Origin of the sequence: Enterobacter sp. DN, assembly GCF_046054285.1 — a bacterium.
Lineage (GTDB): Bacteria > Pseudomonadota > Gammaproteobacteria > Enterobacterales > Enterobacteriaceae > Enterobacter > Enterobacter hormaechei_C.
Window position 1 is genome coordinate 113,777 of sequence record NZ_JBJJTG010000003.1, and the last position, 229,976, is coordinate 343,752.

Sequence of the window (229,976 nt, forward strand, 5' to 3'; positions counted from 1 at the left end):
CGGGGCCTGGCCGACTGGCTGGTCTCCTCGCTGTGGCAGAGCTATGTCGCCCCGTCACGTCTGTCCGATCGGATCCTGCAAGAGACTATTTGCCGAATGGCGCAAGAGTGCGGCATTGAGACCTTTGCGGAGCAAACGGAAATGGCCATTCACCGGCAGGACAACCGGTCTGCGTTTAACGCCCTCTCCTGCCCCACATTACTTCTAAACGGCGCGCAGGACGTTATCTGCACGCCCCATCATCATCAGCTACTGGCAGCAGGCAACGCGAACGTGACCAGGCATACGGTGGAGGCTGGCGGGCATTTTATTCCGCTGGAAACCCCGGATGAGATCGCGCCGCTGCTGCGTCAGTGGATAACGGAGTGCATACAGTGCGCAAAAACAGTTTAAAGACCGCATTTCTGGAAAATACCCCGATCGTTAACGGCTGGCTGGCGATCCCGTCCGGGTATAGCGCGGAAATTATGGGCCATCAGGGTTACGACGCCGTCACTGTCGATTTGCAGCACGGCATGATTGATTTTGCCAGCGCGTTGTCGATGCTACAGGCGCTATCGAGCACGCCTGCCGTGCCGCTGGTGAGGGTGGCAGATAACGATCCGGCGCAAATCATGCGCGTATTAGACGCCGGCGCGTATGGCGTAATCTGTCCGATGATCTCCAGCGCGGAACAGGCTCGCCGTTTTGTCGCTGCCTGTCGCTATCCACCGCTGGGTGTTCGCTCCTTTGGTCCGGCCAGAGGTCTACTCTACGGCGGCAGTGATTATCCACAGCACGCTAACGACGAGATCCTGACGCTGGCAATGATCGAAACCCGCGAAGGGCTGGCGGATCTTGACGCCATCCTTGATACCGAAGGGCTGGACGGTGTGTTTATTGGCCCCAACGATCTCTCGCTGACGCTGACCGGCAGCGCCAGCGCCGAATCCCAACATCCCGAAATGCTTGCTGCTATTGAGCGGGTGATTCACTGCTGCCGCCAGCAGCAGAAGATTGCCGGTATTTTCTGCACTTCCGGCGCGGCCGCCGCAGCGCGTATTGCACAGGGTTTCCAGTTTGTTACCCCTGCAAACGACGTTATGCAGCTGGGTCGCGCCTCACGTGAAGCAATTGCCCTCGCCCGCGGCAACGCCATCCCTACCACCGGTGCATCCGGTTATTAAAAGGAGAAATGATGAAAACTATCCATCTTAGCCAGAGCCAGGCACGAACACGGTTAATCGCCCCCGACGATATGGTTTCCTGCAATCTTGCTTTTATTGATTGCAAGCTGCCCGGTTCGCATCTCAAACAAAACTATTCCTTCATCGGCCCGGGTGTAACTCAGTCCAGCGAGCAGATTGTTAATATCCCCGAGCCGCACGGCTTTAACATTGGCGCGGCGGCTATGCCGAAAGGGGTAACCAATAACCTGCATCTGCATTTCACCGCAGAAGTGTTCCTGATCCATGAAGGGACATGGCGTTTTCGCTGGGGCGCCAACGGCGAGCATGAAGCGGAATTTAGCGCGCCCACCATCCTCTCAATACCGACCTGGATCTTCCGCGGTTTCACCAACGTCAGTAGAGAAGATACCTGCGGCATGGTATTTACCGTGCTCGGCGGGGACAACACGGGCGGCATCATCTGGCACCCATCAGTGCTGGCGGCCGCCAGCGAGTACGGTATGTATCTCAGCAAGGATAATATGCTGATTGCGCAGGAGGCAGGTGAACCAACGCCCGATCCCGCCACGCTGCTGACGCCGCTGTCAGAGCAATATATTGCCGGTCTGCGTGACTACAGCGTTGAGGAGATGCGCCAGCGTGCGGTAACCGGCGATGATCGCTGCTGGTCAGCGCAGGGACTGCTGGACTCGGTGCTGCCGGGACACGGCGGCGAAATTGCGCCGGTTATCGGTTTCGGCATTTCACAGGATCGGGATTCCGCTCCCGCTATCCTGAGCCCGCACGGTTTTTCCGTCGAATGGCTGCGGCTTGCTGACGACCACATTGTCGGTCGCCATCTCTGCCCGGATATTCAGGTGATCATGGTCTTTAAAGGCCAGCTGGAGGTGACCTGGAACGAGGCGGGTAAGGAAGTCAGCATTATCGCCCCGGAACGTTCGGTGATCTCCATTCCGGCAAACAGCTGGCGCCGCTACCGCGCGGTTGATGGCAATGTGGAGTTTATTCTGACGACCCGGGGCGATCAGCGTAAGCGCCTGTACTGGGACGAAGCGATCCTGCACCAGGCGAGAGAACACAATCGCTGTCTCGATCCTGATGGCTACGTGGCGGATGCCGACATCCTGCCAGCCACGGCCCGTCGGGCCGGAGAAAAAGTAGAAAAAGTGCCAGCAGCTAACTGATTTTTACGGCAAAGTGGCGCAAAATAGGGGGGCAGGGATCGCCTGCACCATCATCAATAATGATGCACATAAAACGGATTGCATGATAAACATGGATGGAAAATCAAATGTACAGACCCATAGTCGTTATCCTCTTTATTCTTCTGACGCTCGCCGCACTGATTGAAATGGGGATTATCTCTTTCGGCTAAACCTCCCCCCTCAGAAAGGCCATTTCTTCGGCCTTTTTATTTATGAAATATGTGAAGTCGACAGTTTATTTTTATGCGTAGCAGAATCCAAACCCAAACCGAAAATATATTTTATTAATGCGATTCTTTGAAATATATCATACAGCAGATGATTTACCCTAACTTAAATCATAATTAAGCAGTCATTAATATTCTCTGGAATTATAAATAAAGCCTGTGTATTCAGTATTATCCCCCTATCATCTCTTCCACTACCTAATCCCGACCGCCTGTACGCCAACGCCTCTGTGGCGCGGTCCGCATAGCCAACAAAATATATTCGCGCTATCAATTAATTTTCTCTGCAATCACAGTGCAGGGTTTACAGACACTTAATTTGCACATTCAGATATTTATAGCTATATCATTTTTACAGCAAAATAAATAATACCTGCACAAATAATAAGGCTTATAAAACACGAAAATATAAATAAATAACAGTTTCTCATGTAAATAATTAGCTTCGCCCTGATGTTGCCACGCTGATTGCTGGCGGATCTCGGTCGCTCTAAAGAAAGCAACGGTAAATACTGTTTTATTCACAGTATTTTCGCCGGGAGCGCCCTCATCCCTTCAGAAAATATGGCCACGTCTGACACGCCGTAAATAATAACTCTGCTGGAGTAATAACTGTATGAGCCAAATATCTGTTATATCGAAACTAACTGGCGTGGAAACGACCACGGAAGGGACACAGATAACACTCGATCACTCCTCAATCGTTAAACTTAACGTGGATCGCGCCGACATCTCAGGTTACTCCCGCAGCGGAAACGATCTGGTGATTACCCTCAACTCGGGCGAAGTGATTACCCTTAAGAATTTCTACGTCACCGACGCGCAGGGCGTGAGCCAGCTGGTGCTTGAGGAGAGCGACGGTGCGCTGTGGTGGATTGAAGATCCAACCGGTGCCGCCACCTATGAATCCATCGCCTCCACGGACGCCCTACTGGCGGCGTCAGGGAGTGATACCGGCGGCGCCGCAGCGTGGCCCTGGGTGCTGGGTGGCCTGGCCGTCGCAGGTGGGATTGCCATTGCGGCGGGAACCGGCGGTGGAGGTGGCGGGGATGACGATAACAACAGTCCGAATCCCGGCAATCCGGGAAATCCTTCCGAGCCAGATACCACGCCTCCGGATGCCCCCACCAATCTACAGGTCTCACCTGACGGCAAAACCGTTACCGGTACCGCTGAGCCGGGCAGCACGATTACCCTGAAAGATGCCGATGGCAACACCATCGGAACGGGCAAGGCGGGTAGCGACGGGAAATTTACGATTGATCTCGGTACGCCACTCACCAACGGGGAACAGATCACCGCCACCGCCACCGATCCGTCCGGCAATACCAGCCAGGGCGGTCAGGTTACGGCACCGGATCTCACCGCGCCGGATGCCCCGGCCAATCTGGAGGTCTCTCCTGACGGCAAAACCGTCACCGGTACCGCTGAGCCGGGCAGCACCGTTACCCTGAAAGATGCCGATGGCAACACCATCGGAACGGGCAAAGCGGGCAGCGACGGGAAATTTACGATTGATCTCGGTACGCCGCTTACCAACGGAGAACAGATCACCGCTACCGCCACCGATCCGTCCGGCAATACCAGCCCGGGCGTTCAGGTCACGGCACCGGATTTAACCGCGCCGGATGCACCCGAGATTGTCACCGTCAATGATAACGTGGGCGCCGAAACAGGCCCGCTGAGCAACGGACAACGCACGGACGATGCGCGTCCGACGTTCAGCGGCATCAGTGAAGCCGGCACCGTCATTACCTTCTATGACAACGGGAAACCGATTGGCACCGCCACAGCCGATGCCACCGGGAAATGGAGCTTTACCCCGTCGACCAACCTGTCTGAAGGCAGCCACGCCATTACCACCACCGCGACCGATGCCGCAGGCAATACCAGCCCGGCGTCCACGGCGGTAACCTTCGTGGTCGATACCGTCGCGCCTGGCGCGCCAGCGATCGTCAGCATCACCGATGATGTTGCGCCTGGCACCGGCACGCTCGGGAGTGGAAGCAGCACCAACGACCCACGGCCACAGCTCACCGGCACGGCGGAAGCTGGCTCGACGGTCACCATCTATGATAACGGCATTGCCATTGGCACAGCGGTTGTGGGCAGTAACGGAAGCTGGAGCTTTACGCCGTCGGTGAACCTGAGCGAAGGCAGCCACCAGCTTACCGTGCGCGCTACCGACGTCGCCGGTAACACTGGCCCGGCCTCGCCGGTCTTTACCGTCACGGTAGATGTCACCGCGCCGCAAACGCCTTCCGGATTTATCATTAACGACGACACGGGCGTACTGAAAGGTGCGATCGGTGCCGGGCAATTTACCGATGCCTCAGAGCCGCGCCTGACGGGCAGAGGCGAACCGGGCAGCACGATCACGGTTTACGATAACGGCGTTGTTATCGGCACCACCACCGTTCTGCCGAACGGTACCTGGAGCATCACGCCGACGAGTCCACTGGCAGAAGGCGCACACTCGATTACCCTGCGGGAAACTGATGCGGCAGGCAACCAGAGCGGTCTGTCTCAGCCGATCAACTTTACCGTCGATCTTACGCCGCCAGACATGCCGGTTGCGACGCTCAACTCCGCAGGCACCCAGATCACCGGTACCGCCGAGCCGGGCAGTAAAATCGTCATCACCAACAATGCCGGGCTGCAAATCGGGACCGCCACTGCCGACAGCAACGGCAACTATGTCGCCAACCTGAACCCTGCGCAGACCAACGGTGAGATTATCTCCGTGGTCGCCTCCGATGCCGCAGGCAACCAGAGCTCACCGGCGCTGGTTAACGCAGCGGATATCACCCCGCCTGCCGCACCGGGCAACCTGGTGGTGGCGGAAGACGGGGCCAGCGTCAGCGGAACCGCCGAGCCAAACAGCACGATTATCATTAAAGCGCCGGACGGTACGATCATCGGCCAGGCCACCGCCGGTCCGGACGGCACATTTACCATCCCGATTTCGCCAGCCCAGACCAACGGCGAAGCCCTTGAAGTGACGGCCACCGACGGCAGCGGTAACACCAGCCCGTCTGGCTTTGCCGACGCGCCAGACAGCACCCCACCGCTGGCGCCGGAAAACGTGGTGATCTCTGCCGACGGCACCACCGTAACCGGTACAGCCGAGCCGGGCAGTACCGTCACCATTCGTGAAAATGGCGTGAAGGTCGGGGAAGCGGTCGCCGACGATCAGGGGAATTTCAGCGTAGATCTGATCCCGCCGAAAGCCAACGGCGAAGCCCTGACCGCCGATGCCACTGATACCGCCGGAAACACCGGTCCGACCGCGCCGTTTGACGCGCCGGACATCACCGCGGCACAAACCCCGGTCATCACGGGCGTGGTGGATGATGCCCCCGGCGTCACCGGTCCTGTCAGCCAGAACGGTCTCACCAACGACAGCACGCCTACCATCAACGGAACGGGCGAGCCTGGCACCACCATCACCCTCTACAGCGGTACTACCGAAATTGGCACCGCAGTCGTGTCGGCGAACGGTCAGTGGTCCATCACGCTGGAAACCGCGCTACCGGACGGCGGGCACGTACTGACGGCGACGGCGGTTGACGCCAACAATAACCTCAGCGGGACATCGAACACCTGGAGCATCACGGTGGATACCGCCGCCCCGGGCGCGCCGGCCATTACGCAGGTCATTGATGACGTACCGGGCCGCACGGGTGCGCTCGACACCAATGAAACCACCAACGACACGCTCCCGACGCTGAACGGTACCGGCGAGCCGGGCTCTACCGTGACGATCCGTCTGGACGGACAGGATATTGGTACTGCCGTTGTCAACAGCGGTGGCGCATGGACCTTCACGCCTACTACCCCATTAGTGAACGGGCAGCATACGTTCACCGTCGTCGCGAGCGATGCGGCGGGCAACGCCAGCGCACCATCAGCCGGCTTTACCTTTACCGTCGATACGACTCCGCCACCAGCGGCCACCATTGACACCGTTTCCGATAACGTGGGGCCCGTGCAGCTTCCGCTTAACAGCGGGGACACCACCGACGACACGCTGCCGCAGTTGCAGGGAACCGCACCGGACGGCACCACCATCACGATCTATGACGGAACCACCCTGCTCGGCACGGCCGTGCTCGACGGCAGCGGCGGCTGGAGCTTCACGCCAACCACGCCGCTGACGGACGGCCCGCACTCGCTGACGGTCCACGCAACGGATGAGGCGGGTAACACCACCATTTCGCCGCCGTTTGAACTGGCGATCGACACGACCGCGCCTGCAACGCCGGATATTCCTGAGATCACCGTCAACCCGGACGGCGGCACGCCGGGGACGGCCCTGAATCCTGGGGAGACCACCCGGGATACCACGCCAACCCTGAGCGGCTCGGGCACGCCGGGCGATACCGTCAACATTTACGATGGTGCCACCAAAATTGGTGAAGCCGAGATCGATGGCGACGGTAACTGGAGCTGGACACCCACCACTCCGCTGCCTGACGGCACCTACGATCTCTCCCTGACGGTGACCAACCAGGACAGCGCCGGGAACGAAAGCGCGCCGTCCACGCCGGTGACCATTACCATTGATACCGACGCGCCTGCCCAGCCGGGAACCCCAACGGTGACAGACAGCGTAAGCCAGATCACCGGTCCCGTGCTGGATGGCGAATCCACCAACGATCCGCGTCCGGTCCTGAGCGGCACCGGTACGCCGAATGACGTCATTACCATCTATGACCAGGTGGGTACAGGCGAGCCGCAGGCCGTGGGCAGCGTTACGGTGGACGGTAACGGTAACTGGAGCTGGCGTCCTGAGAGCAACATTGGCGAAGGGACGCATGAATACACGGCGACCGCCACCGATGAAGCCGGGAATGAATCTGTGCCATCAGCCGGTATCACGATAACGGTCGATACCCTCGCCCCGGACACCCCTGTTATCAGCGACATCGCCGGCGCGCAGAACGGCGGGTCCACTAACGACACCACACCGACCCTGAGCGGAACCGGCACCACCGGCGAGACGGTGATCATCTACAACAACGGCGTGGAAGTGGATCGCGTTGAAGTCGTCAATGGCGGATGGTCCTATACCCTGCCGACGCAGACCGACGGCCCGCTGAATATCACCGTCGCCGCGGTGGACGATGCCGGTAACGTTAGCCCGGTAAGCCCGGTCTTTACGGTGGAGGTTGATACGCAGGCGCCAACCGTGCCGCAAATTGACGCCGTCTCTGACAGCCAGCTGACCAACAGCGTGCTTTACACCCGCGACGGTACGCCAACCCTCACCGGGATTGGCGAGCCGGGTTCGAGCGTCACCGTCTCCGTTGATGGTGTCGCATCGCCAGTGGTCGTGGAGGTTCAGCCGAACGGGACGTGGTCCTGGACCGCCGACCCTGCGCTTGCGGAAGGGCCGCACACCTTCTCGGTCGCCGCGAGTGATGCCGCGGGGAATACCTCCGTCAGCTCCGGCGATCTCAGCGTGACGGTGGATACGCTGCCGCCTGCAACGCCAACTAATATCACCATTGCCGCGGAGGGCACCCCGCTGACCGGGACGGCAGATGACGGAACCACGGTGACGGTTCGTGACGCCAACGGCAATGTCATCGGGACCGGGATCGCGACGGGAGGCACCTTCTCCATTGCCCTCTCCCCGGCCCAGTTGGATGCCGCGACGCTGACGCTCACCGCCACGGACCCCGCAGGCAATGCCAGCCCGTCAACCACCTTTGACGTGCCGGACTCTCCGCTCGAGCTGCCTGCGGTACCGGTGATTACGGCGATCAACGATGACGTCGATCCCGTCACTGGTGATGTGAAAGATAAAACCACCAATGACACCACGCCTACCCTTACCGGCACCGCCGATCCGGACAGCGTGATCGCCATTTATCAGGATGGATCGCTGCTTCCGGTGACCACTGTCGTTGCGGATACCAACGGCAACTGGAGCTACACGCCGCTGTTGCCGCTGACGGAAGGGCCACACACCTTTGCCGTGACCGCCACGAATACCACCACCGGCGAGACCAGCGGACAGTCGCCGATCGCGACCGTGACCGTCGACCTTACCGCCCCGACAGCGCCAGCCATCGGTGCGGTGACTGATGACGTAGGTCCGATCACCGGCCCAATCGCCGACGGGCAGAGTACCAATGACAACCGTCCTACCCTGACCGGGACAGGCACGGCCGGGGACACTATTACGGTGTACGATGACGGCGACCCGCTGGGCACCGTTGTTGTCGGTCCGACCGGCACCTGGAGCTACACGCCGCCTGCGCTGGACGACGGCAGCCACACCCTGACCGTGACCGCCACCGACCCGGCGGGCAATGAGAGCACCCCGTCGGCCGGGATCACCATTGTGGTCGACACCGTCTCCACCACGCCGGTGATTACCAGCGTGACGGATAACGCAGGCAATGCGGCAACGCCTGTCCCAAGCGGCGATCTAACCAACGACACCACGCCAACCCTGACCGGTACCGCCGAGCCGAACAGCGTCGTCGCCATTTTTGATGGCGCCACGCAGATTGGTACGGTGGCGGCAGACGGTACCGGCGCCTGGACATTTACCCCTGAAACCGCCCTCGGGGAAGGAACGCATGACTTTACGGTCAGAGCGACGGATCCGCAGGGCAACGTCAGCCAGCCGTCCGGCGTCTGGAGCATCAATATCGATCTGACGGCGCCACAGGTGCCGACGATCGATACGGTCAGCGACAACGCTCCGGGTGGCGTAACCGGCCCGCTTACCGCCGGGCAGGTCACCAATGACACCACGCCAACCCTGAGCGGCACCGGCCAGGCGGGTACCACCATTCACGTTCTGAATAACGGCGTGGAGATTGGTACCACTACGGTCGACGGCAACGGTAACTGGTCCTTTACGCCGGACCCGGTTCTGACGGACGGGACGTATAACCTGCGCGTCAACGCCAGCGATGATGTCGGAAACGTCTCCGCCAACTCGCCAGTGTTCGCCTTTACGGTGGATACCACTGGCCCTGCGGCCCCGGTGGTTACCACGGTGATAGACGATGTCAGCCCGGGAACGGGAATCATCGCCAGCAACGGTTCCACCAACGACACCCGTCCAACATTCAACGGTACGGGGGAAGTGGGCGCAACGGTGCACGTTATTGTCGATGATGTGGAAATCGGCACGGCGGTCGTCAACGCCCAGGGTAACTGGACCTTCACGCCGACCACCGCGCTGGGTGAAGGGCCGCATACCATTACCTTCAACGCCACCGATGCCGCAGGCAATACCGGGGTCACCTCGCCACCGTTCAACCTGACGGTGGATACGTCGGTGCCCGACGCACCGGTCTTTACCCCTGCCACCGACAATGCCGGTCCCGTGCTGGGCCCGGTCGCCTCGGGACAAAGCACAGACGACACCACGCCAACGCTGAACGGCACCGCGGCAGCCAACGCGACCATCACCATCTATGAGAATGGTCAGCAGGTGGGCACCGCCGTGGCTGATGCCAACGGCGTATGGAGCTTCACCACCGGCACGCTGGCAAACGGCAGCCACACCTGGACCGCCACGGCAACCGATGCCGCGGGCAACGTCAGTCCTGCCTCACCAGGCTTTACGCTGGTTGTGGATACGACTGCGCCTGCCGCGCCGGTTATCACCCAGGCGATTGACGATGTTGGCACCATCACCGGGGCGATTGGTTCCGGCCAGACCACGAACGATCCTCTCCCGCGTCTGGTGGGAACCAGCGAACCGCTGGCCACCGTGAATATCTACGAGGGCACGACGCTGGTGGGCACCGGTACTGCCGATGCTAACGGCAACTGGACCGTGGATATCACCGTGCCGCTGGGCACCGGGTCACACACCTTTACCGCAGAAGCAACGGATCAGGCGGGGAACACCGGCGCGCCGTCCGCCGATTTCAGCCTGACTATTGACACCACGCCGCCAGCGCTACCGGTGCTGACCAGCATCACCGACGACGTCGGTAATGCTGCGACGCCTGTCGCCAACGGCGGGTTAACCAACGATGCACGTCCAACGCTCACCGGTACGGCAGAAGCCGGCGCGACGGTAACCATCTATGACAATGGGGTACAGATTGGCACCGCGGTCGCCACCGGCGGCGCGTGGAGCTTTACGCCGTCCACCCCGCTGGCTGACGGGCCGCATAATCTGACCTTCTCCGCCACCGACGCCGTGGGCAACGCCAGTGCGCAGACCGGGGGTTACACCATCAATGTGGATGCCACCCCCCCTGTCGCACCGGCAATCACCTCGATTGTGGATGATGTGGGAACCGTCACCGGCCCTGTCACCGGCACCAACCCAACCAACGACACCCGTCCGACCTTAAACGGTACGGCGGAAGCCAATGCCACCGTACGTATTTACGACGGCACGACGCTGGTGGGAACCGTCACTGCCGATGCCAACGGCAACTGGACGCTGCCGCAAACCAGCACCACGCTGACCGAAGGCGCGCATAACTTCACCGCCACCGCCACCGATGCCGCGGGCAATACCAGCGCGCCATCGCCGATTATCACGATCAACGTTGACCTGACGCCGCCACCAGCCCCAACCGGGCTGGCGGTGATCACCAACGGGACGCAGGTTACCGGTACGGCGGAAGCAGGAAGTACCGTCACCATTACCAGCAGCACCGGAACCGTGCTTGGTACCGCCGTCGCGGACGGCAGCGGAAACTTCAGCGCCACCCTCACCCCTCCACAGACCGGCGGGGAGTCACTGATTGTCTTTGCTACCGATAAGGCCGGTAACGCAGGTATCACCACCTCCGTGATTGCCCCGATCACCACGATCCCGAACGCGCCGGTTATCGCTAACATCGACGATAACGTTGGCACGGTGACGGGCAACCTGACCAACGGGAAAACCACCGATGACACCACGCCAACCCTGAGCGGCACGGCGCAGCCAAACGCGACTATCACCCTCTATAACAACGGGGTGCTGATGGGCACGGTCACCGCAAATGCCAGCGGCAACTGGAGCTTCACCACGCCGGTGCTGAGCGAAGGGCCGCATGCCTTCACCGCCACGGCGAGCAACGGCTCGGGCACCAGCCCGATTTCCACCTCGACCTCCGTCATTGTCGATCTCACTGCGCCAACGGCCCCGACCGGGACCTTCAACGCAGACGGCAGCGTACTGACCGGTAGCGCCGAAGCGGGCAGTACCGTCACCATCCGTTTGGCGGATAACTCAACGGTCACCGCCACGGCAGACAGCAACGGCTCCTGGAGCTACACCTTCCTCAATAAACAGACGGAAGGCCAGACGCTGCAAATCACCGCCACCGACGCGGCAGGCAACGTCTCGCTGCCCGGCTCAGCCCTTGCGCCGGTGGTGCCGCTCTCAGCCAGCACCAACGTTGAAGAGCTGGCGCTGACAACCACCGCAACGGTGACCAACTCGCAGTACAGCGACTATGGTTTCCTGCTGGTGGGCGCCGTAGGTAACGTGCTGACGCTGCTCGGCAACGACACCGCGCAGGTAGGTTTCACCGTCGGCAGCGGCGGCAGTGCGGATATTGCCGTGAACGCCAACGCCACGGGGGCCGTTCTTTCCCTGCTCAATACCCTTGAGCTGGTGGTACAGCGCTTTGACGCCGCCAACAACACCTGGACCACCGTGGTCGACACCGGACAGCCGCAGTTCGCTGACCTGCTGACCCTCGGCGCGACGGGGGTGTCGCTGAACCTGACCGGCCTGGCGGATGGTCAGTATCGCGTCCTGAGCTACAACACTAACCTGCTGGCAACCGGCTCTTACACCAGCCTCGATGTGGCGGTGAAAGAGACCAGCGCAGGCACCGTGTCCGGCGAGACCAGCGTTGTCGGGAACGTCATCACCGACGTGGACCCAACCGCAGGCAGCGACAACGCCCCGGCGGGCACCACCGTCACCGCGGTCACCAACGCCCAGGGCACCACCACCAGCGTCACGGCTGACGGCACGGTGATTCAGGGGCAGTACGGCACGCTGACCATCAACCTGGACGGCAGCTATACCTATAACCTGACCAACACCAGCGCCGCCGTCATTGGGCGCACGGAGAACTTTACCTACACCATCACCCACAACGGCACCAGCGCCTCGGCAAATCTGGTTCTGTCGCTGGGCGAAGGCACCAGCAGCAGCGGTATCGTGGCCGTGGACGATACCGCCTCGCTGACCTTCGATACCACCGTGGAGGCGATTAACAACGGCACCTCGTCGCAGGGCGGCTTTACCCTGGTGGGGATCAACCTTGGCAATACGCTGGGGCTGAACCTGCTGGACGATCTGGCCAACCCGATCATCTATAACGTGGAAGAAGGCACCACCCGCACCATGACCGTTCAGGCGTCCGTGGGCGGCGTGGCGCTGGCCTCGGTGTTCGACCTCTACATCTATAAGTTCAACAATGCGACGCAGACCTTCGAGCAGATGCGCGTTGAACCCGGCTGGCTGCGCGCGCCGCTGCTGGGCGGCACCTCCTCGCAGCTGACGCTGAATCTGCCCGCCGGCGAGTACCTGTTCCTGCTCAATACGGCGGCGGGGATCACCGCGCTGACGGCCTACACGCTGAACGTCTTGCAGGATCATGTCTACAGCGTGGCAAGCGTGAGCGAGAGCACCACCGGGGATGTGCTGGCGGATGATATTGCGCCAGCGGGTACCGTGGTCTCCGACGTTAACGGCGTGGCAGTGAACAGCAGCGGTCTGACGGAGATCACCGGCGAGTACGGTACGCTGCGGATCAACGCGGCCGGGGAGTACACCTACACCCTGGACAGCGGGGTCGGCGCGGACCATATCAGCACGCCGGATACCTTCGTCTACACCATCACCGCGCCTGACGGCTCGAAAGACACGGCATCGCTGAACATCACCCCAACCGCGCGCCCAATGGATGCGGTAAACGATGTCAGCACCGCGATGGACGTCACGTCGGTTCACCATACGTCAACCTATACGGATACCTCCGTCGGCACCGCCAGCTGGACTACCGCCCTGTTGGGGTCAACGCAGGGCAGCGGAAGCGGAACCTTCGTGGTGGATGCAAACACCGCGCTGCATAACGCCTCGCTGCACTTTAACGTGGCCTCGCTGCTGTCGCTGGGCGGGCTGACGGTGAACTGGTCAATCACTGACGGGACGAATGTGATTCGCAGCGGCTCCTTCAGCGGAGGCTCACTGCTGGGCGGCAGCATCGACGTTCCGCTGACCGGGCTGGATCTCAACGCCGGGACCTATACGCTGAACTTTACCGGCAGCGTACCGGGGCTGAGCGTGGGGAACATCACCATTACCCCAAGCGTAAACGGCACGACCTACTCCCTGTCGCAGTACGACGCGACGGGCACCCACACCGTTGACGGCAATATCTTCGACGGCACCGGCTCCGCAGGCGCAATGGACCAGCTGCACTCGGTTGATACCCGCGTGAGCATCACCGGCTTCGACGGCGTGACCACCACGCTGGATCCGTACACCGGCAGCACGATGTCCAACATCACGGGCCACTACGGGACGCTGGCGATTGCCGCTGACGGCAGTTACACCTATACCCTCAACCCGGGGATCTCGCTCTCTACCATTACCAGCAAGGAGGTCTTTAACTACACCCTGACCGATGCCAGCGGCACCACGGATACCGCGTCGCTGACCATTGACATGGCGCCGAAATTTGTCAGTTCGGAGCATAACGATGTGATTAGCGGCACGGCCTACGGCGACACGCTGATTTATCAGGTGTTGAACAATACGGCGGGTAACGCTACCGCAGGTAACAGCACGGGCGACCACTGGACGAACTTCTCCCTCACGCAGGGAGACAAGATCGATATTGGCGATCTGCTGGTGGGCTGGAACGGTAGCGCGTCGACGCTGGGGAACTATGTGTCTGTTTCACAAAGCGGTAACAATACTGTGATCTCCATCGACCGTGACGGCACGGGAGCCGCCTACACTAAATCTGCGCTCGTTACGCTGGACAACGTTCAGACCACCTACGACGAGCTTGTAAACCAGCAACACATCATTACCTGATAGCACCTGCAAGAAATGACCCGGGCGCGCACAGCGCCCGGGCATAAACAAAAAAGCAGTACTTTTTTATTAGGGACAAGACATGGGAAAGAAGATGCCTTACTGGTGGCTCTCGTGCTGCCTGATATCTGTGCCCGCTATCGCGGCAAACCCTGCGGCGATGATTAATACCGGACAATTAAGCGAAACGCAGGAACTCCCCTCTTTAAATGGTCGCGTGGCGCCCGTAGCCAGCAAAGCCGCCCCCGGCACGCTACAGCTGAATGAAGCGGTTAACCGCGCCGTGACCTGGCATCCGGCCATCAGTGAAGCCGTCGGCAAACTTTATCAGCAGAGCGAAAATGTGGACGTCGCCAAATCGAAATATTATCCGCAAATTAACGCCGGCATGGATAACGGCTATAGCCACGACGGTGACGATAATGGCTTTACCCCTTCGCTGGTGCTTTCTCTTTCGCAAATGCTTTACGACTTCGGCAAAGTCGCAAGCCAGGTACGCGCGGAAAACGCGGGCGTCGCCCAGCAGCAGGCCAACGTGCTGGTGAGCATCGACACCATCGCCCACGATACCGCCATCGCCATGGTGCAGGTGCAGACCTGGCAGCAGATGGTCGAGACCGCCAAAGAACAGCTGGATGCCCTGTCCTCCATCGGCACCCTGACGAAACAACGTAATGATGAAGGCGCAACGTCACTCTCTGACGTGGTGCAGACCGACGCCCGCATCGAAGGGGCGCGTGCGCAGCTGATGCAGTATCAGGCCAGCCTCGACAGCTCGCGCGCCACGCTGATGAGCCTGCTGGGCTGGGACAGCCTGAACGCGGTCAGCAATGACTTTCCGCAGAGTCTGGCCCGCAGCTGCGACATCGCCGAGCCGGACGATCGTCTGGTGCCCTCGGTATTAGCGGCCTGGGCGCAGGCCAACGTCGCGCAGGCTAATCTCGACTATGCCAACGCGCAAATGACCCCTACCGTTTCGCTGGAGCCGGAAGTTCGTCACTACCTGAACGACCGCTACGCCGGCAACGAAACGCGGGACCGCACCCAGTACTCCGCGTGGGTAAAAGTGCAGATGCCGCTCTATCAGGGCGGCGGCCTCACCGCCCGGCGTAACGCCGCCGGACACGCGGTGGAATCCGCCCAGTCCACCATCCAGCGCACCCGTCTTGAGGTGCGGCAAAAACTGCTGGAAGCGCGCAGCCAGGTGATGAGCCTGATGAGCACGCTTCAGATCCAGGGCCGTCAGGAAGCGCTCAGCGCCCGCACCCGCGAGCTGTATCAGCAGCAGTATCTCGATCTCGGTTCCCGCCCGCTGCTCGACGTGCTCAACGCCGAGCAGGAGGTGTATCAGGCGCGCTTTACCCAACAGCAAACCGCCGGACAGCTGCATCAGCTTCAGCTCAACTGTCTGTACAACACCGGGCGCCTGCGTCACGCGTTCGATCTTGAAAACCGCACCATCCAGACCGTGGAGATCCAGCCATGAAGCAACGCGATATTCCGCAGGGTGAAAACATGACGGATGAGGCGCTGGAGCAGTGGGCGCAGGCGTTTGGCTATGTGGCGACGCGCTATCGCGTTGCCTGCTCGCCAGGCTCGCTGATCGCCGGCGCGCCGTGGCTGAAAGGCAAACCGATGGTGCCCGCGCTGACGCAGCTCGCCCGTGAAGCCGGGCTGACATTCCAGCTGCTGACGGCCGATCAGCACGCTATCAACAGCTGGCGTCTGCCGGTGGTGGTGGAGCTGAACGACGGTAAAATCGGCGTGATCGACAATTTCGACGGCGAGGATACGCTTGAGGTCAGCTTTTTCGACGACAGCACGCACACCAACCGCCTGTCGATGAGCGCGATGCTGCCTGCCATCCGCCACGTCATCGCCCTGCGTCCGCTGGCGGCGCTGAAGGACAGCCGCGTGGATGCCTATATCTCAAAATACCGCCCGGACTGGCTCTACCGGCTGGTGATGCGCGACCTTCGCCCTTACAGCTGGGTGATGCTGGCGGCACTGTTCATTAACGTGCTCTCACTCTCGGGCATCGTCTTTTCCATGCAGGTGTATGACCGGGTGATCCCCGCCCAGTCCTATCCGACGCTCTATGTGCTGACCATCGGGGTGCTGATCGCCACGCTGTTTGGCTTTGTGCTGCGCGTGGCGCGCGGACACATTATGGATCTGCTGGGTAAACGCTCGGATCTGCGCGTCTCGGATCGGGTGTTCGGCCACGCGCTGCGGCTGCGCCACAGCGCCATTCCGCGATCCACCGGCAGCTTTATCTCCCAGCTGCGCGAGCTGGAGCAGATCCGCGAGATGGTCACCTCCTCCACCATCTCCACCATCGTCGATCTGCCGTTTTTTATCCTGTTTGTGATTGTGCTGGCGATCATCGCTCCGCAGCTGGCGTGGATCGCCCCGGTGGCGGCGGTGATCATGGTCCTGCCTGGCCTGCTGCTGCAAAAGAAGCTGGCGGAGCTGGCGAAGCAGTCGGCGCATGAATCAACCCTGCGCAACGCGGTGCTGGTGGAGAGCGTGCAGGGGCTGGAGGACATCAAGCTGATGCAGGCGGAGAACCGCTTTTTGCAGCAGTGGAACAGCTATATCCAGATCACCGCTGAATCCGGCCTGCGCACCCGCGAGCTGACCCAGAACCTGATCAGCTGGGGGATGACCATTCAGAGCCTGGTGTATGCCGGGGTGATCGTGGTGGGCGCGCCGATGGTGATCGACGGCACCTTAACCACCGGTTCAGTGGTGGCCGCCTCAATGCTCGCCTCACGGATGATCGCCCCGATGGCGACGCTGTGCGGCGTGCTGGCCCGCTGGCAGCAGGTGAAGGCGGCCAAAGAGGGGCTGGACAGCATTATGCAGCTGCCGACCGAGAATCAGCGCGAAGAGACGCCGATCCGTCAGGACGTGCTGCGCGGACATTACCTGTTCGAGCAGGCGCAGTTTCGCTATCACCCGGAAGATCCGCGTATGGCGCTGCGCATTAACCGTCTGGAGATCAAAGCGGGCGAGAAAGTGGCGATCCTCGGGCGCAACGGCGCGGGCAAATCAACCCTGTTGCAGGCGATGGCGGGCGGGATGGATCTGGCGGGCGGTGAACTGCGGCTCGACAACCTTAGCCTGCCGCATCTGGACGTGGCTGACGTGCGGCGAAACGTCGGCTTTATGACCCAGAACGCCCGGCTGTTTTACGGCACCCTGCGCGAGAACATCACGCTCGGCATGCCGCGCGCCACCGATAAAGAGATCTTCGAGGTGCTGGAGATGTGCGGCGCGGCCAGCTTTGTGCAGAAGCTGCCGAAGGGGCTGGATTACCCGATTATGGAGAACGGCGTCGGGCTGTCCGGCGGGCAGCGGCAGTCCATCCTGCTGGCACGGATGCTACTGCGCGATCCGAATATCGTGCTGATGGACGAACCGACCGCTTCCCTTGATGAGCATACCGAGCGGGAATTTATTCAGCGCCTCGGGGCGTGGCTTGGCAACCGCACGCTGATTGTCGCGACCCACCGCGTGCCGGTGCTGGAGCTGGTGGAGCGCGTGATGGTACTCAAAGATGGCATGCTGGTGATGGACGCGCCAAAAGCCCAGGCGCTGAACAACAGCCGTATGCAGCAACAGCAGCAGGCAACCGGACGGGAGTGGAAAAATGAAAATCAGTCAGCGTGACGTTGCCGCAGTAGAAGATCTGGATAACGCGCTCGACTCCGAAAGCGGTTATACCGGTGCCCGGCGCATTGTTTTCTTCTCCCTGCTGATGTTTGTGGTGCTTGGCGTCTGGGCGTGGTTCGGGGTGCTGGACGAAGTCTCAACCGGCACCGGGAAAGTGATCCCCAGTTCACGCGAGCAGGTATTGCAGTCGCTGGATGGGGGCATCCTCACCGAGCTGAACGTGCACGAAGGGGATCAGGTGCAGGCCGGACAGGTGCTGGCGCGGCTGGATCCTACCCGCTCGGAATCCAACGTCGGCGAAAGCGCGGCGCGTTACCGGGCATCGCTGGCCTCCAGCGCGCGTCTGTATGCCGAGGTGAACGATCTGCCGCTCAAATTCCCGCCGTCCCTGGCGAAATGGACCGACCTGACCGCCGCTGAAACGCGGCTCTACAACTCGCGCCGCGCCCAGCTTGAGGATACCCAGCGGGAGTTGCGCGCCGCGTTAGATCTCGCGAACAAAGAGCTGGCGATCACCCAGCGGCTGGTGAAAACCGGGGCCGCCAGCCACGTGGAAGTGCTGCGCCTGCAACGGCAGAAAAGCGACCTGGAGCTGAAGCTCACCGACGTGCGTTCCCAGTATTACGTGCAGGCCCGTGAAGCGCTGTCGAAGGCCAACGCCGAGGTGGATATGGTGTCAGCGATCCTGAAAGGCCGCGAGGATTCCGTTACCCGTCTGACGGTGAAGTCTCCGGTGCGCGGGATCGTGAAAAACATCAAAGTGACAACGATTGGCGGTGTGATCCCGCCCAACGGTGAGCTGATGGAAATTGTGCCGGTGGACGACCACCTGCTGATTGAAACCCGCCTCTCGCCGCGGGATATCGCCTTTATCCACCCTAATCAGGAGGCGCTGGTGAAAATCACCGCCTACGATTACGCGATTTACGGTGGGCTACACGGGGTGGTGGAGACCATTTCGCCGGACACTATTCAGGACGAAGCGAAGCCGGAGGTGTTCTATTACCGGGTGTTTATCCGTACCAGCCAGGATTATCTGGTGAATAAGGCGGGCAGGCACTTCTCGATCGTGCCGGGGATGATAGCGACGGTGGATATCAAGACCGGGGAGAAAACGGTGCTGGATTATATGATCAAACCGTTTAACCGGGCGAAGGAGGCGCTGAGGGAGCGGTAGTCAAACGCCGGGTGGCGGCTGCGCCTTACCCGGCCTACATTCTCGCAGGCCCGCGCAAGCGCAGCGCCGCCGGGCATTAATCCGCACGCAAGACGTGGAATCCGCCTCGAAGAATTAACCTTTAGTCATGCATCACACTTCCCTTCAGCCATGACCAGGGTAATATTACTCGCAGACAAAACGCACTTTCGCACAGTGCAGGAGTGCATTACTATCCACTCAGCTTCAAGGACTGGAGCTTACCAGCATTATGATTAATCATTTTCGGGATCAATGGTTTGAGGATTTTTTTCTCTACGGGAGATCGAGCAATGTTATTCCTTTGAATCTGGAAACAGCGCTTGCAAGAAAGCTCGACATCATCAATGCGGCCATGTCGCACCTGGATTTACGATCGCCACCGGGCAATATGTATGAAGCATTGAGTCCTCCGTTGAAGGGATATTCCTCTATCCGGGTAAACAGACAATACAGGCTTGTATTTCGCTGGTCAGAGGGAAAAGCAGACGATCTCTATCTCTCTCCACACAAGTACACGCAACACAAGTGAGGCATCACCTATGACACTTCAACAGGCACTCCGCAAACCCACCACGCCGGGCGAGGTGTTGCAGTATGAGTATCTTGAACCGCTCAATCTGAAAATCAACGATCTGGCAGAGATGCTAAATGTACACCGCAATACCGTAAGCGCGTTGGTCAATAACAATCGCAAACTTACTGCCGATATGGCGATCAAACTGGCAAAAGCCTTTAATACCACTATTGAATTTTGGCTGAACTTACAGCTAAACGTTGATATCTGGGAAGCGCAATCTAACTCCCGCACGCAGGAGGAGTTAAGCCGGATAAAAACCGTTGCGGAAGTCATGGCGAAGCGAAAATCCGGCAAGCCAGGCGTTACCCTGCACGGGAACAGCGCATAACGGCATCTGCCATTATGCGCATCCTGTTACAGGGAAATTTTGAGGCGTCGAACCGCTTCTTTAAGCTGCTCATCCGTTGGGGTAACGAAAGACATGCGCAGCGTGGTATGGTCCGGCTCGTTGCAGTAGAAGAACTCACCCGGCACAAACACGACGCCGTTGCTCAACGTTTTTTCCAGCCATTTCGTCGTATTGATGCCGTTGTTCATTTTCGCCCACAGGAACATGCCGCCCTTTGGCTTGTGGAACGACATCACATCGCCCAGCTCCGCTTCCAGTTCCGTTGCAAAGGTCTGGTATTTCTGGCGATAGGCTTCGCGGATCATTTTAATCTGATTCGCCAGACGACCGGTTTTCAGATACTCGTACGTCATCAGCTGCGACAGCGTACTGGTGTGCAGATCGGTGGTTTGCTTGAGGTTCACCACCGCGCGCTTCAGCCACTCCGGCACCAGCACCCAGCCCACGCGGGTGCCCGGCGCGAGGATTTTAGAGAAGGTGGAGGTGTACACCACGTTATCCTCATTGCCGATATCTTTGGCATGAGCAATCAGCGGGCGGAACGCTTCGTCGGTGTAGTTGATCTCGCTGTACGGGTCGTCTTCGATAATCACGAAGTCATAGCGCTTCGATAATTCCACCAGCTGTTTACGACGCGCTTCGGAGAGCGTCACGCCGCCCGGGTTACCAAAGGTTGGCACGATATAAACCGCTTTGATGGTTTTGGTGGCTACCAGCGCTTCAAGTTCATCCACTTTCATGCCGTCGCCGTCGGTGCCGACGGATTCAAAATTCGCCTGCGCCAGGCCAAAGACCTGCAATGCGGCGAGGTAGGTAGGCCGCTCCACGACGACCATATCGCCCGGGTTAATTAACGCCCGCGCCAGCACGTCAAGCGACTGTTGCGAGCCGGAAGTAATGACCACGTCATCGGCTTTACAGGCGATGCCGCGACCTTCACAGATGCGTTGGATCTCTTCGCGCAGCCCCGGGACGCCTTCCGTCAGGCCATACTGGAACGCTTCGCCAAAATGCTGAGACAGCACGGCATCAGCAGCGATTTTTAAACCCTCATGATCGAACAAGTCCGGATTTGGAATACCGCCACCCAGCGAAATCACGCCTGCCATTTTGCTATGTTTTAATAATTCACGGATGGCAGAGGATTGCAGGCCCTGCGCGCTGCTGGCGAGTTTGTTTGCAGACATTCTTTACTTACCTTCTTTTTTTATATTGTGCCCAATCTTAGCAGAATATGGGCAATAAATTCCGTTAGCTTAGGCAGCGGCCGCAAATCCTGACGCCACAGTAAATGCACCGGCCTCGGCGCGGGCGTAAACGCTTCCAGAACCCGAACCAGCCTGCCGCTCGCCAGCTCTTCCGCCACCAGCACTTCCGGTTGCAGCAGGAGTCCCGCCCCGGCTCGCGCCGCCATGCGTAAGCCGTAGCCGTCATTGCATCGTAAGATGGCATCATGCTTCCAGCGCACTTCGCCTTCCACTCCCGGCAGCCGCCACTCGTTACGCGCCGTCCAGACCGTGTGCGACAGGCACAGGTGATCCACCAGATCGGCTGGCGTTTGCGGCGTACCGTGACGCGCCAGATAATCCGGCGCGGCGCAGATCACCATGTTGTAGGGACACAGGTATTTCGCCACCAGATCCTCATTACGGATCTCACCGATACGAATGGCCAGATCGACCCCTTCCTCTACCAGATCCACCATTCGGTTGGTGAGATCCAGTTCGATGCGCACTTCCGGGTAACGCTGCAAAAACGTGGCCGTCAGAGGCGCGATAACGCAGCCGCCAAACGAGGTAGGCGCCGTCACGCGCAGGGTGCCGGCGGGCGTGGCTCGCAGGCGCTCAACCGCGTTTTCAGCAATCGAGACCTGCTCCAGCACGCGCCTGGCCTCTTCGAAATAAACGCGTCCGGCATCCGTCAGGCTCTGGCGACGGGTGTTGCGCTCCAGCAGCCGCGTACCGAGCTGCGATTCCAGCTGCGCAATATACTTCCCGACCATTACCGCCGACATCTCCAGCCGGGCCGCCGCGCCGGTAAAGCTGCCGCTTTCCACCACCGCGATGAACGTCTCCATGCCGCGAAGCTTATCCATATTACGAACCTCTGATTAGCAATCTTCTAACATCAGCCCAGTTTATCTGAATTTTTATTTATTAAAGAATGAAGGCTCACAACATAAGGAGTCTGCTATGAAAATCGTCATTATTGGTGCCAGCGGTACCGTCGGTCGTGCTGTGACAGAAGAGCTAAGCCGTCGCCACGAGGTGATCCGCGTGGGTCGCACGCAGGGCGATCATCAGGTGGATATCACCTCGCAGGCGAGCGTGCAGGCGCTGTTCAAAAAGATCGGTCCGGTGGATGCGATTGTCTCCGCCAGCGGAGGGTTGCACTTCGGCCCGCTCTCAACCATGACCGACGGCGAGTTCAACCAGGGTTTGCAGGATAAGCTGCTGGGGCAGGTTCGTCTGGCGCTGACCGGCCAGCACTACCTGAACGAAGGTGGCTCGATTACGCTGATAAGCGGGATTGTGGCGCACGAGCCGATTGCCCAGGGCGTGAATGCCACCACGGTTAACGCCGCGCTGGAAGGGTTTGTGCGCGCCGCGGCCTGTGAACTGCCGCGCGGTATTCGCATTAATCTGATCAGCCCGACGGTGCTGACCGAATCCGCCGAAGCGTACGACGGCTTCTTCCCGGGCTTTGAAAGCGTTCCCGCCGCGACCGTTGCGCAGGCTTACCGCCGCAGCGTCGAAGGGGTGCAGAGCGGGCGGGTGTATAAGGTCGGTTATTGAACCTTACGGGCGGCGATCAGCACCAGCATCGGGCGCTCTGCCTCTTCTGCCAGCGCGGGCCAGGCGTCAATTTGCGCCTGCGTTGGTCCCCACTCATTGACTTCGCTTATTGTTAATCCGGCCTTGATCAGCGCGTTAAGCGTGGTGCCCAGCGTACGGTGGTATTTAATCACCCCTTCTGCCAGCCAGTTGCTGACGCGCTGGCTTTCGTCCTGATAATGGTTCACGCCCCAGAACCGCTCGCCGCTGTTGTCCGTCAGCCAGCCCTGACGGGAGGCGCAGGTGTAAATCGGGTGCTCCATAGAGAAGACCAGGCAACCGCCGGGTTTAAGCGCGCGCTGAACGTGGGCAAATAATGTGTTCAGTTCCGGCAGATAGTGCAGCGCCAGCGAGCTATAGACCAGATCGAGGCTGTTCTCGTTGAGCTTGAGAGACTCCAGATCGCTACGCTGATAGTGAATCTGTGGATCGGCGGTGAGCTCCACTGCGCGAGCGAGCATCTTTTCGGAGATATCCACGCCCGTGACGTCAGACGCGCCCAGCTCACGCGCCGCGCGGCAGAACCAACCATAGCCGCAGCCGAGATCGATAACCGATTTGCCGGTTAAATCCGGCAGCATCGCCCTGAGCGCAGGCCACTCCGGCGCGCCGTCCAGCCCCTGCACCGAGCGCGGAAGCTGAGCGTAGCCTTCGAAAAACGCCGGATTGTCGTAGATGTTTTGTGCCATGGCAGATCCCTCTTTAAGAATGTGCATAGCAGTATACTGCATTGTCGGGTGGCGGCTTCGCCTTACCCGACCTACAAAATCTCCGAACCGTAGGCCGGGTAAGCGCAGCGCCACCCGGCACCACATTAGCCCACAGAGCCCCAGACCAGACTCCCCTTATGGAACGTCGCGGTACGCGGAGAGATGCGTGCCACGGCCTCGGCGGAACAGGAGGCATCCACCAGCACAAAGCTGGCGTCATCCTGCGCTTTCGGCCACGCGCGCTCGCCTTTGTCGTTCAGCGGCAGTACGTCGCCGGTGGCGATGCCCAGCGCACGCGAAAGCGTCTGCTCATTCGGGCGAATATAGAGCTGTGCATAGAGGTTGGCTTTCTCCAGCATGTCCCCCAGACCGTACGGCGACCAGTGGTCGATCACGCTGTCGGTACCGGTCATGACAAACACGCCTTTATCACGCAGTTGCTTCAGCGGCATGTGCAGAGTGCCAATCGGCACGGTGGAGGCGATGGTCACCTGTTGTGCCGCCATGCGGGTGGCGATCTCATCCACCCCTTGCTCGTTAAGCGTCGCCAGGGCGAAGGCGTGGCTGATGGTCAGCTTCCCCTTCAGCGCCGGCGTTTTCTCCACGGTTTGTACCATGTAGTTCACCGCCGCCACGCCCGCCGGGCTGGTTTCATGCAGATGGATATCCACCCCTTTGTCATAATCCAGCGCAATCTGGAACATGGTGTCGAGGGATTTCTCCATCGCGCCGTCGACGTTGGTCGGGTCCAGCCCGCCCACGTAATGCGCCCCCGCCTGCATCGCCTCGCGCATCAGCTTTTCAGAATGAGACAGCAGCAGGCCGTGCTGCGGGAAGGCAACGATTTCACAGTCAAAACCTGGGCTTCGGCGCGCCAGTACCGCCTGCAAATTTTCCAGGTTTTTCAGGCCGGAAACCGGCTCTATGTTGCAGTGGCTGCGGGCGATGGTGGACCCTTTGGACTGGAGCAGGTCGATCAGCTTTTCGGCGCGTTCTTGCGTGTAGGGCTGTAACTCCGGCAGCAGCTTCTGCTCCAGGCGGATCATGTCCTGAATGGTGGTGCCCGCCGGACGGTTCAGGGAGCGCCACGGGCCGCCGTAGAAGGTTTTATCCAGATGGATGTGCATGTCGCGCATCGCCGGGAGCATCAGCTTTTTGCCCGCGTCGAAGTGCGGCAGGGTCGCGTCCGCGTGGCTGTTGTTGTCGCGCAGGGCGACGATTTTCCCGTCTTTGATTTCCAGCGTTTTCAGCTCGGTGCGGGTACTTGTCGCCACGCTGCCGTCGAAGTTAAACCCGGCTTCCAGCAGCACGTTGTCGAGATAGTAATGTTTTGCGGTGATGTTCATCGGTTTACCCGTCTCGCAGGTTGCCTTTGCTGAATCGGCAGCATACGCGACGGAACCCGTGGCGCCAAACAGCGCGCAGGCGGTAACCATTTTGCCGCTCTGGCTGATAAACTCGCGGCGGCTTTTATTCTCACTCATCTTATCTTCCTTCATTAACAATGTGGGTACCCGTTTCACCGCGCAGCGCCGCGGGCAGGCAGTCCGGCGAGGTAATGATCACCCGCCTGCCGCCATGGCGTAAAAATTCCAGCGAGGCGACGATTTTCGGCAACATGCTGCCCGCCGGAAAATGCCCTTCTTCCATGTAGCGCGTCATCTGCGCCACGTTCACAGTGCTCAGCGCCTGTTGATTCGGCTTGCCGAAGTGGATGCACACTTTCTCCACGCCGGTGGTGATCACCAGCACGTCGGCGCGGATCTCGCGCGCCAGCAGCGCGGTGGAGAGATCTTTATCTATCACCGCGTCCACGCTCTGGTAATCGCCCTGTTCACTGCGCACCACAGGAATGCCTCCGCCGCCCGCGCCGATCACCACAAATCCTTTCTGCGTCAGCGCCTTGATGGCATCCGACTCAACGATGCGCCGCGGCTGCGGTGAAGCCACCACGCGGCGATAGCCCCGGCCTGAATCCTCAACAAAATGCCAGTCCGGGTGCGCAAGTTGCAGTTCGTCGCGCTGCGCCTCGCTGAAAAACGCGCCGATGGGTTTCGTCGGGTGCGTAAAACCAGGATCGTTTTTATCCACCTCCACCTGGGTGACGACCGTGACCGCTTTTTGTTCCCCGCGCGCCGCCAGGCGGTTGTTGAGCGCCTGCTGGATCAGGTAGCCGATCCCGCCCTGGGTATCCGCCACGCAGTTTGCCAGCGGGGTCAGCGGCAGTCCTTCCCGCTCGTGGGCGATTTCGGCGCGGCGCAGATCCAGCCCCACCTGCGGGCCATTGCCGTGGGTGAGCACGATGTCATAGTCCGAAGCCAGCATTTCGAGCACCGACTCAGCCACCGCTTTGACCGCCTGCGCCTGATGCTCAATCGACTGGCTGGCGTTGTCTTTGATAATGCTGTTGCCGCCGATGGCGACGACCATAAGCTCTTTCATTTTGTTTCCTTTAGAAGGTGCGTTCTGGTGCCCTCATCCCGGCCCTCTCCCACAGGGAGAGGGGGATTAACAGAGGTATCCAGCACATGCTTCACCACAAACATCCCGCCCATCATCAGGTAGGCCGTGACGAACATCAGGGAACTGCCCTCGGCAAAGCCCACCACCGGCGCGTGGATCACCCCAAACAGCGCCAGCAGCGCTCCACCGGCCGCCGCGACGGCCCCACGCAGCGGTTTGTTGAGGATGGCGAAAATGGCGATACAGCCCCAGAGCATGCTGGCGAGCGGCGCGCCGTTGCCGAGATGCATCAGGCCTTCGTAGTAGATCCCCTTGCTGTGCAGCACGTCGGTGCCGATTTTCGCCGCGCTGGTCCCCGCCGCGCTCATCACGCTGTTCATCATGGTCAGCGCCCAGTTGGCGATCCACGGGAACAGGCAGATGAAGATGACGGGCACCTCCACTTTCGGGGTCTCCCTCACCACCTGGTTGGCGGTGACGACGCCGATAAACACCAGAATCGGCACGATGGCGGTCATCGGTATGATGGCGAGCATAAAGGCCCCCAGCCCGAACAGCGGCACGATGAACATGGTCACGCCGGACGCCAGGGTGTAGCCGATGCTGGCGCCCATCGCTTTCCAGCCAGGATGGCCGACGTAGACCGTGACCGGGAACGGATTGCCCATCAGGCAGCCGAGCATCGAGGCCAGACCGTTCGCCAGCATTACCTTGCGGGTCGGGTATTCATCCCCCGCCGCGTGGGCGCTTTCGATGTTCTCCAGGTCAAAGATGTAGTTCGCCAGCCCCAGCGGTACGGCGGACGCCAGATACGGCAGCGCGTGCGGCAGTCCCTGCATGAAGCTGTCCACGTGCACTTCTGGCGGGTTAAAGCCGAATGATGACATGGACGTTTTAATGGCATCCGGGCTTTGCAGGCCGGAGATCCACGCAAGCAGAGTACCGGCAATTAACAGCAGCAGGCCGGTCGGGATTTTGGCGAAAATCGGCTTTTTACCGAACCAGTTAATGAAGATCAGCAGCAGGACGATAAACGACACGGTCGGCGCTTCGAACGCCTGCAACATCGGGTTCATCGCCAGCAGCAGCAGGCCAAGACCGGACAGGCACGACAGCAGCACGGTACGCGGGATCATCTTGCGGATGGTTTCCCCCAGGAAGGAACCGCCCGCGAGGATCATCGCTTCCACAAAGCACCACACCAGGCCAATCTGAATCGCGAAATCCGCATCGCCGGTTTGCTGGTAAACCGGCATTAAGACCAGGAAGGTCACGGTAAAAATCGACGGCGCGCTTGGGCCGGACGGCAGCGCGGTGACGTCCGTTCGTCCGGTGGCGCGCGCCATTTGCAGGCCAAACCACGTATAGCAAAGACTCGCCACCAGCACCGCCAGCCCGAAGGCTGGCGCGATGCGTCCATAAACAATCTCCTTCGGGATGCCGACGACAAAAATGAGCAGCCCCATCATGGTCAGCAAATTGGTCAGGTTGTTGGTCATCAACCCGAAATAAGCTGCCCAGTCACCTCTTTTCCACTCCAGTTTCATGTTTTTCATGGATGCATACCTTATAGAACGTAGCGATCGCGGAAGGTTAACAGCGCCTTTTCAAAACAGCTAAACGGCGGGTGAACGATGCCCGCCCCAATCATGCCGATCCCGGCGTCCTTGTGGGCAATGGCGGTATTAATGACCGGCAGAATGCCGCTGCCCGCGACCTTCGTGATGTCGATGGCGGTCGGGATGCCCATAAAAGACAGCAGCGGAATGGTGACGTTCGGGTTTTCGCCGAGGGTGATTTCGCGCATCTGGCGAGAAAAATCGATGGCTTCCTCCACCGTGCCGCCCACCAGCGCAACGATGGCCGGGGCCGTCGCCATTGCAAAGCCGCCGATGCCGTAGGTTTCGGTAATCGCGCTGTCGCCGATATCCAGCCCGGAGTCTTCCGGCTTATAGCCCGCGAACATCGGGCCGATCACCTGCTGCGCCGGGCCGGTGAACCACTGCCCCGGCAGGCCGGAAACGCGCAGGCCGAACTCGTAGCCGTTGCGCGCCATGGTGGTGACGACGGTGCTGTACTCAATGCCGTGGGCGGCATCCAGCGCGGCCTTACACATCGCCATCCACGTCGGACCGGAGAAGTAGTCGCTGCTGGCGACAAACTCGAACACTTCACGCTGCTGCGCCACCGGATAGCCCGCCTGGATCAGCCCCGGCGTCAGCGCCTGAATAAGCAGCGTGGTGCCCGCGTTGTTGCGGTTGTGGCACTCGTCGCCCATGTGCAGCGCCTGGGCCAGCATCAGGCGCAGGTCGATTTCGCCGATAATCTTCATCGCGTCGCGCAGCATCGGGCCGAGCACGTCGCGCATCCAGTTCAGGCGGTCGATCACGCTCTGGTCGTTAGCCCCCATGCGCAGGATCTTCGCCATCTGCTCGCTGAGGTTGGTGAAGGCGCGGTTGCCGTAGGTTTTGTTCTCAACGATGTGCATAAACATCGACGCGGAGGTGACGCCCGCCATGGAGCCCACGCAGTCGTGCTCGTGGCACGGCGAGAAGGTGATGTCGCCTGACGCCGCCAGCCTTGCGGCGTCTTCCAGATCCGTCGCCAGCCCTTCAAACACCAGCGCGCCGGTAACCGCGCCCTTCATCGCCCCGCACATGTTTTCCCAGGTAACAGGCGGACCGGCGTGCAGAATGGTCGTGCGGGTCATGCCCGGCACCACGTTGATCGCCTGGTCATAGCCCACCAGCACCGGATGGGACTGAATAATCCGCTCAAGGGCAATTTTGTTCGCGGCGGCAATTTTCTCCGCGAGCGGTTTTTCCGCCAGCCGATCCAGCGCGTCCACCACCTGCATATTGCCCTGCCCCGGCGGCGTCCAGTCGAGATGGGTCACGGGAACGTGCTGTTTTTTGAGGTCGTCGCTGAACATCGCAATCCCGACGTTAATCACGTTCAGCGGCTGGTTGAATAAGGTCGTCATTATGCTCTCTCCCCTTTGCAGACAAATTCGCGTGCCAGTAATCCGGTATTGGTGCTGCTGCTGGCCCAGATGACGCCTGCGTCAGTCAGCAGCTGGCACTGCTGCGCCAACGACTGCGGATCCTGATCGGTGCCGAGCACGTAGCCGAGAATTTCCAGCGGACGGTTGTCGGCTTTCGCGATCGCCTGTGCCTCTTTGATCGCCTCGATCATCACCCCCACCGGATCGTCATGCGCGCCAAAGCCGAGCACGAAATCCATCACGATCACCCCCACCTGCGGATCGCGCGCCTCCTGTAGCAGGCGGCTGATGCGGTTGGTCGGGTCGATCATCGGGTGTGGCTTGCCGTTGGTGAAGTCATCGTCACCGAAATCAAGGAAGGTGTGGGTCTGGCTGACGCTGATATCTTTCAGACGCCTGGCCGGGTCCGGCTGGATGTTGCTGTAAACATCGTCAAACTTCTCCAGCGCGGCAAACATCGCTTCGTCGCACAGGGTGCCGCCGCAGAACAGGCCGCGAATGTACTTCTGCTGCGGCGTCAGGCGGGCGCGTACCTCTTCGATTAGCGGCCAGTTGAGCGGATGTAAATCCAGGGTGTCTTTTTTAATGCCGGTAAGCAGCACCGCTTTCAGGGCCGCCTCTTTGGTGCCACGAGCAAACTGTAAACGGTCTTCATCGGCAGGCGGTTCGTTGCGGCCCAGGAAGCACACAACCACAGGCTTGCGGCAGGCGCGTGCCCGGGCCAGTACTTTCTCAGCCACCGCGGGTGCAGGCGGTTTGGAGATGAGCGCTATCACCCGGGTCGCGTCGTCCGCCTCCAGCATGTCGATGGCATCGAGCATCATCAGGCCGCCGATCTTCTCGCTGAGATCGCGTCCGCCGGTGCCAATCAGCTGCGACACGCCGCCGCCGAACTCGTGAATGCGCACGCTCAGCTCCTGGCTGCCGGTGCCGGAGGCACCAACGATGCCAATCTGCCCGCGACGCACCGCATTGGCGAAGCACAGCCCCGCGCCGTTGATAATGGCGGTGCCGCAGTCTGGCCCCATCATCAGCAGACCCTTTTCATGCGCCAGCTGCTTCAGCGCCAGCTCGTCGTCGAGCGATACGTTATCGGAGAACAGCATCACGTTAAGATCGTTTTCCAGCGCCTGGCGCGCTTCCCGTGCGGCGAAGGTGCCGTTGACGGAAATCACCGCAAGGTTGCTGTCCGGACGATGGGTTTTGGCGCTGGCAATCGTCGCGTAGCGTGCTTCATGGGAGCCAGTGCGCTCTTTACGCGTGAATAACGCTTCAATGGCGGCGAGGGTTTCCTCATTCGCCGCGTCGCCTTTAATAACGATCATCAGGTCGCCGTTTTTCGCGTCCGTTAATTCCGGCGTTAATAGCCCGAGGTTTTTTAATACCCCTTTGTTCATTTCCGTCGCCATCGCCACAAACGCCTGCTCGACGCCCGGCAATTTATTGGCTTTGGTGGAAACCGACATTAAGGAAACCGAATCGAAATACGTATTCTTTTTTATGACGATTTTGGTTGGCATTATTTTCACCTGTTTAAGATAAAAGGGGGCCGCCGTCGTGCTAAATGCACGTCGGTAACAATGCGTTTATTGATTAACGGCCAGCCAGGGGAAGGCTGACCGAATGCACTATGCGCCTGCCGCCAGCAGCAGGTCTGCGATCGCGTTGAAGCCTTTTTCCCGCGCCAGTTCGAGCGGGGTTTTGCCGTATTTATCGGTCATGTGCGGGTTCGCGCCGTGATCGAGCAGCAGCTTCACAATTTCCTGCTGCTTTGCGCCGCCGTCGTTTAATACGATGGCCTCCAGCAGCGGCGTCCAGCCGACAAAATTGGTGTGGTTGACGTTGATGTCGGTTTTTTCCAGCAGCTCACGCACGATTTCAACGTGCCCTTTTTCACTGGCAGGGGTAATGCCCACGCCGCCAAAGCGCGTCAGACGATCGAGATCCGGATTTGCCGGAAGGACAATGCGCAGCAGGGTTAAATCATTGGTCAGGCAGCCGATCAGGAAGGGGTTAAAACAGGTCTGGTCCTGTTTATCGATATCCGCCCCGGCGGCAATTAAAAACTCCACACAGGCGTAATGCTTTTTCAGGCTGGCAATAATAATGGCGGTTCTTTTCTGGCGGTTGGTCGCGTTAATATCCACGCCTTTCTCCAGGCAGGCTTTTAGCGCGTCGATATTGCCCTCTTCTGCCGCCAGCAGAAATTCTGTAACCAGTGCAGTTGCAGACATATTCAGACTCCCTATGTTTCACTTCTGATGACCTGAGAATAGCAACAGCCTGGTCATAAAAGAATCCGCTTAAAAATGATTCATCGACACGCAATTCATTGTTGAGTTAAATTCAACGGTCCGGGAGAAATGTGCGTCTGTGCAACCTTTTTCTTATGTTTTACCGCTTTTACGCGCTTCAGGGTGCATTATCCTTATGGCTGAAAAAGCCTTACACAGCGCGGTTCTACGTAAAAATCCAGAACTGTGATCGACATCAACTATGATGTAACGCCGCTGTTAAAATATGTTCAAAACTGATGGTCACCAGGAGCCATAATATGAATTCCATCTTTACCGAAGAGAATTTGCTGGCCTTCACCACCGCGGCACGTTTTGGCAGTTTTAGCAAAGCGGCTGCCGAGCTGGGCGTAACCACCTCCGCCATCAGTTACACCATCAAACGCATGGAGACCGGACTGGACGTGGTGCTGTTTGTACGCAACACGCGCAGCATTGAGCTGACCGAATCCGGTTTTTATTTTTATCGTAAAGCGACCGACCTGCTGAATGACTTTCATGCCATCAAGCGCGGGATTGATACCATTTCTCAGGGCATTGAGACGCGGGTGCGCATCTGCATAAACCAGCTTTTGTATACGCCACGCCATACCGCGCGTTTGCTCCAGGTGCTGAAAAAACAGTTTCCCACCTGCCAGATCACAGTGACGACCGAGGTGTATAACGGCGTCTGGGATTCCATCATTAATAATCAGGCCAATATCGCCATTGGCGCGCCGGATACGCTGCTGGACGGCGGCGGCATTGATTACACCGAGATAGGGGCGATCCGCTGGGTATTTGCCATCGCGCCCACGCATCCGCTGGCGTTCGCCCCGGAGCCCATTTCCGAAAGTCAGCTGCGTCTGTATCCCAATATCATGGTCGAGGACACCGCGCATACCATCAACAAGAAGGTGGGCTGGCTGCTTCACGGTCAGGAGGCGATTCTGGTGCCGGACTTCAACACGAAATGCCAGTGTCAGATCCTGGGGGAAGGTATTGGCTTTTTACCGGAATATATGACGCGTGAGGCGGTGGAGGAAGGGCTGCTGGTAACGCGGCGGATCAATAATCCACGTCAGGATTCGCGCATGCTGCTCGCCACGCAGCATGCGGCGACCGGTCAGGTCACGCGCTGGATCAAACAGCAGTTTGGCCCGGAAGGCGTGCTGACCCGGATCTACAGTGACTTACTGTGGCGTACCTAGCTCTTCGTCTGAACCCAAAACGCGTGGATAAGACCGGGGAAGTAGCCCAGGATGGTCAGAAGGATATTCAGAATAAACGCCCAGCCCAGCCCCTTGCCAAGCAGCACGCCCAGCGGCGGGAGAATAATCGTAAAAACAACGCGCCAAAAACCCATAAAAAACTCCGTGCAAGCTAACCAATTGAAAATTATAAAAGACACTTCTCTAAGCGTAGCCAGTTTACGGTTAACTGCCATGCGTCTCTCGCGCTTTTACCTGCCTTTACCCTCTTTACACTGGCTTAAACCCCCGCCTTAAATGCTCTACTGTTCTGAAATTGACCTTAAGGAAACGCAATGTCTCTTTCTCTTATTTCGCCGCAGCAGGCAAACGCGCTGATTGCTGAAAGTGATGCCGTGGAACCGACGTACCTGATAAGGAGTATCTGAAAGATTAGGCTGTACCCCGCCCCCGGACGTGGGCTATGGTGAAGATCATGACAATGATGAGGAGGTGCTATGTTTTCTGTCGGTGATTATGTCCAACCGCGTCAGGGCGGTCCGAAACTGAAAGTGCTCGAAGTGAATGGTGAAAACATTGTGGCTGTGCAGGCCAGCAATGAGCAGGGCGAGAAATATCACCTGAAAGCGGCGGACGTGGTTCTGTACTCCGAAGACGGTGACTTTGGCGTCTGCTAAGTCAATAATCGGGCGGAATACACCGCCCGAATAATCATCAGATCAGGAAATCGTCCAGCGATTTACCGTTTGCCAGTGCGGTTGCAATTGGCTTTGGCGTACGCCCCTGGCCGGTCCAGGTTTTTTCTTCACCGTTCGCGTCAGTAAAACGATATTTCGCCGCACGCGCTTTACGTTTTTTCGTCGGCTGACCCGCCTGCGCCAGATCACTGCCTAACAGATCGCTCGGAGAAATACCGTCAGCTTTCATCAGTTCCAGCAGAGCATTAATTTTATCCTGCTGTTCAGCGCGTTGACGCTCTAATTCAGCCTGCTCGCTGCGTTTTTCTTCAGTGACAATCCGGAATTTTTCCAGCACTTCTTCCAGAACATCCATGGATAATTCACGTGCCAGCGCCCGGAGGGTACGAATATTATTAAGATTCTGTAACGTTAAAGCCATAATAATGAAAAACCTTTCTTCGTGTGTATAACATAAATCAGGCAACAGAATAATTGATTTTTGTTCTGATATCTACCCACCCTGACGTTTTGACATTATTGTAAATGTTTTAGAATATCCCGTTAATATAACCCCGAAATATATGTCTGTTTTAATGCGTAATATACCGCCCTTCCCCAGGCCAAAAACCCCTGTTTAAAACAGTTCAAAAAACCGCCTCCACTCTCCCACACAACAGAGGTTTTACACGCGCACTGATAAGCTAATCCATTGATTTATTTTAATAAAATATAGACAGGGAGAGAAAATAACGAAGCGCGCAAAAAACGCACAACTTTAGAGAATTTTATGGCCAAAGCGCCTGCAAATAAAAATTAATCACTACTTGTTAGTTAAAAGCCAGAGAGATACGCTATACACTCATAGCAAACCAACCTAAAGCACTAAGGGCCGCAGGTAAAACGCCACTTTTTTGTCCTGTTCGAGGAGTTCAGACATGTTCTCACCGCAGTCTCGCCTGCGCCATGCGGTAGCGGATACGTTCGCGATGGTCGTTTACTGTTCCGTCGTGAATATGCTGATTGAAATTTTCCTGTCGGGAATGTCCTTTGAGCAATCCCTCTCGTCGCGCCTGGTGGCCATTCCGGTGAATATCATGATTGCCTGGCCGTACGGCCTGTATCGCGATGCAGTGATGCGTTTAGCCCGGCGTATTAGCCCGGCGGGTTGGGTAAAAAACCTGGCGGACGTGCTGGCTTACGTAACGTTCCAGTCCCCGGTGTATGTGGTTATTTTGCTGACGGTGGGCGCAGACTGGCATCAAATCGCCGCTGCGGTAAGTTCAAATATCGTGGTATCCATGCTGATGGGTGCGGTGTACGGTTACTTTCTTGACTACTGCCGCCGCCTGTTTAAAGTCAGCCCTTATAGCCAGGCAAAAGCGTAAGGTAAGGCGACTGGCTCAGGCCAGTCGCAGAGTTATTGTACGTCGCCAAACAGCCCTTTCAGGAACCGCTCCAGCGCCATACGCGAGCTGAAACCGTGCGGAATACCATAATGTTCATGCGTCTCGCCGCCTAAATAGAGCGGAAATTGCTGATAATGATCGCAGGTTTTAATATCCGAGGCGGGCTCAGCAAATGACAGGCTTCTGTCTTTGAGTGTCGGGTGAATAATGAGAGCAGTACGCCCCATTCTTGCTTCACGGTTGACGTAAACATAATTCTCACCACGGCGATATCCGTACGCTTTTGATGTTACCTCATCCATGGTGAACCCTTCTTTTTCAAGAACGCGCGCCACCTCATCGGGTCGTAAATACATATCTTTTCCTCATTATCATTCCTGCCCGGCAACCTTACAGTATTCAGCATTAGCAGGGCTTTCAGAATATTCCATAAACTGCCCGATAAGCCGTGACTCGCTTCAGATATTACATTTCTGGACTAAACTAAACGGGAACACAAATTATGGAGGATCGTATGTTTAACAGACCGAACCGAAACGATATTAATGACGACACACAGGATATTCGTAACGATGTCAGCCAATTAGCGGACACGCTGGAAGCCGTATTGAAATCCTGGGGCTCTGACGCGAAGGACGAAGCAGATGCCGCGAAACGTAAGGCTCAGTCTCTGCTGCGTGAAACGCGGGCAAGGATGAATGGCCGCTCACGTACCACTCAGGCGGCCTGCGACATGGCCAGCTGCGCCACCACCTTCGTACGTGAAAAACCACTTTGTACGCTGGGAACGGTCGCGGCGGTCGGGATTTTTGTCGGCGCCCTGCTTAGCTTGCGTAAGTAAGCGCGCGTTCTCAGCCCCGGTCGCCTCAGGCGCCGGGGCTTTTCTTTGCCTGACAGCCTGAAAAACCCGCACAGCCCGCCCTGCCCCGCCAGGCTCATCGTTGGGGCCTTATTAATCTGTATTTCCCATATCTTGTGTGGTTGAAACTTATCGCAACTACATCTAGTATTCCCTTTAGAAAGACACACACAACATGACGCGTTTACTCGCGCCGTTCTCTCATTCTAAATGGAAATACGAATCATGAGCATTATTATTTACACTCGTAACGATTGTGTTCAGTGCCACGCCACGAAACGGGCGATGGAGAGCCGCGGCGTGGCATTTGAGATGGTCAATATTGATCAGGTGCCCGACGCGGCAGACACCCTGCGGGCGCAGGGTTTCCGTCAGCTTCCGGTTGTCGTTGCCGGCGACACCAGCTGGTCTGGCTTCCGTCCGGACATGATCAACCGCCTTGCCGCTCAGGGCGTCAGTGCATGAGCACGCTGGTCTACTTTTCCAGCAGCTCGGAAAACACGCTTCGGTTTATGGAGCGTCTCGGGCTGCCCGCGATACGCATTCCGCTGAACGAGCGGGAGCGTATTCAGGTAGACGAACCCTACATTCTGGTGGTGCCCAGCTATGGAGGTGGCGGCACCGCAGGGGCTGTGCCTCGTCAGGTGATCCGCTTTCTGAACGATCCCCATAACCGGCAGCTGATTCGCGGCGTGATCGCCACAGGCAATCGCAACTTCGGCGAGGCCTTTGCCCGCGCCGGGGATGTCATCTCTCAAAAATGCGGCGTGCCGTATCTCTATCGTTTTGAACTGATGGGGACACAGCAGGACGTAGAGAACGTGCGTAAAGGAGTGAACGAATTTTGGCAACGACAACCGCAGAACGCGTGATTCAGGCGACGCCGGATTACCACGCATTAAACGCCATGCTAAACCTCTATGACCGGGAGGGGCGCATTCAGTTTGGCAAAGATCATGAGGCGGTGGACGCCTTTTTTGCCGCTCATGTACGCCCGAACAGCGTCGTCTTTGGCAGCCAGCAGGAACGTCTCGACTGGCTGGTAAAAGAGGGTTATTACGAAGAGCGTGTCCTGACACGCTACGACCGCGCCTTCGTGGTGGCATTGTTTGAACGGGCGCACGCCAGCGGTTTTCGCTTCCAGACGTTTCTCGGCGCGTGGAAGTATTACACCAGCTACACCCTGAAAACCTTTGACGGCAAACGCTATTTAGAAAGCTTTGAAGATCGGGTGGTGATGGTGGCGCTGACGCTGGCGCAGGGCGATGAAGCGCTGGCCGAAAGACTCACGGAGGAGATCCTCTCCGGTCGCTTCCAGCCCGCCACGCCAACGTTCCTTAACTGTGGGAAAGCCCAGCGCGGCGAACTGGTCTCCTGCTTCCTGCTGCGTATTGAAGACAATATGGAGTCGATTGGCCGTGCGGTGAATTCGGCGCTACAGCTTTCGAAACGCGGCGGCGGCGTGGCGTTTCTGCTCTCGAACCTGCGGGAAGCGGGCGCACCAATCAAGCGCATCGAAAACCAGTCTTCCGGCGTCATCCCGGTGATGAAGATGCTGGAAGATGCCTTCTCATACGCCAACCAGCTCGGCGCACGTCAGGGCGCGGGCGCGGTTTATCTGCACGCGCACCACCCGGACATTCTGCGTTTTCTGGATACCAAACGTGAAAACGCCGACGAAAAGATCCGCATCAAAACCCTGTCGCTCGGCGTGGTGATCCCGGATATCACGTTTAAGCTGGCTAAAGAGAATGCCGACATGGCGCTCTTCTCACCGTATGACGTTGAGCGGATTTACGGCAAAGCCTTTGGCGACGTGGCGATAAGCGAGCTGTACGACGAGCTGGTGGCCGACGATCGCATTCGCAAAAAAACCATCAACGCCCGCGATTTCTTCCAGACGCTGGCTGAAATTCAGTTTGAGTCCGGCTATCCGTACATCATGTACGAGGACACGGTGAACCGCGCGAACCCGATTGCCGGGCGCATCAACATGAGCAATCTGTGCTCGGAGATTTTGCAGGTCAACAGCGCGTCCAGCTACGACGAGAACCTCGACTACGCGGACGTGGGCAAGGATATCTCCTGTAACCTCGGGTCGCTAAATATTGCCCATACCATGGATTCACCCGATTTTGGCCGCACGGTAGAGACCGCCATTCGCGGGCTGACGGCGGTATCGGACATGAGCCACATCCGCAGCGTACCGTCCATTGAGGCGGGCAACGCCGCGTCGCATGCCATCGGCCTTGGGCAGATGAACCTGCACGGCTATCTGGCGCGGGAGGGCATCGCCTACGGTAGCCCGGAAGGGCTGGATTTCACCAACCTTTATTTCTACACCATCACCTGGCATGCGCTGCATACCTCGATGATGCTGGCGCGCGAACGCCACCAGCGGTTCGCAGGCTTTGAGCAGTCCCGCTACGCCAGCGGAGAGTATTTCAGCCAGTATCTGGAAGGCGACTGGCAGCCGAAAACCGAAAAAGTACGCGCGCTGTTTGCCCGCGCTGGCATCACCCTGCCGACGCGTGAGATGTGGCAACAGCTGCGTGAAGAGGTGATGCGCTACGGCATTTATAACCAGAACCTTCAGGCGGTGCCGCCAACCGGCTCCATTTCCTATATCAATCACGCCACGTCGAGCATCCACCCCATCGTGTCGAAGATTGAAATCCGTAAGGAAGGCAAAACCGGGCGTGTCTACTACCCTGCCCCGTTTATGACCAACGAGAATCTGGCGCTGTACCAGGACGCCTATGAGATTGGCCCGGAAAAGATCATTGATACCTACGCCGAGGCGACTAAACATGTGGATCAGGGGCTGTCACTGACGCTCTTCTTCCCGGACACCGCCACCACGCGGGATATCAACAAAGCGCAGATCTACGCCTGGAAGAAAGGCATCAAAACGCTGTACTACATTCGCCTGCGCCAGCTCGCGCTGGAAGGCACCGAAATTGAAGGCTGCGTGTCCTGCGCGCTGTAAGGAGAAAGGATGAAACTGTCACGCGTAAGTGCCGTTAACTGGAACAAAATTCAGGATGATAAAGACCTGGAGGTCTGGAACCGCCTGACCAGCAACTTCTGGCTGCCGGAAAAGGTCCCGCTCTCCAACGATATTCCGGCCTGGCAAACCCTGAGCCATGCCGAGCAGCAGCTGACAATCCGCGTCTTTACCGGCCTGACGCTGCTGGACACCATTCAGAATACCGTGGGTGCGCCCGCGCTGATGAGTGATGCGCTGACCCCGCACGAAGAGGCGGTAATGTCGAATATCAGCTTTATGGAGGCGGTCCATGCCCGCTCCTACAGCTCGATTTTCTCCACCCTGTGCCAGACCAGAGACGTGGACGCGGCCTACGCCTGGAGTGAAGAGAGCGCGTCATTGCAGCGCAAGGCAGATCTGGTGCTGGAATATTACCGGGCCGACGAGCCGCTGAAGAAGAAGATCGCCAGCGTGTTCCTGGAATCTTTCCTCTTCTATTCCGGCTTCTGGCTGCCTATGTACTGGTCGAGCCGGGGCAAGCTCACCAACACCGCCGATTTGATTCGCCTCATCATCCGGGATGAAGCGGTACACGGGTATTATATCGGCTATAAGTACCAGAAAGGGCTGGAGAAAGTCAGCGCGGAAAAACGCGAGGAACTCAAAGGTTTTGCCCTCGATTTACTGATGGATCTGTATGACAACGAGCTGAGCTATACCGAAGAGCTGTACGCCGGAACGGGCTGGGAAGAGGACGTAAAAGCTTTCCTCTGCTATAACGCCAACAAGGCGCTGATGAACCTGGGCTACGAAGCGTTATTCCCACCAGAAATGGCGGAGGTGAACCCGGCGATCCTCGCGGCGCTGTCGCCCAACGCCGATGAAAACCACGACTTCTTTTCCGGGTCCGGCTCGTCGTACGTGATGGGTAAAGCTGTGGAGACGCAAGACGAGGACTGGGATTTTTAATGAATGAATTAACGTTCATTAATTAACTCTGCATTTCATTATTTCCAGCCGAATATTCCACTACGTACTACACTGTAATTTCCCCGTCATATTCGCCTGAATCACACCGATTCAGGCGAAATTCTCCCATGCAACAGCAAAAAATTGAGAAAAATTCAAACCGCCCTCAGCCCTTTATTCATGGGAAATTCAGCCGTTTCGCTTGCGGCAAAATTCCGGCCTCAGGCCGGTCCAGGGTTGTCTCAGATTCTGAGTATGTTAGGGTAATGCCAGTTAACTATTTACCATGGTAATCATATCGACATAAACAAATAACAGGACACTCTCTATTGCATGGCAATTAAATTAGAAGTGAAAAATCTTTATAAAGTATTTGGCGAGCACCCGCAGCGCGCATTCAAATATATTGAGAAAGGCCTTACGAAAGAGCAAATTCTGGAAAAAACCGGGCTATCGCTTGGCGTTAAAGACGCCAGTCTGGCCATTGAAGAAGGCGAGATTTTTGTCATCATGGGATTATCCGGTTCGGGTAAATCCACTATGGTTCGCCTTCTCAATCGCCTGATTGAACCCACCCGCGGACAGGTGCTGATAGACGGCGTGGATATCGCCAGAATATCAGACGCCGAACTCCGTGAGGTGCGCAGAAAGAAAATTGCGATGGTGTTTCAGTCATTTGCACTGATGCCGCACATGACGGTACTCGATAATACCGCCTTTGGCATGGAGTTAGCCGGCACGCCCGCTCAGGAACGTCAGGAAAAAGCCCTTGATGCACTGCGTCAGGTCGGGCTGGAAAATTATGCTCATGCGTATCCGGATGAACTCTCCGGCGGTATGCGTCAGCGTGTGGGATTAGCGCGCGCATTAGCGATTAATCCGGACATCTTATTAATGGACGAAGCCTTCTCAGCGCTCGATCCCTTAATTCGCACCGAGATGCAGGATGAGCTGGTAAAATTACAGGCCAAACATCAGCGCACCATTGTTTTTATTTCTCACGATCTGGATGAAGCCATGCGTATTGGCGACCGTATCGCCATTATGCAAAATGGTGAAGTGGTGCAGGTCGGCACACCGGATGAAATTCTCAATAATCCGGCGAATGATTATGTGCGCACCTTCTTCCGCGGCGTGGATATTAGCCACGTATTCAGTGCGAAAGATATTGCCCGTCGAACACCAAACGGCATTTTTCGTAAAACGCCAGGTTTTGGCCCGCGCTCCGCGCTGAAGCTGTTGCAGGACGAAGACCGTGAATACGGTTATCTGGTTGAACGCGGCAATAAATTTGTCGGCGTGGTCTCCATCGACTCTCTGAAAACCGCCCTGAGCGAAAACCTGGGAATCGATGCAGCGTTGATTGACGCTCCGCTTGCCGTGGACGCCGAAACGCCGCTCAGCGAGTTGCTCTCTCACGTGGGTCAGGCGCCGTGCGCCGTGCCGGTCGTCGGTGAAGAACAACAGTACGTTGGCATCATCTCAAAGCGGATGCTGCTACAGGCTTTAGATCGCGAGGGGACAAACAATGGCTGATCAATCAAACCCATGGGGCACCACTGAAGCAGCGGACAGCGCGGCGCAATCTGCCGATGCGTGGGGGTCGACGCCTGCGCCTGCCGATGGCGGCGGCGCGGCAGACTGGCTCAACAGCGCACCAGCGCCTGCCCCAGAGCATTTCAATATTATGGATCCGTTCCACAAGACGCTGATCCCGCTGGATAGCTGGGTAACGGAGGGGATCGACTGGGTCGTTACCCACTTCCGTCCGGTGTTCCAGGGGATCCGCATCCCGGTGGATTACATCCTGAACGGCTTCCAGCAGCTGATGCTGGGCATGCCCGCGCCGGTGGCGATTATCCTGTTCTCGCTGATCGCATGGCAGTTCGGCAGCGCGGGTATGGGGATCGCCACGCTCATCTCCCTGATTGCCATCGGCGCGATTGGCGCGTGGTCTCAGGCGATGATCACCCTGGCGCTGGTGCTGACCGCCCTGCTGTTCTGCGTGGTGATCGGCCTGCCGATGGGGATCTGGCTGGCGCGCAGCCCCCGGGCCGCGAAGATTATCCGCCCGCTGCTGGATGCGATGCAGACCACGCCAGCGTTCGTTTACCTGGTGCCTATTGTGATGCTGTTCGGCATCGGTAACGTACCGGGGGTGGTCGTGACCATAATCTTCGCCCTGCCACCGATTATTCGCCTGACCATTCTGGGCATTAACCAGGTGCCTGCGGATCTGATAGAGGCATCGCGCTCGTTCGGCGCCAGCCCGCGTCAGATGCTGTTTAAGGTTCAGCTTCCGCTGGCGATGCCGACCATTATGGCAGGTGTTAACCAGACGCTGATGCTGGCGCTGTCGATGGTGGTGATCGCCTCGATGATTGCCGTTGGCGGGTTAGGTCAGATGGTACTGCGCGGCATTGGCCGTCTCGATATGGGGCTGGCGACCGTCGGCGGCGTCGGGATTGTGATCCTCGCCATCATTCTTGACCGCCTGACCCAGGCTGTCGGTCGTGATTCACGTAGTCGCGGCAACCGTCGCTGGTACACCACCGGCCCTGTCGGGTTACTCACCCGCCCATTTACAAAATAAGGAACAACGATGCGACATAACGTACTTTTTGCCACAGCGTTTGCGACCCTTGTCTCCACCAGCGCAGTTGCCGCTGACCTGCCGGGCAAAGGCATTACCGTGCAGCCGGTGCAGAGCACCATTTCGGAAGAGTCCTTCCAGACCCAGATTGTCAGCCGTGCGCTGGAGAAACTGGGCTATACGGTGAATACCGCCAGCGAAGTGGATTACAACGTGGGCTATACCTCCATTGCCTCCGGTGATGCCACCTTTACCGCCGTGAACTGGCAGCCGCTGCACGACGACATGTATGCCGCCGCAGGCGGTGACAAGAAATTCTACCGCGAAGGCACCTTTGTGACCGGCGCTGCGCAGGGATATCTGATCGACAAGAAAACCGCCGATAAATATCACATCACCAATATTGAACAGCTGAAAGATCCGAAGATCGCAAAACTGTTTGATACCAACGGTGACGGTAAAGCCGACATGATGGGCTGTTCGCCGGGCTGGGGCTGTGAAGCGGTGATTAACCACCAGAACAAAGCCTTCGATCTGGCGAAGACCGTCGACGTGAGCCACGGCAATTACTCTGCGATGATGGCCGACACCATCGCCCGCTTTAAAGAAGGAAAGCCGGTGATCTACTACACCTGGACGCCGTACTGGGTGAGCGACGTGCTGAAGCCGGGCAAAGACGTGGTGTGGTTGCAGGTGCCCTTCTCCTCCCTGCCAGGCGAGCAGAAAGATATCGACACCAAACTGCCAAACGGCATGAACTATGGCTTCCCGGTGAACACCATGCATATTGTGGCGAACAAAGCCTGGGCCGAGAAAAACCCGGCGGCGGCGAAGCTGTTCTCGGTGATGAAACTGCCGCTGGCAGACATTAACGCCCAGAACGCGATGATGCACGCGGGTAAATCATCCGAAGCTGATATCAAAGGCCACGTGGATGGCTGGATCAAAGCCCACCAGCAGCAGTTCGATGGCTGGGTGAAAGAGGCGCTTGAGGCGCAGAAGTAAAACATTTTCCCTCACCCTAACCCTCTCCCAGGGGAAGAGGGAACGATGACCACCCTCTCCCCCTGGGAGAGGGTCGGGGTGAGGGGATCAAACCGCACCCAACCTTAACCGCACAATCCACCACGTAACAATTCCCCAACATTCACCATCATTGGTTATTATGTTTCCGGAAAAATAATCACTTAACTCACGATTCCTGAAACTAATGACAAAAACAACTCAAGGGCTTAGCCCCGCACTCATCCTTTTAATGTCCGTGGCAACGGGTCTGGCCGTCGCCAGCAACTATTACGCACAACCACTGCTCGACACCATCGCACGCGCCTTCGATCTTTCAGCCAGCTCCGCCGGGTTTATTGTCACCGCCGCACAGCTCGGCTATGCGGCCGGGCTGCTGTTCCTGGTGCCATTAGGCGATATGTTTGAGCGCCGGATGCTTATCGTCTCCATGACGCTGCTGGCGGCGGGCGGGATGTTGATCACCGCCAGCAGCCAGTCGTTAACGATGATGATTATCGGCACCGCGCTGACGGGGCTGTTCTCGGTGGTGGCGCAAATTCTGGTTCCCCTCGCCGCGACGCTGGCTTCCCCGGAAAAACGCGGCAAAGTGGTCGGCACTATCATGAGCGGCCTGCTGCTGGGCATCCTGCTGGCGCGAACCGTTGCCGGGCTGCTGGCGAGCCTCGGTGGCTGGCGCACCGTTTACTGGGTGGCGAGCGTGCTGATGGTTATCATGGCGCTGGCCCTGTGGCGCGGCCTGCCAAAGGTGAAGCAGGAAAATCACCTGAACTATCCGCAGCTCCTCGCCTCCGTTTTCAGCCTCTTCACCCGGGATAAACTCCTGCGCACGCGCGCCGTTCTGGGGTGTCTCACCTTCGCTAACTTCAGCATCCTATGGACGTCGATGGCGTTTCTGCTCGCCGCACCGCCGTTTAACTACTCAGAAGGCGTGATTGGCCTGTTCGGGCTGGCAGGCGCGGCTGGCGCACTGGGCGCGCGCCCGGCGGGTGGGCTGGCCGACAAAGGCAAATCTCATATGACCACCTCCGCAGGGCTGGTTTTACTCCTGCTCTCCTGGGCGGCCATCTGGTACGGACACGTCTCCGTGCTGGCGCTGATTGTCGGTATTCTGGTGCTCGACCTCACCGTGCAGGGTGTACATATCACCAACCAGACCGTGATTTACCGCGTGAAGCCGGATGCCCGTAACCGTCTGACGGCCGGGTACATGACCAGCTACTTTATCGGCGGCGCGGCGGGCTCGCTCATCTCAGCCTCCGCCTGGCAGCATGCGGGCTGGACGGGCGTGTGCGCCATCGGCGCCATCGTCGCGGCGATAAATCTGCTGGTATGGTGGCGCGGCTATCACCGTCAGGAAGCAATTCACTAAGTTTTACATTGCTTTGGGCCCCCTGGGGTGTAAAGGGGGCCTGCATCTGTTAAGGTAACGGTAATCATTTATCCCAGAAATTTTACTGTGGGTGACATATTTACTACCGGCATGAATAGTTCAGACCCCTGTCCTCACATCCCCTCTTTCGCGGGTACACACCCCACGCTCTCTGTGCTCACCGGGTCACGGATTTACCCGGCGCTTTCTGATGGTGACATACGTTTGGCGGATATAACCGCACAAATAATTCATTTACATTATTTGTCACTGTCGTTACTATATCGGCTGTAATTAATGAGGTTATGCCCAAAATGGATAGTTCGTTTACGCCCATTGAACAAATGCTTAAGTTCCGCGCCAGTCGTCATGAGGACTTCCCGTATCAGGAAATTCTGCTGACCCGCCTGTGCATGCACATGCAGGGTAAGCTGCTGGAAAATCGTAACAAGATGCTGAAAGCGCAGGGGATTAACGAGACGTTGTTTATGGCGTTGATTACGCTGGAGTCTCAGGAAAATCACAGCATTCAGCCGTCGGAACTGAGCTGTGCGCTGGGGTCATCCCGTACCAATGCGACCCGTATCGCGGATGAACTGGAAAAGCGCGGCTGGATTGAACGCCGTGAAAGCGATAACGATCGCCGCTGCCTGCATCTGCAACTGACTGAAAAAGGTCACGAATTCTTGCGCGAAGTGCTGCCACCGCAGCACAACTGCCTGCACCAGCTCTGGTCTGCCCTCAGCACCGCCGAGCGCGACCAGCTTGAGCACATCACTCGCAAGCTGCTCACCCGTCTGGACCAGATGGATGAAGATGGCGTCATCCTTGAGGCGCTGCGCTAACGCGACGATCCGCTCAACATTCCAGATTGCTAAAAAGAAAAACTGACAGGCCAGCACGTGAAACTGCTGGCCTTTCTGACAACAGGTCGGCTCAGCCGATGTGAAAATAAAAAGATCGTGGAGAACAACAATGAGCGCAAATGCGGAGAACACCCTCCCGCAGCAACCGGCCAACAAAAAGGGCAAACGTAAGAGCGCCCTTATTCTGCTGACCTTGCTCTTTATTATTATTGCCGTGGCATATGGGATCTATTGGTTTTTAGTCTTGCGTCATGTTGAAGAGACAGACGATGCATACGTGGCAGGGAATCAGGTTCAAATCATGGCGCAGGTGTCAGGCAGCGTGACGAAAGTCTGGGCTGATAACACCGACTTTGTGAAAAAAGGCGATGTGCTGGTCACGCTCGACCCGACCGACGCCCAACAGGCGTTTGAAAAAGCACAAACGGCGCTGGCCTCCAGCGTTCGCCAGACCCGCCAGCTGATGATCAACAGCAAGCAGCTTCAGGCCAATATCGACGTGCAGAAAACGGCCCTGGCTCAGGCGCAGAGCGACCTCAATCGTCGTGTTCCTCTCGGCACCGCCAACCTGATTGGCCGTGAAGAGTTGCAGCACGCCCGCGACGCGGTGGCCAGCGCACAGGCGCAGCTGGACGTGGCGATCCAACAGTACAACGCCAACCAGGCGATGGTGTTGGGCACCTCTCTGGAAAACCAGCCAGCGGTGAAACAGGCAGCGACCGAAGTGCGTAACGCATGGCTTGCCCTGCAACGTACCAAAATCGTCAGCCCGATGACCGGCTACGTTTCCCGTCGTTCCGTACAGCCAGGGGCGCAGATTGGCACCACCACGCCGCTAATGGCGGTCGTTCCGGCGAACAATCTGTGGGTCGATGCGAACTTCAAAGAGACCCAGCTGGCGCATATGCGTATCGGCCAGACCGCGACCGTGGTCAGCGATATTTACGGCGATGACGTCAAGTACACCGGGAAAGTGGTCGGTCTGGACATGGGGACCGGCAGCGCGTTCAGCCTGCTGCCTGCACAGAACGCCACCGGCAACTGGATCAAAGTGGTACAGCGCTTGCCTGTGCGTATCGAGCTGGATCCTAAGCAGCTGGCAGACCATCCGCTGCGAATTGGCCTTTCCACGCTGGTGACGGTCGATACCGCCAACCGCGACGGTCAGATCCTCGCAAGCCAGGTGCGCAGTACGCCAGCTTATGAAAGTAACGCCCGTGAAATTAGCCTCGATCCGGTCAATAAGCTGATCGATGACATCGTGAAGGCAAACGCCGGTTAAGCCGAAGGTGAGCGTTATGCAACAGCAAAAGCCGCAAAAACCGCTGGAGGGGGCGCAGCTGGTCATTATGACCATTGCGCTGTCGCTGGCGACATTCATGCAGGTGCTGGACTCCACCATCGCAAACGTGGCGATCCCTACGATCGCCGGGAACCTTGGCTCATCGCTGAGCCAGGGGACCTGGGTCATTACCTCGTTCGGGGTGGCGAACGCCATCTCCATTCCCATCACCGGCTGGCTGGCGAAGCGCGTCGGTGAAGTGAAGCTGTTCCTCTGGTCGACGATCCTGTTCGTGCTGGCCTCCTGGGCCTGCGGCATGTCCAGCAGCCTGACGATGCTGATTTTCTTCCGCGTCATCCAGGGGATTGTCGCCGGGCCGTTGATTCCGCTGTCGCAGAGTTTGCTGCTGAACAACTATCCGCCCGCCAAGCGCTCCATCGCGCTCGCGCTGTGGTCGATGACGGTGATCGTCGCCCCAATTTGCGGGCCAATCCTCGGCGGCTATATCAGCGATAACTATCACTGGGGCTGGATCTTCTTCATCAACGTGCCCATCGGTGCGCTGGTGGTGCTGATGACGCTACAGTCTCTGCGTGGTCGCGAAACGCGGACCGAACAGCGGCGGATCGACGGCATCGGGCTGGCACTGCTGGTTGTCGGCATCGGCAGCCTGCAAATCATGCTCGACCGCGGCAAAGAGCTGGACTGGTTTGCCTCTACGGAAATCATTGTGCTGACGGTGGTCGCCGTGGTGGCCATCAGCTTCCTGATTGTCTGGGAGCTGACGGACGATAATCCGATAGTCGACCTCTCGCTGTTTAAATCGCGAAACTTCACCATCGGCTGCCTCTGTATCAGCCTCGCCTATATGCTCTACTTCGGCGCGATTGTTCTGCTGCCGCAGCTGTTGCAGGAGGTGTACGGCTATACCGCAACCTGGGCGGGGCTGGCCTCCGCGCCGGTGGGGTTAATTCCGGTTCTGCTGTCGCCGATTATTGGCCGTTTCGCCCATAAGCTCGACATGCGCAGGCTGGTGACGTTCAGCTTCATCATGTACGCCGTGTGCTTCTACTGGCGCGCGTATACGTTTGAACCGGGAATGGACTTTGGCGCCTCCGCGTGGCCGCAGTTTATTCAGGGCTTCGCCGTAGCGTGCTTCTTTATGCCGCTGACCACCATTACGCTTTCCGGCTTACCGCCTGAGCGGATGGCGGCGGCATCGAGCCTGTCGAACTTCACCCGTACGCTGGCGGGCTCCATCGGGACTTCGATCACCACCACGCTGTGGACCAACCGGGAATCGATGCACCATGCTCAACTCACCGAAGCGGTGAACCCGTTCAACCCTAACGCTCAGCAGATGTATAGCCAGCTTGAGGGGATGGGGATGACGGAGCAGCAGGCGTCCGGCTGGCTTGCCCAGCAGATCACCAACCAGGGGCTGATTATCTCGGCAAACGAGATTTTCTGGATATCGGCGGGGATCTTCATCGTCCTGCTGGGGCTGGTGTGGTTTGCCAAACCACCGTTTGGGGCCGGTAGCGGGGGCGGTGGGGCGCACTAGCCCTGTGCACGGGTTGCCGGGTGGCGGCTACGCCTTACCCGGCCTACGATCGTAGGCCCGGTAAGCGCAGCGCCACCGGGCAACAATCGCCCCCCTTGTCCAAAACGCGACAGCGATTGTCAGTTCCGATAAAGCAGCGCGCCTGAAATCGATTCACGATAGTGAAAAGACAACAGGAGCGCACCATGCTGAACACACCCGCCGACAAATACCAGCCTTACCCCACCCTTTCGTTGCCCGACCGCCGCTGGCCGGAGCAGATTATTACCCGCGCCCCGCGCTGGCTCTCGACCGACTTACGCGACGGTAACCAGGCGCTGGCCGAGCCGATGGACAGCGCGCGCAAGCTGCAATTCTGGGATCTGCTGCTGAGCTGCGGGTTTAAAGAAATCGAAGTCGCCTTCCCGTCCGCCTCGCAGACGGACTTCAATTTTGTGCGTCAGTTGATTGAGGAGAACCGCATCCCGGATGACGTCACCATTCAGGTGTTAACGCAGGCGCGGGACGATCTTATCCGTCGCACTTTCGACTCCCTGCGCGGCGCGAAGCAGGCCACCGTTCACCTGTATAACGCCACCGCCCCGCTGTTCCGCCGTCTGGTATTCGGCATGGAGAAAGCGCAAATCGTCGAGCTGGCGACGCGCGCGACGCGCCTGATTCGTCAGCTGTGTGAAGAGAACCCTGACACCTGCTGGCAGTACGAGTACTCCCCGGAAACCTTCTGCTTTACCGAACCGGAGTTTGCGCTGGAGATTTGTGAAGCCGTGGCGGAGATCTGGCAGCCGTGCGCGGCGCGTCCGATGATCGTCAACCTGCCCGCTACCGTCGAGGTGAGCACGCCGAACGTCTATGCCGACCAGATCGAGTATTTCTGCCGCCACTTCAGCCGCCGCAGTGACGTCTGTATCAGCGTGCACCCGCATAACGATCGCGGTACCGGCGTCGCCAGCGCAGAGCTGGCCGTCATGGCCGGGGCTGACCGCGTGGAGGGCTGCCTGTTTGGTAACGGTGAGCGCACGGGCAACGTCTGCCTGGTGACGCTGGCGATGAACCTCTACAGCCAGGGCATTAGCCCGAATCTGGATTTCAGTGATATGAATCGGGTGGTTGAAACGGTAGAAACCTGCAACCAGCTGCCCGTCCATCCGCGCCATCCGTGGGCGGGTCGTCTGGCTTACACCGCCTTCTCCGGCTCGCACCAGGATGCCATCAAGAAAGGTTTCGATGCCCGTAAGCCTGGCGAACGCTGGGAGATGCCCTATCTGCCCGTCGACCCGCAGGATATTGGCTGTACCTATGAAGCGGTGATCCGCGTGAACAGCCAGTCAGGAAAAAGCGGAAGCGCCTGGCTTATTGAGCAAAACCACGGCCTGAAATTGCCTCGCGCCCTGCAACAGGATTTTAGCCAGCACGTGCAGCAGGAAACGGATAACCATGGAAAAGAGATGACGCAGAATGCGCTCTGGCAGCTGTTCCGCGCCCGCTACGGCCTGGTGGCGAGCCCGCCATTAGCGCTGCAATCGTACCGCAGCGACAGCCAGCAGGACGGCCAGCTGCGGCTGACGGCAAGCGTCGCCACGCAAGGGGGCACCCGCCAGCTGGAAGGCCAGGGAAACGGTTTGCTCTCCGCCGCCGCTCACGGCTTAAGCCGCTGGATCAACGCACCGTTTGTGATCAAGGATTATCACGAACATACGTTAGGCGAACGCAGCGACAGCCGCTCGGTGGCCTATATCCGCTGCCTGTTCCAGGATGGGACCAGCCGCTGGGGCGTGGGCATCGACAGCGACGTGGCACGCGCGTCGATTCAGGCGCTTTTAAACGCGGTCAGTCGTTCCTGAAGTAATCGCTGGGTGAGAGACCCATTACCCGGCGAAACATTGCCGTAAAGGCGCTGTGGCTGCCATACCCCAGATCCAGCGCCACGCGTAATACCGGCTGGCCCTGTGCCAGCCGCACTAAGGCTTCCAGCAGTCGCGCCCTTCTCACCCACTCGCCGTAGCTCAGGCCTGTCTGCTGCTGAAAATGGCGGTTCAGCGTGCGTTCGCTCATCCCCACAATACCTGCGGCCTGGGCGCTGCTCCAGCTTTCTCCCGGGGCCATTCGAATCTGCTGGCAGAGGTGGCGCAGCGCTTCGCTTTCCGGCTCGGGCAGGTGAAACGGCAGTACCGGCATGAGGCGAATTTCATCGAGGATCAGTTCATAAACACGTTCATCGCGGCTTCCGGGTGCGTAAGATTCAGGAAGCGTAAGGGAGGTCAGGATCAGCTCGCGCAGCAGGGGCGAGATCTGCACGATCTGGCAGGTCGCCGGAAGATCGGCGCGCGCCAGCGGGTCGATAAACAGCGTGCGGGCAGCAACGTTGCCGGTGATGCGCAAGGCGTGCTGCGTACCCGCAGGTAGCCAGACGCCGCGACCGGGCGGCACCACCCAGCAGCCGGATGCGGTATCGACCCGCACGACGCCGGTGAGGCTGTGCAGGAGCTGCGCGCAGTCGTGCTGATGCCACGGCTCGCTGTCGCCATGAGCATAATCATGCGAAAACGGCACAAGCGGGCGATGGGTAAAGGAGAAGGTGGTGGTTGTCGTCATCAGGATTGTAGGCCCGGTCAGCGAAGCGCCACCGGGCATCCACAGGCACGATACTAAATGTGCAGTTCCTGAAGTTTTTCTTTTGGCAGGGCCAGCTCGTCATTGCTGTTTACACGAACATCACGTTCGATGATATGACGGGCAATCTCCTGAGCTTCTTCCAGAGAGTGCATCTGGTAAGTGCCGCACTGGTAAACGTTCAGCTCAGGGATCTGGTTCTGCTCTTTCACCTTCAGTACGTCTTCCATCGCCGCTTTCCACGCATCCGCGACGCGTTTCTCATCAGGCTGACCAATCAGGCTCATGTAGAAACCGGTGCGGCAGCCCATCGGAGAGATATCGATAATCTCCACGCCGTTGCCGTTCAGGTGGTCGCGCATGAATCCGGCGAACAGGTGTTCCAGCGTGTGAATGCCTTTCTCTGGCATCACTTCTTTATTGGGCACGCAGAAGCGCAGGTCGAAAACGGTGATCGTGTCGCCGTGCGGCGTGTTCATGGTCTTCGCCACGCGGACTGCTGGTGCTTCCATACGGGTATGGTCGACAGTAAAGCTATCTAATAACGGCATACGTCACCTCCGATAGTGATTTTTTTAAAATAAACTGAACTCTTCTACAGAATGCGCGTCTGAGTATATGAAAGACGCGCATTTGTTATCATCATCCCTGAATTCAGAGATGTATATTTTGGCCACAGCGATGTGGCCTTTTTCTTTTGGTTCAGGCCTGCTTCGCCAGAAACGCCTCAAACGACTCCGTATCCGCCGCTTCGACCTCTTTCTGACGCACAACGGACGCATCACGCTCTGTCACAAAATCCGCTTCGCTCAGGATCTCTAACGGCTCCTGCATCAGCATCTCACGGTACTCCGCTGAGAGTGAACGCCCTGTGCCACCAATTCCCTGCTCAATCATAGAACGCAGAATACGTGCTGAGAATGTCAGTTCCGGGTTATCAAAGCTTTCAACCAGTTCGTCGCAGACCTTCTGGTAAGCTTCGCCGCCGTACACGCTGTCCAGCGTCTGGGCTACGCGCTTCAGGTCATGGAACAGATCCTTCCCTACCTTAGACAGTGGGAACTGAGCCGTTTCACAGCCAATACCTAACGTCAGACCCGGCTTGCGCCCTTCCAGAATCACGCGATTCCAGTTGGCACGGGTACACAGCAGTTCGTCGGAACTCATTTCCGGCGCATCCGCCAGTACGCACCAGACCATAAACAGGTCAAGGAAGCGAACCTGCTGCTCGTCAACGCCAATCGGTGAGAACGGGTTGATATCCAGCGAGCGCACTTCAATGTATTCGATCCCGCCGCGCTGTAGCGCATCCGACGGCGTTTCACCGCTGCGCGTCACGCGCTTCGGACGAATCGGCGCATACAGTTCATTTTCAATCTGCAACACGTTGGTGTTAATTTGCAGGCGCTTGCCGTCTTTTTCGAGGCCGATTTTTTCGTACTCTTCAGACGGGGTTTTAATCGCCCGCTTCAAGCCTGCCACATATTCGTGCAGATCGTTAAACGTAATTCCGAGATTGCTTTGCGATTTATTGGTATAGCCAAGGTCGCTCAGGCGCAGGGAGGTCGCATACGGCAGGTAATACATGCCACATTCGGTCTTCTCGAACGGCAGCGTGGTCGGTTTCCCTTGCAGGAACGATGAACAGATGGCCGGGGACGCGCCGAACAGATACGGAATAACCCAGCCAAAACGGTAGTAGTTGCGGATCAGGCGGAAGTAGCCCGCGGAGATCGCTTCTTTATCCGTTTCACCGCATTTCGCCTGCCAGAACGCCATCGGCAGAGAGAAATTGTAGTGCACGCCAGAGATCGTCTGCATCAGTGCGCCGTAGCGATTTTTCAGTCCTTCGCGATACAGCGTTTTCAGCCGACCAATATTCGAGGTGCCGTACTGCGCCAGCTCGATATCCTGCCCCTGCTCGATATAGCACGGCATGCTGAGCGGCCACATACGCTCGTCGCCAAGATTGCGGGCGGTGAAGCGATGCACGTCGCGCATGATCGTCAGCATATGATCAATATCACCGTCTACTGGCGTGATGAACTCCAGCAGCGCTTCGGCGAAATCGGTTGTGATCCATTTATGTGTCAGCGCCGAGCCTAACGCCTTCGGGTGTCCCGTAGTCGCTAAGCTACCATCCGCATTTACGCGCAGCGTTTCGCGCTCAAGCCCACGCTGAATCCCCTTCAGTGCCTGAGGGTGATTTTCCAGCCAGGCCAGCGCCTGTGATACGTCCGGGATCAATTTGACCTCCCGCCTGTCAAAAAATTGTCACTCAGCATAATTGTAATGGTTGACGATTGAAGGTCGCGAATTCATTCCACCAATTAGTGCCACCACGTCATACCCTGTAGTGTTACCCATGCCAGTAAAACATAGCGTAACGCCTTGCCAAGGCACAAAAAAAAGAGCACCGGTCCCCAGGAAATGCGCATCCATCCCGCCAGCAGACACAGTAAATCGCCTATTACAGGCATCCAGCTTAATAACAGCGTGGCAGCGCCATAGCGTTTTAGCCAGCCCACTGCCTTTTCCTGCCAGCGAGATTTTTCGCGTAGCGGAAAGAAACGTCCAAGAATAACGTTAGTCAGCCCTCCAAGGCTATTACCCATTGTTGCTATTAAGACCAGCAACCAGGGCTGACTTACGCCGGACAACAGCATCGCCACCAGCACCACTTCCGAATTCCCCGGTAAGAGGGTGGAGCTTAAAAAACTGCTGGCGAATAATGAAGCGAGTGACAGCGCGTCACTCACAGTAAGCGAACGTCCACCGCCGCCATTCCGGCATCACGCGCGGCCTGAATGCCAAAATCAGCATCTTCAAACACCACGCATTTTGCAGGTGGAACACCCATTAATTCTGCACAGAGCAGGAAGGTATCCGGTGCGGGTTTGTGATGTTTAACATGATCGGCGGCAACGACGGCAGAAAAATAGTGGCGCAGGCCAAGGTGGTTGAGTAGCGCTTCAGCAATCGCGCTCTCGCTGCCCGTACCGACAGACATAGGACGACGCCCGTGCCACTCCTTGACGACGTCAATGAGTGGTAAAGGCTGCACGGTGTCTAACAGTATGGCTTTTACCGCGTCGGTTTTTTCACGCGCGAGCTGATGCGGGTCGAGATCGGCCTGATTCAGCTCAATCACGGCCTGTGCGATACGCCAGGTGGGCGATCCATTGAGGGCAATCATCGCCTGTAAATCGAAACGCATACCGTAACGGCCCAGGACTTCGGTCCAGGCCTGACGATGCGTGGGTTCGGTATCCAGGAGGGTGCCGTCCATGTCGAAGATCAAACCGTCATACTGTGCGTACATCGTGCTCTCGCTAAACGATTAACAAAGCATTACTTTATCGTAAAAGGGGATTTTTGTCGCTGACAGAGAGAGTGATTGCTGACGAAACGTCGAAGGAATAAACAAAGGGGGAGAATATGGTGCATCCGGGAGGATTCGAACCTCCGACCGCTCGGTTCGTAGCCGAGTACTCTATCCAGCTGAGCTACGGATGCATCGGGATTTACTGCTGTACTTCTCGATACTCATATCACTTCAAAAGCAATATGAAGTAAAAAATGGTGCATCCGGGAGGATTCGAACCTCCGACCGCTCGGTTCGTAGCCGAGTACTCTATCCAGCTGAGCTACGGATGCATCGGGATTTACTGCTGTACTTCTCGATACTCATATCACTTCAAAAGCAATATGAAGTAAAAAATGGTGCATCCGGGAGGATTCGAACCTCCGACCGCTCGGTTCGTAGCCGAGTACTCTATCCAGCTGAGCTACGGATGCATCGGGATTTACTACTGTACTGCTCGATATTCATATCACTTCGAAAGCAATATGAAGTAATAGATGGTGCATCCGGGAGGATTCGAACCTCCGACCGCTCGGTTCGTAGCCGAGTACTCTATCCAGCTGAGCTACGGATGCAAAATGGCGGTGAGGCGGGGATTCGAACCCCGGATGCAGCTTTTGACCGCATACTCCCTTAGCAGGGGAGCGCCTTCAGCCTCTCGGCCACCTCACCACACAACGCCTCTTTCGAGTGCTTCGAGCAACTCGTTAAGAGCTTCTCGTCGCTGCGTGGCGCATATATTACTTTCTGGGACTTATAAGTCAAACAATTTTCCACATGCTTTTTTCGTTTGCACAATTCGCACCCAATTCGCATGTAAAAGCCGCAAAGAGAGTGTTTTATAAGCGGATTTTGCAGGCATCTTCACAGAATTGTGTTGAGAGAAGCGCGTCTTTTGGATGAGATAAGATTATGAGAGTGGTCAAAAACGAAGCGTTTGAAATAGAACGGTAACTTTATGCAGGAAAAATAGCAGGAGGGTTGCGTCTCGCCCGACAGCGAGACGCGACAATATCAGTAACTGGACTGCTGGGATTTTTCAGCCTGGATACGCTGGTAGATCTCTTCACGGTGGACAGATACTTCTTTAGGAGCGTTAACACCAATACGTACCTGGTTACCCTTTACCCCTAAAACTGTCACGGTGACCTCATCCCCAATCATGAGGGTCTCACCAACTCGACGAGTCAGAATCAGCATTCTTTGCTCCTTGAAAGATTAAAAGAGTCGGGTCTCTTGTATCCCGGCATTATCCATCATATAACGCCAAAAAGTAAGCGATGACAAACACGTAAAGTGTAAGCAGTCACGGCATCACATTCTGTTAAACGTAAGTTTAGCCGATATACACAAACTCAACCTGACTTTATCGTTATCGATAGCGCAGTGAGCAAGACGCCATAACGTTACCGCTATGGCGTCTGCTTGTGCTTTGTAGTTATTACAGTTTCGCGCTTACCCAGCTTTCAACGCTGGCTAATGCCGCGGGAAGTGCCGCCGCATCCGTACCACCGGCTTGCGCCATGTCCGGACGACCGCCACCTTTGCCACCCACCTGCTGGGCGACCATGCCAATCAGTTCCCCTGCTTTAACACGATCCGTCACATCCTTAGAGACGCCCGCAATCAGAGAAACCTTACCCTCTGCGACCGTTGCCAGCACGATAACCGTCGAACCAAGCTGGTTCTTCAGATCGTCGACCATGGTACGCAGCATCTTAGGCTCAACGCCCGCCAGATCGCTGACCAGCAGTTTGACGCCCTTAATGTCTACCGCTTTGCTGGAGAGGTTTGCGCTCTCCTGCGCCGCAGCCTGTTCTTTCAGCTGCTGGAGTTCTTTTTCCAGCTGACGGGTACGATCCAGCGCGACACGCACTTTTTCGCCCAGGTTCTGACTATCGCCTTTCAGCAGCTGCGCGATCTCGTGCAGCTGGTCGCTCTGCGCATGCAGGCTGGCAATCGCGCCTTCCCCGGTCACCGCCTCAATACGGCGCACGCCTGCCGCCGTCCCCGACTCGGAAACGATGCGGAACAAGCCGATGTCACCGGTGCGGGATGCGTGAGTACCGCCACACAGTTCGGTAGAGAAGTCGCCCATGCTCAGCACGCGAACGCGGTCGTCATATTTCTCGCCAAACAGCGCCATCGCACCTTTCTTCTTCGCTGCCTCGAGATCCATGATGTGGGTTTCGATTGGCAGGTTACGGCGGATCTGGGCATTCACCAGGTCTTCCACCGCACGAATTTCAGACGGCTTCATCGCTTCAAAATGCGAGAAGTCGAAACGCAGCACTTTGTCATTAACCAGAGAACCTTTCTGTGCAACGTGCGTACCCAGCACTTCGCGCAGGGCGGCGTGCATCAGGTGGGTTGCCGAGTGGTTCAGACGAATGCGCGCGCGGCGAGCCTCGTCAACGTTGGCCTGAACGCCCTCGCCCACTTTCAGAGAGCCGGAAACCAGTTTGCCCTGGTGACCAATTGCCTGACCGTATTTCTGGGTATCGCTTACGCTGAAGCTGAAGCCATTGCCTTTCAGTTCGCCTTTATCGCCAACCTGGCCGCCCGATTCCGCATAGAACGGCGTTTTATCCAGGATAACAACCGCTTCCTGGCCCGCGCTAATGCTGTCTACGGCTTTACCGTCAACAAACAGCGCGGTTACGTTGCTGGTCAGGGCCAGCTCTTCGTAGCCTTTAAATTCAGACGCGCTATCAACGCGGATCATCGCGTTGTAGTCCGCGCCAAAACCGCTGGATTCACGCGCACGACGACGCTGCTCTTCCATTGCGGCTTCAAAGCCTGCTTCGTCAACTTTGATGTTGCGCTCGCGGCAAACGTCCGCGGTCAGGTCAACCGGGAAGCCGTAGGTGTCGTACAGGCGGAAAGCGGTTTCGCCATCCAGCGTGTCGCCCTTGAGTTTCGCCAGCTCGTCGTCCAGCAGCGCCAGACCGCGCTCCAGCGTACGGGCAAACTGCTCTTCTTCGGTTTTCAGAACCTGTTCAACCTGCGCCTGCTGGCGTTTCAGCTCATCGCCGGCAGAGCCCATCACGCCAATCAGTGGCCCAACGAGTTTATAGAAGAAGGTGTCCTTCGCGCCCAGCATGTTGCCATGGCGGATCGCACGACGAATGATACGACGCAGCACATAGCCACGGTTTTCATTCGACGGGATAACGCCGTCAGCAATCAGGAACGCACAGGAACGAATATGGTCTGCGATAACGCGCAGTGATTTGTTGCTCAGATCGGTTGCGCCCGTTACCTCAGCAACGGCTTTGATCAGGGTGCTGAACAGGTCAATCTCATAGTTGGAGTTAACGTGTTGCAGAACGGCCGCGATACGCTCAAGGCCCATACCGGTATCTACGGACGGTTTTGGCAGCGGCTCCATGGTGCCGTCGGCCTGACGGTTGAACTGCATGAAGACGATGTTCCAGATCTCAATGTAGCGATCGCCATCTTCTTCCGCGCTTCCCGGAGGGCCGCCCCAGATGTGGTCGCCATGATCGTAGAAGATCTCGGTGCACGGACCACAAGGGCCGGTGTCGCCCATCTGCCAGAAGTTATCAGACGCGTAAGGCGCGCCTTTGTTGTCACCGATACGGATGATACGTTCGCGCGGGATACCCACTTCTTTTTCCCAGATGTCGAACGCTTCGTCATCGGTCTCATACACGGTCACCCACAGACGCTCTTTCGGCAGATTGAACCAGTTTTCACCGGTCAGCAGTTCCCACGCGTATTGAATGGCGTCGTGTTTGAAATAGTCGCCGAAGCTGAAGTTACCCAGCATTTCGAAGAAGGTGTGGTGGCGCGCGGTGTAACCGACGTTTTCCAGATCGTTGTGTTTACCGCCCGCACGCACGCAACGCTGTGAGGTTGTGGCGCGGGAATAATTACGCTTGTCGAGACCAAGGAACACATCCTTGAACTGGTTCATCCCGGCGTTGGTAAACAGCAGAGTCGGGTCATTGTTCGGTACCAGGGAGCTGCTGGCAACAACCTGGTGTCCCTTACTATGGAAAAAATCGAGAAACGCCTGACGGATCTCAGCGGTGCTCTTGCTCATAATTATCCTGAAATCAAGCTAACGAAATGTCGCAGCAGATCTGTATCTGTAAACAGTTGGACGGACCAGCTACTGGAAAAAGTGGGAATAAGATAAGTTTTCTTTAGTGGGAAGTAAAATCCCGCATGCGTTCAATCGGTAAAATTACGCCAGATATCCTGAATATCTTCCATCAGGAAGCCGCGGTAGAGCAAAAAGCGCTGGATTTTAACTTTTTCTGAAAATTCACGCGGCAGCGGCTCACCGTACTTTCGTACCGCCTGCTCACGCGCCAGTTCGCACCAGTCAATTTCACTTTCGCGCATGGCTTTTTCAATCAATTCACGGGCTACCCCTTTCTGGTTCAGCTCCTGGCGGATACGCGCTGGCCCATAGCCTTTACGACCACGGCTGGCAAGAAAGCGAGCGGCAAAACGGCCGTCATCCAGATAGTGATGCTCGTAGCACCAGGCAACCACGCGGTCATAATCTTCCGCGGTGGCATCAATGTCTTCCGGACCGTTTTTGCTCATGACGGGCGCTGACAGTTTCCGCCGCAGCTCCTGTTCGCTATGGTCACGCACGGCAAGAATACGCACGGCCCGATCCAGCAAGCGTGAGTAGGCTGGTCGGCGTGATGTCGGTTCACTCATAAAAAACCTGTCGATTCAGAAATGCAAAAAGGGCCGCATCAGCAGCCCTTCATTTTTATCCGAGAGGATTAAAAGTCTTCGTTGGTTTCTTCAGCGTCCGCGCCGTCGACCACGAAATCAGGTTTAGAGTCCTGGTTGTTCAGCAGGAGTTCACGCACCTTCTTCTCAATCTCTTTCGCCGCCGCCGGGTTCTCTTTCAGCCAGGAGATAGCATTCGCTTTACCCTGACCAATCTTGTCACCGTTGTAGCTGTACCATGCGCCCGCTTTTTCAATCAGCTTCTCTTTCACGCCCAGGTCAACCAGCTCGCCGAGGAAGTTGATACCTTCGCCGTAGAGGATCTGGAACTCAGCCTGTTTGAACGGTGCTGCGATTTTGTTCTTCACAACCTTCACGCGGGTTTCGCTACCGACTACGTTATCCCCTTCTTTCACCGCACCGATACGGCGGATATCCAGACGGACAGAAGCGTAGAATTTCAGAGCGTTACCGCCGGTGGTGGTTTCCGGGTTACCGAACATTACACCAATTTTCATACGGATCTGGTTGATGAAGATCAGCAGCGTATTGGACTGCTTCAGGTTACCCGCCAGCTTACGCATCGCCTGGCTCATCATACGTGCCGCGAGGCCCATGTGAGAGTCACCGATTTCACCTTCAATTTCCGCTTTTGGCGTCAGCGCCGCAACGGAGTCGACGATGATCACGTCAACCGCACCTGAGCGCGCCAGCGCGTCACAAATTTCCAGTGCCTGCTCGCCGGTGTCCGGCTGGGAGCACAGCAGGTTGTCGATATCAACGCCCAGTTTACGGGCATAGACCGGGTCCAGCGCGTGCTCGGCATCGATAAACGCACAGGTTTTACCTTCGCGCTGTGCCGCCGCAACAACCTGCAACGTCAGGGTAGTTTTACCCGAGGATTCCGGACCGTAGATTTCTACGATACGGCCCATCGGCAAACCGCCAGCGCCCAGTGCGATATCAAGAGAAAGCGAACCAGTGGAGATAGTTTCCACATCCATGGAACGGTCTTCACCCAGGCGCATGATGGAGCCTTTACCGAATTGCTTTTCGATCTGGCCCAGTGCTGCCGCCAACGCTTTCTGTTTGTTTTCGTCGATAGCCATTATTACTCCTGTCATGCCGGGAGAAGCAACTGCGCTTCACCATGGACTTCTGTTCTGTTGAGGCAATTATACTGTATAGTCATACAGTATCAAGTATTTTGTAGAAATTGTTGCCAGAGCGTTTTTAACGCGTATTCCGTTGCCTGACGACGCACGCTTTCGCGGTCGCCGCTGAAGCATTCCCGGCGGGTGATCCCTTCACCTTTTGAGGTGGCAAAGCCAAACCAGACGGTGCCGACAGGCTTCACGTCGCTGCCGCCGTCCGGCCCCGCGATACCGCTGATGGAGATAGCGTAATCTGCGCGCGCCTCTTTCAGCGCGCCAATCGCCATCTCGATCACCACCGGCTCGCTGACCGCGCCATGCTGCTCAAGCGTGGCTTCACGCACGCCGATCATCTGCGCTTTCGCCTCGTTACTGTAGGTCACAAAGCCGCGTTCAAACCAGGCGGAACTGCCAGCAATATCGGTAATTGCTTTCGCCACCCAGCCGCCGGTGCAGGATTCTGCGGTCGTGAGAGTCGCGCCGCGCTGTTTCAGCGCCAGCCCCACCACTTCGCTTAGCTGCATCAATTCATGGTCAGTCATTCTCGCTCCAGGCCTTAGAAAAACATGCAGCACAAGATAGCACTTTCTCATCAAATATGGGGATGCGCGTCGGGTTTTACGAGGGGGCTTCAGAAAAAAGCCGATGCGGACGCATCGGCCAGAGAGACGCTTATTTCATGCTGTTAGCGAGGGTGTCCACATTGTGGCGAAACGCCTTGACGTAGGTGTCCGCCACGCCGCCCTTCGCGGACAGCGCTTCCGGGTAAAGTTCACCGCCCGGCCGGGCGCCCGTGGCGGTCGCAATCTGCTTCACCAGGCGTGGGTCAAGCTGGTTTTCCATAAACCAGGTTTTCACGCCGTCAGCTTTAATCTGATTGATGATCTCCGCTACCTGCGCCGCGCTGGCTTCACTCTCAGACGACAGCCCCTGCGGCGCCATAAACGTCACGCCGTAGGCGCGGCTGAAATAGCCGAAGGCGTCGTGGCTGGTCAGCACTTTGCGCTTCGCCTGTGGGATGTCGCTGAAACGCTTTTTAGCCCAACCGTCCAGCTGAGAGAGCTGCGCAATATAGGGTTTACCGGTAGCTTCAAGCGCCGCCGTATCTTCAGGATCGGCCTTCACCAGCCCTGAGAGAATATTTTGCGCATACAGCGCGCCGTTCGCCGCGCTGTTCCACGCGTGCGGATCGGTCACGGTTTTACCGTCCTCTTCCAGCGTGTGCGTTTTCACGCCGTCCGAAGCAACCACCAGCTGGCCTTTGAATCCGGAGGCTTTCACCAGACGGTCGAGCCAACCCTCCAGCCCCAGCCCATTGACCACCACCACGTCAGCTTTACTCAGCGCCGCGCTGTCTTTGGGCGAGGGTTCGAAAGTATGGGGATCACCGTCCGGCCCCACCAGCGTCGTCACCTTTACACGATCGCCGCCAACCTGCTGCGTGATGTCTCCCAGGATGGAAAAGCTGGTCACCACATTAAGCGTTTTCGCCATTACGCCGTGCGTCATCATGCCGAGCGCGAGCGCCACGGCTAACCCTGTACGTTTCATCGTTTCCCCTTGCGTTAAAAAAGCGCCCGCAGGCTATCCGCCAGCCTGCTGCGCGTGCCAAATAAAACTGAAATAAAGAACAATGCGCTGGCGGTCAGCACAATGGAGGGCCCGGCGGGCAGACTCACTGCCCAGGAAAGGCTTAAGCCCAGCCACGCGCAAAAAATACCGCTGATACCCGCCATCAAAAGTAACCCTGGCAGTGTGCGCACCCAGCAGCGTGCCGCCACGGCGGGTAACATCATCAGCCCGACGGCCATCAGCGTGCCGAGCACCTGAAAACCGGCTACCAGGTTGAGCACCAGCAGCGCCAGAAACAGACCGTGTAACATCCCGGGCAGCCAGCGCGCGTTCACCTGCAACCACGCGGTATCAAACGCTTCGCTGACCAGCCCCCGATAAAAAATCGCCAGCGTGAGGAGCGTGAACATGCAAACGCCCGTCACGAACAGGGCTGACGCGCTATCCACGGCGAGAATGGAGCCAAACAGAAGATGAAGCAGATCGACATTTGAACCGCGCAGCGACACCAGCGTGACGCCCAGCGCCAGCGAGCCCAGGTAAAACCCCGCGAAGCTGGCATCCTCTTTAAGCGGCGTGCGGCGGCTGACCAGCCCGGCCACCAGCGCAACGGCGATCCCGGCAATAAACCCGCCGACAGTCATTGCCAGCAGCGACATCCCGCTGAGCAGATAGCCCACCGCGACACCCGGCAAAATGGCGTGAGAAAGGGCGTCCCCCATCAGGCTCATCCGACGCAGCTGAAGAAATACGCCCAGCGCAGTGGTGCTGACGGAGAGCGCCAGGCAAACCACCAGCGCGCGCCGCATAAAGCCGTACTCAATAAACGGCTGGAAGAAGAGATGCCAGATCATGCCACCCTCACCCGCTCGGTTTTCCAGTGCGGCGTATCAGCATCCAGCCGCAGCGTTTGTGGGAAGTGGCGCGAGACGCGTTCGCTGTCGTGCAGTACCGCCAGCAGGGTCTGCCCCTGCATATACATCTCCAGCATCAGATCCATCAGCACGTTGCAGGTCGCTTCATCGACGCCGGTGAAAGGCTCATCCAGCATTACCAGCGGCGCCTGCTGCACCAAAACGCGGGCAAACAGCATGCGCTGAAACTGGCCGCCGGAAAGTTCATCTATGGTAGAGAACGCCATGGACTCCAGCCCCACGCGCTCCAGCGCGCCAGCAATGCGCATGCGGGTATCCCGACGAAAACCGGCAAACAGAGAGATTGCTGGCCAGCAGCCCATACTCACCACGTCCTGCACGGTCAGAGGAAATTGCGCCTCCAGCGCGTGACGCTGCGCCAGCCAGCCCACCACCGGACGTCTCCCCTGCCAGCGAAACGTACCGCTGACGGGCGGAATAAAGCCGGCGAGCGTTTTCAGCAGCGTGGATTTGCCGCAGCCGTTGGCCCCGACGATGGCGGTCATGCTCCCGCGTTCAATCACGCCGGACAGCGCGCGCGTAACGGGCTGGCGATCGTAACCCGCCACCAGGTCGTTCATCACGATCATGGCAACGCCACCGCCCAGCGCACGGCCAGGCCGAGAAACAGAATGAGCACCAGCGCCAGCAGCAGCCGAACCGGGGATGAGAGAGAAAACAGGGACATGGATATCTCAATTCAAAAATAATGTTATAACATAACAATAATGAAAGTCGATTAAGATGTAAACGGTGGGAGTGAAATGGGAGTGTGGCGAAATGTTTCTGCAAACTTCCCTCTCCCGTGGGAGAGGGTCAGGGTGAGGGCATCAGGCCGCACCGTGCATGCAGCCATGCCGGGTGGCGGCGTTGCCTTAACCGGCCTACCCGTCAGGGTAACTTACTGGCTAAACGGTGACGCTGCCGGCACACGCGCCTGAGACACCGCCAGCCCCAGCTGCCACACCGCCATCGCATAGTGCGTGCTGTGGTTGTAGCGGGTAATGGTGTAGAAGTTCGGCAGCCCGAACCAGTACTGATAACCGGTTCCGACATCCAGGCGCAGCAGGCTCACCTGGTCAACATTGCCCAGCGGCTGAGACGGCGTTAAGCCTGCCGCTGCCAGCTGCGCTACGCTGTATTTGGTTTTAAATCCGTTTTCCAGACCAAACGCCTCGCCGTTCGCCTGCACCGCCACCTGGCCGCCCGGCGTCCAGCCATGCGCTTTGAAGTAGTTGGCCACGCTGCCAATGGCGTCTTCGGGATCCCACAGGTTGATGTGACCATCCCCGTTAAAATCTACCGCGTACTGCTTATAGGAGGACGGCATAAACTGGCCGTAGCCCATTGCCCCGGCGAACGACCCTTTCAGATCGAGCGGATCGTCCTGTTCGTCTCGCGCCATCAGCAGGAAGGTTTCCAGCTCGGAAGAGAAATAGTCGGCGCGGCGCGGGTAGTTGAAGGAGAGCGTCGCCAGCGCATCGAGGATGCGGGTTTTACCCATAATGCGTCCCCAGCGGGTCTCGACCCCAATAATACCGACGATGATCTCCGGCGGCACGCCATAGACCTGCCACGCACGGTTCAGGGCGTCTTCATACTGATTCCAGAACACCACACCATTCTGCACGTTGTCCGGGGTAATAAACTGTTTGCGATAGCGCAGCCACGCGCCGTTTGGCCCGGTCGGCACCTGGGCTGTCGGCGCCTGCCTGTCCATCAGGCGCAGCACGTAGTCCAGACGCTTCGCCTGAGACAAAATGGCATGCAGCTGCTGGCGGTCAAAACCGTGCTTGCTCACCATTTTATCGATGAACTGTTCGGCCGCAGGGTTATTCGCGAAGTCGCCGCCCATCTGCATCATATTGTGCTGCGGCTCCAGCAGGAATCCTCCGGAAGGCGCGCCCGCCGTTGGCTGAGCGGCTTCGGTCTTGGGTTTGCTACTACAGGCGGACAGGAGAATAAGCGCAGGCAACAGCGCTGCATAACGACGCTTGAACATGTGGCATCCATTTAACGAGTTCGGTAAGAACCCAGTATGGTAAAGCATCCCCAACTCCTCAAGGAAGCGGTACGCCCCCCCTCAGCGCAAATCCGCGCTTTTTTCCACCAAAAATTATTCACCTCACCAATAAACTTTCAAAATAATACATTTTTCTTTCATTGTGAGATCTGATTAACACTTTAAAACCTTTCAAAGTGATTATTATTAGCCGCAGATAGACAAAAACAAACGCCCTACAGGAGAGAAGAATGATAGAAACCATCACCCACGGCGCCGAGTGGTTCATCGGGCTGTTTCAGAAAGGCGGCGAGGTATTCACCGGCATGGTGACCGGGATCCTGCCCCTGCTGATCAGCCTGCTGGTGATCATGAACGCCCTGATTAACTTTATCGGCCAGCAGCGTATTGAACGCTTCGCCCAGCGCTGTGCCGGCAATCCGCTGTCCCGCTACCTGATCCTGCCCTTCATCGGCACCTTTGTGTTCTGCAACCCGATGACCTTAAGCCTCGGCCGCTTTATGCCAGAGAAGTACAAGCCGAGTTATTACGCCGCCGCCTCCTACAGCTGCCATTCAATGAACGGCCTGTTCCCGCACATTAACCCCGGCGAGCTGTTTGTTTACCTCGGGATTGCCAGCGGTCTCACTACGCTGGGACTGCCGCTCGGCCCGCTGGCGGTGAGCTATCTGCTGGTCGGCCTGGTCACCAACTTCTTCCGCGGCTGGGTGACGGACCTCACCACCGCCATTTTTGAGAAAAAAATGGGCATCCAGCTTGATGAGAAAGTCCATCTTTCAGGAGCCACAGCATGAACCGGATCCGCATAGAGAAAGGCACGGGCGGCTGGGGCGGCCCGCTGGAGTTCGACGCCACCGAAGGCAAAAAGATCGTCTACATCACCGCGGGCACGCGCCCGGCGATCGTCGACAGGCTGCGCGAGCTGACCGGCTGGGAAGCGGTCGACGGCTTCAAGGAAGGCGAGCCGCCGGAAGCGGAAATCGGCGTGGCGGTAATCGACTGCGGCGGCACGCTGCGCTGCGGCATCTACCCGAAGCGCCGCATTCCGACGGTGAATATTCACTCCACGGGCAAATCAGGCCCGCTGGCGCAGTACATCCTTGAGGACATTTATGTCTCGGGCGTGAAGGAGGACAACATCACGCTGGTGAATGGCACACCCGCGCCGCAAAAAGCAGCCCCGCGCGAGTACGACACCAGCAAAAAAATCACCGAGCAGAGCGACGGCCTGCTGGCGAAGGTCGGGATGGGGATGGGGTCCGCCGTGGCGGTGCTGTTCCAGTCCGGGCGCGACACCATCGACACGGTGCTGAAAACCATTCTGCCGTTTATGGCGTTCGTCTCAGCGCTGATCGGCATCATCATGGCCTCCGGCCTCGGCGACTGGATTGCCCACGGCCTCGCCCCGCTCGCCAGCCACCCGCTCGGCCTGGTGACGCTGGCGCTGATCTGCTCCTTCCCGCTGCTGTCGCCGTTTCTTGGCCCGGGCGCGGTGATTGCCCAGGTCATCGGCGTGCTGATTGGCGTGCAGATTGGTCTGGGGAATATTCCACCGCACCTCGCCCTGCCCGCCCTGTTTGCCATTAACGCTCAGGCGGCGTGCGACTTCATCCCCGTCGGGCTGTCGCTGGCGGAAGCGCGCCAGGAGACCGTGCGCGTGGGCGTCCCCTCCGTGCTGGTGAGCCGCTTCCTGACGGGCGCGCCAACGGTGCTAATTGCCTGGTTTGTCTCCGGCTTTATTTATCAATAAGAGGTTCCTGCCATGACCGTGATTTACCAGACCACCATTACCCGCATCGGCCAGAGCGCGGCCGATGCGCTGAGCGACCAGATGCTGATCACCTTCCGCGAAGGCGCCCCGGCAGATATCGAAGAGTTTTGCTTTATCCACTGCCACGGCGAGTTAAACGGCGAGCTGAAGGCCGGTGGCCAGCTGGAGCTGGGCAAGGCGCGCTATGCCGTAACCGCCGTCGGTGACGTCGCCGAGCAAAACCTGCGCGAGCTGGGGCACATCACCTTGCGTTTCGACGGCCAGCCGCGGGCGGAGTATCCCGGCACGGTTCACGTTGAGGGGCCGGTTCCGCAGGCTGTCACCCCAGGCTGCACGTTAAAATTTATTTCGTAATAAAGGAGAGACACATGAGTCAGGTTGCCGTTGTCATTGGTGGGGGACAAACCTTAGGCGAGTTCCTCTGCCATGGGCTTGCCGCAGAGGGCTACCGCGTGGCGGTCGTGGATATTCAGAGTGAGAAAGCCGCCCGCGTAGCGGACGCCATCAACACCGAATTTGGCGAAGGGATGGCGTATGGATTTGGCGCCGACGCCACCAGCGAGCAGAGCGTGATGGCGCTGGCCCGCGGCGTGGATGAGATTTTTGGTCGCACCGATCTGCTGGTCTACAGCGCGGGGATTGCGAAAGCGGCCTTTATCAGCGATTTCGAACTGGGGGATTTTGATCGCTCGTTGCAGGTGAATCTGGTGGGCTATTTCCTCTGCGCCCGCGAATTTTCCCGTCTGATGATCCGCGACGGTATTCAGGGTCGCATCATTCAGATCAACTCAAAATCGGGGAAAGTGGGCAGCAAGCACAACTCCGGCTACAGCGCGGCGAAGTTTGGCGGCGTCGGGCTGACGCAGTCTCTGGCGCTGGATCTGGCCGAATACGGCATAACCGTGCACGCGCTGATGCTGGGTAACCTGCTGAAATCCCCGATGTTCCAGTCCCTGCTGCCGCAGTATGCCGCCAAACTTGGCATCAAAGCGGAGGATGTCGAACAGTACTACATCGACAAAGTGCCGCTGAAGCGCGGGTGCGATTATCAGGACGTGCTGAACATGCTGCTGTTTTACGCCAGCCCGAAAGCCTCGTACTGCACCGGGCAGTCGATTAACGTTACCGGTGGGCAGGTGATGTTCTGAGTTCATTCCCCGGTGGCGCTGCGCTTACCGGGGTTACAATCCCCGTAGGCCGGGTAAGACGCACCCGGCAGTTAAGGAGCCGATATGGTCACTGCACTCATCACCGTCGCCGCCCTCGCCTGGCTTTGCCAGATGGCGTTTGGCGGCTGGCAAATCCGTCAGTTTAACCGCGCCTTTGATGCCCTGTGTCAGAAGGGACGCGTGGGCGTCGGGCGTTCCGGGGGACGCTTCAAACCGCGGGTTGTCGTCGCTGTTGCGCTGGATGAAAACAATATGGTTTGCGATTCCCTCATCATGCGCGGCGTAACGGTGTTTGCCCGTCCGACCAAAATCCAGGCGATCGACGGCATTTCGCTGCATGAATTACAACCTGATGTGATCTTCCCCCATGATTCACTCTGTCAGAATGCACTATCATTAGCGCTTAATCTGAAACATGGATAATTTCGTTGTGAAAGTTATAAACTTGCGGAATTATCATTTCGCAACGTAAGGAACGAAGCGCCTATGAAACCACGTCAGCGGCAGGCGGCCATACTTGAGCATCTGCAAAAGCAGGGAAAGTGCTCGGTAGAGGATCTGGCCCACTACTTTGACACCACCGGCACGACAATACGCAAGGACCTGGTGTTGCTCGAAAACTCCGGCGCCGTCATTCGTACCTACGGCGGCGTGGTGCTCAATAAAGACGAAGCCGACCCGCCTATCGACCACAAAACGCTGATCAATACTCACCAGAAAGCGCTGATTGCCGAAGCCGCCGTCAAATTTATCCAGGACGGCGATTCCATTATCCTCGACGCAGGCAGTACCGTCCTACAGATGATCCCGCTGCTCAGCCGCTTTAATAACATCACCGTGATGACCAACAGCCTGCACATCGTCAATGCCCTGTCAGAGTTCGACAGCGAGCAGACCATCCTGATGCCCGGTGGCACCTTCCGTAAAAAATCCGCGTCGTTTCACGGGCAGCTGGCGGAGAATGCCTTCGACCACTTCAGCTTCGATAAGCTGTTTATGGGCACGGACGGCATCGACCTCAACGCGGGCGTGACCACCTTCAACGAGGTGTTCAGCGTCAGCAAAGCGATGTGCAACGCCGCGCGGGAAGTGATTTTGATGGCGGACTCGTCGAAATTTGGCCGTAAAAGCCCCAACATTGTCTGTAGCCTTGAAAGCGTCGATAAGCTGATTACCGACGCAGGTATCGATCCGGCATTTAAAAAAGCGCTGGAAGCGAAGGGCATCGACGTGATCGTAACCGGAGAGAAAAATGAGTGATTTTCTGTTAAACGCAGGCCGTCAGACCCTGCTGCTGGAGCTACAGGAAGCCAGCCGCCTGCCGGAGCGTCTGGGTGAGGATTTTGTTCGTGCAGCCAACACCATTATCCACTGCGAGGGCAAAGTGATCGTGGCGGGTATCGGTAAATCCGGTCATATCGGCAAGAAGATTGCCGCGACGCTTGCCAGCACCGGCACCCCGGCGTTCTTCGTGCATCCTGCCGAAGCGCTGCACGGCGATCTGGGGATGATCGAAAGCCGCGACGTGATGCTGTTTATCTCCTACTCCGGTTCAGCCAAAGAGCTGGATCTCATCATCCCTCGCCTGCAAGAAAAATCGGTGGCCCTGTTAGCGATGACCGGCAAATCCCGTTCGCCGCTGGCGCTGGCCGCGAAAGCAACGCTGGATATTTCCGTTGAGCGCGAAGCCTGTCCGATGCACCTGGCACCGACCTCCAGCACCGTCAACACGCTGATGATGGGCGACGCCCTGGCGATGGCGGTGATGCAGGCGCGCGGTTTTAATGAGGAAGATTTCGCCCGCTCCCATCCTGCGGGCGCGCTTGGGGCTCGTCTGCTCAACAAAGTTCACCACCTGATGCGCACGGACGATGCCATTCCTCAGGTCAAACTCGACACCAGCGTGATGGACGCCATGCTGGAGCTGAGCCGCACCGGGCTGGGGCTGGTTGCGGTATGCGACAATGACCGCCAGGTGAAGGGCGTCTTCACCGACGGCGACCTGCGCCGCTGGCTGGTGGGCGGCGGCAAGCTGGAGGCGCGGGTATCCGAAGCAATGACCCAGGGCGGGCTGACGCTGAATGCCGACAGCCGCGCGATTGAAGCCAAAGAGGTGCTGATGAAGCGCAAAATCACCGCCGCGCCGGTGGTGGACGAGCACGGCAGGCTGTGCGGCGCGATCAACCTGCAAGACTTCTACCAGGCGGGGATTATTTAACCCTTCAGCCCCAGACGTTTCGCCAGCCTGTGAAGGTTGGCGACGTCCATCTCCAGCGCCCGCGCGCACGCCGCCCAGCTGCGGTTATTCTGCTCCAGCGCGCGGGCGATCATCTGACGCTGGAACGCATCCGTCGCCTCGCGCAGGTTTTCGTTCACGCTCTCAGGTATCACCGGCTTCACGGGCGGCATCGTTTCCTCATGCAGCGCGAAATGGCGCGCATGAATAACCACTTCATCCCCCGAACGCGTTGCCCGCGCCAGCACCACCGCGCGGTGGATCGCATGTTCCAGCTCACGCACGTTACCCGGCCAGCCGTAGCTCAGAAGGTGCGTCCTCGCGCCAGGACTTAGCACCACGCGGGAAAGCCCCATTTTGAGCCGACACTGTTCGCAGAAAAAGCCCGCCAGCAGAACCACATCCTCGCCCCGCTCGCGCAGCGGCGGCACCGTGAGCGGGAACACGCTCAGACGGTGGAACAGATCGGCGCGGAAATTCCCCGCCAGCACCTCTTCGCGCAGATCGCGGTTCGTCGCCGCCAGCACGCGCACATCCACGCGTAAGCTGCGATCGTCTCCCACGCGTTGAATATCGCCATACTGCAACACCCGCAGCAGTTTGGCCTGGAGCGAAAGGGAGAGTTCGCCAATTTCATCGAGGAACAGCGTGCCGTTATCAGCCATTTCGAACTTGCCGCTGCGGTTGCTGATCGCCCCGGTAAAGGCCCCTTTGACGTGTCCGAACAGCTCGCTTTCCGCCACGCTTTCCGGCAACGCCGCGCAGTTGAGATAGACCAGCGGATTCACCGCACGGGGCGAGGCTTCGTGGATCGCTTTTGCCACCAGCTCTTTACCGGTGCCGGTCTCCCCGAAGATCAGCACGTTCAAATCAGACGCGGCGACAATCTCAATCTCTTTTTTGAGCTGCGCCATGCCCGGCGAAAGGCCGATCATTTCGGTGTGCGCCACCTGCTCAAACGCCGTCGGGCTACCCGGAAGAATATTCTGGCTCTCCAGCTGTTCTATCAGCAGGGCGTTGTTCAGCGCCCCGGCCGCCAGCGCGGCAATCAGCCGTAGCTCTTCGTCGCTGAAGGTATCGAACTGATCAGGCGACATGCCGTCGAGGGTTAACGCGCCAATCAGGTTCTGCCCGGCAAACAGAGGCAGGCCGATACAGGCGTGCACCTTCAGGCTCTCCTGTCCGGGGATCAGGCCGTCGTAAGGATCGGGCAGATCGCTGTCTGCCGGGAAACGCACCACGTCACCCGCGCGGGCGATGGTTTCCAGACGCGGGTGGCCCTCCAGGGTAAAGCGCCGCCCGAGTACGTCCTTCGCCAGACCGTCGATAGCCAGCGGAATAAACTGCCGCCCTTCGTAACGCAGCAGCGCCGACGCATCGCAATCCAGCACGTGGCGCAACGTGGAGATCAGCCGCTGAAAGCGGTCCTGATGACCAATACCGGTTTGCAGTTCTATGGCGATCTTCGCCAGCACATCTACGGAAAAGCTCATCTCTGCCTCACTGTCATTTTGACAATACATAATGTCATATTGACAATTTTTAAGATAGTCAAAATGACTACCCATTAGGGGGCATCGAAACGAAAACACATTATTTTCAACAATTTAAAAAGTTGGCACGCAACTTGATATATGACAGTCATCTTATTTGAAAACGCCGTATTAAGTTGAGGTTGCTATGTCTATTCTGGTTAAAAATAACATTCATTGGGTGGGTCAACGTGACTGGGAAGTACGTGATTTTCACGGGACGGAATACAAAACGCTGCGTGGCAGCAGCTACAACAGCTATCTCATTCGTGAAGGTAAAAACGTCCTGATCGATACCGTCGATCACAAATTCAGCCGCGAGTTCGTGCAGAACCTGCGCAGCGAAATCGATCTGAATGACATCGACTACATCATCATCAACCACGCGGAAGAGGATCACGCCGGGGCGCTGACCGAGCTGATGTCCCACATTCCGGATACCCCGATCTACTGCACCACCAACGCCATTGACTCCATCAACGGCCACCACCACCATCCGGAGTGGAACTTCCACACCGTGAAAATCGGCGACACGCTGGATATCGGCAATGGCAAACAGCTGATCTTCGTGGAAACCCCAATGCTGCACTGGCCGGACAGCATGATGACCTACATGACCGGTGACGCGGTGCTGTTCAGTAACGACGCCTTCGGCCAGCACTACTGCGACGAACGTCTGTTCAACGACGAAGTGGATCAGACCGAGCTGTTCGAACAGTGCCAGCGCTACTACGCCAACATCCTGACCCCGTTCAGCCGTCTGGTCACGCCAAAAATCACCGAGATCCTCGGCTTCAACCTGCCGGTGGATATGATTGCCACCTCCCACGGCGTGGTATGGCGTGAAAATCCAACCCAGATTGTCGAACTGTACCTGAAGTGGGCGGCGGACTATCAGGAAGATCGCATCACCATCTTCTACGACACCATGTCCAACAACACCCGCATGATGGCGGACGCCATTGCCCAGGGCATCAACGAAGTTGACCCGAACGTGGCGGTGAAAATCTTCAACGTGGCGCGCAGCGATAAGAATGAGGTATTGACCAACGTCTTCCGCTCCAAAGGCGTGCTGGTGGGTACCTCCACCATGAATAACGTGATGATGCCGAAAATTGCCGGACTGGTGGAAGAGATGACCGGCCTGCGCTTTCGTAACAAACGCGCCAGCGCCTTTGGTTCACACGGCTGGAGCGGCGGCGCGGTAGACCGTCTCTCCACCCGTTTACAGGATGCCGGTTTTGAGATGTCCCTGAGCCTGAAGGCGAAATGGCGTCCGGATCTCGACGCGCTGGAAATCTGTCGTCAGCACGGTCGCGACATTGCCCGCCAGTGGGCGCTTGCGCCGCTGCCGGAAACCGCACCCGCCGCGGCGGTTACGCCGAAAGCTGTAGCAGAAGCCGCTCCTGCCGCTGCCGACCTCGGCCCTTGCATGCAGTGCAGCGTCTGCCAGTGGATTTACGATCCTGAGCTGGGCGAGCCGTTGCAGGATGTCGCGCCGGGTACGCCGTGGAGCGAGGTGCCGGACAACTTCCTCTGCCCGGAATGTTCCCTCGGGAAAGACGTCTTTGATGAACTGGCAGCGGAGGCAAAATGAGCCACGGCATCGTCATTATCGGCTCGGGCTTTGCCGCCCGCCAGTTGGTGAAAAATATCCGCAAACAGGATGCTAACGTGCCACTGACGGTGATCGCCGCCGACAGCATGGATGAGTACAACAAGCCTGATTTAAGCCACGTCATTAGCCAGAATCAGCGCGCCGACGATCTCACCCGCCAGACGGCGGGGGAGTTCGCAGAACAGTTTAACCTGCGTCTGTTTCCGTACACCTGGGTCACCGATATCGACGCCGACGCCCACGTGGTGAACGCGAAAGATAAAACCTGGCAGTACGACAAACTGGTGCTGGCGACGGGGGCATCGGCGTTTGTGCCGCCGGTTGAGGGCCGCGAGCTGATGGTCACGCTCAACAGCCAGCAGGAGTATCAGGCCAGCGAGACCCTGTTACGCGACGCCACGCGGGTGATGATTGTCGGCGGCGGACTGATTGGCACCGAGCTGGCGATGGACTTCTGCCGGGCGGGAAAATCCGTCACCCTGGTTGACCACGCGGCCAGCATTCTGTCAGCGCTGATGCCAGCAGAAGTAAGCAGTCGCTTACAGCATCGTCTGACCGACATGGGCGTGCATCTGCTGCTGAAATCGCAGTTACAGAGCCTGAGTAAAACCGAAACCGGCATTTGTGCGACGCTCGACCGCAACCGCAGCGTTGAAGTGGATGTGGTTATTGCGGCGACGGGGTTGCGCCCGGAAACCGCGCTGGCGCACCGCGCGGGCGCAGAGATCAATCGCGGCGTGAAGGTGGACAGCTACCTGCAAACCACCCAGCCGGACATTTATGCCCTGGGCGACTGCGCGGAAATTAACGGCCATGTGCTGCCGTTCCTGCAACCGATTCAGTTAAGCGCCATGTTCCTGGCGAAAAACCTGCTCGGCGGCAACGCCCCGGTGAAATTACCCGCCATGCTGGTGAAGGTAAAAACGCCGGAACTACCGCTGCATCTCGCAGGTGAAACGCAGCGTCAGGATCTGGACTGGGAGATTGTCCTTTCGCCTCAGGGCATGGTGGCGCGCGGCACCGATACCGACGGTCAGATGCGCGCCTTTGTCGTCAGCGAAGACAGAATGAAGGAGGCCTTCGCGCTGCTGAAATCGCTACCAGCTTAACCCTCGTCATGCCGGGTGGCGCTCCGCTTACCCGGCCTACAGTACTGCCACGCTTACTTAACCTTTGGATTTTATTGTCCACCGCCCCGATGTCCCGGGGCTTTTTTTTATCGCTACACTTTCAGCGTCAGGGGCGCACCACCAGCGCGTCATAACCGCGCCAGCGATAGTTCGCCATCGAGATCAGCCAGCAGGCGACAAACAGCCCGACCACCACAAATCCGGCGTCGCCCAGGTTATCGTTCACCGCGCCAATCAGATCCCACACGCCGCCGCTGAGGGAGAACTTGTCCATCAGCAGACCCAGCGCTTCCAGGCCGCCAATAAACAGCGCCACCACCACCGAAGTCCCGGTGATGGTCATGTTGTAGTAGAGCTTGCGCTGCGGCTTGTTAAACGCCCAGCCGTAGGCACCCACCATCAGCAGGTTATCGAGCGTATCGACCAGCGCCATGCCGCTGGCGAAGAGCGCCGGGAAGATCATGATCGACCACACCGACATCCCGCTGGAGGCGCTGGCGGCGGAGATCCCCAGCACGCCGATTTCGGTGGCGGTGTCGAACCCCAGGCCGAACAGGAAACCGACCAGGTACATCTGCCAGCTTTTATTGACGAGGCGGAAGGTTTTGCCGAACAGCCAGTTCATGACGCCACCCTGTGCAGGCAGCGTGATGTCGCCCTGCACGGGCCTGCCGTGTTTCAGCGCCTGAAAGCTGCGCCAGACGCCGCGCAGGATCACCATATTCACCAGCGCCATCGCCAGCAGGAAGGTGGCGGAGACGGCGGTGCCAATCAGGCTGCCGGTTTCGTGGAACCATGCCATGTTTTTCTGAAACGCCGTGGCGGTAGCGGCGATAGCAATGGAGGCCAGCACCACGATGGTAGAGTGACCGAGGGAAAACCATGCGCCCACGCCGGACGGGCGCTTGCCCTGCTGCATCATCTTACGCGTCACGGTATCAATCGCGGCGATATGGTCGGCATCCACCGCATGACGCAGTCCGTAACACCAGGCCAGCAGGCTGGCCGCCATCAGCGCCGTACTGCCGCTAAAGGTGTGCCACGCCAGCCCCCAGGCCAGCAGGTTAGCCATCCCGAGAGCCAGCAGCAGGCACGCTGCACGAGGTTCATTGCGTAAAAGTCGTAACATTTTAAATCCCTTGTGAACATGATCGGGCGGCAGCAACCACCGCCTGCCCGAAGGAGATCGCTCCGTCGCCTGCGGGCAGGCGCGAAGGAAAAAGAAGCGTGAAATCAGAAAGGTAATGACGAAGGCGCGCGCGCAGCAGGCGGTTGTGAAGGACGCCGCCGCTGAAACACACCGTCGTGAGCGACCGTCGGCGGGCATGCGTTGCCGCCAGTTCGCTCAGCCCTTTTGCCAGCGCATCGTGAAAAGCCCAGGCACGCTCGCCGGGTTCCGCCCGCCAGGTAAGCCACTGTTGCCAGAACAGCGCAAGGTTATCCGTCTGGAGCGTCACCGGATGATCAACCCCTGCGCAGCGTTCGGCCAGCGCCTCCAGCCGGCACGCGGCTTCGCCCTCATAGCGTTGCGTTTCAATGCCCAGCGCACAGGCCACGGCGTCGAACAGACGACCACAGGAGGAGGCCCGCGGCGCATTGATACCGCGCGACACAGCCGTTGCCAGCAGCGGCCAGTTTTGACGCTGTACCACCTCTGTTTCCGGGTACTGCTGCCAGTCAGGTACGAACGCCAGACAGTGGGCGAGCAAATTGCGCCACGGCTGTTTTGCCGCCAGATCGCCCCCCGGCAGCGCAACGGCTGGCAGACCGCCCAGCCGTTCGCAGTCGCGATAGTTCACCCGCAGGCACTCGCCGCCCCACAGCGCGCCGTTCTCGCCCATGCCGATCCCGTCCAGCGTCAGGGCAATAACATCCCCGCCGTTGAGCGGCCAGCCATTCTCCGCCAGACACGCTGCCGCATGCGCATGATGATGCAGCACGGTCTCAACGGGCAGCGCCTGCGCCCGGGCCCACAGTCGGGCGTGATAACCCGGATGGGCATCGCACACCACGCGCTCAGGCTGAAAGGCGTAGATGTCCTGCATCGTCGAGAGCGCACTGCGCCACTGCGCCTCTACCCCCTCGTCGCTCAGATCGCCAAAATGCTGGCTCAGCACCGCCTGGTTGCCACGCACCAGGCTGAAGGTGTTTTTCATCTCCGCGCCGGTGCATAACATGGGCGGGATGTCGCGGAATCCGGCGGGCAATGTGATGGCATCCGGCACAAAACCGCGTGCGCGACGCAGCATCGTGCCCTCCTGGTCCATCACTGAATCATCCATCCGTTGCAGGATGTCGCGGTTGTGCAGCAGGAAGCCGTCAGCGATGTCACTGAGTTCTTCCAGCGCCTGCTGGTTGCTTATGGCGGGTGGATGGCCGCTGAGGTTGCCGGAGGTCATCACCAGCGGGCGCTGGCAGTCCAGCATCAGCAAATGCTGGAGCGGGTTCGCAGGCAGCATCACGCCGACCGTATCCAGCCCCGGCGCAATCTCCTCAGGAAACGCAGGAAGGCAGGCTTTTGGCGTCAGCACAATCGGCGCAGCGGGTGAACGTAACAGCGTCTGGATGGCCTCCGGCAGATCGTCCGCATGCGGGATCATCACCGCCAGCGGCCTGGTCGGGCGCTGCTTGCGTGCCCGTAATTTCCGAACCGCCTGCGGGTTAAGCGCGTCGCAGACCAGGTGAAAACCGCCCAGCCCTTTGACCGCCACAATCCCGCCGCCTTCCAGCATCGCCACCGCCGCGCTTAACGCCGATTCGCGGGTGGCAGCAGCCTCCCCGGCTCGCCACTCCAGCTGCGGTCCGCAATCCGGGCAGGCCACCGGCTGGGCGTGAAAACGCCGGTCAGCCGGGTTGCGGTACTCCGTTTCACAGGGCACACAGAGCGGGAATGGCGCCATTGACGTGGCCGGGCGGTCATAGGGCATGGCGCGGATAATGGTAAACCGCGGCCCGCAGTGGGTGCAGTTGATAAACGGGTAGCGGTAGCGACGTTCGCGGGGATCGCGCATCTCCACCAGGCATGCGGGACAGGTGGCGGCATCCGGGACGATTTGCGTGTCCATCGCCCCGCTCTCGCTGTGGCGGATGACAAACTCATCCGGCAGCGTCGTCCAGCTGAACGGCTGCGTTTCAATGCGATCGATGCGCGCCAGCGGTGGGCAGTCCTGGCGCAGTCTCGCGGTAAAGTCACCCCCACTGCCCGCGAGACGCACCAGCACGCCCTCTCCGTCGTTGCAGACGTCGCCTGCCAGCCCCAGCTGGTGCGCAAGCTGCCAGACGAAGGGACGAAATCCTACCCCCTGCACCTTGCCGCGCACCCGAAGCTGTACGCCATTAACGCGCATCGCAATTTAAAACAGCAGCGATGACGAGGTGTCGAACGCCGCGCGGCGGCGTTTTTCGGCACTCATCTGTTCGAGCTTGTCGCGATCGACGCAGACCAGCGCATGCGTCGGACAGGCTTCCATACACGCCGGACCGGCATCGCGGTGGTAGCAGAGGTCACATTTATTGGCTTCGGCTTTCTCCGCGCGTACGCTCAGCCCGATACCGCTGTTGCGCACCACCGGGCGAACCACCACCTCCATCGCGCCATACGGACACGCCACCACACAGGTTTTGCACCCGATGCAGCGCTCCTGCATCACATGCACGAAGCCTTTCTCGCGCTTAATCGCCCCGTTCGGACAGACGTTGGCGCACGGCGCGTCTTCGCACTGGCGACAGATAGCGGCGGTAGAAATATTCACGCCTTTAATGACGTGGATGCGCGGCAGGAAGGTATCAGGGGTGAGAGAGGCGCAATCCTGCTCTGCCTGATGGGACACCACGCACGCCACTTCACAGGTACGGCAACCAATGCATTTGCTGGCATCGGCCATAATAAAACGGTTCATCTGCTTCTCCGGCATAACTGTTATGCGCGAAGCTATTCATAAACCGTGCCAATATTTAATGAATTGATTTTATAGGGAAATTTAAAAGAGAAGGATCTGTCATCGTCATTAGTGACGATGACAGATGTCGACGTCAGCGATGCGGGCCGTCAATGACGGAGTCGCGCAGGATAAGCTCGCCGGAGAAGGTTTGCTGAGGCTTAAACTCACCGCCGTCGAGCATGAAAATCATACGGCTGATGGTCTCCTGAATCATCTCCGTTACTGGAATACGCACGCTGGAGAGGGACGGCACGATATAGGGCGCGATTGCCACATCGTCAAAGCCGATGACGGACACTGCGCCCGGCGTGGCGACGCCGCTCTCGTGCAGCTGCCTGATGGCGCCAATCGCCATGTCGTCGTTACTCGCCACCAGCGCGGTAAACGTTTCGCCGCGGGTGAGCAACTGAGAGACCGCCGCCGCGCCGCTGGCCGGGTTCCACTTCCCTTCGGCGATCAGCGCGTCGCGAACTGCAATCCCGTGCTGCGCCAGCGCGTCCTTGTAGCCGGAAAGACGCTCCACCCCGGTGGGGGAATCCAGCGAACCGGTGATAAACGCAATCTCCCGGTGGCCTTTCGCAATCAGCTGCGATACTGCGTCCTGACACGACGCTTTATGATCGGACCAGACGCTGTGACTGCTGTTTTTCCGCAAACGGCGGTTGAGCACCATGATCGGCTGCTCGCATTTCTCAATGATCTCGTCCAGCGCTTCCACGCTCAGAAAACGCGGATAGATGATTACCGCGTCGCAGCGCATGTCGAGCAGGTACTGGATCGCCTCGCGCTCCTCTTCGGCGCTGTGCTTGCCGTCCGCCAGGATCAGCTGACGCCCCTTCTCTTCCGTCATCCGCGCGGCGTTAAACAGCAGCTCGCTAAAGTAGACCCCATGGTACAGGGTGTTCGTCACCACCAGCCCCAGAGTCTGGGTGCGTTTGGTCGCCAGGTTTCGCGCCAGCAGATTGGGGCGATACCCGCTCTCTTCGATGGCCTGAAACACGCGGTCTTTCGTCTCCTGGCTGACGTAACCGTTCCCCGACAGTACCCGGGAGACCGTCGCTTTTGATACGCCTGCCCGCTTCGCCACTTCCAGCATCGTGGTCATATTATTATTCCGTCTGAACCTGATGGGCGCAGTGTACTGCACCGCAGAAAAATTGTCGCAGCGGCGTTATCACGCTTTTTACGGCCACGAGTGATCGTCATCACGAAACGAAAAAATGCATAAAAAGTGGTCTTGTTTCATTAAAAGAAACTCATGATGATTATGTGAAACCGGTTTCCTACACTTCTCACAACGATAACAGGATCACATCCGATGGCAAAAAATTACGCTGCGCTGGCGACCGACGTCGTTAGCGCGCTGGGCGGCAAAGAGAACATCGTCGCCGTCACCCACTGTATGACGCGACTGCGCTTCGTCCTGAAAGACGAAAGCCTCACCGACGCCGCACGCCTGAAAAGCATCAGCGGCGTGCTCGGCATGGTGCGCAACGACAACCAGTGTCAGGTGATCATCGGCAACACCGTGTCCCAGGCATACCGTGAAGTGGTAAGCCTGCTGCCCGCCAACCTGCAACCTGCCGTAGCGGAAGGTCCACAGAAGCTCACGCTGCGCCGGATTGGCGCCGGGATCCTCGACGCGCTGATCGGCACCATGTCTCCGCTGATCCCGGCGATCATCGGCGGGTCGATGGTCAAGCTGCTGGCGATGATCCTTGAGATGACCGGCGTGCTGGGCAAAGGCGACCCGACGCTGACGATCCTGACCGTTATCGGCGACGGCGCGTTCTTCTTCCTGCCGCTGATGGTGGCGGCGTCCGCGGCGGTGAAGTTCAAAACCAACATGTCGCTGGCAATCGCCATCGCGGGCGTTCTGGTTCACCCGAGCTTTATCGAGCTGATGGCGAAAGCCGCGCAGGGCGAGCACGTTGAGTTCGCCTTCATTCCGGTGACGGCGGTGAAATACACCTACACGGTGATCCCCGCCCTGGTGATGACCTGGTGCCTGTCATACATCGAACGCTGGGTGGATCGCATTACCCCGGCGGTGACCAAAAACTTCCTCAAGCCGATGCTGATCGTGCTGATTGCCGCCCCGCTCGCCATCGTACTGATTGGCCCGCTCGGGATCTGGATCGGCAGCGCCATCTCCGCGCTGGTCTACACCATTCACGGCTATCTGGGCTGGCTCTCCGTTGCCATTATGGGCGCGCTGTGGCCGCTGCTGGTGATGACCGGGATGCACCGCGTGTTTACGCCGACCATCATCCAGACCATTGCCGAAACGGGCAAAGAAGGGATGGTGATGCCGTCGGAAATCGGCGCCAACCTGTCGCTCGGCGGTTCGTCGCTGGCGGTGGCGTGGAAAACCAAAAACCCGGAACTGCGCCAGACGGCGCTGGCCGCGGCGGCCTCCGCCATCATGGCGGGGATCTCTGAACCGGCCCTGTACGGCGTGGCGGTACGCCTGAAGCGTCCGCTGATTGCGAGCCTGATCAGCGGTTTTATCTGCGGCGCGGTGGCGGGCATGGCCGGTCTTGCCAGCCACTCGATGGCGGCGCCGGGGCTGTTCACCAGCGTGCAGTTCTTCGACCCGGCCAACCCGATGACCATCGTCTGGGTGTTTGGCGTGATGGGTCTGGCGGTGGTGCTGTCGTTTGTGCTGACCCTGCTGTTAGGGTTTGAGGATATCCCGGTAGAAGACGAAGCCGAAAAAGCACGCGCCCTGCAAACCGCACCGGTACAGAACAAAGCAGCAGAAGCATAAACTGAAAGCGAGGTAAGAATGTCTGTTTTTCCACAAGGATTTTTATGGGGCGGCGCGCTTGCCGCCAACCAGAGTGAAGGGGCTTACCGTGAAGGCGGCAAAGGACTGACGACGGTCGATATGATCCCCCACGGCGCAAACCGTCTGGCGGTAAAAGTCGGCAAGGAAAAACGGTTTTCGTTGCGGGACGACGAATTCTACCCGAGCCACGAGGCGATTGATTTTTACCATCGCTACAAAGAAGACATCGCCCTGATGGCGGAGATGGGCTTTACGGTGTTCCGCACCTCGATTGCCTGGAGCCGCCTCTACCCGAACGGCGACGAACCGCTGCCGAATCAGGAAGGCATTGCCTTCTACCGCGCGGTGTTCGAGGAGTGCAAAAAGTACAACATCGAGCCGCTGGTCACGCTCTGCCACTTCGACGTGCCGATGCACCTGGTGACGGAGTACGGCTCCTGGCGCAACCGCAAAATGGTGGATTTCTTCGCCCGCTACGCCCGCACCTGCTTTGAAGCGTTTAACGGGCTGGTGAAATACTGGCTGACCTTCAACGAAATCAACATCATGCTGCACAGCCCGTTCTCCGGCGCGGGGCTGGTATTTGAAGAAGGTGAAAACGAAGATCAGGTGAAATACCAGGCCGCGCACCACGAGCTGGTGGCGAGCGCGCTGGCGACCAAAATTGCCCACGAGGTGAACCCGGAAAACCAGGTCGGCTGCATGCTGGCGGGCGGCAATTTCTACCCGTACTCCTGCAAGCCGGAAGACGTGTGGATGGCGCTGGAGAAAGACCGCGAGAACCTGTTCTTTATCGACGTGCAGGCGCGCGGCAGCTATCCGGCCTACTCTGCCCGCGTGTTCCGCGAAAAAGGCGTGGTGATTGTGAAAGATCCCGGCGACGACGAACTTTTAAAAAACACCGTCGACTTTGTCTCGTTCAGCTATTACGCCTCGCGCTGCGCGTCGGCGGACATGAACGCGGGCAACACCAGCGCGGCGAACATCGTGAAGTCCCTGCGCAACCCGCATATTCAGGTGAGCGAATGGGGCTGGGGCATTGACCCGCTCGGCCTGCGCATCACCATGAACATGATGTACGACCGCTACCAGAAGCCGCTGTTCCTGGTGGAAAACGGCCTTGGAGCGAAGGACGTCATTGATGAAAACGGCGAGATCAACGACGACTACCGAATCAGCTACCTGCGCGAGCATATTCGCGCGATGGCTGATGCGATTGAGGACGGCGTACCGCTGCTGGGCTACACCACCTGGGGCTGCATTGACCTTGTCTCGGCCTCAACGGGGGAAATGAGCAAGCGCTACGGGTTTGTGTACGTCGACCGGGACGACGCCGGGAACGGCACGCTGGACCGCAAGCGCAAGAAATCATTCTGGTGGTATAAGAAGGTGATTGCGAGTAACGGGGGGGATCTGGAGTAGCCTGTTGCCCTCACCCCAGCCCTCTCCCACAGGGAGAGGGGGATGGGTTTGGTAGGCCGGGTAAGGCGAAGCCGCCACCCGGCACTGCTCAGAGCTGAGAAAATCCCCCATCCCCAACCCACCCGGCAAGCCGTGAATAGACCACGTCCACCGCCTCTTTCACCGGCGGCGTCATCGGGTAATAGAACCCGACAATGTCCGGCTGAATCCCCAGAAACAGCACCTCACCCACGTCGTCTTTAATCTGATCGACCAGGTAGTTCAGCGGCATATTGTGCGTCGTCATCATAAACATTTCGGCGATGTCGTCCGGGTCAATCCGGCGGATCTCACCGGGGTTGAGCCCCATATCGGTGGCATCAACGATTAACAGCCTGTCCGGGCGCAGCTCGCGAATGGCCACCACGTCGTTTTCCGGCGCGCTGCCGCCGTCAATCACCACCCAGCTGCCCGGCGGGTTTGCGGCGCACAGTTCCGCCAGCAGCGGACCCGCGCCGTCGTCGCCCATCATGCTGTTGCCGACACACAGTAAAACGTCAGTCACGTAATCTCCTCACCATCAGGTAGATGGCGCTCTCCTGATGAATATCGTGCAGCATGCTAAGCAGCGTTTTGCTCCACGCCTGCTGCTCGGGGGTTTGCCTGCTCAGCGCCTCGTCAAAGGCGTTGGCGAGCATCGCAATGTGGTTGGCATCGATGACGATCTCGCCGTATTTCGGCACGCCCTCCATCTTGCGCCGCGCCGTGCTGCCCTCCTCCAGCGTGGCGATCCACGCCAGGTAATCGGCCCACGGGCAGCTCAGCGCCGCCTCCAGGCAGTCGATCACCCCTAGGTGATGCCCAATCGCCAGGCTGTAATAGACCACCTGCTGCGCCGCAGCCGGCGTGGCATCGTTCTCATCAATAAACTTACGGCTCAGCTGGCTGAACACCACCGTTTCACTCATCGGATACGCGCCTCATCCACGATGCTGTTCAGGTTCGCCACGATCTCATTGAGTCGCGGATCGTTTTCCGCCTCCAGCCAGCGCGCCACCTGATGGTCGCCCTGGCTCAGCAGGCGCAGATAATCGTCGGCAATCTGGCGTCCGTAGCGGTAGCCCGCCAGCCTGCGCGCCGTGCGGTCGATCTTCACCCGCAGCGGCTGCACCATATCCGGGTGCAGGATAGTGGCTGGCTGGTTGTCCAGCTCGCCCGGCTCGCGGGCGTGGATTTTCTGCTCCAGCAGGCCGAGCGCCATGGCAAAACCGTACAGCGTGGCGGCGGGCGTCGGCGGGCAGCCCGGAATGTAGACGTCCACCGGCACGATTTTGTCGGTGCCGCCCCAGACGCAGTACAGGTCGTGGAAGATGCCGCCGCTGTTGCCGCAGGCACCGTACGAGATGCAGATTTTCGGGTCCGGCGCGGACTGCCAGGCGCGCAGCGCGGGGGATCGCATGGCGCGGGTGACGGCCCCGGTAAACAGCAGAATGTCCGCATGGCGCGGAGACGGCACCACTTTGATGCCGAAGCGCTCGGCGTCAAACAGCGGTGACAGCGTGGCGAAGATCTCGATCTCGCAGCCGTTGCAGCCGCCGCAGTCCACGCGGTAGACGTAGGCCGAGCGTTTGATTTTTTTCAGCAGCGATGCCTTCATGCTGGCGATGGACTCCTCCACCGTCAGCGGCACCGGAATGCCGTTAGCGTCGCGCGGGCCGAGTAAGTTTTCCATCAGCTGGCCTCTCTCATATGGCGGGTTAAATCGATGCGGTCAGACGGCAGCAGGCATTTCTGACGCTTGCACTCCGGGCAGGTTTCGAAGCTTTCACGGTGATGCTCCGCGCGGACGTCGCCGTTGTGCTTCAGCAGTGCGATGGCGTAGTCGATCTCTTTTTGCACGGCGAACGGACGCTTGCAGACGCGGCAGTTGCACAGCGCAAAGCGCGACTGCTGGAGGAAGTCCTCTTTTTTCCACACCGCCAGCTCGTACTCCTGAGACAGGCGAATGGCCACCGTCGGGCAGACCTCCTCGCAGCGGCCGCAGAAGATGCAGCGCCCGAGGTTAAACTGCCAGGCCAGCTCGCCGGTTTTCAGGTCCGTTTCCACCGTTAAGGCATTCGACGGGCAGGCGTTGACGCAGGCCGCGCAGCCGATGCACTGCTGCGGGTTGTGCTCCGGCTTGCCGCGAAAGTTTTTATCCACCGGGATCGGCTCCAGCGGATAACTGCTGGTCTGCGCGCCGGTTTTGATCACTTTTTTGATAAAGGTAAACATGGCGAATCCTTATTTCAGCGGCGAGTTCTTACGCTCGATGCTGTAGCGCTCAAGCTCTTTGTACGGCACCACCTGGCTTTTCTTCTTGCGCACGTCCACGACGGTCATGCGGTCGGTGCAGGAGTAGCACGGGTCGAGGCTGCCGATGATCAGCGGCGCGTCAGAGACCGTATTGCCGCGCAGCATGTAGCGCAGGGTTGGCCAGTTGGCGTAGGTCGCCGCGCGGCAGCGCCAGCGGTAGAGCTTCTGGTTGTCGCCGGTCATGCTCCAGTGGATATCGTCCCCGCGCGGCGCTTCGGCAAAGCCGAGGGCAAAGCGGTTTGGAATGTAAGTGAAGCCTTCCACCATCAGCGGGCCGCCCGGCAGATTATCGAGGCCGTAGTCGATCATGTTCAGCGCGGTGAATACCTCGTTGATGCGCACCTTCAGACGGGAGATGACGTCGCAGCCCTGCTCGCTGTGCACGGTCATCGGCAGCAGGCCGTAGCCGACGAACGGGTGATCGGCGCGGGTATCGCGGGCGTGGCCGCTGGCGCGCACCATCGGACCAACGTTACTGAAGTCGCGGGCGATTTCCGGGTCAAGACGGCCGATGCCCACGGTGCGCTGCTCGATGTTTGGCGTGCTGAGCAGCATGTCCACCAGCTCCTGCACGTCCCGCCGCATCTGCTGCGCCAGCTGGCGGGTCTGGATCATGTCGTCTTTCAGCAGGTCGCGGCGGATCCCGCCGATCAGGTTCAGGCCGTAGGTTTTACGCGCCCCGGTAAGGATCTCCGCCATCTTCATCGACGCCTCGCGCACGCGGAAGAACTGCATAAACCCGGAGTCAAAGCCGACGAAGTGGCAGGCCAGGCCGAGGTTGAGCAGGTGCGAGTGCAGGCGCTCCACCTCCAGCAGAATGGCGCGGATCATCTGCGCGCGTTCCGGCACCACGATCCCCATGCCGTTTTCCACCGAGGTGGTGTAGGCGGTGCTGTGGGCAAAGCCGCAGATGCCGCACACGCGGTCAGAGAGGAACGTGACTTCGTTGTAGCCCATGCGGGTCTCCGCCAGCTTCTCCATGCCGCGGTGGACGTAGAACAGGCGGTAGTCGGCGTCGATAATGTTCTCGCCGTCGACGAACAGGCGGAAGTGGCCCGGTTCGTCGGAGGTAACGTGCAGCGGGCCAATCGGCACCACGTTATTCTTCTTGCTGCCCAGCTCGTTGATGAACTCGTAGGTTTCGCTGTCGGTGGTCGGGGCCGGGCGCTGGCGGTAGTCCATGCTGTCCTTGCGCAGCGGATAGAGTTCATCCGGCCAGTCGTCTGGCAGCACCAGGCGACGCTCGTCAGGCAGGCCAACCGGCACCAGACCATACATGTCACGCACTTCGCGCTCGCCCCAGACGGCGGCAGGCACGCGCGGCGTGACGGAGGGGTATTCCGGCTTGTTCGGGTCGACTTCGACGCGCACGGTGAGCCAGCACTTCTCCCCCTGCTCCATCGACATCACGTAGTACACCGCATAGTTGCCACACAGCTGACGCTCGTCGTTGCCGAACAGCACTGACAGCCAGCCGCCCTGCTGGTAATAGAGAAACTCCACCACTTCCGGCAGATAGTTCACCTTAATGGTGACGGTGATCTGGTCTTTGGTTTGCCAGGACTCCTCCAGCACCACGCCCGGGAAAGCCTGATGCAATGCGGCGAGATACTGCTGACCTTTCTTTTCTTCAGACATAAACACTCTCTTTAATCACGCCACCAGCAAGGAGACGAACGCTAAAAATGCAAAACCAAAACCGGCCCAGGTGATGCGTGACGTTTCAACAAAACGCAGGCGCGCCATGCTGTTTTCAAACAGGGCAATCACCAGCACGCCGATAAGCAGCTTGAGCACAGCCACCACCACGGCCAGCAGCAGGCCGCCCGCAGAGAAGTGCGTCATCTGCCCCCACGGGAAGAAAACGCCGACGAACATCTGCAACACCACCAGCTGCTTGAGGCTGATGCCCCACTTCAGCACCGCAAAGCCGTAGCCGCTGTATTCGGTGAGCGGCCCCTCCTGTAATTCCTGCTCCGCTTCCGCGAGATCGAACGGCAACTTGCCCATCTCGATAAAGGTGGCGAACGCGCAGGCGCAGAGCGCCAGCACCAGCGGGAGAGAACGTGAAACCGGCCAGTGGTAAACGGTGTCGGTGATAAAACTGATATGGGTCGAGCCTGCAACCTGCGCGGCGACCCACAGCCCCAGCAGCAGAATTGGCTCAACCAGCACGCCGAGCATCGCCTCGCGGCTGGCGCCGATACCCGTAAACGGGCTGCCGGTATCCAGACCCGCAATCGCAAAGAAGAAACGCGCGATGGCGAAGAGGTAGATCAGCGTAATCAGATCGCCCAGCACCGGCAGCGGCGAGCCCACCGTCACCACCGGCAGCGCGGTGGCGATGGTCAGCATCACGCCCACCATCACAAACGGCGTCAGGCGGAACACCCAGCCTGCGGCGTCCGGCGCGACGCTCTGACGGGAAAGCAGTTTGAAGAGATCGCGGTACTCCTGGAGCACGCCAGGCCCGCGACGGTTGTGCAGCCGGGCGCGCGCCACGCGCGTGATGCCCGACAGCAGCGGCGCGGCGGCGAACAGCACCAGCGCCTGAAGAATTGCCAGTAACAGACTCATGTCAGGCTCCTCGTGAAATGACAATCACCACCAGCACCGCCAGCTCGATCAGCGCCAGGCGGCGGAACAGCACGGGCACGGCGGCACCCTGCCAGCCCGGCACCCAGCCCACCGGGTTCAGCCAGTGGCGCAGCTTCAGCACGGCGGCGAAGTTCTCCTTCACCGGCATAGCGAAACCGTGGGCGGTGATGACCATCGACTGCTCGTGTTCGTAGCCGCAGGCCCACGCCGCGCCGCGCGAGCGGGAGGCGAGACGGTCGCGTCTGAAGAACAGCATCAGCACGAACGGCAGGAGCGGCGCGGCAATCAGCAGCAGCGCCATCATCGGCTGGGAAACGACGGTATGCGCCGTGACCAGCGGCAGCGGAATGGCGTGGCCCAGCAGCGGCAGCAGCCACGGCGCGGCAACCCCACCCGCGATGCAGCACACCGCCAGTGCGACCACGCTTACGCCCATCAGTAGCGGTGCGCAGCAGGCGTTCTCAGCCTCACGCGTACGCGGTGCGCCCAGGAAGGTGACGCCGTAAACCTTCGCCATACACATCACCGCCAGCGCGCCGGTGATCGCCAGGCCCACCGCCAGCAGCGGGCCGAGTAAACGCCCGATAAACGCCTCGCTCTGGCCGAGGGCGAAGAAGGACTGATAAATCACCCACTCGCCGGCAAAGCCGTTCAGCGGCGGCAGCGCAGCCATCGCCATCAGCCCGACCAGCATCGCCAGCGAAATGACGGGCATTTTTTTGCCAATCCCGCCGAGCTTTTCAATATCGCGGTGCCCGGTGCGGAACCAGACGCTACCCGCACCGAGGAACAGGGTGCTTTTAAACAGACTGTGGTTGATAAGGTGATACAGACCGCCAATAAACCCGGCGGCAATCAGCGCCGGCTGGTTGAGCGCCAGCCCGGTGACGCCCGCGCCCATGCCGAGCAGGATAATCCCGATGTTCTCCAGGGTGTGGTACGCCAGCAGACGCTGGATGTTGTGCTCCATCAGCGCGTACAGCCCGCCGACGAACGCGGTGATCATCCCCGCAATCAGCAGCGCCACGCCCCACCACAGCGGCGGCTGACCGCCCGTCAGGGTTATCATCAGGATGCCGAACAGACCGACCTTCATCACCACGGTGGAGAACAGCGCAGCGGCCGGGGCTGAGGCATTGGCATGCGCCTGCGGCACCCAGCCGTGCAGCGGGATAATCCCGGCCAGCAGGCCAAAACCGACTACGCCCAACAGCCAGACGTCGTTGCCCAGCGGCTGACCGTTAAGCGCGGCAAAATCCAGCGTGCCGAAACGCTGCCACACCAGCCAGCAGGCCAGCGCCAGCAGCAGCGTACCGAGACGTCCGAGCGCAAACCACAGCTTGCCGGAGGCGCTGCATCCGGTCAGGAACACGCCGCACAGGGCCATGATTTCTGCCATCACCACCAGCGCGCCGAGGTTGCTGGCGATAACGGTACAGACCGCGGCGGCCATCAACAGGTTAACCAGCAGGCCGTTGGCTTTGGTGTGCTGATGTCGGTGCCAGTCGATATTAAACAGGCTGATAAACAGTCCGCACAGGCCAAAGGTTATCAGCCAGATGGCGTTCAGCGGCGTAAGCTCAACGGCGTGGTGAATCAGCGGGATGAGGGTGTCAACAGACTGGCCGTCGATCAGGACAACCCCGCCCGCCGCCAGCGTCATCAGGCTGCCGACCGCCCCGCCGATACCGGCGATCACGCCGCTCAGCGTTTTATGGAAGGAGAGAAGCAGCGCCAGGACAGCGGCGGCGGCAAACCAGGCCACACCGCTGGTCATCATAACTATCGCGTTCATTTCGCCCCCTCGTTAAGCGCCCGCAGCAGCGAAAGATCGCCGACGTCGGTATTGATGGTCAGCTCGCGCTTGCGTTTGCTGGTGCGAGCGATGTCGCGGATGTTGACCAGGACCAGCGCCCGGGTCGGGCAGGTCCGCACGCAGGCCGGACCCTGCTCATCGAAGCTGCACAGATCGCACTTCACCGCAACGGCGCGAATGCCCGGCACCCAGTCCAGCAGCGTACTCACGCGTGCCGGAGCCGGTGGCGCAGGCGGCGCTTTCGCAGTATTAGCATTCGCCGGAATATGCAGCGGACGGCTGCCTGAAAACTCAATGGCGCCGAACGGACAGGCGATGCCGCACAGCTTGCAGCTCACGCACAGGCTTTCGTTCAGCTGTACCGCGCCGTCAACGCGGGTGATGGCATTGACAGGACAGACGCCCGCGCACGGGGCGTCTTCACAGTGGTGACAGAGCTGCGGGGCAGACTCTTTCTCATTACGCATGACGCGCAGGCGCGGCATGGACTGTAGCCCGTGCAGGCGGTGCGTTTCCGAACACGCCGCCTCACAGGTCCGACAGCCAATACAGACCGTCGAGTCAGCAATTACAAAACGGTTCACCGGGTCATCCTCTGGTGATGGTCATTTTTGACGAAAAAAAACTGTCTTATCGACACTTCTCGACACTCGTTTTTCAGGCCACGTTCGCGGAGGATTTTCCGTCGATCAGCTGTTTCAGGTTGACTGGCCGATCGTGCTCAACGGCGGCGTAGAGGCCGTTATAAACCGGCGCGATTTTCTCCAGATAGTGCTCCAGCACCTGCTGGCGATCGCGGTTGCTGACGTGACCGTCCACCATACCGTCCGCCATCAGCTGCGCCCGGGCGATGCAGTGCCTGTCGCCCTCTTTCGTCTCGACGTAGTACTCAATCGTGTGGCTGTTGAAGGTCTCCGCCAGGGTGACGTAAATCGTAAAGTGACCGAACAGAACAAAACGCATATCCCCCTGCGCCGCACAGCTCATGGCGTGATGCAGATGGGCCTTCGACAGCGTGATCCCCTGGATCAGTGAATTGCAGTACAGGTGCCATTGCTCCTGGAGCTGCTGATGACGTTGCGCGATGTAATCCGCTTTTTCGCTAATTTCCCAAATAGTCATAAAAGGTATCCGGTTAATGGAGTTAGCGGCTGTTAAGCAGATTTCGTGCCAGTTTTTAATCTGTTGATTTAAATGGATTTTAAAGAGATGTGCACTGTCACCGCCGCAGTGTCGACGTGTCATTTCGACAGCGTTGACATCGTCACGCCGTAACGCAAATCAAGCTGGCACCGTTATTGCATTGAAGGGGCAATTCATTAAGGAGGCGTCATGCACGAAATCACCCTCTGCCAGCGGGCACTGGAACTTATCGAACAGCAGGCAGTGCAAAACCACGCGAAACGCGTCACCGGCGTCTGGCTGAAGGTCGGGGCGTTTTCCTGCGTCGAGACCAGCGCCCTCACCTTCTGTTTTGAGCTGGTGTGCCGCGGCACGCTGGCGGAAGGGTGCGCGCTGCATATCGACGAGCAGCAGGCGGAGTGCTGGTGCGAGCAGTGTCAGCAGTACGTCACGCTGCTGTCATCGAAGGTACAGCGCTGTCCGCAGTGCCAGAGCAGCGGGCTGCGCATCGTGGCGGATGACGGTATGCAGATCCAACGCCTCGAAATCGAGAAGGAGTAATGTATGTGTAGTACCTGCGGTTGCGCTGAAGGCAACCTGTATATAGAAGGGGATGAACACCGTCCCCACTCCGCGTTTCGCTCCGCGCCCTTTTCTCCTGCCCCGCGTCCCGCGGCGGCCCTGACCGGCATCACCTTTGCCCCGCAGCGTTCCGACGCGGGCGACCTCCATTACGGCCATGGCGAAGCGGGTACGCACGCGCCGGGCATCAGCCAGCGCCAGATGCTGGAGGTGGAGATCAACGTGCTGGACAAGAATAACCAGCTCGCCGCCCGCAATCGCGCCCGCTTTGCCGCGCGCGAACAGCTGGTGCTGAACCTGGTCTCCAGCCCCGGCTCCGGTAAAACCACGCTGCTGACCGAAACCCTTAAACGTCTGAACGAACACGTCTCCTGCGCCGTAATCGAAGGCGACCAGCAAACGGTAAACGACGCCGCGCGCATCCGCGAAACCGGTACGCCTGCGATTCAGGTCAACACCGGGAAAGGGTGCCACCTGGACGCGCAGATGATTGCCGACGCCGCCCCGCGCCTGCCGCTGGCGGATAACGGTATCCTGTTTATTGAAAACGTCGGCAACCTGGTCTGCCCGGCAAGCTTCGACCTCGGCGAGCGGCATAAAGTGGCGGTGCTCTCCGTGACCGAAGGGGAAGACAAGCCGCTGAAATATCCGCATATGTTTGCCGCCGCCTCCCTCATGCTGCTGAACAAGGTCGACCTGCTGCCGTACCTGAATTTCGACGTGGATAAGTGCCTGGCTTACGCCCGGGAAGTGAACCCGGACATTGAGATCCTGCTGGTTTCCGCCACGCGCGGCGACGGGATGGACGCCTGGCTGAACTGGCTGGAGAACGAACGATGTGCATAGGCGTCCCCGGACAAATTCATTCCATCGACGGCAATCAGGCCAAAGTGGAGGTCTGCGGCATCCTGCGCGATGTCGACCTGACGCTGGTAGGCAGCCACGATGAGACCGGCGCAACGCGTCTAGGCCAGTGGGTGCTGGTCCACGTGGGTTTTGCCATGAGCGTGATTAATGAGGAAGAAGCCCGCGACACGCTGGATGCGCTACAGAATATGTTTGACGTCGAGCCGGACGTGGGCGCCCTGCTGTATGGCGAGGAGCGATAACACATGCGTTACGTTGATGAATATCGCGCGCCGGAGCAGGTGTTGCAGCTTATCGATCGCCTGAAAACCCGCGCCTCGCTGCTGGACTACACGAAAGAAAAACCGCTGCGGATCATGGAGGTGTGCGGCGGACACACCCACGCCATCTTTAAATTTGGCCTCGACCAGCTGCTGCCGGAGAACATCGAGTTTATCCACGGCCCCGGCTGCCCGGTGTGCGTGCTGCCGATGGGGCGCATCGACAGCTGTATCGACATCGCCAGCCGCCCCGGTGTGATTTTTTGCACCTTTGGCGACGCCATGCGTGTTCCGGGAAAAAATGGCTCGCTGCTCCAGGCGAAGGCGCGCGGCGCGGACGTGCGGATCGTCTACTCACCGATGGATGCCCTGACGCTGGCGATGGCTAATCCTGAGCGTAAGGTCGTCTTTTTCGGGCTGGGTTTTGAAACCACCATGCCCGCCACCGCCATTACCCTCCAGCAGGCGAAAGCCCGCAACGTCACTAACTTTTACTTTTTCTGCCAGCACATCACGCTTATTCCCACGCTGCGCAGCCTGCTTGAAGCGCCGGATAACGGTATCGACGCGTTTCTGGCGCCGGGCCACGTCAGCATGGTGATCGGCACAGAAGCCTACGGTTTTATCGCTGAACAGTACAATCGTCCGTTAGTGGTGGCTGGTTTCGAGCCACTTGATCTACTGCAAGGCGTGACCATGCTGGTTGAGCAGAAAATAGCGGCCCTGAGTGCGGTGGAAAATCAGTATCGTCGCGTGGTGCCCGATGCAGGTAACAGACGGGCACAGCAGGCCATAGCCGACGTGTTTAGCGTCGAAGGCGACAGCGAGTGGCGCGGACTGGGGCTGATTGCCGAATCCGGCGTACACCTGACGCCCGCGTATCGCGCCTTCGACGCCGAAGCGCATTTCCGCCCGCAGCCGCAGCAGGTGTGCGACGATCCCCGCGCCCGCTGTGGCGACGTACTCACCGGCAAATGCAAACCTCATCACTGCCCGTTATTTGGCAACGCCTGTAACCCGCAAACCGCGTTTGGCGCGCTGATGGTCTCTTCCGAAGGGGCATGCGCCGCGTGGTATCACTATCGCAACCAGGAGTGTGAAGCATGAACACGGTGGAAATGGCGCACGGAAGCGGTGGACAGGCGATGCAGCAGCTGATTAACCGGCTGTTTATGGAAGCCTTTAATAACCCCTGGCTCGCCGAGCAGGAAGATCAGGCGCGTATTGACCTCGCGGCCCTGACCGCCCACGGTGACAGGCTGGCGTTCTCTACCGACAGCTACGTGATTGACCCGCTGTTCTTCCCGGGAGGCGATATCGGCAAGCTCGCCGTCTGCGGCACGGCAAACGACGTCGCCGTCAGCGGCGCGATCCCCCGCTACCTCTCCTGCGGGTTTATCCTCGAAGAAGGGTTACCAATGGAGACGCTCACGGCGGTGGTCAACAGCATGGCGCACACCGCCCGCGAGGCGGGGATCGCCATCGTCACCGGGGATACCAAGGTGGTGCAGCGCGGCGCGGCGGATAAGCTCTTCATCAACACAGCCGGGATGGGCGCGATCCCTGCCGACATTCACTGGGGCGCGCAGCAGCTTTGCGCAGGCGACGTGCTGATTGTCAGCGGCACGCTGGGCTGCCACGGGGCAACCATCCTGAACCTGCGCGAAGGCCTGGGGCTGGATGGCGAGCTGCGCAGTGACTGCGCGGTACTCACGCCGCTGATCCAGACGCTGCGCGACATGCCGGGCGTAAAAGCCCTGCGCGACGCCACGCGGGGCGGCGTGAATGCCGTGGTGCACGAGTTCGCGGCAAGCTGCGGCTGCGGGATTGAGCTGACCGAGCGCGGCCTGCCCGTTAAGCCCGCCGTGCGCGGGCTGTGCGAGCTACTAGGTCTAGACCCGCTTAACTTTGCCAATGAGGGCAAGCTGGTGATCGGCGTGGAACGCGCGGCGGCGGAAGCCGTACTTGCACAGCTGCGCACGCATCCTTTAGGGAAAGACGCGGCCATCATCGGCGACGTGGTTGAGCGCAAAGGGGTGCGCCTGACCGGGCTTTACGGCGTGAAGCGCACGCTGGATCTGCCGCACGCTGAACCGTTACCCCGAATTTGCTAGACCGCGCCAAAAGCGGTCAGCGCTGAATTTCTCTTTTTGCCAGTTTCTATTGGAAAGCAACAATGCCGTATACACCGATGAGCGATCTTGGACAGCAGGGCCTGTTTGACATCACGCGCACACTTTTACAACAGCCCGATCTCGGCGCGCTGAGCGATGCCCTGACGCGGCTGGTCAGGCAATCAGCGCTGGCGGACAGCGCCGCCATTGTGCTCTGGCATAGCGCAACCCACCGCGCGAGTTATTTCTCAACGCGTGATAACGGCAAAATCTTCGAATATGAAGATGAAACGTTTCTGGCCCACGGTCCGGTGCGGCGTATTCTCTCCCGCCCGGAAGCGCTGCACTGCAATTTTGACCAGTTTCGCCAGGCCTGGCCGAAGCTGGCAGAGAGCAATCTTTACCACCCGTTCGGCCACTACAGCATGCTGCCGCTGGCGGTGGAAGGGCAAATTTTTGGCGGCTGCGAGTTTATCCGTGATACCGACCAGCCCTGGAGCGAGGCGGAGTACGAACGCCTGCACACCTTTACCCAGATTGTGGCCGTTGTCGCGGAGCAGATCCAAAGCCGCGTCACCAATAACGTGGACTACGACCTGCTGAGCCGCGAGCGCGATAACTTCCGCATTCTGGTTGCCATCACCAACGCCGTGCTCTCCCGCCTGGACATGGATGAGTTGGTCAGCGAAGTGTCAAAAGAGATCCATCACTATTTTAAAATCGATGCCATCAGCATTGCGCTACGCGGCAACCGGAAAGGCAAGCTGAACATCTACTCCACCCACTACCTTGATGAAGCCAACCCGGCGCACGAGCAGAGCGAAGTGGACGAAGCGGGAACGCTGTCCGAGCGGGTATTTAAAAGCAAAGAGATCCTGCTGCTCAATCTCAATGAACAGGATCCGGTAGCCCCCTACGAGCGGATGTTGTTCAACACCTGGGGCAACAAGATCCAGACCCTGTGCCTGCTGCCGTTGATGTCCGGCAACACCATGCTCGGCGTGCTTAAACTGGCGCAGTGCGATGAGGCCGTATTTACCACCGCCAACCTGAAGCTGCTGCGCCAGATCGCCGAGCGTATCTCCATTGCGCTGGATAACGCCCTCGCCTATCAGGAGATCCACCGCCTGAAGGAGCGGCTGGTGGACGAAAACCTGGCGCTGACCGAGCAGCTCAACAACGTGGACAGCGAGTTTGGCGAAATCATCGGACGCAGCGATGCCATGTACAGCGTCCTTAAGCAGGTGGAAATGGTGGCGCAGAGCGACAGCACGGTGCTGATCCTCGGTGAAACCGGTACCGGGAAAGAGCTGATTGCCCGGGCGATCCACAACCTGAGCAACCGCAACAGCCGCCGGATGGTGAAGATGAACTGCGCGGCGATGCCTGCGGGCTTACTGGAAAGCGACCTGTTCGGCCACGAGCGTGGCGCCTTTACCGGCGCCAGCAGCCAGCGGCTGGGCCGTTTTGAACTGGCGGATAAAAGCTCGTTGTTCCTCGACGAAGTGGGCGATATGCCGCTGGAGCTTCAGCCCAAGCTGCTGCGCGTTTTGCAGGAGCAGGAGTTCGAGCGCCTCGGCAGCAACAAGCTGATCCAGACCGACGTGCGTCTGATTGCCGCCACCAATCGCGATCTGAAAAAAATGGTCGCCGACCGCGAGTTTCGCAGCGATCTTTACTATCGCCTGAACGTCTTCCCGATCTGCCTGCCGCCGCTGCGCGAGCGCCCGGAAGATATTCCGCTGCTGGTGAAAGCCTTTACCGCGAAGATTGCCCGCCGGATGGGGCGAAATATCGACAGTATTCCTGCCGAAACGCTACGCACACTCTCGGCGATGGAGTGGCCGGGGAACGTGCGCGAGCTGGAAAACGTCATCGAGCGCGCGGTCCTGCTGACGCGCGGGAACGTGCTCCAGCTCTCTCTGCCAGAGGTTACTCTCTCTGAAACGACCGTGACCGCAACCGAGCCTGCGAAAGAGGGAGAAGATGAATATCAGCGCATTATGCGAGTGCTGAAGGAGACCAACGGCGTAGTGGCCGGACCGAAAGGTGCGGCGCAACGGCTGGGGCTGAAGCGTACCACCCTGCTCTCGCGCATGAAGCGTCTGGGAATCGATAAAGAGAGCCTGAATTAACCCGTCATTCCGGCGACGTCGCCCTGCGCGTAATTTGTCGCCCACTGCGGCGCGGAGCCGGTTATTTTTTGGGCCGATACTTTTCGGGTAATTCCGGAACCGGACGGCGATCGTCGATCAGATGACGGATGGTCAGAATCGGATGGCGCCATAACATACGTGGCCCTGCCCAGCGCATCACCTGCTTCATCTCTTCCCGTCGGGCGGGCTGATAACAGTGCACAGGGCACTGTTTGCAGGCAGGTTTTTCCTCACCAAACACGCATTTATCCAGCCGCTTATCGGCATAAGCCTTGAGCGCCGAATAGTGCCCCTCTTCTTTTATGGCGTGCGGACACCTGTTTTCGTACAGGGCGATCATTCTGGCGATCGTCTTTTTTTCTCGTGAAATACGTTTACCGGACATAACGTCGTCCTCAACAATAAAGTGCATTTATAATACCCTTTTATCCGCACATTTTCAGTCATTGCATTCCATTTTCTGAAGCGCCCTTCCAGAATTACCCCGCCCCCCGCTGCGTTTTACTGGTATTTTATACAGGCATAAATAACCACCTTTGACCGCATTCACCGGAGAGCTTATGCAAGAGATCGCGATCGCCAAACCCTATCGTCACTTGAAAGTGGGTTACTTCAGAAAACGTCATGAAGACCGTAAAACGAAAATTCCAAAACGCTACAGCGTACACGCAGCGCTGAGCCTGAAAGGCGACTGGCTTGAGCAAGCGGGATTTACCACCAACTCGCAGGTTCGGGTGGGCGTCGAGCACGGGAAAATCATCATTGAATTAATGGTGGAAGATGCCTCGTAAAGTCGTGACTTTTTTCTGCGCCGCACCTTTTTTTCATGCGACAATAGAAGGAACAATCGGCCATTGAGCCGCTCAAAGCGTAATATTTTCAAAGAAATGGATATCATAACTCCATGAGCACAATCGACAATTTCGACGCGCATACGCCAATGATGCAGCAGTACCTGAAGCTGAAGGCACAGCATCCGGAAATTTTGCTGTTTTACCGTATGGGCGATTTTTACGAGCTTTTTTATGACGATGCGAAACGTGCGTCTCAGCTGCTCGACATTTCCCTGACGAAACGTGGCGCGTCGGCAGGCGAGCCCATCCCGATGGCGGGTATCCCGCATCACGCGGTTGAAAACTATCTGGCGAAGCTGGTGAACCAGGGTGAGTCTGTCGCTATCTGCGAACAAATTGGCGACCCGGCCACGTCGAAAGGCCCCGTTGAGCGCAAGGTCGTGCGCATCGTCACGCCGGGAACCATCAGCGATGAGGCCCTGCTTCAGGAGCGCCAGGATAACCTGCTGGCGGCGATCTGGCAGGACAGTAAAGGGTTTGGCTACGCCACGCTGGATATCAGCTCCGGTCGTTTTCGCCTGAGTGAACCGGCTGACCGTGAAACCATGGCGGCTGAACTACAGCGCACCAATCCGGCAGAACTGCTTTATGCAGAGGATTTCGCCGAGACGGCGCTGATTGAAGGTCGCCGCGGCCTGCGTCGTCGCCCACTGTGGGAGTTCGAAATTGATACCGCGCGCCAGCAGTTGAACCTGCAATTTGGCACGCGCGATTTGATTGGCTTTGGCGTAGAAAACGCCCCGCGCGGGCTGTGCGCAGCAGGCTGCCTGTTGCAGTACGTTAAGGATACGCAGCGTACCGCCCTGCCCCATATCCGTTCCATTACCATGGAGCGTCAGCAGGACAGCATCATCATGGATGCCGCCACCCGCCGCAACCTGGAGATCACTCAGAATCTCGCTGGCGGCATGGAAAATACGCTGGCGTCGGTTCTCGACAGCACGGTTACCCCCATGGGCAGCCGTATGCTCAAACGCTGGCTGCATATGCCGATCCGCAATACCGACACGCTGATCGGCCGCCAGCAAACCATTGCCGCATTGCAGGATCGTTACACCGACTTGCAGCCGGTGCTGCGTCAGGTGGGTGATCTTGAGCGTATCCTGGCGCGCCTGGCACTGCGCACCGCGCGTCCACGCGATCTCGCCCGTATGCGCCACGCGTTCCAGCAGTTGCCGGAACTGCGCGCCCAGCTGGGAGAGATCGACAGCGCGCCAGTGCAGAAGCTGCGCGAAACCATGGGCGAATTTACCGAGCTTCGCGAACTGCTGGAACGCGCCATCATTGATGCGCCGCCTGTTCTGGTGCGGGATGGCGGGGTTATTGCTCCAGGTTATAACGAAGAGCTGGACGAATGGCGTGCGCTGGCCGATGGCGCGACGGATTATCTGGATAAGCTGGAAATCCGCGAGCGTGAACGTCTGGGGCTCGACACCCTGAAAGTCGGCTACAACGCGGTACACGGTTACTATATCCAGATCAGCCGTGGGCAGAGCCACCTGGCACCTATTCACTACGTTCGCCGCCAGACGCTGAAAAATGCCGAGCGCTACATTATTCCCGAGCTGAAAGAGTACGAAGACAAAGTGCTCACGTCGAAAGGTAAAGCGCTGGCGCTGGAGAAACAGCTGTATGACGAGCTGTTCGACATCCTGATGCCGCACCTGGCTGACCTGCAACTGAGCGCCGCTGCGCTGGCCGAGCTGGATGTCCTGGTAAACCTGGCCGAGCGCGCCGATACGCTGAATTACACCTGTCCGACCTTTACTGACAAACCCGGCATTCGCATTACCGAAGGCCGCCACCCGGTGGTTGAGCAGGTGCTGAACGAACCGTTTATTGCCAACCCGTTGAACCTGTCACCGCAGCGAAGAATGCTGATCATTACCGGCCCCAACATGGGCGGTAAAAGCACCTATATGCGCCAGACAGCCCTTATCGCGCTGCTCGCCTACATCGGCAGCTACGTTCCGGCGCAGAAGGTTGAGATTGGCCCTATCGACCGTATCTTCACCCGTGTGGGTGCGGCGGACGATCTGGCGAGCGGTCGCTCTACATTTATGGTCGAGATGACCGAAACCGCCAACATTCTGCATAACGCGACAGAGAACAGTCTGGTGTTGATGGACGAAGTAGGACGCGGTACCTCCACCTATGACGGCCTGTCCCTGGCCTGGGCGTGCGCGGAAAGTCTGGCAAATAAAATCAAGGCGCTGACGCTGTTCGCAACGCACTATTTCGAACTGACACAGCTGCCAGAGAAAATGGAAGGCGTGGCTAACGTCCACCTTGATGCGCTTGAGCACGGCGACACCATCGCCTTTATGCACACGGTGCAGGACGGCGCGGCAAGCAAGAGTTATGGCCTGGCCGTCGCGGCGCTGGCGGGCGTGCCGAAAGAGGTGATCAAGCGCGCGCGTCAGAAACTGCGTGAGCTGGAAAGTTTGTCACCGAATGCGGCGGCGACGCAGATAGATGGTACGCAGATGTCACTGCTGGCGGTCCCGGAAGAGACCTCTCCGGCCGTGGAAGCGCTGGAAAATCTCGACCCGGATTCCCTGACGCCGCGACAGGCGCTGGAGTGGATTTATCGGTTGAAGAGTCTGGTTTAGTTCTCTGCGGTCTTTTTTGCCGAGTGGCGGCTTCGCCTTACCCGGCCTACAAAACCCGTAGGCCCGGTAAGCGTAGCGCCACCGGGCAAAGGACCGCACAATATTATCGCCCGGTAAGCGCAGCCGCCACCGGGCTTTTTTTACAGCAGCGGCGGGATCGTCGGCACCTGCGGCGCCTCATCAATATCCTTCTGCGTCATGCGGAACGCTTCCGGGTAATGCTCGCGGCTGGTACGGCGCAGCGGTTCGGTATCGCGCCAGGTATACAGACAGTGCTGACACTGGTATACCGTCCAGACACCTTTCACCGGTGATGTTGCCATCACTTCAATATGTTCATCGGCACAACGTGGACAAATCATTTTTTCCTCCTTATTGACGTGCCGCCAGCATCGCGGTCAGTTTTTCGGCCCAGGCTTTGGTTTCAGGGAGATCCTGTACCGGCTGGCTGTAGTGACCACGGTTGTCCGGGGCAACAGGGGTGGTGGCATCAATGATCAGCTTGTCAGTGATCCCCGCCGGGCTGGAGCCGGGGTCAAGCTCGAGCACAGACATATTCGGTAGCTGCACCAGATCGCCTGCCGGATTGACCTTCGATGACAGCGCCCACATCACCTGCGGCAGGTTAAACGGATCGACATCTTCATCCACCATAATCACCATCTTCACGTAACCCAGACCGTGTGGCGTAGTCATGGCGCGGAGCCCGACCGCACGGGCAAAACCGCCGTAACGCTTTTTAGTGGAGATAATCGCCAGCAGACCGTGGGTGTACATGGCGTTTACCGCCTGCACTTCCGGGAATTCCGCCTTCAGCTGCTGATAGAGCGGTACGCAGGTGGCGGGCCCCATCAGATAATCAATCTCGGTCCACGGCATGCCCAGGTAGAGAGATTCGAAAATCGGTTTAGTGCGGTAAGAAACTTTGTCGATACGCACAACCGTCATGTTGCGCCCGCCGGAGTAGTGACCGGTAAACTCACCGAAGGGCCCTTCAATTTCACGTTTCCGGCCTTCAATCACCCCTTCCAGGATCACTTCCGACCCCCACGGCACATCGAAACCGGTCAGCGGAGCCGTCGCAATCGGATACGGGCTTTCACGTAGCGCACCGGCCATTTCATACTCGGATTGATCGTATTTCAGCGGCGTGGCGCCCATCAGGGTGATGATCGGATCGTTACCCAGCGTAATGGCAATTGGCAGGTCTTCGCCGCGCTCTTCTGCCTTATGCAGATGCAACGCAATATCGTGCATCGGCACCGGTTGCAGGCCGAGCTTACGCTTGCCCTTCACTTCCATACGATAGATCCCGACGTTCTGCTTGCCGAAGTGATCGGGGTCGAGCGGATCGCGGGAGACAACGCATGCTTTATCGAGATAAAAGCCCCCGTCACCGTCGTTCAGGCGGAACAGCGGCAGAATGTCGAACAGGTTAATGTCTTCCCCGTCCACCGTGTTCTGCGCCCAGGCCGGGTTTGCACGACGCTCTGGCGCGACGGGAAATTTGTCCCAGCGACGAATAAACTCGTCGATCTGTTTTTTCACCGAGGTATTCGCCGGCAGCCCCATCGAAATAGCGTGGTTTTGCCACGAGCCGATAGTGTTCATCACCACACGGGCATCGGTGAAACCGCGAATATTATCGAACCACAGCGCAGGCGCGCCATCGCCAATCCGCCCGGTAGCGTTGGCGGCCGCCGCTAAATCCGGCTCAGCGTTTACCTCTTCCTCAATTTTCAGCAGCTGCCCTTGCTCATCGAGCGCCTGCAAGAAGCTTCTCAAATCATCAAATGCCATCTTTATTCTCCTGTGAAAAATGTTTCGCTGCCTGCAAACCTTCCCAGCGTCGGGCTTTTTTATGCTCCAGACCGAACTGGTCGAGAACGCGGGTCACGATATGCTGGGTAATGTCATCGGCGGTTTGCGGGTGGTTGTAGTACGCAGGCATAGGCGGCACCATCGCCACGCCCATGCGGGAAAGGGCAAGCATGTTCTCGAGATGGATGGTGCTGAGCGGCGTCTCACGGGGAACCAGCACCAGCTTGCGTCCCTCTTTCAGCACCACGTCTGCCGCACGCCCTACCAGCCCTTCGGCGTAGCCCGCGCGGATACCCGCCAGCGTTTTCATGCTGCACGGGATGACGATCATGCCGTCGGTGCGAAACGAGCCGGAGGAGATGGTGGCAGCCTGATCGGCCGGGCTATGGACGACATCCGCCAGGGCAGCAACGTCATGCGCAGTGAAGGGCGTTTCCAGCTCAATCGTGGTTTTTGCCCACTTCGACATCACCAGATGCGTTTCCACCTCCGGCATTTCCCGCAGCGCCTGCAACAACGCCACGCCTAATGGCGCACCCGTTGCGCCCGTCATTCCCACAATCAATCTCATTCAGCACCTCAATAAGTTTGTTCGTATACGAACATATTAATTAAACTACGCCTTGATCCTGCTGCTGACAAGATCGTTCGTATACGATCACACTAATCGCTAAAAAACTCTCGCGTTAAAATTCAGCCCGAGAGCGGCTATCATAGAGGGAGTATTTTTCCGTCGGAGTGTCCATGGAGTTAAGACAAGAAGCTTTTCACCTGCTACGTCAGCTTTTTCAACAGCATACCGCCCAGTGGCAGCACGCATTGCCCGAACTGACAAAGCCACAGTATGCGGTGATGCGGTCAATTGCTGAAAATCCTGGCATTGAGCAGGTTGCCCTGACTGAAGTCGCGGTGAGCACCAAAGCGACGCTGGCAGAAATGCTGAGCCGCATGGAAGCACGCGGCCTGGTCAGGCGCGAGCACGATCCGGCGGACAAGCGCCGTCGGTTTGTCTTTCTGACGGCCGAAGGTGAGGCCCTGCTTGAGAGCAGTAAACCGATTGGAAATGAGGTGGATGAGGCGTTTTTAGGGCGCCTTAACGGCGCGGAACGAGAGCAATTTTCAGCGCTCATTAAAAAGATGATGCAGGATTAAGTAACCCTGACGCGCATAAAATCAATAAATGTTCGCACTTTCGCGGGCACATGCCGGGCATCAGGATAAACGGCATAGATGCCCTGCTGAGCGAACGTGTACGCCGGTAACAGCGAGACCAGTTCCCCTGCATCCAGTGCGTTTCGCACCAGCCACTCCGGCAGCAGCGCCACTCCACATCCCGCGAGGACAAAAGCCATCAGCGCCTGGGCGCTGTCTGCATACAGGCGCGGCGCTTTCTTGATCTCAAAGGAAACCGGCTGCCCATCAACGCCTCTCATCTGCCAGCGCAGCGGCGAGGTTAAACGCTCGTGAATGATCCAGTCCGCTTCCGCCAGCTGCTCCAGCGAGTTAACCGGATGGTTTGCCAGCCAGCCTGGCGTTGCCACGGGCAGGATGGTGAAGGAGGTCATCAACGCGGCGTGGTAGCGCGAATCTGCAAGCGTGCCGAGCCGGATAGCGACATCGAAGCGCTCGGCGATAAGATCGGCATGCAAAGAGGACGAGACATGCCGCACGCGGAGGTCCGGGTGCAGCTGGCTAAATTCAGCCAGCAAAGGCACCACCACCTGCGAGCCATATTCGGGCGTGGTGGTGATCCGCAGTTCTCCCGTCAGCCCGGCGTGGTTGGCGCGAACATCATCCTGCAATCGCTCTGCATCCCGTAACAGCATCACGCTTCGTTGATGAAAGAGCTTCCCCGCTTCGGTCAGCGTCAGGCGTCGGGTGGTTCGCAGCAACAGGGTGACGCCCAGCTCCTCTTCAAGCTGACGAATATGAAAGCTGACCACCGCTTTTGTCAGCCCCATCGCCTCCGCCGCGGCGGTGAAACTGCCGGTGTCCGCTACGGCGATAAACATCGCCGTACGCTGTAAATTAAGCATCGCTTGCCTGGTTAACTGTCAAAATAATGTTGACAGTATATCGTGCTTTGTCGCGTTTATCCGTAACGCGCGGGCCGATACGATACGCCACCTCACCGGAGGAACTTCCATGACGTATCGCAGCAAAATCGCCGTCGTCTTTCTGCTCGGCTTTTTCCTTGATTTGATAAACATGTTTATTGCCAGCGTCGCCTTTCCGGCGATGGCTCGCGCTTTCAATACCACACCTTCCGCGCTTACCTGGGTAAGTAACGGATACATTGCCGGACTGACGTTAGTCATCCCTTTCAGCAGTATCCTGACGCGCCGCGTCGGGCCGAAACGCGTTATCCTGCTCTCACTGCTTCTCTTTAGCGCGGCCTCCGTTGCGGCGGGTCTCTCCTCTTCGCTGGAAAGTCTGATTGCCTGGCGAGTCGTACAGGGTGCCGGAGGGGGTTTACTGATCCCGGTTGGTCAGGCGCTGACCTGGCAACAGTTTAAGCCTTATGAGCGGGCCAGACTCTCCTCGGCGGTGATGCTGGTCGCGCTGCTTGCCCCCGCCTGCTCACCGGCTGTGGGCGGCATGCTGGTTCAGACATTCAGCTGGCGCTGGATATTTTTTGCCACCCTCCCCGTCGCCATTGTCACCTTTGCTTTGGCCTGCGCGTGGCTTAAAACAGAACCGTCGCCGATAACCCCCACCAGAACAGTAAACCTGTCTTTGCTGACGGATCCGCTGTTGCGTTTATCCATGCTTATCTATGTGTGCGTACCCGGCATCTTTATTGGCGTGAACGTAACGGGCATGTATTACCTCCAGAGCGAGGCCAATATGACACCCGCCGCAACGGGCATGCTTATGCTGCCGTGGTCTGTGGCTTCGTTTTTGGCTATCACCGCGACAGGACGCTATTTCAACCGTATCGGCCCCCGGCCTCTGGTGGTCATCGGTTGCCTTTTGCAGGCGACGGGCATTCTGCTTTTAGTTAACGTCGGCCCGGCAATGCTGCTACCTGCCGTTGCGTTTGCGTTGATGGGCGCGGGGGGAAGCCTTTGCAGCAGTACGGCTCAGAGCAGCGCGTTTTTGACGATGCGACCGGAAGATATGCCCGATGCCAGCGCGCTATGGAATCTGAATCGTCAGTTGAGCTTTTTTGCGGGCGCTCTGCTGCTGGCGCAGGCGCTGAGCTTCATGCAGGATTATCTCGCACCGCTGGCCGCCTGGCACGGGATGTTTGTTTTTGCCGCTGTCATCACCCTGCTGCCCGTACTGTACGTCTACCGTCTTAACAACACGCAGTTACTTGCGCAACTGCAACAGGAGCAACCATGACCCATTTCGAACAAGAGATCCTCGACATTCACGTCGCCCTTGAAAACTGGTTAGGTGCAGGCGAAGGCGATCGGGACGCCCTGCTCGCCCGTTTCCGTCCGGATTTTCTGATGGTTCCACCGAGTGGCAACCCTTTAGATCATCACGCGCTTGCCCAATTTTTATATGCGCAGCGGGGAACCCGACCGGGGCTCAGGATCGACATTGATGCGTTAACAACGCTTCAGACATGGGACAACGGCGCAGTGCTCCATTACCGGGAGACGCAAACCCGGCCAGGCCAGCCCGTCAACGTGCGCTGGTCAACCGCAGTGCTTAATCAGGAAGGGGATAACATCACCTGGCGTTTGCTGCACGAAACGGCGCAGCCGTAAGGCATAAAAAAGGCCCGTCTCACGACGGGCCTTTTCTGACGAATGGTTGCTTACTCGCGGAACAGCGCTTCGATATTCAGACCTTGCCCTTGCAGGATTTCACGCAGGCGGCGTAGTCCTTCAACCTGAATCTGACGAACACGTTCACGGGTCAGGCCAATCTCACGGCCGACGTCTTCCAGTGTCGCAGCTTCATACCCCAGTAAACCGAAACGACGTGCCAGCACTTCACGCTGTTTGGCGTTCAGTTCGAACAACCATTTGACGATGCTCTGTTTCATGTCATCGTCCTGCGTGGTGTCTTCCGGGCCGTTGTCTTTTTCATCGGCCAGGATGTCCAGCAGCGCTTTTTCGGAGTCGCCACCCAGCGGGGTGTCAACCGAGGTAATGCGCTCGTTGAGACGCAGCATACGGCTTACGTCATCAACCGGTTTGTCGAGTTGCTCTGCAATCTCTTCCGCACTTGGCTCGTGGTCCAGTTTATGGGACAACTCGCGCGCGGTACGCAGATAAACATTCAACTCTTTGACGATGTGGATCGGCAGTCGAATCGTACGGGTCTGGTTCATAATAGCCCGTTCGATGGTCTGACGAATCCACCAGGTCGCGTAGGTTGAGAAACGGAACCCGCGTTCCGGGTCAAACTTCTCAACTGCGCGGATGAGACCTAAGTTGCCCTCTTCAATCAGATCCAGCAGAGCCAGACCACGATTGCCGTAACGGCGGGCAATTTTCACGACCAGTCGCAGGTTACTTTCGATCATGCGACGACGCGAGGCAACATCACCACGCAAAGCACGACGTGCGAAATAGACTTCTTCTTCGGCCGTTAGCAGTGGGGAGTAACCAATCTCCCCAAGGTAAAGCTGAGTCGCGTCCAGCACACGCTGTGTGGCACCCTGCGATAACAGCTCTTCTTCAGCCAAATCGTTATCACTGGGTTCCTCTTCTACTAAGGCTTTTTCGTCAAAAGCCTCTGCTCCGTTCTCATCAAATTCCGCGTCTTCATTTAAATCATGAACTTTCAGCGTATTCTGACTCATAAGGTGGCTCCTACCCGTGATCCCTGGACGAGACACCCTGGCTGGCATGTCCCATCAATTTATCGCTGCGGTAAATATTGCAGCGGGTTTACGGATTTCCCCTTGTAACGAATTTCAAAATGCAAGCGTGTAGAACTGGTTCCGGTGCTACCCATGGTAGCGATTTTTTGCCCCGCCTTAACTTCTTGTTGTTCCCGGACCAGCATAGTGTCGTTATGGGCGTAGGCACTCAGGTAATCATCATTATGTTTGATGATAATAAGATTACCGTAACCGCGCAGTGCGTTACCGGCATAGACAACGCGCCCGTCTGCGGTCGCGATGATTGCCTGTCCTTTACTGCCTGCGATATCGATCCCTTTGTTGCCCCCCTCTGAGGTAGCGAAGTTCTCGATAATCTTGCCGTCAGTTGGCCAGCGCCAGGTGGTGATTGACGAGCTGGCATTCTGACTGCTTGCAGTCGGTACAGTAGAGCTAACCACAGGTGCCGTAGTCGGTGCTGTGACAACAGTCGCAGTACCTTTATTATTCGGCAACATTTTGTTAGCACTCTGATCACCTGAATCCTCAGAATACGTAATTACAGGTTGTGAAGCAACCACCGTGGTGGTTTTTTGTGCAGGGGTGACGCTGTTATTTTGCGCAGTTACGTCGGCCGCTGAAACGGTGTTGCCTGGCGTAAGCGGTGTCCCCGTCGCGTTGCCAACCTGAAGCGTTTGCCCGACTTCCAGACCATACGGGGCCTGGACGTTGTTTCGCTGTGCCAGATCGCGGAAATCGTTCCCGGTGATCCAGGCAATATAGAACAGCGTATCGCCGCGCTTCACGGTATAGGTGCTGCCGCCGGTATAGCTACCTTTCGGAATGTTCCCATACTTACGGTTATACACTATGCGGCCATTTTCGGTCTGAACAGGCTGATCCACTGGCTGAATCTGCGAAGGCTGCGTAACTGGACGCTGAACCGGCTGGATCTGCGGAGTTTGCTGCGCCGTGGACGTGCCCATTTTAGGCGGAGGGGTAATCAACATTCCGCTGGACGTGTTACCCGAGCCGCTGGTTCCATTGACGGAACTGACGGGCGCAGGTGCATTGTCAGAACTTGTACAGCCTGCCAGCCAGAGCGAAACCAGTGATAATGCCGCAACACGGCTGATGGTGAATTTTGGGCTTCCCGCGCTCATTTATCCCCCAGGAATGTGTTAACTACCAGTGACTTAAAAATAACCGTGATGGCACAAACCTATCGCGCCACACCATACGCTGAATTTGCCTCAATAACCCTGGAAAAATCCGAGTCTCAGGCCAGCTCGCCCTTAACCAGGGGCACAAAGCGCACGGCTTCCACGGTATCGATAATAAACTCGCCGCCGCGTCGACGAACGCGCTTTAAAAGCTGCTGCTCATCGCCGACGGGCAAAACTAGAATGCCGCCCTCGTCCAGCTGCGAGAGAAGTGCAGCGGGAATTTCAGGTGGCGCGGCCGTGACTATTATGGCGTCAAACGGGGCGCGAGCCTGCCAACCCTGCCATCCATCGCCGTGGCGTGTCGATACATTATGTAAATCAAGCTGTTTCAGGCGACGGCGCGCCTGCCACTGCAAGCCTTTAATCCGTTCCACGGAACAGACATGGTGCACAAGGTGGGCCAGGATCGCGGTCTGATACCCTGAACCGGTGCCAATTTCCAGCACCCGGGAGTCTGGCGTTAACTCCAGAAGCTCCGTCATACGCGCCACCATGTAAGGCTGCGAAATCGTCTGGCCTTGCCCGATGGGCAGCGCCACGTTTTCCCACGCTTTGTGTTCAAACGCCTCATCTACAAACTTCTCACGGGGAACCTGGGCAAGCGCATCCAGCACCTGCTCGTTGGCAATCCCCTGTGCGCGTAATTGTTCCAGAAGAGTTTGTACACGTTTACTTACCATTGCGCGTTCACTCCGACCCGATCTAACCAGTCCGACACCACATCATGCGCGCTATAAGCGGTTAAATCTACGTGCAACGGCGTAACGGAAACGTAACCCTCATCCACCGCAGCGAAGTCGGTGTCTGGCCCGGCATCGCATTTATCTCCCGGCGGGCCGATCCAGTACAGGGTATTGCCGCGCGGATCCTGCTGGGGAATAACCTGATCGGCCGGATGGCGACTGCCGCAGCGCGTCACGCGGATCCCTTTGATCTCGTCCAGCGGGAGATCCGGCACGTTAATATTGAGGATACGTCCGGTACGCAGCGGCTCGCGGCCAAGCGCACGGAGAATAGAGCAGGTTACCGTGGCGGCAGTGTCATAGTGGGTGTGGCCGTTTAACGAGACCGCCAGCGCCGGGAACCCCAGGTGACGCCCCTCCATCGCCGCGGCCACGGTGCCGGAGTAAATCACATCATCGCCAAGATTCGGCCCGGCATTGATGCCGGAGACCACAACATCCGGCCGCGGGCGCATCAGCGCATTTACGCCCAGAAACACGCAGTCGGTCGGCGTCCCCATCTGGACGGCAATATCGCCATTCTCAAAGGTAAAGGTGCGAAGTGAAGACTCCAGCGTCAATGAGTTAGACGCGCCACTGCGGTTACGATCGGGAGCCACGACCTGCACATCCGCAAATTCGCGGAGGTGTTTCGCCAGCGTCTGAATACCTGGCGCATGGATCCCGTCATCGTTACTCAGCAATATTCGCATAATCACCCGACGTGTTGATAAGTTCCCTGACAACACTGGTGGCAAAGCTACCTGCCGGCAGCCAGAAGCGTAACTCGACGGTTACGTCATCCCACCAGTTCCAGCTCAGCTGTTGCGGGTAGAGGAGCATCGCACGGCGCGCCGCCTCGACTTTTTCCCGCACCAGCAATGATTGTAATTCTGGCGCATCCGCCACCGCTGACTGCTCAGCGGCCAGCGCCTCGCCCTGAGTTCCCCAGTCGCCTGAGCCCGGCAAGGCGGCGGTAATCATCAGCGCTTTAGCGTCCACGCGCGACTGGGCATCGGCCATCTCATCGGCCGTTGCCATAAACCAGCTTCCGCGTCCCGCTAATTGTAGCGCATCGCCGACAACAACTTGATTCGCGTCCTGTTTTTTCAGCCGTTCGCTCACAATCTGATTAAACAACGCACTGCGGGCCGCCGACAACCAAAAACTGCGTTTATTCCTGTCGCGCACCGGCGCGCTGCTTTGCGCCCAGCGCAGCGCGCCCAGCAGGTTGCTGCCACCAATGCCAAAGCGCTGTGCGCCAAAATAGTTTGGCACGCCGCGTTCGGTAATGGCCTTCAGGCGTTTTTCAACGTCATCGCGGTCGTTCACTTCACGCAGCACCAGCGTGAAATCGTTGCCTTTCAACGCTCCCGGACGCAATTTGCGTTTATGGCGGGCGTACTCCAGTACCTTACAGCCTTCAAGCTCAAATTTGCTTAAATCGGGCATGGCATTGCCGGGCACACGGGCGCAAAGCCACTGTTCAGTCACGGCATGTTTATCTTTTTGACCGGCAAAGCTCACTTCGCGGGCGTGGATTTTGAGGAATTTTGCCAGCGCGTCCGCCACGAAGCGGGTGTTGCAGCCGTTTTTCAGAATGCGCACCAGGATGTGCTCGCCTTCGCCGTCCGGCTCAAAACCCAGATCTTCCACTACCACGAAATCTTCAGGGTTGGCTTTCAGCAGCCCCTTGCCCTGCGGTTTACCGTGCAGATACGTCAGGTTGTCGAAATCCGTCATTTGGCCGCCTTCACCAGCAGCGCCACGGCTTCACAGGCAATGCCTTCGCCACGACCGGTAAAGCCCAGCTTCTCCGTGGTGGTCGCTTTGACGTTGACGTCGTCCATATGGCAGCCCAGATCTTCAGCGATAAACACGCGCATCTGAGGGATGTGCGGCAGCATCTTCGGTGCCTGAGCAATGATCGTCACATCAACGTTGCCTAGGGTGTAGCCTTTGGCCTGAATACGACGCCAGGCTTCGCGCAGCAGTTCGCGGCTGTCTGCGCCTTTAAAAGCAGGATCGGTGTCCGGGAACAGTTTGCCAATGTCGCCCAATGCGGCGGCACCCAGCAGCGCGTCGGTCAGCGCATGCAGCGCCACGTCGCCATCAGAATGCGCCAGCAGACCTTTTTCGTAAGGAATGCGCACGCCGCCAATGATAATTGGGCCAACGCCGCCAAAGGCGTGTACATCAAAACCGTGTCCAATACGCATTATGCCTTCTCCTGAGGGGTCGTACGGGTAAGATAAAATTCCGCGAGCTGTAAGTCTTCCGGGCGCGTCACTTTTATATTATCAGCGCGCCCTTCAACAAGCGTTGGGTGAAAACCGCAATACTCCAGCGCCGAGGCTTCGTCCGTAATGGTCGCACCTTCTTTAAGCGCACGCGTTAAGCAGTCGTGGAGTAATTCGCGGGGAAAAAATTGTGGCGTCAGCGCGTGCCAGAGATCGACGCGCTCGACGGTGTGGGCAATCGCCGGTTTACCCGGTTCGGCACGCTTCATGGTGTCACGCACCGGGGCGGCCAGAATGCCGCCCACGTTACTGGTTTCACTCAGGGCCAGCAGACGTGACAGATCGTCGTGATGCAGACAGGGACGCGCGGCATCGTGCACCAGCACCCACTGCGCGTTCCCGGCAGCCTGAATGCCCGCCAGAACAGAGTCGGCCCGCTCGGCGCCGCCGTCAACAACGGTAATCTGAGGATGATTTGCCAGCGGGAGCTGTGCAAAACGCGCATCGCCGGGGCTGATGGCAATAACCACGCGTTTCACCCGGGCATGCGCCAGCAGCGCTGCCACGGCGTGCTCGAGGATCGTTTTATCGCCAATTGAGAGGTACTGCTTAGGACATTCTGTCTGCATGCGCCGGCCAAAACCTGCGGCCGGCACCACGGCACAGACGTCCGAAAAAGTTGCTGCCATGTCGTAATCCTGGGCCTGATTATCGATTGTTTTGTGCGGAGCCCTGATTGCGTTTAGACGCATCCGGAACCAGGCGATAAAACGTTTCGCCCGGCTTAGTCATACTGAGTTCATTGCGTGCGCGTTCCTCAATCGCCTCCTGGCCGCCATTGAGGTCATCAATTTCAGCAAAAAGTTGATCGTTACGCGCTTTAAGTTTGGCGTTTGTAGCCTGCTGTGCCGCGACGTCATCGCTCACCCGGCTGTAGTCGTGCAGTCCGTTTTTGCCGAACCACAGCGAATATTGCAGCCAGACCAGCAAAGCCAGCAACAGCAGCGTTAGTTTACCCATCCTGCCCCCTGAAAAAACGGCATCATCATCCCATAACTTTCCGCTGGACTCTACTGCGGGGTTTTAATTATGCCGTAAGTTAGCCCATCAGCCATAAAAACAGCAGGCCAAAGATGACCACAACGGTGGCGATAGTGATGAGCGTACTATACAGGAGCTTGCCGTTGAAAAGGGAGTGCAGCGCCACGCCCACAACCACCGCAACGGGCATCAGCGCCAGAAAGAAAGGCCAGGTATAGAGGAAGAAAAAGAGGGTGTTACCACCGTAGATCAAAAACGGGATACCCAGCGCCAGTAGCCACGATACGAAGCCGACTATCGCCCCAGGGAAGGACCAGGTCGTCTCGTCGTCGGTCGTTAACGGTTCCGACCCGGTGGTAATCATGTAGTTTTCACTGTTGCGCATAGCTAATCCTGTGACCGTGACTCATCGCTCGGGAAGACAGCTCCCGAATGATACCGTCTCAGGATCTGATAATATCGTCCCGTCTGAGCAGGTCTAATAATTGGCTTACTAAATTTGTTACCAATTGTTGACCTTCCAGATGAATCTCAGGGGATTCAGGCGCTTCGTAAACCGAGTCAATGCCGGTGAAGTTTCGCAGCTCTCCCGCGCGGGCTTTTTTGTACAGCCCTTTTGGATCGCGCGCTTCGCAGATTGCCAGCGGGGTATCCACAAACACTTCAATAAAGCGATTCTGCCCAACGCGCTCACGCACCATCTGACGTTCGGCGCGGTGCGGTGAGATAAACGCCGTTAGCACCACCAGCCCGGCATCCGCCATCAGGCTGGCGACTTCCCCTACCCGACGAATGTTCTCTTTACGGTCTTCATCGCTGAACCCTAAATCGCTGCACAGGCCGTGACGCACGTTGTCGCCGTCCAGCAGGTAGGTGCTCACCCCCTGCTGATGCAGCGCCTCTTCCAGTGCGCCTGCCACCGTGGATTTACCGGAGCCAGACAGCCCGGTAAACCACAGCACAACCCCACGGTGACCGTGGAGCTGTTCGCGCTGGGCGACGGTGACCGGATGAGGATGCCAGACGACGTTCTCATCATGGGCGGCCATCACTTGCCTCCCAGCAGATCGCGTGCGCCCCAGTGCGGGAAGTGCTTACGCACCAGCGCGTTCAGTTCCAGCTCGAAGGCGCTGAACTCAGACGTCACGCTCGCCTGTGCGTCAGGCTCGCGGACCATGCCGGCACCGACGGTGACGTTGGTCAGGCGGTCAATGAAGATCAGCCCGCCCGTCACCGGATTCTGCTGATACGGATCCAGCACCAGCGGCTCGTCGAAGGTCATATCCACCAGACCGATGCCGTTCAGCGGCAGCTCGCTCACGTCACGGTGGGTCAGGTTGTTGATGTCCACCTGGAACTGAATGCCGTCCACGCGGGCGCGGGTTTTCTTGCCGGCGATTTTAATGTCATAGCTCTGGCCTGCGGTCAGCGGCTGTTCGGCCATCCACACTACATCCACGGATGCGCCCTGCACCGCCGCCAGCGTTTCCTGAGCGTCGACCAGCAGGTCGCCGCGGCTGATATCAATTTCGTCTTTCAGTACCAGGGTTACCGCTTCACCTGCCCCGGCTTCGTCCAGATCGCCATCAAAGGTGACGATACGGGCGATGGTCGATTCCACGCCGGATGGCAGCACCTTGACGCGCTGACCCACCTTCACGGAGCCTGAAGCGAGAGTACCGGAGAAGCCGCGGAAATCGAGGTTCGGACGGTTCACGTACTGCACCGGGAAGCGCATCGGCTGGGTATCGACCACGCGCTGAATTTCAACGGTTTCCAGCACTTCCAGCAGCGTCGGGCCGCTGTACCACGGCATGTTCGCGCTCTGAGAGGCGACGTTATCCCCTTCCAGCGCCGACAGCGGCACAAAGCGAATATCGAGGTTGCCCGGCAGCTGTTCAGCAAAGGTCAGGTAGCTCTGGCGGATCTCGTCGAAACGCGCTTCGCTGTAGTCCACCAGATCCATTTTGTTTACTGCCACCACCAGGTGTTTGATCCCCAGCAGCGTAGAGATAAAGCTGTGACGACGAGTCTGATCCAGCACACCTTTACGGGCGTCGATCAGCAGGATCGCCAGGTCACAGGTGGACGCGCCGGTCGCCATGTTACGGGTGTACTGCTCGTGCCCCGGGGTGTCGGCGATAATAAATTTGCGCTTTTCGGTAGAGAAGTAGCGATAGGCGACATCAATGGTAATGCCCTGCTCGCGCTCCGCCTGCAAGCCGTCCACCAGCAGCGCCAGGTCGAGTTTTTCGCCCTGGGTGCCGTGGCGTTTACTGTCATTGTGCAGGGAAGAGAGCTGATCTTCGTAGATCTGGCGCGTGTCATGCAGCAGACGACCAATCAGGGTACTTTTCCCGTCATCGACGCTGCCGCAGGTCAGGAAACGCAGCAGACTTTTGTACTGTTGGGCGTGCAGATAAGCTTCTACGCCGCCTTCATCGGCAATTTGTTGGGCAATAGTCGTATTCATGGCGGCTCCTTAGAAATAACCCTGACGTTTCTTCAGCTCCATGGAGCCTGCCTGGTCGCGGTCAATCACGCGGCCCTGTCGCTCACTGGTGGTCGACACCAGCATCTCTTCGATGATCTCGGGCAGCGTCTGCGCACTGGATTCCACCGCGCCGGTCAGCGGCCAGCAGCCGAGGGTGCGGAAACGGACCATCTGTTTTTTGATCACTTCGCCCGGCTGTAAATCAATGCGATCGTCGTCGATCATCATCAGCATGCCGTCGCGCTCCAGTACCGGGCGCTCGGCCGCCAGATACAGCGGAACGATCTCAATATTTTCCAGATAGATGTACTGCCAGATATCCAGCTCGGTCCAGTTGGAGAGCGGGAAGACGCGAATGCTTTCGCCCTTGTTGATCTGGCCGTTGTAGTTGTGCCACAGCTCCGGACGCTGGTTTTTCGGGTCCCAGCGGTGGAAGCGGTCGCGGAAGGAGTAGATACGCTCTTTGGCGCGGGATTTCTCTTCGTCACGTCGCGCGCCGCCGAAGGCCGCATCAAAACCGTATTTATTCAGCGCCTGCTTCAGCCCTTCGGTTTTCATGACGTCGGTATGCTTGGCGCTGCCGTGCACGAACGGGTTGATGCCCATCGCCACCCCTTCCGGGTTTTTGTGCACCAGCAACTCGCAGCCGTAGGCTTTGGCGGTACGGTCACGAAACTCGTACATCTCGCGGAATTTCCAGCCGGTATCCACGTGCAGCAGCGGGAACGGCAGCGTACCCGGATAAAACGCTTTACGCGCCAGGTGCAGCATGACGCTGGAATCTTTACCGATGGAGTACATCATCACCGGGTTAGAAAACTCGGCGGCCACTTCGCGGATAATGTGGATACTTTCCGCTTCGAGCTGCCGCAGGTGAGTAAGTCGTTTTTGGTCCATAACCGTTCCTTAAGCCAAATTTATAACAGAAGCGCCAAAGCCTTCTGTGTCGGTTGTGTGTTGGAACCAGGCGAGCGTGCTGTGCAGCTGCACCACTTCTCCCACCACGATCAGGGCGGGCATTGGGGCGTCTTTCGCCAGGGTTGCAAGGTCTTGTAAGGTGCCGATGGCGACATGCTGATCGACGCGTGTCCCGCGGGAGATCACCGCTACTGGCGTCGTCGCATCGCGACCGTGCTGAATAAGCTGTTCGCTGATGTCAGCCGCTTTCATCGTGCCCATATAAATCGCCAGCGTTTGTCGGCTCTGGGCGAGATGCGACCAGTCAAACGGCGTGCTGTCGGCTTTATAGTGCCCGGTCACAAAGGTCACGCTCTGGGCGTAATCGCGATGGGTCAGCGGAATACCGGCGTAGGCCGTGACGGCAGACGCCGCCGTAATGCCGGGAACCACCTGGAACGGGACGCCCGCTTCGGCTGCCGCCTGCAACTCCTCGCCACCACGACCGAAGATAAACGGGTCGCCCCCTTTCAGGCGCACCACGGTCTTGCCCGCTTTCGCAGCGGCAATCAGCATCTGGTTGGTGTCGTGCTGGGGCACGGAGTGCTCGCCGGCACGTTTGCCGACGCAAATTTGCTCCGCGTCACGGCGGATCAGCTCGCGAATACCGTCGGTGACCAGGTGGTCATAGAACACGATATCCGCATCCTGAAGAACCTGGAGGCCACGCAGCGTGAGCAGCCCGGCATCGCCCGGCCCGGCGCCCACCAGAATGATCTCTCCGCCCGTACTGCCGGGGTTATCCAGTTCGTCTTCGAGAATTTGTTGCGCCGCCGTCTCGTTACCGGCCTGCATCAGGCTGGCAAAGCGGCCGCGAAACACACGCTCCCAGAAGCGACGGCGTTCCGTCACGCTGGTCAGACGCGTTTTCAAATGGTTGCGCCAGTAGCTGGCCTTCTGCGCCATGCGTCCGAGGCTGGTCGGCAGCAGCGCTTCGATTTTTTCTCTCAGCACGCGCGCCAGCACCGGGGCGGTGCCGCCGGAGGAGATCGCCACCAGCAGCGGCGAGCGGTCGACAATCGACGGGAAGATAAATGAACATAACGGCTGGTCGTCTACCACGTTCACCAGACGGTGACGGGCCTGAGCTGCGTCGGAGATGCGGCGGTTGAGCGGCCGATCTTCGGTTGCCGCAATCACCAGCACCACGCTGTCGATCTGAGACTCTTCAAAATCCGCCTCTGCAACGATCTGCACCTGCGCCCCGGCGCGTTGCAGGAAGGCGATTTTGCGATCGGCAATTTCACCCGTCCCGACAACCAGTACCGGTCGGTCTTTTAAGGCAGCAAAAAGGGGGAGATAGTCCACAGGCAACAACTCACTAACAACCACGAATAAAGGGACTATAGGGGGCGGCTTAGATCGAATGAAATTACGAATTGGAATGAGTAGTTACTCAATGGAATAACGCCGTGGAAAAGCAAATATCAAAAAGTGCTTAACACGCGAAATTTCGGGCATTTAGGAGCAATTCAAATTGTGTCTACCCGATCACAGTTTCATACTATGCGGGTTAAAATTTTGCTCTGTTTTTAAGGACTCACTATGTTTTCCGCAATGCGCCACCGATTCGTTGCCCTGGCGCTCGGCGTTTGCTTTATCCTTCCGGCTCAGGCAAAAAATCAATCTTACGGTGAAATAGCCAGTATGCAGGCGCGGCATATTGCGACGGTCTTTCCGGGCCGTATGACCGGAACCCCAGCCGAGATGCTCTCAGCAGACTATATCCGTCAGCAATTTGCGGATATGGGCTATGAGAGCGACATTCGCGCTTTCCACAGCCGCTACATCTATACCACACGCAATAAAACGCAAAACTGGCATAACGTAACCGGCAGCACGGTCATTGCGGCGCACGAAGGAAAGGCGGCTGAGCAGATTATTATTATGGCGCACCTTGATACCTACACGCCGTTGAGCGACGCCGATGTCGATAATAACCTCGGCGGGCTGACGCTTCAGGGACTGGATGACAATGCGGCGGGTCTGGGCGTGATGCTTGAGCTGGCCGAACGCCTGAAGAATATTCCGACGAAATACAGCATTCGCTTTGTTGCGACCAGCGGCGAAGAAGAAGGAAAACTCGGCGCTGAGAATCTCCTTAAGCGCATGAGCGCTGAGGAGAAGAAAAATACGTTGCTGGTGATTAACCTCGATAATCTGATCGTGGGGGATAAGCTCTATTTTAATAGCGGACAGAGCACGCCGAGCAGCGTACGTAAACTCACCCGCGACCGCGCGCTGGCGCTTGCCCGCACGCATGGCGTCTATGCCGCGACAAATCCGGGCGGTAACCCGCAGTATCCTAAAGGCACAGGCTGCTGTAATGACGGTGAAGTGTTTGATAAGGCGGGCATTCCGGTGCTTTACGTCGAGGCGACAAACTGGGCGCTGGGCAAAAAAGATGGCTATCAGCAGCGCAGCAAATCGAAAGCCTTTCCGGACGGGACCAGCTGGCATGATGTGCGGCTGGATAATCAGCAGCACATTGATAAAGCGCTGCCGCAGCGGATTGAGCACCGCAGCCGGGATGTCGTGAAGGTGATGCTGCCGCTGGTGAAGGAGCTGGCGAAAGCGGGGAAAGCCTGATGTCGTTAAGCCCGGTGGCGGCTACGCCTTACCGGGCCTACGTTTCGTGCCGTTGTAAACCCGGTAAGGCGTAGCCGCCACCGGGCGAAAAAACATTACCCTTCGTGCAGCCCGCACTCGCGCTTCAGCCCAAAGAATCGCGTCTCTTCTTCCGCCATTCCCGGTTCCCATTTACGCGTGGTATGGGTGTCGCCTACCGACAGGTAGCCTTGATCCCACAGCGGATGGTACTTCAGCCCGTGCTTTTGCAGATACTGGTACACCGTGCGGTTATCCCAGTCGATGATCGGCAGCACTTTGAACACGCCGCGCTGCACCGCCAGCACCGGCAGCGTTGCCCGGCTCCCGGACTGCTCGCGGCGCAGGCCCGCGAACCAGGTCTGAGCGTTCAGCTCTTTCAGCGCCCGGTTCATCGGCTCGACCTTGTTGATCTCATTGTATTTCTCAATGCCCTCAACGCCCTGTTCCCACAGCTTGCCGTAGCGCGCCTCCTGCCAGGCCGCGCTTTCCGTCGCGCGGTAGACTTTGAGGTTCAGCCTGAGCTTATCCGTCAGTTCATCAATAAACTGATAGGTTTCCGGGAACAGATAGCCCGTATCGGTGAGGATCACCGGAATATCCGGACGGATCTGATTCACCAGATGCAGGCTGACCGCCGCCTGAATACCAAAGCTCGACGAGAGCACATAGTCACCCGGCAGGTTTTCCAGCGCCCAGGCCACGCGCCCTTCGGCGTCGAGTTTTTCCAGTTGGGCGTTGATTTCTGCCAGGGCCAGAATGCGTTCGACTTTTGGCAGCTCATTAAGGGCGTTTAGATCGAGTACGGACATAAGAACCTCGTTTGCCTGTTTTGCCGGGCGGCACTGCGTTTGCCCGGCCTACAAAAGCGGTGAAACCGCCGGGATGTTATTCCCAGAAATCCCTTGCGGGATCGAGCACCGGGCGAATGATGCCCGCACGTACCGTAAAGTCGCCGAAGCCTTCATCTGCTTCGCGCTCTTTCGCCCAGCGTCCGATAAGCACGTCGAGGGAATCGAGAATTTCCGGCTCGGTGATGTTCTCGCGGAACATACGCGGAATACGCGTCCCGATACGGTTACCGCCCAGGTGCAGGTTATAGCGACCCGGCGCTTTCCCTACCAGACCGAGTTCGGCCAGCATCGCGCGACCGCAGCCGTTCGGACAGCCCGTCACGCGCATAACAATATGCTCGTCCGGAATACCGTGTTTTTCCAGAATCGCTTCCACTTTATCAGTGAAGGACGGCAGGAAACGTTCCGCTTCGGCCATCGCCAGCGGGCAGGTCGGGAACGACACGCAGGCCATCGAGTTTTCACGCTGCGGTTTAACCGCATTCATCAACCCATGATCGCGCGCCAGCTTCTCGATCTTCGCCTTCTGGCTTTCCGGCACGCCGGCAATAATCAGGTTCTGGTTGGCGGTAATGCGGAACTCGCCTTTATGGATCTTAGCAATTTCCAGCAGACCGGTTTTCAGCGGGCGGCCCGGATAATCCAGAATACGACCGTTTTCAATAAACAGCGTCAGGTGCCATTTATTATCGATACCTTTCACCCAGCCAATGCGATCGCCGCGACCGGTGAATTCGTAAGGGCGGATCGGCTCAAACTTGATCCCCGCGCGACGCTCCACTTCTTCTTTGAACGTCTCGACGCCTACACGCTCCAGGGTGTATTTGGTTTTCGCGTTTTTACGGTCGGTACGGTTGCCCCAGTCGCGCTGGGTAGTAACCACCGCCTCAGCCACGGCCAGCGTGTGCTCCAGCGGCAGGAAGCCGAACTCGCTCGCGGTGCGGGCGTAGGTTTTCTTGTTCCCATGCTCGATGGACAAACCGCCGCCCACCAGCAGGTTAAAGCCGACCAGCTTGCCATTTTCGGCAATCGCCACGAAGTTCATGTCGTTGGCGTGCAGGTCGATATCGTTCTGCGGCGGGATAACCACCGTGGTCTTGAATTTGCGCGGCAGGTAGGTCTGACCGAGGATCGGCTCTTCGTCCGTGGTCGCGACTTTCTCCTGATCGAGCCAGATCTCCGCATAGGCACGCGTGCGTGGCAGCAGGTGCTCGGAGATCTTCTTCGCCCACTCGTACGCTTCGGCGTGCAGCTCGGACTCATACGGGTTCGAGGTGCAAAGCACGTTACGGTTCATGTCGTTGGCGGTCGCCAGCGCGTCCAGCCCCACGGAGTGCAGCATCTGGTGCACCGGCTTGACGTTTTTCTTCAGAATGCCGTGGAACTGGAAGGTCTGACGGTTAGTCAGACGGATGCTGCCGTAAATCGTGTTTTCACCGGCAAACTTGTCGATCGCCTGCCACTGTTTGGTGGTGATGATGCCACCCGGCAGGCGGCAGCGCAGCAGCATCGCATGACGCGGCTCCAGCTTCTGTTCGGCACGTTCGGCGCGGATATCGCGGTCGTCCTGCTGGTACATACCGTGGAAACGGATCAGCAGGAAGTTGTCGCCTTTGAAACCGCCGGTCAGGCCGTCATTTAAATCTTCGGCAATGGTACCGCGCAGGTAGTTGCTCTCTACCTTCATGCGCTCGGCATCAGACAGTTTGCCTTCGACCACCAGTGGGCCAGGATGTTTTTCGCTCATTAGTAGACATCTCGCTGATAACGGCGCTCTACGCGCAGCTCACTTAAAAATTCATCCGCCGTTTCGGCATCCATACCGCCGAATTCGGCAATCACTTCCAGCAGTGCCTGCTCAACGTCTTTCGCCATGCGATTGGCGTCGCCGCAGACATAAATGTGGGCGCCGTCATTGATCCAGCGCCACAGCTCTGCGCCCTGTTCGCGCAGTTTGTCTTGTACGTATACTTTTTCTTTCTGATCGCGGGACCAGGCCAGATCGATGCGGGTCAGCACGCCCTCTTTGACGTAGCGCTGCCATTCAACCTGGTAGAGGAAATCTTCAGTAAAATGCGGGTTGCCGAAGAACAGCCAGTTTTTACCCGGCGCCTCGTCCGCTGCACGCTGCTGCATAAAGGCGCGGAACGGTGCGATGCCGGTGCCCGGGCCAATCATGATCACCGGCGTTTCCGGGTTTGCCGGCAGGCGGAAGTTGTCGTTGTGTTCGATAAAGACGCGCACCTCGCCCTCTTCTTCCACGCGGTCGGCCAGGAAGCCCGACGCCCCGCCCGCCCGCGCGCGGCCTTCGATGTCGTAACGCACCACGCCAACGGTGATGTGGACTTCGTTTTCCACTTCCGCCTGTGAAGAGGCGATGGAGTAAAGACGCGGCGTCAGCGGACGCAGCAGGCCGATCAGCGCGTCGGCATCCAGCTGTGCCGGGGAGAAACGCACCATGTCGACAATCGGCGTCGTCGCGGCGTAATGCTGTAACTTCGTCTTGTCCCCCACCAGCGGCAGAAGGGACTCGCTGCGCGTTAAGGTGGCGTAGTTTTCAACGATATTGGCGGTGTTCACCGTCAGCTCGAAATGCCACTGAAGCGCCTCAGAGAGCGGTAAGGTTTTACCTTCCACCTGGACCGGCTCCGTGCCTTTCAGCCACAGCAGCTCGACCAGCTCTTTCACCAGCGCCGGATCGTTCTGATACCAGACGCCCAGCGCATCGCCAGGCTGATAACGCAGGCCGGAGTCACCGAGATCGATTTCGATATGGCGCACGTCTTTTTCCGAATCACGGCCCGTGATTTTCTGGTTTACCGACAGGCTCGCCGTCAGCGGCGCCTCTTTCGTGTAAGGGCTGGTGTGGATTTCGTTGACGGTGCCCGCTGCGGTAACGGCGGCTTGCGCTGGCGTCTCTTTCGGGACGCGGGCCTTCAGCACCTCAACGATGCGCGTCCGCCATTCGGCGGCGGCGGCCTGGTATTCGACATCAGCGTCTACGCGATCCAGCAGGCGCTCTGCACCCAGCTCCGCCAGCTTGCTGTCGAAGTCTTTACCGGACTGGCAGAAAAATTCATAGGACGTATCACCGAGGCCGAAGACGGCAAAGGCGGTGCCCTCCAGCCTGGGCGCTTTTTTCGAGAACAGGAACTTATGCAGCGCGACGGCTTCTTCCGCAGGCTCACCTTCCCCCTGCGTTGACGCCACCACCACCAACAGTTTTTCTGACGCGATCTGTTTGAATTTATAATCCCCGGCGTTGACCAGGTTGACGTTCAACTTCGCGGCGAGCAGGTCATCACGCAGCGCTTCGGCCACACGACGGGCATTACCCGTTTGCGAAGCGGAGATAAGCGTGATGGCAGGAATTTCAACGGCCGTTGGCGGGACGCCAGCCACAGCACCCGGCTGCTGATTGAGCATTCCCCAGAAATAGCCGGAGACCCAGGCGAGCTGGGTGGGTGAAAAATCGGAAGTCGCGGCCTGGAGGCGCGCCAGTTGCTCCGGGTTAAGGGGAAGCAAATTTGAAGGTGGGGCCTGTGTTGTCATGCGTCGTTATGTTCCAGTAGCAAAGCGGACTTTAAGCGAATAAATCCAAACTGAAGATAAGGTTAACGGCGGGGATAATAACAATTAAAGAAGGGATGGAAATAATAAATAACCAAATGGACTAACCTGTTTTAGTTATCGTTCTTAACGATAAAAGCGATTAAATAACTATCTGAAATAAAACAATAAAGGCCGATAAACACCATGAATACGAGGCGGTGACCGTTCAAAGCCGTTTTAGTTAATGATAAAAATTGTGCTTTCCGGTACTATGCGGCGGTTTTTTCCGCATTCCTGAGAGCTATGATGTCCACCACACTGTTTAAAGATTTCACCTTCGAAGCCGCACACCACCTTCCACACGTTCCTGCCGGGCACAAATGTGGCCGCCTGCATGGACACTCGTTTATGGTGCGTCTTGAAATCACCGGTGAAGTCGATCCCCATACGGGCTGGATCATGGACTTTGCCGAACTGAAGGCTGCGTTTAAGCCGACCTACGATCGTCTCGATCACTACTACCTGAATGATATTCCGGGCCTTGAAAACCCGACCAGCGAAGTGCTGGCGAAATGGATTTGGGATCAGATGAAACCGCTGGTGCCGCTGCTGAGCGCGGTGATGATCAAAGAGACCTGCACGGCAGGCTGCGTCTACCGCGGGGAGTGAATCTCCTCCGTTGCGGCCTCACGAGGCACGAGCGGCGTAAACTCGTAGAGCACCAGCGCATTACTCTCCAGTGATTCACTCAGTTGCCAGCCGTCATAAAGGCGTTCATCGCGTACGGAAAGCGTTGGACGCGCTTTATGCGCTATCCAGCGCCACATCTCTTCATCAGGGCCGCTTTCGCTGCCAACCCCTTCAAGTAACGGATAGAGCGCGCCGTTGTGCTGATCAAACAGATGACATTTAATTCGCCATTTACCGCACATTCCCTTCAGGTGTAAATGATACTGCTGGCGAAAACGCTGGATGAATGCTTCTTCACTGGAAAGCAGCGGATTAAAAACCACCACATTACGCAGCAACAGCTGATAACCATTGAGATGGCGCGTAAGCAGGACACGCTTATCATTGACCAGCACCTCGCCCCGCAGACGTTGCCAGAGCCAGAGTACCCAATAAACCGGACGCGGCAGACCATGGTTATACTGTAGCGCCAGGCTTGAGGTATCGATGGTGTTGTTTGCACGGGCTTCTCCCTGAAGGCCCGAATTGAGCCAGAATCCCGCCAGCCAGACCTGCTCCGAAAGTCCGAGCAGGTTCTGCATCAGCAACGCCCCACGAAAAAACCAGCCGTTTGTCGCCCGCGTGTTGCCGGTGAGGGTATTCCAGGAGAGAAGCCAGACGGGAAGCGAACATTTACGCAAGCGAAGGGCAGCGAGGATCTGGCGGACCTTCAGTATCGGATAATTTTCCGTTGAGGAGAGAGGGGTTGCCCCCAGTTGCGCGGGATCGAGAAGCTCATTGGCATCGGCCGAACAGGCAAGAAAATCGGCCTGCATCAGGATGGCTGAACTGAACAGGGTATCGTCGCTTACGCCCGCGCTGACGGGGGCAAATCGGTGCCATAAACCAAACTTTGCCTGCGGAAGATAAGTTCGTATTGCCTTTTGCTGGGCCAGCCAGACCTGCTCCCGGGTCTCCTCACTTGCCTGTGTTGACCAGTGCATGACGAAGTGCCAGCCCGCGGTGATCTCTGGCGAAAAATGATTAACCGACTGTTGTAAAAAACGGGTCAGAAGATCGCGACGGGTCGTTACGCCGGTGTGCAGTAGCACCGTCCACTGCTTTTTTGCCAGCCAGGTGAAGAGCTGATGCAGATTGTACCAGCAGGCGTAGCCCGCCATCTGGGGGTCATCCCACCCGGTGGCAAACAGACGACTGCTGAGAAAAGGTTCGGCGATATCAATTCCCTCAATGGGAATGGCCTCATTTATCGCCTCCAGATTTTGTCGAACGTCCTCACGCAGCAAATCGTCGAGCTCACGCAGGGTAATGACCACCCGCATACGGCGCAGCGAGGCAGAAAGAGGATTGAGCTGCTCAAGATCCAGGCTCTGCTCCTGCTGCGGATGAACGATGAGCGGCGAGGCTCCCCAACCGCGCGCCACCGGTTCATTGAGCAGGCTAAACAGCTTGTCCACGGCGACCGGATAGCGCTGCTCACGCCTGTCCGTCCGAATACGTGCCGCCTCCGGGTGCTGGCGCCGGGCCTTACGAAACTCACCCGGAGACATATTGTGAACACGCCTGAACCGATCGCTCATCATACGCGTGCTGGCGAAACCCTGCTCAAGCGCAATCTGGTGCAGCGGTCGGTTCGTCAGCCTGAGAGCGTCGGCCGCCTTTTCCAGCCGCAGGTGGGTGATGTACTGCATGAAACTGATCCCCACCTCCTTGCGAAAGAGACGAGAGAGCCAGGCTTCAGAGACATATTCACTCGCGGCGATTTCCGCAAGCGTAATACGGCGGGAATAACTGGCATTGATCCGCTCTATCACCCGGGCGATGCGTTTGCTGTGCGCTGAGGAAAGTTCCCGGGACAGCATACGGGCAGGCTGTTGAAAGCGGCTGGTCAGCAACAGCAATATCTCGCTCAGCCAGCGGTACGCCTCCAGCCGGTAGCGGTGCGGGTCGTTGATGAGGGTGACCACAAGAAGCTGGCGCAGCAGATCGCGAAGCGCATCGCATTGGGGCCAGACGCCTCCGGCTTCTGCCGGTACAGCATAATCATGGGCAAAAAAATCATTGCAGAGCTGGACGACCCAGCGCCCGGAAAGGGTTACGCGCAGAGTGACATTTGCCGTTTCGCTCGTGAACTGCCAGCGCCGATGACGGTTGATGATAGCAAGGGTATTGGCCTCCAGGATGTCACGTCCCACATCGGTGTTCAGCTCTGCCCGCCCTTCCAGCACCCAGAGCAACGTTAGCGTATCGCCTTCATCCTCCACGCAGTGGCGAATGTCCTGAATCTCTATCCAAAACTCATCTCCCCGTTGCGCCATCTTACCCCTCACCAAAGACAAAAAATGACCTGATCTTTTTTGTCATAACTGAATTGTATGAAAAACAATCAAAATAAAGCCGTCGCTTTACAACAAAAAAATGCATTTTCAGGCGGGACGATCGTCATAGACTCGAAATTATCATCGTTTGGCAGAAAAAGGATAACAAAAATGACACATCCCATTATCGAAGCTCTGCGTGGCAACGAAGCCCGGTTCACTGAATTACGTCACTATTTTCATCAGCATCCTGAAATTGGTTTTGAGGAGCACAACACGAGCGATCGCGTTGCAGCGCTGCTTCAGGAATGGGGATATGAGGTTCATCGCGGCCTGGCGAAAACCGGTGTGGTCGGCACACTGAAGGTGGGTAACGGGCATAAGCGCCTGGGCCTGCGCGCCGATATGGATGCGCTGCCAATGCAGGAAAACAACGGCAAGGCGTGGAGCAGTACCGTTGAGGGTAAATTCCACGGCTGCGGTCATGACGGCCACACCACAACGCTCCTGTATGCAGCGGAGTACCTGGCACGCACCCGTAATTTTAACGGCACGCTGCACCTTATTTTTCAGCCCGCGGAAGAACTTCTGTATGGCGGACGCGTTATGGTAGAGGACGGTTTGTTTGACCTGTTCCCCTGCGACCACATCTTTGGTCTACACAATATGCCGTCACAGCCCCTCGGAAAAATTGGTCTGCGCGATGGCGCCATGATGGCCTCTTCCGACACCCTTCATATTGAGGTTAACGGCGTGGGTGGTCACGGCGCGGTGCCAGAACATACCGTTGACGCCACCCTGGTTGCCTGTCATATCACTATCGCGTTGCAGTCCATTGTTTCGCGCAACATTACCCCCTTCCAGCCAGCCATCGTTACCGTAGGCAGCATTCAGGCCGGGCACGCCCCTAACATTATCAACGACAAAGTGTTGATGAAACTTACCGTACGCACGCTGGATGAACGCGTGCGGCAAACCGTGCTACAGCGTATCCATGATATCGCCGTTGCACAGGCGGAAAGTTTCAATGCGACGGCCACCATTCGACACATTAACGGCAGCCCGGTGCTGAAAAACAATCCGCAAGCCAACGAGATGGTGCGCAGCGTCGCCACCGATCTGTTCGGTCAGGATGCCGTCGCGGAGGTCAATGCGTTTATGGGCAGCGAGGACTTTGCTTTCATGCTCGAGAAAAATCCCAATGGATGCTATTTCACGCTTGGCGCCGGGGATGAGCCTGACCGCTGCATGGTACATAACCCGGGCTACGACTTTAACGACAACATTCTCCTCACCGGCGCGGCGCTGTGGGCCGCACTGACCGAACACTATCTGCGCTGATTCGCACCTTCCCGGGAGGGCTGCACTATGAGTACCGTTTCCCTGACAGGCGCATCCGCCTACGCCGGTAACGATCGGCTGCTGGCGGGTATCGTCATGAGCGTTCTGACATTCTGGCTGTTTGCCCAGTCGGTTATCAACGTGGTTCCGGCCATGCAGAATAGCCTCGATATTGCCCTCGAAACCCTTACGCTGGCCGTCAGCCTGAGCGCGTTGTTCAGCGGCTGTTTTGTCGTCGCCTGCGGTGGGTTTGCCGATAAGTATGGGCGCATGCGCCTGACCATGATTGGCCTGATCCTGAGCATGATCGGGAGTGGTCTGCTGTTCATTTCATGGGAGCCCGTCCTGTTTCTGTTGGGACGAGCGATACAGGGGCTATCAGCGGCCTGCATTATGCCCGCCACGCTGGCGCTGATTAAAACCTGGTATGAAGGTAAAGCACGCCAGCGCGCAATTAGTTTCTGGGTTATCGGTTCATGGGGCGGGAGTGGCCTGAGCTCGTTTGTGGGAGGCGCCATCGCCACCACGCTGGGCTGGCGCTGGATTTTTATTCTGTCGATGGTGGTGGCTCTGGTCGCGCTATTGCTTATCCGCGCCACGCCGGAAAGCCGCAGCCCTGATGCGTGTCGACACAAACTGGATATCAGCGGCCTGGTGAGTTTTGTCCTTATGCTGGTGCTGTTCAATCTGTTTATCAGCAAAGGACACAGCTGGGGCTGGAGCAGCAGTTTATCGCTTCTTGTACTGTGTGGAGCCGTGATTGCACTGATGTGCTTTATCGTTACCGGGCGGCGGAAAGGCGATGCGGCGCTGATCGATTTCGCCCTGTTTAAAAACCGGGCCTATAGCGCCTCGGTATTCTCAAATTTCCTGCTCAACGGCTGCATTGGCACCATGATGATCGCCAGCATCTGGTTGCAGCAGGGCCATCATCTGTCACCGCTACAGACCGGCATGATGACGCTGGGGTATCTGGTTACCGTACTGGCGATGATCCGGGTGGGTGAAAAACTGCTTCAGCGCTATGGCGCCAGGCTGCCGATGATGACCGGCCCGCTGCTGACCGCAACAGGTATTTCGCTGATTTCATGCACCTTCTTAAGCAAAGAGGTCTACATTGTTACCGTTTTTCTGAGCAATATTTTATTTGGGCTGGGGCTCGGATGTTACGCCACGCCCTCAACGGACACGGCGGTAATGAATGCCCCTGAAAACAAAGTGGGGGTGGCTTCTGGGATCTATAAGATGGGCAGTTCCCTGGGCGGCGCAATGGGTATCGCGGTCACCGCATCGCTGTACGCGCTATGGCTGCCGATGGGAACGGCCAGTGCCGCGCAGTATGCCTTGCTTTTCAACAGTGCGATTTGCCTTGGGTCGGCAGTCGTGACCTGGGCTTTACTGCCAACAACAAAAGCCCCGCGTTAAGCGGGGCCACAAAAGTATCAGGCAATGTTCAGATATTTGTGCGTCTGCATCGACAGCCGCCAGTTGCGGGCGATACAGGTTTCAATGCACAGACGGGTCGCATCGTCTTTCTGGCTGATAGGCTGTAGCGCGATCACGCGCTGCTTTTCGTCCGTCAGCGTCGCCAGCAGTTCATCCAGCGCTTCGATGTCACGCACGCGCCCCACCGGATGTTTGATCTCATCAGCACGCTCAAGCGCCTGCGACAGTACGTCATACCCGCCGCGCATATTCACTTTTGGTGAAACCGTGACCCACGTTGAATGGGAGCAGCGCACTTCATGGGTGCCGCTGGTTTCGATCTGACAGCTATAGCCGTTCTTCTCGAGCAGTTCGGTGAGCGGCATCAGATCGTGAATGCAGGGTTCCCCGCCGGTGATCACCACATGCCGCGCCGTCCAGCCCTGACGACCAATAATGGCAAGCAGATCTTCCGCGCTGCCCGCGCCCCATTTATCGCTCTCTTTGGTTTTCGCCAGAATGCTGAACAGCGACACTTCCCGATCTGCGAGCTTATCCCACGTATGTTTGGTATCACACCAGGCGCAGCCAACCGGGCATCCCTGTAAACGAATAAAGATAGCGGGAACGCCGGTAAAGTAACCCTCGCCTTGCAGGGTCTGGAACATCTCGTTAATCGGGTACTGCATAGTCAACTCTGTTAAGGGGATAAACGATAAGTATCGCAGATCCCCGCCAGATGATCATGCTCCATCGGTGCTTTGCGCGCCAATTGCCGCCATAAACCGTTCCGTAATTTGCTGTGGTCGGGTGATCGCCCCGCCGACGACAACCGTGTGCGCCCCCAGCGCCAGACACCTGGCCGCGCGTTCAGGCGTATCCACGTTACCTTCAGCAATCACGGGGATCGTGACGGCAGACAGCACCTCTTTCAAAAACGCGCAGTCATTTTCCGGTAGCGAATGGCCCGCAGTCTCCGCCGTATAACCGTAAAGGGTGGTTCCGACGCAATCAAACCCCAGCGCCTGCGCGGCCACGGCCTCCTGCACGGTGGCAATATCCGCCATCAGCAGCAGCGAAGGGTAACGGGTGCGGATCTGCGCGATCAGCATGTCCAGCGATCCGCCACCGGGCCGTTTCCGGGCGGTCGCATCCAGCGCAACGATCTCCGGGCCGACCGCCATCAACTCATCCACTTCTTTGAGCGTTGCGGTGATGAACACCTCGCTGTCCGGATAGTCTCGTTTGATGATGCCGATTACCGGCAGTGAGACCAGCCCTTTGATAGCCTCGATATCCACCACGCTATTGGCGCGGATCGCAGCGGCACCGCCCTGGGCCGCCGCCAGCGCCATTCGCGACATAATAAACGGGCTGTGCAGCGGTTCGTTTTCCAGCGCCTGGCAGGAGACGACCAGTTTTCCTTTCAGGTTATCCAGTACAGTTTTCATTACGATAAGATCTCTTCTACTTCGTTTTTGATAATGGTGACGTGCGGGCCATAGATGACCTGGACCCCGTTGCCGCGGACGATTACGCCGCGGGCGCCGGTCGCTTTCAGTGCAGATTCATTGACTTTGCTACCGTCTTTCACCGTGACGCGAAGGCGCGTGGCGCAGCAGTCAACGTCATCCAGATTGTCTTTTCCTCCCAGCCCGGCGATCACCGCCGCGGCGCGCTCGCTTTGCGGCAGGGTAGCCTCGTCAGCCAACGCCTCCTTTTCACGGCCCGGCGTGGCAAAATCAAAACGTTTGATCAGATAGCGGAAGGTACAGTAGTAAAGGAAGAACCACGGTACGCCCACCAGCGGGACGAACATCCAGTTAGTTTTCGCTTCCCCCTGCAAAATGCCGAACAGCACGAAATCAATAAACCCGCCGGAGAATGTTTGTCCGATGGTGATGTGCAGCATGTGCGCGAGCATGAACGCCAGCCCGTCAAACAGCGCATGAATGACGTACAGCACCGGGGCAATAAACAGGAATGAGAACTCTATGGGCTCGGTAATTCCCGTCAGGAATGAGGTTAATGCCGCAGAGAGCAGCAGCCCGGCAACCCGCTTTTTGTTCTCCGGCCTGGCCGTGTGGTACATCGCAAGGCAGGCGCCGAGCAGACCAAACATCATGGTAATAAAGCGCCCGGACATGAAGCGCGACGTGCCCTCATAGAAATGCTGCGTGTTCGGGTCGGCGAGCTGGGCGAAGAAGATCCGCTGCGTGCCCTCAACCAGGTGACCGTTAACAATTTCACTGCCGCCAAGCGCGGTGGTCCAGAACGGAAGATAGAAGATGTGGTGCAAACCAAACGGGCCAAGCATGCGCAGGATGAAGCCGTACAGCAAAGTCCCCAGATAGCCGGTGGCATCCACCAGCCCGCCGAGGCCAAAGATCAGCTTCTGAAAATGCGGCCAGACCACGGTCATCAGCGCGCCGACGAGTATCGCCGCCAGTGAGCTGATAATGGGAACGAAGCGTGAGCCGCCAAAAAAGCCCAGGAATTGCGGAAGCGCAATTTTATTAAACCGATGATGCAGTGCGCAGGTCACCAGCCCAATAACTACCCCACCAAACACGCCCGTTTCAAGCGTCTGAATACCCAGCGTCATGCCCTGCCCTACGGCGCCCGGGTTCTCATGCGCCAGTTTTCCGGTCAGGATCAGCAGCGCATTGATAGTGGCATTCATCACCAGATAAGCAAGCAACGCCGCCAGCCCTGCCGTGCCTTTATCATTTTTCGCCAGCCCAACGGCGACCCCAACAGCAAACAGTACCGACAGGTTTGCAAACACAATCGAGCCTGCGCTGCTCATGATGGTAAAGATGGCCTGTAGCCAGCCAACGTCTAAAAATGGATACGCAGTAAGCGTATTTGGATTCGATAGCGCCCCGCCGATCCCCAGCAACAGACCTGCTGCGGGCAGTATGGCGATGGGTAACATAAAGGATTTGCCGAAGCGCTGCGCTTTTTCAAACCATCCGCCGGAAGACGCTCCGCTGAACATTTGCATCATTTTTTTATCCCCCTTGGTTATTGATGAAAATTTTTACCATATATATTTTTAATTGTGAAAATTACCACCAAAAACCAGGACACCGATCATACTTTTTCGAAATGACTGGCATCTCTCCCCCGCTTTCCGCCACACTAGTTGGCAGAGAAACGCATTAAGGATCTAGCATGTCGGACCATGAAAACCTGCTGCTGAAGCTACGCCAGGAGGCTTCCGGGTACAGCCCAACGCAACAAAAACTGGGGGAGTTTGTCCTCAACGATCCTGCCAGGGTGCTCTACCTGACGATCACCGAGCTGGCGCGTGAAAGCGGCACCAGCGAGGCCAGCGTCACACGCCTTTGCCGCACGCTGGGCTGTAAGGGATATAACGAATTTAAAATGGCGCTTGCGCTGGATATTCAGCAGGGTTTGCCGGAGCGTCAGGCAGGAGATGCAATAGATAACGTGGTGGATGAGTCTGTCCAGGCGCTGCAAGATACCGCAAAACTCCTCGACCGGGCCCAGCTTGAACAGGCGACACTGGCCCTGCATCAGGCGCAGTCAGTGCAAATTTACGGAGTGGCGGCCAGCGCGATTCTGGGGGAGTATTTGCATTACAAGCTGCTGCGACTCGGCAAACCTGCACAGCTGTTTAGCGATATGCATCGCGCCGCCATGAATGCGACGACGCTCTCGAAAGAGACGCTGGTGGTGGCCATCTCAAGTTCCGGCTCTACACGGGATCTGCTTCACGTGGTGAAACTCGCCCGCAAGAGGGGCGTTAAGGTACTGGCACTCAGCAATACGCCTCGCAGCCCGCTGGCCTCCCTGAGCGATTTACAGCTGGTTGCAGCCAAACCCGAGGGACCGCTGAGCGCGGGTGCGCTCAACGCCAAGGTTGGCGTGATGCTACTGGTTGAACTGCTAACCACTTCCCTTATTGCAGTAGACAGCCATTACGGTGACGTTAGCCAGCAAACGGCAAGCGCCACGTTGCCGCTTCTGCTATAGAAAACAAAAAACCCGCCGAAGCGGGTTTTTTCATAAGAACGAAGGTTCAGGCTTATGCCTGGCCTTTGATCTCTTTACGACCGTTGTAAGGTGCTTTTTCGCCCAGCGCTTCTTCGATACGAATCAGCTGGTTGTATTTAGCAACACGGTCAGAACGGCTCATAGAACCGGTTTTGATCTGGCCAGCAGCGGTACCAACAGCCAGGTCAGCGATGGTAGCATCTTCAGTTTCGCCAGAACGGTGAGAGATAACCGCGGTGTAGCCAGCGTCTTTCGCCATTTTGATCGCAGCCAGCGTTTCGGTCAGAGAACCGATCTGGTTGAATTTGATCAGGATGGAGTTAACGATGCCTTTCTCGATGCCTTCTTTCAGGATCTTGGTGTTGGTTACGAACAGATCGTCACCAACCAGCTGGATTTTGTCGCCCAGTACTTTGGTCTGGTATGCGAAACCATCCCAGTCAGACTCGTCCAGACCGTCTTCGATAGAAACGATTGGGTACTGTTTGGTCAGGTCTTCCAGGAAGTGGGTGAACTCTTCAGAGGTGAACGCTTTGTTGCCTTCGCCAGCCAGAACGTATTTACCGTCTTTGTAGAATTCAGATGCTGCGCAGTCCATCGCCAGGGTGATGTCTTTGCCCAGCTCGTAGCCTGCTGCTTTAACTGCTTCAGCGATAACAGCCAGTGCTTCTGCGTTAGAACCCAGGTTTGGCGCGTAGCCGCCTTCGTCACCAACAGCCGTGTTCATGCCTTTAGCTTTCAGAACTTTAGCCAGGTTGTGGAACACTTCAGAACCCATACGTACCGCTTCTTTCAGGGTCTTCGCGCCAACTGGCTGAATCATGAATTCCTGAATATCAACGTTGTTGTCTGCGTGCTCACCACCGTTGATGATGTTCATCATTGGTACAGGCATGGAGTATTTGCCTGGGGTGCCGTTCAGTTCAGCGATGTGCTCGAACAGTGGCATGCCTTTAGCTGCCGCTGCCGCTTTGGCGTTCGCCAGGGAAACGGCCAGGATTGCGTTCGCACCGAAGTTAGATTTGTTTTCAGTACCGTCCAGATCGATCATGATCTTGTCGATGCCAGCCTGATCTTTAGCATCTTTGCCAACGATAGCCTGAGCAATAGGACCGTTAACAGCGCCAACCGCTTTCAGTACGCCTTTGCCCATGAAACGGGATTTGTCGCCATCACGCAGTTCCAGCGCTTCGCGGGAACCTGTAGAAGCACCTGATGGAGCCGCTGCCATACCGACGAAACCACCTTCCAGATGAACTTCAGCTTCAACGGTCGGGTTACCACGGGAGTCGATGATTTCACGACCGATGACTTTAACGATTTTGGACATTAGATTTTCCTCAGTACAAGTTAAACTAAAACTCCAGACAAACAACGCGTACCAAAGGTACGCGTTGCCGTTCTAACTTTTTTTACTTCGCCTGACGCTTCTGGTACTCGCTGGCGGCTTTCACGAAGCCTGCAAACAGCGGATGCCCGTCACGCGGCGTTGAAGTAAATTCCGGGTGGAATTGGCAGGCCACGAACCACGGATGGTTAGGCACTTCGATGATCTCGACTAACTGATCATCCCCGGAACGGCCCGCAACACGCAGACCCGCAGCTTCAATTTGTTTCAACAACATGTTGTTGACTTCATAGCGGTGACGATGGCGCTCGGTGATGACCGGCTCGCCGTACAGCTTGCGTACCACGCTATCGTCGGACAGCTGGCAGGCCTGTGCGCCAAGACGCATGGTGCCACCCAGATCGCTCTTCTCGGTACGGACTTCGACGTTACCGTCTTCGTCGCGCCATTCCGTAATCAGCGCCACAACAGGGTACTTACAGTCTGGCACAAATTCCGTAGAGTTCGCGTTTTCCATTCCCGCTACGTTGCGCGCAAATTCAATCAGCGCAACCTGCATACCCAGGCAGATACCGAGGTATGGAATATTGTTCTCACGCGCATAGCGTGCAGTGGCGATCTTGCCTTCAACACCACGGTAGCCGAAGCCGCCAGGGATGAGGATAGCATCCAGATCTTTAAGAATTTCAACGCCGCGCGTCTCCACATCCTGTGAATCAATCAGCTTGATGTTCACAGAGACGCGATTCTTCAGACCACCGTGTTTCAGCGCTTCGATAACTGACTTGTAGGCATCCGGCAGTTCGATGTACTTGCCGACCATACCGATAGTCACTTCGCCGCCCGGATTGGCTTCTTCGTAAATCACCTGCTCCCATTCAGACAGGTTAGCTTCCGGACAGTTCAAGCTGAATCGTTTACAAATATAATCGTCCAGACCCTGTGATTTCAACAGGCCCGGGATTTTATAAATGGAATCGACATCTTTCATTGAAATAACGGCTTTTTCAGGCACGTTACAGAACAATGCAATTTTCGCGCGTTCGTTCGCCGGAATCGCGCGATCGGAACGGCAAACCAGGATGTCAGGCTGAATACCGATGGAGAGCAGCTCTTTAACAGAGTGCTGAGTCGGTTTGGTTTTCACTTCACCTGCTGCCGCCATGTAAGGCACCAGCGTCAGGTGCATGAACAGCGCGTGCTCACGACCAATATCTACCGCCAGCTGACGAATCGCTTCGAGGAACGGCAGGGATTCGATATCCCCCACGGTACCGCCGATTTCAACCAGCACAACGTCATGCCCTTCGCCACCGGCAAGGACACGCTCTTTAATGGCGTTAGTGATGTGTGGGATGACCTGCACGGTCGCGCCCAGGTAGTCACCACGGCGCTCTTTACGCAGAACGTCAGAGTAGATACGGCCAGTCGTAAAGTTGTTACGACGGGTCATTTTGGTACGGATGAAACGCTCGTAGTGGCCAAGATCCAGATCGGTTTCAGCGCCGTCTTCAGTAACGAACACTTCCCCGTGTTGGGTTGGGCTCATGGTGCCAGGATCGACGTTGATGTACGGATCCAGTTTCATCATGGTCACATTGAGGCCACGGGCTTCAAGAATGGCTGCGAGGGAGGCTGCGGCAATGCCTTTACCCAGAGAGGATACGACCCCGCCGGTCACAAAAATATAGTTCGTTGTCATGCTGAACCTGAGAAGTTAGGGTGAAACGATGGAATAACCAAGACGGGAAAGTAGTATACCCGAACACGACGAGCGCCACAAACTTTCATTCTCCGTCTCCACTCCAGGCCATGACAAACATAAGGAGTGAGAAAATAGCCCCTTTTGGGTAAATGTTTTTGACGCAAATCAAGCGCTTGTCATTTAAAAAATCACACAAATTGCGCTTGATCGCAAAATCTCGTTAGAGATCATGTTCCTGGCGTTTTACTTCCTGCCAGACTTCTTCCATCGCGTCGAGGTCAATCCCGCTCATTTCCAGGCCGCGCGAGGCCACAATCCGCTCAACTTCGCGAAAGCGTCGTTCGAATTTAATGTTTGCTTTTTGCAGGGCGGTTTCCGCTTTTACACCGAGGTGGCGCGAAAGGTTGACGGTCGCAAACAGCAGATCGCCCATCTCCTCTTCCAGCTTTGCTTCATCCACAACGGCCTGCTGCGCTTCATGCATCACTTCGTCGATCTCTTCGTGCACTTTTTCCAGCACCGGGCCGAGAGAGTTCCAGTCAAACCCTACCGCCGAGCAGCGCTTTTGAATTTTGTGCGCGCGCATCAGCGCGGGAAGGTTCAGGGGAATGTCGTCCAGCGCCGAGTGCTGGGATTTTCCAGCGCGTTCGGCGCTTTTTATCTGCTCCCAGCGCGCCAGCACTTCCGCACTGTTGCCTGCGGAGGCATCGCCAAAAATATGCGGATGACGACGCTCCAGCTTGTCGCTGATAGCGGCGCAGATATCGTCAAAGTTAAAGCGCCCCTCTTCCTGCGCCATCTGCGCGTAGAACACAACCTGGAACAGCAGGTCGCCCAGCTCACCGCGCAGGTCGTCGAAATCTTCGCGCGAAATCGCGTCCAGCACTTCGTAGGTCTCTTCCAGCGTGTAAGGCGCAATGGTGGCGAAAGTCTGCTCTTTATCCCACGGGCAGCCGTTTTCCGGGTCGCGCAGGCGTTTCATGATGCCAAGCAGGCGGTCGATTTGAGTCATAACAGATTCCATTAAATGCCTGAGCCGGGTGGCGGCGTTGCCTTACCCGGCCTACAGAAGAGGATGTTTAGCCGCCGTGCAGACGACGCGCGTCAATCACATCCGGCACCTGGTTCAGTTTGCCGAGTACGCGGCCCAGCACCTGAAGGTTATAGATTTCGATAGTCATATCGATGGTGGCAAGCTGCTCGCGGGTATCGCTGCGGCTGGCAACGCCCAGCACGTTGACCTTCTCGTTGGCGAGAATGGTGGTGATGTCGCGCAGCAGGCCGCTGCGGTCGTTGGCAGTGACGCGCACCACCAGCGAGTAACCCGCCGAGTAGCTCTCCCCCCAGACGGCTTCCACGATACGTTCCGGCGCATGCGATTGCAGCTCTGCAAGCTGATCGCAGTCGGAGCGGTGAATCGAGATCCCACGCCCCTGGGTGATAAAGCCGACAATATCGTCTCCCGGGATCGGCTGGCAGCAGCGGGCAATATGGTGCATGAGGTTACCCACCCCTTCAACCACCACGCGGCCATTGTCCTTGCTGCGCTGCTGCGGAGCGTAGGTTTTCTGCTGGAGTTGTTTCAGCGCTGCCGCATCCTGCTCCGCTGCGCTTGGCTTGTTGAACTGCGCTTGCAGGAAGTTCACCATCTGGTTCAGGCGGATATCGCCGCCACCAATCGCCGCTAACAGTTCGTCGAGCTCGTTGAAGTTGTAGCGTGGCAGCAGGAACTTCTCCGCCTCTTTCAGGCTTATCCCGATATGTTCCAGCTCGTCGTCCAGGATCTGACGACCGGCAAGGATGTTCTTGTCACGATCCTGCTTGCGGAACCAGGCGTGGATTTTAGAGCGCCCACGGCTGGTGGTAACGTAACCGAGGTTCGGATTCAGCCAGTCGCGGCTTGGGTTTGGCTGCTTCTGGGTGATGATTTCAATCTGATCGCCCATCTGGAGCTGGTAGGTAAACGGTACGATACGTCCGCCGATCTTCGCCCCGATGCAACGGTGCCCCACATCGCTGTGGATGTGGTAGGCGAAATCGAGCGGCGTGGAGCCTGCCGGCAAATCAACAACATCCCCTTTCGGGGTAAAGACGTAGACGCGATCGTCGAAGACCTGACTGCGCACTTCGTCGAGCATTTCGCCGGAGTCGGCCATCTCTTCCTGCCACGCAATCAGCTTACGCAGCCAGGCGATACGGTCCTCGTGACCGGAGCGACCGCCGCCGGAGGTACCCTCTTTGTATTTCCAGTGCGCCGCCACGCCCAGCTCGGCGTCTTCGTGCATCTGTTTGGTACGGATCTGAATTTCCACCGTTTTGCCGCCAGGGCCGAGCACCACGGTATGAATAGACTGATAGCCGTTTGGTTTGGGGTTGGCGACGTAGTCATCAAACTCATCCGGCAGATGGCGGAAGTGAGTATGCACTATCCCCAGCGCGGCATAGCAGTCCTGGAGACGCTCCGCCACGATACGTACGGCGCGCACGTCAAACAGCTCGTCAAAGGCGAGATGTTTCTTCTGCATTTTGCGCCAGATGCTGTAGATGTGCTTTGGACGCCCGTAGACCTCGGCGCGCACATTCTCCTCTTTCATCGACTGGCGCAGCCCGCTGACAAATTCCTCGATATAGTGCTCGCGGTCAATGCGGCGTTCGTGCAGCAATTTTGCAATGCGTTTGTATTCCGCCGGATGCAGATAGCGGAAGCAGTAATCTTCCAGCTCCCACTTCAGTTGCCCGATACCGAGACGGTTCGCCAGCGGCGCATAGATATTCGTACACTCTTTAGCGGCCAGGACGCGCTCGTCTTCCGGCGCATCCTTCACTTCACGCAGATGGGCAACCCGTTCGGCCAGCTTGATCACCACGCAGCGGAAATCATCTACCATCGCCAGCAGCATGCGACGGACGTTATCCACCTGCTCGGAAGAGACAGAGTCCGTTTGCGCGGCTTTAAGCTGACGAATGGCTGCCATGTCACGCACGCCGTGGATAAGCGCCACGACGGACTGGCCGACGCTTTCACGCAGGACGTCTTCCGTCACCACGTCGGCGTCCGCCAGGGGGAACAGCAGTGCGGCCTGTAGCGTTTCGATATCCATGTTCAGCATGGAGAGAATTTCAACCATCTCCACGCCGCGCCACAACAGCAGTTCAGCGTCCGGATGCCCCTGCGTTGTGCGTAAACAATAGGCCCAGGTTTCGGTTAAGCGTTCACACGACTGCTGGCTGGAAATCCCCAGACTTGCGATCCATTTTTGAGGGTCAAACTCACCAGCTTTATTTAAATGTGCACTTCTTACCGCAACCATCGTCCTCTCCTTTAGGGACAAGGGCCTGTCGAAGTCGACAAGCCAAACTCATTAGATGTGCTCGAACAACACCATCGATTCCAGATGACCAGTGTGCGGGAACATGTCCAGCATTGCCAGACGTCGAATCTGGTAACCCCCGCTCAATAATGCTTCGCTGTCACGGGCAAGCGTCGCCGGGTTACAGGAAACATAGACCACGCGTTCAGGCGCGAGTTTAATTATATGCTGCATCACGCCCGGCGCACCTGCGCGCGCCGGGTCGAGCAGGATCTTATCAAAGCCCTGCTTAGCCCACGGTTGCTGAGTAACATCATCCTCAAGATTTTGATGAAAGAATGTCACATTTTGCAAGCCGTTCTGTTGGGCGTTTTCCCGGCCTTTCACCACCAGCGCCTCAACGCCTTCCACCCCGACCACGCTTGCTGCTTTGCGGGCCAGCGGCAGGGTAAAGTTACCCATACCGCAGAACAGATCGAGCACCCGGTCAGTGGGCTGTACGTCCAGCCACGCCAGCGCGTTCGCCACCATCTGCTGGTTCACGCCGTCGTTAACCTGGATAAAATCCCGCGGGCTGAACGTTAAGCGTAGCCCGTCTGACGCATACCAGGGCGCTTCTCCGCTGACCTGCTCAAGTATCTCGCTTTGCGGCGCGAGGAAAAGCGCAAGCTCATGAGAATGCGAAAAGCGTTCCAGTTTTTCGCGATCCGCCTTTGACAGCGGCGCGGTGTGGCGCAGTACCATCAGCGGGCCACTGTTGGCCAGCACCAGTTCGACATGGCCCAGCGAACGCACGCCATCCAGCGATGCAAGACAGTGGTGCACGTCCGGGAGCAACGCCTCAAGATGGGGCACCAAAACAGGGCACTGCGTGACAGAGACGATATCGCTGGAGCCGGCTTTGCGAAAACCCATCTCCAGCCGCTCGGTTTTGGACTGGTAGCTGAGGCTCAGGCGAGCGCGGCGACGGTAGCCCCAGGGCCGATCGGCAATGATGTCATTCACGTCGTGTCCGACCAGGCGGGCCAGCGCGCTGCTTTTACTTTTTTGCTGTAATTCTGTGCTGGCATGCTGTTGCTGGCAGCCACCGCAGACGCCAAAATGGGGGCAGCGAGGCGTCACGCGCTCCGGGCTATCATTAAGACGGCGCTTGACCTGACCGCGCGCATACTGACGTTTGTCTTCCGTCAGCGTAATATCTGCGCGTTCTCCTGGCAGCAAACCTGTGATAAACAGTGTCTTACCCTTATGACGCGCCACCCCCTGTCCAAAAGGATCGAGGTCCGTGGCTTCAACAGTTATGATCTGACGCGTCGTCACGCGTCGTTTTGCAGAGTAGAATTGCGCCATCGCCGAGATTGTTCTCAAATAAACATAATTAGCCTGATTGTCCCATAACGGAACTCCATGACCAACTACAGCCTGCGCGCGCGCATGATGATTTTGATCCTCGCTCCTACCGTTCTCATCGGTTTGCTGCTGAGCATTTTCTTTGTGGTGCATCGCTATAACGATTTGCAGAGACAGCTTGAAGATGCCGGGGCCAGCATTATCGAACCGCTGGCCGTCTCCAGCGAGTACGGTATGAACCTGCAAAACCGTGAATCCATTGGTCAGTTAATCAGCGTGCTGCACCGCCGTCATTCAGAGATTGTGCGCGCTATTTCCGTTTACGATGAGCATAACCGTCTGTTCGTCACCTCGAATTTCCATCTGGATCCCACGTCGCTGAAAATCCCGGATGGTACCCCCTTCCCGCGTCATCTTACGGTGTTGCGGCGCGGCGATATCATGATCCTGCGCACGCCGATTATCTCCGAAAGCTATTCACCCGATGAATCCGCCCAGTCCGATGCGAAGTCCAGCAATAATATGCTGGGATATGTGGCGCTGGAGCTGGATCTTAAGTCGGTACGGCTCCAGCAGTACAAAGAAATATTCATCTCCGGCGTGATGATGCTGTTCTGCATCGGCATCGCGCTGATCTTCGGCTGGCGACTGATGCGCGACGTCACGGGGCCTATCCGCAACATGGTGAATACCGTTGACCGGATCCGCCGGGGTCAGCTCGACAGCCGCGTGGAAGGCTTTATGCTCGGCGAGCTGGATATGCTGAAAAATGGCATCAACTCAATGGCGATGTCGCTGGCGGCTTATCACGAAGAGATGCAGCACAACGTTGACCAGGCCACCTCTGACCTGCGCGAAACGCTGGAGCAGATGGAGATCCAGAACGTGGAGCTGGATCTGGCGAAAAAACGTGCGCAGGAGGCGGCACGTATTAAGTCTGAGTTCCTGGCGAACATGTCGCACGAGCTGCGCACGCCGCTGAACGGGGTGATTGGCTTCACCCGTCTGACGCTCAAAAGCGAGCTGAACCCGACCCAGCGTGACCATCTGCATACCATTGAACGCTCAGCCAACAACCTGCTGACCATTATTAACGACGTACTGGACTTCTCGAAGCTGGAAGCGGGCAAGCTGATTCTGGAGAGTATTCCCTTCCCGCTGCGCAGCACGCTGGATGACGTGGTCACGCTTCTTGCCCACTCATCGCATGATAAGGGTCTGGAACTGACGCTCAATATTAAAAATGATGTGCCGGATAACGTCATTGGCGACCCGCTGCGCCTGCAACAGGTCATTACCAATCTGGTGGGCAACGCGATTAAGTTCACCGAGAACGGCAACATCGATATTCTGGTCGAAAAAAGGGCGCTCAGTAATAACAAAGTCCAGATTGAAGTGCAGATCCGGGATACCGGAATTGGTATTCCGGAGCGCGATCAGACGCGTCTGTTCCAGGCTTTCCGCCAGGCCGATGCGAGCATTTCCCGTCGTCACGGCGGAACGGGCCTGGGGCTGGTGATCACCCAAAAGCTGGTGAAAGAGATGGGAGGCGATATTTCCTTCCACAGCCAGCCTAACCGGGGCTCAACCTTCTGGTTCCATATCAACCTTGATCTTAACCCGAACGTGCAGACCGACGGCCCGGTCACCGGGTGCCTGAAGGGGATGCGTCTGGCCTATGTGGAACCGAACGCCGCGGCGGCGCAGTGTACGCTTGATGTATTAAGCAGCACGCCGCTGGAGGTCATCTACAGCCCGACCTTCTCCGCGCTGGCGAACGATCATTACGATATCCTGTTGTTGGGGATTCCGGTGACGTTTACCGGAGAACTGACCATGCAGCAGGAACGCCTGGCGAAGGCGGCCTCAATGACGGACTACCTGCTGCTGGCGCTGCCGTGCCACGCCCAAATCAACGCCGAAGAGCTGAAAAACGACGGAGCGGCGGCGTGTCTGCTGAAACCCCTCACCGCCACACGGCTGTTACCTGCGCTGACCGAATATTGCCGTCTGACGCATCAGTCCCTGCCGCTGGAAAACGACGAACATAAGCTGCCGATGACGGTGATGGCCGTGGACGACAACCCGGCGAACCTGAAGCTGATTGGCGTGCTGCTTGAGGATCAGGTTCAGCATGTTGAGCTGTGTACCAGCGGCGCCGAAGCCGTGGAACAAGCCAAACAGATGCAGTTCGACCTGATCCTGATGGATATTCAGATGCCGGGCATGGATGGCATCCGCGCCTGCGAGTTGATTCGCCAGCTTCCGCACCAGCAGCAGACGCCGGTGATTGCCGTGACGGCGCACGCGATGGCGGGGCAAAAGGAGAAACTGCTGGGTGCGGGCATGAACGATTATCTGGCGAAACCGATCGACGAAGAGAAGCTGCACAGCCTGCTGCTGCGCTACAAGCCGGGGCACATTGGCGGGACATACACCATTACAGCTGAATCGCCGGAGATCAGCGTTAACCAGAATGCCACGTTTGACTGGCAACTGGCGCTGCGCCAGGCGGCGGGCAAACCCGATCTGGCCCGCGATATGCTGCAAATGCTGGTGGACTTCCTGCCTGAGATCCGTAACAAGGTTGAAGAACAGCTGGTGGGTGAAAACCCCGAAGGACTGCTGGAAGCCATTCATAAACTGCACGGCAGCTGCGGCTACAGCGGCGTACCGCGGTTGAAAAATCTCTGCCAGTTGCTTGAACAGCAGCTCCGCGCGGGTACGCCAGAATCCGATCTCGAACCGGAGTTCCTGGAGCTGCTGGACGAGATGGACAACGTGACGCGGGAAGCAATGAAGGTGTTGGGGAGCTAAGACCAAAGCCCGGTGGCGCTTCGCTTACCGGGCCTACAGGAGCACGAACGTTAACGCGACATCCCCTGCCCCATCTTTATCACCGCCGCAATATTCCTTGCGGCCATCTGTACATTCTGTTGCGCATTTTCCAGCGCATCCTCCAGCGAGCAGATGGTGTAGATCACGCTGAATACGGCATCCAGTCCATGCTCATGCACCACGCCAACATCCGCCGTCAGGCTGCCGGCAATGCCGATAACTGGCTTGTTATAGCGTTTCGCGACTCTCGCCACGCCAACGGGCACTTTGCCGTGGATCGTCTGGCTGTCGATACGCCCTTCGCCCGTGATCACCAGATCGGCGTCCGCGACCTGTTCATCAAGATGCAGGGCATCGGTGACAATCTCAATCCCCTGACGGAGCTGTGCGCCGCAAAATGCATACAGCGCCGCCCCCATTCCGCCAGCCGCACCGCCGCCCGCCAGGTTTAAGACGTCAATATCCAGATCCCGGGCGATAATTTTTGCGTAATGCGCCAGCGCGTTGTCCAGCGTCCTGACCATCTCCAGCGTCGCCCCTTTCTGCGGACCAAATACCGCAGAAGCGCCAGCTTCGCCGATCAGGGGGTTGGTCACATCGCAGGCCACTTCAATTCGACAGTCTGCCAGCCGCTTATCCAGCCCGCTAAGATCGATATGCGCAAGGCTTGCCAGTTCGCCGCCGCCCGGCCCTACGGGCTGCGCTTTCGCATCCAGCAGTTTTACGCCCAGCGCCTGCACCATGCCTGCGCCACCGTCATTGGTCGCGCTGCCTCCAATGCCAATAATGATATGCTTTACGCCCGCATCCAGCGCATGACGGATCAGTTCCCCGGTTCCCCAGGAGGTGGTGATTAACGGGTTACGCTTTGCGGGAGCAACAAGCTCCAGACCGCTCGCTGCCGCCATCTCGATAAAGGCGCTTTTCCCGTCTCCGGATAACCCGAAAAACCCTTCCACGCGTTCACCCAAAGGCCCGGTAACGGGAACATGGACAAGACGCCCATGCGTGGCTGCCACCATCGCTTCCACCGTCCCTTCGCCACCATCGGCAACCGGTAATTTGACATAGTCCGCTGACGGGAAAATGTCGCGAAAACCGACCTCTATCGCTGTCGCCACCTCCAGCGCGCTCAAGCTTTCCTTATACGAGTCCGGAGCGATAACAATTTTCATAAGCCATCCTTACGCATGTTAGTTACGTTAAGCATACACCACGTAAGGGACCACTCATGGGAGCGGTCCCAATGCGCTTATCGTACCATGCACGGACGTTTATTGTCGAATGTCCACTCTGGGATCAGGTATTGCATCGCCAGCGCGTCATCACGCGCCCCAAGGCCGTGTTTCTGGTACAGCTCATGCGCTTTCATGACCTGGTCCATATCCAGTTCTACGCCCAGACCCGGCGTAGCAGGAACCTGTACCATACCGCCTTTGATTTCAAACGGCTGTTTGGTCAGGCGCTGGTTGCCCTCCTGCCAGATCCAGTGGGTGTCGATGGCGGTAATGTTGCCCGGCGCGGCAGCCGCCACGTGGGTGAACATCGCCAGCGAGATGTCGAAGTGGTTGTTGGAGTGCGAGCCCCAGGTCAGGCCGAACTCATGGCACATCTGCGCCACGCGAACCGAGCCCTGCATCGTCCAGAAGTGCGGGTCTGCCAGCGGAATGTCCACCGATTGCAGCGAGAGCGTGTGCCCCATCTGACGCCAGTCGGTCGCGATCATGTTGGTGGCGGTTGGCAGCCCGGTGGCGCGACGGAACTCCGCCATCACTTCACGTCCGGAGAACCCCTGCTCTGCACCGCACGGATCTTCCGCATAGGCCAGCACGCCTTTAAGCTGCTTACCGATTTTTATCGCCTCATCAAGCGACCAGGCACCGTTCGGATCCAGCGTGACGCGCGCCTGCGGGAAGCGCTTCGCCAGCGCGGCGATCGCCTCTGCTTCTTCTTCACCCGCCAGTACACCGCCTTTCAGCTTGAAGTCATTAAAGCCATATTTTTCATACGCGGCTTCCGCCAGGCGCACTACCGCATCCGGGGTCATCGCTTCATCGTGACGCACACGATACCAGTCGCATTTTTCGTCCGGCTGGCTCTGGTACGGCAGCGGGGTGAGTTTGCGGTTGCCGATAAAGAACAGGTAGCCGAGCATTTCCACTTCGCTGCGCTGTTGGCCGTCGCCCAGCAGGGAGGCGACATTGACGCCAAGATGCTGGCCCAGCAGATCCAGCATCGCGGCTTCAATGCCCGTGACCACATGGATAGTGGTGCGCAGATCAAACGTTTGCAGACCACGGCCACCCGCATCACGATCGGCAAAGGTCGTACGCACGCGAGTCAGCACATTTTTGTACTCGCCCAGCGTTTTACCCACCACCAGCGGAATGGCGTCCTCCAGCGTTTTACGGATCTTCTCCCCGCCCGGGATTTCACCGACACCGGTATGCCCTGAGTTGTCCTTGATCACCACAATATTACGGGTGAAGAACGGCGCATGGGCGCCGCTCAGGTTCATCAGCATGCTGTCATGTCCCGCGACAGGAATGATCTGCATGGAGGTGACTACAGGGGTAGAAAATGTGCTCATCGTTCGATCCTTTTATCAGTGACGTCCAAATACAGGGCGCTTACGGTCAAATGTCCAGCCGGGGATAAGGTATTGCATCGGGCCTGCGTCGTTACGCGCGCCGCCCGGCAGTTTTTTATACGCTTCATGCGCCTTGTGGATCTGATCCCAGTCAAGCTCCACGCCCAGCCCCGGCGCATCCGGTACGGCAATGGTGCCGTTTTTGATTTCAAGTGGATTTTTGGTCAGGCGCGCTTCGCCTTCCTGCCAGATCCAGTGCGTATCGATGGCGGTCGGGTTGCCCGGCGCCGCCGCGCCAACGTGGGTAAACATCGCCAGCGAAATGTCGAAATGGTTATTGGAGTGGCAGCCCCAGGTGAGCCCCCAGTCATCGCACAGCTGCGCCACGCGCACCGCGCCGGAAAGAGTCCAGAAGTGCGGGTCCGCCAGCGGTATGTCCACCGCATTCAGCATCACCGCATGGCCCATTTCACGCCAGTTGGTGGCGATCATGTTGGTCGCAACCGGCAGCCCGGTAGCGCGGCGGAATTCGGCCATCACCTCGCGGCCAGAAAAGCCCTGCTCGGCGCCGCACGGATCTTCCGCGTAGGTCAGCACGTCGCCCAGCCCTTTGCACAGCGCGATAGCTTCATCCAGCAGCCAGGCGCCGTTCGGATCGACGGTGATGCGTGCCTCCGGGAAGCGTTTTTTCAACGCGCGCACGCTGTCAATCTCCTGCTCACCCGGCAGAACGCCGCCTTTCAGCTTGAAGTCTTTAAAGCCGTAGCGATCCTGCGCCGCCTCTGCCAGGCGTACCACCGCCTCGCCAGAGAGCGCCTCCTGATGACGCAGGTGATACCACGCGTGGCTGCCCGGCGAGCGTTCCAGATACGGCAGATCGGTTTTCGTCCGGTCGCCAACGTAGAACAGATAGCCCAGCACCGTTACCGCATCACGCTGTTTGCCTGGCCCCAGCAGTTCGCAGACCGGCACGTTCAGCGCCTTGCCCAGTAAATCGAGGAGAGCCGCCTCCAGCGCCGCCACCGCGTTAACGCGCAGTTCAAACGTCCAGGCCCCTTTGCCGAAGGTATCAAAATCCGCCGACTGGTTGCCCTTATGCACCCGCTGAACCACCTTGTTCAGGCGGGCGACCTCCTGCCCAACCACCTGCGGGATGGCGTCGACCAGCGTCTGGTAAATCACCTCTCCGCCAGGCGCTTCCCCGACGCCGGTATTCCCTGCGCTGTCGGTCAGCACCACAATGTTGCGGGTGAACCAGGCGTTATGCGCGCCACCAATGTTGAGCAGCATGCTGTCCTGACCCGCCACCGGTATGACCTTCATCTCCGTCACGATCGGGCTTGATTGCGTTGTCATCATCCGCGCTCCCCAACAGGTTTCAGTTCGATTCGTTTGATGTCACCCACCAGCACCAGATAACTGAGTACCGCCACCAGCGCATGGACGCCTACATAAATCAGCGCGCCGTTGAAGGAGCCAGTGGTGCCGACGATGTAACCGATAGCGATTGGGGTGACAATGCCGGAAATGTTGCCAAACATGTTGAACAGACCGCCGCTCAGGCCGCTGATCTCTTTCGGCGCGGTATCTGCCATCACCGCCCAGCCCAGTGCGCCAATGCCTTTACCGAAGAAGGCCATCGCCATAAAGCCGATAATCATCCACTCCGCGCTGACGTAGTTACAGAACACCATGGTCATGGAGAGCAGCATGCCGAGTACGATTGGCGTTTTACGCGCAATATTCAGCGAACCGGTACGACGCATCAGCCAGTCGGAGATGACCCCGCCAAGCACCCCGCCCACGAAGCCACAGATGGCCGGCACGGAGGCGACAAACCCCGCCTTCAGAATCGACATCCCGCGCGCCTGCACCAGGTAAACCGGGAACCAGGTGATAAAGAAGTAGGTTAAGGCGTTAATGCAGTACTGGCCGAGATAGATACCGATCATCATTCGTGAGCCGACGAGCTGTTTGATCTGCCCCCATTTCTGGCTGAACGGAACTTTAGCTTTCTGGGTTTTCTGATCCATGTTGATCAGCGCCCCACCTTCAGCAATGTAGTCCAGCTCTTTCTTGTTCACGCCCGGATGCTGGTTTGGTTCGTGGATCACTTTCAGCCAGATGAAGCTGATGACGATCCCCAGCCCGCCCATGAAGAAGAAGACGTGCGACCAGCCCACTTCGTGCGTCAGCCAGCCCATGATTGGCGCGAAAATAACCGTCGCAAAGTATTGCGCCGAGTTAAAGATGGCTACCGCCGTTCCCCTCTCCTGCGCCGGGAACCAGGCGGCCACAATACGGCTGTTGCCAGGGAATGATGGCGCTTCCGCTAAGCCCACCAGGAAGCGGAGGGTAAAGAGCGCAATGATAATGCCGAAGCCGCTGAAGATATCCACGAAGCCCTGTAACAGGGTAAACATCGACCAGATGAAAATGGACCAGAAATAGACCCGTTTTGAACCAAAGCGGTCCAGCAGCCAGCCGCCAGGGATTTGGCCGATTACGTAGGCCCATGAAAATGCGGAGAAAACATAACCCATACCTACCGGATCAAGTCCGATGTCCTTTGCCATCTCAGAGCCGGCAATGGATAACGTGGCACGGTCGCCGTAGTTGAAAGAGGTGACGATAAACAGCATCACCACTATCCAGTAGCGGGCGTTGGTGCGCTTCTCAGCGCTGCTCGCCGCGTGGCTTAATGTACTCATTGTTGCACTCCTGAAACATAGCTTTCGCCTGGTTCATTCTGTACAGCACCTGTAGGGTAATCAGAATGAGAGATTTGTGTTTGGTTTTGGTACGGCCAGAAGCCGTTTTATAGTGACGGGAAAAGTATATGAAGGAGTGCCTCTTCACCTCACCGTGCAAAAACACAGTATTGAAGGGCGTGAGGGAGGTTGTTTAGGGCATAAGCCCAGAGGAGTGGAAGGTGGTTCACGGAAATGGCGTTTGGGGCGGGGTGTAATGCCGGGTGGCGGCTACGCCTGACCCGGCCTGGCATTGGTATAGCGCAGGGTTATTTAAGCAGCGTTGCCCAGTGTTCAACCCAGGGATTTGACTCGCTTTCTGGCTCAGGGTGTTCACCCGCATCAATCAGCAACATCTCTCCGACGCGCTGAGCGCTCTGTTCCTGCAACAGCGCGTCGAACTGTTTACCGCCGCCGCAGAAATTAGCGTAAGAGCTATCGCCGAGGGCGATGATGCCATAGTGAACATCTGGCTGATAGCCGAGCTGGTCTTTAATGCCCTGGAAAAGCGGGACGATGCTGTCCGGCAGATCGCCCTGCCCGGTGGTGGAGGTCACCACCAGGATGTATTTATCTTTATACTTTTCCCAGTCCGCCAGCTCCGGATCTTCATAGACCGTTGCTTTATGGCCCTGGTTTACAAGGATTGCTTCCGCTTCCTCCGCCACCAGCAGCGAGTTGCCGTACATCGTGCCGACAAAAATGCCTACTTCAGCCATGCTTTGCTCCCGTAATTATTGCGCTTGCTGTTCATCCTGAACGTTGCCTGCGGCAAACTCAACCCTTTCATTTTCGGGGAGTTGTCCCAGCCAGCCAAACTGTGACAGCGCCTGCATCCAGACCTCGTCCAGCCCTGCGCGAATAGTCAGCGGTTCGCCGGTAAACGGGTGCGTCAGGCGTAGCTCGCTGGCGTGCAGCATCAGCCGGTTACAGCCAAAGTGCTCGGCCGCGCTGCGGTTCTGGCGCAGATCGCCGTGCTTGCTGTCGCCGATAATCGGGTGGCGCAGATGTGCAAGGTGGCGGCGAAGCTGGTGCTTGCGCCCGGTTTTGGGCAAAAGCTCAACCAGACTGTATCGCGTGGTCGGAAATTTGCTGGTCGCCACCGGCAGTTCTGTGGTCGCCATACCGCGATAGTCGGTCACCGCAGGCTGCGGGCCTTTATCTTCGCGGGCAAATTTATCGGCAATTTTATCCAGTTCCTCCACCAGCGGATAATCAAGCGTGGCGGAATCCGTCAGCCAGCCACGCACGATGGCGTGGTAGCGCTTTTGCATCTGGTGCTGCTCAAACTGCTGCGAAAGCAGTCGACCCGCCTCACTGGAAAGCCCCATCAGCAGAACGCCAGAGGTTGGCCTATCCAGACGATGGGCAGTAAAGACGTGCTGACCGATCTGATCGCGCACGGTTTGCATGACCACGACTTTCTCATCGCGATCGAGCCAGCTACGGTGCACCAGCCAGCCGGACGGTTTATTCACCGCCACTAACCACTCATCCTGATAAAGGATCTCAAGCGTCATGCATCGTCACCGGCGAAAAGCGCATCGAGCTTTTCCAGCTCCACCAGCATCATGGCACGCGCCGGGTGGGTCGCTTCCAGCGCCATTTCGTAATAGGGAGAGACGGCAAAAGACGCGGGCAACGCGTGACCACCTTCCAGTAGCGCGTGCATACGAGGAATTAAGACCCACTGGAGCCACTCGAACGGGGCCAGCGTATCCAGACAAAACGGTTGGGTGCTGGCGAACGCGTCTGGCTGCGGCGCGTTATCCTGCCACAGCTGATGCTGGCGCATAAGGGCTTCGATGGCGTGCAACTGCGCACGAACGTTGTCATGATGCGACATATATACCTCAACTGAAAAACGGAATGGCGCGAAGCATAGCATTGCGGACGACAGAAATAAAAAAAGGGAGCACTGTAAAAACAGTGCTCCCGGTTCGTTTCGCAGCATTCCAGCTACAATACGTGCTCCCTGCTCATCCGTGACAACTTTTCCTGATGCCCGAAGGCCTGGTCATCCATTTACCTTTTGCTTCCTGCTCACATCGTCCTGATGTGTAGGTTTCATCCTGAAACGTCCTGGCCAGCCTGACCCACCGACCATACTGACCGGCTCTCGTTCTCCTTCCTGGAGGTGTCCCTTACGCATCCTGCGTGATCCACTTTGCTTCATCCTGAAGCCTTCCTGCGGCGTCATCCTGACGTGTCCCTGGTAAGAAACGCCATCATCCTGATGTTCGTTTCTCGTGTCGGCATCCTGTCGACACAGATAGAATCCGCTATTCTGCTTCGTCTTACAACCCACCTTGTAAGCAATGTAAGCCAGGCGAAACGGGGGATTTCCTTTCAGAAAAACACTAACCTGTTGAAAGAAAAGTTAATATTAATCTGAAATTCCTAAGGCAACGCTAACTGTTTCGGCGATGTCTCACAGAGCGTGTAAGAGATCTCTCACACGTCCAGTAGCATCATGGATTACAGAAGCGGCTTAATTTGGGTAAGAAAATCCGCAAGTGAAGGCGCGAGAACGTCGCGATTGCGGGTGCCGAGCGTCTCTTTGATGACCTCGCCAGACAGGTTGCAGACAGAAATGACGTCCAGTTCACTGTCGAGCGTCGCAATAAAAAGAGTCGGAGAGAGCTTAAGGCGTTTTTGCGTGACCAGGTGACCAATGAGGTTTTCCTGAACGCGTTGCAGATCGTCTTCGCTCCAGGTTTGCAGCAGCGTCAACGGCTGTCCTGCAAAACATGCAGTCATATCCCCGGCAAACTGCGTGGTATAAAATGCATGAAGCGCAGGTTGTATCACAATGTCCATCGCGCGTTCAACCGCATTTACATTCTGCTCGCCCGTGAACGGTTTCGGTTGCCAGATAACGTAATCATCCTGCGAAGCGATAATGCACGGTGACGGCACGCCATATAAGTCAGTACTTTGCGGCCACGTCCCCCGCTTTTCATGCCAGGCATCGCAATAGCGGGTCGTGAAGGACGTCAGGGCATTTGCAGTTTCGATATCCACCGATTTCTCTCTTCTTGTAAGACAGGATAAACTCAGCCCATAAGTGTACCTGTAAAGTGGCTATGAAACATGTCTTACGAAAATCATCAGGCGTTAACGGGCTTAACGCTGGGTAAATCGACCGATTACCGCGACACCTACGATGCAAGCCTGTTGCAGGGCGTGCCGCGCAGTCTGAACCGCGATCCGCTCGGGCTGCACGCTGACGCGCTGCCGTTTGTCGGCGGCGACATCTGGACGCTGTACGAACTCTCCTGGCTGAATGCGCGCGGTCTGCCGCAGGTGGCCGTGGGCCACGTCGAGCTGGATTACGCCAGCGTAAACCTGGTCGAATCCAAGAGCTTTAAGCTCTATCTCAACAGCTTTAACCAGACCAAATTCAACAGCTGGGACGAGGTACAACAGACGCTTGAACGTGATTTAAGCGCGTGCGCGCAGGGGAACGTAACCGTCTCGTTATACCGTCTGCATGAGCTGGAAGGACAGCCTGTCGCCCATTTCCACGGCACCTGCATCGACGATCAGGACATTGAGGTGGAAAGCTATGAATTTAGCACCGACTACCTGGAAAACGCGGCGGGCGGAAAAGTGGTCAACGAGACGCTGGTCAGCCATCTGCTGAAATCCAACTGCCTTATCACCCATCAGCCGGACTGGGGCTCGGTACAGATCCAGTACCGCGGCCCGCAGATTGATCGTGAAAAGCTGCTGCGTTACCTGGTGTCATTCCGTCATCACAACGAATTCCACGAGCAGTGCGTGGAGCGCATCTTCAACGACATCCAGCGTTTCTGCCAGCCCGAAAAGCTGAGCGTTTACGCCCGCTACACCCGTCGCGGCGGTCTGGATATCAATCCGTGGCGCACCAATACCGATTTTGTGCCTGCCACCGGACGGCTGGTGCGCCAGTAAGATAAATATTTTCACAATATGCGGGCGGTATTCCGCCCGAAGTGTTGTGAAACGTCATAAGCCAGGGCTATTGTAATCAACAGGGAAAGACGATAATCGTCCCATAAGGAGCTCACTTGATTACACATATTAGCCCGCTTGGCTCTATGGATATGTTGTCGCAGCTGGAAGTGGACATGCTTAAACGCACCGCCAGTAGCGACCTTTATCAACTGTTTCGTAACTGTTCACTTGCCGTACTGAACTCCGGAAGCCTGACCGACAACAGTAAAGAGCTGCTGTCCCGCTTCGAAAGTTTTGATATCAACGTGCTGCGCCGCGAGCGCGGGGTGAAGCTGGAAGTGATCAACCCGCCGGAAGACGCTTTTGTCGACGGGCGTATTATTCGCTCACTTCAGGCCAACCTGTTTGCCGTGCTGCGCGACATTCTGTTTGTTAACGGACAGATCAGCAACGCCGGACGTTTCCAGCATCTTGACCTGGAAAGTTCCGTTCATATCACCAACCTGGTCTTCTCCATTCTGCGTAACGCCCGCGCCCTGCACGTGGGCGAAGCGCCGAACATGGTCGTCTGCTGGGGTGGTCACTCTATTAACGAAACCGAATACCTGTATGCCCGCCGCGTGGGGACGCAGCTCGGCCTGCGCGAACTGAATATCTGTACCGGTTGCGGTCCTGGCGCGATGGAAGCACCAATGAAAGGCGCGGCAGTAGGTCACGCGCAGCAACGCTATAAAGAAGGCCGTTTTATCGGCATGACCGAGCCGTCGATCATCGCCGCTGAGCCGCCTAACCCGCTGGTTAACGAACTGATTATTATGCCGGATATCGAAAAACGTCTTGAGGCGTTTGTCCGTATCGCGCACGGCATTATTATCTTCCCGGGCGGCGTAGGTACGGCGGAAGAGCTGCTTTATCTGCTCGGGATCCTGATGAACCCGGCCAACAAAGATCAGGTTCTGCCGCTGATCCTGACCGGCCCGAAAGAGAGCGCCGACTACTTCCGCGTGCTGGACGAGTTTATCGTGCATACGCTGGGCGAAGACGCGCGCCGTCACTACCGCATTATTATTGACGATGCCGCAGAAGTGGCCCGTCAGATGAAAAAAGCAATGCCGCTGGTGAAAGAGAATCGTCGTGATACCGGGGATGCCTACAGCTTTAACTGGTCCATCCGTATCGCACCGGATCTTCAGATCCCCTTCGAGCCGTCGCATGAGAACATGGCGAACCTCAAACTCTATCCGGATCAGCCGGTGGAAGTGCTGGCTGCCGACCTGCGTCGCGCCTTCTCTGGCATCGTGGCGGGGAACGTGAAAGAGGTGGGGATACGCGCAATTGAAGAGTTTGGCCCGTATAAGATCCACGGTGATCCGGAGATGATGCGCCGCATGGATGATATGTTGCAGGGCTTTGTCGCTCAGCACCGCATGAAGCTTCCAGGCTCTGCCTATATTCCGTGTTACGAAATCATCAAGTAAAGCGACATTCCTCTCCTCTCAAGCCGGATCGTCATCCGGCTTTTTTATTCGTGTTGCAATTCATAGCGATCTTCAATGTTATTAACAAATCTGACGCCTGCGCAAACGATTACCTCGTTTTTGAAACCGTAAATAATCAGTCTTAATCGAAATTACCCGCCAGAAAATCCTAAAATCCCATTTCTTTACAGCGAAAGACACCTATCTCGCGGGTCGACCTTTTCGAAAACATGTCGTTAATGGTAGCCTTCGCGCCCGTAAATTCTCTTTGATGTTTTTTTAACAGATAAATGGTCTAAAGATACCCACATCACAAGTGGATTATTGCATTTGGGATCGCGATCACTGATAGATTCATAACTAGAATGTATCTTTCCGCCCGCCAATAGTTACGGGCAAAAATTATTAAAAAACCGTCACTGAACGAATTTCATATTACCGTCAGGCGCTTTTTCATCGGATTTGACTAAAAACCTGACAATTTGCTTCCTCCAGGAGATACAGATGGAAACCACTCAAACCAGCACCGTTGCTTCGATTGAATCCCGAAGCGGTTGGCGCAAAACGGATACCATGTGGATGCTTGGCCTGTACGGCACAGCAATCGGCGCTGGTGTACTGTTCCTTCCTATCAACGCAGGTGTCGGCGGTATGATCCCGCTGATCATCATGGCCCTCATCGCCTTCCCGATGACCTTCTTTGCGCACCGAGGCCTGACCCGCTTCGTGCTGTCCGGTAAAAACCCGGGCGAAGACATCACTGAAGTCGTCGAAGAACACTTCGGCGTCGGCGCAGGTAAGCTGATTACCCTGCTCTACTTCTTCGCGATTTACCCGATTCTGCTGGTGTACAGCGTTGCTATCACCAACACCGTAGAAAGCTTTATGATGCACCAGCTTCAGATGACCCCGCCGCCGCGTGCGATTCTGTCCCTGATCCTGATCGTTGGTATGATGACCATCGTGCGCTTCGGCGAGCAGATGATTGTGAAAGCGATGAGCGTGCTGGTGTTCCCGTTTGTTGCGGCTCTGATGGTGCTGGCTCTGTACCTGATCCCACAGTGGAACGGCGCTGCGCTGGAAACCCTGTCTCTGAGCAGCGCATCCACGACCGGCAACGGTCTGCTGCTGACCCTGTGGCTGGCGATCCCGGTTATGGTGTTCTCCTTCAACCACTCGCCAATCATCTCTTCCTTCGCAGTAGCGAAGCGTGAAGAGTACGGCAATGGCGCAGAGAAGAAGTGCTCCAGCATCCTGGCTCGCGCGCACATCATGATGGTACTGACCGTAATGTTCTTCGTGTTCAGCTGCGTGCTGAGCCTCTCCCCGGCGGATCTGGCGGCGGCGAAAGAGCAGAACATCTCTATTCTGTCTTACCTGGCAAACCACTTTAACGCACCGCTGATTGCGTGGATGGCGCCGATCATCGCAATTATCGCCATCACCAAATCCTTCCTGGGCCACTACCTGGGCGCACGTGAAGGCTTCAACGGCATGGTGATTAAATCTCTGCGTGGTAAAGGCAAGACCATTGAAATCAACCGTCTGAACAAAATCACTGCGCTGTTCATGCTGGTGACCACCTGGGCGGTAGCCACCCTGAACCCAAGCATTCTGGGCATGATTGAAACCCTGGGCGGCCCAATTATCGCGATGATCCTGTTCCTGATGCCGATGTACGCGATTCAGAAAGTGCCTGCGATGCGTAAATACAGCGGCCATATCAGCAACGTGTTCGTTGTTGTGATGGGCCTGATTGCCATCTCCGCTATTTTCTACTCGCTGTTCAGCTAATACCTCCTGCGCCGTCTGCGGACGGCGCACTTCTCCCCTCTGACTGAAGCAATGGACGCATCATGATTAGCGTATTCGATATCTTCAAAATCGGTATTGGTCCTTCCAGCTCTCACACCGTCGGACCAATGAAAGCCGGTAAACAATTCACGGATGACTTGATTGCACGCGGCATTTTGCACGACATCACCCGCGTGGTTGTCGATGTATATGGTTCCCTTTCCCTGACCGGTAAAGGCCACCATACCGATATTGCCATTATCATGGGGCTGGCGGGTAATCTGCCGGATACCGTTGATATTGATGCAATACCTGGCTTTATCCAGGACGTGAACACCCACGGTCGTTTGCTGCTGGCGAACGGCGAGCATGAGGTTGAATTCCCGGTTGATCACTGCATGAATTTCCATGCGGATAACCTGTCGCTGCACGAGAATGGCATGCGCATTACCGCGCTGGCCGGCGACAAAGCGGTTTACAGCCAGACGTATTACTCCATCGGCGGCGGGTTTATCGTCGACGAGGACCATTTTGGTCAAAGCACCAATTCTGCCGTTGATGTGCCGTACCCTTACAAAAACGCGGCCGACTTACAGCGTCACTGCCAGGAGACAGGGCTTTCTCTCTCCGGCCTGATGATGAAAAACGAGCTGGCCCTGCACAGCAAAGAGGAGCTGGAACAGCACTTCGCTAACGTCTGGGAAGTGATGCGCAGCGGCATTGAGCGCGGGATCACCACCGAAGGCGTGCTGCCGGGTAAACTGCGTGTTCCGCGTCGTGCGGCTGCGCTGCGCCGCATGCTGGTCAGCACCGACAAAACCACCACCGACCCGATGGCCGTCGTCGACTGGATCAACATGTTCGCGCTGGCGGTGAACGAAGAGAACGCCGCGGGTGGCCGCGTCGTCACCGCGCCAACCAACGGGGCGTGCGGAATTGTTCCGGCGGTTCTGGCGTATTACGACAAGTTTATCCGTGAAGTGAATGCAAACTCACTCGCGCGGTATATGCTGGTCGCCAGTGCGATTGGCTCACTGTACAAGATGAACGCCTCGATTTCCGGCGCGGAAGTGGGCTGTCAGGGTGAAGTGGGCGTCGCCTGCTCTATGGCGGCGGCGGGTCTGGCCGAATTACTGGGCGCAAGTCCTGCGCAGGTTTGTATTGCGGCGGAAATCGGCATGGAACATAACCTGGGGCTGACCTGCGATCCGGTCGGCGGACAGGTCCAGGTGCCATGCATCGAGCGTAACGCCATCGCCTCTGTGAAAGCGGTGAACGCGGCCCGTATGGCGCTGCGTCGTACCAGCGAACCGCGCGTCTGCCTCGACAAGGTTATCGAAACCATGTACGAAACCGGTAAAGATATGAACGCCAAATACCGCGAAACTTCCCGCGGTGGCCTGGCGATGAAGATCGTCACCTGCGATTAAGCCTCTCAGGAAGCCTCGTTTTGCGAGGCTTCTTCCTGTTTTCGCCACCATTCATAGTTTCATGCTGCGCTCAGTGTTACCCTTCACCTATCAGACAGAAGGGAGATTATCTGTGGCCGTTCATTTGCTTATCGTCGATGCACTTAACCTGATTCGCCGTATTCATGCGGTACAGGGCACCCCCTGCAAGGACACCTGTTTACACGCGCTGGAGCAGCTCATTCGCCATAGCGAACCCACCCACGCTGTTGCCGTATTCGACGATGAAGCACGCAATACCGGCTGGCGGCACCAGCGCCTGCCGGACTACAAAGCCGGACGTGCGCCGATGCCGGACGATCTGCACGCAGAAATGCCCGCTATCCGCGCGGCCTTTGAGCAGCGCGGCGTTCCGTGCTGGGGCGCCCACGGTAATGAGGCTGACGATTTAGCCGCAACGCTGGCGGTTAAAGTCGCGAGCGCCGGGCATCAGGCGACTATCGTTTCAACCGACAAAGGCTACTGCCAGCTGCTCTCTCCAACGATCCGCATCCGGGACTACTTTCAAAAACGCTGGCTGGACGCGCCATTCATTGCCAGCGAGTTTGGCGTATCGCCTGAGCAACTGCCGGATTACTGGGGGCTGGCGGGGATCAGCAGCTCTAAAGTGCCGGGTGTCGCCGGTATTGGACCCAAAAGCGCCGCACAGCTGCTGACGGAGTTTCAGAGTCTGGAAGGAATTTACGCCAGGCTTGATGAAGTGCCGGAAAAATGGCGCAAAAAGCTGGAGGCGCATAAAGAGATGGCGTTTATCTGCCGGGAGGTGGCGACGCTACAGACGGATTTACAGCTGGACGGGAATTTACAGCAGTTAAGGTTAGAACGTTAAAACAACTACACGATTTTGTAGGCCCGGTAAGCGCAGCGCCACCGGGCGTTACAAACGTTATCGCTCGTCGCGACGCCCACCCACTGCCGCCCACCAGCGACGGATATGGACCGTCACTTCTTCGCGGTCGTGATAAAGCTGACGCGCCTGGATTTCCGCGTTAATCCCGTGTTCGTCCAGCTGCTGCTGAATATAGGCCAGGTTCTGCGACACCTCTTCGTAGCGCTTTTTCATCGGCAGCTTGAGGTTGAAAATCGTCTCACGACACCAGCCGTTCACCAGCCAGGAGGCCATCAGCGCCGCGACTTTCGCCGGTTTTTCTACCATGTCGCACACCATCCAGGAGATGTTGTTGCGGTTCGGGCGATAGCGGAAGCCGTCCTCACGCAGCCAGGTGACCTGCCCGGTATCCATCAGGCTTTGCGCCATCGGGCCGTTATCCACAGACGAAACCCACATATTGCGTTTCACCAGCTGATAGGTCCAGCCGCCCGGGCACGCGCCAAGGTCGACGGCATACATGCCGTTTGCCAGACGTTCGTCCCACTCGTCCGCCGGGATAAAGACGTGAAACGCCTCTTCCAGCTTCAGGGTTGAACGGCTCGGCGCATCTGCCGGGAAGCGCAGACGCGGGATCCCCATAAAGAACGGCGAATTATTGGTGGTATACGAGTAGCCGGCGTAGCAACATCCTGGCGCAATAAAGAAGATATGCACGACCGGGCGCTTTGGCGTTTCGTAGTTTGTCAGCACACCCGCATCACGCAGCGCCGCGCGCAGCGGCACGGTGAACTTACGGCAGAACTTCATCAGCTCTTTGCTTTCGTTGGTGTCGGCCACTTCCACGCGCAAATCGCCGCCCTTCTCCACCACACCCTGCAACAGGCCAACAATCGGCGTGATGCGATCTTCCGGCGGAAGATCTTTCAGCAGTTCGCCCGCGACAAACATCTGACGGGCGAAAATCAATGAGCTGAACGGCAGTTCGCGCGCCAGCTTGTCGGCATCATCAGGCTGATAGCATTCAAATACCACATAGCCCGCGTTCTCTTTGACGCGAGCGAATCCGAAGACTTCACGCTTCGCCGCTTTATCGGTGATTTCCGCGGCGCACTCTTTCTCAAACCCCGGGCGACAATATAAAACAACCTTATTCATGAACAACGCCCTTGCGTTTCAGACGGATAGCTCCGATAAACATTAACACCCAACCCGCCAGGAAGCTGACGCCGCCGACAGGTGTAACAAACGCCCACAGGCGTAAATGCGACAGCGCCAGACAGTAAAGACTGCCGCTGAACAGTACGGTACCCAGCGCCAGAAAGACGCTGCTCCAGTAAAACCAGATGCTGATGCGGCGCTGCATCGCCACCGCCAGCCCAAAAATCGCCAGCGTGTGGAACGCCTGATATTCAAGGCCGGTCTGGATCCAGCCCATCTCCACAACGCCCAGAGATTTGCTTAAGACATGCGCGCCAAACGCGCCCAGAGCTACAAAAATAAAGCCACTCACCGCGGCGAAAATCAGCATGAATCGGCTGGTCATGTTTAAGTCCTGAATTGATGCGTGCCCGGCACACAAACGTTATTGTTCATACCTGAAGCGGAATTTTTCTTGCTCGCTTGCCGCTTTCGCCAGTATCCACTGCCGGAAAGCGGCTATTTTACCCAGTTCTGCCTGACTGTCATGACAAACCAGATAAAATGCATTCTTGCTGACCAGTACATCGTTAAATGGGCAAACCAGACGACCTGCCTCAATTTCGGACTGCGCCATAACGTTGTTTGCCAACGCCACGCCCTGCCCGTGAATGGCAGCCTGTAGCACCATCGCGCTGTGGCTAAAAATGGGACCCTGCTGCACGTTTATATGATTAAGACCTAACTGGCGGGTATAAGTTTGCCAGTCGCGACGCGAAGCATCGTGCAAAAGCGTATGTTGCGCCAGATCGGCGGGCGTTTTGAGCGCTTTATCCCCCGTCAGCAGCAGCGGTGAACAGACCGGCAACAGATATTCTGCGTATAATTTTTCCACACGCAAGCCCGGCCAGTTACCGCGACCGTAAAAAATCGCCACGTCCACATCATCTGCCAGCTTGTCTTCCTGACGGTCCACCGCCTGGATTCGGACATCGATTCCCGGATAAGTTGAGTTAAAGCTTGAGAGTCGCGGCACCAGCCACTGAATGGCAAAACTGGGCAATAAACTCACAGTCAGAGCGCCTTTTGCGCTCCGGGCCTGAAGCTTGCGAGTGGCTTCCGTCAGCTGGGAAAAAATCTCTTTAATATCCTGAAAATAGCTCTGCCCCTCTTCGGTCAACAGCAACGAACGGTTGCGTCGACGGAACAGCTTAAGCCCCAGAAAATCCTCCAGAGACTTGATTTGATGACTTACTGCGGCCTGTGTCACAAAAAGCTCATCGGCTGCGCGGGTGAAGCTGAGGTGGCGTGCTGCTGCATCAAAAACACGTAATGCATTTAGGGGTGGCAATCGCTTGGACATGGTTATCTGGCTTAGATGTTAACGAGATTTAACATATAGGAAACAACGTTTAACCTATTAGTTTTTTTTATCTGAGCCATTATAATTTGTCCGTTGAGGAACTACCAGCAAATACCTATAGTGGCGGCACTTCCTGAGCCGGAACGAAAAGCTTTTTTTGGAATGCGTGTTCTGAAGGGCTTTTGGCTTACGGTTGTGATGTTGTGTTGTTGTGTTTGCAATTGGTCTGCGATTCAGACCACGGTAGCAACGCTACCAATTTTTCACTTCCTGTACATTTACCCTGTCTGTCCATAGTGATTAATGTAGCACCGCCAACTTGCGGTGCTTTTTTTTCGCTTATCTAACTGTTAATGCTCGATTTCCTTCATCTCTTTCACGTCACTGCGGTTGATCTGCTGTTTGTTCCCGTTAGCATCTTTGTAAGAAATCATCCCGGTATCATTATCGGTTGTCGGTTTCCCTTCAGAGACGATAGATCGACCATCGTTGGTATGCATTACGTAGTTATTACCAGAACAGGCGCTCAGGGCAAAGGTCAACGCACAGGCAGAAATGATTGCAGCTGTCTTTTTCATGATTATCTCCTTTAGCAATTAATGCTATTCAAACCTCGATTTATAACAGGCTAAAACATCCGCCTAACACTATTTAGCATAACCTGCTTTTTCAGACTCGCCAGGATAAGCAGACAAATCTGATAGATATCAACTTCCTTGCCCTGCCGATGAATTTGCGCGACGATCGTAGAATCGATATGAGGAATTCCATGAACGCTTTCAGTCCTGCGCAGTTTCGCGCACAGTTTCCTGCGCTGGCCGATGCCGGCATTTATCTTGATAGCGCCGCCACGGCCCTTAAACCGCAGGCGGTGATTGAGGCAACCCGCCAGTTTTACAGCCTGAGCGCCGGGAACGTGCACCGCAGCCAGTATGCCGACGCGCAGCGCTTAACGGCGCAATACGAAGCCGCACGGGATCAGGTCGCGCGCCTGATCAATGCTGACAGCGGTAAGAACATCGTCTGGACGCGGGGCACCACCGAGGCCATTAACATGGTGGCGCAATGTTACGCGCGTCCGCTGTTGCAGCCCGGGGATGAGATCATCGTCAGCGAGGCGGAACACCACGCCAACCTGGTACCCTGGCTGATGGTGGCCGAACAAACCGGGGCACAGGTTGTAAAGCTCCCGTTGGGTGCGGACTTCCTGCCTGACGTGGCGCGTCTGCCTGAGCTGATTACGCCGCGCAGCCGTATTCTGGCGCTGGGGCAGATGTCCAACGTCACCGGCGGCTGCCCGGATCTGGCGCGTGCCATTGAGATTGCCCATGCCAGCGGCGTGGTGGTGATGGTCGACGGTGCGCAGGGTGTGGTGCATTTTCCGGCTGACGTTCAGGCGCTGGATATCGACTTCTATGCCTTCTCAGGACACAAATTGTACGGGCCAACCGGTATCGGCGCGCTGTACGGCAAAGCTGAACTGCTGGCCCGGATGACGCCGTGGCTCGGCGGCGGCAAGATGATTACCGAAGTCACCTTCGACGGTTTTAAAACGCAGGATGTACCCTACCGCCTGGAAGCCGGTACCCCAAACGTGGCCGGGGTTATCGGTCTGAGCGCAGCGCTCGAATGGCTGGCAGAAACGGACGTGGTTCAGGCTGAAAGCTGGAGCCGGGGTCTGGCGACGCTGGCGGAAGAAGAACTGAAAAAACGTCCGGGTTTTCGTTCGTTCCGCGTCCAGGACTCCAGCCTGCTCGCCTTTGATTTCGCGGGCGTGCACCATAGCGACATGGTGACGTTGCTTGCCGGATACGGCATTGCCCTGCGTGCCGGACAGCACTGCGCCCAGCCGCTGCTGGCGGCCATTGGCGTGAGCGGTACCCTGCGCGCCTCGTTTGCACCGTACAATACAAAAAGCGACGTCGATGCGCTGGTTTCCGCCGTCGACCGCGCCCTGGAATTACTGGTGGATTAATGACAAGTTCAGCTTTAGCCGGGCACCCGTTCGGCACCGTTATTACTGAAGAGACGTTAAAACAGACCTTCGTCCCGCTCACGCAGTGGGAAGATAAATATCGTCAGCTGATCCTGCTGGGTAAACAGTTGCCCACGCTGTCAGACGAGCTGAAATCACAGGCGAAGGAGATCGCAGGCTGCGAGAACCGCGTCTGGCTTGGGTTTAGCGTATCCGGAGAGAAACTGCATTTCTTCGGCGACAGCGAGGGACGCATTGTTCGCGGTCTGCTGGCGGTGCTGTTGACCGCAATCGAAGGGAAAAGCGCCGCAGAGCTGCTGGCGCATTCTCCGCTGGCGCTGTTTGATGAGCTGGGACTTCGCGCGCAGCTTAGCGCCTCGCGCGGTCAGGGACTGATTGCGCTAAACGACGCGGTACTGGATGCCGCCCATCAGGCTCAGGCCTGACGTTCCGCCTTCGCCATCATCTTCTTCAGGGCGTGAGAGACCGCCACAAAGCCGAAGGAGGCGGTCACCATGGTGGCCGCTCCAAACCCTGAGGCACAATCCATCCGCTTTGGCCCTTCCGCCGTGCTTTTCATTGCACAGACCGAACCATCCGCCTGCGGATAAACCAGCGCTTCTGTCGAGAACACACAGTCCACGCCCAGCTTGCCTTTGCTATTTTTCACCACGTTGAAGTCGCTTTTTAAGCGCTCGCGTAGCTTAGCGGCCAGCGGATCCTGAATGGTCTTCGCCAGATCCGCCACCTGGATCTGCGTCGGATCAATTTGTCCACCCGCGCCGCCCGTTGTCACCAGCGGCACCTTGTAACGACGACAGTAAGCGATCAGCGCCGCTTTTGGCCGCACGCTGTCGATGGCATCAATCACATAGCTGTAGCCTTTGCTCATGTACTCCGCGACGTTATCTGCCGTCACAAAGTCGTCGATCACCGTCACACTACACTCCGGGTTGATGAGACGAATACGCTCCGCCATCACCTCGGACTTCGCCAGACCGACGTTATCACGCAGGGCGTGGATCTGACGGTTAGTGTTAGTGACGCAGACGTCATCCATATCAATCAACGTAATTGCGCCAATGCCGGTTCTCGCCAGCGCTTCTGCCGCCCACGAACCCACACCACCAATGCCCACCACGCAGACATGCGCATCCGCGAACAGTTGCAGGGCTTTTTCACCATATAACCGTGCCGTGCCGCCGAAACGCTGGCGCCAGGCATCGCTGATTACCACAGACATAAAACCTCAGATGTAAAAAGGGTGAGGTATTCCTCACCCTGAACCGTAATCCGTCTTGCCCTCAGAATACCACAATCAGCCGCTGAATACGTTTCCGGTACCCGGCGCTGCCTTCAGCACCCACACGCGTCCGTAGTGGTTATACCAGCCTGCACGATGGCCGGCATCCGGGCCGATGCCCTGATAAATGTCGAAGTGCTGGCCTTTGATCGCCCCACCCACGTCCAGCGCCACCATCAGGCGTAATTCATACTTGCCATTGAATTTGCCGTTGTTGTCGAGGAGTGGAACTTCCGCCAGCAGCGTAGTACCTGCCGGGATAATCGAACGATCCGATGCCACAGAAGCGCGGCCAATCAGCGGGACGGCGCTCGCCCCTTTCACCGGCGCAAAGTTCTGCGGTTTGAAGAAGACAAACGATGGGTTCTGCTCAAGCAGCTCACGCACTTCCGCTTCGCTGTGTTTTTCGCCCCACTCGCGGATCGCCTGCATCGACATATCTTCTCGTTTCACTTCGCCACGGTCGATGAGCACCTTACCGATGCTGCGATAGGCATGGCCATTTTTCCCGGCGTAGCTAAAGAAGTTCAGCGGCGAGCCGTCGCCAAAATCAATATAGCCGCTGCCCTGCACGTCCATAATGAAGTTGTCCATCAGGGAGTTGCTGTAGGCCAGCACGTAATTTTCGCTCAGCGCGCCAGCGTAGATCTCGGCGCGGGACGGCAGACGACCGCGTTTCGGCGGCATACGGTAAATGGGATACTGGAACTCGCCCTGGCGTGTGTGTCGCGCCTGGACAACCGGGGTGTAGTAACCGGTAAACTGGACGTTACCGTAGTTATCCGCCCCCTCCATCTGCCAGGCATCGATACCAAACTGGCGCATATTGCGGGTATCACCGCCTGCACGCAGCCAGTCCTGCACGGCGCTATAGACGTTGTTCTGCGAACCGTATAAACGCGGAGAAGCAGTGCGGATCTGGTAGACCTGCTCGGAGAAGTCTCCGGCATTGATCGGAGCGCCCACGGCGTCTGGCTGGTTAACTAAAGAGAAAGGCTGGGATAACTTCCCGTCTTTATACTGTTGACCGCGATCGGTCGGTTTGGAAGAGCAGGCCGCAAGAATCGCCACCATTGCGCCTGTCATCAGATACTTCGCCCAACGTCCTTTCATTATATCTCGTCTTTTAGTTGCCCAATTCCGCGAGATGAAGATAACAAACCCACCGTGTTAATGAAATGCAATCGCCTTCCCTTTGGCAAATTCTGCACAAAAAATAGTCCAAAGTGGCTTTTGCCGTTCATTTTGCATACAAAATAATGAATTATGTGAAAAAGGGGTTGCATCACAAACCTATCCGAGTATAGTGCGCTTCCACGGACGCGGGGTGGAGCAGCCTGGTAGCTCGTCGGGCTCATAACCCGAAGGTCGTCGGTTCAAATCCGGCCCCCGCAACCAATTAAAATTTGATGAAGTATCTTCTACGACAGTAGAAGTTTTTGCGAAGTAGTTCGAATCACAGCAAGGCGACGACGCAGTGAATCCTTAGGAACTTACTCCAGTAAGTGACTGAGGTGAACGAGGAAAGTCAACGCAGATGTGGTTTGAAATACGAAGCAAAAAGACGGACGCGGGGTGGAGCAGCCTGGTAGCTCGTCGGGCTCATAACCCGAAGGTCGTCGGTTCAAATCCGGCCCCCGCAACCAATCAAATTTGAAGAAGTAAGTTTCGACAAGTGTAGAAAGACGGACGCGGGGTGGAGCAGCCTGGTAGCTCGTCGGGCTCATAACCCGAAGGTCGTCGGTTCAAATCCGGCCCCCGCAACCAATCAAATTTGAAGAAGTAAGTTTCTACAAGTGTAGAAAGACGGACGCGGGGTGGAGCAGCCTGGTAGCTCGTCGGGCTCATAACCCGAAGGTCGTCGGTTCAAATCCGGCCCCCGCAACCAACACTTCTTAAAACAATAAACACCCTGAAGGGTGTTTTTTTGTATCTGGCGTTTGTGAAAATGCCGGGCATGATACCCGGCTTAATGCCCTACCCCCGCCGCGCCAGCGTTTCCCCGTCTGAGAAGTAGGCCCGGATCCCCGCCAGAATCGACTCCGCCACTTCCTGCTGGAATTTAGCCGTCTTGAGCTTACGTTCCTCTTCCACGTTACTGATAAACGCGGTTTCGACCAGAATGGATGGAATATCTGGCGCTTTCAGGACCGCAAATCCGGCCTGCTCGACGCTGTTTTTGTGCAGCTTGTTGACCCGGCCCAGCTTGCCCAGCACCGCTTTACCAAACTTCAGGCTGTCGGTAATGGTCAGCGACTGCACCATATCAAACATCGTATGGTCGACGTAACGGTCGCCACTTTTGCTCACGCCACCGATTAAATCCGAGGCGTTCTGCGTGTCCGCCAGGTATCTCGCGGCGGTACTGGTCGCCCCTTTCGTTGACAGGGCAAACACTGAAGATCCACTCGGCTGGCGGCTGGTGAAGGCATCCGCGTGAATAGAGACAAACAGATCCGCGCGCTGCTTTTGCGCTTTTGCCACGCGGACCTTCAGCGGGATAAAGACATCTTCGTTGCGCGTCATGTAGGCGCGCATATTGCCCTCTTTGTCGATCAAGGCCTTCAGACGACGGGCAATTTGCAGCACCACATCTTTTTCGCGGGTGCGATATTTCCCGACGGCGCCGGAATCTTCTCCGCCGTGGCCAGGATCGAGCATGATCACAATCGGGCGATCGCGCCCCGCCTTACCCGGCTGTGGGCCACTTTGCGCTGGCGGAACCTGGCTGTCGAGATCGCCTTTGTTGTAATCCTCAAGTAATGCCAGGAGCGGATCCTGAATATCCGTCGCATTCGCCGGATAGAGATCCATCACCAGACGCTCCTTAAAGGCGGCTACAGGCGCAAGGGCAAAGAGCTGAGGTTTCACGTTCTGCTTCAGCTCAAACACCATGCGCACGGTTTGCGGATCGAACTGCCCGACGCGCGCCGATTTGATAAAGGGATCGTCGCCACGGATCTGAGCTGCCATGCCTTTAAGCACGGAGTTGAGGTTTACACCTTCGAGATCAACCACCACACGTTCAGGATTGCTGAGGGCAAATTGCTTGTATTTCAGCACGCGATTGGACTCGACCGTCACGCGCGTATAGGTCGACGACGGCCAGACGCGCACCGCGACTACCTGGCTTGTGGCGGCAAGACCCACCTGGCTGACGCTAAGCAACCACATCGCCCCGGCCCCTTTTAACAGGCGGCGGCGGCTTATTGCTGAATTGGATCCCGACATGCTTCTCCCGAGCAAGAAATCTGATTGATGAACAAAACGCCCAAATTGACCGAAAACTTTAACGAATGACGCATAAACTGTCATCTATAAAAGGGTAAACAATCATACGTTAACGCACGGATTACTTATTATTTTCTGTGGGTCGCAGAAAATTTAGGCTTGCACACGCGGCCACAATCGAATAAAAATACAGAAATTACGAATAAACATTCACTAAGGGTTGTGTCATGGTTAAGGAACGCAGAACCGAACTGGTCCAGGGATTCCGCCATTCTGTTCCCTATATCAACACCCATCGGGGAAAAACGTTTGTCATCATGCTTGGCGGCGAAGCCATTGAGCATGAAAACTTTTCCAGCATCGTCAATGATATCGGCCTGCTGCACAGCCTCGGCATCCGTCTGGTGGTGGTGTATGGCGCACGTCCGCAAATCGAAGCCAACCTGGCCGCCCATCACCATGAGCCGATCTACCACAAACACACGCGCGTGACGGATGCGAAAACCCTCGAGCTGGTCAAACAGGCGGCGGGTCTGTTGCAGCTCGATATCACCGCCCGCCTGTCGATGAGCCTGAATAATACGCCGTTGCAGGGCGCGCACATCAACGTGGTGAGCGGCAACTTTATCATCGCTCAGCCGCTCGGCGTGGACGATGGCGTGGATTACTGCCACAGCGGCCGCATCCGCCGTATTGATGAAGAAGCCATTCACCGCCAGTTAGATAATGGCGCGATCGTCCTGATGGGACCCGTTGCCGTCTCCGTAACGGGTGAAAGTTTTAATCTGACCTCAGAAGAGATTGCCACCCAGTTGGCCATCAAGCTGAAAGCGGAAAAAATGATCGGCTTTTGCTCCTCACAGGGTGTCGTGAACGATGAGGGCGTGATTGTGCCAGAACTTTTTCCGAATGAAGCCCAGGCGCGCGTCGAAGCGCTGGAAGCAGAAGGCGATTACTATTCCGGTACCGTGCGTTTTCTGCGCGGCGCCGTTAAAGCGTGCCGTAGCGGGGTGCGCCGGAGCCACCTGATCAGCTATCAGGAAGACGGCGCGCTGTTGCAGGAGCTGTTCTCCCGGGACGGGATCGGTACGCAGATCGTCATGGAGAGCGCCGAGCAGATCCGCCGTGCCACCATCAACGATATCGGCGGCATTCTGGAGCTGATCCGTCCGCTGGAACAACAGGGCATTCTGGTTCGCCGCTCCCGCGAACAGCTGGAGATGGAGATCGACAAGTTCACCATCATTCAGCGCGATAACCTGACCATAGCCTGTGCGGCGCTTTATCCGTTCCCGGAAGAGCAGATTGGCGAAATGGCATGCGTCGCCGTGCATCCTGATTACCGTAGCTCCTCACGGGGGGAACTGCTGCTTGAACGCGTGGCGGCACAGGCGCGCCAGATGGGTCTGAGCAAGCTGTTCGTGCTTACCACGCGCAGCATTCACTGGTTCCAGGAGCGCGGCTTCACGCCGGTGGATATTGATTCCCTGCCGGAAAGTAAGAAAGAGATGTACAACTACCAGCGCCGCTCGAAGGTGTTAATGGCGGACCTGGGATAACAGTCACCCTCTCCTGCTGGAGAGGGCGTTCACTCAGACAGATTCAAATATCACGCTTAATCCGCTTCTGCGCTCGGTACGGGTGGCAATCGCCTGACTCAACACGCGCTCATCCGCATACAGTGAAAGACGCTGGCGCGCACGGGTAATGGCAGTGTAGACCAGCTCGCGGGTCACAACCGGCGACAGCTGGGTCGGCAGGATCAGCGCCGCATGGTTGAACTCGGAGCCCTGAGATTTGTGTACCGTCATCGCCCATGCCGTTTCATGCTCTGGCAGGCGGCTGGGCTGGACGGACTTCACGCTACCGTCCGGTAGCTGGAACCAGACGCGCAGACCGTTACCGCGATCGAGCGCAATGCCGATATCCCCGTTGAACAGCCCCAGCGCACTGTCGTTGCGGGAGATCATCACTGGCCGGCCTTCATACCATCGCGAATGCAGCTGACGGTTAATTTTGCGTTTCTGCACCAGCAGCTGCTCCAGCCTGTCGTTCAGGCCCGCGACGCCAAACGGCCCTTCCCGCAATGCGCACAGAAGCTGGTATTCGCCAAATGCGGCGATGACCTGCCCGGGCTGACTGCGCTGCTGCACGCAGCTCAGAAAATGCTGGTATCCCTGGAGAGCCTCCTCAAGCATAGCCTGATACTCTTCCCCGCTTTGCAGCGATTTCTTTTCAATGTCAGTGAAGGTACCGTCAAACACCGTGCGCGTGGCGTGCCTGTCGCCACGGTTGACCGCCGCAGCCAGTTGGCCGATGCCGGAGTCGCTACCGAAACGGTAGCTTTTTTGCAGCAGGCACAGGCTGTCACGCAGTGCGCCCGCGATCGGCGTGTGATCGGGTTCAAGCGAGCAACCGGTCAGACGGGCGAGCTCCTGCGCCCGCGCGGCGGTATAACCGTAACTGGCGTAGGTACAGATATCTCCCAGCACCGCCCCGGCTTCTACAGAGGCGAGCTGGTCGCGATCGCCCAGGAAAACCACGCGCGCATGGGGTGGTAGCGCATCGATCAGGCGCGACATCATGGTCAGGTCGATCATGGAGGCTTCATCCACCACCAGCACGTCCAGATGCAGCGGATTGCCCGCATGGTAGCGCAGCCGCTGGCTACCCGGCTGCGCGCCGAGCAGACGGTGCAGAGTACTTGCTTCACCCGGGAAAAGCGCAAGCTGCTCCTGGGTGAGCGGCAGCCGTTGCATCGCACCGCCCAGTGATTCGGTCAGACGCGCCGCGGCCTTCCCGGTGGGCGCCGCCAGACGAATACGGCATCGCTGCTCGCCTGAAAGCTGTATCAGGGCTGCCAGCAGCTTTGCGACGGTCGTTGTTTTCCCGGTTCCCGGGCCGCCGGATATCACCGAGATCCGCCGCGTCAGGGCGACGGCTGCCGCCACTTTCTGCCAGTCTGTGGCCTCACCGGAGTCAAACAGCCTGTCCAGCGTCTGGCGAAGCTGTGCTTCGTCGCAGGGAAGCGGCGCATTGGTCTCACTAAAGAAACGCGCTACCGTCAGTTCGTTTCGCCACAGGCGGTTCAGGTATAAGCGCTCCCCCGTCAGGATCAGCGGTGCCTGGTTGTCTCCCGGCCCGACGGCTGACGATTCACGCAAGATTTTCTGCCAGTCCACCTTATCTCCCAGCAGCGCAAAGCAGGACTGGAGGACAGGCGGCATTTTCTCGTCAGCCACCAGACGCGAGAGCGGCAGACACACATGCCCCTCTCCGGCATCTTTACTCAACAGGGCAGCGGCAAGCATCACGGCGGGCTGGTCAGCGGCAATCATCATGGCAAACTGCACGTCCAGCTGACGCAGCACGCGTTGCTCTACCGCATCCAGCAATAAGTCCTGCATCGTCATGCCATCTCCTCCGTGTTTGCTGCAAACAGGTTATCCATTTTATTAATCAATTCCGCATCCGGACGAGTGCTGAAGATCCCGGAGCGCGGATCGGCAGCATCAACCCCGCGCAGGAACAGATAGATGACACCGCCAAAATGATCGTCGTAGCGATAATCCGCAATACGGTGGCGCAAATAGCGGTGCAACGCCAGGGTATAGAGCTGATATTGCAGATCGTAGCGATGCATTTGCATGGCTGCCGCCATCGCCTGCTGGGTATAGGCTTCGCTGTTCTCGCCCAGCCAGTTCGATTTGTAATCCAGCAGGTAGTACCGTCCTTCGTGACGGAAGACCAGGTCGATAAACCCTTTCAGCATGCCCTGCACCTGACGGAAGTTCAGCGGCGGGCAACCGGCTGACAGCGGATCGTACTGACGGATGAGCGCATCGAGCGCGTCGGCCTTAAGCGGGCCTGCGACGGGCAGATAAAACTCCATCTCAACCTGCTTATTTTTAGCCGTTAACTGGCGAAGCGAGAAGCCCTGCGTCGTCAGCGGCGCCTGCAAAATGGCGTTGATCCAGTCAGTGAGAACGGGCTGCCAGTGCGCGTCATAGCCTCCGCTCTGCAACATCTTCAGCACCCACTCCTCACTGACAGGCTGGGTGAAATCAAGCTCTTCAAAGAGGCTGTGCAAAAAGGTGCCCGGCGACGCGCCGCGTGGGAACTGATGTGGAGTTAACGTCGGTTCAACCGGAACATCGCCCACCCCTGCGGCATCCACGTCCAGCTTCGGCATGAGATCCTGCGCAATACTTTGCCCGTGCTGTTGCAGGCCAGAGTAGCTGGTGACGCGCCAGTCGTCGGCAAGCACCCGTGTGATCTGGCGCGCGTTAAGATCGGTCGCGGGCTCTTGCGCCATTTCCCAGCGGCTGTTGTCTGGCAGAGAAGGGATATGCAGGGCGATATCGTCTCCGCAAAGCGACTCAATACAGAGGCGCAACCCCGCCGCATCTTTAGGCTCACCACGCTGAATAAGCCGCCCTAAGGCGCTTAAATGGAAATCGCTCTCCCCTGTTTTCTCCCCGCGACGGCGGAAAACCGGCGCGACGCCCAGGCTGCAATGCCAGACAGAACGGGTCAGCGCCACGTAAAGCAGGCGCAAATCCTCCGCCAGACGCTCCGCTTCCGCCAGCTCAACGCTGGTTTCCGCCTTGCTGAGATCGAGCACCGCATCGAAAGTCTCGCGGTCATGATAATAGGCCTGATCCTGAACGCGGTAGTTGGCGATAAAGGGCAGCCAGACCAGCGGATACTCGAGACCTTTCGATTTGTGAATGGTGACGATTTGCACCAGATGCTTATCGCTCTCAAGACGCATCTGCTGGCTTGAGGCGTTACTGTTTGGATCCGCGATTTGCTGCGCCAGCCAGCGCACGAGGGCATGTTCACTTTCAAGCTGGGTGCCGGCTTCCTGCAACAGTTCGCTGATGTGTAAAATATCGGTAAGACGCCTTTCACCGCCCGATGACGCCAGCATATTTTCGGCAATCTGGCGCCGCGTCATCAATTCGCGCAGCATCGCCATGACGCCGCGTTTTTGCCAGCGTTCACGGTAATGGACAAACTCTTCCACCACCGTATCCCATGCGTTTTCGTCATGGTTGAGCTCATCAATATCGCGCGCGTTCAACCCCAGCATAGAGCTGGCCAGCGCGCTTCGAAGCGTATTTTCGCGCTCCGGGGCCAGCACCGCCTGAAGCAGCCAGAGCATTTCCTGGGCTTCCAGCGTGTCGAACACGCTGTCGCGGTTAGAGAGATACACTGACGGAATATCCAGCAGCGTTAGCGCATCGCGGATTAGCGCCGCTTCCTGACGACTGCGCACCAGCACGGTAATATCAGAGGCTTTAACAGGATTCGCCTGTTCCCCCTTCCACAGCAGCGCCTCGCCGCGCGCGCCTGCGCTCAGCCAGTCACGGATTTGCGCGGCGCAGTGCTGTGCCATCGCCGCCTGATAGTCGGCAACCCCATAGCCTTCCCCTTCCAGCAGCCAGAAGGTCATGGCGGGTTGTACCGCGCTACTGACTTCGAAGCGCAGGGATGCGTTTTTTGGGGCGGATTTCACCGGCAGGAAAGGGATTTCATTGAACATGAACGCCGTCTCCATACGGCTGAACAGCGCATTGACGCTCTTAACCATCCCCGGCGCGGAACGCCAGTTAGTGTCTAACGTGTAATGCGCGACAACCTCACTACGGGCTTTCATATAAGTGAAGATATCTGCCCCACGGAAGGCGTAAATCGCCTGTTTAGGGTCGCCTATCAACAACAGGGCAGTGTCGGGCTGCTGTCGCCAGATGCGGCGAAAAATGCGGTACTGCTGAGGGTCGGTGTCCTGAAATTCGTCAATCATCGCCACCGGAAAACGGGTACGGATCGCGCTGGCGAGCGCTTCACCATTCTCGCTGGACAGCGCCTCGTCCAGGCGGCTCAGCATGTCATCAAACCCCAGCTCGCCCCGGCGACGTTTTTCGCGCGCGACGGCCTGGCGGATCTCCGTCATGGCGCGTGTGATCATCAGGTCATTGAGCGTTAATGGCTCCGCAAGCAGCGCATCAATCGCCACAAACAGGGAATGCTCAGGCACAATGCCGTCGGCTTTGGTTCGCTCGGTCAAAAAGCGCTGCGAAAATTTTTCCAGCGCGTCCGGAAGCTGGTAGCCCCGCGTCTCCTCCTGGGCCCAGACGCTGATCTTTTCGATCCACTTCCCCTGGTTCCCACGGTTGAACTTGCGTCTGTCGATGCCTGAGTTTTCGATGATTGCATCAATTTCACCAACCGACTCATTCCACTTCTGCTTAAGCGCGGCAATTTTGGCGACGATCTTTTCATGGCGCGAGGCCAGCGTTTCATCGGCAGGCGGCGGAGATTTAATGACCGGCGCTTCGCCTTGCAGGTAACGGTCGATGGCGCGAAGAAGCTCTTCCGGACCTTTCCACAGGGCGTGAACCGCTTCGGCAATGTCGCGCTGCAACGGATAACAGTGACGACGCCAGAAATCCGCACAGGCCTGATAGCGAAGCTCGGATTCATCTTCAATAAGCTGCTGCTCAAAGAGCATGCCGGATTCAAACGCATTCAGGCTCAGCATGCGCTGACAAAAACCGTGAATGGTGAAAACGGACGCTTCATCCATTTGCCGCTCGGCCAGCAGCAGCCATTGCGCAGCCTGTTGTTTATCCGCAATCTCGTCCAGCAGGCTGGCGTAGAGGGGGTTATCCGTCGTCTGACGCAGACAGGCGATGCGCAGCTCATGAATGTTGCTGCGAATACGGCCACGCAGCTCGGCAGTGGCCGCTTCGGTGAAGGTTACCACCAGCAGCTCTTCCACGCTTAACGGGCGCGAAAAAGCGGCGTTGCCGCCGAGCCCCAACAGCAGACGCAGATAGAGCGCGGCGATGGTATAGGTTTTTCCCGTTCCCGCTGAGGCTTCAATCAGTCGCTCACCCTGTAGAGGTAAACTTAGGGGATCAAGCGGCTCAGCGGTATGGGTCATTCTTTCTTACTCCAGGGCATAGTTTGTTGCAGCGCGCTGACGCTCTTCCAGACGGTCCACTCTTTTGATTTTACGTAGTCCGTTTTCCCGTTCTGGCTGCCAGAAACCTGAGACAGGATGGCCATACCCTGCGGTTTTACTACCGCCTGATGGAAGAAATCGGCAACCTTTTGTGGCGTCAGCTGTTTTATTTCGGCCACTATTTTATCACGCGAATCAAATTTCATATTACCGCGATCAAAATCTTTGCTCAGCTGCGAGGCCTCTTCACCCAGCGTCTGCGGCGGCTGCATCACCTGGGCGATAACCGCCTGCTGGATCTGGGCAAACTCTTCCGGCTTCATGGCGCGCAGTTTTGCTTCCGCCTGCGGGAAGAACGCCTGATAACGTTGCCACAGGTAAGCGGGTTGCTTGTCGCTGCTTTGCAGAAGGAAGCCCAGCCCCCACTGACGGCCCACATTCATAGAAAAAGCGAACACCGCATAGCCCAGCTGCTCTTCGGTGCGCAGCTGGTTGTAAAACCACGGCTGAATAATTTGGCCAAGCACCGCACTCTGGGCTGAGCTTGTAAATTCGTCATAACCGACAGGGACAAACACCGCGGCCAGCGCGGAATCCGTGCTGCTTCCCGCTTTTTCGAAGATCACGTTCTGTTTTTTCTCTACCAGCACATCCTGGTTACGGCACCACTCATCGCCTTTTGAACCCAGTTGCGCCCGGACGTTTTGCGCCAGCGTTTTAGCCTGATCTTCGCTCATATTCCCTACAACCAGGAACTCCGGACGGGTATTGGTTTTCAGCGCATCACGGTAAGCCAGCACCTCTTTTAAGGTGACTGAGGGCAATAACGCGCGGCGATCTTCGCGCTGGAAGTACGGAATTTGCGACAGCATCTGTGCTGGCATAATCGCCTGATCGTAGGCTTTACCCTTCTCGGCAGAATCCATCATCTGGGCATACCAGGACTTAGCCTGCTCGAGCTGTTCTTCCGTAGGCGTATAGCTGAAATAACCGTCCAGCAGCGCCTGGAACAGCTGCGGCAAACGCTGGGTATAGCCGTTGGCATTCACCATCAGGCCGTTATTGGCATTGGTGGAGAAACTGATACCACCAACGGCAGCCTGGTTGCTGAGCTGATCGAGAGCAATACCGGCCAGATAATCGTTAAGCGCAAACAGCACCTGGTTTCTGGCGCTGTCCATTGCTTTGGGGTTACGCAGCACCACGCTAACATCCGCTTTTGGCTCGTCGGCGAAATAGCGGCTTGGGGTGTAGACCACGCGCAGCGTCGGCTCATCAACAATCAGCTCCGGGTGCGGATACGCCTTTGCGGGTTTGATCAGCGAGAAATCGTCCGGGATGTAGGGGTTAAGCTCCGGTAACTTCAGCGCAATTTCCCCGGCCTTTTTCTGCCAGCCCGCAAAGGTCTGTTCGCTGATTTTTTCAACCTGATACGGGGCATCAACGAAGTAGGCCATTTTGTTATGCGGTTCGTTCGGGCTGATATACCAGACGCGGGCATTCTGCGGAGTCATCATCGCCAGACGCGCTTTGAGCGCTCCGGCGTCATACTGGTCGGCAATATTTACCGCATCCAGCGTATGTTCCACCGGCACGCGGATCATGGTATCTGCCAGCCACTCAACGTAGTCCATATCACGCGTGATAGAGGGATAGCGGAAATCGAGATCCAGCACGTGCGCCAGCTCGTCAAAGTAGCGTTTATCGACGCCTTTATCGCGCAGCAGAGAGAGGTAACTGAAAATGGCCGCAACGACGTCGTCCCGGTGAGCCAGCCCTTTATCGGTCAGCGTCGCGGAGATGGCCAGCACGCCGCTATTCCCGTTTACAACGGGATCGGAGTCAGCGCGAATACCTTCCACCAGCCCCTGCTTTTGCAGCCAGTCGGAGAGCGTACCCGGGCTGCGGTTGCCGATAAGATACGTCACCAGCTCGTCGGTTTTGCTGCGGAACTGCACCGTGTTGTTATCAATACGGAATTCAACGCGTAACACCTTGCGCGGCAAGGCCGGCACATAGTGAATAACAATGCCTTTTTGCGCGTCCGTGACAACCGGCACGTTAATCTGCGGCAGATCGATATTTTTATTTGGCACCCTGCCGTAGGTCTGCGCGGCCATGTTTGCCAGCGTCGGCAACGGTTTATTGCTGTAGATAACCGCTTTCATCAGATTGGCGGAATAGTATTTTTCACGAAACGCATGCAGCGCATCGAGCACCGGGCTACCTGGCTTGTCGCTCAGCGTTTCAAGGTTGCCGCCTGAGAAGCGCGAACCCGGGTGCGCCGGATTGATGGTTTCAGCACTAACCTGCGCCATGCGCATACCGTCTCGCGTGCGCGCCATCGTCAGTTCGGCGTTTACGGCATTACGTTCACGGTCAGCGTATTTTTTATCCAGCAGCGGTGCGGCGATGGCATCCGCCAGACGGTCCACCGCCCCATCAAGCGCATCATTTTCCACTTCCAGGTAAAACGCGGTGCGATACGGCGCGGTACTGGCGTTGTGGCTGCCGCCATGCATTTTCAGAAATTCGGACAGGCTGTCAGGCTGTGGGTATTTTTTAGAGCCCATCAGCGTCATGTGCTCAAGGTAGTGCGCCAGTCCAGGATGGGCGTCAGGATCTTCCAGCGAACCCACCGGCACAACCAGCGCGGAGAGCGATTTCACCGCCTGAGGATCGGAAACCAGCAGCACGGTCATCCCGTTATCAAGACGAATCGCCTGATACTCACGGGTGTCCTTATCGCTCTTACGGATTGTTTCCTTGACAGGTTGCCAACCGGAATCGGCCTGAGTGACGGGAGCCCAAAGGGCGATAAACAAAACAAACGCTTTGAACAAGGTGCTGCCTGGCATTACGACCTCTTTATCACGACTACATCATTAACAACGTGCGTGCTGGACACGCCAGCATCTCTTTCTTTGGGTACATCAGTCCGTGATAAGAGGTGCATCATAAATGAACACCTCATACTGCGCAATTTTTATACAGCACTCAGGACTGATTAAATTTGAACAACGGTAACAGGTAGCGTTGCGCCTCCTGGGTGATAATGTCGAAATATTCTGGCTCCAGCGTTCGCCATAAACGTTGATACCAGACATCGTCACCTTCGCCACGTACCATCATGTTCCCTTCGTAGGCCTGCAAAAACTTGCTGCGCGCTTTCTGGAGCGAAGCCTCATCCGTTAACATGGCATCATTCTGCGCGTCGTAACAGGCTTTTATCCACGCCCCCCCACTTTCAGGCAGCAAAAGCAGAGGTTTGTTCATGCCCTGACGGTAACCTTCAATATAAAGCGACAGATACGTCAACGCCTGCTCAGGCTCCATCGGCGGGAAACGCCATTCGCCGTCCTTACGTACAAACAACCGGCTTTCACCTTCGTGACCACTCGCACTGTAGACAAGATGTTCGAGCCAGAGTTGCAGGCCATGTGAAACGCTGAGCATGGATGGCCGCCAGCGCAGCAGCCCGTCAGACTGCACGTGCGTGAGCCAGCCGCTGAGGTGCATACCGTTACAATCGAGATCGATTTCAATGCTGCTCGCCGGCTGCCGACACGCGATAACGCGGTCAGCAAGCGCTCGCATCTCCTCGCACTGGGCATCCCAGACGATTTCGCCGAATGCACCATACGGAAGTAATCCCGACGCCCTGTAACGTCGGAACAGTTTACTGGCGTCTTCTTCGTCAACCAGCGCATTCAGAAGCTGGGAATTAAGTTTAAAACGCTCCAGCCCATCAAGAATAAACGGTTCCGCATCGGGGATTTCGCTCTCTTCAGAGCGGAAATTCACCTGCAAGCGTTGCTGGAAAAAAGCCCGGACCGGGTGCGCCCAAAAACGCTGTAGCTGCTCAAACGAGAGGGTATCTATGACGCGCGGTTCGAGCGTCTGAATAAAATCGGTTTGCGGCGTCCCCGCTTTCTTCGCGGCGGGAAGCCACTCGCGGGCGTAGCTTTGCAGTTCATCAGGAACGTAATTGACAGGATCAAACGGCATACGGCTATGGTGACAGGTGATATGCGCTATCACCCGACGTTCGCTTTCGTCGCAGTTGCAGGCTTCATCCCCCGGCAGATAGTGGCTCTGTCCGATGTAATCCACCAGCTCCTGCACCAGCACAGACGGGAAACGCTCGCTGTTGTCCTGAATTGAACGACCGATATAGCTGATATACAGCCTGCTTTGCGCAGACATCAGCGCCTCAAGAAAGAGATAACGGTCATCATCGCGGCGGCTGCGGTCGCCCCGCTTCGGTTGTGCGCTCATGAGATCAAAACCCAGAGGTGGAAGCGCACGCGGATAAATACCGTCGTTCATGCCAAGCAGACAGACTACTTTGAACGGGATTGAACGCATTGGCATCAGGGTACAAATATTCACCGGCCCCGCAAGGAAGCGCTGGCTGATGCGCTCCTGATCGAGACGTTGCGTCAGCTCATCACGCAGAAGCGAAAGAGGAACCGCCTCGTGATAGTGCGAATTAACCCCCTCATCAACGATGGCCTGCCACTGCTTCTCGATAAGCGCCATGGCCGCTTCAGTTTCGCTGTCCGGCAGGAAGAAATCATTCAGCATTTCGCGGCAAATCGGCAGCCACTCTTCGAGCGGGCGGGGCTGCATCAACGCACGGCGCCAGCGGTTGAGCTGCATAAGCAGCGAGGCTAAGTGACCAACCAGTTCCGCGATTAACCCACTGGACTCATCGTACGGCAGCACGTCATTCCATTCGCCGTGGATGCTCTCCATCGCATACCCCAGCAGCATGCGCGTCAGGCCAAACTGCCAGGTATGCTGGCCGGTCGCAGGCAGTTCGAACTCCTGGACGTTATCATCGTCGATACCCCAGCGGACACCGGATTCGTTGACCCACTGGCGCAGATAGCGCAACCCCTCTTCGTTAATGTTGAAACGTGCGGCCAGAACTGGCACATCCAGCAGTGCCAGCACATCCTCAGAGATAAACCGGCTATCAGGCAGCGAAAGCAGGCTGATAAAGGCCTGTAGCGCCGGGTGTGACTGACGAGCGCGACGGTCAGAGATGGCGTAGGGCAGATAGCGGTCGCCCGTTGCGCTGCCAAATACCGCCTGAATAAACGGGCTGTAGCTGTCGATATCCGCCACCATCACCACGATATCGCGCGGCGTCAGGGTTGGGTCGTCCTGCAACATGGCCAGCAGGCGGTCATGAAGAATTTCAACTTCACGCTGTGGGCTGTGGCAAACGTGGATCGCGATACTGCGATCGTCAGGATCCAGTTTTCGCTTCTTATCGCTTCGCGCAAACTCTTCGGCAGTGATCCCGGCAACGGCACGGTTTTCTAAATCCAGAATATCAAGCTGAATATTGTGCAGCAGGCTGTCCGGCGTAATATCCGCAAACGCATCCACATCCCCTTCTCCCGAAGAGGTGATATCTGAAAGCAGATAAATATAGTCGCGTCCGAGCTTGCCCCACGAGGCAAGCAGCGGGTTCGGCAGGTTCTGAATCCCTTCTTCATCAAAAAGCTGCGCCGCGTTTTCACTGTCTTTAAACAGCGGCACGGCGCGCTCTTCAAAGAGGCGCTTTCTCTGGCGGGTGACCAGCCGTGAAAGCCAGCGCGGATCCTGAATATCCCCCCAATAGTGTCGACACGGGTTGGTAAAGAGGATATGGATATCAGTGTGCTTACCGAGCGCTTTTAGCGCGTTCAGGTAGACAGGCGGCAGCGCGGAGATACCGCAAATGAACACGCGTGACGGCAAACGGGCTGGCCGTTCTGCGCTGTTCTCAAGTATTGAGATAAAGCGATCGTACAGGTTAGCACGGTGCCACTTAGGCTGACCGAGTTTCCCGGTATGCTCGACCAGCGCTTTCCAGAGCGGCGCCTGCCAGATTTGCGCTTCCGGTAACCCATCGACTAATTCTCCCGCTTCCCAGCGAATCAGCCAGTCTGCACGGTAAACCAGATACTGGTCATAAAGGTCGGCAGTACGTGAGGCCAGCTGGAAAAGTTTACGCTTGTCGGTGTCGTCATTCAGATAGTGCCGCAGCATGGCAAACTCATCATGCGCCAGCATGTCCGGCAGCAGCGTCATCAGTTTCCAGGCCATGCTTTGTTTGTTGAAGGCGCTCTGCTCAGGGATATCCGGCAGGACGCGAACAAACATCTCCCAGATAAAGCTCGCGGGCAGCGGAAAATCGATGTTCGCCGCAATGCCAAATTTCTGTGAAAGGGACATTTGCAGCCACTGCGCCATACCGGTGCTCTGCACCAGCACCATTTCTGGCTCAAACGGATCGTCAAGACGCTCTTGCTCAACGATATACTCCATCAGTGCTTCCAGCACATCCAGACGATTTGAGTGGTAAACCCTTAGCATAAACGCTCCCGACTAGCGGCTAACCGGGCAATGCAGACGCGTCAACGCGCCCTGCCGCCCCATAGGAGAAATAAGTGTGACCGTGATGCTGACACATCCGGACTGTGTTGTCTGCCCCCGACTGACCTGCCAGCCCGGCGGGAGCGTTAATGTTGAGATCTGCGACTGATTCCACGCATGATGCCATAGCTGACGATACTGGCTAAGCGCCGCATACCGGGCTGCCAGCGCGCGATGATAGCCGGATAACGCCATCACAACCACAACCAGCAACATCATTGCCAGCAAAACCTCAACCATGCTAAATCCTTTTTGTCTGCTCAGGGTAACTGACATAGCGTACTTTCCTTAAGGGGGCAGAAATCACTCCAGCCGTGGGCGGAAAAGCGTATCTGCCCCTCCGAGATGTCCCCGCCTCGCCATAGCAATAGATTGTCATTGCCGGCAATAAGCAACACACGCGCCCCAAACAGCCTTATACAGACCCGCAAACGTTGTGTCTGTTTGCACTGAACCTCTGGCTGTAAAGCCCATTCCTGAACGCGCCCCCACTCCAGTGCAGATTGCACGGCAGCCTGCTGGCGAACAGACAAACTCTCGCCACTTACCAGCGTGCTAAAGGTTTGCAGCTGCTGATTTAATCCGGTGAGGATCAGCGTGCCGAGCACCAGTAATAGCAGGACCAGCGCCAGCGATGACATGCCCCGCTGACGATTCACAGATTAAACCCTGTTACGGTGTGGCGGGCCGAAAAGGGTGCGGCCAGTTCACCTTTACGGCGGGCACGCAGCTCGATACTAATGACCGGCGCAAAGCCATCATGATCGGTTTTAGTGACCATAAATTGTTCTATCAGGACCCGTTCCGGGTCGGTGAGCTTATCCCATCCCTTACCGTCACAGGATGTGGCGCCCCGCAGCGTTTCAAGCGATCCGGACTCAAGCCGGAATCCCGTACTGTCGTTTTCTGACGCGGTGCTATCCCACTGGCCGTTGCTGTTCGCATCCCATAGCACAATCGCACATCGTCCTTGCCTGCCGATGATCATCCCCTGCCCCTGGCAATGCCCTGCACAATATCCTGCCCTCTGAAACTGTTTACCGATCGCGAACAGACGTTGCCAGACCTCATCCTCCAGCTCCTGCTGTCCGGATTGCACTAAAACACCCCGCTGTAGCCCCGGTAAAAAACGTGACGTGCTGAGTAACAGAATGCTGCTTATCGTCATCGCAATAAGCACTTCCAGCAGGGAAAACCCTTTTCGATTTACTGGCATGCACCTTCTCCTGCGGCATTACACAGCCTGATACGTCCGCCATTTGAGACAATAATCCACCACCCACCAGCGCGGCTCTGCACGCGGATATGTCCGGCCCATGCGGTATCCCTTAAACCGTAAAATCCCAGCGCAGGGGTTATGTCGCTTATCGTGACCTCGGGCCACATCGGCTTCATCACGAACGGTCCGCCGCTGTCACAACCGGTCACCGCTGAACTGGCCAGACAGTTCTTTTCACCGTCGTTATACAGCGCGATCCTGTGCTCGCTGTTGTGACGGTTGGCGTCATTGCGCAAAAACACCAGGTAATCCCGCACCTGGCAGGCAGTTTGCCAAAGCCGCTGCCGCTGCTGCCAACTGTCCCAGCCATAGAGCCCTGTGGCGCTGAGGATCACTGCCAGCGAAACGGCGATAAGGGTTTCGATAAGCGTAAAGCCTTGTTCGTTTTTCATGGCGGGAGTGTGGCGGAATAGCAGAAACGGTACGAGCGTCAAACCAGAACTTTACGAGCCGCTTTCCGGAGATTTTCACCCGTTGCAACGCGTTGCATCATCTCTGGAAACAGGCTCGAAAAACAAAACGGGCGTGAAAAAAAACCGGCGCTAAAGAGCACCGGTTGTGTCAGGATTTGCCGTATCAGATGGCGACAGGAGCTTTAATGCCGGGATGCGGGTCGTAACCCTCAATCTCGAAATCATCAAAACGGTAATCGAAGATCGACTCCGGTTTACGTTTGATCACCAGCTTCGGCAATGCACGCGGTTCGCGGGTCAGCTGGAGGTGCGTCTGTTCCATATGATTGCTGTAGAGGTGGGTATCACCGCCCGTCCAGACAAAATCGCCCACTTCAAGATCGCACTGCTGCGCCATCATGTGCACCAATAGCGCGTAGCTGGCGATGTTAAACGGCAGGCCGAGGAACACGTCGCATGAGCGTTGATAGAGCTGGCAGGAGAGCTTGCCGTCCGCCACGTAGAACTGGAAAAACGCGTGGCAAGGCGCGAGCGCCATTTTATCCAGTTCACCCACGTTCCATGCAGAAACAATAATACGGCGCGAGTCCGGGTCATTTTTCAGCTGGTTCATGACGGTCGTGATCTGGTCGATATGGCGGCCGTCCGGGGTAGGCCACGCGCGCCATTGCTTGCCGTAGACCGGCCCCAGGTCGCCGTTCTCATCTGCCCACTCGTCCCAGATGGAGACATTGTTTTCATGCAGATAAGCAACGTTGGTATCGCCTTGCAGGAACCAGAGCAGTTCATGAATGATCGAGCGCAGATGGCAGCGCTTCGTTGTCACCAGAGGAAAGCCTTCTTGCAGATTGAAGCGCATCTGGTGGCCAAAAATGGAGAGCGTACCGGTGCCGGTGCGGTCGTTTTTCGGCGTGCCCTCGTCGAGCACTTTTTTCATCAATTCAAGATACTGTTTCATGATTCCTCAGGAAAGTTGTTGCTGTGGACGACGACGATACGCCCAAATCATCATAATGGCACCCGCGACAATCATCGGGATGGAGAGGATCTGCCCCATGCTGATGTACTGTACCCATTCCCCGGTAAACTGCGCATCCGGCTGGCGGAAGAACTCGACGATGATACGAAACGCGCCGTAGCCAATCAGGAACAGACCAGAGACAGCCCCCATTGGGCGCGGTTTGCGGATATACAGATTCAGGATGATGAACAGCACCACGCCTTCCAGCGCCAGCTCATAGAGCTGTGACATATGGCGCGGCAGAACGCCGTAGGTATCGAAAATGGACTGCCACTCAGGATGCGAAGGCAGCAGCGCGATATCCTCCGCGCGGGAGCCCGGGAACAGCATGGTAAACGGCACGCTCGGATCGACACGCCCCCACAGTTCACCGTTGATGAAGTTGCCCAGACGCCCTGCGCCCAGCCCAAACGGGATTAACGGCGCAATAAAATCAGCCACCTGGAAGAAGTTCCGTTTGGTCCGTCTGGCGAAGATCACCATGACCAGGATCACACCAATCAACCCGCCGTGGAAAGACATGCCGCCGTCCCAGACGCGGAACAGATAGAGCGGGTCGTTCAGGAATACCGGGAAATTATAGAACAGGACATAACCGATGCGACCGCCCAGGAACACGCCGAGGAAGCCGGCATAAAGCAGGTTTTCCACTTCGTTCTTCGTCCAGCCGCTGCCTGGACGACTGGCGCGACGGCCAGCAAGCCACATGGCAAAGACGAAGCCCACCAGGTACATCAGACCGTACCAGTGCAGCGCTACAGGTCCTATTGAGAAAATAACCGGATCGAATTCCGGAAAATGCAGATAACCACTGTTCATCTGTCACCACAAGATGTTGTTATTCCGCTGAAAGTGGACAGCGGGTGAATTGCATTCCCGCCGTTGGCAGGTGCTCCAAAGTTGCGAATCATAGCATAAGGCAGGCGTGGAGGATGCGCCTGAGATGTAAAAGATGTGTATAGGGTTTCATGCGCGCTGTTCCCCCTCACCCCATCCCTCTCCCTCAAGGGAGAGGGGGTCGTCGGAGCCGTCATTATTTTGTGGGGATCAGCGGCCGCCCCGGATCAAACCGCCCATGCCGCGTCGCTCCATAAACGCAGCCACCTGATGGCGCACTTCGGCTGCCAGCTGTGCTTCCAGGCTACGCGCGGCCAGTTCGCGCGCCTCATCTTGTTCGATGTGACGTAACAGGTATTTCACACGCGCAACGGAACGTCCGTTCATTGACAGGTGACGGAAACCGAGACCAATCAGGATCGCCACGCACATCGGATCGCCGGCCATTTCACCGCACAGGCGCAGGTCGATATTATGCTGCTCGGCTTCGCGGGCGATCATCGCCAGGGCACGAAGCATCGCCGGATGCAGGCTGTCGTAGATGCTGGCAACGCGCGTATTGTTGCGATCGACCGCCAGAATGTATTGCGTTAAGTCGTTGGTGCCAACGGAGATAAAATCAACGCGGGTCGCCAGCTGCGGCAACATAAAGACCATCGAAGGCACTTCAAGCATCACGCCAATACGGGGTTTAGGGATCGCATAGCCGATCATCTCTTCCACTTCGCGCCCTGCACGTTCTATCAACCGCCGCGCTTCGTCGATCTCGTCAATACTGGTGACCATCGGCAGCAAAATGCTGAGATTCCCCGTGGCCGCGTTGGCACGCAGCATCGCACGAACCTGGATAAGGAAGATTTCCGGCTGATCGAGGGTTATGCGGATCCCACGCCAGCCGAGGCAGGGATTCTCTTCACTGATGGGCATATAGGGCAGTTGCTTATCCGCGCCGACGTCCAGGGTGCGCAACGTGACGGGTTTGTCGTTAAACATCTGCAACATGCCCTGATACTGCGCCACCTGCTCCTCTTCTGACGGGAAGCCGCTTTGCAGCATAAACGGTATTTCGGTGCGGTAGAGGCCGATGCCATCGATGCGGCTGCCGAGCTTCTCTTCATGCTCAGGGCTTAAGCCAGCATTGAGCATCACCTTCACCCGCTCACCGCTCTTGAGCTGCGCGGGCAGGTTGACGTCATCTTCCGCCAGCTTGCTTAATTCATTCTCTTCGCTGATAAGACGCTGGTACTCCTGAAGGAGAACCGGCTCAGGATCCACCAGCAACTCACCGCGGTATCCGTCCACCACCAGCGTACGGCGGTGCAGTACGGAGGGCTGAATATCCGCCCCCATCACGGTCGGAATACCGAGCGCGCGCACCATAATGGCGGCATGGGAGTTAGCTGCGCCATCGCGCACCACCACGCCCGCCAGCCTGTCCTGCGGTAATTCCGCCAGCGTCGTCGCCGAGAGTTCATCAGCCACCAGCACAAACCGGCTCGGCCAGGCATTCGCCCCCTGAATAGTATCATCAAGGTGGAACAGCAGACGTTGCCCAAGCGCGCGTAAATCGCCGGCGCGCTCTTTCAGATAACCGTCAGTCAGCACCGCAAACTGCTCGGCAAATTTTTCAATGACCTTTTTAACCGCCCACTCTGCCACCGAACCTTTATCGACCTCGGCAAATAACTCACGACGCAAACGCGCATCGGAAAGCAGGTGTGAGTAGAGGTCGAAAATGGCCGCCGTCTCTTTTTGCGCGCCAGCGGCAAAGCGTTTGCTGTAGCGACGAAACTCATTTGCCGCCTCTTCCAGCGCAGCGGTAAGCCGTTCGCGCTCAAGCGCTTCATCCAGCGTCGAGGCTTCATAGACCTGCTCCATCAGGGGGAGCGTGGCATCCATCCAGCCTTCGGCAATCGCGACGCCCGGCGAGGCCGGAAGCGCGCGGATGCGGGTATGACGATACTGCCCAAAAAGGGCTGCCAGCTGAGACTGGGAGAGGATCGCAGCCATCTGCGTTGCCAGCGTGACGAGGAAAGACTCCTCGCTTTCGTCGTACTGCCGCAACTCTCGTTGCTGGACAACAAGCACGCCAAGCAGTTGACGGCGCTGAATAATCGGCACGCCAAGGAAAGCGCGGAACCGCTCCTCTTTGACGGAAGGGATATATTTGAAGCTGGGATGTTTTTGCGCATCGGCAAGGTTGATTGGCTCCGCCAGTCGCCCGACCAGGCCAACAATACCTTCATCAAACGCGAGCGTGACGGTGCGTCCCCGTGGTTTTTTTAAACCGCGGGTTGCCATCAGGTAGTAGCAACGTCGGTCATGGTCGGCCAGGTAGACCGAACAGACCTCGGTTTCCATCGCAAGACAGATGTCCGTCACCAGAATATTCAGCGCCTCGTTGAGGCGAGGCGCACTGGCAACCTTTTCAACTATTTCTCGCAAGCGGGTGAGCATGATTTGCGTAGCTTAACCTCTTTTACGTCGCCAGGCAGGTGCGCTCTGTGGCTTCGGAGGCGTCTCCTGAAGCTGCATCACGACACTTGCGAACTCTTTCATCACCCTACGATATACATCGCGCTTAAATGACACGACCTGACGAACCGGATACCAGTAGCTTACCCAGCGCCAGCCATCAAACTCTGGCGTGCTGCTGGTTTGCATATTGATATCTGAATCGTTGCCCACCAACTGCAAAAGAAACCACTTCTGTTTCTGGCCGATACAAACCGGCTTTGTGTCCCAACGCACCAAACGTTTCGGTAACTTGTAACGCAACCAGTTGCGGGTCGAAGCCAGGATGCGAACATCTTTTCGGCTTAAACCAACCTCTTCAAACAGCTCCCGGTACATCGCTTGTTCTGGGGACTCTCCGGGATTGATCCCGCCTTGCGGGAACTGCCAGGAGTGCTGACCATATCGCCGGGCCCACATCACCTGGCCCTGACGATTACAAATTACTATTCCTACGTTTGGGCGGTAGCCATCGTCATCAATCACCGGACTACCCCAAACTAAATCTGATATATGAATGATTGTTTCACACTACAGGGAGGCGGTAAACCACTCTCTTACAGGCCTGCAACCTAATAACATTTGAATAACTCACAATTTAGTGCGGAGTTATAAACAGATGCGGGCGACAGAGACCATTTTTATTCACCTTTTCTGTGGATATAGTTGTGAAGAAGTGCGGAATTACCGATGAACAACCTTGTAGCCCGACGAGCCGCCAATTTACCCCGCTTATAATAAATCATTTAAATTCATATGATTATATTGAAATTAAGGGTATCCAGGGCGATAAACGTGACGATCATCACATCAAAGATCCTCCTGCTGATGAAAGATCGAACAGCGTCGGTTTTATCCACAGTTTGTGCCAATAAGTTAGGCACAATTTGTGTGAAAATTCGATTTTCATCGCACGTCAAGGCTGTAAATTGAAACAGTAGTGGCAGTTATTCCCAGTTATCCCATTTTTCTGTGGATAACATGGTGTAAGATCCTGTTTATTGTCAGTGACCAGAATTGCACAACCTGTTTTTTAGCCGCCGCGGGACGGATTATATTCTAAAAAAGATGATATAAATCATCCACATGGAATAGGTGCTCAGAAAAAGGTAAACTCTGTCCACAAGGGATAAAATATCAGCTCATTTTTTAATCAAAAGGTCGTTAGCATGCATTCTCTCGCCCCACTGCTCTCTCTTCCCGTCAGTGAAGCCCAGTTGCTCCAGCAGGCACAACGCCTGGCAGGCTATTCACTGGGCGAGCTGGCCGTGATGGCGGGGTTGACGATACCTAACGATCTAAAGCGTGATAAGGGCTGGATCGGCGTGTTGCTGGAACGCTGGCTGGGCGCAAGCGCGGGCAGTAAACCCGAGCAAGATTTTGCGGCGCTGGGGGTGGAACTGAAGACGATCCCCATCGATAGCCAGGGACGGCCGCTGGAAACCACCTTTGTCTGCGTTGCGCCGCTCACGGGTAACAGCGGAGTGACATGGGAAACCAGCCACGTCAGGCATAAGCTGAAGCGGGTGTTGTGGGTACCCGTTGAGGGCGACAGGCAGATCCCGCTGGCTGAGCGTCGCGTTGGCGCCCCGCTGCTCTGGAGCCCGAATGAAGAAGAGGAGAGACAGCTTTCCCAGGACTGGGAAGAGCTGATGGACATGATTGTGCTGGGACAGGTTGAGCGTATCACCGCCCGGCATGGCGAAGTGCTGCAACTTCGTCCCAAAGCCGCCAACAGCAAAGCGCTCACTGAAGCGGTAGGCGCACAGGGCGAACCGATCCTGACGCTGCCGCGCGGTTTCTATCTTAAAAAGAATTTCACCGGGGCGCTGCTGGCACGCCACTTCCTGTTGAAAACATAGTTTTTTACCAATTTTGCGCTCCGGCTAACATAATCTCCTCCTTTTTAAGATTTCCCCCCTTTCACCTGTCGTAATATCAGGTTATTACTACACTATGATTTGATACGAGCCAGGTGAGGATGAGAACGATGAAAAAATGGGCAGTAATTATCTCAGCAGTCGGTTTAGCGTTTGCGGTATCGGGTTGCAGCAGCGACTATGTCATGTCAACGAAAGATGGTCGTATGATCCTGACCGATGGCAAACCCGAAGTCGACGACGATACCGGTCTGGTGAGTTACCGCGATCGCGAAGGCAATCAAATGCAGATTAATCGCGACGAAGTCTCCCAGATCATCGAGCGTTAAACAGATAAAGGTCAGTAGCTTGCTGGCCTTTTTGATTTTTTCCTTCCCCTTTTGCCTTCCCTCTGCCATGTTTATATTCCTTTGTCGGGAGGTTCCTGACGCAGTCTGTATGTCAAAAAAAGGAAACCGGCTATGCATTATCACCGTATCCCCCACAGCGCTCTGGAGATCAGCCAACTGGGGTTGGGCACCATGACATTTGGTGAACAAAACAGCGAAGCCGATGCCCATGCACAACTCGATTACGCCGTCAGCCAGGGCATTAACCTGATTGACGTGGCGGAGATGTACCCCGTTCCTCCCCGCCCGGAAACACAAGGTCTTACTGAAACGTATGTCGGCAACTGGCTGGCGAAACGCGGCAATCGCGAAAAGCTGGTCATCGCCTCCAAAGTCAGCGGCCCTTCCCGTAATAACGATGCCGGGATCCGCCCTAACCAGATCCTCGATCGCAAGAATATCCGTGCCGCGCTGGATGCCAGCCTCAAGCGCCTGCAAACCGACTATCTCGATCTTTATCAGGTGCACTGGCCGCAGCGTCCGACGAACTGCTTCGGTAAGCTTGGCTACACCTGGAACGAAAGTGCTCCGGCAGTTACCCTGCTGGAAACGCTGGAAGCGCTCACGGAGTGCCAGCGGGCGGGTAAGATCCGCTACATTGGCGTTTCCAACGAGACGGCGTTTGGCGTGATGCGCTATCTGCATTTGGCCGATAAACACGATCTGCCGCGCATAGTGACCATTCAGAACCCGTACAGCCTGCTGAACCGCAGTTATGAAGTGGGTCTGGCGGAGGTGACGCAGTACGAAGAGGTGGAGCTGCTCGCCTACTCTTGCCTGGGCTTCGGCACCCTGACGGGCAAATACCTGAACGGCGCGAAACCGGCTGGCGCGCGTAACACGCTTTTCAGCCGCTTCACCCGCTACAGCGGCGAGCAGACGCAAAAAGCCGTTGCGGCCTATGTGGATATCGCGAAACGTCACGGACTCGATCCGGCGCAGATGGCGCTGGCCTTCGTGCGTCGCCAGCCGTTTGTGGCGAGTACCCTGCTCGGCGCCACGACGATGGATCAGTTGAAAACCAATATTGAGAGTTTCCATCTGAACCTGAGTGAAGAGGTATTAGCGGAGATTGAAGCGGTGCATCAGGTATACACCTACCCGGCACCGTAATAAAAGCAAAACGGCAACGCACGTTGCCGTTTTTAGGGTTTTCACCCTCTCCCTGTGGGAGAGGGCCGGGGTGAGGGCATCAGGCCGCACAATTCAACGACGACGCTGCCAGACCCACAGACCGCTAATCGCCAGCGCGAACAGCGCGCCGAATCCTACCCCGATTGCCACGACCGGCGCACCTGCTTTTACCGCCAGCGAGTAAATCCCCAGCATCAGTAACATCGCCATGTTTTCACCAAGGTTTTGCACCGCAATGGCGTTACCCGCCCCAACGGTCTGCTTGCCGCGCTCCTGCAACAGCGCGTTTAGCGGCACCACAAAGAAACCGCCTAACATGCCGATCAGCAACAGCAGGGCATAGGCAGGCAATAGGGCATGTTGCAGGGAGAAGAACAGAACGCCGACGCCAATCAGGATCCCCGCCGGCATGCAGCGCGCGACGGTTTCCAGCGTCACCAGTTTTGCCGCAGCCCCGGCCCCGACAACAATCCCGACGGCGACCATGGCATTCAGATAAGTCGGCGTGGCGTTGTCAGTAATGCCCAGCGCCACCGGCACCCACAGCACCAGCAGGAAACGCAGCGTAACGCCGGCCCCCCAGAACATGCTGGTGCCCATCAGCGAGAAGCGTGTTTCACCGTTACGCCACAGTACGCGGCAGGCGTTGAAGAAGCTGCCGGTCATGGGCCTGAAGCGCCATGATTGCCCCGGACGCGCCACGGCCAGTTTGGGGATAAACAGGTTGGCGATCACCGCGCCACCGTACATCAGGGCGCAGATGCCAAGCGCGGCGAGCACATGCCAGTCTGCCAGTACGCCACCCGCCACCGAACCCAGCAGAATAGCCGCAATGGTGGAGGACTCCATCAGGCCGTTGGCCTTCACCAGCTTATCACCGGTGGTGAGCTCACCCAGAATACCGTACTTCGCCGGGGAGTAGGCTGCCGCACCAATGCCCACCAGCGTGTAGCCGACAAACGGGTTGATACCAAAGCAGATACTTGCCGCGCCCAGAAGCTTAAGGCTGTTGGCAAACATCATGACCCGACCTTTCGGGAAGCTGTCCGCCACCTGGCCGACAAACGGCGCAAATACGATGTAAGCACCCACAAACACCATCTGTAGGATCGGCTGGCTCCAGTCGGGATAAAACTCAGCTTTCAGCAATGCCAGCGTGGCAAACAGCAACGCGTTATCGCCGAACGCGGAAAGAAACTGGGCGGCGATAACCGCCATCATGCCTTTCGACCAGATTGAAGTGTTAGTGTGCACTGACTCACGCATTTTGCTGTTCTGCCTCTTCAACCATGCCCTTCAGGGTCACGAAATCGGGTTTACCGCTGCCCAGCACCGGTAACTGTTTGAGGTAACGAATATCGCGGGGGACCGCCAGCTCGGGGATACCGTGTTCGCGTGCATACCTGAGCAGCGCGTCACGCTTCAGTTCACCGTCTGTCGTGAAGAGCACCAGCGCCTCGCCTTTACTGGCATCACTTTTCACCACGGTCGCATGCATTTTCTCCGCCGAGACGGCGGTCGCCAGCGTTTCGACCATTTCAAGAGAGACCATTTCCCCGGCGATTTTGGCGAAGCGTTTTGCACGTCCCTGGATCTGCACGAAGCCCTGATCGTCGAAGCGCACGATATCGCCCGTGTCGTACCAGCCCGTTTCAACCTCGCCATTGACGTTCTCGGCCGTCGGCGCCTCAAGCACGCCCGGGTTTTCCACACGCAGATAGCCGTTCATGACGTTCGGCCCTTTCAGCTGAAGACGTCCTCCGTCTTCAATACCCGGCACCGCCAGCAGACGCGCATCCAGCCCCGGCAGAATGCGGCCAACCGTTCCCGGTTTTGCCGCCATCGGAACGTTGATGGAGACCACCGGCGCGCACTCCGTCACGCCATAGCCTTCCAGAATGCGCAGGCCAAACTTGTCCTGCCAGATCTGGCGCGTGCTGTCCTGGAGTTTTTCCGCGCCCGCCACCACGTAGCGTACGCGGAAGAAATCATACGGGTTGGCGAAGCGCGCGTAGTTACCGAGGAAGGTGGACGTCCCGAACAGCACCGTGCAGTTACGGTCATAAACCAGTTCCGGCACAATGCGGTAGTGCAGCGGGCTTGGGTAGAGGAACACCTCAGCACCGGTCAGCAGCGGCGTAAAGAGACCCACGGTCAGACCAAATGAGTGGAACAGCGGCAGCGCTGACATAAAGCGATCGTTGGCGGTAAAGTCAGCAATGGTTTTAATCTGTTCGACGTTCGCCAGAATGCTTTTGTGGCTATGAACCACACCTTTCGGGTTGCCTTCAGAGCCGGAGGTAAAGAGGATAATGGCATCATCTTCCGGCTGCTGCTTAACCTGCGCCAGACGCGGCATCAGCAGGTGCGCGAAAATCCACAGTTTGTCGGCGGTCGTGACGTCTGCTTTCAGATCTTCCAGGAACACCCAGCGCACCTGCGTCAGCTGTTCCGGCAGGTGCCACAGCTTGCCTTTATCCAGGAACTGGCGGGAGGTAAAGATGGTGTTGATTTGTGCTGCGGTAATCGCGCTGAAGAGCCCTTTCACGCCCGCCGTGTAGTTCATCATCGCCGGAATGCGGCCCCGGGACACGGCACCAAAGATTACCGCCGCGCTGATACCCGCGTTTGGCAGCATCAGGCCGATCTTTTCGCCCTGTTTACTGTACTTTTCCAGAATACGCCCGACAAACAGCGTTTTGGTCAACAGCTTACGGTAGGTATCTGGCGTAAAACTGATGTCTTCGATGCAGTTTTTCTTCGCACCGTAGCGATACTGCGCCGACAGCAACGATTCATACAGCGTTTCGCGCGGGCGAACGGCCATGCGCGCTTCCATCATAATCTGGTGCAGCATTTCTCCGGCGATTTTTCGGCGGTCGCGCGCACGCGGCGCCTCGGGCATCGGCAGTGACGTCGGCGGTAATATATGCAGCGTAATTTTCGGGAACAGACGCTGCTTCACCAGCCCTTTCAGACGGCTGAAAAAGGTCAGCTCAGCCCCGTCGATGCGTAGCGGCACGACGGTGGCCTGAGACTTCGCCGCGACAAAACCGGCCCCGTCGTAAATTTTCATCAGGGAGCCCGTCACTGAAATACGCCCTTCCGGGAAGATAACCACCGGGCGCCCCTGCCCAACCAGACGCACCAGATGTTTAATCATCATCGGTTTGGTTGGGTCGAGCGGGACAAAATCAATCAGCGGTTTGAGCCAGCGCATGTACCATTTTTCACTGATGGAGCTGTACACCGCGAAGACGGGCCGTACGGGCAAAAACAGCGCCAGCAATACGCCATCAAGAAAAGAGACGTGATTCGGTGTGATAAGCACTCGCTCGCCATAGAGTGCCTGCGTATCGCCAGTCACGCGGATGCGAAACAGGACACGAAACAGTGTGCGGAAGAACCCAAAAAGCATTTCAACTCCCTTTGCCAGCCAGTGTAAAAGGTATAAATGGTGGCAGATTACACGAGAAGTAGTGAGGGAGCGATAGCAAAAACAGAGGCGAAAAAAAACCTGCGCATCCGCGCAGGTTGGTGCAAGAGAAGAGTACGAAAACGTACCAGGAATTCTCACCAATCAATACCTCTGGGATCTTGATTGTGGCCTCCGGCGACAGGCTTCGCCAGCGGGAAAACGCAAGGGAATGAGCCGAAGTGCAACCAGGTGTGAATATTCTCTTTTGCTGTTACAGGTTGAACTTACAGGCAAAAAAAAACCTGCGTAAAACGCAGGTTGGTGTAAATCGTGTTAATCAACCGAAGTTGATTCCACCTATCAATACCTCTGGGATCTCGACTCTAGCAATTCACTACGCATCGTTGCTAACGGACAATCGCAACAGCCTGAGGCAAAGTGTAACTAAAGGTTCAGATTGACATTATTCAGACATGACTGGCCGTGTAACGATTACACCGCGAGGGATGTTCTGCTTCACGTTTGCAGAGGACGCTTACCCGCTCCCCTTGAATGCGCGCCGCTTTTCCGCAACACTAGTTAGTGTGTAAACGCTTACCCCTATAAGAAGGTATTGAATGGCGACAATTAAGGATGTGGCTCGTCTGGCCGGTGTTTCCGTCGCGACCGTCTCCCGCGTGATCAACAACTCCCCTAAAGCGAGTGATGCATCGCGCCAGGCCGTGCAGGACGCCATGGAAAACCTGAATTATCACCCTAACGCCAACGCGCGCGCCCTTGCCCAGCAGTCGACAGAAACCATCGGGCTGGTGGTCGGAGATGTATCCGATCCGTTTTTCGGTGCAATGGTCAAAGCCGTAGAACAAGTCTCTTATCACACCGGAAATTTCCTGCTGATTGGTAATGGCTACCACAATGAACAGAAAGAGCGCCAGGCCATTGAGCAGCTGATCCGTCATCGCTGTGCGGCGCTGGTGGTCCATGCAAAAATGATCCCCGACGCCGAACTGATCCATCTGATGAAACAGATGCCGGGGATGGTGATTATCAACCGTATTATTCCCGGTTTTGAAACCCGCTGCGTGGCGCTCGACGACCGTTACGGCGCATGGCTCGCAACCCGTCACCTGATCCAGCAGGGCCATACCCGCATTGGTTATCTGTGCTCCAACCACCCAATTTCCGATGCGGAAGATCGCCTTCAGGGCTATTACGACGCGCTGCGCGAAGCCGGTCTGCCGTGCAACGATCGTCTTGTGGCGTACGGAGAACCGGATGAGAGTGGCGGCGAGCAGGCGATGACGGAGCTGCTGGGCCGCGGGCGGAATTTCACCGCCGTGGCCAGCTATAACGACTCCATGGCCGCCGGCGCAATGGGCGTGCTGAATGATAACGGGATTGACGTCCCGGCAGAAATTTCGCTGATTGGCTTTGATGATGTGCTGGTGTCGCGCTACGTGCGCCCTCGCCTGACCACCGTGCGCTACCCGATTGTGACCATGGCAACGCAGGCGGCAGAACTGGCATTAGCGCTGGCCGAGCATCGCCCGCCACCGGAAATTACCCACCTGTTCAGCCCAACCTTAGTGCGCCGTCACTCGGTGGTATCGCCCGCGGAAGCCGTGAGCGAACAGCGATAGAGATGGACGGTTTTATCCGGGTATTCCAGCGCATCGCCGATGTAGTGCCAGCCGTAACGTTCGTAGAAGTCGCGGCAGGCAGACCAGAGATGCAGCTCGTGATACCCGGCGCGTCGCGCGTAGCCGATAACATGCTGCTGAAGTTTTCCCGCCAGCCCGTTTCCCCGGGCGGCTTCATCGACATACAGCGCAGCCAGCCAAGGGTGGAGATCCTGCCGGGAAATTAAATCGCAACGCCATAACCCAACGGTGCCCAGCAGCTGGTCATCCTCAACGGCAATAAAGGTGAGCGGTAACTCGCCCGGCATGAGGCTGTGCTCGACAATGCTCTGGAAAAAGGCACGCGGCATACCTTCACCAAACGCGTTCCAGATCCAGTCGATCACCTGCTGTGTAAACTGCGGCGCAGCGTGAAGCGGCAGTATATTCACACCAGCTTCCCCTGGAAAAGGGGGACCGATTCAAAGAGATAGCCGTCAAAATCGGGCGCGTCTTCGTCTGACAGCTCAAGCAGGCTCTTTTTGACGTTTTCAAGATGCTGGAACATCGCCTGCCACGCCCCCATCACGTCGCGGCGGCGGAGCGCAGCGAGAATGGTTTGCCTGTCGCCGAGCCATTTCAGCCGCCAGGCGCGGCTGGCGATGTGGCCGTTGAACTGCTGCCACAGCGGGCTGCTGTCCATGTGATGCCAGACGCTTTCAACGGTCGCCAGCAGCATCTGGTTTTGTGTGGCCCCCGCCAGCACCAGGTGGAACATTTTGTTGTTGTCCTGGCTGCGATCGTCGGCGGCAATCGCCCGTTGCTCCTGCTCGATGATGCGGCGCAGGTTGTCGATATCCGCCCGCGTCGCCATTTTTGCGGCAAAGGCGGCAATGTTGCTTTCAAGCAGCTGGCGCGCCTGAAGAATTTCAAACGGACCCACGTCACTGTTCAGAAAACGTTCTTCCTCGTTTTCATGCTCCTCCGGAATGCGCATCACGTACACGCCAGACCCCTGGCGAATATCCACCGTCCCCTGTAGCTCAAGCATCAGCAGCGCCTCGCGCACGATAGTGCGGCTCACGCCATACGTCTCGGCGATGTTGCGCTCCGGCGGCAGACGCGATCCCACGGGATAATGCCCCTGGATAATCTGCGCCCGTAAATCCTCGCCAATCTCCTGGTACTGTTTTTTTTCCGGCAGGATGACAGCCTTATCCACGTTTTCACCTGTGTTTTTCAGTTAATGCGCGGGCCGGATGTCCTCCCGGCCAGTTTGTGCGCTATTTTACCAGAAGGCTTACTTCCATTCATCGTCAACCCTGAGCGTCAGCACACGCTCATCGCGCAGCTGGCGGAACCAGGACGCTGATTTCTTTGCCCGCCGTGCGCGATGGTTTTCAAGGTCGATCTCAATAAGCCCGTAGCGGTTTTTAAACGCGTTCATCGGGGAGACGTTGTCGGTGAACGCCCACAGCATATAGCCGTGGCAGTTAGCCCCCGCCTCCCGCGCCAGCAGCGTGTAATAAAGATGTTCGCTGATAAACGCGATGCGGTACGCATCATCGATAATCCCGTCGCGATTGCGAAACTGCGCTTCGTTCTCCACGCCCATCCCGCTTTCCGCTACAAACCAGTCAATGTTGCGATAGTCGTTTTTAATCCGCATCGCCATGTCGTAAATAATGCGCGGGAAGATCTCCCAGCCGCGGGAGGTGTTCATCCTCCGCCCCGGCAGCTCGAACGGCTCGTAGTAGTACGCCGGGTGGAACGGCGTCTCCGGGTGCCAGGCGCGAGACGGGGCTTTGACGCGATGCGGGTAATAGAGGTTAATGCCCAGCTCGTCGACGGTGTTGTCGGCAATCAGCGCCAGCTCGTCAGCCGTGTAATCCCACTGCACCTGATGCTGCGCCAGCAGGGTAAAAAGCGCCTGCGGATAGCGCCCGTGCACCAGCGGGTCAAGAAAGACGCGGTTATAGAACAGATCGTACATCTCTGCCGCCCGCACGTCATGCGGCGCGCGCGAGCGCGGGTAGGTCACCTCCGGGTTGAGAATACAACCCACCGTGCCGTCATACCCTTTCTCGCGAAACAGCTTCACCACTTTCGCCGTCGCCAGCACCTTATGGTGGTTCCACTGCATCCAGGTGCTGGTGTTCTGCTCATAGGGCCAGCGCAGTGCGTCAAGGTAGACGCGCGTCTGGACCACAATCGGCTCGTTGAAGGTAAACCAGCGGGTGACTTTGCCGTGAAAGCGCTCAAACACCTTTTCCGCATAGCGAACGAACAGCTCGACGACGTGCTTCGACGCCCAGCCGCCGTAGGTCTCCAGCAGCACGCCCGGCAATTCGTAGTGTTCCAGGCAGATCATCGGCTCAATGCCCTGACGGTGCATTTCATCGAACAGCGCGTCGTAATAGGCGGCGTACTCTTCATCTACGGTGGCGTTTTCATAGTCGGTCAAAAAGCGCGACCAGTTGATCGAGGTGCGATAGTGCGTCAGTCCCGCCTGCTTCATCAGCGCCACGTCTTCGCGAAAGCGATTGATAAAGTCGGTTGCCACCGCCGGGCCGTAGCCGTTGTGCCAGACGTGACGATCGTTCTTGTACCAGAGATCGATCCACGAATCCTGCCCCGGCTTTTTGCCGCTCCAGCCCTCGGTCTGCCAGGCCGATGCCGCCGCGCCCAGCATAAAATCTGGCGGTATGGTTATCTGTTTTATGCTCATCCTGTCCTCATGCGTTATCGGTGGCTTGTTGCAGTGCGGCCTGATCTGCGCGGCGTGAGGCAATTTTCACAAACGGCAGATAGATAATCACCGCGGTCACGATGCAGATAAACTGGGTGATCACCGCCCCCATGGAGCCCGCGGTTGACAGCCAGGCGTTGATCAGCGGCGGCGTGGTCCAGGGCACCATCACCACGGCTTTCCCGGCAAATCCGGTCACGGTGGCAAAGTAGCCAATCGAGCCCGTCACCAGCGGCGTGATGATGAACGGGATAGCCAGGATCGGGTTGAGCATGACTGGCATCCCGAAGATCACCGGCTCGTTGATGTTAAAAATACCCGGCCCGATGGAGAGCTTAGCGATCTCCTTCATCTCTTTACGTTTGGTGGCAATCATGACGGCTATCAGCAGGCCGATGGTCAGGCCGGAGCCGCCGATGCTCATATACACATCCCAGAACGGCATGGTGATGATGTTTGGCACCTCTTTGCCCTGCTCGAACGCGCTCATGTTGACAGTGATCGCCCCCAGCAGCAGCGGCTCGCGGATCGGCTTGATCATCTGGTTGCCGTGAATACCAATCACCCAGAACAGCTGGGCGACAAACATCAGCAGCAGGATCCCCGGCAGGCTTTGCACCACGCGCTCCAGCGGCTGTTGCACCACCTGGTAAACCGCGTCGTAGAGATACATTCCGGTAACCCGATGAAACACGAAGCCAAAAGTCGCAATGGCGGTGGTGGTGATAATGGCCGGGATCAGCGCAGAGAACGACGCGGCGACGTTCGGCGGCACCGTGTCTGGCATCCTGATTTTCAGCCCCTTGCGGTTTTCCAGCCAGCAGTAAATCTCCACTGACAGGATGGCGATAAACATGCCGAGGAACAGGCTGCGGGTATCCGAGAACTGGCGCAGCAGCACGTCTTTCACCACGTGCATCTCGCCGTCCACCAGCATTTCCACCGTGGTCGGCGTCACGCAGATAAAGCAGATCACCGCCAGCAGGCCGGGGAACAGGGACTTAATGCCGTTAATACGCCCCAGCTCAATGCCGATTAAAAACACCGCGCCGATGTTGAGAAAGTTGAGCGTGGCATAGTTCAGCGCACTGGTGATCGGCTTTAACGCCGCCAGAAACGACAGCGACTGAAAGCTCGCCAGGCCGTTTTTCGGATCCAGCACCATATTGGAGATCAGTACCGAGAACGCCCCCACAATGATGACCGGCATTAAGGTAATAAACGCAGACTTGATCGCCTGGATATAGCGATAGCTGTTGAAGGTGGTGGCAAAACTGCCCAGAGCGTCGATCAGTTTTTCCTGAAATGCCATAGGGTAATACCTCAGTAAAAGGGCTTTTATTGAATAAGAGGGACAGCCGGATACTATTGGTATGCCAAAAATAGCGTCCACAGGCGCTTTGTTCTGTGATTAAGCTCTCAATGAGGTAAGAGGTATTCCAGATTGCGATTTATCACCATTTTGGCATGCCAATGACAGGCATTTATCCCGCGGGCGAGGATCGTTACCGAAAAGCGTGATCGTTATGGGGTTTTGCCCTTCCCACGTCGCTTATGCGCCGGATGGTCTGTGTTAAACTGCAAACCATTACGTGGAAACAGGAATTTCGAATGGCAACAATGCTGGATGTCTCACTGCGTGCGGGCGTGTCGAAGGCCACCGTTTCGCGCGTGCTGAACGGCACAGGTCAGGTTAAAGAGAGCACGCGTCAGCAGGTATTTCGCGCGATGGAGGAGCTGGGCTATCGTCCGAACTTTCTCGCGCGTTCGCTGGCTAACCAGACCAGCAACAGCATTGGTCTGGTCGTCTCGACGTTCGACGGTTTTTACTTTGGTCGTTTGCTACAGCAGGCGTCACGGCAGACCGAAAAGCACGGAAAACAGCTGATTGTTACCGACGGTCACGACGCCCCTGAACAGGAAGAACAGGCGGTGCAGATGCTCGCCGATCGCAAGTGCGACGCCATCGTGCTGTATACGCGTTACATGAGCGAAAAGACGATCCTGAAGCTGATCAACAGCGTGCAGACGCCGCTGGTGATAATTAACCGTGAAGTGAGCCAGGCGGCGGATCGCTGCGTCTTCTTTGAACAGCAGGACGCAGCCTTCAAAGCGGTGGATTACCTGATAAGCCAGGGCCACCGGGAGATCGCCTGTATCACCGTCCCGATCCACACGCCAACGGGTAAAGCGCGACTGATGGGCTACCGTAAGGCGCTGGAGAAGCACGGTATTCGTCTCGACGAGCGGCGGATTAAATACGGCGATGCAGGCATGACGCGGGGTTACGAGCTGTGCAAGGAGCTGATTGCGGAAAAGACATCGTTCAGCGCCCTGTTTGCCTGTAACGATGATATGGCCCTGGGCGCCTCCAAAGCATTACACCAGGCCGGGCTGAAGATCCCGCAGGATATTTCGCTGTTTGGTTTTGACGATGCCCCCAGCGCAAAGTGGCTGGAGCCTGCCCTGTCGTCGGTGTATCTGCCGATCGACAACATGATCGTCACGGCGATCGACCAGGCGATCCGGCTGGCAAAAAACCAGCCGGTTGAAGCGATCCCGCCGTTCACCGGCACGCTGGTGTTACGCGATTCGGTGACGACGGGGCCCTGGTTTAATCAGACCAGCTCTAACGCCAGCAGCTCCTGAATGGTCTGGCGACGGCGAATCAGCCGCGCCACGCCGTTATCAAACAATACTTCCGGCAGCAGCGGGCGGCTATTGTAGTTGGAAGACATAGACGCCCCGTACGCGCCAGTATCATGCAGCACCAGATAATCTCCCGGTTTTACCTCTGGCAGCGAACGGGTTTCGACTTTCCCGCCTTCCTGCTGAGTAAAGACGTCACCGGATTCACACAGCGGGCCAGCAACAACGGTCTCGATGCGCGGGGCGTTGACCAGATCGCGGCCATCGGCGGCAAGCGCGGTGATGTGATGATAGCTGCCGTACATGGACGGGCGCATCAGATCGTTGAAGCCAGCATCAATCAGCACAAAGTGACGGCTTCCCATCTCCTTCACGCTCCGCACCTGCGCCACCAGCACGCCAGCTTCGGCGACCAGGAAACGACCCGGCTCAATCTCCAGCTTCACCGCATGACCCAGATGGACGGCGATGCTGTCACGCGCGGCGCTCCACAGGCCGTAATAGTGATCCGTGTCGATCGCCTCTTCCCCTTCGCGGTAAGGAATCGAAAGCCCTCCCCCGGCGGAGATCGCCTCCAGATCCTGACCAAAATCGATAACCTGACGCACCATGGCGCCACAGACCTGCTCAAGATGGCCGTAATCCACGCCGGACCCGATATGCATGTGAATGCCCACCAGCTTGAGGTTGTAGCGTTGTAAAACCTCCAGCGCCGCAGGCATATCGGCATACCAGATCCCGTGCTTGCTGTTTTCGCCCCCGGTGTTGGTTTTCTGACTGTGACCGTGACCAAAGCCCGGGTTGATGCGCAGCCAGACGCGATGGCCAGGAGAGACCTGCCCAAGCTGTTCCAGCATATCCACCGAACCGGCATTGACCGGGATTTGCAACTCGTGCACGCGCGCCAGCGTGGCGTCGTCAATCAGGTCAGCGGTGAAGACGATCGCGTCGCTGTCGGCTTTCGGATCAAACCCGGCCGCCAGCGCACGTTCGATTTCACCCAGCGATACGGAGTCAACCTTCACGCCCTGCTCGCGCATCAGGCGCAGAATATGAATATTGGAGCAGGCCTTCTGCGCAAAACGCACCACATCAAACTGATGCAGCGCGGCGATCTTCTCGCGGACAATCTGCGCATCGTAGACCCACACCGGGCAGCCGAATTCGGCAGGCAAGCGCAGCAGGTTATCGGCGTTTAAATCGGTCTCAGTCTGGTTGAGTGGGCGTGGCATGGTCGTCTCCGGAAATCTGTTTTTTATCATTACGCCATAGCCTGAAGAGAATAAAAAATATCGTTTTATCTTGAGTCTATGCAAAAATGATATGGACTACGCTCAGCCATCAGGTGCCCTATGCCCGCCGTTAACCTACGCCATATCGAGATTTTTCATGCGGTAATGACCACCGGCAATCTCACTGAAGCCGCGCACATGCTGCACACCTCGCAGCCGACGGTCAGCCGCGAGCTGGCGCGTTTTGAGAAAGTGCTGGGGCTGAAGCTGTTTGAACGCGCCCGCGGCAGGCTGCATCCAACGGTGCAGGGTTTACGCCTGTTTGAGGAGGTTCAGCGCTCCTGGTACGGGCTGGACAGGATCGTGAGCGCGGCAGAGAGCCTGAGGGAGTTCCGCCAGGGCGAGCTGTCCATCGTCTGCCTGCCGGTCTTTTCCCAGTCATTCCTGCCAGTACTGTTACAGCCGTTTCTGGCCCGCTATCCGGAGGTCAGTCTGACCATCGTGCCGCAGGAGTCGCCGCTGCTGGAGGAGTGGCTTTCGGCCCAGCGCCACGATCTGGGTCTGACCGAAACCCTCGTCACGCCAGCGGGAACGGAACGCACGGAGCTGCTGTCGCTGGATGAGGTCTGCGTGCTACCTGCCAGCCACCCGCTTGCCCACAAAGCGGAGCTGACGCCGGCGGATTTTCACGGTGAGAACTATATCAGCCTGTCGCAGACCGACAGCTACCGGCAGCTTCTGGATGGCCTGTTTGCCGAACATCAGGTGAAGCGGCGGATGGTGATGGAAACGCACAGTGCGGCGTCTATTTGCGCGATGGTGCGCGCGGGCGTGGGTATTTCGGTGGTGAACCCGCTCACGGCCATGGACTACGCCAGCAGCGGCGTGGTTCTGCGCCGTTTTAGCGTTTCCGTTCCCTTTACCGTGAGCCTGATCCGCCCGCTGCACCGGCCCGCCTCAGCGCTGGTTGATGCCTTTAGTGAACACCTGATTGCGCACGCGCGTCAGGTGGCGCTTCGCTTACCTGACCTGCAAAAACCACTATGACAGCATGAACTCCACCGCATCCGCGGCATGGATGGCGGCAGTATCGAAGACCGGTATCGGGCTTTGGTCTGCCGGCACCAGCAGGCCAATTTCGGTACAGCCGAAGATAACCCCTTCCGCCCCCTGCTGCGCCAGTTTCTCAATCACGCTGACGTACCATGCGCGCGACGTTTCGCTGAAGGTGCCCAGACACAGCTCATCAAAAATAATCTGGTTAATGCGCGCCCGGTCAGCCTCTTCAGGGATCAGGCTTTCAATCCCGAACTGGCTGTTCAGCCGCCCGCGGTAAAAATCCTGCTCCATGGTGTAGCGCGTCCCCAGCAGCGCCACGCGCGTCATGCCGGCGGCACGTATGGCACGCCCGGTGGCATCCGCGATATGTAAGAACGGCAGCGAACAGCGGTCTTCAATGTGCGACGCCACCTTATGCATGGTATTGGTACACAGCAGAATACCCTGCGCGCCCGCACGCTCCAGCCCAAGCGCGGCGTCCGCCAGCATCTGCCCCGCTTTGTCCCACTCCCCGCTCGACTGGCAGGCTTCTATTTCATGGAAATCCACGCTGTGCAGCAGCAGGCTGGCCGAATGCAGACCGCCCAGACGCTGTTTGACGCCTTCATTAATCAGGCGGTAGTACGGGATCGTTGATTCCCAGCTCATGCCCCCTAACAGACCGATCGTTTTCATCTTTCCTCCTGTGCGTTTCACCCAGTGAAGCAAACTTGTGATCGCCTTTCCAGTTATTTGGCTAAACGTTTCCTTTTCGCCGCGGGTGCGATAAGTTAAATGAAACAATGTTTCATTACATAACAGGGCGAAAATATGTTTATTTTCCATAAAGAGACCACGCTTGAGGATCTGGGCAACGGCGTGACGCGTCGTATTCTGGCGCACGACGGCAGGATGATGGCGGTGGAAGTGAATTTCGAGCAAGGCGCGATTGGCCCGATGCATAACCACCCGCATGAGCAGCTCACCTACGTTCTCTCGGGGGAGTTTGAGTTCACCATCGGCGAGGAGAAGCATGTGGTGACCGCGGGCGACACCCTTTATAAAGCGCCGCACGTGATGCACGGCTGCGTTTGCCTGAAACCCGGCACCCTGCTGGATACCTTTACGCCGGTTCGCGAAGATTTCCTGAAATAAAAAAGGCGCTCAGTTGAGCGCCTTTTTTGATGTTATTCCGTAACCGGCTCAGGAAGTTGTTCCGGCAGCGGGTTGCGGGTGCTCATTGCCTCGCGCAGCAGCACGCTGCCACAGGCGAACAGTCCACCCAGAATACACGCCAGCAGCACGATCAGGGCTTTGCCCGGGCCATCTTTTTTCACCGGCATAGAAGGTGAAAGCTGGTATTTGAACGGCTCCAGGCTCACATCTTCGAAGGAAAGTTTTTGCAGCTGTGCCAGATAGTATTCGCGGTTCTGAAAATCGGCGTTCAGCTCAGAAACGTCCTTCAGATTTTTTTCAATCTGCAATTTCTGCGCAATCCCGTCCGCACCGAGGGCGACGGAATAATCCGGATCGTCTTTCACCGCCTGTCCATTGCTGTAGACCGGCTTTTTGATCCCTGCCGCGTTCGCCACTTCCAGCGAGTAGTTCAGGCGTTGCAGGTTGGTATTATGGATATTTGTCAGACGGACCCGATCCAGCTCCAGCTGCTGCTGAACCGTTTTGGTTCTCAGGATCAGCTGATCGCGAATGTTTTGCATGGTCTCCTGCTCGACGATGCGGGAGATGTACTGAATGTAACCATTCAACACTTTCTGCGCGTCCTCTGCCGTTGGGGCAGTGAAGCTTAACGTCCAGGAGAGGTACGGTGCTTTATCGGCATTTTTTTCCTGCGTGTTATCAACGGCTTTCATCTTTTCGGCAATATTGACCACCGCGCGGTGCAGCTCCAGCGGGTCAACCTGAGCGCCATCGAGCTGAGCCATCACGTAAGGTGAGCTCTTCATGTACTCTTCAAGCAGAGACTGGGACTGAAACTTTTTAACAAACAGATTAAACACATCCGCACGGGTAATTTTCACGTCGACATCAAGCACCTGGAGCGCCACCATCATCTGGCGTAGCGAACTCCACTGCGTCTGTTCCGCGGGCGTAATGACCGCTTTACTGGTCCATTTTTGCGGTATCAGAAAGGCGATTGCCAGGCCGACCAGTGCAAATGCAAAGACAATGGTGATGATGCGTTTTTTTGCTGCCAGCAGGACGTCCAGCAGACCCAGAAGATCTATTTCTTTAGCGCTGACCGCCGGGGGAGCATAGTGAGGAAAGTTGAGATCCGTATGTTTTTTGAAATCCATCGCTGACATAACTGTTCTTCTTTTAAGGATGCAGTGAAATTCTGCCTGACTGGTTCCGGTGTAACAAATCATACAAGAATGTAAGAATTATCTGAATGACGAATTGGTACATCTGTAGACCTGCTATCAGATCTGGTAGTTAGCCACGCTGCGTGACTATTCTTATTCCCGCTCCCTTTTTGCTTCGTTATCTCTTCCTCATGGCCGGCGGCAAAGCTTCGTGAAAAGTCAAAAATGCCACCTCCCTCACTATATTGAAACAGCGTTTCGACGCCGATCACATTTCCACCATTAAGCGAATGACGCAGAAATAAATCGCAATAATATAAAATAAAACGATGTTTTAGTATCCAAGAACGCCGGTTCAGCTCTTTTGAAACCAGAAGCGCTTACAGCACAAAGAAAGACAAAAAAGCGTTAAAAAACAAACGTAGATTTCGCCTTTTCCAGACGTTGCACCCTGAATTTCAGCTCTCATGCCGCGCATCGCAGGCCTGGGAAAATGTAACAAAGCAGATTTCGTATTAAACCATTGATTGCCAGGTAGGTATGTATGAATGAAAACAAGTTGCTGGGGCTCGCATGGATATCACCCTACATCATCGGGCTGATACTCTTTACGGCATTCCCCTTCGTCTCATCGTTTTTCCTCAGCTTTACGGATTACGATTTGATGAGTCCGCCGGTGTTTAACGGCATTGAAAACTATCGCTACATGTTTACCGAAGACACGCTCTTCTGGAAATCCATGGGCGTGACCTTTGCCTATGTATTTTTAACCATCCCGTTAAAACTCGCCTTTGCATTAGGAATTGCCTTTGTCCTGAACTTTAAATTACGCGGCATCGGCTTTTTCCGAACGGCCTACTATATTCCGTCGATCCTCGGCAGCTCCGTCGCCATTGCCGTATTGTGGCGCGCCTTATTTGCCATTGATGGTCTGCTGAACAGCTTTATCGGTGTATTTGGCTTTGATCCGGTCAACTGGCTGGGCGAGCCGTCGCTGGCGCTGATGTCCGTTACCCTGCTGCGCGTCTGGCAGTTCGGTTCCGCGATGGTCATCTTCCTGGCCGCGCTGCAAAACGTACCGCAGTCCCAGTATGAAGCGGCAATGATCGATGGCGCATCGAAATGGCAGATGTTCATGAAGGTGACCGTGCCGCTGATTACGCCGGTGATCTTCTTCAACTTCATCATGCAGACCACGCAGGCGTTCCAGGAATTTACCGGGCCGTACGTCATTACCGGCGGCGGGCCAACCTATTCGACCTATCTGTTCTCGCTCTACATCTACGACACCGCGTTCAAGTATTTCGATATGGGCTATGGCGCGGCGCTGGCGTGGATCCTGTTCCTGGTGGTGGCCGTCTTCGCCGGTATCGCCTTTAAGTCGTCGAAATACTGGGTGTTCTACTCCGCCGATAAAGGAGGCAAAAATGGCTGATATTCAACAACTCTCCACGGCAAGAAGCGTCGCCGAACGCGAAGTGGCCCGCACGCTGCGCAGAGAGAAAATCAACGCCTCCGTTCGCTATGTGATCCTGCTGGTTGTCGGCCTGCTGATGCTTTACCCGCTGGTGTGGATGTTCTCCGCGTCGTTCAAACCGAACCACGAGATCTTCACCACACTGAGCCTGTGGCCAGCCCACGCCACCTGGGATGGTTTCGTGAACGGCTGGAAAACCGGGACCGAGTACAACTTCGGCCATTACATGCTGAATACCTTTAAGTATGTGATCCCGAAAGTGATCCTGACCATTATCTCCTCCACCATCGTGGCGTACGGCTTTGCCCGCTTCGAGATCCCGTGGAAGAAGTTCTGGTTCGCCACGCTCATCACCACCATGCTGCTGCCCAGCACCGTGCTGCTGATCCCGCAGTACCTGATGTTCCGTGAAATGGGCATGCTCAACAGCTATATGCCGCTGTACCTGCCGCTGGCCTTCGCCACTCAGGGGTTCTTCGTCTTCATGCTGATCCAGTTCCTGCGCGGCGTCCCGCGTGACATGGAAGAGGCGGCGCAGATTGACGGCTGTAACTCCTTCCAGGTGCTGTGGTACGTGGTGGTACCGATCCTGAAACCGGCCATTATCTCCGTCGCCCTGTTCCAGTTCATGTGGTCCATGAACGACTTTATCGGGCCGCTGATTTACGTCTACAGCGTGGATAAATACCCCATCGCACTGGCGCTGAAAATGTCCATCGACGTCACCGAAGGCGCGCCGTGGAACGAAATTCTGGCAATGGCGAGCATCTCCATTCTGCCATCCATCATTGTCTTCTTCCTGGCACAGCGCTACTTCGTACAGGGCGTCACCAGCAGCGGAATTAAAGGTTAAGAGGGAAATACCATGGCTGAAGTTATTTTCAACAAGCTGGAAAAGGTCTACTCCAACGGCTTTAAAGCGGTACACGCTATCGATCTTAAAATTGCTGAAGGGGAATTCATGGTGATCGTCGGCCCATCCGGCTGCGCCAAATCCACGACCCTGCGCATGCTGGCGGGGCTGGAAACCATCAGCGGCGGCGAGGTGCGCATCGGCGACAAGATCGTGAACAACCTCGCGCCGAAGGAGCGCGGTATTGCAATGGTGTTCCAGAACTACGCCCTCTATCCGCACATGACGGTGCGCGAGAATCTGGCCTTTGGTCTCAAGCTGAGCAAACTGCCGAAAGATCAGATTGAGTCTCAGGTGAATGATGCCGCCAAAATTCTTGAGCTGGAAGAGCTGCTCGACCGCCTGCCGCGCCAGCTTTCCGGCGGCCAGGCGCAGCGCGTGGCGGTAGGCCGTGCGATTGTGAAAAAGCCGGATGTGTTCCTGTTCGATGAGCCGCTTTCAAACCTCGACGCCAAACTGCGCGCTTCGATGCGTATCCGTATTTCTGACCTGCACAAGCAGTTGAAGAAATCGGGTAAACCGGCGACCACCGTTTACGTGACCCACGACCAGACCGAAGCGATGACCATGGGCGACCGCATCTGCGTGATGAAGCTCGGCCATATCATGCAGGTGGACACGCCGGACAACCTCTACCACAAGCCGAAGAACATGTTCGTGGCGGGCTTTATCGGCGCGCCGGAGATGAATATACGCAAAAGCGTGCTGGTCGAAAAAGCGGGCCAGCTGCACATCGCCATTGGCGATGAAACCATGCCGCTGAACGCGGAGAAGCAGGAGAAAGTCGCGGCTTACGCGGGTCAGGAGATCTTCTACGGCGTGCGCCCGGAATTTGTGTCGCTCTCTGATGAGCCCTTCCCGAATGGCGGCTGTAGCGGGGAGATGGTGCGCGTGGAGAACATGGGCCACGAATTCTTTGTGTACCTGAAGGTCGCGGACTACGAACTGACCGCCCGAATCCCGTCCGATGAGGCTAAGCCAATGATTGATAAGGGGCTTCATCGTAAGGTGTATTTCACGTTTGAGATGAACAAGTGTCATATTTTTGACGCAAAAACTGAACAGAACCTCTCTCTCTGATGGAGTGATAAAAATGAAAAAAGTGCTTTTAAGCGCAGCAATCTCCGCGACCCTCGGCCTTACCGCTTTGCCATCGATGGCGCAGAATGTGGATTTACGGATGTCCTGGTGGGGCGGCAACGGTCGTCACCAGGTCACCCTGAAAGCGCTGGAAGAGTTCCATAAGCAGAACCCGGACATCAACGTGAAAGCGGAATACACCGGCTGGGACGGTCACCTTTCACGTCTGACCACCCAGATTGCGGGCGGCACCGAGCCGGACGTAATGCAGACGAACTGGAACTGGCTGCCGATCTTCTCCAAAACCGGTGATGGCTTCTACGATCTGAACAAGATGAAGGACGTGATCGACCTGTCGCAGTTCGATCCCAAAGAGCTACAAACCACCACCGTGAACGGCAAGCTGAACGGCATTCCGATCTCGGTGACGGCGCGCGTGTTCTACTTCAATGACGAAACCTGGAAAAAAGCGGGTATTGCGTACCCGAAAACCTGGGACGAGCTGATGGCGGCCGGTAAAACCTTCGAGAGCAAGCTCGGCAAGCAATACTATCCGGTGATCCTGGAGCACCAGGATACGCTGGCGCTGCTGAATTCGTACATGATCCAGAAGTACAACATTCCTGCGGTGGATGAGAAAACCAAAAAGTTCAGCTACACAAAGGAACAGTGGGTGGAGTTTTTCCAGACCTACAAAAAGCTGATCGACAGCCACGTCATGCCGGACACCAAATACTATGCCTCGTTCGGTAAGAGCAACATGTATGAGATGAAGCCGTGGATCCAGGGTGAATGGGGCGGCACCTACATGTGGAACTCCACCATCAACAAATATTCCGACAACCTGAAGCCACCGGCGAAACTGGAGCTGGGCAGCTACCCAATGCTGCCGGGAGCCACCGACGCGGGTCTGTTCTTCAAACCGGCGCAGATGCTGTCGATTGGTAAGACAACCAAAAACCCGGAAGCGGCAGCGAAGCTGATTAACTTCCTGCTCAACAGCAAAGAAGGGGTCGATACGCTGGGTCTTGAGCGCGGCGTGCCGTTGAGCAAAGTGGCGGTGCAGTATCTGACCGAAGACGGCACCATTAAAGAGGACGATCCATCCGTGGCGGGCCTGCGCCTGGCGCAGTCGCTGCCGGCGAAACTCACCGTCTCGCCATACTTTGACGACCCACAGATTGTGGCGCAGTTCGGTACCTCTTTGCAGTATATCGACTACGGGCAGAAAACCGTGGAAGAGACGGCCGCTGACTTCCAGCGTCAGGCGGAGCGTATTTTGAGACGTGCGATGCGGTAAACACAAAGCCGGGTGGCGGCTACGCCTTACCCGGCCTACAGGCTATCGTAGGCCAGGTAAGGCGTAGCCGCCACCCGGCAATGACATTACACGCCGATATTACGTAGTTTCTCCCCTCTCATCAGCTTGCGTTCAATATGCTCCAGGGTCACGCCTTTGGTTTCCGGAATCAGCCAGAAGGTCACGCCGATAAATGCCACGTTCAGCACCGTATAGAGCCAGAAGGTGCCTGCCGCGCCAATCGCATCCAGCAGCGTCAGGAAGGTCGCGCCAATGATCATGTTCGACACCCAGTTGGTGGTGGTGGAACAGGTGATACCAAAGTCACGGCATTTCAGCGGCTGAATTTCAGAGCACAGGATCCACACCACCGGCGCGGCGCTCATCGCGTAACCGGCGATGCACATCATGGTCATGCCGACGGAGAGCCAGGAGAGGCCGCTTGACGCCGTGCCGTTATCGAACTGCATCAGGCAGTAGCCGAGTATTAAGGTGCCGAGCGCCATCACGCTAAAGCCAATTTTCAGGGCCGGTTTACGTCCGGCCTTATCAACGGTGAAGACCGCGATAAAGGTGGCGAACATAAAGGTCAGCCCTACCACCAGCGTGGCGATCATCTGCTGTTCGGTGGTGGTAAAACCGGCCATTTTAAAGATGCGTGGGGCGTAATACATGATGATGTTCATCCCCGTGAACTGCTGCATTGCCTGTAACAGCATGCCGAGGAACACCGCGCGGCGCACGTTGCGGTTTGCCTTAAACAGGGACCAGCCGCCCTGCTTCAGCTTCAGGCTTTCGCGGATTTCGTTCAGCTCTTCACGCGCTTTTTCAGACGTGTCGCGCAGCATGCGCAGCACCTCTTCCGCCTCCACGTGACGCCCTTTTTGCGCCAGCCAGCGCGGGCTGTTCGGCAGGAAAATGACTAACACAATCAGCAGCACCGCAGGCAGCGCCAACACGCCAAGCATTGCCCGCCAGTTGCCGCTGTAGCTGAAGTATGTATCCGACAGGAACGCCAGCACGATACCGAGCGTCACCATCAGCTGGTACATGCTGATCATCTTCCCGCGCACGTTTTCGCTCGCCATTTCGGAGAGGTAAAGCGGCGCGGTGTAGGACGCGATACCCACCGCCACGCCCAGCAGCACGCGGGAGAGCAGCAGCACCTCAACGTTGATGGCAAACGCCGAGCCAATGGAACCGGCAACAAACAGGATCGCCCCAACCATCAGGCTGTATTTGCGCCCGAGACGGAACGACAGCCAGCCATTAAACAGTGCGCCGATGGCCGCACCCAGCATCATGCTGCTCACCACCCACTCTTGCAGACGGTTGCTTAATGTAAAGTGGTCGGTAATAAAGGGCAGTGCGCCCGCGATAACGCCGATATCCAGACCAAACAGTAAACCGGCTACGGCGGCCGCAACAGAAACAAACTGGTTCATGTGTCGGGTATCGCGCAGCGCAGCGGGCATAAGGGTAGAGTCATTTACAGATGTCATAGTTTCCTGCCTCAACAGCGAAATTCGTTAAGTGAAATTACGAGATACCGGAAGAAAGTGTCAGGCCGGAACTGGTGAAGATATGGATTATTTCGCTACGACATACCGATCTGTGATGGACATTACAATTTCAAATCAGGGTGGTTTAACCTTATTTTTTATTAATTAGTTAATATTTAAGCAATAAATGTGTGATACCTGTCATTCATTCCTTTTCAGTATGGATTTTTCATCTTTAAGGATATGGATAAAGCCAATTTTGGCGCAAAAAAAACCTCCACCCGAGGGCAGAGGTTCTTTATTCGGGCTGAATTATCGTGCCAGCCAGCCGCCGTCAACGGCAACGGTGTAGCCGTTAATATAATCCGAAGCCGGGGACGCCAGGAACACAACCGGGCCCATCAGATCGCTCGGCAGACCCCAGCGACCCGCTGGAATACGCTCCAGGATTGCCGCGCTGCGCTCTTCATCCGCACGCAGCTGCTGGGTATTGTTGGTGGCCATGTAGCCCGGCGCAATCGCGTTGACGTTGATGTTGTGCTGCGCCCACTCGTTCGCCAGCAGACGGGTCACGCCCATCACGGCACTCTTCGATGCGGTGTAAGACGGCACGCGGATGCCGCCCTGGAAAGAGAGCATGGAGGCAATATTGATGATCTTGCCCCCTTTCCCCTGGGCGATGAAGTGCTTCGCAGCCGCCTGGGACATAAAGAACACGCTCTTGATGTTCAGATTCATTACGTCGTCCCAGTCCGTTTCGCTGAAGTTAATCGCGTCTTCACGACGGATCAGGCCGGCGTTGTTGACCAGAATATCGATATGCCCAAACTCCGCCACCGCGCGATCCAGCAGCTCAGGGATCGCATCGATTTTGCGCAGATCCGCGGTCAGGCTCAGGAAACGGCGGCCCAGTGCGGTAACGCGCTCGATGGTTTCCGTTGGCTCAACGATGTTAATCCCGACGATATTGCAGCCCGCTTCAGCCAGACCTAACGCCATACCCTGCCCCAGCCCGGTGTCACAACCGGAAACCACAGCCACTTTACCTTGCAGAGAAAATGCATCCAGAATCATGTTTATTCCTTAATCGTTCAGCGCCTGTCAGCAACAGGCAGATATATACTTAACTGCCTGCGACTAGCGCAGATCCTTAACAGCGACGTGGTCCATGTCATCGAAGACCTGGTTTTCACCGACCATACCCCAGATAAAGGTATAGGCTTTCGTTCCCACACCAGAGTGGATAGACCAGCTCGGCGAAATGACCGCCTGCTCGTTGTGCATAACGATATGGCGCGTCTCCTGCGGCTGTCCCATCATGTGGAACACGCAGGCGCCTTCATCCATGTTGAAATAGAAGTAGACCTCCATGCGGCGCTCGTGGGTATGGCACGGCATGGTGTTCCACAGGTTGCCCGGCGCAAGCTCGGTCAGCCCCATGCTGAGCTGACAGGTTTCCAGCACATCCGGAACAAAGTATTTGTTGATGGTGCGACGGTTGCTGGTGAGGTTATCGCCAAGGGTCACCGGGGCAACATCCGCTGGCGTGACTTTTTTGGTGGGGTAAGTCGTATGAGCCGGGGCGCAGTTGTAGTAAAACTTCGCCGGTTTGCTGCCATCAATGCTGGCGAACACCACTTCTTTCGCGCCTTTGCCGACGTACAGCGCATCGCGGTGACCAATTTCGTAGCACTGGCCATCGACGGTAATGGTGCCCGGCCCGCCGATGTTAATCACGCCCAGTTCACGGCGTTCGAGGAAGTAGCTCACGCCCAGCTGTTTGCCCACTTCACCGCCCACGGAGACGGTTTTCGCCACCGGCATAATCCCGCCCACAATAATGCGGTCAATATGGCTGTAGACCATGGTGTACTTGTCGGCTTCGAACACTTGCTCAACTAAAAACTCACTGCGCAGCCCCTGAGTATCCAGCGTTTTAGCGTGCGCACTGTGGATGCTTTGTCTGACGTCCACGTAAACCTCCAGAATTGATCGTGCCCGAAGGCAAAGATAATTAACGAAACAACGTTCCGTTTTCGTGATGAACACATATTATCCCCTGACCACGGGGTTTTCAATTGCATTTAAAACAACGTTTCATTTTTTCTGTATGTTTATGCCAGAAATGGTGTTTCGATCACGATAAATCTTTAAGACCCTCAATCTGGTTAATAAAACTGAGAAAGTGCGCTGTTAGTCACACATAATGAAACAATGTTTTGATAATTTATCACCTAGTTTTCAACCTACATTACGCGTTCAAAGGAGTGCATTATGGCTAAAGGTATGCGGGTCAAGCTGAACTATGAGGTCAGCCGCGATCCGGATACAGGCGTGGAAGTCACCCGCCTGACCCCACCGGAAGTAACCTGTCATCGCAACTACTTTTACCAGAAGTGCTTCTTTAACGATGGCAGCCACCTGCTGTTCGCCGGGGAGTTCGACGGTCACTGGAACTATTACCTGTTGGATCTGAAAAACGCCGAAGCGGTACAGTTGACCGAAGGCGCGGGCGATAACACCTTTGGCGGGTTCCTCTCTCCGGACGATAAATCCCTCTACTATGTGAAGAACGATCGCACCCTGCTGGAGGTGGATTTACAGACGCTGGCAGAGCGCGAAGTGTACCGCGTCCCGGAAGAGTGGGTCGGCTACGGCACCTGGGTCGCGAACAGCGACTGCACCAAACTGGTGGGTATTGAGATTGCCAGACGTGACTGGACGCCACTCAACGACTGGAAAATTTTCCACGACTTCTTCCACAAAGGGCCGCACTGCCGCCTGCTGCGCGTTGATCTGAAAACGGGTGAAAGCACCACCATTCATGACGAGAAGATCTGGCTGGGACATCCAATATATCGCCCGTTCGATGACAATACCGTGGCCTTCTGTCATGAAGGGCCGCACGACCTGGTCGACGCCCGCATGTGGCTGGTCAACGAAGATGGCAGCAACGTGCGGAAAGTGAAAACGCACGCGGAAGGTGAAAGCTGTACACATGAATTTTGGGTGCCGGACGGGTCCGCGCTGATCTACGTTTCTTACCTGAAAGGTCAGCAAGGGCGCACCATCTCCCGCTTCAACCCGGACACCGGCGTGAATGAAGCGGTAATGAATATGCCCGCCTGTTCGCACCTGATGAGCAACGTCGACGGCACCCTGTTGGTTGGCGACGGCTCCGGTACGCCTGTCGATGTGAAAGACACCGGCGGCTACACCATTGATAACGATCCTTATCTGTATGCCTTTGACGTGGCGAAGAAAGCCTGTTACCGCATCGCCCGTCATGACACCTCATGGGCTACGGTGGCGAACAGCCGCCAGGTAACCCACCCGCATCCGTCCTTCACGCCGGACGAAAAAGCGGTGCTGTACAGTTCCGATAAAGACGGCAAACCGGCCCTTTATATCGCGAAACTCCCTGAGCAACCTGAAATGTTGCATGCCTGACTTGAGTTAGTGTTTCTGTAACTGGCCTTGCCCTCCGATTCGGAGGGCTTTTTTTTGGGTGATTGCGCGACATACGAAACGACGGAGTGGAAGGAAGGTGTAGGCCGGGTAAGCGAAGCGCCACCCGGCAGTTTTAGCGAAGAAGATAAATTATCAGAAGGAGTACGCCACGCCTAAACGGAAACGGGTCTGGCGTTCGTCCGTGTCTTTAACCCCCACGTTGCCCACCTCCACATACGGCGCCCAGTTTTTATCCCATTTGTAGGCCAGCTTGGCGTTATATTCGTTGGAATAATCTTTATTGTTATTTCGGGCCACGCCTTCAGAACTTTTCGCGTAAACATAGTTCAGCTCGGTACGCCAGTCACCTAATACCCAACCGACCCACGCATCGCCACGGTTAACTTTATCGTCGTCCTTATTTGAGCTTGACGGGTAGCGGGTATATTCGTAACGGTAACGCGCAGCCACGTAGAAGCCATTATCGAAGCTATATTGCACATGCAGATTCGGTTTATAAATGGTGCGACTGTCTGTGCTTTCAATCGTAAACGCAGGGGTCAGGGCGATATTGTCTGTCGCTTTCCAGCGCCAGCTAATCTGATCTTCGTGACCGTTCCCCACTACATCCGCGAATGGCTGATCTGCCTTGTCCCCGCCTGATTTCCACTTCGCCTCGACTGAAAAACCGAAGCCATTATCAAAGCGGTGCGAGACGGCAACACGGTCGGCATTCGAGCCGCTGTCAATATATTCGTGACGCAGATCGACGGTAACGGCGCTAGCCGCAAAAGAGGCACTAATAAGGGAAGCAAGGAGCAGAGATTTCTTAAACATGAAAAAACCCTCAATTAAAATAACGTTTCGTTTTTATGAAACTTGAGTTTATTTTTTATGCACCGTTATTTTAGTGACAAGGATCGAAATTATTTGTTTCATTTTTTTTGGCAAAGATTGACGTGAACCCCATCAACAAAAAAAGGGTATTAACCGTAAATTTCAGGCGTGAGATCACATTAAGCACTTCACAAAGCAAATAATTAACCGCGCAATAATTATTGCGGGCTTCAGAAAGAACGCATAAGTGTTAAAAAAGGATTCTGCGGACACAAAAAAACCTCCCGTGGGAGGTTTTCTGTGCGCAGAGGGAGAAATTACCGTTCGATAGCCAGGGCCACCCCCTGCCCCCCGCCAATACAGAGCGTTGCGATCCCTTTTCGGGCGTTACGCTTTTTCATTTCGTGGACCAGCGACACCAGAATGCGGCAGCCGGAGGCGCCAATGGGATGGCCCAGCGCGATGGCTCCGCCGTTGACGTTGACCCGCAGCGGATCCCATTCCAGCATTTTCCCGACCGAGATCGCCTGTGCAGCAAAAGCTTCGTTGACCTCAATCAGATCCACATCGTTCAACTCCCAGCCCGCCCGCTCCAGGCAGCGGCGCGTGGCATAGACCGGGGCGATCCCCATTAACGCGGGATCAACGCCCACGCTGGCAAACGCTTTAATCCGCGCCAGCACCGGCAGCGCCAGCTCCTGGGCTTTGCTTTCACTCATCATCATCACCGCCGCCGCACCGTCGTTAATGGATGAGGCGTTGCCTGCCGTTACGGAACCGAGCGTTTCAAAGGCCGGATCGAGTTTTGCCAGCCCTTCTGCGCTGGCATCGGTGCGCGGCTGCTCGTCGGTATCGACGATGAGCGCTTCACCGTTCTGGCGCTGGGTACTGACCGGGACAATTTCATCGCGAAAACGCCCGGAGTCGATCGCTGCACGCGCTTTTTGCTGTGAGCTGAGGGCATATGCATCCTGAAGCTCGCGGCTGATACCGTATTCCCGCGCCAGGTTTTCCGCCGTTACGCCCATATGGTAGTCGTTGAAGGCATCCCACAGCCCGTCGTGAACCAGGCTGTCAAGCAGCTGGCTGTTTCCGAGCTGCGCGCCGGTCCGGCTGTCGGTCAGGACATGCGGGGCGCGGCTCATATTCTCCTGCCCGCCGGCAATGACCACATCCGCTTCACCACACTGGATGGCCTGCGTTGCAAGATGGAGCGCTTTCAAACCTGAACCACAGACGTCGTTGATGGTAATTGCCGAAACGGTATTAGGCAGGCCGCCCTTCAGCGCCGCCTGGCGCGCGGGGTTTTGTCCCGCGCCAGCGGTCAGCACCTGGCCCAGGATCACCTCATCAATTTCATGTGCGGCAACCCCGCTGCGTTCCACCAGCGCTCTTACCACCACGCTGCCAAGATCAACCGCAGAGTGACGCGCAAGCGCTCCCTGAAAACAGCCGATAGCCGTACGTAACGCACCCACTATAACGACATCTTTCATCACGACCTCTGTGCAAAATGACATGACGATAGTAGAGGATTGTTATCAACAATTGACGCAAATGTTTAAAATTAGTGAGTTTAGTCACAGGATTATCGTGCGTCCTGTAAGTACTGGCGCAGCCAGCTTCCGGCGACGCCGGGCGGGGTTCGTTTGTTCCATACCAGATCGATGGCAATCGACCTCGGCCAGCCCGGCACGTTCAGCTGCACCAGCGATTTCGACGCGGCAAATTCGTCGACCAGCGCGCAGGGTAACGCGCACCAGCCAAAGCCCTGTACCGCCATGCTCAGCAGTAACAGGTAATTCGGCGCAGACCAGACCGGCCCGCGCGAAAGGGGCGCTTCCCGTTCAAGATAGGTGCTCAGCCGCAGCTCGCGCCAGCCATGCAGCTCGTCCGCCTGCGTCTCATGTTGCCCTGCCAGAGGATGTCCGGCAGAAACGTAGATGGCCATCCGCGTCTGCATAGGCAGACGGGTCGCGCCAATATCGGTCGGGTAGCTGTCGCGCGCTTCCGTCAGGCCAATTTGCGCCCGCTCCTTTTGCAGCAGATCGATCACGTCCTCCTCTTCTCCAATCAGGCACTCAAATTCCGTGTGCGGAAAACGCTGGTCGAACTGGCTCATCATCTCTTCCAGCACGGCCGGGTTAAGCGTATCGGAGAGAACAAAGGTAAAACGCGCCTCCGTTTGCGCGGTTAACGATACGGCCAGCTCATCCAGGCGCGCGCTGGCGGCGAGTATCGACTGGACATAGCCCAGCACCTGTTCACCCTGGGCGGTTAATACCGGGTGACGCGCCGAGCGATCGAACAGCTCAAAGCCAAGGTCAGCTTCAAGGTTGGCAATGGAGGTGCTGATGGTGGACTGGCTTTTACGCAGCCGCCGTGCCGCAGCAGAAAACGAACCTGCGGCGACAGTTTCAACAAACGCGGTCAGTGCTTCGGGAGAGTAACGCATGATGTATCTACTTTATCGATGGATACCATCTTTTATATATCACCTTAAACGATAAGAATAGGCGGCATCAACGCCCATACTGGCGTCTATATGAGGTAAATATGCAATATCAGGATGCACTCCAACGTAAATTGCCGGAGCGGATCTTCCATGCCGTCTGTTTTGAAGGCATTGCTACGGCGATCCTCGCCCCGACGGCCGCGTGGCTAATGCAGCGCTCGGTGGTTGAAATGGGGGGGCTCACCATTATTCTGGCGACCACGGCAATGCTCTGGAACATTATCTATAACTTTGGCTTCGACCGTTTCTGGCCCGTCCAGCGGGTGAAGCGCACGGCGAAAGTGCGCGCCCTGCATGCCCTGGGTTTTGAATGCGGCTTTATTGTGATTGGCGTAACCATCGTTGCCGCCGTGCTGGGCGTGACGCTGCTACAGGCTTTTACCCTGGAAATTGGTTTCTTCCTGTTCTTCCTGCCGTACACCATGCTCTACAACTGGGCGTACGACACCCTGCGGGAGAAAATCATCAAGCGCCGCCAGCAACGACGCGCCCTGGCAAGCGAATAACCTTCCGGCCGGAGACCTGCTCCGGCCCACCCCCTGCGAAGCAACGGCGACCTCAACGCATAATTATGGTAAATTGCACTCCTTTTTGTTCGTTTTATAGTTGATACGTTGCTCTAATGTCGAAAATTTGGTCAAAAGAAGAGACTCTCTGGAGTTTCGCCCTCTACGGCACTGCCGTGGGCGCAGGAACCCTGTTCTTGCCCATTCAGCTCGGCTCTGCTGGCGCGATTGTCCTGCTGATTACCGCCCTTGTGGCGTATCCCTTAACCTACTGGCCGCATAAAGCGCTGGCGCAATTTATTCTGTCGTCGAAGACGAAAGGCAACGAAGGGATCACCGGTGCCGTTTCGCATTACTACGGCAAAAAGATCGGCAACCTGATCACCACACTCTATTTTGTGGCCTTCTTTGTGGTAGTTCTGATTTACGCGGTGGCGATAACCAACTCACTCACTGAACAGCTGGCGAAACGGATGACGGTGGATACCGGCATGCGGATGCTGGTGAGCTTTGGCGTAGTGCTGATTTTGAATCTGATCTTCCTGATGGGGCGGCACATCACCATTAAGGTGATGGGTTTCCTTGTCTTTCCGCTGATCGCCTATTTCCTGTTTGTCTCGCTGTATCTGACGGGCAGCTGGCAGCCGTCGCTGCTGACCAGCCAGATGGCCTTCGACCAGCATACGCTGCACCAGGTGTGGATTTCGATCCCGGTGATGGTTTTCGCTTTTAGCCATACTCCGATCATCTCGACCTTCGCCGTAGACCGTCGCGAGAAATACGGTGAAGAGGCGATGGGTAAATGCAAAAAAATCATGAAAGTGGCGTACCTGATCATCTGCCTCAGCGTGCTGTTCTTTGTGTTCAGTTGCCTGCTTTCGATTCCACCGTCGTATATCGTGGCGGCAAAAGAGGAAGGGGTGACGATCCTGTCCGCGCTGTCGATGATGCCATCGTCCCCGGCATGGCTGGGCATCTCCGGCATTATCGTGGCGATTATTGCGATGTCGAAATCGTTCCTCGGCACCTATTTTGGCGTGATTGAAGGGGCAACGGAAATTGTGAAATCGTCGCTGAATCAGGTGGGTGTGAAGAAAAGTCGCGCCTTTAACCGCGCGGTTTCGATTCTCGGCGTGTCGCTGATTACCTTTGCGGTCTGCTGCATTAACCCGAATGCCATCTCGATGATTTACGCCATCAGCGGTCCGCTTATCGCCATGATCCTGTTCATCATGCCGACGCTGTCGACGTACCTGATCCCGTCATTAAAACCGTACCGCTCCATCGGTAACCTGCTGACGCTGATTGTGGGTGTGCTGTGTGTGTCAGTGATGTTTGTGGGTTGAGTATGCTGCCCGGCGCAATGCCGGGCATCTGTTTTACGCCCGAATATCGTCATACTCCCGCGTATTATCAAACTCATGCTTCGCAAACGGACACAGCGGGATAATTTTACGGTTCTCACCGCGCATCTTCTCTACCACCTTCGCCACCAGCTGTTTACCCACACCCTGCCCTTTCAGGCTCGGATCCACATCGGTGTGCTCAATGATGCTCAGATGCTCGCCGGTCGGGACAAAGACGATCTCCGCTACCTGATTGCCTTCGGCGTCGTTGACGTAAAACTTGTTATGGCCTTCAAGAATTTCCATGGTTCCTCGCTTATTTTTGGCGGTACTTCAGCGCACCGCTCGGGCAGGTATCAATTACGCGCATAACCGTTTCTGCATCTACTTCATCCGGCGCGATCCATGGTTTACGCTTCAGATCGAACAGCTTCGCGCTGCCGCGCACGCAGTTGCCCGAGTGTTTGCAGATCCCGGTGTTGAAGTAGACATCGATTTTCTCACCGGTATAGGCCCGGTACCCCGCATCCAGTAGCTCCTGATCCATGACATTGCCTCTGTAATTATTGTGGTGACAAAAGAAGCATACCCTCACCCGATCCGCCTGACCACGTCAAAAACGAGGTTTAGCCACACTCTTTTCAGCGCATGACTTCTTCACGTTCATAGGATTATTCCGAATACAAGAACACCCGTTGCGAAGATATATTTTTGCGCTGTGTCAATTCTTGTAATAATTCACGCCACGTTCACATTAGGATTATTAGCTAAGCGCAATCTTAACCTCCGGATTTATTTTCATCTAACTGATGGATTTCCCATCCGTTTTTAAAACTCGTAACGAAGCGGTATTTCTTCACTCCCTGCAAAATTACCGCAAAACAACCCAGACAAGAAATTTGACTCTTCTCACATAACGACTAATGTTAATTTCTGAACGACAACTGATACGAATTACTTATCGTATCTCCTGACATAAACGCAACATGAGGGTTGATATATGGCAGAGCAACATCGTGGTGGTTCCGGTAATTTCGCTGAAGACCGTGAAAAGGCATCAGAAGCTGGACGTAAAGGCGGCCAGCACAGCGGCGGTAATTTCAAAAACGATCCGCAACGCGCATCTGAAGCGGGTAAGAAAGGGGGACAGAGTAGTCACGGCGGAGGCCGTAAATCTGATAACTCCTGATCTTATTTAAAGCTCTTATAAATATACCGAGAGCATGCTGCGGGCCCGTCGGCTCGCAGTACCTTCCCTTTATTTCACTGGAGCGAAAATATGAATATGAAAACTGTTGAAGATGTATTTATTCACCTGTTATCCGACACCTACAGCGCTGAGAAGCAGCTGACCCGCGCGCTAAGCAAATTAGCTCGCGCCGCATCCAGCGAGAAGCTGAGTGCCGCGTTCACGGCTCACCTCGAAGAGACGCAGGGACAGATCGAACGTATCGATCAGATTATTGAGCAGGAATCCGGCCTCAAACTGAAGCGCATGAAATGCGTTGCGATGGAAGGCTTAATTGAAGAAGCCAACGAAGTTATTGAGAGCACTGAGAAAAATGAAGTGCGTGACGCTGCATTAATTGCCGCAGCTCAGAAAGTTGAACATTACGAAATTGCCAGCTACGGCACCCTGGCCACCCTGGCTGAACAATTAGGCTATAAAAAAGCCGTTAAACTTCTTGCCGAAACGCTGGAAGAAGAAAAAGAAACCGATCTCAAATTAACCGATCTGGCTGTCGGTAATATTAATCAAAAAGCCCAGAAAGGATAATTAATATCTGATGAGCATCAGCACCAAAAATTAACCAGAAAATAAATCACAGGAGTTAATTATGAATCATGTAGAACACTACCATGATTGGCTACGCGATGCCCATGCGATGGAAAAGCAAGCCGAATCCATGCTGGAATCAATGGCCAGCCGTATTGATAATTATCCCGACTTACGTGCACGAATTGAACAACACGTTAATGAAACTAAACACCAAATTACCGTGCTGGAAGAAATTCTCGACCGCAATGATATTTCCCGTTCGGTCATAAAAGATTCCATGAGCAAAATGGCGGCACTCGGCCAGTCCATTGGCGGCATGTTCCCTTCCGACGAAATTGTTAAAGGCTCTATCAGCGGCTACGTTTTTGAGCAGTTTGAAATTGCCTGCTACACCTCTCTGCTGGCTGCGGCCAAACAAGCAGGCGATACCGCCTCCATTCCAGCCCTTGAATCCATTCTGGAAGAAGAGCGCCAGATGGCAGACTGGCTGCTCCAGCATATTCCACAGACGACGGAACAGTTCCTGCTGCGCTCCGACGCGGATGGCGTTGAAGCTAAAAAATAACGAAATAGGGAGAATGTATGTTTCGACACGTAAAACAGCTGCAATACACGGTACGCGTAGCCGAACCGAATCCGGGCCTGGCCAATCTTCTGCTTGAGCAGTTTGGCGGGCCACAAGGCGAACTTGCCGCGGCATGTCGTTACTTTACGCAAGGATTGAGCGACGACGATCCCGGTCGTAAAGATATGCTGATGGATATCGCGACCGAGGAGTTAAGTCACCTGGAAATTATCGGCACCCTGGTGGGTATGCTCAATAAGGGTGCGAAAGGCGAACTGGCGGAAGGCGTTGAAAATGAAGCGGAACTGTACCGCTCCATGACCGAGAACGGCAACGACAGTCATATCACCTCCCTGCTCTACGGCGGCGGTACTCCGCTTACTAACTCCGCAGGCGTACCGTGGACGGCGGCGTACGTGGATACCATTGGCGAACCGACCGCGGATCTGCGCTCTAACATAGCGGCCGAGGCGCGCGCCAAAATTATCTACGAACGGCTTATTAACGTAACGGACGATCCGGGTGTTAAAGATGCGCTGGCGTTTTTAATGACGCGTGAGGCAGCACACCAGCTCTCGTTTGAGAAGGCACTCCAGTCGATCCGTAACAATTTCCCACCGGGTAAATTGCCGCCAATCGAAGAGTACACCAACAAGTACTACAATATGTCTGAGGGGGGAGAAGTTCGCGGCAGCTGGAACAGCGATAAGCACTTCGACTACGTGGAATCTCCTCAGCCAGCGGTCGATGGCGGTGACGGCGGCGCAAGCGTAACGCTCACTACAGAGCAGGAAACGCTGGTCAAAGCGATGTGCGCACGCACGAAATCCGACCCTAATGCCGATCCGCTTACCGGTGCCGAGCTTGGCGCAGGTAAGAAAAAACCGTAACCGGTTTTGCCAGGCAGCCTGAGGCTGTCTGGCAATGCCTTGTGCGCTATCAGTTCCAGAGGTACGGAGCATGTTCGAGCTTGATGCGTTTCATCTGGCCAGGATACAGTTCGCCTTTACCGTCTCTTTTCATATTCTCTTCCCGGCGATCACCATCGGGCTTGCGAGCTATCTGGTGGTTCTCGAAGGCATGTGGCTTCGCACCAAAAATGATGTCTGGCGCTCGCTATACCATTTCTGGCTGAAAATTTTCGCCGTCAACTTTGGTATGGGCGTGGTTTCCGGGCTGGTCATGGCTTACCAGTTTGGGACTAACTGGAGCGGCTTTTCCCAGTTCGCAGGCAGCATAACTGGCCCTCTGCTCACCTATGAAGTACTAACCGCCTTCTTCCTGGAAGCTGGTTTCTTAGGCGTGATGCTGTTCGGCTGGAACAAGGTCGGCCCCGGCCTGCACTTCTTTGCCACCTGCATGGTGGCGCTGGGCACGCTGATGTCCACTTTCTGGATCCTCGCCTCCAACAGCTGGATGCACACCCCGCAGGGCTTCAGTATTCAGAACGGTCAGGTCATTCCCGAAGACTGGCTGGCCATTATCTTTAACCCCTCATTCCCTTACCGCCTGATCCATATGTCCATCGCCGCCTTCCTGTGCAGTGCCTTGTTTGTGGGCGCATCCGGGGCATGGCATCTGCTGCGCGGTAACGATACGCCCGCTATTCGCACAATGTTCTCCATGGCCATGTGGATGGCGCTGCTGGTCGCGCCCATTCAGGCCGTGGTTGGGGATATGCACGGCCTGAATACGCTTGAGCACCAGCCTGCCAAAATCGCCGCGATTGAAGGCCACTGGGAAAACCCGCCCGGCGAGGCCACCCCGCTGCTGCTGTTTGGCGTACCGGATATGGAAGAGGAGCGCACCAAATACGGGCTTGAAATTCCCGCGCTCGGCAGCCTGATCCTGACGCACAGCCTGGATAAACAGGTCCCGGCGCTGAAGGATTTCCCGAAAGAGGACCGCCCTAACTCGCTCATCGTCTTCTGGTCCTTCCGCATTATGGTCGGCATGGGGCTGCTGATGATTACCCTTGGCGTGCTGAGTGTCTGGCTGCGCTATCGCCGTCGACTCTATCACTCGCGGCTATTCCACTGGTTTGCCCTCTGTATGGGGCCTGCCGGACTGCTCGCGCTGCTCGCCGGGTGGGTCACCACCGAAGTGGGCCGCCAGCCGTGGGTCGTTTACGGCTATCTGCGCACGATAGATGCGGTGTCTCTGCACAGCACGTTGCAGATGAGCATCAGCCTGCTGGCCTTTATCGTGGTCTACTGTTCGGTGTTTGGCGTGGGTTATGTGTATCTCGCCCGGTTGATTAAAAAAGGTCCGCAGCCTGTGGGCACGCTAACGTCTAATACGTCGGGCACTCCTGCCCGTCCGCTGTCCGCCGCCGAGTCCGTTCCGGAAGAGGAGAAGATCTGATGGGCGTCGATATCCCGGTCATCTGGTTTGCCATTATTGTCTTCGCCACGCTGATGTACATCATCATGGACGGTTTCGATCTCGGTATCGGCATGCTGTTCAGCTTTGTGGGCGATGCCAAAGAGCGCGACGTGATGGTGAACAGCGTCGCCCCGGTCTGGGACGGAAATGAAACCTGGCTGGTTCTCGGCGGTGCAGGGTTGTTCGGCGCGTTTCCGCTGGCCTACGCAGTGATTATCGATGCCCTGACCATCCCGCTGACGGCCATGCTGATCGGGCTTATTTTCCGCGGGGTGGCGTTTGAGTTTCGCTTTAAGGCGACCCCTTCACACCGCAAATTCTGGGACTACTCCTTTGCCGGCGGTTCCCTGCTGGCAACCTTCAGCCAGGGGATCGTGGTTGGCGCGATGATCAACGGCTTTGACGTGGAAGGGCGTCGCTTTGTGGGCTCCTCGCTGGACTGGTTCACCCCGTTTAATCTGTTCTGCGGGCTGGGCTTAATTGTCGCCTATACCCTGCTGGCTACCACGTGGCTGATCATGAAAAGCGAAGGCGCGCTGCAAAACCGGATGCGCGAGCTGACCCGCCATGTGCTGCTGGCGCTGATCGCCGTTATTGCGGTGGTAAGTATCTGGACCCCGCTCGGCTGGCAGTTTGTCGCCGAGCGCTGGTTTACTCTGCCTAACTTCTTCTGGTTCCTGCCAGTTCCGGTTCTGGTGGCGGTATTCAGCCTGTGGATCTGGCGGCTGACGCGCAATCCCGACAGCCATGCCCGTCCGTTCCTGTTAACGCTGGGCCTGATCTTCCTCGGCTTTAGCGGCCTGGGCATCAGCCTGTGGCCACACATTATTCCGCCGCACATCACCCTGTGGGAAGCCGCCGCGCCGCCTGCCAGCCAGCTGTTTATGCTGATTGGTACGCTGTTAATCATCCCGGTGATCCTGGTTTATACCGCCTGGAGCTACTACGTCTTCCGGGGCAAAGTGTCTGATACCGAAGGTTATCATTAAGGATTGCTATGGCAGGCTGGCATACACGCGCCATTATTTACCAGATTGATACCGCCCTGTTTTACGATCTTAACGGCGATGGCTGTGGCGACATCGCCGGAATCACCGCGAAGCTGCGCTACATCCGCCGGATGGGCGCGACGGTTATCTGGATCACCCCGTTTTACCTCACGCCTTTTCTCGATGAAGGCTATGACGTGAGCGACCATTTGCAGGTCGATCCCCGCTTCGGCAAGCTCAACGATATCATCGCCTTTATTGAACAGGCGCGGGAGCTGGGGATGCAGGTCATTATTGAGCTGCTGATCCAGCATACCTCGGATGCGCATCCCTGGTTTCAACAGGCCCGCCGCAACCCCCAGTCACCCTACCGTGACTATTACCTGTGGTCCGACACCGACGACGACGATACGCCGCCGATGTTCCCCGGCGTAGAGAAGAGCATCTGGACATGGGACGACGAGGCGGGGCAATACTACCGGCATATGTTTTATCACCACGAGCCGGATCTCAATCTGGCCTCCCCTGCGGTGCTGAAGGAGGTTGAGAACATCATCATCTTCTGGCTAAAGCTCGGGGTGTCGGGCTTTCGCCTGGATGCGGCATCGCACCTGACAAAACAGGCCGGACGTGGGGATGAAAAACGCGGCCTGTGGATCCTGGAGCATCTGCGCCGTCTTATCGGGCAGCGTAACCCGGACGCGATCCTGCTCGGCGAAGTCGACGTGGAGGTCGAGGCCTACAAAGATTATTTTGGTCAGAACGACCGGCTCAACCTGGTGCTGAATTTTTGGCTCAATAAGTACTTTTACGTCAGCCTGGCAGAGAAGAGCGCACGACCGCTGCGCAACGCGGTGAAGAAGATGATTGTGCCGCCGGACTCCTGCTGCTTCGCCAACTGGCTGCGCAATCATGATGAGCTGGATCTGGAAGGGATAGGAAAAAAAGCGAAGCAGACCGTCATCGATACCTTTGCCCCTGATGAAGAGATGAGTGTGTATCAGCGAGGTATCCGCCGCCGTCTGGCGCCGATGCTTAATGGCGATCGAAAGCGGCTGGCCTTTTGCCATGCGGTCTTGTTTTCGCTACCGGGCGTACCGGTCATGCGCTACGGGGATGAGATTGGCATGGGGGATGATTTGGAACTGGAGGAGCGTTACGCCGTACGCACCCCGATGCAGTGGGCCGGATCGCAAGGCGGCGGTTTCTCAGATGCCGACCCGGAAACTTTTGTCGCCCCGATGATTGACCACGGCCCGTACCGCTATCAAAAAATCAACGTGGCGGATTCGCTGTTGCACCGCAACTCACTCCTGCACTGCATTATCGATATCGCCAATACGCGCTCGGAGTTCCCTGAGATCGGCGTCGCGCCGTTTCGTCTTATTAATATCGACAGCGGTGCGGTACTGGGGATCTATTACGAAACCGACACGCGCAGCATTCTGACCTTTGTTAACTTCAGCGATAAGCCCGTTAATTTTACCGCCAGAGGGATCCGGCATGCGACCTGGACCGCCTGCCTGGCGGACAAACGCTACGACGACGCGCTGGTGTGCGGCAAAACCGTCGCGCTTAACCTCAGCGGCTATGGCTACCGCTGGTTTTGGACCGATCGTACCGCACTGCGCTGATTATCGTCTCCGCGAGAGCAGCAGACGGGCCACGATCGCGCCCGTGACGGCAAGGGAGCCGAGCAGCACTTTCCCCGGCATGCCAGAGGTGACGCTGGTAGCACGCTCTTTTGCTTCGTCGGTGAAGTGCCCGTGGATTTTATGCAGGTCGTTAACCGGCTGATCCAGATAGTCCTGACGGTCATCCGCATTTAACGTATCGGTCATCTGCCCTTCCCAGGCCTTTTTAACCATCAGCCGATCCAGAAAGCCGGGGAAAAGAAATTGCCCGACAATCGACTGGACGGTGCTGCTGCCCACCCACAGTTCCCGCACCGGTTTCTGCGCCACCTTAAAAATAGCGCTGGCAGCTACTTCCGGCTGAAAAACGGGAGGAACCGGGCGCATCGCCCAGGCAAATTTATTCCTCGCCCACTCGAACTGCGGCGTATTGAGGCCCGGCATCTGTACCATTGCGATCTGCACCCGGCTGTTTTCATGCATCAGTTCGGTGCGCACGGCATCGGTAAATCCGCGGATTGCGGCTTTCGCCCCGCAGTAGGCTGACTGCAAGGGAATGGAACGGTAGGCCAGCGCGGAGCCAACCTGAATAATCGTTCCGCGATCGCGTGGGGTCATTAACTCCAGCGCGGCGCGGGTGCCGTTAACATAGCCCAGATAGGTCACCTCGGTGACGCGGCGAAACTCCTCCGGGGACATGGTGCGAAACGGCGCCAGCATCCCGCCCATGGCGTTATTCACCCACACATCGATGGCCCCAAGCCGGTATTCAATCTCGTTAGCAGCATCGGTCACCGCCTTGCTGTCCGCCACGTCGGCCTGAACGGCACGGGCGTTGATCCCAAAACGGCGCAACTCCTCTTCTGTGGAGCGCAGGCTCTGCTCGTCGCGGGCAATGATGCCCACAGCGTAGCCCGCTTTGGCAAAGTGCAGCGCCGTGGCTTTCCCCACACCCGCCGTACCGCCGGTAATAACGATCACAGCCATAGCCTTTCCCCTTGTTTCAGACGTTATCCCAGCCGGAGAGTATTTCGATCAGTTCAGACAGGGAATAACGCACCGCTTTATCCACCACATCCTGACATTCACCGGAAAACAGCACGGTGCGGGTTTCCGTCTGTCCGCGAATATTCCAGCCGAAGCAGACCGTACCGGCTGCGGTGCCATCGTCGCCGCCTTCCGGTCCCGCATAGCCGCTGATGGCAAGGCCGATATCCGCCTCGGCAATTTCGCGAATTTTAGCGGCCATCTCGGTCACCGTTTGTTCACTGACGGCGGTGAAGCGCTCAATGGTTTCGTGCCGCACGCCGAGGATCCTCTCCTTCGCCGCATCGCTGAACACCACCATGCCAACGTCATAAAATTCCGCCGTGTTCTCTTCGGCACAAAGCGCAACCGCGAGATTGCCACCGGTACAGGACTCTGCGGTGGTTAACCGCAAACCTCTGTCCGTAAGCTGAGTGGCGAGCTTTTTCGTCAGCTCGCTGATGGTGCTGTTGCTGTCGTGAATAAGGTTGCTCATCGCGTTGCCCTTAATTTTCGTCAGGAATAATAGAAATATGACCATTACGCTCAAGAATAGCGTATTTAATCTCCTTCAATTCTGTAATACCGTGATTCTGGCGGGCTGATACCAATATATCATCACAGGACACATCGACCTTTTTTAGTTTATCGGCGAGGGGAACACCGTTCTCCACCAATATCACCGGCGTGCCATCAAGAATATTCTCAACGGTGGAGAAATATTTTTTCAGTAAACCAAAAATAATATCCACCACCACCAGCGTTGTTATTGTAATCATCGCTCCGGTGACGGAAAAATCTTCGCCAAGCAGAGCCTGTTGTGTCGCCTCACTGATAATTAAGAGCAAAATAAGGTCAAAACTGGTCATTTGTAGCAGGGCGCGTCGCCCGGCAACTTTAAACACAATGACCAGAAACAGGTAGATTGCCAGGGCACGAAAAACCATGTCCATATTCGACTCCTAGGGGTAAATAAACTGCCAGAAACGGATATCTGGCTCGTTGTTTACGCGGATGCTGTTTGTCCACTTCCCTGCTTTTGACGGCGTGATAAATAACAAAACGGTAAATTTATCGGTATGTTGTAAACGATCGTAGACGAGAAACAGGGTATTCCCCCGGCTGTACATGCTGTCCGGCTGTGGCCAAACGCTGCCTGGCTCATACGCGTCGCTGCTTTCGCTGGTCATGCTGAGGGTATATTTCCCCTCAGACGTCACCGGAAACGTTATTGCCATCCGCGATTCGGTCTGGCGGCGACCGAAGCGCTCATAGCTCAGGGTCAGGGATTTTGCTTCGTTTGTTTTCTCCACGTCGCTGACCGCGCCGCTGGAAAACAGGCCGGCTATCGCCGCCACGATAATAGCTAACAGCACAATAAAACCCACCAGGCGAAATGCATACTCAAACGTCAGTAAACGGCTACTCTCTTTTATCCCAGGCACTTTTTCTTTTTTTGGTTCCATGGCTGTGGTCACCGTTTCGCTTAATTGCCGAAATTTTTGATTTTTCTGTGCAAATGCTTTTAAGACTTATCACATTTGCCACATAAAGGAATAGCAACAATACTTAATAAGTCAAGACATCCAAAATGAAGGATATCAAATGAAATTATCAGTGATTTCAGCCTTGTTTATATTAATTATCCCTACTGCATGGGCAGATAATAACGGCGGGTTACAAAAGGGTGATGCGCCGCCACCGCCGCATGCGCTGGACAGCGGTTATCGTGGTACCGATGATGCGCGCATTATGACCATTACTCAGGCAAAAGAGATGCATGATGGCGCCTCTATTTCACTGCGCGGCAATCTTATTGATGGCAATGGCGATAAATACGTATTCCAGGATAAAACCGGGAAAATCGACGTTATTGTCCCGAAAGCCGTATTTGACGGCAGAACCGTGGAACCTGACAACATGATCAGTATTAGCGGCTCGCTCGATAAAAAATCATCCCCACCCGTAGTGCGGGTCAGCCACTTGCAAAAATAATTCAGCGAAGCGTTAACGCTGTAACTATCCATCAAATCTCACCCCTAACAAGGAGTTAGCTATGAGTGATAATGAACAACGTACGAACGCTTACCCAACGCCACCTTTCCCGGAGCAGCCTCAGACGCCACCGGGCCTGGCCTCTGAGATGGAACCCGTACCCGACCACGGTGAGAAGAGCTACAAAGGGCATGGTCGACTTGCCGGTAAGAAGGCGCTAATTACCGGGGGCGATTCCGGCATCGGACGCGCGGTAGCCATTGCCTATGCCCGTGAAGGGGCAGATGTCGCGATTAACTATTTGCCGGAAGAGGAAGAAGACGCAGCGGAAGTCATCGCCCTGATTAAAGCGGAAGGACGGAATGCCGTCGCGCTTCCGGGCGATGTGCGGGACGAAACTTTTTGTCAGAACCTGGTGGAGCAGGCCGTCTCAAAACTGGGCG

At 57.0% G+C, this 229,976-nt stretch carries 204 protein-coding genes and 9 tRNA genes (2 of these 213 running past the window's edge); 90 read left to right on the forward strand and 123 right to left on the reverse strand.

Annotation, left to right across the window (positions count from 1 at the left end):
- From ACJTMZ_RS09015 to ACJTMZ_RS09055, 9 genes are all read left to right on the forward strand, one after another.
- Positions 1-393 carry the 3' portion of an alpha/beta fold hydrolase gene (locus tag ACJTMZ_RS09015; RefSeq protein ID WP_063137301.1) on the forward strand. 351 nt of this gene lie to the left of the window's left edge, so the window shows 393 of its 744 coding nt (coding positions 352-744); its start codon lies beyond the left edge, outside the window; the stop codon is at positions 391-393.
- Positions 375-1,166 (forward strand): HpcH/HpaI aldolase/citrate lyase family protein, encoded by a 792-nt coding sequence (locus ACJTMZ_RS09020; protein ID WP_023295301.1) that lies wholly within the window; start codon positions 375-377, stop codon positions 1,164-1,166. Before ACJTMZ_RS09015 ends, ACJTMZ_RS09020 begins: the two co-directional genes overlap by 19 nt.
- 11 nt (positions 1,167-1,177) lie before the next feature.
- On the forward strand, positions 1,178-2,353 hold the full coding sequence (locus ACJTMZ_RS09025) for a hypothetical protein (protein ID WP_063137302.1): 1,176 nt from the start codon (positions 1,178-1,180) through the stop codon (positions 2,351-2,353).
- Between the two features lie 864 nt (positions 2,354-3,217).
- Positions 3,218-14,641: a BapA/Bap/LapF family large adhesin gene (locus ACJTMZ_RS09030; protein ID WP_252010956.1), complete on the forward strand. Its 11,424-nt coding sequence runs from the start codon at positions 3,218-3,220 to the stop codon at positions 14,639-14,641.
- Between the two features lie 82 nt (positions 14,642-14,723).
- A complete protein-coding gene (locus tag ACJTMZ_RS09035) occupies positions 14,724-16,127 on the forward strand; it encodes a TolC family outer membrane protein (protein WP_023295304.1) in 1,404 nt (467 codons plus the stop codon).
- Entirely contained in the window at positions 16,124-18,316 is a 2,193-nt protein-coding gene (locus tag ACJTMZ_RS09040) for a type I secretion system permease/ATPase (protein ID WP_252010957.1), read from the forward strand. Before ACJTMZ_RS09035 ends, ACJTMZ_RS09040 begins: the two co-directional genes overlap by 4 nt.
- A complete protein-coding gene (locus ACJTMZ_RS09045; protein WP_017382757.1) occupies positions 18,297-19,496 on the forward strand; it encodes an HlyD family efflux transporter periplasmic adaptor subunit in 1,200 nt (399 codons plus the stop codon). The genes ACJTMZ_RS09040 and ACJTMZ_RS09045 overlap by 20 nt, the downstream gene beginning before the upstream one ends.
- A 250-nt stretch (positions 19,497-19,746) precedes the next feature.
- Positions 19,747-20,046 carry a type II toxin-antitoxin system RelE/ParE family toxin gene (locus tag ACJTMZ_RS09050; protein WP_062937994.1) on the forward strand — a complete coding sequence of 100 codons (300 nt, stop codon included), beginning with the start codon at positions 19,747-19,749 and terminating at the stop codon, positions 20,044-20,046.
- A 10-nt stretch (positions 20,047-20,056) separates the two neighbouring features.
- On the forward strand, positions 20,057-20,422 hold the full coding sequence (locus ACJTMZ_RS09055) for a HigA family addiction module antitoxin (protein WP_252010958.1): 366 nt from the start codon (positions 20,057-20,059) through the stop codon (positions 20,420-20,422).
- A 26-nt stretch (positions 20,423-20,448) separates the two neighbouring features.
- Here ACJTMZ_RS09055 and ACJTMZ_RS09060 read toward each other — a convergent pair whose 3' ends face one another.
- Together ACJTMZ_RS09060 and ACJTMZ_RS09065 are read right to left on the reverse strand one after the other, a co-directional pair.
- Positions 20,449-21,630, reverse strand: a complete 1,182-nt coding sequence (locus ACJTMZ_RS09060) for an aminotransferase class I/II-fold pyridoxal phosphate-dependent enzyme (RefSeq protein ID WP_252010959.1) — start codon at positions 21,628-21,630, stop codon at positions 20,449-20,451.
- 20 nt (positions 21,631-21,650) lie between these two features.
- Entirely contained in the window at positions 21,651-22,538 is an 888-nt protein-coding gene (locus ACJTMZ_RS09065) for a LysR substrate-binding domain-containing protein (RefSeq protein WP_252010960.1), read from the reverse strand.
- A gap of 97 nt (positions 22,539-22,635) precedes the next feature.
- Between ACJTMZ_RS09065 and ACJTMZ_RS09070 the strand changes: the two genes are divergently transcribed.
- Entirely contained in the window at positions 22,636-23,238 is a 603-nt protein-coding gene (locus ACJTMZ_RS09070) for a short chain dehydrogenase (protein WP_017382759.1), read from the forward strand.
- Here the strand turns inward: ACJTMZ_RS09070 and ACJTMZ_RS09075 are convergent.
- The 7 genes from ACJTMZ_RS09075 to ACJTMZ_RS09105 all read right to left on the reverse strand — a co-directional run bounded on the left by ACJTMZ_RS09075 (position 23,232) and on the right by ACJTMZ_RS09105 (position 31,688).
- Positions 23,232-23,966, reverse strand: a complete 735-nt coding sequence (locus ACJTMZ_RS09075) for a methyltransferase domain-containing protein (protein ID WP_232949196.1) — start codon at positions 23,964-23,966, stop codon at positions 23,232-23,234. The genes ACJTMZ_RS09070 and ACJTMZ_RS09075 overlap by 7 nt on opposite strands.
- Positions 23,967-24,091: 125 nt before the next feature.
- Positions 24,092-25,471 carry an amidohydrolase family protein gene (locus ACJTMZ_RS09080; protein WP_163296743.1) on the reverse strand — a complete coding sequence of 460 codons (1,380 nt, stop codon included), beginning with the start codon at positions 25,469-25,471 and terminating at the stop codon, positions 24,092-24,094.
- A gap of 1 nt (position 25,472) precedes the next feature.
- A complete protein-coding gene (locus ACJTMZ_RS09085; protein WP_017692798.1) occupies positions 25,473-26,429 on the reverse strand; it encodes a carbamate kinase family protein in 957 nt (318 codons plus the stop codon).
- Complete coding sequence (locus ACJTMZ_RS09090) at positions 26,426-28,006, reverse strand: hypothetical protein (protein WP_017382763.1); 1,581 nt, start codon at positions 28,004-28,006, stop codon at positions 26,426-26,428. Before ACJTMZ_RS09090 ends, ACJTMZ_RS09085 begins: the two co-directional genes overlap by 4 nt.
- Before the next feature lie 11 nt (positions 28,007-28,017).
- On the reverse strand, positions 28,018-29,433 hold the full coding sequence (locus ACJTMZ_RS09095; protein ID WP_408626912.1) for a DUF1116 domain-containing protein: 1,416 nt from the start codon (positions 29,431-29,433) through the stop codon (positions 28,018-28,020).
- The gene (gene fdrA / locus ACJTMZ_RS09100) at positions 29,433-30,974 is read right to left on the reverse strand and encodes an acyl-CoA synthetase FdrA (protein WP_017382765.1); all 1,542 of its coding nucleotides are present in this window, start codon (positions 30,972-30,974) and stop codon (positions 29,433-29,435) included. The genes ACJTMZ_RS09095 and fdrA overlap by 1 nt, the downstream gene beginning before the upstream one ends.
- 108 nt (positions 30,975-31,082) lie before the next feature.
- Positions 31,083-31,688: an ankyrin repeat domain-containing protein gene (locus ACJTMZ_RS09105; protein ID WP_015571649.1), complete on the reverse strand. Its 606-nt coding sequence runs from the start codon at positions 31,686-31,688 to the stop codon at positions 31,083-31,085.
- Positions 31,689-32,008: 320 nt separating this feature from the next.
- Here ACJTMZ_RS09105 and ACJTMZ_RS09110 point away from each other — a divergent pair, with 320 nt between their 5' ends.
- Positions 32,009-32,938, forward strand: a complete 930-nt coding sequence (locus ACJTMZ_RS09110) for a LysR substrate-binding domain-containing protein (protein WP_023295311.1) — start codon at positions 32,009-32,011, stop codon at positions 32,936-32,938.
- Here ACJTMZ_RS09110 and ACJTMZ_RS09115 read toward each other — a convergent pair.
- Positions 32,935-33,093 (reverse strand): YqaE/Pmp3 family membrane protein, encoded by a 159-nt coding sequence (locus ACJTMZ_RS09115; RefSeq protein ID WP_003862203.1) that lies wholly within the window; start codon positions 33,091-33,093, stop codon positions 32,935-32,937. The two genes, ACJTMZ_RS09110 and ACJTMZ_RS09115, sit on opposite strands and share 4 nt — an antisense overlap.
- A gap of 342 nt (positions 33,094-33,435) precedes the next feature.
- On the opposite strand from ACJTMZ_RS09115, the gene ACJTMZ_RS09120 reads away from it, so the two are divergent.
- Positions 33,436-33,615: a hypothetical protein gene (locus tag ACJTMZ_RS09120; RefSeq protein WP_015571651.1), complete on the forward strand. Its 180-nt coding sequence runs from the start codon at positions 33,436-33,438 to the stop codon at positions 33,613-33,615.
- Between the two features lie 37 nt (positions 33,616-33,652).
- Here the strand turns inward: ACJTMZ_RS09120 and stpA are convergent, their stop codons facing one another.
- The gene (gene stpA / locus ACJTMZ_RS09125; RefSeq protein WP_015571652.1) at positions 33,653-34,057 is read right to left on the reverse strand and encodes a DNA-binding protein StpA; all 405 of its coding nucleotides are present in this window, start codon (positions 34,055-34,057) and stop codon (positions 33,653-33,655) included.
- Positions 34,058-34,553: 496 nt separating this feature from the next.
- On the opposite strand from stpA, the gene alaE reads away from it, so the two are divergent.
- Positions 34,554-35,003, forward strand: coding sequence for an L-alanine exporter AlaE (gene alaE / locus ACJTMZ_RS09130; RefSeq protein ID WP_015571653.1), 450 nt, complete (start codon positions 34,554-34,556; stop codon positions 35,001-35,003).
- 32 nt (positions 35,004-35,035) lie between these two features.
- Here alaE and ACJTMZ_RS09135 read toward each other — a convergent pair whose 3' ends face one another.
- A complete protein-coding gene (locus ACJTMZ_RS09135) occupies positions 35,036-35,380 on the reverse strand; it encodes a DUF2002 family protein (protein ID WP_006811693.1) in 345 nt (114 codons plus the stop codon).
- Positions 35,381-35,538: 158 nt separating this feature from the next.
- Between ACJTMZ_RS09135 and ACJTMZ_RS09140 the strand changes: the two genes are divergently transcribed.
- The 13 genes from ACJTMZ_RS09140 to leuA all read left to right on the forward strand — a co-directional run bounded on the left by ACJTMZ_RS09140 (position 35,539) and on the right by leuA (position 50,382).
- Entirely contained in the window at positions 35,539-35,865 is a 327-nt protein-coding gene (locus ACJTMZ_RS09140) for a DUF883 domain-containing protein (protein ID WP_017382769.1), read from the forward strand.
- Between the two features lie 243 nt (positions 35,866-36,108).
- Complete coding sequence (gene nrdH, locus ACJTMZ_RS09145; protein ID WP_017382770.1) at positions 36,109-36,348, forward strand: glutaredoxin-like protein NrdH; 240 nt, start codon at positions 36,109-36,111, stop codon at positions 36,346-36,348.
- Positions 36,345-36,755, forward strand: coding sequence for a class Ib ribonucleoside-diphosphate reductase assembly flavoprotein NrdI (gene nrdI / locus ACJTMZ_RS09150; RefSeq protein ID WP_408626913.1), 411 nt, complete (start codon positions 36,345-36,347; stop codon positions 36,753-36,755). The genes nrdH and nrdI overlap by 4 nt, the downstream gene beginning before the upstream one ends.
- Positions 36,728-38,872, forward strand: coding sequence for a class 1b ribonucleoside-diphosphate reductase subunit alpha (gene nrdE / locus ACJTMZ_RS09155; RefSeq protein ID WP_032669334.1), 2,145 nt, complete (start codon positions 36,728-36,730; stop codon positions 38,870-38,872). Before nrdI ends, nrdE begins: the two co-directional genes overlap by 28 nt.
- Before the next feature lie 9 nt (positions 38,873-38,881).
- The gene (gene nrdF / locus ACJTMZ_RS09160; protein ID WP_017382773.1) at positions 38,882-39,841 is read left to right on the forward strand and encodes a class 1b ribonucleoside-diphosphate reductase subunit beta; all 960 of its coding nucleotides are present in this window, start codon (positions 38,882-38,884) and stop codon (positions 39,839-39,841) included.
- Between the two features lie 333 nt (positions 39,842-40,174).
- Positions 40,175-41,377, forward strand: a complete 1,203-nt coding sequence (gene proV, locus ACJTMZ_RS09165) for a glycine betaine/L-proline ABC transporter ATP-binding protein ProV (protein ID WP_252010962.1) — start codon at positions 40,175-40,177, stop codon at positions 41,375-41,377.
- The gene (proW, locus tag ACJTMZ_RS09170; protein WP_015571659.1) at positions 41,370-42,434 is read left to right on the forward strand and encodes a glycine betaine/L-proline ABC transporter permease ProW; all 1,065 of its coding nucleotides are present in this window, start codon (positions 41,370-41,372) and stop codon (positions 42,432-42,434) included. Before proV ends, proW begins: the two co-directional genes overlap by 8 nt.
- A 9-nt stretch (positions 42,435-42,443) precedes the next feature.
- The gene (gene proX / locus ACJTMZ_RS09175; protein ID WP_017382774.1) at positions 42,444-43,439 is read left to right on the forward strand and encodes a glycine betaine/L-proline ABC transporter substrate-binding protein ProX; all 996 of its coding nucleotides are present in this window, start codon (positions 42,444-42,446) and stop codon (positions 43,437-43,439) included.
- Positions 43,440-43,644: 205 nt separating this feature from the next.
- Positions 43,645-44,829: an MFS transporter gene (locus tag ACJTMZ_RS09180; RefSeq protein WP_017692795.1), complete on the forward strand. Its 1,185-nt coding sequence runs from the start codon at positions 43,645-43,647 to the stop codon at positions 44,827-44,829.
- A 314-nt stretch (positions 44,830-45,143) separates the two neighbouring features.
- On the forward strand, positions 45,144-45,674 hold the full coding sequence (gene emrR / locus ACJTMZ_RS09185; protein WP_017694792.1) for a multidrug efflux transporter EmrAB transcriptional repressor EmrR: 531 nt from the start codon (positions 45,144-45,146) through the stop codon (positions 45,672-45,674).
- A 130-nt stretch (positions 45,675-45,804) separates the two neighbouring features.
- Complete coding sequence (gene emrA, locus ACJTMZ_RS09190) at positions 45,805-46,977, forward strand: multidrug efflux MFS transporter periplasmic adaptor subunit EmrA (RefSeq protein ID WP_032654743.1); 1,173 nt, start codon at positions 45,805-45,807, stop codon at positions 46,975-46,977.
- Positions 46,978-46,993: 16 nt separating this feature from the next.
- A complete protein-coding gene (gene emrB, locus ACJTMZ_RS09195) occupies positions 46,994-48,541 on the forward strand; it encodes a multidrug efflux MFS transporter permease subunit EmrB (protein ID WP_006811709.1) in 1,548 nt (515 codons plus the stop codon).
- Between the two features lie 185 nt (positions 48,542-48,726).
- Complete coding sequence (gene leuA / locus ACJTMZ_RS09200; RefSeq protein WP_196261491.1) at positions 48,727-50,382, forward strand: 2-isopropylmalate synthase; 1,656 nt, start codon at positions 48,727-48,729, stop codon at positions 50,380-50,382.
- Here leuA and ACJTMZ_RS09205 read toward each other — a convergent pair.
- The 19 genes from ACJTMZ_RS09205 to mltB all read right to left on the reverse strand — a co-directional run bounded on the left by ACJTMZ_RS09205 (position 50,369) and on the right by mltB (position 64,876).
- On the reverse strand, positions 50,369-51,133 hold the full coding sequence (locus ACJTMZ_RS09205) for a helix-turn-helix domain-containing protein (RefSeq protein WP_003862181.1): 765 nt from the start codon (positions 51,131-51,133) through the stop codon (positions 50,369-50,371). The two genes, leuA and ACJTMZ_RS09205, sit on opposite strands and share 14 nt — an antisense overlap.
- A gap of 53 nt (positions 51,134-51,186) precedes the next feature.
- Positions 51,187-51,702, reverse strand: a complete 516-nt coding sequence (gene luxS / locus ACJTMZ_RS09210; RefSeq protein ID WP_017382778.1) for an S-ribosylhomocysteine lyase — start codon at positions 51,700-51,702, stop codon at positions 51,187-51,189.
- A gap of 151 nt (positions 51,703-51,853) precedes the next feature.
- A complete protein-coding gene (gene gshA, locus ACJTMZ_RS09215) occupies positions 51,854-53,398 on the reverse strand; it encodes a glutamate--cysteine ligase (RefSeq protein ID WP_045331244.1) in 1,545 nt (514 codons plus the stop codon).
- 83 nt (positions 53,399-53,481) lie between these two features.
- Positions 53,482-53,910: a YqaA family protein gene (locus tag ACJTMZ_RS09220; protein WP_017692791.1), complete on the reverse strand. Its 429-nt coding sequence runs from the start codon at positions 53,908-53,910 to the stop codon at positions 53,482-53,484.
- Positions 53,907-54,473, reverse strand: coding sequence for a fructose-1-phosphate/6-phosphogluconate phosphatase (gene yqaB / locus ACJTMZ_RS09225; protein ID WP_015571665.1), 567 nt, complete (start codon positions 54,471-54,473; stop codon positions 53,907-53,909). Before yqaB ends, ACJTMZ_RS09220 begins: the two co-directional genes overlap by 4 nt.
- A 117-nt stretch (positions 54,474-54,590) precedes the next feature.
- Positions 54,591-54,667 (reverse strand) — tRNA-Arg (locus ACJTMZ_RS09230).
- A 64-nt stretch (positions 54,668-54,731) separates the two neighbouring features.
- A tRNA-Arg gene (locus ACJTMZ_RS09235) sits at positions 54,732-54,808 on the reverse strand.
- Between the two features lie 64 nt (positions 54,809-54,872).
- Positions 54,873-54,949, reverse strand: a tRNA-Arg gene (locus ACJTMZ_RS09240).
- A gap of 64 nt (positions 54,950-55,013) precedes the next feature.
- Positions 55,014-55,090, reverse strand: a tRNA-Arg gene (locus ACJTMZ_RS09245).
- Between the two features lie 4 nt (positions 55,091-55,094).
- A tRNA-Ser gene (locus tag ACJTMZ_RS09250) sits at positions 55,095-55,187 on the reverse strand.
- Positions 55,188-55,529: 342 nt separating this feature from the next.
- On the reverse strand, positions 55,530-55,715 hold the full coding sequence (csrA, locus tag ACJTMZ_RS09255; protein ID WP_000906486.1) for a carbon storage regulator CsrA: 186 nt from the start codon (positions 55,713-55,715) through the stop codon (positions 55,530-55,532).
- A gap of 241 nt (positions 55,716-55,956) precedes the next feature.
- Complete coding sequence (alaS, locus tag ACJTMZ_RS09260) at positions 55,957-58,584, reverse strand: alanine--tRNA ligase (RefSeq protein WP_015571666.1); 2,628 nt, start codon at positions 58,582-58,584, stop codon at positions 55,957-55,959.
- Positions 58,585-58,715: 131 nt separating this feature from the next.
- A complete protein-coding gene (recX, locus tag ACJTMZ_RS09265) occupies positions 58,716-59,216 on the reverse strand; it encodes a recombination regulator RecX (RefSeq protein ID WP_040118023.1) in 501 nt (166 codons plus the stop codon).
- Between the two features lie 68 nt (positions 59,217-59,284).
- Positions 59,285-60,343, reverse strand: coding sequence for a recombinase RecA (gene recA / locus ACJTMZ_RS09270; RefSeq protein ID WP_015571667.1), 1,059 nt, complete (start codon positions 60,341-60,343; stop codon positions 59,285-59,287).
- An 89-nt stretch (positions 60,344-60,432) separates the two neighbouring features.
- Positions 60,433-60,930 carry a nicotinamide-nucleotide amidase gene (gene pncC / locus ACJTMZ_RS09275; RefSeq protein WP_003862172.1) on the reverse strand — a complete coding sequence of 166 codons (498 nt, stop codon included), beginning with the start codon at positions 60,928-60,930 and terminating at the stop codon, positions 60,433-60,435.
- 130 nt (positions 60,931-61,060) lie between these two features.
- The gene (locus tag ACJTMZ_RS09280) at positions 61,061-61,939 is read right to left on the reverse strand and encodes a metal ABC transporter substrate-binding protein (RefSeq protein WP_045615820.1); all 879 of its coding nucleotides are present in this window, start codon (positions 61,937-61,939) and stop codon (positions 61,061-61,063) included.
- A gap of 14 nt (positions 61,940-61,953) precedes the next feature.
- Complete coding sequence (locus tag ACJTMZ_RS09285; protein WP_015571669.1) at positions 61,954-62,814, reverse strand: metal ABC transporter permease; 861 nt, start codon at positions 62,812-62,814, stop codon at positions 61,954-61,956.
- A complete protein-coding gene (locus tag ACJTMZ_RS09290) occupies positions 62,811-63,464 on the reverse strand; it encodes a metal ABC transporter ATP-binding protein (protein ID WP_017382783.1) in 654 nt (217 codons plus the stop codon). Before ACJTMZ_RS09290 ends, ACJTMZ_RS09285 begins: the two co-directional genes overlap by 4 nt.
- 311 nt (positions 63,465-63,775) lie before the next feature.
- Positions 63,776-64,876 (reverse strand): lytic murein transglycosylase B, encoded by a 1,101-nt coding sequence (mltB, locus tag ACJTMZ_RS09295; RefSeq protein WP_180255630.1) that lies wholly within the window; start codon positions 64,874-64,876, stop codon positions 63,776-63,778.
- 251 nt (positions 64,877-65,127) lie between these two features.
- Between mltB and srlA the strand changes: the two genes are divergently transcribed.
- The 7 genes from srlA to gutQ all read left to right on the forward strand — a co-directional run bounded on the left by srlA (position 65,128) and on the right by gutQ (position 70,055).
- Positions 65,128-65,691 carry a PTS glucitol/sorbitol transporter subunit IIC gene (gene srlA / locus ACJTMZ_RS09300; RefSeq protein ID WP_045344506.1) on the forward strand — a complete coding sequence of 188 codons (564 nt, stop codon included), beginning with the start codon at positions 65,128-65,130 and terminating at the stop codon, positions 65,689-65,691.
- Positions 65,688-66,647: a glucitol/sorbitol-specific PTS transporter subunit IIBC gene (locus ACJTMZ_RS09305; protein ID WP_252010963.1), complete on the forward strand. Its 960-nt coding sequence runs from the start codon at positions 65,688-65,690 to the stop codon at positions 66,645-66,647. The genes srlA and ACJTMZ_RS09305 overlap by 4 nt, the downstream gene beginning before the upstream one ends.
- Positions 66,648-66,659: 12 nt before the next feature.
- The gene (gene srlB, locus ACJTMZ_RS09310) at positions 66,660-67,022 is read left to right on the forward strand and encodes a PTS glucitol/sorbitol transporter subunit IIA (protein ID WP_017692786.1); all 363 of its coding nucleotides are present in this window, start codon (positions 66,660-66,662) and stop codon (positions 67,020-67,022) included.
- A gap of 14 nt (positions 67,023-67,036) precedes the next feature.
- On the forward strand, positions 67,037-67,816 hold the full coding sequence (gene srlD, locus ACJTMZ_RS09315; RefSeq protein ID WP_017382786.1) for a sorbitol-6-phosphate dehydrogenase: 780 nt from the start codon (positions 67,037-67,039) through the stop codon (positions 67,814-67,816).
- An 84-nt stretch (positions 67,817-67,900) separates the two neighbouring features.
- Positions 67,901-68,260 (forward strand): transcriptional regulator GutM, encoded by a 360-nt coding sequence (gene gutM / locus ACJTMZ_RS09320; RefSeq protein WP_015571675.1) that lies wholly within the window; start codon positions 67,901-67,903, stop codon positions 68,258-68,260.
- A gap of 63 nt (positions 68,261-68,323) precedes the next feature.
- Complete coding sequence (locus ACJTMZ_RS09325; RefSeq protein WP_015571676.1) at positions 68,324-69,097, forward strand: DNA-binding transcriptional repressor; 774 nt, start codon at positions 68,324-68,326, stop codon at positions 69,095-69,097.
- On the forward strand, positions 69,090-70,055 hold the full coding sequence (gene gutQ, locus ACJTMZ_RS09330) for an arabinose-5-phosphate isomerase GutQ (RefSeq protein ID WP_015571677.1): 966 nt from the start codon (positions 69,090-69,092) through the stop codon (positions 70,053-70,055). The genes ACJTMZ_RS09325 and gutQ overlap by 8 nt, the downstream gene beginning before the upstream one ends.
- On the opposite strand, the gene norR is transcribed toward gutQ, so the two are convergent.
- The gene (gene norR / locus ACJTMZ_RS09335) at positions 70,052-71,566 is read right to left on the reverse strand and encodes a nitric oxide reductase transcriptional regulator NorR (RefSeq protein WP_017382788.1); all 1,515 of its coding nucleotides are present in this window, start codon (positions 71,564-71,566) and stop codon (positions 70,052-70,054) included. The two genes, gutQ and norR, sit on opposite strands and share 4 nt — an antisense overlap.
- 187 nt (positions 71,567-71,753) lie before the next feature.
- On the opposite strand from norR, the gene norV reads away from it, so the two are divergent.
- Together norV and norW are read left to right on the forward strand one after the other, a co-directional pair.
- The gene (gene norV / locus ACJTMZ_RS09340; protein WP_252010965.1) at positions 71,754-73,202 is read left to right on the forward strand and encodes an anaerobic nitric oxide reductase flavorubredoxin; all 1,449 of its coding nucleotides are present in this window, start codon (positions 71,754-71,756) and stop codon (positions 73,200-73,202) included.
- On the forward strand, positions 73,199-74,332 hold the full coding sequence (gene norW / locus ACJTMZ_RS09345; RefSeq protein ID WP_017382790.1) for an NADH:flavorubredoxin reductase NorW: 1,134 nt from the start codon (positions 73,199-73,201) through the stop codon (positions 74,330-74,332). The genes norV and norW overlap by 4 nt, the downstream gene beginning before the upstream one ends.
- Before the next feature lie 127 nt (positions 74,333-74,459).
- Here the strand turns inward: norW and ACJTMZ_RS09350 are convergent, their stop codons facing one another.
- From ACJTMZ_RS09350 to ACJTMZ_RS09365, 4 genes are all read right to left on the reverse strand, one after another.
- On the reverse strand, positions 74,460-75,482 hold the full coding sequence (locus ACJTMZ_RS09350) for a HoxN/HupN/NixA family nickel/cobalt transporter (RefSeq protein ID WP_047738417.1): 1,023 nt from the start codon (positions 75,480-75,482) through the stop codon (positions 74,460-74,462).
- A 1-nt stretch (position 75,483) separates the two neighbouring features.
- Positions 75,484-77,700 (reverse strand): carbamoyltransferase HypF, encoded by a 2,217-nt coding sequence (gene hypF / locus ACJTMZ_RS09355; protein ID WP_023304312.1) that lies wholly within the window; start codon positions 77,698-77,700, stop codon positions 75,484-75,486.
- A gap of 6 nt (positions 77,701-77,706) precedes the next feature.
- Positions 77,707-78,252 (reverse strand): electron transport protein HydN, encoded by a 546-nt coding sequence (gene hydN, locus ACJTMZ_RS09360; RefSeq protein ID WP_017382793.1) that lies wholly within the window; start codon positions 78,250-78,252, stop codon positions 77,707-77,709.
- A 133-nt stretch (positions 78,253-78,385) separates the two neighbouring features.
- Complete coding sequence (locus ACJTMZ_RS09365; protein ID WP_322934345.1) at positions 78,386-79,423, reverse strand: LacI family DNA-binding transcriptional regulator; 1,038 nt, start codon at positions 79,421-79,423, stop codon at positions 78,386-78,388.
- A 189-nt stretch (positions 79,424-79,612) separates the two neighbouring features.
- Between ACJTMZ_RS09365 and ascF the strand changes: the two genes are divergently transcribed.
- Both ascF and ACJTMZ_RS09375 read left to right on the forward strand, forming a co-directional pair.
- A complete protein-coding gene (ascF, locus tag ACJTMZ_RS09370) occupies positions 79,613-81,064 on the forward strand; it encodes a PTS cellobiose/arbutin/salicin transporter subunit IIBC (RefSeq protein ID WP_047636620.1) in 1,452 nt (483 codons plus the stop codon).
- 18 nt (positions 81,065-81,082) lie between these two features.
- Positions 81,083-82,507, forward strand: coding sequence for a 6-phospho-beta-glucosidase (locus ACJTMZ_RS09375; RefSeq protein ID WP_017382796.1), 1,425 nt, complete (start codon positions 81,083-81,085; stop codon positions 82,505-82,507).
- 88 nt (positions 82,508-82,595) lie between these two features.
- Here ACJTMZ_RS09375 and hycI read toward each other — a convergent pair whose 3' ends face one another.
- From hycI to hycA, 9 genes are all read right to left on the reverse strand, one after another.
- A complete protein-coding gene (hycI, locus tag ACJTMZ_RS09380; RefSeq protein ID WP_252010966.1) occupies positions 82,596-83,051 on the reverse strand; it encodes a hydrogenase maturation peptidase HycI in 456 nt (151 codons plus the stop codon).
- Positions 83,044-83,454 (reverse strand): formate hydrogenlyase maturation HycH family protein, encoded by a 411-nt coding sequence (locus ACJTMZ_RS09385; RefSeq protein ID WP_017382798.1) that lies wholly within the window; start codon positions 83,452-83,454, stop codon positions 83,044-83,046. The genes hycI and ACJTMZ_RS09385 overlap by 8 nt, the downstream gene beginning before the upstream one ends.
- Positions 83,451-84,218 carry an NADH-quinone oxidoreductase subunit B family protein gene (locus tag ACJTMZ_RS09390; protein WP_047054363.1) on the reverse strand — a complete coding sequence of 256 codons (768 nt, stop codon included), beginning with the start codon at positions 84,216-84,218 and terminating at the stop codon, positions 83,451-83,453. The genes ACJTMZ_RS09385 and ACJTMZ_RS09390 overlap by 4 nt, the downstream gene beginning before the upstream one ends.
- Positions 84,218-84,760, reverse strand: coding sequence for a formate hydrogenlyase complex iron-sulfur subunit (locus ACJTMZ_RS09395; RefSeq protein WP_003862138.1), 543 nt, complete (start codon positions 84,758-84,760; stop codon positions 84,218-84,220). Before ACJTMZ_RS09395 ends, ACJTMZ_RS09390 begins: the two co-directional genes overlap by 1 nt.
- A gap of 9 nt (positions 84,761-84,769) precedes the next feature.
- Complete coding sequence (gene hycE / locus ACJTMZ_RS09400; RefSeq protein ID WP_032660327.1) at positions 84,770-86,479, reverse strand: formate hydrogenlyase subunit HycE; 1,710 nt, start codon at positions 86,477-86,479, stop codon at positions 84,770-84,772.
- 15 nt (positions 86,480-86,494) lie between these two features.
- On the reverse strand, positions 86,495-87,418 hold the full coding sequence (locus tag ACJTMZ_RS09405) for a respiratory chain complex I subunit 1 family protein (protein WP_017382801.1): 924 nt from the start codon (positions 87,416-87,418) through the stop codon (positions 86,495-86,497).
- 1 nt (position 87,419) lies between these two features.
- A complete protein-coding gene (gene hycC, locus ACJTMZ_RS09410) occupies positions 87,420-89,234 on the reverse strand; it encodes a formate hydrogenlyase subunit 3 (protein ID WP_100134652.1) in 1,815 nt (604 codons plus the stop codon).
- Positions 89,231-89,839 carry a 4Fe-4S dicluster domain-containing protein gene (locus ACJTMZ_RS09415; RefSeq protein ID WP_017382803.1) on the reverse strand — a complete coding sequence of 203 codons (609 nt, stop codon included), beginning with the start codon at positions 89,837-89,839 and terminating at the stop codon, positions 89,231-89,233. Before ACJTMZ_RS09415 ends, hycC begins: the two co-directional genes overlap by 4 nt.
- Positions 89,840-89,912: 73 nt before the next feature.
- Entirely contained in the window at positions 89,913-90,377 is a 465-nt protein-coding gene (gene hycA / locus ACJTMZ_RS09420) for a formate hydrogenlyase regulator HycA (RefSeq protein WP_017382804.1), read from the reverse strand.
- Between the two features lie 210 nt (positions 90,378-90,587).
- Between hycA and hypA the strand changes: the two genes are divergently transcribed.
- The 6 genes from hypA (at position 90,588) to flhA (ending at position 96,335) form a co-directional block, all read left to right on the forward strand.
- Positions 90,588-90,938: a hydrogenase maturation nickel metallochaperone HypA gene (hypA, locus tag ACJTMZ_RS09425; RefSeq protein WP_017692771.1), complete on the forward strand. Its 351-nt coding sequence runs from the start codon at positions 90,588-90,590 to the stop codon at positions 90,936-90,938.
- 3 nt (positions 90,939-90,941) lie between these two features.
- On the forward strand, positions 90,942-91,805 hold the full coding sequence (gene hypB / locus ACJTMZ_RS09430; protein WP_032671926.1) for a hydrogenase nickel incorporation protein HypB: 864 nt from the start codon (positions 90,942-90,944) through the stop codon (positions 91,803-91,805).
- Positions 91,796-92,068, forward strand: a complete 273-nt coding sequence (locus ACJTMZ_RS09435) for a HypC/HybG/HupF family hydrogenase formation chaperone (RefSeq protein ID WP_045141992.1) — start codon at positions 91,796-91,798, stop codon at positions 92,066-92,068. The genes hypB and ACJTMZ_RS09435 overlap by 10 nt, the downstream gene beginning before the upstream one ends.
- A 3-nt stretch (positions 92,069-92,071) precedes the next feature.
- Positions 92,072-93,193, forward strand: a complete 1,122-nt coding sequence (hypD, locus tag ACJTMZ_RS09440; protein ID WP_017692769.1) for a hydrogenase formation protein HypD — start codon at positions 92,072-92,074, stop codon at positions 93,191-93,193.
- Entirely contained in the window at positions 93,190-94,200 is a 1,011-nt protein-coding gene (gene hypE, locus ACJTMZ_RS09445) for a hydrogenase expression/formation protein HypE (RefSeq protein WP_045907394.1), read from the forward strand. Before hypD ends, hypE begins: the two co-directional genes overlap by 4 nt.
- Before the next feature lie 62 nt (positions 94,201-94,262).
- Positions 94,263-96,335 (forward strand): formate hydrogenlyase transcriptional activator FlhA, encoded by a 2,073-nt coding sequence (gene flhA, locus ACJTMZ_RS09450; RefSeq protein ID WP_062939375.1) that lies wholly within the window; start codon positions 94,263-94,265, stop codon positions 96,333-96,335.
- A gap of 61 nt (positions 96,336-96,396) precedes the next feature.
- On the opposite strand, the gene ACJTMZ_RS09455 is transcribed toward flhA, so the two are convergent.
- Positions 96,397-96,741, reverse strand: a complete 345-nt coding sequence (locus ACJTMZ_RS09455; RefSeq protein WP_022649174.1) for a nitrous oxide-stimulated promoter family protein — start codon at positions 96,739-96,741, stop codon at positions 96,397-96,399.
- A gap of 175 nt (positions 96,742-96,916) precedes the next feature.
- On the opposite strand from ACJTMZ_RS09455, the gene ACJTMZ_RS09460 reads away from it, so the two are divergent.
- Both ACJTMZ_RS09460 and mutS read left to right on the forward strand, forming a co-directional pair.
- The gene (locus tag ACJTMZ_RS09460) at positions 96,917-97,147 is read left to right on the forward strand and encodes a SymE family type I addiction module toxin (RefSeq protein ID WP_017692767.1); all 231 of its coding nucleotides are present in this window, start codon (positions 96,917-96,919) and stop codon (positions 97,145-97,147) included.
- A 113-nt stretch (positions 97,148-97,260) separates the two neighbouring features.
- Complete coding sequence (gene mutS, locus ACJTMZ_RS09465) at positions 97,261-99,822, forward strand: DNA mismatch repair protein MutS (protein ID WP_017382809.1); 2,562 nt, start codon at positions 97,261-97,263, stop codon at positions 99,820-99,822.
- 140 nt (positions 99,823-99,962) lie between these two features.
- On the opposite strand, the gene ACJTMZ_RS09470 is transcribed toward mutS, so the two are convergent.
- The 3 genes from ACJTMZ_RS09470 to ACJTMZ_RS09480 are packed head-to-tail and all read right to left on the reverse strand — an operon-like array spanning position 99,963 to position 102,214.
- Positions 99,963-100,184, reverse strand: a complete 222-nt coding sequence (locus tag ACJTMZ_RS09470; protein WP_003862116.1) for a non-oxidative hydroxyarylic acid decarboxylases subunit D — start codon at positions 100,182-100,184, stop codon at positions 99,963-99,965.
- Between the two features lie 10 nt (positions 100,185-100,194).
- Complete coding sequence (locus ACJTMZ_RS09475) at positions 100,195-101,622, reverse strand: non-oxidative hydroxyarylic acid decarboxylases subunit C (RefSeq protein WP_032649307.1); 1,428 nt, start codon at positions 101,620-101,622, stop codon at positions 100,195-100,197.
- Positions 101,612-102,214, reverse strand: a complete 603-nt coding sequence (locus ACJTMZ_RS09480; protein ID WP_003862111.1) for a non-oxidative hydroxyarylic acid decarboxylases subunit B — start codon at positions 102,212-102,214, stop codon at positions 101,612-101,614. The genes ACJTMZ_RS09475 and ACJTMZ_RS09480 overlap by 11 nt, the downstream gene beginning before the upstream one ends.
- Before the next feature lie 173 nt (positions 102,215-102,387).
- On the opposite strand from ACJTMZ_RS09480, the gene ACJTMZ_RS09485 reads away from it, so the two are divergent.
- Positions 102,388-102,795 carry a MarR family winged helix-turn-helix transcriptional regulator gene (locus ACJTMZ_RS09485; RefSeq protein ID WP_015571704.1) on the forward strand — a complete coding sequence of 136 codons (408 nt, stop codon included), beginning with the start codon at positions 102,388-102,390 and terminating at the stop codon, positions 102,793-102,795.
- On the opposite strand, the gene ACJTMZ_RS09490 is transcribed toward ACJTMZ_RS09485, so the two are convergent.
- Positions 102,792-103,679, reverse strand: coding sequence for a LysR family transcriptional regulator (locus tag ACJTMZ_RS09490; RefSeq protein WP_047055856.1), 888 nt, complete (start codon positions 103,677-103,679; stop codon positions 102,792-102,794). The genes ACJTMZ_RS09485 and ACJTMZ_RS09490 overlap by 4 nt on opposite strands.
- 109 nt (positions 103,680-103,788) lie before the next feature.
- Between ACJTMZ_RS09490 and ACJTMZ_RS09495 the strand changes: the two genes are divergently transcribed.
- Together ACJTMZ_RS09495 and ACJTMZ_RS09500 are read left to right on the forward strand one after the other, a co-directional pair.
- A complete protein-coding gene (locus ACJTMZ_RS09495) occupies positions 103,789-104,991 on the forward strand; it encodes an MFS transporter (protein ID WP_047365786.1) in 1,203 nt (400 codons plus the stop codon).
- A complete protein-coding gene (locus ACJTMZ_RS09500) occupies positions 104,988-105,365 on the forward strand; it encodes a DUF4440 domain-containing protein (RefSeq protein WP_015571707.1) in 378 nt (125 codons plus the stop codon). Before ACJTMZ_RS09495 ends, ACJTMZ_RS09500 begins: the two co-directional genes overlap by 4 nt.
- Positions 105,366-105,415: 50 nt before the next feature.
- Here the strand turns inward: ACJTMZ_RS09500 and rpoS are convergent, their stop codons facing one another.
- Both rpoS and nlpD read right to left on the reverse strand, forming a co-directional pair.
- Positions 105,416-106,408, reverse strand: coding sequence for an RNA polymerase sigma factor RpoS (rpoS, locus tag ACJTMZ_RS09505; protein ID WP_013098493.1), 993 nt, complete (start codon positions 106,406-106,408; stop codon positions 105,416-105,418).
- Positions 106,409-106,467: 59 nt separating this feature from the next.
- A complete protein-coding gene (gene nlpD / locus ACJTMZ_RS09510) occupies positions 106,468-107,541 on the reverse strand; it encodes a murein hydrolase activator NlpD (protein ID WP_223864621.1) in 1,074 nt (357 codons plus the stop codon).
- Between nlpD and ACJTMZ_RS09515 the strand changes: the two genes are divergently transcribed.
- Positions 107,474-107,614, forward strand: a complete 141-nt coding sequence (locus ACJTMZ_RS09515; protein ID WP_223230135.1) for a peptidase — start codon at positions 107,474-107,476, stop codon at positions 107,612-107,614. The two genes, nlpD and ACJTMZ_RS09515, sit on opposite strands and share 68 nt — an antisense overlap.
- Before the next feature lie 94 nt (positions 107,615-107,708).
- On the opposite strand, the gene ACJTMZ_RS09520 is transcribed toward ACJTMZ_RS09515, so the two are convergent.
- The 11 genes from ACJTMZ_RS09520 to cysG form a co-directional block, all read right to left on the reverse strand.
- A complete protein-coding gene (locus ACJTMZ_RS09520; protein WP_015571709.1) occupies positions 107,709-108,335 on the reverse strand; it encodes a protein-L-isoaspartate(D-aspartate) O-methyltransferase in 627 nt (208 codons plus the stop codon).
- A complete protein-coding gene (gene surE / locus ACJTMZ_RS09525) occupies positions 108,329-109,090 on the reverse strand; it encodes a 5'/3'-nucleotidase SurE (protein WP_033487588.1) in 762 nt (253 codons plus the stop codon). The genes ACJTMZ_RS09520 and surE overlap by 7 nt, the downstream gene beginning before the upstream one ends.
- Positions 109,071-110,120 (reverse strand): tRNA pseudouridine(13) synthase TruD, encoded by a 1,050-nt coding sequence (gene truD, locus ACJTMZ_RS09530; RefSeq protein ID WP_045338393.1) that lies wholly within the window; start codon positions 110,118-110,120, stop codon positions 109,071-109,073. The genes surE and truD overlap by 20 nt, the downstream gene beginning before the upstream one ends.
- Positions 110,117-110,596, reverse strand: a complete 480-nt coding sequence (gene ispF / locus ACJTMZ_RS09535; protein WP_003862097.1) for a 2-C-methyl-D-erythritol 2,4-cyclodiphosphate synthase — start codon at positions 110,594-110,596, stop codon at positions 110,117-110,119. Before ispF ends, truD begins: the two co-directional genes overlap by 4 nt.
- Entirely contained in the window at positions 110,596-111,306 is a 711-nt protein-coding gene (gene ispD, locus ACJTMZ_RS09540) for a 2-C-methyl-D-erythritol 4-phosphate cytidylyltransferase (protein ID WP_017692759.1), read from the reverse strand. The genes ispF and ispD overlap by 1 nt, the downstream gene beginning before the upstream one ends.
- A gap of 19 nt (positions 111,307-111,325) precedes the next feature.
- Complete coding sequence (ftsB, locus tag ACJTMZ_RS09545) at positions 111,326-111,637, reverse strand: cell division protein FtsB (RefSeq protein WP_003862095.1); 312 nt, start codon at positions 111,635-111,637, stop codon at positions 111,326-111,328.
- 79 nt (positions 111,638-111,716) lie between these two features.
- Positions 111,717-112,043, reverse strand: coding sequence for a DUF3561 family protein (locus ACJTMZ_RS09550; RefSeq protein WP_006811767.1), 327 nt, complete (start codon positions 112,041-112,043; stop codon positions 111,717-111,719).
- 58 nt (positions 112,044-112,101) lie between these two features.
- On the reverse strand, positions 112,102-112,707 hold the full coding sequence (gene cysC, locus ACJTMZ_RS09555; protein WP_015571713.1) for an adenylyl-sulfate kinase: 606 nt from the start codon (positions 112,705-112,707) through the stop codon (positions 112,102-112,104).
- Positions 112,707-114,131 carry a sulfate adenylyltransferase subunit CysN gene (gene cysN, locus ACJTMZ_RS09560; RefSeq protein ID WP_015571714.1) on the reverse strand — a complete coding sequence of 475 codons (1,425 nt, stop codon included), beginning with the start codon at positions 114,129-114,131 and terminating at the stop codon, positions 112,707-112,709. Before cysN ends, cysC begins: the two co-directional genes overlap by 1 nt.
- A 9-nt stretch (positions 114,132-114,140) precedes the next feature.
- Entirely contained in the window at positions 114,141-115,049 is a 909-nt protein-coding gene (gene cysD / locus ACJTMZ_RS09565; RefSeq protein WP_252010967.1) for a sulfate adenylyltransferase subunit CysD, read from the reverse strand.
- 9 nt (positions 115,050-115,058) lie between these two features.
- Positions 115,059-116,417 (reverse strand): siroheme synthase CysG, encoded by a 1,359-nt coding sequence (gene cysG, locus ACJTMZ_RS09570; RefSeq protein ID WP_252010968.1) that lies wholly within the window; start codon positions 116,415-116,417, stop codon positions 115,059-115,061.
- Between the two features lie 237 nt (positions 116,418-116,654).
- On the opposite strand from cysG, the gene ACJTMZ_RS09575 reads away from it, so the two are divergent.
- Entirely contained in the window at positions 116,655-117,698 is a 1,044-nt protein-coding gene (locus tag ACJTMZ_RS09575) for an aminopeptidase (RefSeq protein WP_015571715.1), read from the forward strand.
- A gap of 95 nt (positions 117,699-117,793) precedes the next feature.
- Here the strand turns inward: ACJTMZ_RS09575 and cysH are convergent, their stop codons facing one another.
- The 3 genes from cysH to cysJ all read right to left on the reverse strand — a co-directional run bounded on the left by cysH (position 117,794) and on the right by cysJ (position 122,122).
- Entirely contained in the window at positions 117,794-118,528 is a 735-nt protein-coding gene (gene cysH, locus ACJTMZ_RS09580) for a phosphoadenosine phosphosulfate reductase (RefSeq protein ID WP_063132975.1), read from the reverse strand.
- A gap of 76 nt (positions 118,529-118,604) precedes the next feature.
- Entirely contained in the window at positions 118,605-120,317 is a 1,713-nt protein-coding gene (gene cysI, locus ACJTMZ_RS09585; protein ID WP_049133111.1) for an assimilatory sulfite reductase (NADPH) hemoprotein subunit, read from the reverse strand.
- Positions 120,317-122,122, reverse strand: coding sequence for an NADPH-dependent assimilatory sulfite reductase flavoprotein subunit (gene cysJ / locus ACJTMZ_RS09590; protein WP_045141984.1), 1,806 nt, complete (start codon positions 122,120-122,122; stop codon positions 120,317-120,319). The genes cysI and cysJ overlap by 1 nt, the downstream gene beginning before the upstream one ends.
- 303 nt (positions 122,123-122,425) lie before the next feature.
- Here cysJ and queD point away from each other — a divergent pair, with 303 nt between their 5' ends.
- Entirely contained in the window at positions 122,426-122,791 is a 366-nt protein-coding gene (gene queD, locus ACJTMZ_RS09595; protein WP_006811776.1) for a 6-carboxytetrahydropterin synthase QueD, read from the forward strand.
- Here the strand turns inward: queD and ACJTMZ_RS09600 are convergent.
- A complete protein-coding gene (locus ACJTMZ_RS09600; RefSeq protein WP_032654822.1) occupies positions 122,776-125,130 on the reverse strand; it encodes a helix-turn-helix domain-containing protein in 2,355 nt (784 codons plus the stop codon). The genes queD and ACJTMZ_RS09600 overlap by 16 nt on opposite strands.
- Positions 125,131-125,301: 171 nt before the next feature.
- Between ACJTMZ_RS09600 and ACJTMZ_RS09605 the strand changes: the two genes are divergently transcribed.
- Positions 125,302-126,471, forward strand: a complete 1,170-nt coding sequence (locus ACJTMZ_RS09605; protein WP_252010969.1) for an amidohydrolase — start codon at positions 125,302-125,304, stop codon at positions 126,469-126,471.
- Between the two features lie 27 nt (positions 126,472-126,498).
- A complete protein-coding gene (locus tag ACJTMZ_RS09610) occupies positions 126,499-127,896 on the forward strand; it encodes an MFS transporter (RefSeq protein WP_045331240.1) in 1,398 nt (465 codons plus the stop codon).
- Positions 127,897-127,913: 17 nt separating this feature from the next.
- On the opposite strand, the gene queE is transcribed toward ACJTMZ_RS09610, so the two are convergent.
- Genes queE through ACJTMZ_RS09625 form a run of 3 tightly spaced genes read right to left on the reverse strand, consistent with a single transcriptional unit; the run spans position 127,914 to position 130,906 of the window.
- Positions 127,914-128,585, reverse strand: a complete 672-nt coding sequence (queE, locus tag ACJTMZ_RS09615; RefSeq protein ID WP_006811780.1) for a 7-carboxy-7-deazaguanine synthase QueE — start codon at positions 128,583-128,585, stop codon at positions 127,914-127,916.
- A 54-nt stretch (positions 128,586-128,639) separates the two neighbouring features.
- On the reverse strand, positions 128,640-129,347 hold the full coding sequence (locus tag ACJTMZ_RS09620) for an N-acetylmannosamine-6-phosphate 2-epimerase (RefSeq protein ID WP_017692753.1): 708 nt from the start codon (positions 129,345-129,347) through the stop codon (positions 128,640-128,642).
- The gene (locus tag ACJTMZ_RS09625; protein WP_017382825.1) at positions 129,347-130,906 is read right to left on the reverse strand and encodes a maltose/glucose-specific PTS transporter subunit IIC; all 1,560 of its coding nucleotides are present in this window, start codon (positions 130,904-130,906) and stop codon (positions 129,347-129,349) included. The genes ACJTMZ_RS09620 and ACJTMZ_RS09625 overlap by 1 nt, the downstream gene beginning before the upstream one ends.
- Before the next feature lie 167 nt (positions 130,907-131,073).
- On the opposite strand from ACJTMZ_RS09625, the gene ACJTMZ_RS09630 reads away from it, so the two are divergent.
- Positions 131,074-131,898, forward strand: coding sequence for a MurR/RpiR family transcriptional regulator (locus ACJTMZ_RS09630; RefSeq protein WP_015571725.1), 825 nt, complete (start codon positions 131,074-131,076; stop codon positions 131,896-131,898).
- A gap of 52 nt (positions 131,899-131,950) precedes the next feature.
- On the opposite strand, the gene eno is transcribed toward ACJTMZ_RS09630, so the two are convergent.
- The 5 genes from eno to rlmD all read right to left on the reverse strand — a co-directional run bounded on the left by eno (position 131,951) and on the right by rlmD (position 139,633).
- Positions 131,951-133,249: a phosphopyruvate hydratase gene (eno, locus tag ACJTMZ_RS09635; RefSeq protein WP_006811784.1), complete on the reverse strand. Its 1,299-nt coding sequence runs from the start codon at positions 133,247-133,249 to the stop codon at positions 131,951-131,953.
- Between the two features lie 82 nt (positions 133,250-133,331).
- Complete coding sequence (pyrG, locus tag ACJTMZ_RS09640; RefSeq protein ID WP_003862718.1) at positions 133,332-134,969, reverse strand: glutamine hydrolyzing CTP synthase; 1,638 nt, start codon at positions 134,967-134,969, stop codon at positions 133,332-133,334.
- Positions 134,970-135,192: 223 nt separating this feature from the next.
- Complete coding sequence (gene mazG / locus ACJTMZ_RS09645; protein WP_062938577.1) at positions 135,193-135,984, reverse strand: nucleoside triphosphate pyrophosphohydrolase; 792 nt, start codon at positions 135,982-135,984, stop codon at positions 135,193-135,195.
- 67 nt (positions 135,985-136,051) lie between these two features.
- On the reverse strand, positions 136,052-138,283 hold the full coding sequence (gene relA, locus ACJTMZ_RS09650; protein WP_003862722.1) for a GTP diphosphokinase: 2,232 nt from the start codon (positions 138,281-138,283) through the stop codon (positions 136,052-136,054).
- A gap of 51 nt (positions 138,284-138,334) precedes the next feature.
- Positions 138,335-139,633: a 23S rRNA (uracil(1939)-C(5))-methyltransferase RlmD gene (rlmD, locus tag ACJTMZ_RS09655; RefSeq protein WP_103270333.1), complete on the reverse strand. Its 1,299-nt coding sequence runs from the start codon at positions 139,631-139,633 to the stop codon at positions 138,335-138,337.
- A gap of 57 nt (positions 139,634-139,690) precedes the next feature.
- Here rlmD and barA point away from each other — a divergent pair, with 57 nt between their 5' ends.
- Positions 139,691-142,450 carry a two-component sensor histidine kinase BarA gene (barA, locus tag ACJTMZ_RS09660; RefSeq protein ID WP_252010970.1) on the forward strand — a complete coding sequence of 920 codons (2,760 nt, stop codon included), beginning with the start codon at positions 139,691-139,693 and terminating at the stop codon, positions 142,448-142,450.
- Positions 142,451-142,500: 50 nt separating this feature from the next.
- Here the strand turns inward: barA and ACJTMZ_RS09665 are convergent, their stop codons facing one another.
- The 8 genes from ACJTMZ_RS09665 to syd form a co-directional block, all read right to left on the reverse strand.
- The gene (locus ACJTMZ_RS09665; protein ID WP_047365778.1) at positions 142,501-143,646 is read right to left on the reverse strand and encodes a glycerate kinase; all 1,146 of its coding nucleotides are present in this window, start codon (positions 143,644-143,646) and stop codon (positions 142,501-142,503) included.
- Between the two features lie 77 nt (positions 143,647-143,723).
- Positions 143,724-145,061: a glucarate dehydratase gene (gene gudD / locus ACJTMZ_RS09670; RefSeq protein WP_032619132.1), complete on the reverse strand. Its 1,338-nt coding sequence runs from the start codon at positions 145,059-145,061 to the stop codon at positions 143,724-143,726.
- Positions 145,062-145,076: 15 nt separating this feature from the next.
- Positions 145,077-146,417, reverse strand: a complete 1,341-nt coding sequence (locus ACJTMZ_RS09675) for an enolase C-terminal domain-like protein (protein WP_026094263.1) — start codon at positions 146,415-146,417, stop codon at positions 145,077-145,079.
- The gene (gene gudP / locus ACJTMZ_RS09680; RefSeq protein ID WP_003862734.1) at positions 146,417-147,772 is read right to left on the reverse strand and encodes a galactarate/glucarate/glycerate transporter GudP; all 1,356 of its coding nucleotides are present in this window, start codon (positions 147,770-147,772) and stop codon (positions 146,417-146,419) included. The genes ACJTMZ_RS09675 and gudP overlap by 1 nt, the downstream gene beginning before the upstream one ends.
- A gap of 308 nt (positions 147,773-148,080) precedes the next feature.
- Positions 148,081-148,530 carry a flavodoxin gene (locus tag ACJTMZ_RS09685; protein WP_015571732.1) on the reverse strand — a complete coding sequence of 150 codons (450 nt, stop codon included), beginning with the start codon at positions 148,528-148,530 and terminating at the stop codon, positions 148,081-148,083.
- A gap of 15 nt (positions 148,531-148,545) precedes the next feature.
- Complete coding sequence (gene truC / locus ACJTMZ_RS09690; RefSeq protein ID WP_015571733.1) at positions 148,546-149,331, reverse strand: tRNA pseudouridine(65) synthase TruC; 786 nt, start codon at positions 149,329-149,331, stop codon at positions 148,546-148,548.
- A complete protein-coding gene (locus tag ACJTMZ_RS09695; RefSeq protein WP_017382834.1) occupies positions 149,328-149,657 on the reverse strand; it encodes a YqcC family protein in 330 nt (109 codons plus the stop codon). Before ACJTMZ_RS09695 ends, truC begins: the two co-directional genes overlap by 4 nt.
- Before the next feature lie 632 nt (positions 149,658-150,289).
- The gene (gene syd / locus ACJTMZ_RS09700) at positions 150,290-150,835 is read right to left on the reverse strand and encodes a SecY-interacting protein (protein WP_063137313.1); all 546 of its coding nucleotides are present in this window, start codon (positions 150,833-150,835) and stop codon (positions 150,290-150,292) included.
- A gap of 69 nt (positions 150,836-150,904) precedes the next feature.
- On the opposite strand from syd, the gene queF reads away from it, so the two are divergent.
- The 5 genes from queF to xni all read left to right on the forward strand — a co-directional run bounded on the left by queF (position 150,905) and on the right by xni (position 157,320).
- The gene (queF, locus tag ACJTMZ_RS09705; protein ID WP_015571734.1) at positions 150,905-151,747 is read left to right on the forward strand and encodes an NADPH-dependent 7-cyano-7-deazaguanine reductase QueF; all 843 of its coding nucleotides are present in this window, start codon (positions 150,905-150,907) and stop codon (positions 151,745-151,747) included.
- Between the two features lie 116 nt (positions 151,748-151,863).
- A complete protein-coding gene (gene ppnN / locus ACJTMZ_RS09710) occupies positions 151,864-153,228 on the forward strand; it encodes a nucleotide 5'-monophosphate nucleosidase PpnN (protein WP_003862748.1) in 1,365 nt (454 codons plus the stop codon).
- Between the two features lie 504 nt (positions 153,229-153,732).
- Positions 153,733-155,022: an HAAAP family serine/threonine permease gene (locus ACJTMZ_RS09715; protein ID WP_003862749.1), complete on the forward strand. Its 1,290-nt coding sequence runs from the start codon at positions 153,733-153,735 to the stop codon at positions 155,020-155,022.
- 62 nt (positions 155,023-155,084) lie between these two features.
- Positions 155,085-156,452 carry an L-serine ammonia-lyase gene (locus tag ACJTMZ_RS09720; protein WP_015571736.1) on the forward strand — a complete coding sequence of 456 codons (1,368 nt, stop codon included), beginning with the start codon at positions 155,085-155,087 and terminating at the stop codon, positions 156,450-156,452.
- 112 nt (positions 156,453-156,564) lie between these two features.
- The gene (gene xni / locus ACJTMZ_RS09725; RefSeq protein WP_023295348.1) at positions 156,565-157,320 is read left to right on the forward strand and encodes a flap endonuclease Xni; all 756 of its coding nucleotides are present in this window, start codon (positions 156,565-156,567) and stop codon (positions 157,318-157,320) included.
- Between the two features lie 57 nt (positions 157,321-157,377).
- Here the strand turns inward: xni and rlmM are convergent, their stop codons facing one another.
- The 4 genes from rlmM to ACJTMZ_RS09745 form a co-directional block, all read right to left on the reverse strand.
- Positions 157,378-158,478 carry a 23S rRNA (cytidine(2498)-2'-O)-methyltransferase RlmM gene (gene rlmM / locus ACJTMZ_RS09730; RefSeq protein WP_003862754.1) on the reverse strand — a complete coding sequence of 367 codons (1,101 nt, stop codon included), beginning with the start codon at positions 158,476-158,478 and terminating at the stop codon, positions 157,378-157,380.
- Positions 158,471-158,866, reverse strand: a complete 396-nt coding sequence (locus ACJTMZ_RS09735; RefSeq protein WP_003862756.1) for a DUF423 domain-containing protein — start codon at positions 158,864-158,866, stop codon at positions 158,471-158,473. The genes rlmM and ACJTMZ_RS09735 overlap by 8 nt, the downstream gene beginning before the upstream one ends.
- 39 nt (positions 158,867-158,905) lie before the next feature.
- On the reverse strand, positions 158,906-159,823 hold the full coding sequence (gene gcvA, locus ACJTMZ_RS09740) for a glycine cleavage system transcriptional regulator GcvA (RefSeq protein WP_003862758.1): 918 nt from the start codon (positions 159,821-159,823) through the stop codon (positions 158,906-158,908).
- Positions 159,824-160,173: 350 nt separating this feature from the next.
- A complete protein-coding gene (locus ACJTMZ_RS09745) occupies positions 160,174-160,401 on the reverse strand; it encodes a YgdI/YgdR family lipoprotein (RefSeq protein WP_015571738.1) in 228 nt (75 codons plus the stop codon).
- A 191-nt stretch (positions 160,402-160,592) separates the two neighbouring features.
- Here ACJTMZ_RS09745 and csdA point away from each other — a divergent pair, with 191 nt between their 5' ends.
- Positions 160,593-161,798: a cysteine desulfurase CsdA gene (gene csdA, locus ACJTMZ_RS09750; protein WP_015571739.1), complete on the forward strand. Its 1,206-nt coding sequence runs from the start codon at positions 160,593-160,595 to the stop codon at positions 161,796-161,798.
- On the forward strand, positions 161,798-162,244 hold the full coding sequence (gene csdE / locus ACJTMZ_RS09755; RefSeq protein WP_015571740.1) for a cysteine desulfurase sulfur acceptor subunit CsdE: 447 nt from the start codon (positions 161,798-161,800) through the stop codon (positions 162,242-162,244). The genes csdA and csdE overlap by 1 nt, the downstream gene beginning before the upstream one ends.
- Here the strand turns inward: csdE and tcdA are convergent.
- Positions 162,235-163,041: a tRNA cyclic N6-threonylcarbamoyladenosine(37) synthase TcdA gene (gene tcdA / locus ACJTMZ_RS09760; protein ID WP_015571741.1), complete on the reverse strand. Its 807-nt coding sequence runs from the start codon at positions 163,039-163,041 to the stop codon at positions 162,235-162,237. The genes csdE and tcdA overlap by 10 nt on opposite strands.
- A 75-nt stretch (positions 163,042-163,116) precedes the next feature.
- Positions 163,117-164,214, reverse strand: a complete 1,098-nt coding sequence (mltA, locus tag ACJTMZ_RS09765) for a murein transglycosylase A (RefSeq protein WP_015571742.1) — start codon at positions 164,212-164,214, stop codon at positions 163,117-163,119.
- Positions 164,215-164,422: 208 nt separating this feature from the next.
- Between mltA and ACJTMZ_RS09770 the strand changes: the two genes are divergently transcribed.
- The 4 genes from ACJTMZ_RS09770 to ACJTMZ_RS09785 all read left to right on the forward strand — a co-directional run bounded on the left by ACJTMZ_RS09770 (position 164,423) and on the right by ACJTMZ_RS09785 (position 164,989).
- Positions 164,423-164,499: transfer RNA gene (locus ACJTMZ_RS09770), tRNA-Met, on the forward strand.
- Between the two features lie 171 nt (positions 164,500-164,670).
- Positions 164,671-164,747 (forward strand) — tRNA-Met (locus tag ACJTMZ_RS09775).
- A 44-nt stretch (positions 164,748-164,791) separates the two neighbouring features.
- Positions 164,792-164,868: transfer RNA gene (locus tag ACJTMZ_RS09780), tRNA-Met, on the forward strand.
- 44 nt (positions 164,869-164,912) lie between these two features.
- Positions 164,913-164,989: transfer RNA gene (locus tag ACJTMZ_RS09785), tRNA-Met, on the forward strand.
- A gap of 89 nt (positions 164,990-165,078) precedes the next feature.
- On the opposite strand, the gene amiC is transcribed toward ACJTMZ_RS09785, so the two are convergent.
- Positions 165,079-166,332, reverse strand: coding sequence for an N-acetylmuramoyl-L-alanine amidase AmiC (gene amiC, locus ACJTMZ_RS09790; RefSeq protein WP_017382840.1), 1,254 nt, complete (start codon positions 166,330-166,332; stop codon positions 165,079-165,081).
- Between the two features lie 227 nt (positions 166,333-166,559).
- Between amiC and argA the strand changes: the two genes are divergently transcribed.
- Positions 166,560-167,891, forward strand: coding sequence for an amino-acid N-acetyltransferase (gene argA / locus ACJTMZ_RS09795; RefSeq protein WP_015571744.1), 1,332 nt, complete (start codon positions 166,560-166,562; stop codon positions 167,889-167,891).
- A 33-nt stretch (positions 167,892-167,924) separates the two neighbouring features.
- Here the strand turns inward: argA and recD are convergent, their stop codons facing one another.
- The 12 genes from recD to rppH form a co-directional block, all read right to left on the reverse strand.
- Positions 167,925-169,745: an exodeoxyribonuclease V subunit alpha gene (gene recD / locus ACJTMZ_RS09800; RefSeq protein WP_252010986.1), complete on the reverse strand. Its 1,821-nt coding sequence runs from the start codon at positions 169,743-169,745 to the stop codon at positions 167,925-167,927.
- Positions 169,742-173,284, reverse strand: a complete 3,543-nt coding sequence (recB, locus tag ACJTMZ_RS09805) for an exodeoxyribonuclease V subunit beta (protein WP_252010987.1) — start codon at positions 173,282-173,284, stop codon at positions 169,742-169,744. Before recB ends, recD begins: the two co-directional genes overlap by 4 nt.
- Positions 173,281-176,163 carry a pitrilysin gene (ptrA, locus tag ACJTMZ_RS09810; protein ID WP_047055891.1) on the reverse strand — a complete coding sequence of 961 codons (2,883 nt, stop codon included), beginning with the start codon at positions 176,161-176,163 and terminating at the stop codon, positions 173,281-173,283. The genes recB and ptrA overlap by 4 nt, the downstream gene beginning before the upstream one ends.
- A 139-nt stretch (positions 176,164-176,302) precedes the next feature.
- Entirely contained in the window at positions 176,303-179,677 is a 3,375-nt protein-coding gene (recC, locus tag ACJTMZ_RS09815) for an exodeoxyribonuclease V subunit gamma (RefSeq protein WP_023304349.1), read from the reverse strand.
- Between the two features lie 12 nt (positions 179,678-179,689).
- A complete protein-coding gene (locus ACJTMZ_RS09820; RefSeq protein ID WP_023295356.1) occupies positions 179,690-180,013 on the reverse strand; it encodes a prepilin-type N-terminal cleavage/methylation domain-containing protein in 324 nt (107 codons plus the stop codon).
- Entirely contained in the window at positions 179,998-180,396 is a 399-nt protein-coding gene (locus tag ACJTMZ_RS09825; RefSeq protein WP_017382846.1) for a DUF2509 family protein, read from the reverse strand. The genes ACJTMZ_RS09820 and ACJTMZ_RS09825 overlap by 16 nt, the downstream gene beginning before the upstream one ends.
- Entirely contained in the window at positions 180,393-180,953 is a 561-nt protein-coding gene (locus tag ACJTMZ_RS09830) for a prepilin peptidase-dependent protein (RefSeq protein WP_017382847.1), read from the reverse strand. The genes ACJTMZ_RS09825 and ACJTMZ_RS09830 overlap by 4 nt, the downstream gene beginning before the upstream one ends.
- The gene (locus ACJTMZ_RS09835; protein WP_017382848.1) at positions 180,944-181,408 is read right to left on the reverse strand and encodes a prepilin peptidase-dependent protein; all 465 of its coding nucleotides are present in this window, start codon (positions 181,406-181,408) and stop codon (positions 180,944-180,946) included. The genes ACJTMZ_RS09830 and ACJTMZ_RS09835 overlap by 10 nt, the downstream gene beginning before the upstream one ends.
- A 184-nt stretch (positions 181,409-181,592) precedes the next feature.
- Entirely contained in the window at positions 181,593-182,387 is a 795-nt protein-coding gene (gene thyA / locus ACJTMZ_RS09840; protein ID WP_015571751.1) for a thymidylate synthase, read from the reverse strand.
- A gap of 6 nt (positions 182,388-182,393) precedes the next feature.
- Positions 182,394-183,269: a prolipoprotein diacylglyceryl transferase gene (gene lgt, locus ACJTMZ_RS09845; RefSeq protein ID WP_003862787.1), complete on the reverse strand. Its 876-nt coding sequence runs from the start codon at positions 183,267-183,269 to the stop codon at positions 182,394-182,396.
- 228 nt (positions 183,270-183,497) lie between these two features.
- Positions 183,498-185,744, reverse strand: coding sequence for a phosphoenolpyruvate--protein phosphotransferase (gene ptsP, locus ACJTMZ_RS09850; RefSeq protein ID WP_015571752.1), 2,247 nt, complete (start codon positions 185,742-185,744; stop codon positions 183,498-183,500).
- A gap of 12 nt (positions 185,745-185,756) precedes the next feature.
- Positions 185,757-186,287, reverse strand: coding sequence for an RNA pyrophosphohydrolase (rppH, locus tag ACJTMZ_RS09855; protein WP_003862791.1), 531 nt, complete (start codon positions 186,285-186,287; stop codon positions 185,757-185,759).
- A 683-nt stretch (positions 186,288-186,970) separates the two neighbouring features.
- Between rppH and mutH the strand changes: the two genes are divergently transcribed.
- The 3 genes from mutH to ACJTMZ_RS09870 all read left to right on the forward strand — a co-directional run bounded on the left by mutH (position 186,971) and on the right by ACJTMZ_RS09870 (position 189,183).
- On the forward strand, positions 186,971-187,663 hold the full coding sequence (mutH, locus tag ACJTMZ_RS09860; RefSeq protein ID WP_252010988.1) for a DNA mismatch repair endonuclease MutH: 693 nt from the start codon (positions 186,971-186,973) through the stop codon (positions 187,661-187,663).
- Positions 187,664-187,791: 128 nt separating this feature from the next.
- On the forward strand, positions 187,792-188,010 hold the full coding sequence (locus ACJTMZ_RS09865; protein ID WP_003862794.1) for a YgdI/YgdR family lipoprotein: 219 nt from the start codon (positions 187,792-187,794) through the stop codon (positions 188,008-188,010).
- 132 nt (positions 188,011-188,142) lie between these two features.
- On the forward strand, positions 188,143-189,183 hold the full coding sequence (locus ACJTMZ_RS09870; RefSeq protein ID WP_015571754.1) for an NADP(H)-dependent aldo-keto reductase: 1,041 nt from the start codon (positions 188,143-188,145) through the stop codon (positions 189,181-189,183).
- 93 nt (positions 189,184-189,276) lie between these two features.
- On the opposite strand, the gene lplT is transcribed toward ACJTMZ_RS09870, so the two are convergent.
- Together lplT and aas are read right to left on the reverse strand one after the other, a co-directional pair.
- Entirely contained in the window at positions 189,277-190,470 is a 1,194-nt protein-coding gene (gene lplT, locus ACJTMZ_RS09875; RefSeq protein ID WP_032619104.1) for a lysophospholipid transporter LplT, read from the reverse strand.
- The gene (gene aas, locus ACJTMZ_RS09880) at positions 190,463-192,622 is read right to left on the reverse strand and encodes a bifunctional acyl-ACP--phospholipid O-acyltransferase/long-chain-fatty-acid--ACP ligase (RefSeq protein ID WP_047365767.1); all 2,160 of its coding nucleotides are present in this window, start codon (positions 192,620-192,622) and stop codon (positions 190,463-190,465) included. Before aas ends, lplT begins: the two co-directional genes overlap by 8 nt.
- 617 nt (positions 192,623-193,239) lie before the next feature.
- Between aas and galR the strand changes: the two genes are divergently transcribed.
- The gene (galR, locus tag ACJTMZ_RS09885) at positions 193,240-194,262 is read left to right on the forward strand and encodes an HTH-type transcriptional regulator GalR (RefSeq protein WP_003862806.1); all 1,023 of its coding nucleotides are present in this window, start codon (positions 193,240-193,242) and stop codon (positions 194,260-194,262) included.
- On the opposite strand, the gene ACJTMZ_RS09890 is transcribed toward galR, so the two are convergent.
- From ACJTMZ_RS09890 to ACJTMZ_RS09905, 4 genes are all read right to left on the reverse strand, one after another.
- Positions 194,217-194,693 (reverse strand): GNAT family N-acetyltransferase, encoded by a 477-nt coding sequence (locus ACJTMZ_RS09890; RefSeq protein ID WP_023314773.1) that lies wholly within the window; start codon positions 194,691-194,693, stop codon positions 194,217-194,219. The genes galR and ACJTMZ_RS09890 overlap by 46 nt on opposite strands.
- A complete protein-coding gene (locus ACJTMZ_RS09895; RefSeq protein WP_003862809.1) occupies positions 194,690-195,463 on the reverse strand; it encodes a GntR family transcriptional regulator in 774 nt (257 codons plus the stop codon). The genes ACJTMZ_RS09890 and ACJTMZ_RS09895 overlap by 4 nt, the downstream gene beginning before the upstream one ends.
- Positions 195,464-195,541: 78 nt before the next feature.
- Entirely contained in the window at positions 195,542-196,969 is a 1,428-nt protein-coding gene (locus tag ACJTMZ_RS09900; protein ID WP_047365765.1) for a glycoside hydrolase family 1 protein, read from the reverse strand.
- Positions 196,970-196,976: 7 nt separating this feature from the next.
- Positions 196,977-198,302: a PTS sugar transporter subunit IIC gene (locus ACJTMZ_RS09905; protein WP_032649375.1), complete on the reverse strand. Its 1,326-nt coding sequence runs from the start codon at positions 198,300-198,302 to the stop codon at positions 196,977-196,979.
- Between the two features lie 299 nt (positions 198,303-198,601).
- Here ACJTMZ_RS09905 and ACJTMZ_RS09910 point away from each other — a divergent pair, with 299 nt between their 5' ends.
- Positions 198,602-199,639, forward strand: a complete 1,038-nt coding sequence (locus ACJTMZ_RS09910; RefSeq protein WP_003862814.1) for a LacI family DNA-binding transcriptional regulator — start codon at positions 198,602-198,604, stop codon at positions 199,637-199,639.
- Here the strand turns inward: ACJTMZ_RS09910 and lysA are convergent.
- Entirely contained in the window at positions 199,609-200,871 is a 1,263-nt protein-coding gene (gene lysA / locus ACJTMZ_RS09915; RefSeq protein WP_252010989.1) for a diaminopimelate decarboxylase, read from the reverse strand. The genes ACJTMZ_RS09910 and lysA overlap by 31 nt on opposite strands.
- 120 nt (positions 200,872-200,991) lie before the next feature.
- On the opposite strand from lysA, the gene ACJTMZ_RS09920 reads away from it, so the two are divergent.
- Positions 200,992-201,918, forward strand: coding sequence for a LysR family transcriptional regulator (locus tag ACJTMZ_RS09920; protein ID WP_017382857.1), 927 nt, complete (start codon positions 200,992-200,994; stop codon positions 201,916-201,918).
- On the opposite strand, the gene ACJTMZ_RS09925 is transcribed toward ACJTMZ_RS09920, so the two are convergent.
- On the reverse strand, positions 201,913-202,605 hold the full coding sequence (locus ACJTMZ_RS09925) for an aspartate/glutamate racemase (RefSeq protein WP_017382858.1): 693 nt from the start codon (positions 202,603-202,605) through the stop codon (positions 201,913-201,915). The two genes, ACJTMZ_RS09920 and ACJTMZ_RS09925, sit on opposite strands and share 6 nt — an antisense overlap.
- Positions 202,606-202,740: 135 nt before the next feature.
- Here ACJTMZ_RS09925 and ACJTMZ_RS09930 point away from each other — a divergent pair, with 135 nt between their 5' ends.
- Positions 202,741-203,064 carry a cupin domain-containing protein gene (locus ACJTMZ_RS09930; protein WP_039269867.1) on the forward strand — a complete coding sequence of 108 codons (324 nt, stop codon included), beginning with the start codon at positions 202,741-202,743 and terminating at the stop codon, positions 203,062-203,064.
- Positions 203,065-203,096: 32 nt separating this feature from the next.
- On the opposite strand, the gene wzz(fepE) is transcribed toward ACJTMZ_RS09930, so the two are convergent.
- Complete coding sequence (wzz(fepE), locus tag ACJTMZ_RS09935; RefSeq protein ID WP_032669284.1) at positions 203,097-204,233, reverse strand: LPS O-antigen length regulator Wzz(fepE); 1,137 nt, start codon at positions 204,231-204,233, stop codon at positions 203,097-203,099.
- A gap of 544 nt (positions 204,234-204,777) precedes the next feature.
- Between wzz(fepE) and ACJTMZ_RS09940 the strand changes: the two genes are divergently transcribed.
- Genes ACJTMZ_RS09940 through ACJTMZ_RS09955 form a run of 4 tightly spaced genes read left to right on the forward strand, consistent with a single transcriptional unit; the run spans position 204,778 to position 209,003 of the window.
- A complete protein-coding gene (locus tag ACJTMZ_RS09940; RefSeq protein ID WP_003862825.1) occupies positions 204,778-205,668 on the forward strand; it encodes a carbohydrate ABC transporter permease in 891 nt (296 codons plus the stop codon).
- Positions 205,661-206,563 (forward strand): carbohydrate ABC transporter permease, encoded by a 903-nt coding sequence (locus ACJTMZ_RS09945; protein WP_017692724.1) that lies wholly within the window; start codon positions 205,661-205,663, stop codon positions 206,561-206,563. Before ACJTMZ_RS09940 ends, ACJTMZ_RS09945 begins: the two co-directional genes overlap by 8 nt.
- 12 nt (positions 206,564-206,575) lie before the next feature.
- Positions 206,576-207,703, forward strand: coding sequence for an ABC transporter ATP-binding protein (locus ACJTMZ_RS09950; protein WP_039269866.1), 1,128 nt, complete (start codon positions 206,576-206,578; stop codon positions 207,701-207,703).
- Positions 207,704-207,716: 13 nt separating this feature from the next.
- Positions 207,717-209,003, forward strand: a complete 1,287-nt coding sequence (locus tag ACJTMZ_RS09955; RefSeq protein ID WP_032668596.1) for an ABC transporter substrate-binding protein — start codon at positions 207,717-207,719, stop codon at positions 209,001-209,003.
- 86 nt (positions 209,004-209,089) lie between these two features.
- On the opposite strand, the gene ACJTMZ_RS09960 is transcribed toward ACJTMZ_RS09955, so the two are convergent.
- The 3 genes from ACJTMZ_RS09960 to kduI all read right to left on the reverse strand — a co-directional run bounded on the left by ACJTMZ_RS09960 (position 209,090) and on the right by kduI (position 212,479).
- Positions 209,090-210,505 carry a sugar porter family MFS transporter gene (locus ACJTMZ_RS09960; RefSeq protein ID WP_252010990.1) on the reverse strand — a complete coding sequence of 472 codons (1,416 nt, stop codon included), beginning with the start codon at positions 210,503-210,505 and terminating at the stop codon, positions 209,090-209,092.
- A 312-nt stretch (positions 210,506-210,817) separates the two neighbouring features.
- Positions 210,818-211,579, reverse strand: a complete 762-nt coding sequence (gene kduD / locus ACJTMZ_RS09965; RefSeq protein WP_165716046.1) for a 2-dehydro-3-deoxy-D-gluconate 5-dehydrogenase KduD — start codon at positions 211,577-211,579, stop codon at positions 210,818-210,820.
- Between the two features lie 63 nt (positions 211,580-211,642).
- A complete protein-coding gene (kduI, locus tag ACJTMZ_RS09970) occupies positions 211,643-212,479 on the reverse strand; it encodes a 5-dehydro-4-deoxy-D-glucuronate isomerase (RefSeq protein WP_252010991.1) in 837 nt (278 codons plus the stop codon).
- Positions 212,480-212,779: 300 nt separating this feature from the next.
- On the opposite strand from kduI, the gene ACJTMZ_RS09975 reads away from it, so the two are divergent.
- Positions 212,780-213,955: an oligogalacturonate lyase family protein gene (locus tag ACJTMZ_RS09975; RefSeq protein ID WP_033487612.1), complete on the forward strand. Its 1,176-nt coding sequence runs from the start codon at positions 212,780-212,782 to the stop codon at positions 213,953-213,955.
- A 153-nt stretch (positions 213,956-214,108) separates the two neighbouring features.
- Here the strand turns inward: ACJTMZ_RS09975 and ACJTMZ_RS09980 are convergent, their stop codons facing one another.
- The 3 genes from ACJTMZ_RS09980 to ACJTMZ_RS09990 all read right to left on the reverse strand — a co-directional run bounded on the left by ACJTMZ_RS09980 (position 214,109) and on the right by ACJTMZ_RS09990 (position 217,247).
- Entirely contained in the window at positions 214,109-214,792 is a 684-nt protein-coding gene (locus tag ACJTMZ_RS09980) for an oligogalacturonate-specific porin KdgM family protein (protein WP_003862842.1), read from the reverse strand.
- Positions 214,793-215,109: 317 nt separating this feature from the next.
- Entirely contained in the window at positions 215,110-216,288 is a 1,179-nt protein-coding gene (locus ACJTMZ_RS09985; RefSeq protein ID WP_017692722.1) for an acetyl-CoA C-acetyltransferase, read from the reverse strand.
- A gap of 92 nt (positions 216,289-216,380) precedes the next feature.
- Positions 216,381-217,247, reverse strand: a complete 867-nt coding sequence (locus ACJTMZ_RS09990; protein ID WP_015571771.1) for a LysR family transcriptional regulator — start codon at positions 217,245-217,247, stop codon at positions 216,381-216,383.
- Between the two features lie 101 nt (positions 217,248-217,348).
- Between ACJTMZ_RS09990 and ACJTMZ_RS09995 the strand changes: the two genes are divergently transcribed.
- Together ACJTMZ_RS09995 and ACJTMZ_RS10000 are read left to right on the forward strand one after the other, a co-directional pair.
- Positions 217,349-217,813, forward strand: coding sequence for a multidrug/biocide efflux PACE transporter (locus ACJTMZ_RS09995; RefSeq protein ID WP_017382868.1), 465 nt, complete (start codon positions 217,349-217,351; stop codon positions 217,811-217,813).
- Positions 217,814-217,929: 116 nt separating this feature from the next.
- Positions 217,930-219,159 carry an amino acid permease gene (locus tag ACJTMZ_RS10000; protein ID WP_003862847.1) on the forward strand — a complete coding sequence of 410 codons (1,230 nt, stop codon included), beginning with the start codon at positions 217,930-217,932 and terminating at the stop codon, positions 219,157-219,159.
- Between the two features lie 33 nt (positions 219,160-219,192).
- Here ACJTMZ_RS10000 and ACJTMZ_RS10005 read toward each other — a convergent pair whose 3' ends face one another.
- Positions 219,193-219,465, reverse strand: coding sequence for a GNAT family N-acetyltransferase (locus ACJTMZ_RS10005; protein WP_003862848.1), 273 nt, complete (start codon positions 219,463-219,465; stop codon positions 219,193-219,195).
- A 10-nt stretch (positions 219,466-219,475) separates the two neighbouring features.
- Positions 219,476-219,706, reverse strand: a complete 231-nt coding sequence (gene yjdI, locus ACJTMZ_RS10010) for a 4Fe-4S mono-cluster protein YjdI (protein WP_015571774.1) — start codon at positions 219,704-219,706, stop codon at positions 219,476-219,478.
- Between the two features lie 453 nt (positions 219,707-220,159).
- Here yjdI and ACJTMZ_RS10015 point away from each other — a divergent pair, with 453 nt between their 5' ends.
- The 7 genes from ACJTMZ_RS10015 to ACJTMZ_RS10045 all read left to right on the forward strand — a co-directional run bounded on the left by ACJTMZ_RS10015 (position 220,160) and on the right by ACJTMZ_RS10045 (position 226,512).
- Positions 220,160-220,348, forward strand: coding sequence for a general stress protein (locus ACJTMZ_RS10015; RefSeq protein ID WP_015571775.1), 189 nt, complete (start codon positions 220,160-220,162; stop codon positions 220,346-220,348).
- A 90-nt stretch (positions 220,349-220,438) separates the two neighbouring features.
- The gene (locus tag ACJTMZ_RS10020) at positions 220,439-220,936 is read left to right on the forward strand and encodes a ferritin-like domain-containing protein (protein WP_003862851.1); all 498 of its coding nucleotides are present in this window, start codon (positions 220,439-220,441) and stop codon (positions 220,934-220,936) included.
- 61 nt (positions 220,937-220,997) lie between these two features.
- Positions 220,998-221,504 carry a ferritin-like domain-containing protein gene (locus tag ACJTMZ_RS10025; RefSeq protein WP_017382870.1) on the forward strand — a complete coding sequence of 169 codons (507 nt, stop codon included), beginning with the start codon at positions 220,998-221,000 and terminating at the stop codon, positions 221,502-221,504.
- A 17-nt stretch (positions 221,505-221,521) separates the two neighbouring features.
- Entirely contained in the window at positions 221,522-222,394 is an 873-nt protein-coding gene (locus tag ACJTMZ_RS10030; protein ID WP_015571777.1) for a manganese catalase family protein, read from the forward strand.
- Between the two features lie 70 nt (positions 222,395-222,464).
- On the forward strand, positions 222,465-223,868 hold the full coding sequence (locus ACJTMZ_RS10035; protein ID WP_032102926.1) for a cytochrome ubiquinol oxidase subunit I: 1,404 nt from the start codon (positions 222,465-222,467) through the stop codon (positions 223,866-223,868).
- Complete coding sequence (cydB, locus tag ACJTMZ_RS10040; RefSeq protein WP_015571779.1) at positions 223,868-224,878, forward strand: cytochrome d ubiquinol oxidase subunit II; 1,011 nt, start codon at positions 223,868-223,870, stop codon at positions 224,876-224,878. The genes ACJTMZ_RS10035 and cydB overlap by 1 nt, the downstream gene beginning before the upstream one ends.
- An 8-nt stretch (positions 224,879-224,886) precedes the next feature.
- Positions 224,887-226,512: an alpha-amylase family glycosyl hydrolase gene (locus ACJTMZ_RS10045; RefSeq protein WP_252010992.1), complete on the forward strand. Its 1,626-nt coding sequence runs from the start codon at positions 224,887-224,889 to the stop codon at positions 226,510-226,512.
- On the opposite strand, the gene ACJTMZ_RS10050 is transcribed toward ACJTMZ_RS10045, so the two are convergent.
- From ACJTMZ_RS10050 to ACJTMZ_RS10065, 4 genes are read right to left on the reverse strand one after another with little or no spacing between them, the layout of a single operon-like run.
- Positions 226,513-227,499 (reverse strand): SDR family oxidoreductase, encoded by a 987-nt coding sequence (locus tag ACJTMZ_RS10050; protein ID WP_252010993.1) that lies wholly within the window; start codon positions 227,497-227,499, stop codon positions 226,513-226,515.
- A 16-nt stretch (positions 227,500-227,515) separates the two neighbouring features.
- Positions 227,516-228,034 (reverse strand): 2-oxo-tetronate isomerase, encoded by a 519-nt coding sequence (locus ACJTMZ_RS10055; RefSeq protein ID WP_003862863.1) that lies wholly within the window; start codon positions 228,032-228,034, stop codon positions 227,516-227,518.
- Between the two features lie 10 nt (positions 228,035-228,044).
- Complete coding sequence (locus ACJTMZ_RS10060; protein ID WP_006811854.1) at positions 228,045-228,491, reverse strand: DUF421 domain-containing protein; 447 nt, start codon at positions 228,489-228,491, stop codon at positions 228,045-228,047.
- 9 nt (positions 228,492-228,500) lie between these two features.
- Positions 228,501-229,004, reverse strand: coding sequence for a hypothetical protein (locus tag ACJTMZ_RS10065; RefSeq protein ID WP_252010994.1), 504 nt, complete (start codon positions 229,002-229,004; stop codon positions 228,501-228,503).
- A 139-nt stretch (positions 229,005-229,143) separates the two neighbouring features.
- Between ACJTMZ_RS10065 and ACJTMZ_RS10070 the strand changes: the two genes are divergently transcribed.
- Together ACJTMZ_RS10070 and ACJTMZ_RS10075 are read left to right on the forward strand one after the other, a co-directional pair.
- The gene (locus ACJTMZ_RS10070; RefSeq protein ID WP_252010995.1) at positions 229,144-229,533 is read left to right on the forward strand and encodes a YdeI family stress tolerance OB fold protein; all 390 of its coding nucleotides are present in this window, start codon (positions 229,144-229,146) and stop codon (positions 229,531-229,533) included.
- Positions 229,534-229,594: 61 nt separating this feature from the next.
- Positions 229,595-229,976, forward strand: the 5' portion of a protein-coding gene (locus ACJTMZ_RS10075; RefSeq protein WP_032649406.1) for an SDR family oxidoreductase. Its footprint extends 503 nt past the window's final position; the window shows 382 of its 885 coding nt (coding positions 1-382); the start codon lies at positions 229,595-229,597; the stop codon falls past the right edge of the window.

What these genes read in the sequence shown, in the direction of transcription:
- cysC (WP_015571713.1), bottom strand. Translation starts at nt 112,707, where the DNA reads ATGGCCGCCCATGATGAGAACGTCGTCTGGCATCCTCATCCGGTCACC.
- yjdI (WP_015571774.1), bottom strand. Translation starts at nt 219,706, where the DNA reads ATGGATCAGGAGCTACTGGATGCGGGGTACCGGGCCTATACCGGTGAG.
- fdrA (WP_017382765.1), bottom strand. Translation starts at nt 30,974, where the DNA reads ATGCCAACCAAAATCGTCATAAAAAAGAATACGTATTTCGATTCGGTT.
- ACJTMZ_RS10055 (WP_003862863.1), bottom strand. Translation starts at nt 228,034, where the DNA reads ATGAGCAACCTTATTCACGACAGCAACAGCACCATCAGCGAGCTGACG.
- ACJTMZ_RS09435 (WP_045141992.1), top strand. Translation starts at nt 91,796, where the DNA reads ATGTGCATAGGCGTCCCCGGACAAATTCATTCCATCGACGGCAATCAG.
- truD (WP_045338393.1), bottom strand. Translation starts at nt 110,120, where the DNA reads ATGACGGATTTCGACAACCTGACGTATCTGCACGGTAAACCGCAGGGC.
- hypB (WP_032671926.1), top strand. Translation starts at nt 90,942, where the DNA reads ATGTGTAGTACCTGCGGTTGCGCTGAAGGCAACCTGTATATAGAAGGG.
- recC (WP_023304349.1), bottom strand. Translation starts at nt 179,677, where the DNA reads ATGCTAAGGGTTTACCACTCAAATCGTCTGGATGTGCTGGAAGCACTG.
- ACJTMZ_RS10000 (WP_003862847.1), top strand. Translation starts at nt 217,930, where the DNA reads ATGTCGAAAATTTGGTCAAAAGAAGAGACTCTCTGGAGTTTCGCCCTC.
- ACJTMZ_RS09405 (WP_017382801.1), bottom strand. Translation starts at nt 87,418, where the DNA reads ATGAGTCTGTTACTGGCAATTCTTCAGGCGCTGGTGCTGTTCGCCGCC.
- ACJTMZ_RS09490 (WP_047055856.1), bottom strand. Translation starts at nt 103,679, where the DNA reads ATGCTTAATTTACAGCGTACGGCGATGTTTATCGCCGTAGCGGACACC.
- ACJTMZ_RS10005 (WP_003862848.1), bottom strand. Translation starts at nt 219,465, where the DNA reads ATGGAAATTCTTGAAGGCCATAACAAGTTTTACGTCAACGACGCCGAA.
- ACJTMZ_RS09065 (WP_252010960.1), bottom strand. Translation starts at nt 22,538, where the DNA reads ATGGATAAGCTTCGCGGCATGGAGACGTTCATCGCGGTGGTGGAAAGC.
- ACJTMZ_RS09025 (WP_063137302.1), top strand. Translation starts at nt 1,178, where the DNA reads ATGAAAACTATCCATCTTAGCCAGAGCCAGGCACGAACACGGTTAATC.
- gudP (WP_003862734.1), bottom strand. Translation starts at nt 147,772, where the DNA reads ATGAGTACATTAAGCCACGCGGCGAGCAGCGCTGAGAAGCGCACCAAC.
- ACJTMZ_RS09475 (WP_032649307.1), bottom strand. Translation starts at nt 101,622, where the DNA reads ATGGCATTTGATGATTTGAGAAGCTTCTTGCAGGCGCTCGATGAGCAA.
- mazG (WP_062938577.1), bottom strand. Translation starts at nt 135,984, where the DNA reads ATGACTCAAATCGACCGCCTGCTTGGCATCATGAAACGCCTGCGCGAC.
- ACJTMZ_RS09945 (WP_017692724.1), top strand. Translation starts at nt 205,661, where the DNA reads ATGGCTGATATTCAACAACTCTCCACGGCAAGAAGCGTCGCCGAACGC.
- ACJTMZ_RS09745 (WP_015571738.1), bottom strand. Translation starts at nt 160,401, where the DNA reads ATGAAAAAGACAGCTGCAATCATTTCTGCCTGTGCGTTGACCTTTGCC.
- ACJTMZ_RS09390 (WP_047054363.1), bottom strand. Translation starts at nt 84,218, where the DNA reads ATGGAAAACTTACTCGGCCCGCGCGACGCTAACGGCATTCCGGTGCCG.
- ACJTMZ_RS09520 (WP_015571709.1), bottom strand. Translation starts at nt 108,335, where the DNA reads ATGGTAAGTAAACGTGTACAAACTCTTCTGGAACAATTACGCGCACAG.
- srlD (WP_017382786.1), top strand. Translation starts at nt 67,037, where the DNA reads ATGAGTCAGGTTGCCGTTGTCATTGGTGGGGGACAAACCTTAGGCGAG.
- hypF (WP_023304312.1), bottom strand. Translation starts at nt 77,700, where the DNA reads ATGCGCGTTAATGGCGTACAGCTTCGGGTGCGCGGCAAGGTGCAGGGG.
- ACJTMZ_RS09375 (WP_017382796.1), top strand. Translation starts at nt 81,083, where the DNA reads ATGTCTGTTTTTCCACAAGGATTTTTATGGGGCGGCGCGCTTGCCGCC.
- emrB (WP_006811709.1), top strand. Translation starts at nt 46,994, where the DNA reads ATGCAACAGCAAAAGCCGCAAAAACCGCTGGAGGGGGCGCAGCTGGTC.
- ACJTMZ_RS10015 (WP_015571775.1), top strand. Translation starts at nt 220,160, where the DNA reads ATGGCAGAGCAACATCGTGGTGGTTCCGGTAATTTCGCTGAAGACCGT.
- gutM (WP_015571675.1), top strand. Translation starts at nt 67,901, where the DNA reads ATGGTCACTGCACTCATCACCGTCGCCGCCCTCGCCTGGCTTTGCCAG.
- cysJ (WP_045141984.1), bottom strand. Translation starts at nt 122,122, where the DNA reads ATGACAACACAGGCCCCACCTTCAAATTTGCTTCCCCTTAACCCGGAG.
- ptrA (WP_047055891.1), bottom strand. Translation starts at nt 176,163, where the DNA reads ATGCCAGGCAGCACCTTGTTCAAAGCGTTTGTTTTGTTTATCGCCCTT.
- gutQ (WP_015571677.1), top strand. Translation starts at nt 69,090, where the DNA reads ATGAGTGATTTTCTGTTAAACGCAGGCCGTCAGACCCTGCTGCTGGAG.
- ACJTMZ_RS09720 (WP_015571736.1), top strand. Translation starts at nt 155,085, where the DNA reads ATGATTAGCGTATTCGATATCTTCAAAATCGGTATTGGTCCTTCCAGC.
- ACJTMZ_RS10035 (WP_032102926.1), top strand. Translation starts at nt 222,465, where the DNA reads ATGTTCGAGCTTGATGCGTTTCATCTGGCCAGGATACAGTTCGCCTTT.
- ACJTMZ_RS09625 (WP_017382825.1), bottom strand. Translation starts at nt 130,906, where the DNA reads ATGATGCAAATGTTCAGCGGAGCGTCTTCCGGCGGATGGTTTGAAAAA.
- luxS (WP_017382778.1), bottom strand. Translation starts at nt 51,702, where the DNA reads ATGCCGTTATTAGATAGCTTTACTGTCGACCATACCCGTATGGAAGCA.
- cysI (WP_049133111.1), bottom strand. Translation starts at nt 120,317, where the DNA reads ATGAGCGAAAAACATCCTGGCCCACTGGTGGTCGAAGGCAAACTGTCT.
- ACJTMZ_RS09630 (WP_015571725.1), top strand. Translation starts at nt 131,074, where the DNA reads ATGTCGGACCATGAAAACCTGCTGCTGAAGCTACGCCAGGAGGCTTCC.
- queD (WP_006811776.1), top strand. Translation starts at nt 122,426, where the DNA reads ATGATGTCCACCACACTGTTTAAAGATTTCACCTTCGAAGCCGCACAC.
- ACJTMZ_RS09620 (WP_017692753.1), bottom strand. Translation starts at nt 129,347, where the DNA reads ATGAAAACTGTACTGGATAACCTGAAAGGAAAACTGGTCGTCTCCTGC.
- ACJTMZ_RS09830 (WP_017382847.1), bottom strand. Translation starts at nt 180,953, where the DNA reads ATGCCAGTAAATCGAAAAGGGTTTTCCCTGCTGGAAGTGCTTATTGCG.
- ACJTMZ_RS09550 (WP_006811767.1), bottom strand. Translation starts at nt 112,043, where the DNA reads ATGCGCAACAGTGAAAACTACATGATTACCACCGGGTCGGAACCGTTA.
- ACJTMZ_RS09610 (WP_045331240.1), top strand. Translation starts at nt 126,499, where the DNA reads ATGAGTACCGTTTCCCTGACAGGCGCATCCGCCTACGCCGGTAACGAT.
- ACJTMZ_RS09995 (WP_017382868.1), top strand. Translation starts at nt 217,349, where the DNA reads ATGCAATATCAGGATGCACTCCAACGTAAATTGCCGGAGCGGATCTTC.
- ACJTMZ_RS09665 (WP_047365778.1), bottom strand. Translation starts at nt 143,646, where the DNA reads ATGAAAATTGTTATCGCTCCGGACTCGTATAAGGAAAGCTTGAGCGCG.
- ACJTMZ_RS09495 (WP_047365786.1), top strand. Translation starts at nt 103,789, where the DNA reads ATGACGTATCGCAGCAAAATCGCCGTCGTCTTTCTGCTCGGCTTTTTC.
- recB (WP_252010987.1), bottom strand. Translation starts at nt 173,284, where the DNA reads ATGACCCATACCGCTGAGCCGCTTGATCCCCTAAGTTTACCTCTACAG.
- ACJTMZ_RS09080 (WP_163296743.1), bottom strand. Translation starts at nt 25,471, where the DNA reads ATGAGTGAGAATAAAAGCCGCCGCGAGTTTATCAGCCAGAGCGGCAAA.
- ACJTMZ_RS10030 (WP_015571777.1), top strand. Translation starts at nt 221,522, where the DNA reads ATGTTTCGACACGTAAAACAGCTGCAATACACGGTACGCGTAGCCGAA.
- ACJTMZ_RS09040 (WP_252010957.1), top strand. Translation starts at nt 16,124, where the DNA reads ATGAAGCAACGCGATATTCCGCAGGGTGAAAACATGACGGATGAGGCG.
- mltA (WP_015571742.1), bottom strand. Translation starts at nt 164,214, where the DNA reads ATGAAAGGACGTTGGGCGAAGTATCTGATGACAGGCGCAATGGTGGCG.
- nrdF (WP_017382773.1), top strand. Translation starts at nt 38,882, where the DNA reads ATGAAACTGTCACGCGTAAGTGCCGTTAACTGGAACAAAATTCAGGAT.
- pncC (WP_003862172.1), bottom strand. Translation starts at nt 60,930, where the DNA reads ATGACTGACCATGAATTGATGCAGCTAAGCGAAGTGGTGGGGCTGGCG.
- recX (WP_040118023.1), bottom strand. Translation starts at nt 59,216, where the DNA reads ATGAGTGAACCGACATCACGCCGACCAGCCTACTCACGCTTGCTGGAT.
- ascF (WP_047636620.1), top strand. Translation starts at nt 79,613, where the DNA reads ATGGCAAAAAATTACGCTGCGCTGGCGACCGACGTCGTTAGCGCGCTG.
- ACJTMZ_RS09675 (WP_026094263.1), bottom strand. Translation starts at nt 146,417, where the DNA reads ATGACAACGCAATCAAGCCCGATCGTGACGGAGATGAAGGTCATACCG.
- truC (WP_015571733.1), bottom strand. Translation starts at nt 149,331, where the DNA reads ATGACGCTTGAGATCCTTTATCAGGATGAGTGGTTAGTGGCGGTGAAT.
- ACJTMZ_RS09575 (WP_015571715.1), top strand. Translation starts at nt 116,655, where the DNA reads ATGTTTTCCGCAATGCGCCACCGATTCGTTGCCCTGGCGCTCGGCGTT.
- ACJTMZ_RS09940 (WP_003862825.1), top strand. Translation starts at nt 204,778, where the DNA reads ATGAATGAAAACAAGTTGCTGGGGCTCGCATGGATATCACCCTACATC.
- ACJTMZ_RS09715 (WP_003862749.1), top strand. Translation starts at nt 153,733, where the DNA reads ATGGAAACCACTCAAACCAGCACCGTTGCTTCGATTGAATCCCGAAGC.
- ACJTMZ_RS10045 (WP_252010992.1), top strand. Translation starts at nt 224,887, where the DNA reads ATGGCAGGCTGGCATACACGCGCCATTATTTACCAGATTGATACCGCC.
- ACJTMZ_RS09460 (WP_017692767.1), top strand. Translation starts at nt 96,917, where the DNA reads ATGCAAGAGATCGCGATCGCCAAACCCTATCGTCACTTGAAAGTGGGT.
- nrdI (WP_408626913.1), top strand. Translation starts at nt 36,345, where the DNA reads ATGAGCACGCTGGTCTACTTTTCCAGCAGCTCGGAAAACACGCTTCGG.
- ACJTMZ_RS09050 (WP_062937994.1), top strand. Translation starts at nt 19,747, where the DNA reads ATGATTAATCATTTTCGGGATCAATGGTTTGAGGATTTTTTTCTCTAC.
- hycA (WP_017382804.1), bottom strand. Translation starts at nt 90,377, where the DNA reads ATGACTATTTGGGAAATTAGCGAAAAAGCGGATTACATCGCGCAACGT.
- flhA (WP_062939375.1), top strand. Translation starts at nt 94,263, where the DNA reads ATGCCGTATACACCGATGAGCGATCTTGGACAGCAGGGCCTGTTTGAC.
- ACJTMZ_RS09985 (WP_017692722.1), bottom strand. Translation starts at nt 216,288, where the DNA reads ATGAAAGATGTCGTTATAGTGGGTGCGTTACGTACGGCTATCGGCTGT.
- hypD (WP_017692769.1), top strand. Translation starts at nt 92,072, where the DNA reads ATGCGTTACGTTGATGAATATCGCGCGCCGGAGCAGGTGTTGCAGCTT.
- emrR (WP_017694792.1), top strand. Translation starts at nt 45,144, where the DNA reads ATGGATAGTTCGTTTACGCCCATTGAACAAATGCTTAAGTTCCGCGCC.
- relA (WP_003862722.1), bottom strand. Translation starts at nt 138,283, where the DNA reads ATGGTTGCGGTAAGAAGTGCACATTTAAATAAAGCTGGTGAGTTTGAC.
- ACJTMZ_RS09305 (WP_252010963.1), top strand. Translation starts at nt 65,688, where the DNA reads ATGAACCGGATCCGCATAGAGAAAGGCACGGGCGGCTGGGGCGGCCCG.
- lplT (WP_032619104.1), bottom strand. Translation starts at nt 190,470, where the DNA reads ATGCGTGAGTCAGTGCACACTAACACTTCAATCTGGTCGAAAGGCATG.
- ACJTMZ_RS09140 (WP_017382769.1), top strand. Translation starts at nt 35,539, where the DNA reads ATGTTTAACAGACCGAACCGAAACGATATTAATGACGACACACAGGAT.
- ispD (WP_017692759.1), bottom strand. Translation starts at nt 111,306, where the DNA reads ATGGCAGCAACTTTTTCGGACGTCTGTGCCGTGGTGCCGGCCGCAGGT.
- norR (WP_017382788.1), bottom strand. Translation starts at nt 71,566, where the DNA reads ATGAGCTTTTCCGTAGATGTGCTGGCGAAGATCGCCATAGAACTGCAA.
- tcdA (WP_015571741.1), bottom strand. Translation starts at nt 163,041, where the DNA reads ATGTCTGTGGTAATCAGCGATGCCTGGCGCCAGCGTTTCGGCGGCACG.
- ACJTMZ_RS09120 (WP_015571651.1), top strand. Translation starts at nt 33,436, where the DNA reads ATGTTTTCTGTCGGTGATTATGTCCAACCGCGTCAGGGCGGTCCGAAA.
- srlB (WP_017692786.1), top strand. Translation starts at nt 66,660, where the DNA reads ATGACCGTGATTTACCAGACCACCATTACCCGCATCGGCCAGAGCGCG.
- yqaB (WP_015571665.1), bottom strand. Translation starts at nt 54,473, where the DNA reads ATGTACGCACAGTATGACGGTTTGATCTTCGACATGGACGGCACCCTC.
- ispF (WP_003862097.1), bottom strand. Translation starts at nt 110,596, where the DNA reads ATGCGTATTGGACACGGTTTTGATGTACACGCCTTTGGCGGCGTTGGC.
- srlA (WP_045344506.1), top strand. Translation starts at nt 65,128, where the DNA reads ATGATAGAAACCATCACCCACGGCGCCGAGTGGTTCATCGGGCTGTTT.
- ACJTMZ_RS09290 (WP_017382783.1), bottom strand. Translation starts at nt 63,464, where the DNA reads ATGATCGTGATGAACGACCTGGTGGCGGGTTACGATCGCCAGCCCGTT.
- ACJTMZ_RS09095 (WP_408626912.1), bottom strand. Translation starts at nt 29,433, where the DNA reads ATGACGACCTTATTCAACCAGCCGCTGAACGTGATTAACGTCGGGATT.
- ACJTMZ_RS09470 (WP_003862116.1), bottom strand. Translation starts at nt 100,184, where the DNA reads ATGATTTGTCCACGTTGTGCCGATGAACATATTGAAGTGATGGCAACA.
- proV (WP_252010962.1), top strand. Translation starts at nt 40,175, where the DNA reads ATGGCAATTAAATTAGAAGTGAAAAATCTTTATAAAGTATTTGGCGAG.
- ACJTMZ_RS09055 (WP_252010958.1), top strand. Translation starts at nt 20,057, where the DNA reads ATGACACTTCAACAGGCACTCCGCAAACCCACCACGCCGGGCGAGGTG.
- cysD (WP_252010967.1), bottom strand. Translation starts at nt 115,049, where the DNA reads ATGGACCAAAAACGACTTACTCACCTGCGGCAGCTCGAAGCGGAAAGT.
- ftsB (WP_003862095.1), bottom strand. Translation starts at nt 111,637, where the DNA reads ATGGGTAAACTAACGCTGCTGTTGCTGGCTTTGCTGGTCTGGCTGCAA.
- ACJTMZ_RS09085 (WP_017692798.1), bottom strand. Translation starts at nt 26,429, where the DNA reads ATGAAAGAGCTTATGGTCGTCGCCATCGGCGGCAACAGCATTATCAAA.
- aas (WP_047365767.1), bottom strand. Translation starts at nt 192,622, where the DNA reads ATGCTTTTTGGGTTCTTCCGCACACTGTTTCGTGTCCTGTTTCGCATC.
- ACJTMZ_RS09900 (WP_047365765.1), bottom strand. Translation starts at nt 196,969, where the DNA reads ATGAGCATAAAACAGATAACCATACCGCCAGATTTTATGCTGGGCGCG.
- eno (WP_006811784.1), bottom strand. Translation starts at nt 133,249, where the DNA reads ATGTCCAAAATCGTTAAAGTCATCGGTCGTGAAATCATCGACTCCCGT.
- mutH (WP_252010988.1), top strand. Translation starts at nt 186,971, where the DNA reads ATGCATTCTCTCGCCCCACTGCTCTCTCTTCCCGTCAGTGAAGCCCAG.
- ACJTMZ_RS09735 (WP_003862756.1), bottom strand. Translation starts at nt 158,866, where the DNA reads ATGACCAGCCGATTCATGCTGATTTTCGCCGCGGTGAGTGGCTTTATT.
- ACJTMZ_RS09910 (WP_003862814.1), top strand. Translation starts at nt 198,602, where the DNA reads ATGGCAACAATGCTGGATGTCTCACTGCGTGCGGGCGTGTCGAAGGCC.
- ACJTMZ_RS09385 (WP_017382798.1), bottom strand. Translation starts at nt 83,454, where the DNA reads ATGAGTGAAACGGTGGTGTTCAGCCAGCTGAGCCGTAAGTTTATTGAT.
- ACJTMZ_RS09030 (WP_252010956.1), top strand. Translation starts at nt 3,218, where the DNA reads ATGAGCCAAATATCTGTTATATCGAAACTAACTGGCGTGGAAACGACC.
- kduD (WP_165716046.1), bottom strand. Translation starts at nt 211,579, where the DNA reads ATGATTCTGGATGCATTTTCTCTGCAAGGTAAAGTGGCTGTGGTTTCC.
- recD (WP_252010986.1), bottom strand. Translation starts at nt 169,745, where the DNA reads ATGACGATGCAGGACTTATTGCTGGATGCGGTAGAGCAACGCGTGCTG.
- stpA (WP_015571652.1), bottom strand. Translation starts at nt 34,057, where the DNA reads ATGGCTTTAACGTTACAGAATCTTAATAATATTCGTACCCTCCGGGCG.
- hydN (WP_017382793.1), bottom strand. Translation starts at nt 78,252, where the DNA reads ATGAACCGTTTTATTATGGCCGATGCCAGCAAATGCATTGGTTGCCGT.
- ACJTMZ_RS09605 (WP_252010969.1), top strand. Translation starts at nt 125,302, where the DNA reads ATGACACATCCCATTATCGAAGCTCTGCGTGGCAACGAAGCCCGGTTC.
- proW (WP_015571659.1), top strand. Translation starts at nt 41,370, where the DNA reads ATGGCTGATCAATCAAACCCATGGGGCACCACTGAAGCAGCGGACAGC.
- leuA (WP_196261491.1), top strand. Translation starts at nt 48,727, where the DNA reads ATGCTGAACACACCCGCCGACAAATACCAGCCTTACCCCACCCTTTCG.
- mltB (WP_180255630.1), bottom strand. Translation starts at nt 64,876, where the DNA reads ATGTTCAAGCGTCGTTATGCAGCGCTGTTGCCTGCGCTTATTCTCCTG.
- gudD (WP_032619132.1), bottom strand. Translation starts at nt 145,061, where the DNA reads ATGAGCACATTTTCTACCCCTGTAGTCACCTCCATGCAGATCATTCCT.
- csdA (WP_015571739.1), top strand. Translation starts at nt 160,593, where the DNA reads ATGAACGCTTTCAGTCCTGCGCAGTTTCGCGCACAGTTTCCTGCGCTG.
- ACJTMZ_RS09285 (WP_015571669.1), bottom strand. Translation starts at nt 62,814, where the DNA reads ATGATCTGGCATCTCTTCTTCCAGCCGTTTATTGAGTACGGCTTTATG.
- ACJTMZ_RS09500 (WP_015571707.1), top strand. Translation starts at nt 104,988, where the DNA reads ATGACCCATTTCGAACAAGAGATCCTCGACATTCACGTCGCCCTTGAA.
- ACJTMZ_RS09105 (WP_015571649.1), bottom strand. Translation starts at nt 31,688, where the DNA reads ATGTCTGCAACTGCACTGGTTACAGAATTTCTGCTGGCGGCAGAAGAG.
- ACJTMZ_RS09280 (WP_045615820.1), bottom strand. Translation starts at nt 61,939, where the DNA reads ATGAAACGTACAGGGTTAGCCGTGGCGCTCGCGCTCGGCATGATGACG.
- argA (WP_015571744.1), top strand. Translation starts at nt 166,560, where the DNA reads ATGGTTAAGGAACGCAGAACCGAACTGGTCCAGGGATTCCGCCATTCT.
- norW (WP_017382790.1), top strand. Translation starts at nt 73,199, where the DNA reads ATGAGCCACGGCATCGTCATTATCGGCTCGGGCTTTGCCGCCCGCCAG.
- ACJTMZ_RS09865 (WP_003862794.1), top strand. Translation starts at nt 187,792, where the DNA reads ATGAAAAAATGGGCAGTAATTATCTCAGCAGTCGGTTTAGCGTTTGCG.
- ACJTMZ_RS09485 (WP_015571704.1), top strand. Translation starts at nt 102,388, where the DNA reads ATGGAGTTAAGACAAGAAGCTTTTCACCTGCTACGTCAGCTTTTTCAA.
- ACJTMZ_RS09480 (WP_003862111.1), bottom strand. Translation starts at nt 102,214, where the DNA reads ATGAGATTGATTGTGGGAATGACGGGCGCAACGGGTGCGCCATTAGGC.
- ptsP (WP_015571752.1), bottom strand. Translation starts at nt 185,744, where the DNA reads ATGCTCACCCGCTTGCGAGAAATAGTTGAAAAGGTTGCCAGTGCGCCT.
- alaS (WP_015571666.1), bottom strand. Translation starts at nt 58,584, where the DNA reads ATGAGCAAGAGCACCGCTGAGATCCGTCAGGCGTTTCTCGATTTTTTC.
- mutS (WP_017382809.1), top strand. Translation starts at nt 97,261, where the DNA reads ATGAGCACAATCGACAATTTCGACGCGCATACGCCAATGATGCAGCAG.
- ACJTMZ_RS09870 (WP_015571754.1), top strand. Translation starts at nt 188,143, where the DNA reads ATGCATTATCACCGTATCCCCCACAGCGCTCTGGAGATCAGCCAACTG.
- ACJTMZ_RS10020 (WP_003862851.1), top strand. Translation starts at nt 220,439, where the DNA reads ATGAATATGAAAACTGTTGAAGATGTATTTATTCACCTGTTATCCGAC.
- rpoS (WP_013098493.1), bottom strand. Translation starts at nt 106,408, where the DNA reads ATGAGTCAGAATACGCTGAAAGTTCATGATTTAAATGAAGACGCGGAA.
- ACJTMZ_RS10070 (WP_252010995.1), top strand. Translation starts at nt 229,144, where the DNA reads ATGAAATTATCAGTGATTTCAGCCTTGTTTATATTAATTATCCCTACT.
- rlmD (WP_103270333.1), bottom strand. Translation starts at nt 139,633, where the DNA reads ATGGCGCAATTCTACTCTGCAAAACGACGCGTGACGACGCGTCAGATC.
- ACJTMZ_RS09955 (WP_032668596.1), top strand. Translation starts at nt 207,717, where the DNA reads ATGAAAAAAGTGCTTTTAAGCGCAGCAATCTCCGCGACCCTCGGCCTT.
- ACJTMZ_RS09835 (WP_017382848.1), bottom strand. Translation starts at nt 181,408, where the DNA reads ATGAAAAACGAACAAGGCTTTACGCTTATCGAAACCCTTATCGCCGTT.
- ACJTMZ_RS09180 (WP_017692795.1), top strand. Translation starts at nt 43,645, where the DNA reads ATGACAAAAACAACTCAAGGGCTTAGCCCCGCACTCATCCTTTTAATG.
- ACJTMZ_RS09820 (WP_023295356.1), bottom strand. Translation starts at nt 180,013, where the DNA reads ATGTCAGTTACCCTGAGCAGACAAAAAGGATTTAGCATGGTTGAGGTT.
- hypE (WP_045907394.1), top strand. Translation starts at nt 93,190, where the DNA reads ATGAACACGGTGGAAATGGCGCACGGAAGCGGTGGACAGGCGATGCAG.
- ACJTMZ_RS10050 (WP_252010993.1), bottom strand. Translation starts at nt 227,499, where the DNA reads ATGGCTGTGATCGTTATTACCGGCGGTACGGCGGGTGTGGGGAAAGCC.
- ACJTMZ_RS10060 (WP_006811854.1), bottom strand. Translation starts at nt 228,491, where the DNA reads ATGGACATGGTTTTTCGTGCCCTGGCAATCTACCTGTTTCTGGTCATT.
- ACJTMZ_RS09110 (WP_023295311.1), top strand. Translation starts at nt 32,009, where the DNA reads ATGAATTCCATCTTTACCGAAGAGAATTTGCTGGCCTTCACCACCGCG.
- ACJTMZ_RS09075 (WP_232949196.1), bottom strand. Translation starts at nt 23,966, where the DNA reads ATGGCACAAAACATCTACGACAATCCGGCGTTTTTCGAAGGCTACGCT.
- ACJTMZ_RS09090 (WP_017382763.1), bottom strand. Translation starts at nt 28,006, where the DNA reads ATGAAAAACATGAAACTGGAGTGGAAAAGAGGTGACTGGGCAGCTTAT.
- galR (WP_003862806.1), top strand. Translation starts at nt 193,240, where the DNA reads ATGGCGACAATTAAGGATGTGGCTCGTCTGGCCGGTGTTTCCGTCGCG.
- nrdH (WP_017382770.1), top strand. Translation starts at nt 36,109, where the DNA reads ATGAGCATTATTATTTACACTCGTAACGATTGTGTTCAGTGCCACGCC.
- ACJTMZ_RS09135 (WP_006811693.1), bottom strand. Translation starts at nt 35,380, where the DNA reads ATGTATTTACGACCCGATGAGGTGGCGCGCGTTCTTGAAAAAGAAGGG.
- ACJTMZ_RS09975 (WP_033487612.1), top strand. Translation starts at nt 212,780, where the DNA reads ATGGCTAAAGGTATGCGGGTCAAGCTGAACTATGAGGTCAGCCGCGAT.
- hycC (WP_100134652.1), bottom strand. Translation starts at nt 89,234, where the DNA reads ATGAACGCGATAGTTATGATGACCAGCGGTGTGGCCTGGTTTGCCGCC.
- ACJTMZ_RS09045 (WP_017382757.1), top strand. Translation starts at nt 18,297, where the DNA reads ATGAAAATCAGTCAGCGTGACGTTGCCGCAGTAGAAGATCTGGATAAC.
- queF (WP_015571734.1), top strand. Translation starts at nt 150,905, where the DNA reads ATGTCTTACGAAAATCATCAGGCGTTAACGGGCTTAACGCTGGGTAAA.
- amiC (WP_017382840.1), bottom strand. Translation starts at nt 166,332, where the DNA reads ATGTCGGGATCCAATTCAGCAATAAGCCGCCGCCGCCTGTTAAAAGGG.
- cysH (WP_063132975.1), bottom strand. Translation starts at nt 118,528, where the DNA reads ATGTCCGTACTCGATCTAAACGCCCTTAATGAGCTGCCAAAAGTCGAA.
- cysN (WP_015571714.1), bottom strand. Translation starts at nt 114,131, where the DNA reads ATGAATACGACTATTGCCCAACAAATTGCCGATGAAGGCGGCGTAGAA.
- cydB (WP_015571779.1), top strand. Translation starts at nt 223,868, where the DNA reads ATGGGCGTCGATATCCCGGTCATCTGGTTTGCCATTATTGTCTTCGCC.
- recA (WP_015571667.1), bottom strand. Translation starts at nt 60,343, where the DNA reads ATGGCTATCGACGAAAACAAACAGAAAGCGTTGGCGGCAGCACTGGGC.
- ACJTMZ_RS10065 (WP_252010994.1), bottom strand. Translation starts at nt 229,004, where the DNA reads ATGGAACCAAAAAAAGAAAAAGTGCCTGGGATAAAAGAGAGTAGCCGT.
- alaE (WP_015571653.1), top strand. Translation starts at nt 34,554, where the DNA reads ATGTTCTCACCGCAGTCTCGCCTGCGCCATGCGGTAGCGGATACGTTC.
- hypA (WP_017692771.1), top strand. Translation starts at nt 90,588, where the DNA reads ATGCACGAAATCACCCTCTGCCAGCGGGCACTGGAACTTATCGAACAG.
- ACJTMZ_RS09395 (WP_003862138.1), bottom strand. Translation starts at nt 84,760, where the DNA reads ATGTTTACCTTTATCAAAAAAGTGATCAAAACCGGCGCGCAGACCAGC.
- thyA (WP_015571751.1), bottom strand. Translation starts at nt 182,387, where the DNA reads ATGAAACAGTATCTTGAATTGATGAAAAAAGTGCTCGACGAGGGCACG.
- ACJTMZ_RS09350 (WP_047738417.1), bottom strand. Translation starts at nt 75,482, where the DNA reads ATGTTACGACTTTTACGCAATGAACCTCGTGCAGCGTGCCTGCTGCTG.
- emrA (WP_032654743.1), top strand. Translation starts at nt 45,805, where the DNA reads ATGAGCGCAAATGCGGAGAACACCCTCCCGCAGCAACCGGCCAACAAA.
- barA (WP_252010970.1), top strand. Translation starts at nt 139,691, where the DNA reads ATGACCAACTACAGCCTGCGCGCGCGCATGATGATTTTGATCCTCGCT.
- ACJTMZ_RS09925 (WP_017382858.1), bottom strand. Translation starts at nt 202,605, where the DNA reads ATGAAAACGATCGGTCTGTTAGGGGGCATGAGCTGGGAATCAACGATC.
- ACJTMZ_RS09930 (WP_039269867.1), top strand. Translation starts at nt 202,741, where the DNA reads ATGTTTATTTTCCATAAAGAGACCACGCTTGAGGATCTGGGCAACGGC.
- ACJTMZ_RS09920 (WP_017382857.1), top strand. Translation starts at nt 200,992, where the DNA reads ATGCCCGCCGTTAACCTACGCCATATCGAGATTTTTCATGCGGTAATG.
- rlmM (WP_003862754.1), bottom strand. Translation starts at nt 158,478, where the DNA reads ATGAATAAGGTTGTTTTATATTGTCGCCCGGGGTTTGAGAAAGAGTGC.
- csrA (WP_000906486.1), bottom strand. Translation starts at nt 55,715, where the DNA reads ATGCTGATTCTGACTCGTCGAGTTGGTGAGACCCTCATGATTGGGGAT.
- csdE (WP_015571740.1), top strand. Translation starts at nt 161,798, where the DNA reads ATGACAAGTTCAGCTTTAGCCGGGCACCCGTTCGGCACCGTTATTACT.
- ACJTMZ_RS09115 (WP_003862203.1), bottom strand. Translation starts at nt 33,093, where the DNA reads ATGGGTTTTTGGCGCGTTGTTTTTACGATTATTCTCCCGCCGCTGGGC.
- ACJTMZ_RS09980 (WP_003862842.1), bottom strand. Translation starts at nt 214,792, where the DNA reads ATGTTTAAGAAATCTCTGCTCCTTGCTTCCCTTATTAGTGCCTCTTTT.
- ACJTMZ_RS09325 (WP_015571676.1), top strand. Translation starts at nt 68,324, where the DNA reads ATGAAACCACGTCAGCGGCAGGCGGCCATACTTGAGCATCTGCAAAAG.
- ACJTMZ_RS09950 (WP_039269866.1), top strand. Translation starts at nt 206,576, where the DNA reads ATGGCTGAAGTTATTTTCAACAAGCTGGAAAAGGTCTACTCCAACGGC.
- ACJTMZ_RS09695 (WP_017382834.1), bottom strand. Translation starts at nt 149,657, where the DNA reads ATGTCGCATCATGACAACGTTCGTGCGCAGTTGCACGCCATCGAAGCC.
- ACJTMZ_RS09070 (WP_017382759.1), top strand. Translation starts at nt 22,636, where the DNA reads ATGAAAATCGTCATTATTGGTGCCAGCGGTACCGTCGGTCGTGCTGTG.
- ACJTMZ_RS10025 (WP_017382870.1), top strand. Translation starts at nt 220,998, where the DNA reads ATGAATCATGTAGAACACTACCATGATTGGCTACGCGATGCCCATGCG.
- hycE (WP_032660327.1), bottom strand. Translation starts at nt 86,479, where the DNA reads ATGTCTGAAGAAAAGAAAGGTCAGCAGTATCTCGCCGCATTGCATCAG.
- ACJTMZ_RS09205 (WP_003862181.1), bottom strand. Translation starts at nt 51,133, where the DNA reads ATGACGACAACCACCACCTTCTCCTTTACCCATCGCCCGCTTGTGCCG.
- queE (WP_006811780.1), bottom strand. Translation starts at nt 128,585, where the DNA reads ATGCAGTACCCGATTAACGAGATGTTCCAGACCCTGCAAGGCGAGGGT.
- norV (WP_252010965.1), top strand. Translation starts at nt 71,754, where the DNA reads ATGTCTATTCTGGTTAAAAATAACATTCATTGGGTGGGTCAACGTGAC.
- ACJTMZ_RS09035 (WP_023295304.1), top strand. Translation starts at nt 14,724, where the DNA reads ATGGGAAAGAAGATGCCTTACTGGTGGCTCTCGTGCTGCCTGATATCT.
- ACJTMZ_RS09990 (WP_015571771.1), bottom strand. Translation starts at nt 217,247, where the DNA reads ATGCGTTACTCTCCCGAAGCACTGACCGCGTTTGTTGAAACTGTCGCC.
- pyrG (WP_003862718.1), bottom strand. Translation starts at nt 134,969, where the DNA reads ATGACAACGAACTATATTTTTGTGACCGGCGGGGTCGTATCCTCTCTG.
- ACJTMZ_RS09600 (WP_032654822.1), bottom strand. Translation starts at nt 125,130, where the DNA reads ATGGCGCAACGGGGAGATGAGTTTTGGATAGAGATTCAGGACATTCGC.
- lysA (WP_252010989.1), bottom strand. Translation starts at nt 200,871, where the DNA reads ATGCCACGCCCACTCAACCAGACTGAGACCGATTTAAACGCCGATAAC.
- ACJTMZ_RS09960 (WP_252010990.1), bottom strand. Translation starts at nt 210,505, where the DNA reads ATGACATCTGTAAATGACTCTACCCTTATGCCCGCTGCGCTGCGCGAT.
- surE (WP_033487588.1), bottom strand. Translation starts at nt 109,090, where the DNA reads ATGCGAATATTGCTGAGTAACGATGACGGGATCCATGCGCCAGGTATT.
- ACJTMZ_RS09905 (WP_032649375.1), bottom strand. Translation starts at nt 198,302, where the DNA reads ATGGCATTTCAGGAAAAACTGATCGACGCTCTGGGCAGTTTTGCCACC.
- ACJTMZ_RS09685 (WP_015571732.1), bottom strand. Translation starts at nt 148,530, where the DNA reads ATGGCTGAAGTAGGCATTTTTGTCGGCACGATGTACGGCAACTCGCTG.
- lgt (WP_003862787.1), bottom strand. Translation starts at nt 183,269, where the DNA reads ATGAACAGTGGTTATCTGCATTTTCCGGAATTCGATCCGGTTATTTTC.
- ACJTMZ_RS09060 (WP_252010959.1), bottom strand. Translation starts at nt 21,630, where the DNA reads ATGTCTGCAAACAAACTCGCCAGCAGCGCGCAGGGCCTGCAATCCTCT.
- proX (WP_017382774.1), top strand. Translation starts at nt 42,444, where the DNA reads ATGCGACATAACGTACTTTTTGCCACAGCGTTTGCGACCCTTGTCTCC.
- ACJTMZ_RS09455 (WP_022649174.1), bottom strand. Translation starts at nt 96,741, where the DNA reads ATGTCCGGTAAACGTATTTCACGAGAAAAAAAGACGATCGCCAGAATG.
- gcvA (WP_003862758.1), bottom strand. Translation starts at nt 159,823, where the DNA reads ATGTCCAAGCGATTGCCACCCCTAAATGCATTACGTGTTTTTGATGCA.